Here is a 230,686-nt window from a genome sequence, read left to right on the forward strand (position 1 = left end):
GGAGATGAGTCTTCTGTTGAAGGACGTTAGAGACGATGACGTGGATAGGCGGCAGGTGCAGGACGGGAGACCGTTACAGCCGAGCCGTACTAATGACCTGAAGGCCGTAGCAGTAGACCTTGTTGGTCAGGGCTTGTGATTGTGAATCTCTTTCTTCTTAAAGAGCTAAAAAAGAAACTACCATACGTTGTGGTCATCCTTAGGGATGTCCAACGCAAGAGCTGGGATGGTGGTAAGGGTGCGGGGGAACACCTCTTCCCATACCGAACAGAGCCGTTAAGCCCCGTTACGCCGATGGTACTGGAGTCACTTCCGGGAGAGTAGGTTACCGCCACCACAGATTTTTTCCAAGTCCGCATCGGTTGAGATGCGGACTTTTTTTGTTCCTTCATTTTGGCTAGCTACCAGACAAAATCAAAAGAGCTTAATGACAGCTGTTTATGGTTTTGGAAAGCCGGGCATGCCTATCTACCGGTGGCTGGTATTTTCAACCAACGGTCATGTCGTTATGTCGTACGTCTGACTGCACTATTAATCAATCTTTTTAAGACGTTGCTCTGATGATACTTAGTGGCTCACATGCCTCAACAGGGTCGCTTTAAGCTTACGGACAGCATATAAAAGCTCATTAGGTACTGTTTCTTTTGTCAGGAGAATAGAATTTCAAGCCTTATTAAGGTTTGGCCTGAACAAGGGGGCGAACCAAGACATAATAATTCGGATCACTGGTCAGAGCGGTAACGCCCGGCGTGGGCAACGTTTGCCACTGGGTGGTTGGCTTAAGAAGTGTGTTAGGACCGGTTTGGTTGAAGCAGACCTGCAACGGCATGTCAAAACCACTTACACAATTCGTCCAGCGGTATTGTAGCTTATTGTTAACAAGACGGTATTCCAGCGTCGGAATGCGGGTGTCACGCAGGTACTGATCAAAAACCTTCTGAAAGTTGATGCCCGATTGGTGGCTAATGTATTCCTCTATTTGCTTTCCTTCTACGGTTTGATGGTAAAACGTTTTGTTCATGCCCCGCAGGATCGCCCGCCACTTCTCGTCATCGCCAATAATTTGACGAATGGTATGCAACAAATTGCCACCCTTATAATACATGTCGCCGGAACCGGAATGATTCACATTATAAATACCAACAATCGGCCGGTCATTGCGAATCAAGGCGCGGCAACCTGTTACATAAGCGGCTCCGGCATCTTTGCCATAATAATATTCGGTATACAGATTCTCGGAATAATTGGTGAAACTTTCGTGTATCCACATATCGGCCACATCCTTATATGTGATGTTATTGGCAAACCATTCATGACCGGATTCGTGGATAATGATGAAATCCCACAGCAGGCCAAAACCCGTACCGGACAAATCTTTTCCTAAATAACCGTTCTGGAAGCGGTTGCCATACGTTACGGAACTTTGGTGCTCCATACCTAGATATGGCGTTTCAACCAGCTTATAACCGTCTTCGTAAAAAGGATAAGGCCCAAACCAGTGTTCAAAAGCTCTGAGCATCGGTTTTACCTGCTGAAACTGCCGACGCGCCGAATCTTCGTGTTCACTCAGTGCATAGAACGTCAGATCCAGTTTCCCTTTTTCGCCTTGTAACGTATCCGACCAGTGGATGTAATCGCCTACGTTGAGATTGACACCGTAATTATTGATCGGATTGCTAACAAACCAGTCAAACGTATGCGTACCGTCGTTATGCTCCGTAACCCGACGCAGCCGCCCGTTAGAAACATCGGTAAGGTCTTTCGGAACGGTTACGCTGATCAGCATACTGTCGGGCTCGTCGTACATGTGATCTTTGCACGGCCACCACGAACTGGCCCCTAAACCTTGGCAGGCCGTGGCGATAAACCATTTACCGGCTTTGTCACGCTTCCAGACAAAACCACCATCCCAGGGCGCACGTTTGGCTTTTCTGGGCTGTCCGGCATAGTAGACTTCAACGGATTCGGTTTTTCCGGTAACCTGTTTTTTCTGAAGCGTAATAAAATAGGCGTTGCCGTCCTGCCGGAAAGCCAGTTCTTTTCCATCCTGAATAACTTTTTGAACCTTTAGCGGACGCTGAAGATCGACCTGCATGATTTGGTTGGGTTGTAAAACCCGGTATCGAATGGTGGTGCTACCACTGATTGCACTGTCGGCGGTGTTGAGTTTTACCTGCAAATGATAATAGGCCAAATCCCACCAGATTCGCTCTGGGGTAATAGAACCACGCAGCGTGTCATCGTGCGTAAACGCAAACTTTTGGGCCGAGACCGTTAGGGATATAAACAGACCCGCGAAGAGCCAGACTATTTTATGGAGCGTATTCATCATGAGGGTTTTAAGACAAAAAGAAACTTCAGGTAGTGGCCATTAACGCGGTCCCGGAGGGCAGTGCTCCAGCAAGTACCTAGTGTAAAGAGTACGAAGGTGCTGGTTAGTCCCTTCGCCTTCGGAAATGCTGTGCGTGCGGTTCGGGTACGGCATGACCTGGAATTGCTTGTTGTGCTTCACTAACTCGTCAATCAAGACTTCGGCATTGGAATAATGAACATTGTCGTCACCCGTGCCGTGGATGTAGAGCAGATTACCCCGCAAATTTTTGGCGTAGGTGATGGGGGACCCGGCCACAAAATCCTCCCGGTTTTCCTGCGGTAAGCCCATATACCGTTCCTGATAGATATTATCGTAAAAGAGCTGGTTGCCAACAGCCGCGATAGAAATACCGGTTTTGTAAATCTGCGGATATTGAAACAGCAGATGAAGGGTCGTAGAACCGCCCCCGCTCCAGCCCCAGACGGCTACCCGGCTCGTATCCAGATAAGCGCGTTGTTCGAAAAGCTTTTTAGCACCCATCGCCTGATCGCGCACATTGATCCGTCCGATTTGCCGGTATATGGCTTTGCGCCAGGCTGTGCCCTTGAGCGAGGGGGTTCCGCGGTTGTCCAGGGCAACGTAGCAGTAACCGGCTTTGGCCATATCGCCGTCGAAGAGGTTGTTGTAACCCGCCGAAAATACGTCATTCGTGGTTGTGCTGGCGGGTTCGCCGTAGACGTAAAAAACCACCGGATATTTCTTGGTGCTATCGAAATTGGCGGGTTTCTGCATCCAACCGTCCAGCGTAATACCGTCGTCAGTTTTTACCTTGAAAAACTCCACATTCCGGGGTGTTTGTGCATTGGCTGCCGGACGGGATGTAGCGGCTCGCAGCACCTGATGATCGGACAGCCGAATCCAGTTGCTCGTCATCGGCGTTAGGTGACTGTTGAACGAATGCAGGGCAAACTGTCCACCGGGGGCCATATTGTAGGAATGCGTACCAACCTGATTGACCGGAGAAAGACGTTCCAGCTTGCCTTTGCCGTCCATTTTAGTACGGAACAAATACCGTTGGGTGGGGTTGGAAGGCGAAGCGATGAAATAGATGTAGCGATTTCGTTCGTCAATGGAACTGATGCTGGCGATGTCGTACGAACCCGGCGTGAGCAGGACTTCTTTTTTGCCGTCGCGACTTACTTGGTAGAGATGCCGCCAGCCGTCTTTTTCGGATACCCAGACAAACGATTTACCTCCTTCGAGCCACGGCCAGCCTCCCGGTGCTACGGCTTCGGCATCAATCCAGGTGTCGCTGTTTTCGCGGTGAATAGGAGTAATAGAACCACTGGACGGCTGAGCCACGAACAGAATGCTTTGGTTTTGTTTACGATTCAACTGCTCAATAATCAGGTCATTGCCCGTCGGAAACCACTCCATCCGGACCAGATAGTGTTGCTGCGGATCGCCCGGAATAGCCAGCCAACGGGTTTCACCGCCGGTAGCCTGTACCACTCCCACGCGGGCCGGTGACGGTGATTCGCCCACTTTCGGATATTCAACGGGGATAACGCGGGAATAGATCGAATCGGTGGTATTCAGCATCAGATAATCGCGGATGGCACTGGCGTCAATTTGCCAGTAGGCAATCTGCTTACTGTCCGGACTCCAGCGAAAACCGTCACGGCAACCAAATTCTTCTTCGTAGGCCCAGTCGAATGTGCCGTTGATGCGTTTACGGGTACCGTCAGTGGTCAGTGGCGTAGTCTGGCCACTTACCACATCCTCCACAAACAGATTGTTCTTACTCACATAAGCCACTTTTGTACCATCGGGCGACAGCTTGGCGTAGAGCAACGACTGGCTCGGCTGGCCTTTTCCGACCTGCCGCAATTGATTTGTCTTCCGGTTGAGCAGGTAATAATCGCCCCGGCTGTTATACCGCCAGACGCGGGCGGTGTTCGTGAAAATCAAAACCACTGATGAATCCGGGTTGAACGCAAAGCCGGCGATGCTCAACGGTTTTCCGGATCCTGACGGCGTTAGTTGTTCTTTCGTAACCAGCGGTGTTTCACGTCCGGATACCACATCGGTCCGCAGGATGGATTCCCGGTTGGACGACAGATACGCCTTGCCGTCGGGTGTCCAGCGGATGCTCTGGAACTGAGCCTGCAAAGTCTGAGTAAAACCAGTAAACAGAATGCAGATGAAAAATAAGATTCTGAAATTTAGCGTCATAACTTTAAAAAAGGGCTTTAACGTATTGTCCTGGTGTCAGGTGGGTAATGAGTTTAAACTGTCGGTTAAAATTGGATAAGTTGGTGTAACCACACGAAAAGGCAATCTGGCTGATGGGCAATTTCGATTCCTGTAACAGGCGGCAGGCGTGTTCAATCCGTACCTCATTGAGCAATTGCGAAAACGTTTTTCGGGTATGAAGTCGAAAAAACCGGCAAAACGCACTGGGCGTCAGGTGGGCCTGAGCGGCTACTTCTTCCAGCGTAATGGGAGCGGCATAGTGGTTCAGAATATAGGTAAAGACATTATCGAGCCGCTGGTGATCGTCGGGGCGCCGGGCCTGCTCGTAAGCCGTAATGGACAGAATCTCGCGCCGGGGGTCGGATGCCATGCCGTCGAGAACCGTCAGCAGCGTCATCAACTGCTCGAAAGGCCGGAGCTTGTGCAACTGTTCCATGCGGGTCGTTAGAAAAGCCGCTTCGTTGAAGCGAATCCGAACACCGTGCCGGGCTTCCTGAAAGAGCGGGTCGAGGTGGTCGAGTTCGGGCATTCCGAAAACCGTTTGTTTGAGATGCTCTGGTCGCAGATAAACCGAGTACGACAAAGCCCGGTGGGGCGTATCCGGTATAAAATAGTCGGGATCATTCCGGAAAACGTGCGGCAGGTTAGCCCCTAGTAATAAAAGGTCATAAGGCCGAAACCGGTCGATGCGGTCGCCCACAACCTGCGTTCCCACACTTTCCTTGATTAACGTCAGCTGCAATTCCGGATGAAAATGAAGCCGGTCATAAAAATGCGGGCCGTCGTCGACCTGCACCCGAAACGAGCGATCATCTACCGTTGGAACCCGAAACAGCAGCGGCTTCATCAGACTAGGCTAAAGCAGGAATCGAAACAGAAAGCCGTCGTGGAGCATAGCGTCATGGAGGAGTCGGTTGTTAGGGTGATGAAGTGAAACAAAGTAACAAAAGAAATGGGAATTGATACTTGATTGGTCAATTTTTTATGGTTAATTGATCAAACTGGCAAAAAAAATACTAGAACTAATCAATCTTTGTGTAGTAGCGCCCTCATTAATTTACCAACTTTGTTCTGGCTGAATTGTCCAACTACTCTCTATTTCGTTAAACTGATTTATCCTCAAATCTCATGGCAACTTCTGTACGCTGGCAAGGTGTTTACCCTGCGCTCCTGACGCCGTTTACGGCTTCCGATGAACTCGATCTTCCGCTGTTTGTCAAAAATCTTCACGCCCAGCTCGACGCTGGCGTACACGGACTGATCATTGCCGGATCGCTGGGGGAAGTCAGCACGCTGACCGGTTCAGAAAAAGTGGCGTTGCTGGAATCGGCGCTGGAAACCGTCAATGGCCGGGTACCGGTGATTATGAACATTGCTGAAACCACCACCCGTGAAGCCGTGCGGGGCGCGCGGGAAGCGGAAGAAAAAGGAGCCGACGGCCTGATGCTGTTGCCGCCCATGCGGTATTTTGCCGACGCCCGCGAAACCGTTGAGTTTTTCAAGGCGATTGCCCAGGAAACGTCGCTGCCGATCATGATTTACAATAACCCGATCGATTACAAGATCATGACCACCGTGACCATGTTTGAAGAACTGGCCAAGCTGTCCAATATTCAGGCTGTCAAGGAATCGACCCGCGATTTGACCAACATCGCCCGGATGCGGAATGCGTTCGGCGACCGTTACCGGCTGCTCGGTGGGGTGGATACGCTCGCGCTGGAATCGCTGTCGGCGGGTGCCGATGGCTGGGTGGCCGGTCTGGTCGATGCGTTCCCGCTGGAAACCGTTACACTGTATGATCTGGTGAAAGCGGGCCGGATGGACGAAGCCCGGAGCTTGTATTTCTGGTTTATGCCGCTGCTGGAATTGGACATTCAGCCGAAACTTGTGCAATACATCAAACTGGCCGCAACGGCTACCGGCATCGGTTCCGAATACGTCCGCGCACCCCGCCTGACGCTGGTGGGCGAAGAACGGGAACGGGTTTTGGGCATCATTGAAGCGGCCCTGGCCGTTCGGCCCAGCCTGCAAACGGCGTAACATTTCTCTCTACGCATTCTGAAAAAACGGTTTTTAACCAGTTTTATGAATTATCATTTTTTCTGCATCGACGCGCACACCTGCGGCAATCCGGTGCGGGTGGTAACGGGGGGCAGCATTCCGCACCTGACCGGGGCAACCATGAGCGAAAAGCGGCAGCATTTTCTGCGCGATTACGACTGGATTCGGAAGAGTCTGATGTTTGAACCGCGCGGACACGATATGATGTCGGGCAGTATTCTGTATCCGCCAACCGACCCGGCCAACGACGTGGGCGTGCTGTTCATCGAAACCTCGGGCTGTCTGCCCATGTGCGGCCACGGCACCATCGGTACGGTTACGGTGGCTATTGAGCAGGGCTTGGTGGTTCCAAAAACGCCGGGTGTCCTGAACCTCGAAGTCCCCGCCGGACTGGTGCGCGCTGAATACCGTCAGGAAGGCCGGAAGGTAAAATCCGTCAAGATTACCAACGTCAAGTCGTATCTGGCGGCTGAAAACCTGACGGTCGAGTGTCCGGAGTTGGGGACGCTGACGGTGGACGTGGCCTATGGCGGCAATTTTTACGCCATCGTAGACCCGCAACCCAATTTCCCCGGCTTGCAGCATTTCAAGGCCGAACAGCTCATTGCCTGGGCGCGGGTGATGCGGCAGCGGATGAATGAGCAATATAGCTTTGTGCATCCCGAAAACCCGACGATCAACGGTCTGAGCCACATTTTGTGGACGGGTGAACCGCTGGCGACTACATCGACGGCTCGCAATGCGGTTTTTTACGGCGATAAGGCCATCGACCGTTCGCCCTGCGGCACCGGCACCTCGGCACGGCTGGCGCAGTGGTACGCCAAAGGCTGGCTCAAACCCGGTCAGGATTTTGTGCACGAAAGCATCATTGGTTCCATTTTTACGGGCCGGATTGAGCAGGAAACCGAACTGGCGGGGAAGTCGGCTATTGTGCCGAGCATCGAGGGCTGGGCGATTATTCACGGTTACAACCACCTTATTCTGGACGAGGACGATCCGTACGTACACGGTTTTCAGGTAATATGAAACACATCGGCATCATTGGGGGCGGGGTGATCGGGTTATGCTCCGCGTATTACCTGAACAAAGCCGGGTATCGGGTAACGGTTTTTGATAAAAATCCCATTACCGACGGCTGCTCGTTCGGGAATGCCGGGATGATCGTGCCGAGCCACATTATTCCGCTGGCGCAGCCGGGCATGATCGCCAAAGGAATGCGGATGCTGATGCGTCCGACCAGTCCGTTCTACATCAAACCGCGTCTGAGTGCCGATCTGCTGCGCTGGGGCTGGCTGTTTTACAAACACTCGACCCCCGAACACGTGGAGCGGTCCATTCCGGCTTTGCGGGACATTAGTCTGTTGAGCAAAAAACTTTATCAGGAACTGGCCCGGACCGACGGTTTATCGTTTGGCTGGGAGGAAGTGGGTTTGTTGATGCTTTACAAAACCGCATCGGCTGAACACGAAATGGCCGAAGAAGCCGAGGTTGCCAACCGGGCGGGTATTGAAGCCCGGCAATTGTCCGGAGCGCAGGTGCAGGAACTGGAGCCGAACGTTCGGGTAAATGTGCGGGGGGCGGTTTATTTCCCCGGTGATGCCCATTTGAATCCGGGCCAATTGATCCGGTCGCTGGTGGGTTATCTGAAAAAGCAGGGTGTAACTGTGATGGAAGGGCAGGAAGTTACCGGTTTTGGTCGGTCGGGTTCCCGCATTACGTCGGTGCGGACAACGGCTGCCGAATATTCCGTTGATGAACTGGTGATTGCCGCCGGAGCCTGGTCGCCGGGGCTGACGCGGCTGTTGGGCGTGTCACTGCCGTTGCAGGGAGGTAAGGGCTACAGTTTTATGGTGCAGAATCAGCAACCGAACATCCGAGTTCCGGCCATTATGCTCGAAGCCCGCGCGACGGCTACGCCGATGGGGCCGGATTTGCGGTTTGCCGGAACGCTCGAAGTGGCCGGAACGGACCTGTCGGTGAACATGAACCGGGTGCGGGGAATTGTTAACTCCATTCAGAATTATTACCCGGAGTTACCCGCCGACTTGCCGGACGTATCGAAAGTGTGGAGCGGATTGCGCCCCTGCTCACCCGACGGCTTACCGTATATCGGTCGGATGACGGGTTTTGAAAACCTGACGCTGGCGACAGGGCACGGTATGATGGGCGTTAGCCTGGGACCGGCCACGGGAAAGCTGGTGGCAGATTGCATCGGAAACCGTACGCCGGAGTTGGAAATAAGTGCTTTTAGCCCGTTGCGGTTTTCGTAAAAATGACCGTTAACTCGATAAAAAACGGTTTTTTTGTCCGCCAAGCGCCCTAAATGATCAGACTATTAAAAAATCGCTATCTTTCAGCACCGATTTTACTCGACGTATTTAAGCAGGCGATCTTTTGCGCACGGATCGCAAATAACCATCTATATCATGAATATCAGCTCTCCCCAAGCAGGCCGATATTATTATGTCGGAAATGAACCGACGCTGTTTACCGAAAAGTTGTTACAGGAAATCCTGCCGCACCACCGCCCGCAGCCCATTCGGTTGACTAAGCAATGGTTAACCTTATTTGGTTTCAAGCCGGATGCACACCGTACATTCTGGTATTTTCAGGATTTGAAATTAGTGCCGGGACTGAACTGCTGGCTGTGTGTAAGCAGTCGCCGGTATCTGTATTATGTGCATGAATTGCAGGAGTGTTTTGCTGATATCTATCAAATGGAACTGCCGCTCGAAAATCAGTAACGGGCAGTGTCCCTATCCTTTTTTACTCCCGCTGGGTCCCATTTCTTTATTTCTGTGAATCCCCATTTTCTGGAGGATTTAGCACGGTTTTTGCCTATTTCTACTCATTGTCTGGTGGCCGACCGCTCGCAGAGCGGTTTTACTTTTTAGATACGGATTTTCATCTCGTTCTTTGCTTGATAGCCATTGAGCAGCAGAAGTAGCGTTGTCTTTGGCCGGTTTTTTATGGCGTTCTGATTACAAGTTGACCGGTTAGCCGCCGATTCTTACGTCCTGATACAAACCGGATTGCTGGCAGGGCGGGACTTTAAAAATAATTGCCCGTTCGGCTGAGTAATGGCGCTGAATAGGCGGATGTAGTACATTTTTTGCACTGTCCTATTTGTAAGTTACTGCCTTGGCAGTAGGCAGTTGAGTATAGTACCTACCTCACTTTTACTGGTTGCTAGACGAATGAAACTGAATCAATCCGTGTATCAAAATCAGGCATGGAATTTTTTATCGGAAACGCCGGGTTTTTCTGCTGCGAACGCTCAACTGGTACTGGCATTCGGCGAACGGTTTCTCCTGGAAAAGCTAAATTTGTACGATGAACTGCGGTTGCGGTTTCCGGTTGCGGATATTATTATCAATTCGACATCGGGTGAAATTTACCTGGATAAAGTTCATGACGATTCGGTCGTCATAACCGCCATCGAATTTGAGAAAACCCGGATTCAGACGGTTCAGATCGATATTAACAAGCATACCGAGAGTTATCAGGCCGGACAGAAAATAGCCGGGGCCCTTGACGCGCCCGATCTGGCTGCCCTGTTTCTGATTTCCGACGGCGGAAAGGTGAATGGCAGTGACCTGACCCGGGCTCTGAATGAACTTTTACCGCGCCCCATTCCGATTTCAGGAGGGCTGGCGGGGGATGCCGCCCGTTTTGAACGGACGCTGGTGGGCCTGAACCAAAATCCGGCGGCTGGTAAAATTGTCGGCATCGGCTTTTACGGTCAGCATCTGAAAATCGGACACGGTTCGATGGGCGGCTGGGACGTATTTGGCCCGGAACGCGAAGTGACGAAAGCGAATTACAATATACTGTACCAAATCGACGACAAGCACGCGCTGGATTTATACAAGGAATATTTAGGAAAATACGCCGAAAATCTGCCTGCGGCTGCCTTTCTTTTTCCCCTGTCGATGCGGGCCAACAACGAATCCGAGCCGCTGGTCCGAACGATTCTGACGATTGATGAAGCCGCCCGAAGTATGACGTTTGCGGGCGATATGCCGGAGAAAGCCCTGATTCGCTTTATGACGGCCAATCTGGACCGGCTCATTGACGCGTCGGCCACGGCGGCTCAGACTTCCATGAAACAACTGAATTTTACCCCTGAACTGGCCATTTTGATTAGCTGCGTAGGGCGTAAGCTGGTTTTAGGCCAGCGAACCGAAGAAGAAGTAGAAGTGGCCCGTGAAGTGTTTGGCCGCGATGCTGTCATGACGGGTTTTTATTCATACGGTGAAATTTCGCCCCTGAACACCCGTTGCGAACTTCACAATCAAACCATGACCGTAACCGTCTTTTCCGAAAACTGAACCGATGGACGCAACTAATCTGCATAAACTGCTGGCCCGGCAAATTAATAAACACCTGACGGAAGAATGCCTGCAACACGAACGGTTTCAGCAGTTTCTTAAAGCCGTGAACGATTCGTATCACAATTTTGACCGGGATAAGGAGTTGTTTGAGCATTCGTCGTTTCTGAACGAACGGGAGTATGCTTCCATCAACCAGAAACTGAAGGAAGAAATCAGCCAGCGTCGGCAGTCGGAAGAAAAGCTGATTGAAGCCATTCAGTCACTAGAAACGCCCGAAGGGGATGAAATACCGGAGTTTGGCCCCGAAAACCTCGTTACGCTGGTTGATTTTCTGCAACGGCAAATCGAACACCGCAAGCAGATTGAACAGGAACTGCGGACGGCCAAGGAAATTGCCGAAAACGCCACGCTGGCCAAATCGGAGTTTTTGTCGATGATGAGTCACGAAATTCGGACTCCTCTCAACGGCATTGTCGGCATGACGTACCTGATGAGTCAGGAGGAAGTTCCGCCCGCGCTGGCCGAGAACCTCAAGACCCTTCAGTTTTCGATTGAACACCTGCACGCGCTGATCAACGATATTCTGGATTTCAGTAAGATCGAAGCCGGTAAAGTAGAGCTGGAAGAGAATAATTTCGATTTTAAACATCTGGTTTCCAATATCAAACGGGCCCATCAGTTCAAGGCCGAGGAAAGCGGAACGCGGATTAAGCTGATGGTCGACGACGATATCCCCGATATTCTTGTGGGCGATTCGTTGCGGATTGGGCAGGTGTTGTCCAACCTGGTTTCCAACGCCATCAAGTTTACGAAACAGGGCACGGTGACCATCGAACTGTCGCTGCTGAAAAAGGACGATGAAGTAGCCTCCATTTATGTTTCGGTACAGGATACAGGAATCGGGATTTCGCCCGAGAAACAACAGGTCATTTTCGAGATGTTCACCCAGGCCAATTCGGCCACAACCCGGGAGTTTGGGGGCACCGGCCTGGGGCTGGTTATTACCAAACGCCTGCTGGAAATGCACGGCAGCAAGATTGAGGTAGAAAGCGAGGCCGGAAAAGGGGCTAAATTCTTTTTTACGCTTGATCTACGCATCGGTTTCACCGTCAAACAGACCTACAATCTGCCGACCGACACCATCAACGATCAGACGCTGAAAGGCATCCGGGTGTTGCTGGTAGAAGATTATCCGGTTAATGTAAAAGTTGCGTTGAAATTTTTAAGCCGGTGGGGCGTATCGGTGGATGTGGCGGAGAACGGGTTGATCGGGCTGGAGAAATTTCTGGCTGGTTCCTACGACCTGATTCTGATGGATCTCCAGATGCCGGTGATGGACGGTTATACCTCGACGCAGCAAATCCGGGAAACCAATTCAGAAATACCGGTGATTGCCCTGACCGCTTCGGCCACCTACAGCAACCGCGACCGGGCCATTAGTGCCGGTATCAACGATTACGTTACCAAGCCGTTCAATCCAAACGACCTGTTTCATAAAATAGCCAAATACTGCCACCGGCTGAATTAAAAACAACCCAAGCGGGCCATTGTATGACTATATGTTCGTGCAGTACGCACTATTCCACGGATAATTTACTGAATAAGCTGGATTACAATCGCTTACTGCAACTGTACGCAGATGATACCGACACGCTGGCTACTCATATTGAGTTGTTTCTGAACGATGTGATGCCGCAATTTCAGGACCTCGAAGAGCGGATTCAACGATTGGACTGGACGGGTGTAACCTCGCTGACCCATCAGCTCAGACCGTGGTTAGCGATGGTTGGCCTGACTGATCTGGAAAATAAATTATGGGAAATTGAAAAGGAGGCCCATAACCGCCCGGCCTTTGAAAGCCTGCAAGCACAGTGGATCTCTTTCAGGGCCAAACTCCAGCAAATGACATTTGTGTTAGGCGATGAATTGCAGCGGATAAAGTAATAAAGACGGCTGGCTTTCCGAATCGGTCCTGTAGCAACGAGAGACTTTGCAAAACGGCTGATAAACTTATGTCAGCTTATTAAACTTTCATTAAAACAGTGACTTTTTTTACGAAAAAACGTCATTTCATAACAAAATAGACCAATTTGTCAGACAAGGGCTAAGCTTAGGCGCGGTTGTTGTACGATTTTTGTTACTGATTTGAGTAGTTCGTAAATGGTAATCATTGTAAAGACGATGTTGCCTGATTGAATAAAAAGAAAAGCCGCCTACTGAGAAAGGAAGCGTATTAATTTTGATTGGAACAACCTACTTATATGGAAAATAAATACAGTGTTCTCGTTGTAGAAGATGATACGTACATCCGCAAGGTACTGCGTCATACCTTGCAAACAGAGTTTGACGTGACAACGCTGAACAACGGAATTGAAGCGATGGACTGGCTGGAAGCTGGCAATCCGGTGGACATTATTATTACGGATTTGCAGATGCCTTACTTAAGCGGTCAGGATTTGATCCGGACTATCCGGGCCAGTTCGCTGTTGCGGCAGGTTCCGATTATTGTCCTGTCAACGTTTACGGATAGTGCCACTAAAATTGCCTGCCTGGAACAAGGAGCTGACGATTACATGATTAAGCCTTTTAATCCGCTCGAAGTCAGAGCCAAAATTAATGCAATTCTGCGCCGGACGAGCGACAGGAACGGGGCTGTATATTCAGCGCCTATGCCTAAAAAGTCGGCTTTTTGATTTTATAGCTTACAATTCATATGCTAACGGAATTGGCAAACGGAACTGCCTTTCGAGTCTTATACGTCGAAAATGACCCTCAGATGGCTGCGGATTTTAATCAGGCGTTTGGTCAAACCGCGTCGATTACCGTTGCAAGAAGTCTGAAAGAAGCCCTTTATTATCTGGAAGCGGAACCAGATATTGATCTGGTGGTTTTCAACGACCGTTTAAACAGCACGTTGTTTCTAAACGCTGTCCGGAATAATCCGGTTACCGCAAAAGTTTCAACAATCCTGCTGACAGACAATCCCAGCATTGACCTGCACGCTGAACCATTCCGGGGGCGTGTGATCGACGTGTTTAACTACGGTTATGCTGAAGAATCGTTGCAGACGCGGCTGTCGTATCTGATTCGCAAGAAACAATACGCCGAAACTGGCGGTAATGTAGAGAAGCCTGTGCAAGTCCGAATGCCAATCTGGAAACGGGTTTTTGACTTTGTGGGTGCTTTTATTTTACTGTTACTGCTTTCGCCCATTTTGCTGGTGGTCGCCATTCTGGTGAAACTCGATTCAAAAGGACCTATTTTTTACGGTTCCAAGCGGGTTGGGATGGGGTATAAAGTATTTAATATGTACAAATTCCGGACGATGCGGACCGATGCCGATAAGATGCTCTCCAGCATGGCGTCACTGAATATGTACAATACAAAAAAAGAGGAAGAGCCAGCCGACGCGCTTTGCGAAGCGTGCCAATTGGCCGGAACCGGCTGCCAGCGCCCCCTTTTCCTGGACGATAAGCAGGTTTGCGAGGACGTACATTTCCGTACCGAGAAAGCGAAAGCCATGTTCTCGAAATTTAAGGAAGATCCCCGCGTAACCCGGCTGGGCAAGTTCCTGCGAAACACCAGCATCGATGAGCTGCCGCAGTTCTATAATATATTACGGGGCGATATGTCATTTGTTGGTAATCGGCCTCTGCCGCCTTACGAAGCCGAAAAGTTAACCGCGGCTGGTTACGCCCGGCGGTTTGCGGCCCCGGCCGGGTTGACGGGCCTCTGGCAGGTTACCAAACGGGGTGGGGCGGCTGTTTCGGATCAGGAGCGCATCCAGCTTGATGTGCTTTATGCCAAGAAGTTCTCGTTCAAAACCGATTTGATGATTGTGATACGAACCCTGAAAGCGGTATGGCAGAAAGAGAACGTGTAGACAGCGTGCCCCTGATTTCGCTGATCACCATCAACTATAACCAGGCCGCGGTTACCTGCGAGCTACTGGAATCGACCCGGCGGTTGAATTATCCCCGTTTTGAAATTATTGTAGTCGATAATGCTTCGGTCGAAGATCCAACGGAGCGCATTGCAAAAGGGAATTATCCAAACGTAAAGGTCGTCGTCAGTCCGGAAAACCTCGGTTTTTCGGGCGGCAATAACCTCGGGATGCAGTACGCACAGGGCGATTACTTTTTTTTCCTGAACAACGATACCGAAGTAACACCGGATTTGCTGGACCAGTTACTGAAACCGTTCCAGGCGAATCCCCGGGTTGGCATAGTGTGCCCCAAAATCCGGTTTTATTTTCATCCAACGATCATTCAATACGCGGGTTATCACCCTTTAAACCCGTATACCGGTCGTACCTGGTCCATTGGCCTGGGCGAAACCGACCAGGGACAATATGATCAGGGTGGCCCAACGGATTTTGCCCACGGTGCAGCCATGATGGCGAGTCGTCGGGCCGTTGAGGAGGGGGGAGCTATGGATGAATCGTTCTTTCTGTATTATGAAGAGCTGGATTGGTCGATGCAGATCCAACGGGCCGGTTTTCAGATTTACTACCAGCCGTCGGCCCTGATTTACCACAAAGAGTCGATCAGCGTTGGAAAAGCCAGTCCGATGAAAGTCTATTATCATACGCGCAACCGGCTGTTGTTCATGCGAAGAAATGTCGGTGGCTTCCCGTTGTATGTCTTTATTCTGTATTATTTCTGTTTTGCCCTGACCAAAGCCGTTCTTCTTTATGCGGTAAAAGGGCAGATTGCGTACCTCCGCTCTTTAACAAAGGCCGTTGTCTGGCATTTCAAAAATAAAATTCGTCGGCCTGCAAAAGCCGTTTTCCCGTCCGTCGTTACGGTTTCTTAACGAACCACTTTATGGAAATCTTGCTGGCTGTCTGTATAGGGCTTGTTGTCTATACGTATATTGGATACGGTATCTTGGTTTGGTTATTGGTTCGCCTTCGCGGACGCCGGGCTGTATTAAAAACGGATGCGGCTTTTACTCCGGAAGTAACGCTGATTATTCCGGCTTATAATGAGCGGTCGTGTCTGGCTGAGAAGGCCGCAAATTCCTTTGCGCAGCATTATCCTGCTGATAAAATTAAATTTCTATTTGTTACGGAAGGTTCAACAGATGGTTCGTCCGACTTCCTGCGGGCAAGCTACGGCTCTAAAATTTCGCTGCTGGAAGGTACTGAACGTCGGGGAAAAGTGGCCGCTATGAATCGGGCCATGCAGCAGGTAACGACGCCAATTGCCATTTTTACGGATGCCAACACGATTCTGAACCGGGAGGCCGTGCAGAACCTGGTTCGCCATTTTCAGGACCCAAACGTTGGGGCGGTAGCGGGTGAAAAACGGATTCTGACCAACGACAGCGAATCGGCGGCCGGATCGGGTGAAGGGCTTTACTGGAAATACGAATCGTTTCTGAAGCGAATGGACTCGGATCTGCACACCATCGTCGGCGCGGCTGGCGAGCTGTTTGCCGTCCGGACGGAATTGTATGAACCGGTCGAAACGGATACCATTCTGGACGATTTTATTATTTCGTTGCGCATTGCTGGACGAGGTTACCGCGTAGCTTATGAACCGGATGCGTATGCAATGGAACGGCCTTCTTTCTCGATTGTTGATGAACAGAAGCGTAAAATCCGAATTTCGGCCGGGGGCTTTCAATCCATTGTCCGTCTGAGTTATCTGCTGAATATTTTCCGGTATGGTTGGCTGACCTTCGAGTACGTTTCGCACCGGGTCATGCGTTGGGCAGTAGCGCCCCCCTGTTTACCGCTGATTTTTCTTGCAAACGGCTGGCTGGCGGTTCAAGAATGGATGGATGGTTCGGCGGGAGGGTATAGCTGGACGGTTTTATTTGGCCTTCAGTGTTTATTTTACGCGGCCGCCTGGTTAGGCTATCGGTTGGAGAAGAAAAATTTGCGCTGGAAACTGCTGTTTGTGCCGTTTTATTTCACCTTTATGAATGTTTGCGCGCTGGCTGGTCTGGTTCGGTATTTGAAAGGTAATCAGTCAGGAACGTGGGAAAAGGTCCGTCGGGCGGGCGAAGTAGAATTAAAAACGCCGTAACTGGTTTGTAAGTCTAACAGCTTTAATTTCAATTATAAATCGTTCGTATCCTTTTCTGCTTTACTTAAAAACCATTTACTATAACCGTATTTATTCAGGAAAAAAGTGATTATTCGGTATTGCATTAGACCGCTTTAAATTATAGACAAACGCCTTCATTATTTTTTTAAAATTTACCTTTTATAGACGTTGAAATTTCTATTCATAGCCTGGTATTTATGTCTGATAAATCGACCCTGCGATTAACTATAGTATTTAATGGCTTCTTCTATTAATTGAGTCGCCATCTTCTGCCAATACCTAACTTGAGTCGCTGAAATGTTCTATCAGGGCTTTATCTGCCAAGTTTTCTTTAGATACTCTTATACGGAAAAGGCATTAGGCTTGCGTTGGTTACCAGATTATATATAAAAAAATGTACTATTTGAAAAAAAATATTTTTTAATGTTGGCAAAAATATTTTCATATTTTGGTGGTGGGGTTTGTATAAAACTATTGAATTGGTGCCACTTTATTTGATTTTACTACTTAGTTATTGCAAAAATAATTTCATATTTCATATATTGTCTGGTAATTGCGCTAACTAACATATTGGTACTAAATCCTTGATTATAAGATATATTTGGTTGCAATTATGTTATTTATTTGATCACATTATTTCTCTCTTATACCTACAAGCCGGTTAATTGCTATGCTCAACTTTAATTTCATTGCTATGAAAAAATTTATACTTTTCTTGTTCTGTTTTATTCCCTCCGTATCGCTTTTTGCTCAGACTGAATATCAGCTTGTTCCGGCAAAGATTGAAGCGGAAAGCTTTGCGGAAATGAGTGGTGTTCAAACTGAATCCACATCCGATGTCGATGGAGGGCTTAATGTAGGTTGGATTGAAGCGGGTGACTGGATGAAGTACAAACTGAACGTGCCCACGGCGGGCTTATACACGTTGAGCTTTCGGTTGGCTACCTGGCAAACCGATGGACAGCTTGAGATCAGAAATGCCGCCGGGACCGTTCTGGCTACTGTCAATGTCCCGGTTGGGGGAGGTTGGCAAAACTGGGAGACTGCCAGTGCAACCATCTCGTTACCGGCGGGGAATCAGGTTTTGCAGATTTACGACAAGCAGGGCGGCTGGAATTTTAACTGGTTCGATGTAACCGCCCGAAACATTCCCACCAGGGTTCAGGCCGAATATTACGAAGCTATGAGTGGCGTACAGACGCAGCCTACAATGGATACCGGCGGAGGTTTCAACGTGGGATGGATTGAAGCCGGCGACTGGATGGACTATAAGATCAAGGTGCCGACAGCCGGTACTTACGCCATTAATTTCCGGGTGGCCAAGCAGTACGGCCCTGGCCAAATCGAAGTGCGAAACGCTGCTGGTACGGCCCTGACCTCTGTTAATGTGCCCATTACGGATAACTGGCAAAACTGGACAACCGTCAGCGGAACCGCGACGTTACCGGCTGGAATCCAGACTATTCGAGTTTATGCAGTTCAGGGCGATTGGAATTTTAACTGGCTTGAAGTCCAGGCGTATACGGCTGCGGTTAACCCATCTGTCATTACGTTTGAAGCAGTACCCAGTAAAACCCTCGGGGAAGCGCCCTTCGATCTGGTCGCGAGCAGCAACAATGCCCAGACACCCGTTAACTTCTCATCATCCAACCCGTCCGTAATTTCCGTATCCAACGCAACCGGTGTATGGAAAGCAACCGTCGTGGGCGTGGGAACAACTACTATAACGGCTTCCCAGGCAGGGAACGCTACTTTTAGTGCGGCTGAAAATGTGTCCCGGACCGTATCGGTATACCCCGCAGTGATGGGTACTAAAATTCCGATTGAAGGCAAACGCTGGTATCAGCTCAATAACGTTGCCAACGGTTTGGAAGGACTGTTTGACGGAAATACCGTTAATGAAGTGAATACGGGCTATGGCAAGATGTTTAACAACTTTGACGCCTACTATCCGCTGTTGCCGGGCGAAACCATGACCATTGAAAGCATCCGGTTTTTCGATGGTGCCGGTATGATGGTCGACCACCCGGTTACCATATCGATTATCACCGATCAGTGGGAGCGAATTCCCATTGCGACCTTCACGGGGCAGGAGTACAACAGCTGGGTGGGGCCTTATCCAAACCGGCCCGTTACCGGCGATGCCCGCTTCAAGCTGGATGTGCCCATTAGCAACGCCCGTTACCTGGTGCTGAATGCCTGGTGGAATTATCCGACGGAAATGGAGCTTTACGGTAGTTATACGCCAACCACGGTTCCGAATACGCCCATACCGCAGAAGTCGGTGCCGTTGAAAAATTTCCTGGGTGTTAATGCATTCGAATGGGATTTTCTTGATGGCCGGATTCCGGATGTCATAGACGAAAACCGCATGAATGCCGTCAAAGCGTTCCAGGGTATTCGTCACTACATCGACTGGGAGAAACTGGAAGCCAACGAAGGAAAATATACGTATAATCCGACCCATAGCGGAGGCTGGAACTACGATGCGATCTACGAACGCTGCAAAGCTGAAGGGATTGAGGTGCTGGCCTGTCTGAAGACGCTGCCGAACTGGATGCTGGCCACGTACCCGGAAGATCAGCGGGATACCGAAAATGTGCCCGTTCGCTACGGGAGCGACTTTTCACTGCCAGCTTCCTACATCGATCAGGCGCGGGTAGCTTTTCAGTACGTTGCCCGGTACGGTTATAATACCAATGTAAACCCGGCACTGGTGAGTGTGAACCCGGCGCAACGCTGGACTGGTGACGGCATTAATACCGTCAAGATCGGTATGGGCTTAATCAAATACATTGAATGTGACAACGAGCGGGATAAATGGTGGAAAGGCCGGAAAGCGTATCAAACTGCCCGTGAGTATGCGGCTAACCTGTCGGCGTTCTACGATGGTCATAAAAATACGATGGGACCGGGCATCGGTGTGAAAAACGCGGACCCGAACATCAAAGTGGTTATCGGTGGTCTGGCATCGGCCTACGCCGGTCCCGACTACTTGCAGGGCATGATCGACTGGTGTAAACAATACCGTGGTTACAAACCCGACGGAACTGTTGATCTGTGCTGGGATGTGATCAACTACCACCTGTATCCTGATAATTCCAACTCGTCGCAAAGTGGTATGTCGGGCCGGGGCGCTGCGCCGGAAGTTTCATCGGCGGTTGATGTTGTAAAAGACTTTATTGAAGCCGCTCACCGGTATTCGTACGATATGCCGGTGTGGGTAACGGAAACCGGGTACGATGCCAACCAGGGCAGCCCGCTGAAAGCTATTCCGATTGGTAACAAAAATGAGTACCAGACCCAGGCTGACTGGATTCTGCGGACGGCGTTGTTTTATGCTCGCTCGGGGGTGGAACGGGTTTTCTTCTATCAGATGTATGACGATAACTTCCTGAATCCAACGCAGTTTGGCTCATCGGGTTTGATCAATCAGAACTTTACCCGCAAACCGGCCGCCGACTTTCTTTTCCAAACGAATAAAATTCTTGGGAAGTACACGTACAAAGAAACGATCAACACCAACCCGATTGTCGATCGGTATGAGTATCAGGGCAAGTCAGCGTACGTGCTGGTCGTGCCTGATGAAGTGGGTCGGACGGCGCAGTATACCCTGGATTTAGGAGCAGCAGCTTACGCCAAAGTATACACGCCTAAAATGGCCAGCGACACGGCTGATATGCAGAAGCTTAACACCTCGGCCGGAAAACTGACGCTGACGGTGACCGAAACACCCATGTTTGTAATTGCTTCCGATCAGTTGGTTACATCATCCACTTCCACAACGGCAACGGCCCGTCTGGCGTCAGCGGAGTCGCCGGGTAAATCCCTGGATGAATCCATCCGCGTATTCCCGAATCCGACGGCTGATTATGTTACAATTGACTTCGAAGGCAATACGGATGCACCGCTGGAGATCAATTTGTTCAGCGCCAGCCAGGGAACGCAATACAAGCGTATTAAGGCCCAGAAGACGGATAAAACCTATTCACAGACCATTAACATGACGGGATTACCAGCCGGACTGTATATTCTTGAAGTGAAACAGGGACCGGAGCGGGTAGTACGGAAAGTGATAAAAGCCGATAAATAAAGATAAAGGGTAATTAAAAAAGGCTGCCAGCTTCTCAGAAGCTGGCAGCCTTTTTTAATTAAGCGCGGTCTGAAGTTTATATATTTTAATCCCGTTAAAAAGCGGCTGTCTTACGGCATGATCGCTTGTAATACTTTTCGTCTTAAAAATTTAAATCAAAGTTATACTTGATCTGCCGGTACAAAGCGCGTCCCCAAACGACGAAAAAATTAGTATTCTGATGACGCCAGTTACTTCGCGTTACCGTGCTGGGCTCATCCTCCGAGTTTTTCTGCTCGAACATCGCGTTAAAGTCCGTGAGGAATAAGCCTTTCCCTTTGTTTTTGATGAAGGAAATGCACATTCTGTACTCCGTCTTGTCTGATTTTATTCCTTCAACATAACGCCCAAATTTTTGTAAGAAATTGCTCCGTCTTAAATGGGGGTGATCGCTGTAATAATAAATCTTGTTATAATCACCGTACCAGGGCTTATACAGCATTTTAGAGAAACCGTTCTTATACGGTTCCAGATAAGGATAAGGAAAATAAGCGTAAAACCGTACTATATCCAGCTTCTTATCCTCGTTCATCATATCCAGCGCGTTTCTGAAATGCGTTGCAAAGGCTGGTTTAGGTATAAAGTCTTCCTGCACATAAAGCGTATAAGGACTTTTAACGGCATCCTGGCCTTTGTTCAGGTTGTTGGCTAATCCCTTATTTTTCGGTGTTGTAACTAACCGAAAATCATATTGCGTATTTAAGTTATGAATGGCGTTTAAATGCTCTGGCTTACTGCCATCATCCGAAACAATAATTTCGTCGAACGTACAGTTTAACTCCTTGAACGTTTTTAATAAACGCGCCAGGGAACTGCTTCGGTTATAATGGGTTATTAATAACGTAACACCCGGAAAATGCGTGGATGAAGGGCTCATGAGATGTAATCGGAACAATGGAAGTTAGTCGGAATCAGGAGCTAATAAGTTAATCTTTCAGGGTTGCCAGTTCAAATGTATTTTTAAGCAGACGGTATTTTAAATACCACCAGCGTAAGAAAAGAAAGGCTGGATTGCTGCTTTCCCGCCAGTCGGCCCGGTTTAAAGTACTGGGTTCGGTATTGGAGTTCTTTTGATCGAACATGGTTGTTAATTCGTTGAAGAAGAGTCCTTTCCCCTTCTTCTGAATAACGGAAAGGCACATCTTGTATTCAGTCTTGTCAGAGTGAATTCCCTCCGCATAACGACCAAATTTCTGTAAAAAGTTACTCCGCCTTAGATGGGGGTGATCACTGTAGAAATAAAACTTTAAATGATTGGAATACCAGGGCCACGGTTTATAAACCATTCGCGAAAATCCCTTTCCATACGGCTCCAGGTAGGGGTACGGAAAATAGGCGTAGAACCGGATGATGTCCAGGTCCTGTTCGTAGTTCATGATGGCGAGCGCATCGTTAAAGTGTGTCGCAAAGGCCGGCTGAGGAACAAAGTCTTCCTGTACGTATAACGTGTATGGGGTTTTGACGGCGTCCTGCCCTTTGTTGATGTTATTGCCCAACCCTTTGTTTTTAGGCGTGGTAACTAGTTCAAAACCGTATTTTTTAGCGAGGGTTCTAACGGCGTTTAAATGCTCTGGTTTACTGCCGTCGTCAGAAACGACAATGCCGTCGAACCGACAATTTAACTTGCTGAACGTCTGCAATAGCCGTTCCAGTGAACCGCTTCGATTATAATGCGTAACCAGTAAGGTTACACCCGGGAAATAGTTTTCCATCCGTTGAATAGATTAATGCACATTTATCGTACAACTGTTCCAGCATCAATGCACTAACAAGACTTGTCCAGTTTTTAAAAATGTCCTGTCAGGTGTATTGGTAGTAGGCAATGTATACGTAATTTTCCAGGGGTAAACGCCTTCTTCACAGGGTTTTCCCAGGTACGTTCCATCCCAGCCAGCGCCATGCGTATCTGTTATAAAAATGACACTTCCCCAGCGGTTAAATATGCGCAGTTCGAACGTAATTGATTCGTCATGATAAACCTCCAGCACATCATTTATCTGATCGTGATTGGGGGTGAAGACATCAGGTACATAAATCCATGAATTCCGACATTCCTCAGGCGAGCGAACCGTTACCAGCAGGGTATTAGAAACGGAATAGCACTGGTGATTCTGGGGCGTTATACGATTGGGATATTGTGTACATACCAGTCGGTAATACCGCTTCTCCCAAATGGCAGCCTTAATTAAGTATGAGTTTTGATTGGCATTGGCAATATTTTGCCAGCTAAGGCTATCGGTACTTTCCTGCCATTGGTAAACCGGCTGATCATAACCGGAGCCGAGGTTCGATTGAATCAGGTAAGTACTGTTTTCGCAAACTTCCAGGTTTGTGCCGGTATTTCCGTCATAATAAATCTGAACGATTGGGTGACAGGGTCGAAATTGAATGTCATCCAGCGCCAGGTCATTTCCGCAGCCGCCTGGTCCGTTATTGACCAGCTTAACAACTACAGAATTTTCGTTTACCGGCATGGTAAACAGAATAGCATATCGAAGCCAGACTGGGGAAGTTGAGCGCGCTATTGTTCCGGTATGAATCGTTTTAATAAGGCTTCCATCCGCCCGTTGAATTTTCATTGTAATGTCCGGATCGAGTGGAGTAGGCTCCAGGGAATTACAGCCATTTTGCGGAGTTGGGTTCATTAAATTCAAGACCCAGACAGAAAACTCGTACGTTATCCCGCTGCATAATCCGGTTACGGACTGGCTATAAAACTCGCCCGCATCGTAGGAGGCATTCACAATAATCATAGCTCCATTTTGATCACCGGTTGTGTGATCTTCGGTGAGCGTATGCCAGTTTGAACCGTAACAATAGGAGGAGTTTGCCAGTATATATTCACCGTCCGTAGGACAGCGGTCGGATACGTAACGGTAGGTAGTTTGACCTGAGGCCAATGGCTTTAGAACGTCGGTGCCGAACGTTTCGTTAATGATGGCGTCGCCTAATACACCCGTACAGGATTGGGCAAAACTGGTATTTAAAAGGCCCATAAAAAGCACGGTTAACAGGATCGTTTTACGAACTAAAACAAGTACCATCAACACGGCCCGGCCCATAGTATAAAGCGTTACGGAAGTTAAGATGAAGTTGAACCGGATGCAGAAAAGGGCGAGGCCAGCCCCCGAACCGCTTGCCAGACACGCGTAATGAAGGCTTTGCCAAGGCTCCCATCGGCCAGCAGTCGCCGGTCGCTTGTCCAGACCCGTGCGGCTGGATCAGTTACCCGAAACGTGCGCCCCTTGCCTTCCTGTTGCAGCGAAAGCGACATCCAGCCGTCCTCACACTTTCCGGATGGCGGTGGTTTAATACCGGCTGCTACCAACTCGGCCACCGATCCCTCACGGCCGCTATCCAGGGCAAAACCGCCTACGGCAAGCGCATCTGCCCGGCGGAAAGCAAAATTAAAACCGTACACATTCATGAAGGTCTTGTCACGGTTCCGGACGCTATTGACCAGTTGAGCAATCTTTTCGTAGCCCATCAGGGCCAGCCGCGACGAGTTCTGGCTGGGCAAAAACGCGTATAAACCGTAGGTGCAGGCAATGGCCGGATCGTGCAGCGGCTTGGTAATGGCTTCGACCCAACCCGCCGGATAAAGGCAATCGGCATCGGCATTGGCCATGTAAACACCACGGGCCGCTTCCAGACCAGCCTGGCGGGCAAAGGCCACACCGGGCCGGCGCTCGATAATGGACCGCACCCCGCATTGGTCGAGAAGCTCCTGCGTACGATCCGCCGAGTTGTTGTTGACCACCAGAAGTTCGGTCGGTCGGGACAGTTGCTGATCGGCCAGCGACGATAACGTATGAAGTAAATTAGCCTCTTCGTTATACGCCGGAATTACAATGGAAATTTCCGGTTTATCAACATTGAACTTAGCCAGCCGTTTGCGTAAATCGTGTAGTTGTTCCGCGGCAATAGTGTCCGGACGGTAAACAAATAAATGTTTAGAAAGCCAGTTGGGTAAGAGAAGGTTGCTCACGGTTTAACAGAACTGAGTTTCTGATTTATTGCGGTAATAATTTCGTGCGGCATTCGCCGTTTTTAATCGTCACTGTACCCGACCAGGTACGGTTTTTTGAACGAGCATAATAACCATAGGTTCCCTCGATATTCCGGTAGGTTACGTAGCCATCCTGTCCACATGTTGTTGGCGTTCCGGACGACTGATACTTGTTGACAAGGCCCTGCATCGCGTTGGAAACATATACTTCAATATCACTGCCGTCGCCTGCGCCATTGGTCCAGAACATAACGCTGCCAGTTGTAGGTATTTCGGAGATATAAACGCTTTTCGTAATCACGTCGGCACTGTTGCCATTCCGGGCGGTTAACTGGGCTGAAATCACACCGTTCGTTTTAAATTCAATAAGCGGATTGGCTTCGGTTGATGATTGTCCGTCGCCAAATAACCATTGATACCGGTCGGCATTGGTTGATTTATTGGTAAACTGCATCCGGTTAGGCGAACCGTTCACGAAAGCAAAATCAAAATCCGCCTTGGCAATTTTAACCAGACCGCTAATCTCAACACTATTAGAAACCTGATCTTCGCCAACGTCACTTTTAGCGGTTAATGTAATGGTATACGTACCGTCCGTTTTGTATTCAATTTCCGGCGTTTCTGCGGTTGATGCCCGTCCGTCGCCAAACGTCCACTGATACCGTTTCGCGTTCAGCGATTTATTCGTCACTTTTATTTTTCCCGGCGAGCCTGAAACCTGTTCCACAGAAAAGTCCGCAATGGGCCGGGGAGTGATGTCCGGCTGACAGCTAACGGCAAACGCAACGAGTGTAATCAGAAAGAATACACGGTTAATGAGAGGACTTAACTTATTCATAATTTGGCCTGGTTGTACGACTTTCGTTTTCAATGGTGTGTACTATTGGATAATACTTTATTACGGTTGTTTTGCGGTAATCGGATTCCTTTCGTAAACCGCATTTCGATGTGATTATATGTCCACCGGGAGACGATATAAATGAGATAATAATTGAGAAAAACCAGATAAACATAAGCTGAGGGCGGCAGTTTCAGCAGCCGTATGAACACGACATTAAACAAACTCAGCAAGAGTGTGTGGGTCATGTAAATCGAATAGCTGTATGTTCCGATGTTTTTCAATAAACCTGACTTCTTCAATAGAGCAGAAATAATGCCGCGTTCAAAGGAAAAAGTAAGAATTGCGAGAAAGAAAATAAATTCATAGACAAAGCCAATTGCTTTCAAAGCCGTCCCGTAATAGATCATCAGACCCAAAACCAGCATGGTCAGAATTTCCAGAAACGAAAAGTAAGATGCTTTGATCTGGCTGAGGACAGGGTAGGCTTTGTTGAAAACGTAATAGCAGACCGAACCCGTAAAAAAGCCGATAATCCCGCGTAAAAAACCGTAATCAAAACTATAATTCAGTTCCGACCGACCCGTTATCGCGATGAGAATAAAAAGACCCAGAAAAGGTAAAGATCCCAATACCGCGTATTTGACCGACTGTAACCTGGCTTTATGCAACAGAACCAACGCGCCCCCGAAAATGAGGTAACAAATCATTTCGGCGCTGATTGACCAACTGGGAATGTTCCAGCTTACATCCCGAATCCCCGGAAACTTTACAGAGTTTACCAGAAAAAGGGATGTAAAGAAGGTGAGAACGTTGTTGCTTTCGTTATAAGGTTGGTTAATGTGGATGTACGTAGAGAAGTAAAGCTTTATGTTTTCAATGATTAAAAAACAGAAAAGCAGGATAACGTGCAGCGGATAAATTCGCAGTAATCTCTTTTTGATAAAGCCTCCTAATTCAGCGCCATTGGAAATTTTTGGATAGCTGTACGTAATAACGAATCCACTTAGTACAAAAAAGAAGTCAACAAACATGTCAGAGTTTTCGACAAAGTTATTGTTGAGCAAAGGGGTATCGGCAAAAGGCGATAAGTGGAAAAATACCACCATAGAGGCAAAGATCCCCCGGAAGATATCCAGAACGTGAAATCGGTGTTTAATGGTTTGTGGATTCGCCATGTTACAGGGATTCTTTAAAGGTTCTGATTTCCGGAAGTGATACCTTAAACCGTAGTGTCAAGGCCAGATAAATTAATCCGCCCAGAGCAATTTCCACGACGGTATTGAAGACGCCCTGAGAACCTACCATTTCTTTGTAACCGAAGATGGTAATTACCATTAGTAGGCAGAAACTAAGTGGCTTGGCAATATTGGACAGGAATTCTTTAAAGAAGTTTCCGATCAGCGAATACGCAATGTAAAAGTTCAGAATCAGGCTGATAAACGTTGTCGTCAGATAGGAAAAGGCGATACCCGTGACGTGCCAGTATTTTCCGAAGAAATAAAGCAGCGGAATCTTAACGACTAGTGTAGCCAGATTCAGGTAAAATAACAGATTGGGTTTGCCTTTGGTAAAAGCGAGTGTAAACAGCGGATGCGTCAGACAGCCAAAGAAACTCTGGAAAACGAAAATTTTAATCAACGGAATTGTATTGTCCCAACCCGGTCCATAAAATATAGGAACTACGCTCTCGGCTGTAATCAATAAACCAGCCAACAGGGGAAGGTTTAAATAACTGATAATATCCAGGATTTTGATGTAGGAGTTCTTTAATTCCTGATCATTACCCTTCATTTTTGCCAGAACAGGATAAGCGACCTGCAAAATGATCGGGTTTAATTTTGTGATTGGAAAGACCGCTAATTGATAGGCAATGGTATAATAACCCAGCGATGTGACGCCCAATAAACTACCAACAATAATGTTGTCGGCATTGCCCTGAATAAATCCGATTAAGCCGTCACCGACATTAAATAAGCCAAACTGGAGATGGTCTTTAATCAGTTTAAGGTTAAAATAAAATGACGGTTTGAAGTACTTTGAGCCCAGAATAATGGATAAGACCGTCCGGACAACGTGCATAATTAGATAGCCAATAATCAGGGACGTTTCGGCATACCCATTATACGCTAAAGCAATAGCAATAGAGGTGCCGGTAACTGTGCCGATAATTTCAATAATGGCAACTGCTTTAAACTGAAGCTCTTTTTGTAAAATGAATAAATAGATTTGTCCGAAATAATTGATGATAAAATAGATAGAGGCTAATTTTATTACCTTGTCCAGCCGGGGTTCATTATAAAAAGAAACGACCAGCGGAGAGCTGAAATACACGATTAAAAAGACCGTTCCACCCAGTATCAGGCCCATAAAATATAAGCTTGATAGCACTTTGGGATCACTCTCCTGTTTTGAAATGATGGAGTTGGAAAAGCCCAGATTAGTGAATATAAAAAAGAAGTTAATGATCAGTGTACTGACGCTGACTACTCCAAAAACGGAAGGCTCGAGCAGGCGGGCCAGGATCGAAACTTGCAGAAACTGGAATACCGTTGAGATGACGGTGGAAATAGTAATCCATTTCCCGCCACTAATGGCCTGTTGTTTGGTACTCATGTGCCTTTAAAAATCTACTGCGATATTTTTCCGTATTGAAGCATGCGTTGGTTTTCCAGCGAACGGAGCGAGCGTTGCACTTCCGTAGAATGTTCCGGTTCGGTAGGCCGTTGCTGGGCATCCGTCTTGCTGGGGGCGTCGATGTAACTGGTATCCACCCGATTCAAGACAGCCAGCGTCGTGTGAGTAGCAATTTTCAGGTACATTTCAAGCAGTTTTTGTTCGGCCCGCGCCCAGATGCTGTTCACGTCGGTTACCAGAATCGAAAGCGTGCTTTGGTTGACCAGATAAACCGGAATCGGACTGCTGATCAGGGCTGGTATTTCCAGAATGATCCGGTCAAACCGGGACGCGTCAAACTTGGTCTTGCTGTCGAACAGGTGCTCAACCTCCGTGACGTTCATCAAATCCGAGCGTCGGGTGTAGGGGAAGAACGTAATACCGTTCTGGTCTACCATTTCCGGTTCATTGGCCGCGCGCGGGTAGCAGTAGGCCACCTTCTGACCGGCTTCGACATAAATCCGGCCCAGGTTGGTAGCAAGCCAGGTTTTGCCCTGTTTCGAGCGTACGCTGAATAGGGTAATAACGGGCGGATACGGTTTGATAGCCGTGGTTTTTACAATTTCAAAATTGATTGCGTTGCACAATTGCTCCAACATACTCAGTGCGGTGCGACCGGCTTTGGAATCAATCGAAAGTTTGCGGACCGTCGGGAAAAGAGCCGTCATGGGACGACCCATCACTGACTCGGCCTGCTCGGGCGAACCAATACTGCGATCAGCCCAGAACCGGATGGCGGTTAAGACCATCGCAATGAATAACCCAACACCAAAACCCAGGGCTATAAACAGCCAGCGTTTGGATTGTGCATCGTGCGGGAAACTTGGCGTATCGAGAATCGTCAGGGCGCCATCCACGGTAATGTCCTGGCGACGCGTAACCGCTTGATTCATGTACTGAACCGCTGCCATATATTCTTTTTCGGCCAGTTCCTGATCGCGCGTGAGCTGCCGAAGCTGCGACTCCAGCGGGCTGTATTCATCCGTCAGCTTTTCGTACTCTTTCAGCCGTGTTTTATATACTTCAAGTTTGGCTGAAGACTCTTCGAAATCGATGGTTTTAGCCAGCCATTCGTCCAGAAGCGTGCGCTGCGGGATGGATTCCGGCGAGGTTTCGGCCGCCGAATACGTCCGGGCGGTTGTTTTCAGAGCATCTGAAGCCTGATCGACCCGGGTTTGCAGACGACTGATGACGGCAGCCGGCTGGTTATAAGCCTGAGCACTAGCAAGTTGATTCTGGGCGTCGGCTAAGTCGGCCTGTCTGGCTTTCAATTCGGTATTGGCCGTGATTAACACCCCCTGCAGACTTAAACGCTTGTTCAGCGCATCAACCGATGCTTTAGCGGCTCTGTTCCGCATCAACTCCTTGTTATAATCTTCGGTAAACAAATCCCGCGATGCGGCAATGTTTTTGGATTCGGATGGGAAGTTCAGCAACTTGTGCTCCACGTTGAAGGCGCGCAGTTTGTTATCTGCTTCATCCAGTTTTTTCTTCAATTCCTGGGTCTGCCCTTCGTAATAGCTGACGACCGTGTTGGTTTCGGCGGTTTTCAGGGCGGAATACCGTTTGTTCAGAACCGAAATAGCCGCGTCCAGCGTCTGTTGGGCTACCGCCGGGTCATTCGATTCATACTCCATATCCAACATATCACTCGAGTTGCGACGGGTAGCCTTCAGCTTTTTCGCCATCGTCCACACCGAGTAAGATGTTTCCGACTTGAGCAGTAAATTTTTAATGGGATTATCGGCTCCGACGCGCGAGAGGCTGTCGATGCGGGCATAGAGGGTAGCTTCATTCGCATTTCTAACCAGCGAAAGCCGCAGGTTTTCCGGGATTTCCTGCCGGAGTTCCTGAAAACCCTCCGCCGACAAGACTTTTTCGTCCGGTTTTTCGAGGGGGAGGTGCCGGGTCAGCAAACTTACCCCGACCTGGCGCAGCGTTTCCTGCGAATTAAGCGTAGTGAGCAGGTTTTCGAAAGCAACGCCGGACTGATCCATAAAGCCCGCTTTCTGATCGGTGAGCAGTGAATAGCCAGAAGCCAGCCCGGTGTAGAGTGTCGCCTGTGACTTGTATGCTTTTGGCTCGTTCTTCGTGAAAAAATACACGGACACTGCCGTCACAACCGGAAGCAATATAAACCAGAGCGCATGTTGCCGTAAAAGACGCAGGAATACTCGTGGTGTCATGGAATTGATAGATTATTTACGTTTTAATTGTTGAAGAGGAACACCCACGAGGGTTTCGAAATAATAGACGTTTTTCATTAACTCGCCCCGGGCCAGTTCCGTACCGGACTGGGCCTGAACATAGGCATTGGTCACCCTCGCCCAGTTTGTCGGATCCATTCGGCCAGACTTTGAATCGGCTTCTGCAACGCGGTATACGGCCAGGGCGGCCTGTTCGTCCTGAATGCGGAGTTTCAGAATCCGTTGTGCCGTCAGCAAATCCTGATAAACCGTAATTAATTCCTTACGAAACTGTTTCTCAACAACTTCTTTCCGGACCAGGGCCGCCTGGTAATTCGCGCGGGCCTGCCGTATTTTCTGGTTCCGGCCAAGCAAATCGTACAGGCTCACCTGGAGCCCAACCCCGTTACGGTATCCGTTGGCAATCTGCCCCAGAGCATCCGGTCCAAACGAGGTGTTTGATATAATGGCCTGATTACCAAATGAATATGTTGTAAATCCGGTTGCCGACTGTAAAATGGCTATTTTAGAGAGTTTGTAGTCAACGTTCTGAGTGACAATGACCTCGTTTTCGTACCGGACATCCGGCGACTGGGCGACGGCAATTTTTGCGATCTCTTCAAACGGTAATAACTGGGCGGCCAGGTCCTGCGTGATGTCCAGATACAGCGTGTCGCTCACTACGGATAGCCTCGTCGGTGCCTGATTGGGCGAAGCCGTATTTTGTCCGTAGCCCAATGAAGAAATAAATAGACAGAAAAGAGACAATCGTGTAGCCTTGTGATGCACGGATTTTACAATAGTTAGAATTGCTGCTGTCATCTCTACGGATAGCCTGGAATTTTGAGTAAAGTATCTTTAGTAGAGATAGGGTAGCAAAAATGGTACCACACTCTCTGCTAAAGGCAACGTCAGGCTTAGTTCAACGTATACGCAGATAGTATGTAACTAATTGATATATTGGCTTTTATTGTAGGCCTTATTTTCTGTGTTTGCAGATGGTACCCATAAAATTTAATTCAAAATTGACCTTAAATTAAATTATCATTAACGGATCCGACTATTTATTAAATGGTTGATAGTACTTAAGAGTTAAGCATACTATTTGCTTTGTAATACGGAAGGATCAGTAGGGTCGTTTTTCTGTTATCAGACAGGTATATAAACTAAGGAACCAATTGATAGCCCTAACGATATTGGATCAGCTCATGAATAGATCATCTGGCGGAACAAATTTTGTCATCACTTCACGGCAGCCCTGGGAGGAAAAACAGTTGGGCAGTAACATTCGGGATATGGCCCGAACCTTATCTGTCAACCACTCGGTATTGTTTGTCAACGAACCGCTGGACTGGTCGGCGCGGCTTTCCGACAAATCCGGAAGAGCCCAACGACGGGATAAATTTATGGCTGAAAATCAGGGCCGTCATTTGATTCAGGCGGAGGAAAATTTGTGGGTGTTGTCGCCCAAGACGCTGCTGGGATCGTTTAACTGGCTGCCCGACACGCCTTTTTACGATTGGGCAAACCGCTACAATGGAACCGTATTGTCGAACGAAATTAAAGCAGCCGTTCAGGAACTGGGCTGGAAGTCGTTCGTACTGATTAACGATAACGACATGCTTCAGGGGTTTTACCTGAAAGAATTGCTCCAGCCGGACGTGTATGTCTATTACCTGCGGGACAATTTTCTGGCGGTCAATTTCTGGAAGCGCCACGGGGCCCGACTGGAACCCCTGCTCATGAGCAAGGTGGATCTGGTGGCCAGTAATTCGCTGTATCTGGCCAATCAGGCCGCCCGTTATAACCCGCGTTCGGTGTATGTTGGGCAGGGTTGCGATCTGAAAATGTTCGATCCGGCCGCCATTACGGAAATTCCCGCTGATATTGCCGCGCTGCCCCGCCCCCGAATCGGCTACGCGGGTGCGCTTACGGGTTTGCGGCTGGATGGTGATCTGATTGGAAACCTGGCCCGGCAACGACCCGATTGGCAGATTGTCCTGATCGGGGCCACCGACGACTCGTTCCCAACCGAACAGCTGAGTGCTCTGCCGAACGTGAGCTTTCTCGGCGCTAAAACGCCCCGCGAGATTCCGGCTTACCTGGCCGCTATGGATGTGCTGATTAATCCGCAGATTCTGAACGAAGTAACCATTGGTAATTATCCGCGCAAAATTGATGAATACCTTGCGATGGGAAAACCGGTGGTGGCTGGCAAAACCGAAACGATGGCCCTGTTTGATGAACACGTTTACCTCGCCGAAAATACGGACCAGTTTATTGCCCGTATCGACGACGTACTGAATGGTAACGTATTATCGTCGCCGGAAGAACGGATTGCTTTCGCCTGGGAGCATACCTGGGAGAATTCGGTGGGGTTGTTAACTGATGCCATCGATCAATTTCGCGTTTCTAAATCAAAAACTGCGCCGTCCATTTCAAAAACCGTATGAAAGGGTATCTCGACCAGAATCCCCGGCTGAAACAATTCATTCACTGGCTGCTGATTCCGCGCCATGAAGCCCGGCCCCGCCGGTGGGTCAGCTGGTTTGTGAATCCGTTTATTCATAAGCGGCACCGAACATCCATGATTCGGTCGTCGGTGCGGATGGATGTGCTGCCGTTTAATGCCTTTTCGCTGGGCGACCGCAGTGTCATCGAAGCATTCAGCGTGGTGAACAATGGGGTAGGGCCGGTGTCGATCGGCGACCGCTGCACGGTTGGTATTGGGTCGGTGGTGATTGGTCCGGTAAGCATCGGACATGACGTCATCATTGCCCAGCACGTAGTATTGTCGGGCCTGAATCACTCATACGAAGACGTAACGCGGTCGATCCGGGAACAACCCGTCGTCACCCGTCCCATTGTTATTGAAGAAGAATGCTGGATTGGGGCCAATGCCGTCATTACGGCGGGTGTAACCATCGGACGGCATGCGGTTATTGCGGGCGGAAGTGTCGTTACGCGCGATGTGCCGCCGTATTCCGTGGTAGGGGGCAATCCGGCCCGGTTGCTGAAACAGTACGATCCGGAAGAAAAAGCGTGGGTCAAACCCGCCGTACGGGTTTAAAACCGTCCGATCGTCAGGTACTTTGTGTCCAGTAAATCCAGTATCTCTGAGTGGGCCGTCGTGTCAAATTTGCGGGCGAATAATTTGCCGGACGCGCGCAGGGCGTGTTCGTCGGCTACAGTCAATATTTTAGGGCTGGCTTTCCCTTCCGACCAGTCGATGTAACGCAGGTTATTGTTCTGTATTCTGGACCGGAACGGCGAATTGTACAGCAACGTTTGGAAAACCAGCTCGTCGGCGCCCCACGTCAGCTTGAAAAATCGCTTAACATTGGGATGCATTCGCAAGTATAGGAGAATGTATTTGACGGCTTCCAGCGTAATGGTAAACCATTGGGAGCGCCCCACTATAGTTAATTTCTCCGGTGCCTTTCGGTCGGGGAGCAGCGTATTCAGTAGTTTTTCCAGCGTGTGCTTTCCGGGAATAGGATAATGGGTGAGGTGGTATTTATTCACCCGCTGGATCGCTTCCTGCCATTCATCTTCCAGAGAAAAATATTCCATGAATTGAGTGCCGGCCTGCTTTTGCAGAAAGTGATGAATATACTCCGGTGATTTAAGCGGATAGTCCTGACCACTTAGCAGGTTGATGTAGTCGTACGGAATGGCGGACGCCATGATCTGTTCGAAACCGTTTAAGGTTGCCTGTACCATGCTATAGGCTCCCCAACACACCTTTTGCCGTTTCCGAACGAAGTAAACATTATTATATTGTTGTAATTTCAGGAACGGACGAATATCGGTTTTCTGATCGATATGAACGTAAAAATCCGCATCTGGATGCTGCAACGCCCGAATCAGCCGGTCGAGTTGTTCGGGGTATACATGAGCCAGAATCAAATGCGCTAGTTTCATATCACTCGTCGAATTATATACAAGGTTTTAAGTTTTGAAACCGTATAGGCAAAGATGGGCGGGTCCGGGTAGGACCGTGACGGTTTTGTGAGTAGTCGGAGTTAGGCCGGAAGTTCTGCCTGGGGCGTTACCTTCCTGTCCCACCGGTTACAGGTAGTAAATAACAGGGCGTTGATATAAAGCATGGCACTGGTAGGAAATTGCCCCAATACCGGGTTGGAGTAGCCCATGACGGCAATGCCCACAAAAACCGAGAGGATGGCCCGCATCAGGGATTTAAGCTCGGGGTCCTGGAGATTCCAGACCCGGTATACGCCAATCGCAATCAGTGATACCAGCATGAGGATATAAATAGTCAGCCCGACCCAGCCCACTTCAATCCAAAGTTCAACATACCAGCTATCCGGCGAAATCTGGGCCGCCCAGTGATCGGGCGAAAACCGTTGTCCGGTATCGAGCGAGGTGCCAATACCAGCCCCGAATGGATGGTCTTTCAGCAGAGCCGCCAGTTTTTCCTGATTTTGGAGCCGCAGCAGAAACGACGGATCGTCCATCGGATTCAGGGCGGTGCGCATGCGCTGGATCTGGTAGTTGCCGCTCCCGATGCTAGTGAATTTCAGAATAAAAATCAGGGGCAGAGCCGCACAGACACCAAGGGCAATTTTAACTAAATCGCGTTTGAGGAAGAGATAAAACCCGTAGCCGGCAATCAGCACAAAAAGCGCACTCCGGGTACCTGAAACGGCATAGCCCCAGAAATAAATCAGCAGCAGCACCGCAAAACCAATTTTGCGCGGCATCGATTTGGTTTCAAAAATCCAGATCAGACATAGCAGGGAAACGGCGGCCATTTCGGCCCCGAACTGCGAAGCATCGGTGTAAAACGAAAAGCTGCGCAGGTGTCCAAACAGAATGTGCGTGGAAGCGCCCCCGGAGTTAAGCCAGATGATTTCGTTGGTAGTCAGGCCAATGTACTGTTGTTTGAACGCCCAGAGCGCAGCCAGTACCGACCAGGTTAACCAGGTACGTAGGATAATCCGGAAATCTGTCCGGGTTAGGCCAAGCATCAAAATGGCGCACGTAACGATAAAAAAGTGCAGCGAGAAGGACCGGGCGTGAAAAAACCAGGCTGCGCGGTAGGGCGACTCGGGATTAAATATTTCCAGAACGGTAAAAAAGAACCAGAATCCGACCAGATAAAAAGCCGGATGATGAAGGCTTTTCCAGGAGAGCCGCCGATTATTAAGGAGCAAACTGATAACCAGAAGCCCAAGAATACCATCGATGATCATTCCGAACGGAATACTGATGGGTAGAAAGCGGGCCAGGGCATTGACCAGAAAGATCAACTGCACGTAAACCATGAAACCGAATTTGGGATCGGCAAGCACGGCCCCTACCAGCAAAAGGCCAACGGGCATGATGACCAGCACAACCAGAGCCAGCACTCCAAACTGCGCGATCAGAAAACCGGATGCCAGAGCAATAAGTGTCCCTAACAGGCTATAGAGCCATAATCCTTTTTGTATCTGGTACGATATAGAAGCAAGCTGATCCCGCATTGTTCGAGGTTGGAGCATCCGGAGAAGTCCGGATTAGGGTGCTATTTTAGATTGCGTAAATAGTGCTATAGGGTCTGCCGGGCTACGTTTTCTGAATAAGCCGCTGCTAATAATTTATGCACGGGATAGATACTTTTTATGGAATAAGTATTCTTCCAGGATGGCATCACATATCGTGCCAAGTAACTTCTGGTACAGAGTATTGATGAGAAATTGTGAATTATAGAGTATAAATACGGATATCACAATTAATGTTAATACTGTTTATTGTATTTTATTGTATTGAATTTCAGTAATTTGGGTGTGATTTATTGTTGGGTAGCAAAAATAAATTCATATTTACTTTTTTAATTATATGATAAGTGCTCTATATTTGTGAGGTAGCCATTGGTAACTGTGCTAACCGTACAATTCAATAAAATGGCTTAGTTTATTATAGTGATATAGAGGTAATTACCTTGAAAAGCTGCCTTTTGCAAGCTCGCTATAGACAAGGGCTTTCCGGTTTAGAGTCCATCAGGAATTATTTTACGGAGTAAAAGGCCGGCTTTTCAATAAGCGTTTTTACTTATGTATCAAATGGTTTGCCGAGTGGCTTTCGAACGCTTGTAAGTCTTTTAAAGTATAATCTGTCCCTTATGAAAATCTTTAAATCGAGTATTCTAGTAGTAGAGCATAACCGTTTTCTAGTGAATGTCCTATACAGGACGCTATCGAAAGAATTTAGTGTTACAACGGCTGCTAACGGCTTTGAAGTCATGGCGTTACTGGAAAAAGGCCACAAGTTTGACTTTATCGTTACCGATCTAAAATTGCCCAGATTCAACGGGCTTGAACTAATTCAACTGCTCCGCAACAGCGAGAGTTATCATAAAATGCCCATCCTGGTTCTTTCTAATTCCGGCGATAGTGATGCCCGGATTAGCTGTCTGGAGAATGGGGCGGATGACTGCATGGAAAAGCCGTTTAATCCGTTGGAAGTACAGGCTAAAATAAAAGCGATGCTTCGGCGGGTGGAGGTCAGAAAATCACGAAGCATTGACGACTTGAAAAAACAATTTCCCGGCTTGGAATCGCTTAATTAAAAAACAATCGTTTCGGCGCTATTAACGGCAATTTCTCTGTTCTACTTTTATATACACCTGGCTTCGGGGAAGTTATTCGGGAAACTGAATGATAACCTTTGGGCCAGGTTTTTTATGCTCGATTGAATGGTATATTATTTGCTGTCAGATGAACAGAAGCTGATGGTTCAAAAGCGAGATGCCGGTATTATTGAGTAACCGATAGGTCCATTGAAATGATCAGACGAATTAGAAACTCAATCAATTTGTACTGCGATAATTTAGCATTCTATGGCCCTTCTGGAATATCTGGTCATACTGCCGATTGGCACGTATCTGATTTTTAATAGCTTATATCTTTTTGTATCAGCAGCCGCTGGCTGGTTTGGCGGAAAAGACGACGCGTCGACAACCCGGCTGCCAGTCCGTATCCGGCGCATTGCCGTTCTGGTACCCGCTTACAAGGAAGATAAAGTCATTCTGGATTCCGTACAGGCCAATCTGCAACAGACTTACCCCAGCGACTCTTATGATATCTACGTAATTGCCGATTCGTTTCGCCCGGAAACCTTGCAGCAACTGTCGCATTTTCGGGTTAACGTATTGGTCGTCAGCTTTGAACAGTCGACGGTGCAGAAATCTCTAACCAAAGCGCTCGAACTGCTTCCTCAGGGCGTGTACGATATTGTGCTGGTTTCCGATGCCGATAACCACATGGCGCCGGATTTTCTGCACCGCGTAAACCTGGCGTTCGACAGCGGCTGGCGGGCCGTGCAGGGGCACCGGGTGGCTAAAAATACCAATACCAGCGTGGCCGTTTTCGACGCCATGAATGAGGAAGTAAACAACCATCTTTTCCGCAAAGGGCAGCGGGCGCTGGGATTCTCAGCTTCGCTGATTGGCTCGGGGATGGCGTTTGAACCCGACACCATGAAACGGGCGATGGGGCAGATCAGGTCAGTAGGCGGGTATGATAAAGAACTGGAAATGTTGTTGCTGACCGAAGGCATCCGGATTGCCTATCTAAACGATGCGCTGATTTATGACGAGAAAGTGCAGAATCTGGAAGTGTTTGAACACCAGCGCGCGCGCTGGATTGCGGCTCAGATTCACTTTGTCAAGCTTTACTTCGGCACGGGCATCCGGCAACTGTTACGGGGGAACCTGCACGCTTTCAACGGTTTGGTGAAAGGATTTTTGATTCCACGGATTCTGTACCTGGCGCTTCTCTCGTTTGGAACATTCCTGGGGCTGGTGTTGGGGCTTCAGCCGGTTTTCCAGTTTTTCGGCCTGCTGCTGGCCATGCTCATCTTCACCTTGTTGACATCAACGCCCGGCTATCTGTGGAAGAAAATTTCAATCAGGGATTTGCTGACCTTACCGGTGTTGATATTCAGAATGATTCGTTCGTTGCTAAAAGTCAAAACCGCCAGCAAGAAATTTATGCATACCCCGCACGGCGAGACGGTTGTGAAAGAAAATTGAGTTTAAAAATCGTTTCGCATAGTAAAGCGGAGGGGCGCAGAGTTTAGCAGAGAAAATACATTCCGCTAAACTTTGCGCCCCTCCGCTTTACTATGCGAAACAACCCCTCTTTTACAAATTCGTCTTCTTCATCTCTTTTACCGCATAATCGACGGCCCGGGCGGTAAACGCCATGTAGGTCAGCGACGGGTTTTGCGTGGAGGTGGAGGTCATCGAAGCACCATCGGTAACAAAGACGTTTTTGCAGTGGTGTAACTGGTTCCACTTGTTGAGCATCGACGTTTTCGGGTCTTTACCCATCCGAACGCCACCCATCTCGTGGATATCCAGTCCCGGATTCCGGTGATCGTCGCGGAGCCGGATGTTCGTAAAACCGGCTGCCGTGAACATTTCCGTCATCTGCTCCTGATAATCCTTCACCATTTTGTCGTCGTTCTCGTCGTAATCGATCGAAATTTTCAGTTGCGGAATACCAAACGGATCTTTCAGGTCTTTGTCCAGCGCCACGTAATTGGTTTCTTTCGGGATGGTTTCGCCCATCATGTGGGAGCCGACACCCCAGCCGCCCAACGTTGGGTTGGCCAGATTCGCCTTCAGATCAGCTCCAAAACCGTCCTGGTTGGTGTGCGACATCCGGTAGGCAGAAAAACCGGCAGCATACCCGCGCAAAAAGTCGGTTTCCTGCTTATAAACGTTCCGGAATCGCGGAATATACGGGCCATTAGGGCGCCGTCCTTCCGTTGTAGAATCCAGAAAACCGTCGTACTCGGCTGAAATACCGGCCCGGTAATTATGGAAGGCAACGTATTTGCCCAGCACTCCGCTGTCATTCCCCAAACCGTTCGGGAAGCGGTTGGAAGTCGAGTTCAACAGCACCAGGTTGGTATTCAGGGCTGCGGCATTGACGAAAATGATGCGGGCGTAAAACTCGATCATTTGCTTCGTGGTTGCATCGATCACGCGCACACCGGTGGCTTTGCCTTTTTTCTCGTCGTAAATAATCGAGTGAACCACCGACTGGGGCCGCAGCGTCAGCTTGCCGGTTTTGGCCGCCCACGGAATGGTGGAAGCGTTACTGCTGAAATAACCGCCAAACGGACAGCCCCGCTCGCAGATCGTCCGGTGCTGGCACTGCGCCCGACCCTGTTGCAAGTGAATGGGTTGCGGCTTGGTGATGTGAGCCGCCCGGCCCATAATTACGTGACGGTCTTTGTATTTGGAGGCTACCTGCTGACTGAAATATTTCTCCACGCAGTTCCACTCGTGCGGAGGCAGGAATTCGCCGTCCGGCAGCGTGTCCAGACCGTCTTTGTTTCCGGTAATACCGGCAAATTTTTCGACGTGGCTATACCAGGGCGCAATATCACTATAGCTAATCGGCCACTCGACCGCAAAACCATCGCGGGCCGGACCTTCAAAGTCAAACTGGCTCCAGCGTTGGGTTTGCCGCGCCCAGAGCAGCGACTTTCCACCGACTTGATAGCCCCGAATCCAGTCGAACGGTTTTTCCTGTACGTACGGATGCTCGGCGTCCTTCACAAAAAAGTGCGCCGAACCTTCGTTGAACGCATAGCATTTTCCAACAATGGGGTTCTCCTGCCGGACCGACAGCGGCAATTGCCCCCGGTGTTCCATTTCCCAGCTATTGAGCATGGTAGTCGGGTAATCGACGACGTGCTTCACATCGCGGCCCCGTTCCAGTACCAGCGTTCGTAATCCTTTTTCAGTCAGTTCTTTAGCTGCCCAGCCGCCACTAATTCCGGAGCCAATCACGATGGCGTCGTAGGTGGTTGCTTTAACAGCATCTATTGCAAAATTTGCCATGTCTTTGGGGCAGCTTATTTGTTTTGTTGGTTCTTGGAAGTAGTGTTTTTGGCAACAACCGGCACGCAACCGTGGTAGAAGCCCGGAATCATCTGGTAACGCGTAATATTGTTCATGACGTATTCGGACGTCATGTAACCCCGGATCGTCATGCCTTTTACCATCGAAAAGAAGTCTTTCTGGCCTGCTTCCGTCGATTGACTCATGCCCTTAAGCAGGTCGGAACGCTGGCTGGCGTCCAGGGCGGTAAATGGTTTGCTGTAGGTTTTCTGGGCCAGGGCATCCACGGCTGTCAGTCCCTTGGTCAGCCCTTCCTGAGCCGACGGTTCCAGGCAGTCGGTGACGATTTTCTGAATGAACGTATGGACGCCCAGCGCCTTCGCGCCCGGGGTGTCGGTAGCCGGAATAATGGTTTCCACAACTTCGGCCAGCAGTGCGTCGGCTTTGGGCGACAGCAGATTCTGGCCCGTCGGCAGGGTCGTCGGGTTCCAGTGGGTGGCCCAGCTTGGCAGGCTTACCAGTCCGCCCATAGCTATCGCCAAACTTTTAAGTGCGTTTCGTCTTTCCACGAGGTGTTTGGTTAATGAAATATCAGTTAGGTTTATTCAGAGTCAAGGTATTATGGTGTTTGATAGAGGCCCGGAAGGTTAAATGAACACGCGGGTGCCGGAATAATTCTGGCGGAATTCGCGCGGGGTACAGCCGTTTTTTCGGCGGAACATCCGGTTAAAATACGACGTATTATTAAAACCGCACTTGAACGAGATTTCGGTGATGGTGTGGGTGGTGTCAATCAGCATGCGGGATGCGTGGCCGAGCCGGATTTCGTTCAGACTATCGATAAACGTTTTGCCTGTGCGTTTTTTGATAAACCGGCTAAAAGAAACGTCCGGCATGTTAACGACGCGACCCAGATCGGCCAGCGAAATATCCTTGTCATAATTCATCTGCATGAATTCAAACGCTTGCTCCAGTCGGCGGCTGTTGTAATTCAGGGAATCGCTCGTGAACGACGAGTTGGACAGGGTCCGCATATTTCGTGAAGTCGACAGATCGTGCAGAATCGACATCAGTTCCAGCACCGAGTCAAAGCCGCTTTTCTGAGTCAGTCCCTCAATGCGGGGGCGCAGGGCTTCAATGGTTTCCCGCGAAAACGCAATCCCCTTAGCCGATCGTTCGAGCAGGGTCCGAATGAAACTGAGCTGGTTGCGCCGGAGCAGCTTTTCGTCGAATAAATCGCGGTGAAACTGAATGGTCACTTCCTGAATTGCTCCGCTTTTGCATTGATGGTTGAACCAGCCGTGCGGCAGATTACTGCCAACGAGTACCAATTCCAGATCATCAATGACTTCGGTATGATCGCCAATGATTCGCTTGACACCCGTTGCGTTGGCCAGAAAATTCAGTTCATACTCCTCATGCGAATGCAGGGGGAAATCAAAATCTTTCTTCACTCGGGCAAAAAGGGTATAGCAGTCGCTTTGCGTCAGGGGCGTAATTTCCCGATAAATTGCACTCATCTGCAAAAAGTAAAGAGGAAGATTCTAGACAAAGATAGGTAAAAAACATTGGATGATTGGTATAGAAAGTATTAAAAATTGAGCACAGTTCCTTCGCTATTTTATGCGTTAAAATTGAATAATACCGGTATAAACCGTGATAACTTGGATAATTATGGGAATAAGGCGAGCGTTTGCTATGCTTCTCTTTTAAGAAGGGTGCTAAAAAAGTATTAATGAGGAGGTGGAAAAAGCGTATGATTCCGGACCAGCCAGCCGGCTCCGTTTTCTGAAGGCGGTGCATTCCGGGCGCTATGTTTAACCACATGAAAGGCCGGTCGAATCCGGCGAAAGAAATACCCCTCAATTATTTCCGGCCTGCGGTGGGATATTGGCATTTTTTAGCCAAAATTTACGGCTGAACCCAACGATGCGGTTCAACCGGAATCTTCAACAATCATAGACATCAACTAATGAACGCCGAGCAGACCATTGATCGAAAATTGCCCATTGGACCTTTTGTTGTTCAGGATTTCTACACACCCGACGAACTGGCGCGCAACATCGAAATGCTGGAAACGGCCCCGGCGAAATACCGCCAACTGGTCGAAAACCTGTCCGACGAGGAGTTAGCCAAAACCTACCGCGAAGGCAGCTGGACCATTCAGCAACTGGTTCACCACGTCGCCGACATGCAATTGCTGCATTTTTTCCGGATGAAAAAAGCCGTGACCGAACCCGACTACGATACGCTCACGCTGGTAAGCATGGACGGATGGGCTTCTACGCCCGACGCCACAACGGCCCCCATTGCGGATTCGCTGCTGCTGTTTGAGGGGGTGCATCGGCGGTATGCCTACCTGGCAAAATCACTCGACGAATCGCAACTGGCCCGCAAGTGCTACCACCCGGTTCGGCAACTGTGGTTCAATCAGGCGCAGGCCGTAGCCATGTCGGTCTGGCACGCAGAGCACCATCTGGCGCATATCAAACTGGCGTTGGGAGGGTTTTGAAAGTAAGTTGTATCGCAGAAATTCAAGGGCGCAGCGGAATCTCAGAGCGAGTTATGTTTGAGTCTGTGGCTAACGAACCGATTTCTGCTGAGCCAGCCGTTTTCAGCAAAGAATCGATTTCTCACATTCAGGACCGCTTTTCCGACACTTCGGCCGGTCTGGGTTTCGCTTCAACGGCTTTTCCCGCATCTTTACGGAACGATGGAGAAACTGAATGACAGGTGGTTGCGAATCATTGGGATTCTGGTGGTGGCGCTGGTTGCCAACTTCGTTTTTTACCAGCCCGACAACGGCCCCGAAGACATTAGCTGGTTTAACGCTCTGCTTATCAGTTTGATCGAGTGGACGGTTTTGCTGGAAGTCAACCGGCAGGGGATTCTGCTCGCCCGGCGGCATTTCCCCCGACTCAACCAGACCCGCAACCGGATTCTGCTGGAACTGAGCTGGTTTGTGGTGGCAACCGTCCTTCAACGGGTAACGGTAACGTACCTCTACGACGTGACGCAGTTCTGGGGCTATCCGCTGCCGGGCGGTACGTACTGGGTGACGACGCTGGTTTCGTTTCTGTTTACGCTGCCCATTGCGGCCATTTACGAGGGCCAGCACCTCTACCGGCAGTGGTGGGCTACGTACTACGAAGCCGAGCAGCTCAAAAAGGAGAACCTGCAAAGCCAGCTCGATTCGCTCAAAGCGCAGATCAACCCGCACTTTTTGTTTAACAGCCTGAGTACGTTGTCGTCGCTGGTATCGGAAGACGCCAGACAGGCCGAACGGTTTATTGAAGAACTGGCGTCGGTATACCGGTATGTGCTGCAAACCAACGAACAACCCCTGACGACGCTCGACAACGAGTTGCAGTTTATCCGGGCCTATTTCAACCTGCTGCAAATGCGGTTTGGGCGTAGCGTCGAACTGGAAGTTGAAACCGACGAACGGCTGAACGGTTTTCTGTTGCCTCCGCTGACCCTGCAACTGCTGGTTGAGAATGCCGTCAAACACAACGTGGCCCTGCCTAACCGGCCCCTGATCGTCCGGATTTATACCGACGAAGTCAATAATCTGTTTGTGGTCAACACCTTACGGAAAAAGCAAAATGCCGTGCCTTCCAACCGCACCGGCCTCACCAACATTACGACCAAATACCGGCTGTTAAAACAACCCGACGTGGTGGTGCGGCAAACGTCGGATTGTTTTCAGGTCATGATTCCCTTGATTGAAGCTACCGCGTATGAATATTCTGCTCATAGAGGATGAAGAAGCCACCGCCCGCCGACTCCGGCGGATGGTGCAGGAAGTAGAGCCAACCGCCCGGATTGTCGGCATGACCGTTAGTGTGGATGAGTCGGTAGAATGGCTGCAAACCCACCCCAGGCCCGACCTGATTCTGATGGATATTGAACTGGCCGACGGGCAGAGCTTCGAGATTTTTAACCGGGTAACGGTGACCAGTCCGGTTGTTTTTACCACGGCCTACGACGAATACGCCATCAAAGCGTTTCGGGTCAACAGCATCGACTACCTGCTCAAACCCGTTAAGGAAGACGATTTGCGGAATGCCCTGACGAAGTTGCAGTGCCTGAAAGAATCCTTGCTCGAACACCCCGACAGCCTGAAAACGTCGCTCACCAACCTGCTGCGGCAGATGGCGGCAACAGCTTCGCCCGAATCCAGTGCGCAGCCGGTTCAAACCGCATCGACGTACCGCGACCGGTTTCTGATCAGGCAGGGCCAGCGGCTTTTTTCGGTGGACGTGGCCGAGGTAGCCTATGTGTTTACCCGCAACAAGCTGACGTTTTTGAAAACCCGTGACGGCCACGAATGGATGATCGATTATTCGATGGATGAGGTTTCGACGATGCTCGATCCCCAGCGGTTTTTCCGGCTCAACCGCCAGATCATTGCCGAACTCCGGGCTATCGACAAAGTAAACCTCTATTTCAACGGGAAGCTGAAAATTGGTTTGCGACCCATTTTTGACGAAGAAGTTATTGTCAGCCGCGAAAAAGCCGGAGAATTCAAGGTTTGGTTAGGGGAGTGAAATCCGACGCTTCGGCTATAAAACCGGACAGTTCGGTGGGCGTTTGGTTTGGGCAGCGGTTATTTTGGCGGAGTTTTGTGCTGTTGAACAACTAACAGCAAATGCTATGAAAATCAAGCTATTGTTTCTCTCGCTGCTTCTGATCGGTGGGTTGCGGGTAAAGGCCCAGACTCTGACGCCGGAGCAATTACAGGCCGATTTCACCCGCTTCCGGACGGCGCTGGCCGAAGTCCATCCCGAAATGTATCGCTACACGCCGAAGCCGGTTTTCGATTCGCTTTTTGCTGCTACCCAGGCCCGGCTAAACCGCCCGATGACGCAGCAGGAGTTTTACGTGACGATGGTGCCGCTGCTGGTGGCGCTGAAAGACGGGCACATCAAATGGATTCCTGCGGGGCAGGACGAACACTATCCGTTTTCGACCAGCAAGCTGTTTCCGCTGAAAGTATATGTCGTGGAAAACCGGGTCTGGGTTGTGGGCAACTGCGGTTCTGAAACCGTTCCGAAGGGGGCGGAGTTGCTCCGGATTAACGGAAAGCCGGTCAGCGAAGTGATCCAGCAGTTACTCCCGAACATGACGTTTGCCGACGGCCATACCGTCAACGGAAAATACGAGGATCTGAATCATTTTTTTGCGGGCTATTATGCCACGTTCATCGGCGCCCCGGATGCCTACGAAGTTCAGTATCGTTCTGGAAATGAAGAAAAAATGATTGCGCTGGCCCCGGTCACGCTGGATCAGATAAAGGCTTACGATGAAAAACAAAAACCCGCTGCGCAAAAACCGTTTCGGCTAACGTTTACAGACGATTTTAAAGCCGCCACCATGACCATCGAACGGTTTTGGGACGATAAAAAAGAACAGGATTACGCCAAGTTCCTGAAACAATCGTTCCGCGAACTGCGGGAAAAACGGGTGGAAAGTCTGGTGCTCGATCTGCGAAACAACGAGGGCGGGGAAGAAAAATACGGGGTGTTGCTGTACCAGTATCTGGCCCGGAAACCGTTTCGGTATTACGAGTACATCAGCGTTCGTCAGAAGAAAAATTACTCGTTTCCGGTCTGGTCGCCCAAACTTTACCAGAAATTCAAGTGGCTCGTTGTCCGGAAGCGGGGCGATGGCTACGTGTTTACCAAACAGGCCGGGTTGAAGCGGCAAAAACCGAAGCGTGACGCTTTTCAGGGGAATCTGGCGGTGCTGGTTAACGGTCTTAGCTTCTCGGTTACAACGGAATTTTCCGCCCGGGTCCATGCCGATCAGCGGGCAACTTTTATCGGCCAGGAAACCGGTGGGGGCTACGTGGGCGACAACAGCGGTATTTTTGCCATTACGCAGTTGCCCCATTCCAAAATCGATCTCGGCATTGGGATGTTCGGTTTTCACATGGCTAACCTGCCCGCTACGCTCAAACCGGGTCAGGGCATCCTTCCCGATCATGTGGTAGTGCCCACCGTCGAAGATGTCCTGACGGGCAACGACCGGGCGATGCAGAAGGCCCTCCAACTCATTCAAACCGGTTCGGCAGCCGGAAAAAGTAGCATCACAACCCGATAAATAACAAATACAGGAACCCGCAGCGGCTTTCATAATAAAGTCACACTGTGCAATAATTTTTCAATCATGGCGCTACTCCCAGGTTTTGGGCAAAATTTATCAGGAAAAAGCGTTATTTCGCAGAGTTTATCAGAAGAAACCTCCGCTAAACTCCTTCTGACTCTGCTTATCTCTGCGAAATAACGCTTTTGAAACTCAAACATGCGCCCTTACATCCTTGCCGAAGCCAACTGGAAACACATCCACGACCAACCTATTGATCTGGCGATTCTGCCCTGGGGAGCTACCGAAGCGCACAATTACCATCTGCCCTATGCCACGGACGTGATCGAAGCTGATGCCATTGCGGCAGAGTCGGCGCGGCTGGCCTGGGAGCAGGGCGCGAAAGTGATGGTGCTGCCGACGATTCCGTTTGGGGTCAACACCGGCCAGACGGATATTCTGCTGGATATTAACCTGTATCCGAGTACGCAGAAGGCCATTCTGAACGATATTATTGAGGTGCTGAACCGTCAGGGAATCCGCAAGCTGCTGATTCTGAATAGCCACGGTGGGAATGATTTTAAAACCATGCTGCGCGAACTGGGCGTTCGGTATCCTGACATGTTTCTGACCACCTGCTCCTGGTTTCAGACGCTGGACAAAACAACCTATTTCGAGGAGCCCAAAGGCGACCACGCCGACGAAATGGAAACTAGTCTGTTGCTCCACCTGCGTCCGCATTTGGTGTTGCCGCTGGACGAAGCGGGTGATGGAGCCGCCAAAAAGTGGAAGGTTCAGGGCCTGCGGGAAGGCTGGGCGTGGGCCGAACGCAAATGGTCAAAGGTAACGGCAGATACAGGTATTGGCAATCCGAAAGCCGCTACGGCCGAGAGAGGCAAACGGTATTTCGAGGATGTGACGCAGAAACTAAGCGGTCTGCTGGTTGAACTGGCGAATCTGGATGTGAACGACTTATACGAATAACGGTTTAGACAGAAGGACTTTACCGGTTCGGTCAATCTGCTCAAGAAGAGCCGGTTCTCTGATTCGATCATACAGAACCAGATCGAAGCGGATCGGGAGCCACAGTTCGTCCAGCGCAATGGATAGGTTCAGGAGATCATCAAAATGTAATCCCGAACCCTTGAGCGCAATATCCATGTCAGAGCCCGGGCGGTGCGTGTTTTTGGCCCTTGAACCAAACAGAATAGCCTGTTCGAGACGCGGATGGCGCGCCAGTATTTCTGTGATGGCCTTTACTTGCTCATCGCTCAATCCGTATGGCATCGGCTAGTCAGACTTAAAAAGGGAACCTTGTTGGCTGTTTTGCTCCTCCTCCAAACGGTGGGACAGGCCATTTAGCAAGACAACGTATTCATTCTTAACGGCGTTGGCAATTTCGTCGGCAGTTTCTTCATTGTAAGTATGGCTGGTCAGATTACGGCTTTTATGCATTCTGACCCAGGCGAAACCGTCGATATAACCGTCCTGAAAGGCCTGCTCAATAACGGGCTTCGGACCTGCAATGTCGATGTAGCTTTGTTCCGCAGGAAATCCTGTAGGGTCTTCCAGGCCAGTTCGTAGGTGTATTCAAACGCTTTAATCAGCCCTTGTTCTTCCAATTCATTCAATTCACCTTTGTCAATGAATTTGTTGAGTTGAGCCAGGACCCTTTTATAACTACCAAAACGTTGTTCCCACCGAATTTCCTGATTCATAACCCAAATCTACTGAATTTTTGAAGTCCAGAATAATTCAGCCACGGACCGGAGCGGTTTCCCGTTAGCCCGTGGCTGATTCTTACGACCCGAGGCCCCTTATTTCTTAGCCGTGTACATCACCCGCCAGACCCTGCCTTTTACCGAGTCGGTAATGTAAAGCGAGCCATCCGGTCCCTGCGCCAAACCCATCGGGCGGTGTTTGGCATCGCCGGGGCTGGTCAGGTCAAGTTTTCCGGCGTTGACATCCGTGCCGGGTTTGCCCTGCTCATCGACGCCCGCAAAGTTTTCCGCAAATACTTCATACCTGCCCGACGGTTTTCCGTCTTTACCGAATGGCACGAAAGCCACAAAATAGCCGCCCTGTTTCATCGGGGCGCGGTTCCAGGAGCCATGAAAGCAGATGAACGCACCGTTTTTGTATTTGGCCGGGAACTGATTGCCGGTGTAAAACAACACGTCATTCGGTGCCCAGTGGCCCGGAAACGCCATAATCGGTTTTTCTTTTCCGGCGCACCGGTCGATTTTAGTACCGTCACCGCCGTATTCGGGAGCCAGGACTTTCTTGTTTTGTTCGTGGTCGTTGTAGCAGTAGGGCCAGCCGAAATCCGCGCCTTTTTTCACCATCAGAAACTCCTCCGACGGCAGTTCGGCGCTCACCTCATTGGTAAACTTGCCGCCCCAGTTGTTGAGGTTGTCGCGCCCGTGTTGTAGGGCATACAGCGTATTATTGGCGGTGTTCCAGTCGATGGCCACGGCGTTGCGGATACCGGTTGCGTAACGGGTTCCGTCGCTTTGTTTCTGGTTCAGTTTGTTGGCGTCAAACTCCCAGATACCGCCGTATTGTTCCAGAATGGGGCAGGGGTCCTGGCCTTTTGAGCCGGGTTGTCGGTCTTTTTCCTGACAGGCATTCGACGGCGCGCCGAACGTCACATACAGTTTGCCGTTGGGCGAGAAGGCGAGCGGTTTGGACGCGTGTTGCCGTTGCAGCGTCAGACCCACCACAATCGGCTCCGGTTTGGTTTCCGGGTCAACCGTGCCGTTGGTCATTTTATAGCGGTAAACCGAGGTGTCGGACGATGCGTACAGATAGCCGTTGTAAATCGCCATGCCGGTCCCGGCGTAATTGCCGAACGTGACGGTTTTGTCGGCCTTGCCGTCGCCGTTGGTATCCTGTAATTCGACGATGCCTTTGCCGTCCTTCAATTTGTTGAGTTTAACAAAAACCGTCCCGGCTTCATCCACGGCAATGTGCCGGGCAGTGCCTAAGCCGTCGGCCACCGTCAGGGCACCAAAACCGGTTGTGAGTTTCAAACCGCCGTTGTCGGGGTCGGGTGCCGGGACAACGACCGGTTTGGCGGGAGAGTCGCCGGAGGAGAACGGACCGGCTATACTCGTGTAAACCGCATATAGAACTGCCAGGGTAACTTCGGCCAGCACGAACTTCCTGGTCATGGGAAAGGACGGTTTTTTCATAAGATGAAGGGATTTTTAGCCGCTGTAATTTTACTAAAATATAAAATCGGAATACATTATTTTTGTAATTCTGATCCGTTATAAACTCGAAAGACTCAGGTTTGCTTACCGGCGAAAAAAAATGTTACTTTCACTTTTTACAAAGTAAGTGATCAGTCCATCCGACTTGCAACGAATTGCTTTAAACACAGAAACTTTACTTATTTGATGAATCCCATTCTACGATGGTTCAGCCGGGGAACCGCCTGTCTGCTTATGGCGGGCACGTTGCCGGTTTGGGCCCAGTCTGTTGACGAATCCTTAACGCCTTTACCCACCGACCGGCTGCCTTCTTTGCCGTCTAACTGGAAACCGGCCGCTACGGTTCTGGTAAACCCCCTGAAAGCCGATAGTAAAACAAAAAACGGGAGTGGTGTCCTGGTCGGTACGCCCGGACAGCCGGTTACGTTATTGACCAACGCCAGCGACGTGCGGCTGGTTATGGATGTGATGCTAACGCCGGGTGCTGAAGCTACGTTGTCACTCGGTTCGACCCATATCCGTCTGGCCGATAACTGGGGCAATGCCACTATTAACACCAGCACGTTCGGGGCGGTTGAGGGCGCTACGCTGCTGCCGTTGCAGAATGCCGGGAAAGCGCCCGGCCTGTGGCAACCCCTGGAAGTACAGCTTCAGAGCGGGGGCAAAGGTCCGGCCACGCTGGAAAAAATGACGCTCAACGGCATTACGCTGTACGAAAACCTGGTGCTGCCCCGAACAACCAGCGGTACGAGCGGGACCATTTCGCTAAACGTCAAAAAAGGAACCGTAGCCGTTCGGAACGTGGGCTATCAGCTGATTTCTGACCGGCAGGTGGCCAAGCTGACCAACATCCGGTACAAATTATACGAAAACAGAACCGAGACGGTTTCGGAAGCCGAACTGGCCAACCTGAAACTGGTCAAGGAAGACACGGTATCGGCACTGACCTACGAGGTGTCGTTCGGACAGCCGCGCTGGCACGGTATTCTGTATACCGGCGATCTGGTGGTTGAAAAAACCGGCCCCTATACCGTGGCGCTGCAACAGGGCGGCTGGGCGGCTCTGCACATCGACGGCAAGGAAGTCCTGGCCAATACGCGGCTCGATCTGGGGTATATGAATACCGCCAAAATCAACCTGACGGCGGGTAAGCATTCTTTCAAGCTGTTTTTTGGACGGTCCTGGCCCCGGCCGGGTCTGGGCTTCTTTATCTCGGCGCCCGACACCAAATTTCAGGCGCTGCACCCGCGGGCGTCGCTGCCGGAACCCGATCCCGTTGGCGAGATTGCGGTGGAACCGACCACCAAACCGTCGGTTATCCGGTCGTTTGTCAATTTTGGCCCAAAGAAGAAAACCCATTGTATTTCGGTGGGCAGCCCGACGGGTCTGAACTATACCGTCGATCTGAATCAGGGTGCCTTGTTGCAGGTCTGGCGCGGGCCGTTTGCCGACGTAACCGAAATGTGGTACGAACGCGGAGAGCCCCAACTGCTCAAACCACTGGGGACGCTGGCGGTTCTGTCGGCCCAGAATCCGCTGGCACTGCTGGCAAACGCTACGCAGTTCTGGCCCGATAGTCTGTCCGGAAATGAGTTGAATTACAAAGGGTTGACAATGGATAAGCAAGGGTATCCGACGATGCAGTACCGGCTGCGGGACCTGGACATAACGGATGCCGTAATGCCCAATACCGACGGCAAATCATTTACGCGGACGCTGACGCTGAAAGGCCCGGAGAATGAATCGCTCTACTGCCGTCTGGCGTCGGGGGCGTCGCTGGAAGAAGTGGCCAAAGGACTGTATTCTGTCGATGGCAAGTATTTCATCCAGATCGAATCGAAAGCCAAACCGAGTGTGCGCACCAATTCCGGCAAGCAGGAGCTGGTGATGCCGGTCAACGTAAAAGGCGGATCAACGACGGTTCAGTATTCCATTTTGTGGTAAGACATGGAAAATACGATTTCATGGGCTGACTTCGAAAAGGTGGAAATTTTAACCGGTACGGTCATTGCGGTGGATGCGTTTCCGGAAGCCCGCAAACCCGCTTACAAACTGACCATCGATTTCGGTCCGAAAGGCATTAAACAGTCCTCGGCCCAATTGACCCGGTTGTATCAGCCCGACGATTTGCTGGGAATGCAGATCGTGTCGGTGGTTAATTTTCCGCCGAAGCAAATTGCGACGTTCAAAAGTGAGTGTCTGGTGCTGGGCGCCATTGGTACCGATGGCGAAGTGACCCTGCTGCAAACCGAACGCAAAACCGAAAATGGCTCCCGAATTGCCTAGTTCTAAAAACATGAAACATAAACTCTCATTTCTCTTTTTCTCCCTCTTCTTTTCCGCTGCTGCGCTGGCTCAGCGTCCGTTGACGGAAGATGATTATTACCGGCTGATTACCGTTCCGGTTCCCGAAGGTGTTCAGCTCGAAGTGGGCGGTATGGCCGTGCTGCCCGATGGTCGGCTGGGTGTTTCGACGCGCCGGGGCGAAGTCTGGCTCATCAGCAACCCGTACATGAAAGGCAGCCGCCAGCCGCAGTACAAGCGGTTTGCCTACGGTCTGCACGAACCCCTCGGGCTGGCCTATCACAAAGGTGCCTTCTGGGCGACGCAGCGGGGCGAACTGACCAAGATGATCGATACCGACGGCGACGATGAAGCCAACGAGTACCAGTCCATCGCCAAATGGCCGTTGTCGGGCAATTACCACGAATACTCGTACGGACCGCTGTTTATGCCGGATGGTGATATGCTGATTACCCTCAATCTCGGCTGGATTGGTCATGGAGCCAGTCTGGCTAAATGGCGGGGCTGGATGCTGAAAGTCAACGAAAAAGGCGAACTGAAACCGTATGCTACGGGTTTGCGGTCGCCTTCGAGTTACCGTCAATTACGCGACGGCAGCATTTTTTACACCGAAAACCAGGGCGACTGGGTTGGTTCGGGCCGGATGACCCACCTCGAACTTGGCGATTTTGCCGGTAATCCAGAAGGGTTGAAATGGACCTCGGAGCCGGATTCTCCCCTCAAGCTAAAGATGGAAGACGTGCCGAGCACCGGAAAGCCCATGCACGACATGGTGAAATCCGTCCCGAATCTGAAAGAACCCGCCATCTGGTTTCCGCACACCATTCTGGGTATTTCGACCTCCGACATTCTGGAAGATACCACCGCCAACCGGTTTGGGCCGTTCGACGGGCAGTTGTTCGTGGGCGACCAGGGCCACAGCAAAATCATGCGGGTGTTTCTGGAAAAAGTGGAAGGCAAGTATCAGGGAGCGGTTTTTGCGTTCCGGTCGGGCTTTCAATCCGGTATTTTGCGCATGGCCTGGGGCCTGGACGGTTCCATGTTTGTCGGGCAAACCAGTCGGGGCTGGTCGGCCACCGGTAAAGATCCCTTTGGCGTTCAGCGGCTGGTCTGGACGGGCCTGACCCCGTTTGAAATGAAAGCCATTCGCTCGATGCCGGACGGCTTTGAAGTGGAATTTACCCAGCCCGTTGACAAGAAAACCGCCGGAGATCTGGCGTCGTACAGCCTGAACAGCTTTACGTACAAGTACCACAAAATCTACGGTAGCCCCGTTGAGGATGCCCGGACCGTGCCGATTCGGGGTGTTGTCGTAGCTGACAATGGCTTGAAGGTACGGATTGTCGCTGATACGACGCTGCGCGAAGGCTACGTTCACGAATTAAAAGCCGAGGGTGTTAAATCCACGACCGGGCTGGCGCTGCTGCACAATACGGGTTATTACACGCTGAACCACATTGCGCCGGGCACGAAGCTGACCCTTGCGGCTCCGGCCAAACACAACCACGGCGATGGGGCAATGGCGTCTAATGCCAGCGGAGTAGGGGCCACCGTTGGAAAAGGCAAGGCAATTGGTGGAAAACCGCAAACGTCGGCTGTGAAACGCGTTACGGAACAACCCGCCGACTGGACCAACGGCCCCGATCAGGTGGTTACGATTGGTACCGTGCCGGGCCTGAAATTTGATAAAGCGCAGGTGGAAGTGAAAGCCGGAAGCCGTGTAAAATGGGTGTTCAACAACAACGACGACATGCTGCACAACTGCGTGATTGTGAAGCCCTCCACCGCCAATGCCGTCGGTGATGCGGCTCTGAAGCTAAACCTGAACGGGTCCAAAATGCAGTATGTGCCGGTGACACCAAATGTGCTGTACCACACCAACCTGATGCAGCCTGAAAGCTCGGAGTCCATCTATTTTGTAGCGCCTACTACACCGGGTGATTATCAATTCGTTTGTACGTTCCCGGGGCATCATACGTTGATGCAGGGCATTATGAAGGTCGTTAAGTAAATATAATTTCATATATTCATACAAGTAGGTGATTATTGTAATACTTTAATCACCTATTTTTATAAATGCTCTTGCCAGACAAGGTGGGAGCATGATTGTTGCTGTAGCACATTACGTGGAAAAAAATCGGTTTAGTTCTTTTCAAAAAACCTTTGCTTACCTGGTTGGTGAGCCTGGAGAAACTACGCTTGAAGGTCGCATATTCAATGCAACCTGCCTGATCATTATTCTGGTTACACTCTATAATATTCCGTTTAATTATTACATTGGATTAAAGGAGGCTTCCGTTATTTCGGCTCTGTTATTTCTCGTTTTTTCGGGCCTCTATTATTTGTGCCGGGTTAAAAATAAATTCCATATCAGCGTAATCATTGCCGGAGTTTTATCCAGTCTGTTATTGGCAATCAATTACTTTTTTAACGCGGGCGTAGTCGGATCATCGATGCTCCTGTTTATGCTGACCTTTTTTGTGGTAGCCATTATTGCCCCGATCCGTCAATCTACCTTCTGGTTGTATTTTAATATCCTGATTGTTCTAGGGCTTTTATTCACAGAATATCGCTATCCACAGACTATTATTTCGGGTTATGCAAGTCGTTTAAACTACATCATTGATGTAGCGTCAACGTATGTGGTCGGTATTATTCTGATTCATCTGGCGATCCGGTTTTCCCGAAAAGCCTATGAGGCCGAAAAACAGCAGGTAGAAGAGAAGTCGGTGATACTCGAACGGCTGAACGCGGAAAAAAACAAGCTTTTTTCGATCGTTTCGCACGATTTACGGTCACCGTTGGCTTCGATCCAGCAGTATCTGGAGCTTATTCGCGAAACGGATCTGGATGAAGAACTGCGCAAGCAAATCAAATCAGAACTGCTTGATGTAGTCAATCATACGCAGGAAATGCTTTCCAATTTATTGTTGTGGTCAACGTCGCAGATGAACGGTTTAACCGTAAATCGTACGCAGGTTCATGTCGCTTCTATTCTGATACCGATTGCTGAAATCTATAAACCGTTTGCCGCTAAAAAAGGACTCCAGATGGAGGTCTCAGCTGATCCGGATTTAAATGTGCTTGCCGACAGTAATATGCTTCACCTGATTGTCCGGAACCTGCTGGGAAATGCTCTTAAATTTACGCCGTCCGGCGGTTTTGTAATGCTGAAAGCCGTGGCGTCCGGAACTGATTGTATCATCTCCGTACAGGATAATGGAACGGGAATTAACCCGGACGATCAGGAAACCTTATTTTCTTTGAAATCGCGGGTTACGTTCGGAACCAATAACGAAAAAGGGGTTGGGCTGGGACTCTTCCTGTGCAAGGAATACGCCGAAGCGCAACAGGGAAAACTCTGGTTCGAAAGTGAACTAAATACCGGGACGACCTTCTATGTGGCACTGCCGCTTGCTGCCTGAACAGGATGTCGCGTTTATCCTGACGACACCGTAGCCTTCGTGGTGTCGTCAGGACAAGAAGAGTCAGTTTTTTGCCGAGTAGCAGCCCTTATCAGTACCCCAGCGTAAACCGCTGGCGGATGAACTGTGAATTTTCCAGTTCGTCTAGCAAGGCAACGGCCAGATCACCGACCGAAATTTTACTGTCGCCGTTCGCGTCGAACACCGGCTGTTCGGTACCCAGACGGAATTTTCCGGTCCGTTCACCCGGTTCCAGCAGAATGGCGGGGCTCAGAAATGTCCAGTCCAGCTCCGTTTCCTTCCGCAGAATGGTCAGGTAGTCGCGGGCGGCCAGCGCACCGGCTTTCCACGCTTCCGGAAACTGGGGCGTATCGACCAGTTGGACACCCGGCGCTATTTCCAGGCTTCCGGCTCCGCCCACCACCAGCAGCCGTTTGACGCCCGCCTTTCTGGTGCCACTCTGAATGGCCTGTAAACCCACCAGCGAATCGTTGTAAATGTTGGGGTTATCCCAGCCCGGATTGTAGGCGCTCACTACCGCATCATGGCCCGCCACCAGCGACGCCACTTCGTCTTCCTGCTGCGCGTCACCCCGTAGAACCGTTAACCGGTCGTTCTCTACGGTAACTTTCTCCGGATGGCGTACAATGGCCGTTACTTCATGGCCACGGTTCAGCGCTTCGGTCAATAAACTCGAACCTACATAACCGGAGGCCCCAATCAGTGCAATTTTCATGGTTATACGTGCTTTACATCTTTTTGCGGAAAAATACCGTCCCGATCAAAAGGCGGCCCGGGTTCCGGCTTCTGGCGCTCGGGAAAATAATCCCGCAAAAATTCGGATTGAAAAAAGGTTTTTTTATTTTTAATTAACTTGAAAGGTAGGGCCATATGACTAAAGAACAATTTTTGGCGTTAGGAATTGACGACACGTCGGGCTTTGTTATTATTTACCTCAAAACGGGTCCGAGGCCCCTGCTGATGGCTCAGTTACGGGCTCCGGTGCTGGAGTCTGATCCACCCCGGCTGCTGTTCTCCTACTTCGCCAGTGAAAAAGCCCCGACGGGTATTGTACCGTCTCATACTAGCCGGGGCAATGGCTTGATTTGAGTATTGACCTGGAAAAGGTCCACTCCATTCAGATATTGCCACCCGGTCCGCAGGAATAACCGCTATGGAAGAAAGCCAATCGCCAGTTCAGGATTTCGGCCAAAGGGGCGGATCAATCGGATATGGACCGTTGCCTTATTCATCCCGGCACGTTGCCTGATTGACTGGTTACTACCGTATCGTTCACTGTGAACGGACCTGGCAGCATAACCAGGTATGGTGTCATTAAGTTGCTTTGGTGAGATGAAAGATATTCTGAAAGCGGTTATTCCAGTCTCTATTGCGGTTATACTGTATACCTATTTTGCAGAAGGGGGCCGCATCGATCAAGGAACCTGGCCTTGGGTAATCCTGCTGATTATCACCATCAGTATCGTCGTATATGCCGTTATTCGTTTAAACCGGCGCAAGAAGTTTCCGAAGCCGTAGTGCACAGGATGGCGGTAATTTCAGTATGCCGGAAAAGACGCAAACGACCGGCTAAGTTGACGCAGTTGCCCCGCATTGGGCTGGTCACCAGAGCATACTTTTGTTGGAAATCAATAGAAGTATGCTCTGATTATGAAAAGCCATCCGTTCAATCGATTAGGAAAGCCTGCCCAGCGCGCATTGGCCAATGCCGGAATTGAGAGCCTGAAACAACTTTCAGAAGTAACGGAGAAAGAATTCATGCAGCTTCACGGAGTTGGGAAACAGGCTCTGCAAATCATCAAAGCCGAAATGCTTGAAAAGAACCTGGCCTTTGCGCCCGAGAGAGTCCGCTAGATTGAGAAAAGCCGTCTTGTGGGCAATTCAGGCGGGCTGATATCGCCCAGCAGGTTACGTAAAAAATAACCACACGGAAAGGCCGTTCTGATCTAAAGACTGTCTTTTTTTCGCGCCTTTTTCCTATAATCGGGCCGAATACCAAAAAAGTCAGTTAATTTAGTATGCGCACGATTTGTTCGATCCTGTTTTGTGTTTGTTTCTGGAACGTTTCCTGGGCTCAACGCTCCGGCGATTCTACCCTTTATCGGCCCGGTGCTGCGGTTCCGGCCCATTTAATGCCCATCGAACGGTCGTACGGCGCTTATTTTTACGGGGGCAAGCGGCTACGGTCGCCCCATTCGATGGAAATACCGTTCAATGAGTTGAATAACCCGACGGTCAACCGGCATTTTCGGACTTTCCGGACGCTGGCGACGGTTGGACAGGCCGTGGCGGTGGTGCCCTTAATTTATGTACTGACCCGCCCCCGGACTACTTCCACCCGTTCGGGCGAATACTGGACGGTTTATTTTGGCTCAATCGGAATCACGCTGGGCCTGAGCCTGATCGGTAATGGACAGGTCAAAAAAGCGGTTAACGAGTACAACCGGACGCTGGCCAATGCCCGGTTTGGGTTTTCGGCGCAACCGGTAAACGGAACGACACAAACAGCTCTGGGCCTAAGTTTAACGAAACGATTATGAACGGGTTGGAACCACAGGAAGAGGAGATGGGTGCGCCTTTCCGGATGTTGTTTTCGGAAGAGGAAACCCAGGGATTCTATCGACCCGTGGTTGAACTGCCCACGCACCGGATTGCCTACTGGTCGATCGGTGCATCCGTTCTGCTGGCTCTGACCCTGATCTTTTCGGTCCGCTCGCAGCCAAAGCAACCCAAGCCGGTTTTGCGTTCGGGCAAAACGTTACTTTTACCTCCGGCCAGTCAAAAAACAACCGGTACGCTGCATGCTCATCAGCCAGGCCGTTAATTCACTACTTCACTTTCCCGAATGAAAAACGTTTTTCTCCCGATTGTCCTTGTTTTCATTTCAATGGCCGCCCGGTCTCAGACAACTATTGTCCGCGACCCGGTTATTGCCCAGATGGTTGGAGAAATATCGGCGGATAGCCTGCGATCGCACGTCACCAATCTCGTCAGCTTCGGAACCCGGCACACGCTCAGCAACCCGAACGATCCGAAACGGGGGCTGGCTGCTGCTCAGAAATGGGTTCTGCGCAAGTTTCAGCAGTATGCCAGACAGTCGGGCGGACGGCTGACGGCCCAAATCGATTCCTGGACGCTGCAACCCGACGGCAAACGCGTTGATCAGGTGACGCCGATGGGCAACGTGATGGCGACGCTCAAGGGCACTGACCCCAACGACGACCGTATTTTTCTGGTGAGCGGCCACATCGACAGCCGCGTCACCGACGTGATGAACCGCACCGCCGACGCGCCGGGTGCCAACGACGACGGTTCGGGAACGGCCGCCGTGATTGAACTTTGCCGGGTGATGAGCAAGGTGCCGTTTCCGGCCACCATCATTTTTGTGGCGGTGAGCGGGGAGGAGCAGGGCCTGCTGGGGGCCAATCACCTGGCGCAACGGGCCAAAGACGGAAAATGGAACCTGGAAGCCCTACTGAACAACGACATCATCGGCTCCAACAACAGCCCCGATACCAAAATTACCGACAACACGCGCGTCCGGGTGTTCAGCGAAGGATTACCGGGTTATCAAACCGATTCGGTAGCGGCCAATATTCGGCAGTACGGTCTGGAAAACGACGGTAAATCGCGGCAACTGGCCCGGTATACCAAGGAAGTGGGCGAACGGTATGTCGATCAGCTGGAGGTGGTGATGGTATACCGCAACGACCGGTATTTACGCGGGGGCGACCATACGCCGTTTGTAACGCGCGGATTTCCGGCGGTTCGGATTACGGAAATGAACGAGAACTTTGCCCACCAGCACCAGGACCTGCGTACGCAGGACGGTGTGGAATACGGTGATTATGTGAAGTTTATGGATTTTGATTACCTCCGGAAAAATACCGCTATGAACCTGGCTGTGCTGGCGAATCTGGCCAAAGCGCCCGCCATGCCGCAGAACGTAACCGTAGAAGCCCGCAGCCTGACCAATGCGACAACCCTGTTCTGGCAAGCCCCCAAAGCTGGGGCGTCGGCTGGCCGAAAAATCAAAGGGTATTACGTGTTGATGCGCGAAACGCACTGGCCGTTCTGGCAGAAAAAGTTTTTTACGGATAAGCTCGGCCTGACGCTGCCGTATTCCAAAGACAATTATTTCTTCGCCGTACAGGCCGTAAGCGAAGAAGGGAATGAAAGTTTGCCGGTGATACCGCGCCCCGGTTTACGGTAAAATGCTTGAACTACTGACGGTATTTTTGGGGAATTTAGTTCCTGACGCAACAATTTGGCGGTTTATCCCGTATGGTAAAAGAGAAAATTCGGGCTTTAGCGCTGGAAGTTGACAACCTGCTGGTTTTTTTCGTAGCTTACGTTTCCAACGGTCATCTCATCCGATCACACTAAAACTTAATACCTAACAAAAACTAAGATTATGAAGCGTTTACTTTATCTAATTTGTGTAGTGGTCTTTGCTGCTGGCCTGGTTTCGTGTAATAAAGACAATGATGATCCAACTCCAGATCCGGTGGTAGGAACCTGGTCTAGTGATAGAGTACGGATTGGTGGACTACCAGCTCCTTATTCCAGTGAAAATGGTAGAGAGCTGGATGCTTTGACTCAGTTTGGGATCAATACTAGTTTTGTAATTAAAAGTGACAAAACATTTACTGAAACAGATCGTTCCGGTGGAATAGTTGATGATTTTGATGGAACTTGGGAATTTTCGGGTACTGAGTTGACGAAAAAATATAGCGATGGAGATGAAGTAAGCTTAACTTATGATGCAGCTAAAAACCAGTTGCTAAGTGAGACTTTTGCCGTACAGGATTCATTAACTAATCCCACTACTTCAAAGCTTGAGCTAGTTTCTTATACTTTGCAGCTTGTCTATAAGAAACAATAGTTGACTTGCTAGATTTTACCAACCTCCGGTGCATCGGCCACTGGAGGTTTTTTATTGTCTTGCAGTTTGAAGCACCGGTTATTTCGCGGAGTTTAGCAGAGATAATTAGAGGTTAGCGGAGAAACTCTACTTAACTCCGAGAAACAACGTTACATAGCGAAGTGCAGTTTTATTTTAAAGATACTTTTCGGCAAATCATGAAAATTTCCAGAAACCAAGTTCGCTTTTAAACCTACTTTTTGAAATAATGCATCAAAGAATATAAATCTACTTTTATTTATAATAGCTTTTGGAAATTTTGCTTATTTTTGAAATAACGGAATTGAATTTGGTGTTATTCGGAAATAATAAAATACAGTCGTAGTTTAGTACAAAACTTACGGACCTATGAAAATCTCTATTACCCGAAGAAATTGGTTACGCACGGGCGCTCTACTAACCGCCGGTCTAACCGTAAACCGGTCTTCGTTTGGGCGGGCTACACATGGTTCCGATGCCTGGAATCCGGTGGCCGCCAATGCACTTCATGAACAAACGCTAATCAACGAATTCGCCCGCCTGGGCGAACCCATGCCCCAGATCAAGGCCCGGATTGCGTTCAACGAGAATCCGCACGGCCTGTCTCCCAAAGCCCGGGAAGCCATCGTGAAAGCGATTGAAGTCGGAAACCGCTATTCCATGTTCGAGGGTCAGGAGTTGAAAAAGCTGATTGCCGACCGTGAAGGCGTCAAGCCCGAAAACATCATGCTTTCGGCCGGGTCGTCGGAACTGCTGACGGCGATGGCGGTGTACTTCACCGGGAGCGCCGTCAAAGGCGGGGGCGGTACGGTATTGACCAGCCAGTTTACCTACGACGACTTTCTGGGTTGCGCTAAAAAATTCGGTACTAAAGTCGAAGCCGTTCCGCTGACCAAAGAATACCGGTATGATCTGGCGGCCATGAAAGCGAAAATTACGCCGGATACCAAACTGGTGTACATCTGTAACCCCAACAATCCCACTGGCACGGTTATTCCGGCGGCCGAGTTGGTGGCCTTCAGCAGGGAAGTATCCCCGAAACTGCCGGTTTTCATCGACGAAGCCTACATTGATTTTCTGAAACCGGAAGACCGCCCGGCCCTGCCCAAACTGGTGGCCGAAGGACATAACCTGTTTCTGACCCGTACATTCTCTAAAATTCACGGTTTTGCCGGTTTGCGGCTGGGCTACGCCATTGGTCCCGAGAAGTTTCTGAAGGACTTGCAGAACTATTCGCGGGGCGAATGGAATCCGAGCGTAACCACCCTGCGGGCCGGAATTGCCAGCTACCAGGACCTGGAATGGCAGAACTTCTGCCGCACCGAGAATGACAAAGCGCGCGAGCTACTCTATAAAGGGCTGAGAGACAAAGGGTACGAATACGTGCCTTCGTTTGCCAACTTCGTGCTGTTTCCGATCCGGATGAAACCCAAGACCTTTGAAAAGGAAATGTTCAGCAACGGTATTCTGACCTCTACCCGCGAATACAACGCCCAGCCTTACTGCCGCGTCAGCATCGGCACAATGGACGAAATGGGCCTCTTCATGGACGCATTCAGGAAAATAGTTTAAAAGGAGCAGAATGATGAGTGAACGGACGGTTTCAACCGGATCGCGTTTACAAACTCTTAATTCATCACTCTTAACTCTTAACTGATTAAGAATGACCCGACGTAATTTTATTGAATCCACCGGAGCCACTTACGCGACTCTGCTAGCCTGGGGCTTGCTAAAACCGGCACCCGCCGAAGCCTTTGATTTGCCCGCCAACGGTCTGAAAGACGGAAAAGCCCGCAAAGTGGTGATTCTGGGCGCGGGGCTGGCCGGTCTGACTACAGCCTATGAACTCGGAAAACTGGGGTACGACTGCACCGTGCTCGAAGCCCGCAGCCGGTCAGGAGGCCGCGTCTGGACGGTTCGCGGAGGGACAAAGGAAACCGAAGTGGGTGGTCCGGAGCAGGTCTGCAAATTTGTTGACGGTCAGTATTTTAACGGCGGAGCGGCCCGCATTCCGCACAACCACCAACTGACACTGTACTACTGCCGCGAACTGGGCGTTCCGCTCGAAGTGTTCAACGGCGGAAACGAGTCGGCCTGGCTCTACAACGACGGCGGTACGGGGGCGTTGGCCAACAAACGGATGCGCGTTCGTGAATACCATAGCGACCTGCGGGGCTACACCAGCGAATTGCTGGCAAAAGCACTGGATCAATCCTCGCTCGACCAGCAGTTGACCAAAGAAGACGTTGAGAAACTGATTGATTTTCTGAAGAATGAGGGCGATCTGAATACCGGTAAGCTCTACAAAGGAACCAACCGCCGGGGTTATAAAAATCCGCCCGGCGCGGGGGCGATTCCGGGTGATCTGACCGATCCGTACGGTTTAACGGACTATTTGCGGTCGGGCTACATGCAGCCGGTTTTTTACAACAACGGCGATTACACGTTCGAACAACACGCTACGCTGCTGCAACCCGTTGGCGGGATGGACGCCATTCCGAAGGCGTTGGAAAAAAAGCTCGCTGGCAAAATCCAGTTCAACGCACCCGTGAAGGAACTGCGCAAAACCGAAAACGGCGTGCGGGTGGTTTACCAGAAAGACGGCAAACCTACCGAACTGACGGCGGAGTTCTGCGTCTGTACGTTACCGTTGCCGGTTCTGAAAAAAATTGAATCCGATCTGTCGCCGATGGTGAAACGGTCGGCGGATTTCATCCCGTACATGAAAACGGGTAAAATTGGTCTGCAATTCAAACGGCGGTTTTGGGAGGAAGATGATTCGATCTACGGCGGTATTTCGCGCACGAACATGGACATCAACCAGATCTGGTACCCTTCTTTCGGATTGCTGGGGCAGAAAGGCGTCCTGATTGGCTACTACAATTTCTACAGCCGGGCCGAAGCCGTGGGCGATATGAGCCTGGCCGGTCGCGAAAAACTGGCTCTGGAGCAGGGCTATAAGATTCACCCGCAATATCCGCAGGAATTTGAGAACTCGTTTTCCTTGGCCTGGCAGAAAATCCCGTACAACGAAGGCGGCTGGGCGGTTTACGACGATACCGTCCGCCGGAAATATTACCCGGCCCTGCTCGAACCAGATGGCAATATCTACTTTGCCGGTGAACACACAACCTACCTGACGGCCTGGATGGCTGGTGCATTTACCTCCGCCCGGCGGGTGGTCGATGCGCTGCACGCACGCGTTGGCGAATACACGAAAAAGTAATGATTATACCTTCTATCCATGAAAACTAACCTGTTTCGTACGTGTCTTCTTGTCTGTTGTCTGACTGTGGTGCAACTGGTTTCCCAACGGGTTTGGGCCCAGACTGCCACGGCGAGTATGTCGCTGGACCAACTGAAAGCCATCAAGGCCATCAAAGTGGGCAATCTGGAAAAAGATACCTACTTCAAATCCGGTGATTACATTCTGGATCGCTACGAGGAACGCCCGGCCTATGTCTTTAACTACAGCGACGGTATTCCCCGCAAAATCTACCTCTACAAAGTATTTACGGCTGCCGACACCAAAGAACTCGGTCTGCTGGCGATCTACGAAAACGGTAAAACCAAAGAAACCAAGCCGTTCGTGATTCCCGGAGCCAGCGCCGACCGCAAAGCGTGGGATGCCTACATCGACGATCTGAAGTACGTGGGCGAAAAAGAAGCCGGTCTGATGTCGGCGCTCGGGTTTGTACTTTCGCGCGAAATGGCCCTGCTGATGGGGGGCGGCTCGAAGGAAGAGGGCGGTGAAAAGAAGAAGGAAGAATACAACTTCTGCTTTCCCGCCGATGCCGTGGTGACATTAGCGAATCGCCAAACCAAAGCTATTCAGGACGTAAAAGCCGGTGAGGAAGTGATGGCTTACGATGCCAGAACCCGTCTGCTCGTTCCGACGCGGGTGCAGGAAGTAACCTTTCACGAAAAGCCCAATCTGGCTATTGCGGGCGTTTGGGTCGTACCGGTTCAGGAGGTTTCGGCCAGCGTTTCCCTGACCAAGCCCGTGCTGCTGGAAGCCACCGCCAACCACCCCGTTCAAACCGCAGCCGGGGCGAAAAAATTGGGTGATCTGCGCAACGGCGACGTGCTGTACCGCTTCGAGGGAGCCACGCAGTCGGTGTCGGCCTGGAAAGTAGCCGCCGTACAGTCAACCATCCGGACGGTGGAGAAAGTCTACAACCTGACAACGGAAAAAGGCAGTTACCTGATCAACGATGTGGTCGTTCTGGATAAATAAACGGTTTTTATAAACCAGATGGGCTAGGGGCGAAATCAGTTTCGCCCCTTTTTGTTACATACCCCAGGCCGTCATGCCGCCGTCCACCGCCAGCGTCTGGCCGGTGATGTAACCCGCTGCGGACAGGCATAAAAAGGCGACGGCGGCTGCCACCTCGTCCGGTTCGCCAACCCGGCCCATTGGCGTACGGTTTATGATTTTTGCCAGCCGTTCCGGATTGGTCAGAACCGGTTCGGCCAGCGGGGTACGGATGTACCAGGGCGCCACGGAATTGACCCGAATACCGTCCGGTGCCCATTCTACGGCCAGATTTCGCGTCAGTTGGTGCAGGGCGGCTTTAGTCATGCCGTAGATGGAACCGCTGCTGGTGTGCGTCAGCCCCGACACCGACGAGACAAATACGATGCTGCCTTTTTTCGAAGATTTTAGCAGCGGATAAGCCGCCTGGCAGAGTTCATAAGCCGAACGCAGGTTGGTATTCAAAAGCTGGTCAAATTCGTCCGGGCGGTAGTCAATGGTTGGTTTACGGATGTTGGTTCCGGCGTTATTAATCAGGATGTCCAGACTTCCCCAACGGTTTCTGACGGCTTCGATCAGTTGATGGGCCGCACCGGGCTGGCTGATGTCCGTTGCCAACCCATCAACCGGGAAGCCGTTCTGGCGGTATTCCTGCAAGTGCTGTTGCAGCAGCTCATTATCCCGGGCGACCAGAAACACGCTGGCGCCCATCTGGAGCAGTTGCTGAACAATGGCCTGACCGATGCCTTTGGTGCCGCCAGTGACCAGGGCGCGCTGGTTGGTAAGTTGCCAGGAGAGGGGCATAGTTACGATACTGTTTGGAAGTACGCAAGAAACGAATCGCAGCGAAAATCGCTACGGATTCCGTAACTACTTTTGAATTTCATGATTCGGTGACAGTCGGCTTAGTGGATTAGGGGAACTATTTTAGTTTTTTTTGTACAATAGTGAGTATTGCCTGAATTATCCTGCCTATTAACAAGCAGTTGCCAATCAGTGACTGTTTTCTGATTTTATCACCGGAGTCTATGCTGAAATCCGATTTGAATCGCCAGGCCACCAGCGTCTGGGAAAAAACCGACGAGACATTGCTCTGGCAGCAGTTTCGGGAAGGCCCGCAGGAGGCTTTTCAGGCGCTGGTTCAGCATTTTTACCGGGAGCTTCATTTTTACGGGAGTCGATTTACCCGTGATTCGGACTTGCAGAAAGACTGTTTGCAGGATCTGTTTCTGGATTTATGGACCTATCGGGCTAAAATCGTACAGACACCATACATCCGACCGTACCTCTACAAATCGCTTCGGCGAAAGATTTACCGGGAAGTGATGCGGCAATCGTCGGTGATCAATGAAGACGGTTTTCCTTTTGACGAACTGGGTTCGGAGGAAATTACGCCCGAACAGGCACTGATCCGCACGGAATTGTCGGATTACCAGACCGCCCGGTTGAACACGTTGCTGGGGCAGCTTTCGGACCGGCAGCGGGAAGCGATTCACCTGAAGTTTTACGGCGAATTATCGAATGATGAAATTGCTGATATTCTCGAGGTTAACAAGCAATCGGTTGCCAATCTGCTCCACCGGGGCTTGAGCCGTTTGCGGGAAAGCTGGCCGTCGTTGCTAAGCCTGCTGGGTTGCTGGCTGTTCAATCGATGAGAAAAATAGCCGCTTCAACTGAGTATCGGGAGAAAACGCCTTCCTATTAACAACCGACATGCTTCTGATCCTCAACTGGATATGAACGATTACCAACAGTATACCGCCGAAGAGTTTCTACAGGATACCTGGTTTCTGGCTTGGGTCAAACACGGCCAGCCAGAGGCACGGCAGTTCTGGGAAAAATGGCAACGGGAGCATCCATATCAACGCGAAACGCTGTTGTTGGCCAAAGATATGGCCGAAGCGCTCAAAAACCGTCCGCACAATTTGTCGCCTGGCCAGGAACAGCTTGAGATTGAGCAAATTGTCAAATTAACGCGTCACGTGCCAGAACGTTCGCCGTGGGCGGGTTTCAGCGCTTCGTTTTCTTCGCGTCGCTGGCTGGCCGCAGCCATTGCATTACTTGTGCTGGGAGCAGGCTGGGGCGTTTTTCTGGTGCAGGATAAGGCCAACTGGTCGGTAGCGAAAAACGCATTGACCAGTCTGGACGATTCAACGGACGACCATTGGGTGAAGCAGGTTAATGGAATGTCACAGCCCGTCAGTCTTACGTTGCCGGATGGCAGTCGGATGACGCTGATGCCCAACAGCGAAGCCCGCTACCCGCGTACGTTTGAAGCCGATCAGCGCGAAGTTCAACTGAAAGGTGATGCGGTTTTTTCAGTTGTTCACGAAGGAAAACGACCGTTTCTGGTCTATAGTGGCCCACTGGTGACGCGGGTTTTAGGAACCCGGTTTCGGGTTCTGGCACCCACGGATGGTTCCCGTATGAAAGTGTCGGTGTTATCGGGTAAGGTTTCGGTGATGGACCGGCACGATTGGGCGGTCGCCCAGCGTTCCGAAAGTCGCGCCTTTTCGGGGGTTGTATTGACTGCCAACCAGCAAGTTACCTACGATGCCACTCAAAGCCATTATCAGAAAGAATTAGTAGAAAAACCGGTGCTGATCGCTTCTTCCGAAAGCCGGGAAACGTTCAATTTTGAAGATACACCCGCTTCGGGGGTTTTTGAACGTCTGAAAAAAGCCTATGGCGTGGAAATCATGTATGATCCGACGGTGATTCGGAATTGTACCCTAACCGCTTCCTTGTCGGGAGTGCCGCTACACGATCAACTCCGGTTGTTGTGTGCTTCCATCGGGGCTACCTATGAGGTAGTCGATGCCCGAATTATTGTCACCAGCAAGGGCTGTCCGTAACAAAAATCGTAAAAAGCCCGCTATGGTGCGAACATAGCGGGGACACTTGACCGATCCGGCGGCACAACGGGCCACCGCGGACCGGTATAGCTACTCCTTTGCCCGGAATAACCAAATCACTCCCAATTTATGGACAAGTTTACAAAACACGAAACGATTCGGCTTCTTATGCGAATTTCGTTACTCCAATTGATTCTTACGGCTTTGCTAATCAACGGGGCGCTGGCGACCCGGGCGCAGGAACTGCTCGAGCAGCGGGTGAGTGTCAGGCTGGATAACAACACCGTCCGGCAGGCACTGCTGACGCTGGAAAAAACCGCCCACGTCAAGTTTGTGTATAGCCGGGAAGTGGTGCAGATCGATCGGAAAATTTCCCTCGCGGTGACCGACGAGCGGTTGGCCAACGTGCTCGATCGGTTGCTGAAACCGCTACATCTGACCTATGTCCTGACGGGCAATCAGATTGCCCTCGTCCGTTCTCCGGCGGCCGACGGCATGGGCAGCGTCCAGCCTTCCAACGCTGCTCGCCCTGAGCCGGTGACTGAGCAAACCGTGATCGGTAAGGTCACCGACGAGAAGGGAGAAGGGCTGCCCGGGGTGAGTGTGATCATTAAAAACACCACGCGCGGAACCGTGACCGACCCGGAAGGAAGCTTCAAGATTTCCGTTGGAGATGCAAAAGATATATTGGTGTTCAGTTTTGTCGGGTATCTCACCGAAGAAGTTGCGGTTGGCACCCGGACGCAACTAGCGATTTCCCTGAAAATCGATACCAAAGCGTTGGAAGAAGTCGTGGTCATTGGCTATGGTACCCAGAAGAAAGTCAGTCTGACCGGCGCTGTCGGAACGATTAAACGCGAAAATCTGGTCAGAATGCCGGTTTCGAATATTCAACAGGCTTTACAGGGGCAGTTACCCGGTTTAACCATTATCGATAACGGCGGAGCCCCCGGCAAATCGAATACGACGATGCGGGTACGGGGGATTACGACCCTGAGCGATAACAATCCGCTCGTCATTGTCGACGGAATTGAGCAGCGGCTATCCGATATCAATCCGAATGACATTGAATCCGTATCGGTTTTAAAAGATGCTTCATCGGCGGCCATTTATGGTTCGCGAGCGGCCAACGGGGTTATCCTGATCACGACCATTCAGGGAAAATCCGGCAAACTGTCGGCTAGCTACCACGGCTATTATGCGTTGCAGCAGGCTACCAACAAACCAGAACATATGGGGCTGGAAGATTACATGCGCATGCTGAACGTCGGAAGTGTCAATGCTGGCGTGGCCCCCCGCTACACCGAAGCGTATATTCAGGAATACGTCAATGCCACCGACCGCTATAAGTACCCGTTGCCGAACACCTGGTTCAATACGGTTTTCAGCGTGGCTCCCCAACAAAATCATTCGCTGGCTCTGAGCGGAGGCAATGAGTTTGTCAAATCGCGGTTGAGCCTGCGCTATCAGAACCAGGACGCCGTTGTGCCGAATTCCGGGTCGAAAATCAGTGAAGTACGGTTGAATACGGATATTAAAATGTCGTCGAAAATAACCGTCAACACCGATCTGAACTACCGCTACACCAATTTTACGTCGCTGGTTAATGACAACAACCAATACGAAAATATTTATAACCGCATGTTTCACTCCAGCCAGTGGGCGGTTCCCAAATACCCGGATGGAAGCTATGGGCTGAGTCCGCAGGGGCACAACCCGCTCATGTATGCCGAAATTGCCGGTATTTCCAAAACCAGCGATGACTACATCGTCGGTAACCTGAAAGGTAATTGGGCCATTGCGAAAGGGCTGCTATTTTCGACGCAACTGGCCGCCCGGTTTACCAGCACTGCGACCAAAGCGTTTGCGAACAAATACGAAGTCCGTGATTATTACAACAAAGACATTGTTAAAAAAACCGTCCCGATTAATAACCTGACCGAAACCCGCATTTTTTCGCGGGAAATTACCCTCAATAATACCCTGACGTATTCAGCCAATTTTGGCGGTCATTTCATCAATGCGCTGGCGGGTTATTCGCAAATCAGCAATGTCGGGAACAACCTGAGTGCGTTTCGCCAGAACTTTTACAGCAATGAAATTCAGTCGATTAGCCAGGGAACGAACGATAATACGAAGAACAACGGCGGAAGTGATTATCAGTGGGGATTGCGCTCTTATTTTGGCCGGATAAATTATTCGTACCAGGATAAATATTTGTTTGAAGCCAATAGCCGCTACGATGGATCATCCCGATTTATGGAGAAAAACCGGTATGGTTTCTTTCCCTCCATGTCGGTTGGCTGGCGCATTTCGGGCGAGAAATTCTGGGAGAAAGCCAGCGTGTATGCCAACGAAGTAAAATTGAGAGGGTCGTGGGGTAAAACCGGTAATCAGGCCGTTGCGTTGTACAGCTATTTCCCGACCTTAAGCCAAGTAAATTATACGTTCAATGGGAGTCCGGCAACCGGTTTTGCACAACTGAATCTGGCCGATCCGAATTTGACCTGGGAAACAACGACGCAAACCAATGTTGGTTTGGATGCGCAGCTGTTCAACAACAAATTGTCCCTTATCGTCGATTATTACCGGAAACGAACCGACGGTATTTTACTGGTATTGCCGGTTCCGGGCACCTTGGGTTTAAATCCATCGGCCCGTAATGCGGGTGTCGTGGATAACAACGGGTGGGAATTTGCCGTAGGGACCCGGAATAAATGGAACGAATTCAGTCTGGACGCCAACGCCCATCTGAACATCAATACCAATAATGTCGTGAGTCTGGCCGGTACTGGGCCGTATATCAGTACGGTCGAAACGGACCCCATTTTTATCATTGGCGAGGGGTATCCCATCAACTCGCACTGGGGCTACCAAACCGATGGATTGTTTCAAACCGAAGAAGAAATCAGTAAATACCCGACACTCGTTGCGGGCACCAAACCCGGCGATGTGAAATACGTCGATTTAAACGGCGACGGAATTATCAGCCCCAGCGACCGGAAGTATCTCGGAAACAGCTTTCCCAAATATACGTTTGGCGCGTCGCTGAATATGAACTACAAAAGTTTCTCGCTGAATCTGTTGTTTCAGGGAGCTGCTCAGGTAGATACGCGGCTGGCCGGTGCCCTGGCCGAAATGGGGAATAATGAAGCATATACGCACACCATTTTTACGGGTAACTACTGGACTCCGGAAAATCGGAATGCGCGTTTTCCCCGCCCGATTCGTTCGGATCTGCGCAACCTTTCGGCATCGGACCGAATGCTGATTGATGCTTCGTATGTCCGGCTGAAGAACATTCAGTTGGTTTACCAATTGCCTTCGGTACTCACCAGAAAGGCCTATATCGAACGCATGAATGTCTATGTTTCGGGCACTAATCTGTTGACGTTTTCCAAGCTGAATGAATGGAATCTGGACCCGGAAACCGTATCTGGGAGGGCGACTATTTATCCGCAGACAGCGCTCTACACGCTCGGCATCAATCTTTCTTTTTAAAGTAAAACAGTCAATTCGAAAAGCCATGTATAAATTTATAAAAACCAGTGTGGTTGGTTTGCTCCTGCTTTTGACGACCGCCTGTGAACGGGAATTACTGGAAACCATTCCGAATGACCGACTTTCGGTGGAACTGTTCTGGAAAACGGAACAGGATGCCATTCTGGCAACCAATGCGGTTTATACGTATCTGGAAGGAACCGGTCTTTTTAGCTGGGATGGCATGACCGATATTGGCCATACCAACCAGAGCTTTGCCACCGAAGCCCTGATCGAAAAAGGACAAACGGATGCTTTAAATAGCAAGGTATTAACGGAATGGACCAATGCGTATAAAGGAATCAGGGCAGCTAATAGCTTCTTTAAAAATGTCGATCAGATTCAGGCCCAGAACCCGAACACCATCAGCCGGTTGAAAGGGGAAGTGAAGGTATTACGTGCCTATTTATACCTCAAATTAGTGAGTTTGTACGGGGAGGTGCCGCTGATTACGGACGAAATTTCACTGGAAGAAAGCCGTCAGGTAAAACGGGTTCCCGCTGCCCAAATCTGGGATTTTATTGCGGCTGAATTAACGGAAGCGGCCCCGCTGCTGCCGGTGACGCAGGAACAGAAAGGCCGGATTACCAAGGGCGCAGCACTGGGCCTGAAAGCGCGGGCGTTATTGTATGCCGGTCGGTATCAGGGCGCTGCCGAAGCGGCCAAAGAAGTAATGGATTTAAATGCGTACAGCCTGCATCCGGCCTATCAGAAACTGTTTAGTTATGAAGCCGAAAACAACGGGGAAATTCTGTTGGATAAACAGTTTATCAAGGATACGTATAACAATAATATCTTCGCGACGATGGCTCCGTATAGCCAGCAGGCCAGCACAAATACGTTTGTGCCGACGAAAAATCTGGTGGATGCTTATACCATGAACAATGGAAAAGAGATCACCGATCCGGCAAGCGGTTTTGATCCGAAAAACCCGTATTTGAATCGAGATCCACGGCTGAAGTACTCGATTTATGTACCGGGCGAAAAACTGCCGGATGGCAAAATTTTCAACTCGGTTCCGGGGAGCGGAACAGCCGATGCCGTGGGCTATAGCTACATCACGACCACCACGGGTTTCACGGTAAAAAAATACATCAATGCGGAAGATCTGGCGCAACCGGCCAACGGCGGAATCAACATCATTCTAATGCGCTACGCCGAAGTGTTGCTAACGTATGCCGAAGCCAAAATTGAGCTGAACCAGTTGGATAAAACCGTACTGGATGCAATCAATCTGGTTCGCCAGCGGGCCGATGTTGCCATGCCGCCGATCACGGATCTGTCGTCGCAGGCGGCCCTGCGAAAAATCGTGCGCCGGGAGCGGCTGGTCGAGCTGGCCTTTGAAGGCTTGCGGTATTTCGACCTGCGTCGGTGGCGGATTGCCGAGGAGGTGATGCCCGGCAAAGTATATGGGATGACATACGTTGAGAATGGCACGCTGAAAACCGTTGAAGCCCCGGCGTTTGAACGGTCGTTCAACAAAAACCGGGATTACCTCTGGCCTATCCCGCAGAAAGAACGGGATTTGAACCCCGGATTGACCCAAAATCCCAACTGGTAAGTTGAATCGAAACTCATTTTAGCGGATTGCTTAATTTCGGATAACCGATGACAATATTACAACGGATTGGTATGCTTGTTTTCCTGCTTCTCGTCGGTGGACCGTTGCGGGCGCAGAACCGGGTGGTGGACAAACAGATGCATCATCTGCGGGCGGGTGAGGAACGGGAATGGGATTTTTTCAGGACCGAGCCGAAAAAACAACTCACACTCCGGTTTAACGCGCAGGAAAATACGTCGGAACTAACGCTGAGTCTGAGGCAGAAAGATGTCAAACTGGCCTGGAATGTGTACCTGAACGGGGTAGATCTGGGCAAACTGGACGCGGATGAAAACGCCCGAATCCGCTACCTGAGCATTCCGCCCCATACGCTCAAAACCGGCGAGAACACGCTTCTGATTGCGTATACCAAACCGTTTGGCAAAACCGATCGCGTACCGGATGATATGCTGGTTGGCGAAATTACCCTGCTCGACCGTCCGTTGAAGCAAATGATGCAGGAAGCCACCCTAACCGTCACGATTACCGAACGGGAAACCAATCGGCTGATTCCGGCACGGATTACCATTGTTGATGACCAAAACAACCTGCAACCCGTTGCGGTAGTGCCTGATCCGCAATTGGCGGTTCGGACCGGTTGTGTGTATACCGGTAATGGAAAAGCATCCTTTCGTTTACCCGAAGGAACGTACCGGCTTTATGCAACCCGTGGTTTTGAGTACGGCGTCGATTCGTTTTCGGTAGCGGTTAAAGCGGGGCAAACCGTATCACGTAACTTTGTGATTTCCCGCGAAGTACCGACAAAGGGTTGGGTTGCGTCCGACACCCACATTCATACCTTTACCTATTCCCGCCACGGTGATGCCACCGTGGCGGAACGCTTGCTGACGCTGGCGGGCGAAGGCATCGAGCTCCCGATTTTTACCGATCATAATATCCTGGTCGATGTCAGACCGACGGTCCGGGCGATGGGGATGGATACGGTTTTTACCCCGGTTATGGGAAATGAGTTTACGACCGAAGTGGGACACTTCAATGTGTTCCCGGTTGCCGATAACAGCGTGGTGCCGGATCATCACGTCAAAGACTGGAAATCCGCTTCCCGGAATCTGGCGAATTCGGGTCGGGTCATCATTCTGAACCACGCCCGCGATGTGCACTACAACTTTCGTCCGTTCGGCCCCGAGCGGCATGTGTCGGTTGCGGGGCTGGATCTGGAGGGGTGGACGCTGCCCGCCCAGGCCATGGAAGTGCTCAACTCCAGTTCGCAGCAAAAAGACATTGGGCAACTCTACCGCGACTGGTTTGGCGTGCTGAACCGGGGGCATTGGCTCACACCGGTCGGATCGAGTGATTCGCACGATGTGATGCAGTATCTGGTCGGGCAGGGGCGCACGTACATCAAATGCCGGGACGACAAACCGGGCCGCATCGATGTAAACGACGCCGTTGATCAGTTTCTGGCCGGGAAAGTCATGGTCAGCTTTGGATTGATGCCTGAAATAACGGTTAATAAAACCTACGGCCCCGGCGATGTGGTTCCGGCGGCTGGTGAGGTCACTGTCGCCGTGCGGGTTTTAGGACCTTCCTGGAGCAAAGCCGACCGGGTTTCGCTGTATGCCAACGGGCAAAAAATTAGGGAAGTCCGCATTACGCAAACCGGGAAAAAGGGGGTTAAGTGGGAAGGTAGCTGGACTATTCCCGCAACAAAACAGGATATGTACCTGGTTGCTATTGCTGAAGGACCCGATCAGATGCTGCCATTCTGGCCCATTCCCAAACCGTATTCCCGCACATCCAGCGAATGGCATCCGCAACTCATCGGCTCGTCGGGGGTCGTTTGGATCGACGCCGATGGCGATGGAATGAAAACAAGCGCCTATGCGTACGCGAAGCGGGTGATTGACAACACGAACGGAGATAATCAGAAACTTTTCAGGCAACTCGGCGAATTTGACCAGGCGGTGAGCACCCAGGCTGCTTCGATTTTAAACGAACAGAACCGATTAGTAGATGCTGGTTTGCTGGAATCCCTGAAAAAGGCACCTTCGCCGGTCAAAACCGGGTTTCAGGAATTTATTGATTCCTGGAAGGTATCGGAGATGGCCCGAAAAAACCGGTAAATTAAGGGGAGGGAACCGTCTAGGTCATTATTGGGTAAGGAAAGGGTATTGGGTTTTTTTACTACATTTACACGATTTATTCCAACCCTTACTTCGTGCGTAGTTTATGAACTCAACTCGTTACGCGAAACGCTTTCGGTTGTCCCGGCGGGCTTTGGCTTTGTCGACAGCCGGTCTTCTCATCGGGGGCGTTCTGGTCGGCGCCTGGCAAAACGATAACCTCAACCAGGCTTCTGGTGAATACCTCGAACGGCTTTTTGTCGGACTTTCAGACGACGACAAGCGCGATCCGAAATACGCCGTGGGAAGCCTGAACGTGGCACCGGGTCTGGAAGCGAAGCTTTTTGCGGCTGAACCGATGCTGACCAACCCGACCAACATCGATGTGGATGCGCGGGGCCGGGTCTGGGTGTGCGAAGCCTACAACTACCGGGCGGGTATCAACGGCAATCCGACCCGTCCCGAAGGCGACCGCATTCTGATTCTGGAAGATACCAACGGCGACGGGCAGGCCGACGTGACCAAGACCTTCTATCAGGGGCCGGAACTGGTGTCTCCGCTCGGTATCTGGGTGCAGGGCAACAAGGTGATCGTGTCGGATAGCCCGAATGTTTACGTGTTTACCGACGAAAACGGCGACGATAAAGCCGATAAAAAAGAACTGCTGTTTACGGGCATCAGTGGTGCCGACCACGACCACGGAATGCATTCGTTTGTGTTTGGCCCCGACGGCAAGTGGTATTTCAACTTCGGTAACGAAGGCAAGCAAATTCTGAATAAGGACGGCAAACCCATTTTCGACCGCTCGACAAACAAGGAAATTACGTCGCCCAATTACCGCCAGGGCATGGTTTTTCGCTGCAATCCCGACGGGAGCGAAATGGAAGTGCTGGGGCATAATTTCCGGAATAACTACGAAGTGGCCGTGGATTCGTACGGGGCCATGTGGCAGTCGGACAACGACGACGACGGCAACAAGGGCGTCCGGATCAACTACGTGATGGAGTACGGCAACTACGGGTATACCGACGAAATGACCGGCGCGGGCTGGCGGGCCAACCGAACCAACCTCGAAGAAACCATTCCCCTGCGCCACTGGCACCTCAACGACCCGGGCGTGGTTCCCAACCTGTTGCAAACCGGCGCGGGGTCGCCAACGGGAATCATCGTTTACGAAGGGGAATTATTGCCACCGGCTTTTCAGGGGCAGATGATTCACTGCGATGCCGGTCCGAACGTGGTGCGGGCTTATCCGGTAACGAATGACGGAGCCGGTTATAAGGCCACGATTGTACCCGTGGTGGAAGGCGTGCGCGATCAGTGGTTCCGGCCTTCGGATGTGTGCGTAGCTCCCGACGGTTCGTTGATCATTTCTGACTGGTACGATCCCGGTGTCGGTGGTCACCAGGCGGGCGATCAGAACCGGGGGCGGGTTTACCGGATTGCTCCGCCGAACACGCCCTACCAGCGTCCGAATATCAATCTGACGACCACCGCCGGGGCCATCGAAGCCCTGCAAAGCCCGAATATGGCCATCCGGTATGCTGCCTGGAACAAACTGCACGATCTGGGCGGCAAAGCCGAAAAGGACCTGGCCAAACTCTATAAAAATTCGCCCGACCCGCGCATGAAAGCCCGGGCGCTCTGGCTGCTGAGCAAGATGGATGGCAACAAAGGGAAGAAGTACGTCGAAGCGGCCCTGAAGGATAGCAATCCGAATCTGCGGATGGCGGCTCTGCGGGCAGCCCGGCAGATGAAAGGCGACGTAGTACCGTATGTGAAGCAGTTGGTCAACGACCCCGATCCGCAGGTGCGTCGCGAATGTGCCATTGCCCTGCGCCGGAGTCAATCGCCCGAAGCGCCGGAATTGTGGGCGCAACTGGCGGCCCAGCACAACGGCAATGACCGCTGGTATCTGGAGGCTCTCGGTATTGGTGCTGATGGTCAGTGGGATACGTACTACACGGCCTGGTTGAAACGGGCGGGAGCAAATCCGTTGAGCACGGCGGGTGGTAAAGACATTGTCTGGCGGGCGCGGACCAAAGAAGCCGTTCCCCTGCTGGCGCGGCTGGCATCCGATTCGCAGACCGATCTGAAAGGGCGCTTACGGTATTTCCGGGCGTTCGATTTCAACCCGGGCGCAACCGAAAAATCCAACGCCCTGCTGGGTATTCTGAATGCTAGTTCCAGTGATGTGCAACTGACCAAACTGGCCCTGCGTCACCTTGATCAGAATTTTGTCAGGAATTCGCCGGAAGCCATGACGGTTTTGTCGAAGCTGTTGAACGAAACTTATGGCACACCCGAATACATGGAATTCGTAAGCCGCTACGAACCCGTTTCTGAAAACGAGCGTCTGCTGGCTCTGAGTCAGAAACAGGCCAACAGCCCGATTAGCCGCGACGCAACCCGCCAACTGCTGCGGCAGGGTGGGGGCAAGCTGGTATGGGGTGTCATCAACGGAACTGATCCGCAGGCGGCTATCAGCATGGCTTCGGCGCTGCGCTGGGTAGGCAGCAAGGAATCGCTCGACATTCTGAAAACCGTTGCGCTGGACGAAAACCGTCCGTCGGCCCTGCGCCGGGAAGCCACGCGGGCCATCGGGGGGAGTGGCGACGGTGAAGACCTGATTCTGGAATTACTGCGTTCGGGGCAGATCAAAGACGAATACAAAGCAGCCGCCGTGCAGGGCGTGGCTACCACCTGGCGCAAGAAAGTACGGACCGAAGCGGCCAGCTACCTCGACGGGGCCAAAGGCGGGGGCGGTAAGAAATTGCCCGGTATTCCGGACCTGCTGGCGATGAACGGCGATGCCAGCCGCGGTCTGACGGTTTTCAAAACCAACTGTTCCATCTGCCACCAGATCAACAGCGAAGGCATGGATTTTGGGCCAAAATTGTCAGAAATTGGCAGTAAGTTGCCGAAAGAAGGGCAATATCTGGCTATCTTGTACCCCGATGCCGGAATCAGCTTTGGCTACGAAGGCTTTGAAGTGAAATTCAAGGACGGCAGCACGGCTTCGGGTATCATTTCCAGCAAAACCGAAACCGATCTGCAAATGAAATTCCCGGGCGGGGTGGTTACGGACTATAAGATGAGCGATGTCGTTTCAATGAAACCGCTGGATGGCTCGATGATGCCCGCCGGTTTGCAGGAAAACATGACAACCCAGGAATTAGTGGACTTAGTAGACTACCTATCAAGCTTAAAAAGAAAATAGAACCTTTCCCTCAATATGATTCAACGTCGCGATTTTGTCAAATCAACTTTAGGACTGGCCGGGGCCACACTGGCCGGAAACTCGCTGGCCGGTAACGAATCCTCACCACCGCAGACCATGGCTAAAAACCAATTCAAACTCCTGTATGCACCCCACTTCGGGATGTTTACCAACAGCGCCGGAAAAGACCTGATCGACCAGCTTAAATTTATGGCGGATAACGGTTTTAAGGCGCTGGAAGACAACGGGATGATGGGGCGGCCGGTTGAGGAGCAGGAGAAAATCGCGAAGGAAATGGCCCGGCTCGGGATGAAAATGGGCGTGTTTGTGGTCGATAAAGGCGGGAACGGTGCCAATACGCTGGCGGCTGGCAAAAAGGAATACATCGATATTTTCCTGAATGGCTGTAAAAAAGCCGTGGAAGTAGCCAAGCGGGTGAACGCTAAATTCATGACGGTGGTACCCGGCGATTTCCAGCGCGATCTGCCCATCGGTATTCAGACCGGTAACGTCATTGATGCCCTCCGTCGGGGCGCTGAAATTCTGGAGCCCCACGGTCTGACGATGGTGCTGGAGCCGCTGAGCGATACGCCCAACCTGTTTTTACGCACCTCCGACCAGACCTACGAAATTTGCCGTGGGGTGAACAGCCCGGCCTGCAAAATTCTGTTTGATGTGTATCACATGCAGAAAAATGAGGGCCACATCATTCCGCACATCAACTGGTGCTGGAGCGAAATTGGTTACTTCCAGATTGGCGACAACCCGGGCCGGAAAGAGCCGACAACGGGCGAAATCAACTACAAGAACGTTTTCAAGCACTGTTACGAGAAAGCCAAGGCCAACAACCAGGAGTTTATCTGGGGTATGGAACACGGCAATGCGTTCCCCGGTAAGGAAGGCGAAATGGCCCTGATCAAAGCCTACGTCGAATCAGACAGCTTTGCGGTTTAGGGTAACCGGTAACGTAAAAAACCTAAAAAGCCCGGCCAAAAGGTCGGGCTTGCTTTTTTAACGGCACGCTGAGCAATTACAAAGCAACTACCGAGTTGTCGTCGGACGAAACACCGCTGCCAATGTATTTGTCGGCTTCCGGATCGTTCAGCCATTGGTCACCATCAATCAGATAACGGAATTGCGTTTCCTGACCTACGGGCAATTCAACTGTGGTTTTATAAGATCCGTCTTTTTGTTTCTTGAGAGGAGTAGCCGACGCGTCCCAGCCGTTAAAATCACCAACCAGAGCAACCTCTTTTGCGCCATTAACAGCGTCAGCAGGCAGCGTAAACGTTACTTTGCAAATTGTAGGCTTGCTTTTTACATACTGTTTTGCAAGTGCCATATCGAGTAGAGTGTTTGGTTTATAGTGTAAAATTATATGAAAAGGTAAGTAATGCAATGGTAATCAAACTTTTGGGTCATGGCTTTCTGGTAAACGTCCTATTCTTGAAAGTAATAATTTAAAAAGCAGAATTAAAACAACGTTTTCTCATAGAACCATATTACAAAAAAAAAGTTTATACCGGCCATCCCGCCCTTTTTTGCACACCCCCGATTGGTCCAATCAGGGGTGCTGTACGTCTTTTTCCTTAGCGGATTGTATACCGAACACCCAAAAAACCGCGAATTCCCTGGTTGGGGGCGAATACGTACGTAGGGTCAAAGGTCAGCCGGTACGGATTGTCGGGGCTGGCCACCACCTGCCCGTCGGGGCCAAAAACCACCCCCTTGTCGAAGGGGTCAAAAGCCCGGGCAATGCTGTTGGCCGGGGGCGTGAAATTCAGCAGGTTCTTTAGTCCACCGTAAATTTCAAATCCATTGTCAAACCGCTTGGTAAGCTGAATGTTTTGAATGCTCCAGGTCGGTGAGTATTCGGGCCGCGGATCGTCGGAACTCAGCAGGGGAAGCCGCATCGGGCCGTACAGATTGCCGGTATAATCGGCGGACAGGCCGCGTCCGAAATCGTAAGAAACCGCCCAGGTTCCCGTGATGCGCTCGGTCAGTAACTGGCGGGTTTTAACGGGTTGCCCGTCGGCATCGTCTTCCACTTTATACACGTCCATGAGCGTAAAACCGGCGTTGACTTTCAGCGGGAACGTAAAGTTAGCGTCCAGGTTGACACTCAGACCCTTCGAAGTCGAGTGGCCTTTCAGATTGTCGAAAAAGATTTTGTTTGGATCCGTATCGTAATCGGCAATAATTCGGTTGGTGAAGTAGGTGTAAAACAGCGACGCGTCGACGTTCAGAAAACCGCTGCCAAACACGATCAGTTTGGTATAATTCAGGTTGACATTCCAGCTTCGTTCGGGTTTGAGTTCGTCTTCAACCACCACCTGCCGCGCGCCCGTCAGGGCCGCATGATCTTCCGTAAACAGATTGACCACCCGGTAGCCCGTTCCGGCATTGAATCGAATCACGTTGTCTTTGTTGGGCGACCATTTGTACGAAAACCGGGGCGTCAGGATGTTACCGTGTCGCGAATTATAATCGTAGCGAAGGCCGAGCAGCAGTTTGTGCTGGTCGTTAAACGTAAACTCAGGCTGCACAAAAATGCCGGGCAGTCGCGTCCGGTCGGGCTGGTTGATGGGCCGGAGCGAGTCGGCCGACTGGGTTGCCGGGGTGTTATCGTCGTAAAATGTATAGCGAAACGGCGTTCCGACCATCAAATTGACATGGCTGTTAAATTCCTTGTTCCAGAGCAGTTGGGCAAAGAAAATCCGCTGGGTGGCCAGAAAGGGCGTGGTGCCGTAAACGGAGTTCTGGTTATGGCTGTTGAACGACGATTGCAGGGTAATGTTTTCAGTCGTAGGCAGTTGATACGCCCCAATCAGCTCCAGGCGCTTGGTGAAAATGCTTTCGGCATACAGGCTGTCGGTGCCCCGCAGGCTGCGATTCCAGTTGGTTTGGCCGCCCCAGCGATCTTCGTAAAAATACCGGGCCGCGATGCTGGCCAGCCGGTTTTCTTTCCGTTCAAACTGCCATTTATTAAAGACCGAAATCCGGTGTTGCAGGGTTACATCCGTGAACCCGTCGCCGTTTTTGTCAAACGGTTTCTGGTAGTTATAATAATTCAAACCCACCAGCGAATTGGCGCTTCCGGCCCGGAATTTCACGCCCAGGTCGGCATTGTATTCCTGCCAGCTCGTTCCAAAAACGTCCGCGGTCACAATGGGCGCTTTCAGCGGATTTTTCGTAATGATGTTGATCAGACCGGCTACGGCTTCCGAACCGTACAGCGTGGATGCGGGGCCTTTCACCACTTCAACCCGTTCGACCAGCGAATTCGGGATGCCGGATAAGCCGTAAACCGTCGACAGCGCACTAACAATGGGCATACCGTCGAGCAGGACCATTGTGTAGGGGCCTTCCAGCCCGTTGATGTGAATATCGCCGGTATTGCAGACGTTGCAATTGAGCTGAGGCCGCACGCCGTTGATGTTTTGCAGGGCATCGTAGATGTTGGGCGTCGGGTTTTTCTGGAAGAATTTGGGGGTATAAATTTCCACCGGAACGGGACTTTCCAGTTTCGACACTTCTTTCATGGTGCCTGTTACCACCACCTCACCCAGCGTGTTGGCGGCTTCGCGGAGTTCGACGGTCTGGCGGAATGTTTGTCCGGCGGTCAGCACAATGGTTTTCTGGAACGTTTCGAACCCCACCTGTGATACCACCAACTGGTAGCGCCCCGCCGGAATGCCGGTTAATTTAAAAACACCCGCGGTATCGGTCAGGGTGCCAAAACGGGTTCCTTTCAGGGCGACGGTGCTCAGTTCCAGTGGCTTTTGTTTCGAGAGAACCCGGCCTTCCACTGTGGCGGTTGATTGCGCATAGGCAAAGAAGGTACTGCACAAAAGGAGCAGCACCGATACGTATATCGATTTTTGCATGGTTGTGTCAATGGATAAAAAGGGAGAAATAGGACCACTGCTGCCAAGGCACCGGGAAATAGTCTGTTATAAGCCAGTATTCACCGACGCTCAGGGGAGCAGGGCACGAAGAGGATCGCAAAAGCGACGAAATGGGAAGAGGTTATCCGACAACCGGCGGACCCCGATGGGAGAAATAAGGAAAGAAATGGGTACTGATGGACTCGTAGATCGTCAGGAAAAGACGCAGCACCGGCACGCTCAGAAGCGCACAGACCAGCATAAACGGCGTCAGACTGTCGTAGAGCGCGTTCGTGAAATTGTCGAGCCAGAATAATTCTCCGGTGGTGTGTGTGTTGGGCTGATAGGGACTATCGCCGACCGGAATGTACGGGTGCGCGTGAACGATAATCCGTCCGCTGGCGAGCTTGTGGGCGTGCCGGAAAACAACCGAATTGACCAGCATAAAGCTGAACAGAATCAGCAGAATACGGGCAATTTTCTGTCGATAAACCGGCAACCAGTGCATGGCTCTTTATAACAAGTAAAAACGGATGACTGTCCCGTTCGAACAAATATAGAAAATAAATTTAGACTCGTCTAAATTTAGCGTTAAATAGTAAGGCTGGCTCGTATTTTCTATCTTTTTAATCTAAAAAGCTATCCATCCATTTTCTCGCTGGCTATATTTGGAAGCAGGGATGAGCTAAAAATGAAGAGTTGCTAACGCGTAAAATTCATTCCTAACTCGTACCTTTTCATACCTAACTCCTAACTTTTCACCTTATTATGCGAAAAATTGCCATGCTGGGTTCCGGTTTTATTGGCCGGTTCTACGCCGAATCCATCCACGGTCAACGGGGCCGCGACCGTGTTGTGGCCATTTACGCCCGCCGTGAAGAAAGCGCCAGAAAGTTTGCCGCCGATTACGGTTGTTCGATCTGGGGCACAGACATGGAGGAGGTGATTGCCCATCCGGAGGTCGATATGGTGTGCATTGCGCTGCCCAACAACCTGCACGAAGCCGCCGTGATGCTTTGCGCCAAACACAAAAAAGCCGTGGTGAGCACCAAACCGCTGGGCCGTAATGGGGAGGAAGCCCTGCGGATGATGAAAGCCGTGGAGGAAGCCGGAATTTTTGCCGGTTATCTGGAAGACCTCTGTTACACCCCGAAATTCCTGAAAGCCCTCGAAAGCGTTAAAAACGGCGCTTTAGGCCGGATTCTCTGGGCCAAGTCGCGCGAGACGCACCCGGGGCCGCATAGTGACTGGTTTTGGGACAAAGAACAGGCCGGTGGGGGCTGTATGCTCGACCTCGGTTGCCACTGCGTGGAAATTGCCCGGAATTTCATCGGGAAAGACGTCAGACCCGTGGAGGTGATGTGCTGGGCGGCTACGCAGGTGAAACCCATCGACGCCGAAGACCACGCCATTGCCCTGGTGAAATACGAAAACGGCGCCATTGGGCAGTTCGAAGTAAGCTGGACCTTCCGGGGTGGAATGGACCTGCGCGACGAAGTGATGGGCACCGAAGGCACCATCTGGATCAACAACTTTCTGCGCACGGGTTTTGAGATGTTTACGACTGGCAAAGGCGCTGATTATGTGGCCGAAAAAGCGGAGAGTACCACCGGCTGGCTTTTTCCGGTGGGGGATGAGGTAAACGACCTGGGCTACAACCACATGTTTACGGATATGTTCAATGCCGCCGATGAAGGACGCCAACCCGCCGAGACGTTCTACGACGGGTATGTGGTTAACGCCATCCTGGACGCGGCTTACCGGTCGGCGGAAACCAAGCAGTGGGAACCCGTGCACCTGCCGGTCTGGCGGGGTCAGGAGGGGCTGAAACCCGAATCGACGCTGGTGGATTATGACGAAAATTATTACCTGATTAAAGAAGAAGTAACGCATGACGGACGGCATAAGGTGATCCTAAAAGACAAGCAAACCGGCCGGATTTTAGAACGTGATCTGACCTAGAAAACAAGCCATCCATGACTTTTACCTGAGTGATACCATCCGACGCTAGCACGACCGGTTCTGCGAAACTGGCCTTTACCTATTGCCCCCATTTTGCCAAATTTTTGCTGGACCACCACCTGGAAGAATTTAGCCAGGAACTGCTGCGCCTATACCGGCAGGTAGACATTCCGATGCTGGCTTTTTATAAAGACCTGCCGCCCGAACAACTGGCCGGGATATTGAACGCTTCGTCGATGAAACTGCTCACGGCTTTTGCTGAAAACCGGACCAGCCAGCACATTGATGCGACGTTGCAGCGCTGGGCGCATGATCAGTTGGGCAGGGTGGGTCGTAATCAGGTTGCAACCCGGGATATTGCCCTGATGGGATACGTCCGTAAGCAGGCTTTTATGACGTTCCTGCCCCGCTACACCGTCGATCCGGTTCAGATAATCGGACTCATCCGGGAACTGGATGCCTATACGCTTGAACTGGCTAATAATGCTTTCACTCTGTATATCAGCCTTTTGCAGCAGAAAATTGATGAACAGGTTCATTTTATCCGGAAAATTACCGATGCGGCCCCGGCTATCATCGGAACCTATAACATCCATTCGGGCCAGTATCAATTTATTAGTCAGGGGTTTGAAATGCTATTGGGGTATCCTCGGCAACGGGTTCTGGAGGAAGGAGTTAATTTTTTACTGACCCTTATTCACCCGGACGATTTGCCGAGCCTGCTGGCTGAGAACGCTCAGGCACTGGAAAGGACGAATCAGGTGTCTGATGGTCAGGATGAAACGCAGGTTCTGGAATTTAAATACCGGATGCGGCACCAGAACGGCCCGTACCGCTGGTTTCAGACCTACGGTACGGTTTTCGACCGCAATCAGCAGGGAAGGGTCGAGCATGTTCTCAATATTTCAATCGATATTACCGATAAGATGGAAGCCGAGCACCAGGTGGAGGAGAAAAACCGCCGATTGGTGCAGTCAAACGCCAGTTTGCAGGAGTTTGCCTACATCGCCAGCCACGACCTGAAAGAGCCGCTGCGGAAAATTTCCACGTTTGGTGATCGGTTGCTACAGAGCCAGCAGGGAAATATGAATGCGGAAGGAGAAGTGTATCTGGCGAAAATCATTGACGCGGCCCAGCGAATGCACACGCTGATCGGGGATATTTTATCGGTTTCGCTGATCTCTTCGGATCAAACCTTTGAAAAACAAAGCCTGAAGCAGATTCTGGACGATGTTCTACAGGCGCTCGAGCTTCAGATGGAACGGATGCAGGCTCAGGTGTACACCGATGATCTGCCGGTTGTGCCGGTCATTGCCTCTCAGTTCCGGCAACTTTTTCAGAATCTGCTCACGAATGCTTTCAAGTTTGCCCGGACAGGGGTGCCTCCGGTCGTCCGGATCAGCCACCGGTTTTTGCCGCCGGGCGATGTGCAGCCCCTTGGTCTGACGGCGGGTCGGCCGTACCTGGAACTGAAAATTGCCGACAACGGTATTGGATTCGACAACCGGTACGCCGGTAAAATCTTCGCTATTTTTCAGCGACTCCACACCCGGAAAGACTTTGAAGGCACCGGAATCGGGCTGGCGATTTGCAGAAAAATCGTGGAAAATCACGGCGGTATCATCACGGCTGAAGGTGTTCCCGACCAGGGAGCCACGTTTACCATCATCGTTCCGGCCTGAGGTCAGAACCGTCCGTGCAGCATGTAACGATCGGTGCGGGCGTACAGGGAAGAATAGAAATTAAAATCAGGCCGGTTGGTATCGAGCCGTTTGTCGAGCCGCAGCAGGGGGGTGTTGACGCTCACCTGAAGGTGCCGTGCTAACTCGCCGTCGGCGGTGACAGCCAACACTTTCTGTTCACCACCTTTGACCAGCAAACCGTATTTGGTCCGCAGCAAATCAAACAGTGAACGGTTTTCCAGCCGCTGGCGTGAGAAACCGGGTAAATACCGGTTGGGTAAACTGATTTTCTCAAAAAAGACGGGCTCCTCGTCCACCGCCCGCAGCCGTTCGAAATAAATAAAACCTGCTTTGGTATCTTCTTCGGTTGGGGTAAACAAAAAATCGTCCGGGAAGGAATGTTGCTTGGGTTTGATCACAATTGTCGTGGTCATGCCCTCGGCCCGGGTCGCATTTGCCGTATTGGCCAGCCGCCCAACAATCGACATCACGCCCAGGCCAATCGGGAGCGGCTGTACGATGCTGCCCTTGCCCTGGTGTTTGCGGATGTAACCGTCCTGCACCAGCAGACCGAGCGCCTGCCGGATGGTGGGTTGCGTCAGACGGAACTGATTCTGAAGGTCTTTTTCGGAGGGCAACAGGTCACCGGCTTTAAAATCACCCCGGATGATTTGCTGACGCAACGATTCATACAGATACTGGTACTGCGGGATACGGGTTGGCCGATCGGTCATAGAGAATGGAAGGTTGGTAAGCAAGTATACAAAAATCTGCTCAATCTGAAACTTATTATAATAAGTGGTTGCAATACTAAAAGCCAGTTTATACCTTCGTTTTTCATAAGGCTTTTCTTTATTTATCCAATGGACCAACTGTGGCTGGCGAACAAACGGATTGTGATTATTGGCGGAACAACGGGTTTGGGCCTGTCGGCTGCGCAGGCATTTGTTGGGCAGGGCGCCCGCGTTGTGGTGGTGGGTCGAAAGGAAGAAAGCTGCAAGGCGGCCGAAGCTCAACTGGGCGGTTTTGGCCTGGCCCTGAACGGCGACGCCACCGATCCGGCCACGGCTATATCGGCCATTACGCTTTGCCGGGGCGAATTTGGCGGTTTTGATGGACTCTACCACGTAGCGGGCGGAAGCGGCCGGCGGTTTGGCGATGGGCCGTTGCACCAGCTAACGCTCGAAGGCTGGAACAAAACCTTTGAACTGAATCTGACTTCGCTGATGCTTTCCAATCAGGCGGCCATTCAGGCGTTTCTGGAGCAGAATACCGGCGGCACGATTCTGAATATGGGTTCCGTGCTGGGTTTTTCGCCCTCGCCGAATTATTTCGCGACCCATGCGTATGCCGCGACCAAATCCGCCATTATCGGTTTTACAAAATCCATTGCGGCTTATTATGCGGCTAACCATATCCGCGTCAATGTGCTGGCTCCCGGTCTGGTCGAAACGCCAATGGCCCAACGGGCGGCCAATGATGAAACAATTCTGAAATTTATTGGCACCAAACAGCCGCTGGACGGTGGGCGCATCGGGCAGCCAACCGATCTGGACGGAGCTGCTATCTATTTCATGTCGGAGTATTCGCGATTTACAACGGGCCAGGTGCTGGCAGTCGATGGTGGCTGGGAGGTCAGCGAAGGGCAATATTGAGTAGACTTCTTAACAAAACGATTTTGGATAACAGGTGAGCCGGTCTGCTGGCTTATGGCAGTTCCGACGGAAACCGTAACAAACTACCCCAACCCGTAAACCAGCATACATGAAGGCAATCGGCATCGACATTGGCGGCACCCGGATTAAAGGCGTATTGATCGACGCCCAAACCGGTACCGTATTGCACCGGGTCATTACACCGACCAACGACCGGGAAGACGGCCAGTGGAAAGAAGCCGTCGCCGATACATTTCGTCAGCTTAAAGCCGGTGCCGACGGCGCGGTGGCCGGGGTTGGCCTGTCGGCGCCGGGTTTGCCCACACCCGCCAATGATGCAATTGCCTGCATGCCGGGCCGGTTGCCGGGGCTGGAAGGACTCAACTGGTCCGCCTTTCTGGGCCAGCCCGTGCGGGTGCTGAACGATGCCCATGCCGCTCTGATGGCCGAAGCCCGGTTTGGAGCCGCCCGCAACATCCAGAATGCGCTCATGCTGACGCTTGGCACGGGCGTGGGGGGCGGTCTGCTGATAAACGGGAATCTTTATCAGGGATTCTACCAGATGGCCGGTCATCTGGGCCACATTCCGGTTCAGGCCGACAGCAGCCAGTTGGGCATTACCGGTACGCCCGGCTCGCTGGAAGACGCCATTGGCAACGCGACGGTTTCGCGCCGATCATACGGGCGGTATGCGATGACCAACGAACTGCTGGAAGCGTATCACCGGCAGGAGCCACTGGCCACGTTGGTCTGGCTGACTTCCGTGCGGCATCTGGCTGTGGCCATTGCCGGTCTGGCCAATGCCTTTTCACCGGAAGTCGTTATTCTGGGGGGCGGCATCACGCAGGCCGGTGAAGCGTTGTTTGGCCCTCTGGACTCATTTCTGGATCTTTTTGAGTGGCGACCCGCGGGTAAAAAGACCACCATCCGCAAAGCCCATTTCGAAGACTGGGCGGGAGCCATTGGCGCGGCCGGGTTCGCAGTTACAGTAGACAGTGAAATACATACCCTATGATGATACACACGTACTTACAAAAATGCCGACACCTGATTGATGTCGTTGAGCGGCAGACGGCGGAGTTACAGCAGGCGGCTCAGTGGTTTGCCGACACCATTCTGGCGGGCCGGATGGTTCATGTATTTGGTTCGGGACACAGCCGGATTATGGTGGAAGAAATGTGGCCGCGCTACGGTTCATTTCCGGGTTTCAATCCGATTGTGGAGCTGTCGCTGACGTTTCATAACCTGGTGGTCGGGGCCAATGGGCAACGGCAGGCCATGTTTCTGGAAAACGTCCCGGGTTTGGCCGAACGGATACTGCGGAATTACGACCTTTCGGGACAGGATTCGGCGCTGGTGATTTCGTCGAGCGGGAGCAACGTGGTGCCCATCGAAATGGCGGAAGAGTTTCAGAAACGGGGCGTAAAAGTTGTTGCGATCATTACCCGAGAACACGCAGAGCGGAGCACCAGCAAGCGGAAAGACGGTCTGAAACTAAGTGACTTTGCCGATCTGGTGCTTGATACCGGTGCGCCCGTGGGTGATGCGATGGTAACGGTTCCGAATTTGGAAACACCTGTGTCGCCCGGCAGTACGGTGGGGGGCGCGTTGATCATCAACAGCATCAAAGCCGAACTGGCCCGCCTGCTGACCGAAGCCGGGCAACCGCCCAAGGTCCTGACGGCCGGTGCCGTGGTTGGGTCCGAACGGGCTACGGAATTATTCGAAGCCGCTTATGACGAACACGCCCACCGGCTGGCCAAACTTTACGCACAGGTGGGGCAAACGGCTAGTCTGCCCACTCAGGGACCGGCGGGCGCTCCCGTTCAATCGGTGTAATTGCTAACGTGATAAGACTCTTACTTTGACCAGACGCACGAACTTCCGTGCGTCGATACATACCCCAACTCATGCAACCCAAACCCATCCGTACAACCGTCATTGGCAGTTATCCGTTTCCCGGCTGGCTCGAATTCGCTTCCCAGAATCTGGATCAGTTTGGTCCCGCCGATATAGAAGAAATGATTGAAGATGCCGTGGTAGCGGCTATTCATGACCAGACCACCGCCGGGCTGGACGTCATTACCGACGGTGAACAAACCCGGCTGGACTTTAATCTGTCGTTCTACGGTTACATCAAAGGGCTGCAACCCAACCACGCCGAGACGCGGAAATTTGGTCCACCTGCCCACGATCAGCGCGGTAAACACTCGATCGTGGAGGAACTGACGGCCCCGAACGGGTTGGGCGCGGTGCAGGAATACCAGCGCCTGAAAAAGCTGGCTCCGGCTGGCCCCACCCTGAAAGCGTCCATTCCGGGACCCTACACCCTCAGTGGCCGGATGCTGCCAAATGATCGCTACAAAGACCGGTATGCCATTACGGAAGCCCTGCTGCCTTTTGTCCGGAAAGAACTCGAAGACCTCGTAGCGGCTGGCTGTGAGGAAATTACCGTCGATGAGCCGTCGATGTCGTGTTATGCCTACAAGGAAGATACGAAGCGGTTTGTGGATATTTTTAACCGGACGGTGGCCCCGGTGGTGGGCAAATGCCGCCTGTCTACGCACCTGTGCTTCGGCAATTTCAAAGGTCGGCCCGTTGGTTACCGTAAAATTCACCCCATGCTGCCGGATTTTCTGGACTTAGCGGTTGATGAAGTTCACGTTGAAATGGCAAACCGGGAGTTTGATGAGATTGAGTTGATTGCAGAATTTGCCCGGAAAATGGACGTGGCCGTTGGTATTATCGACGTAAAAAATTATTACATCGAAACCGTCAATGACGTGGTTGAGCGCATTGAAATGTGCCTGAAACACATTCCGGCGGAGAAGCTGGCGGTAGCGCCGGATTGCGGGTTGAGCCAGACGGCTCGGTGGGCCGCCCGCCAGAAGCTAATTAATATGGTGGCTGGAGCCAAAAAAGTAAGGGGAGAATAAATAACTCAAACACAGTGCGCCTTTCGGAGTTGTTATAGCTGTTAACAATGCAACGTGGGGCATGGAAAATAGCTGTGGAATTACCTGTATCATACCGTTTTATAACGAAGGGGATCGTATTTTCCCGGTTTTGGAAGTGGTAACGGCCCTGGGCGCTTTCGATCAGATCATCTGTGTCGATGATGGCTCGGAGGACGATACATTAGCCCGGATTCGGCAACGGTGGCCACGCCTGACGGTGATGCGGATGCCGGAAAATCAGGGCAAAACGGCGGCTATCAAACGGGCGGTGCAAGCCGTTGAGTCGCCGTATGTGATGCTGATGGATGCGGATTTGCGAAATCTGGAGCCCAACGAACTGGCGCAGATTGTCCGGATGATTGGTACATGCCCGGATGTGGACATGCTTATTTTTCGTCGTCTGAATGCCGAATGGTTTGTCCGGATGAACCGTGCCGATGTGTTGTTGTCCGGAGAGCGGATTTTGCGAACCGCCGATCTGCGCGCCGTTCTGGCCGGACCGGTTGACGGTTTTCAGCTGGAAATGGCGATCAACGAATACATGTGGAAGCACCAGAAGGAAGTGTGCTGGGTGCCGTGGTCGGCCAAAAATACGTATAAAATGGACAAACGGGGGCCGGTTGACGGTTTCCTGAAAGACGTTATGATGTACGCCGATATTTTGCAGTATATCGGGGTGGTTAGCTTTGTTCGCCAGATGGCTGGTTTTGCCCGGAAACCCCTGCGGGGAAAACCGGTTTTAACTTAATGTTGCGCGTTGCTTTATGAAGGAATTGATTCCCGCTGTTCAAAAAGACCAAACGTTACTGACTGATATTGAAACCGCTCGTTCGGAGGCTAACCAACTGCACGTCTGGTGGCTGGGACAGAGCGGTTTTTTGGTGCAATGGCAGGGCCGGAGCATCCTGTTTGACCCGTATCTGTCGGATTCGCTGACGGTTAAATACGCCAACACCGATAAGCCGCACATCCGGATGTCGGAGCGGGTAGTCGATCCGGCGCAATTGGCAGATATTGACGTGGTTACGTCCAGCCACAACCATACCGATCACCTCGATGCCGAAACGCTGTTGCCGTTGTTTCGTACCAATCCGAAAACCCAGTTTGTTATTCCGGAAGCCAACCGTTCATTTGTCGCCGACCGTCTGAATTATGACCGGGCTTTTCCGATTGGCCTGAACGACGGCGAAACCGTGGAGGTGGCCGGATTCATCGTTCATGGGGTTCCGGCGGCTCATAATGATCTGGAACGCGATGCGCAGGGCCGGTGTCGGTTCATGGGGTTTGTGGTGCAGGCCGGGCCGTGGACGCTCTATCACAGCGGGGATACGCTCTGGTATGACGGAATGGTGGAAATTCTGAAACCGTTTGCCATCGACGTGGCCTTTCTGCCCATCAACGGCAACAAACCTGAACGGCGCGTGGCCGGGAATCTGAATCCCGAAGAAGCCGCCCGGCTGGGCCGGGAGATTGGCGCCCGGCTGGTGATTCCGCACCATTACCATCTGTTTGAGTTCAACACCGAAGACCCTGCCAATTTTGTCCGCGAAGCGGAACGGTATCAAACACCGTATAAGGTGCTGCAACTGGGCGAACGCTGGAGCGGTAAAAAGGATTAGCCGTGAAGGGTTGATTATTGGCCGGCGAATGCCGAATATTGGAGAAAGTCCATCCACGAACCCTGCTTTCTTCCCATGAAAAAAATAGCCGCTCTGCTGCTGCTCGTCGGGCCGCTCTACGCCCAGAAACCCAGTTTTAAAGTTCAGGTTATTGATAACCAAATTGATATTGGATACGGTCTGGCCATTGGTGATGTAGACGGCGACCGAAAGCCGGACATTCTGATGGCCGATCAGAAGGAAATTGTCTGGTACCGCAACCCGGGTAAGCGCGATGCCGACTGGTCCCGGCATGTCATGGCCCAGAATCTGACTCCGCAGGACAACGTCTGCATTGCCGCCCGCGACATTGACGGCGATGGAAAGGTGGAAGTGGCCGTGGGTGCGGGCTGGAATCCGTCCGAAACCAACGATACCACCAAATCCGGAGCCGTCTTTTACCTCGTTCGGCCCCAGGACCCCACGCAAAGCTGGGAACCCATCCGGCTGCACCACGAAATCACAACGCACCGGATGCGCTGGGCAAAAGTCGCGCCGAATCGCTACCAGCTGATTGTGGTCCCGCTGCACGGGTTGGGCAACAAAAACGGCGAAGGGCGCGGTGTACGCATTCTGGGTTACGAAAAACCAAAAAATCCGCGCGACCCCTGGCCCATGCACCTCGTTGATTCGACGATGCACCTGACCCATAATTTCGAAATCTGGGAGGACGGCCCGGAAACCCGTCTGCTGATTGGTAGCAAGGAGGGAGGCAAAACCGTAGCGTACCGGAAGGGGAAATGGGTACCCGTTGAGCGTTGGATTGGCGCGGGCAACGGCATGGGCGAGGTGCGTCGGGGCTTTCAGAATGGCAAAATACCGTTCGTGGCAGCCGTTGAACCTATGCACGGCAATAAATTGGTGGTATACAAAAACGGACCTGTTGCCGATGCGCCGGATAAGCTTCTGTACGGTGTGCAGCAAACACTGACCGATCAGATGAATCAGGGCCACGCGCTGGCCTGTGGGGACTTTTTGAACCTCGGCGTCGATCAGATTGCCGTGGGCTGGCGGAATCCGAATGCCGAAAAGAAAGTGGGCGTACGGCTTTTTGTGCCGGATAAAACCCTGAAAACCTGGCAGGAACACATTCTGGACGATAGCGTAAGGATGGCAACGGAAGATTTGCTGGCTGCTGATCTGGACGGCGACGGCGATCTGGACCTGGTTGCTTCAGGGCGGGCCACCCTGAACGTGCTGATCTACTGGAATCAGCTTAAGTAAGCGAATTACTCTGAACATGCGACCGCGGACGAAACCGGGTTTTGCATCCGTCCCTCATACAACTGGCGCAGGGGCATTACCTGGGTCGTTTTAAAAACTATGTGAAGATGAAACCGCTCGACGAAATTCAGATTCTGGATTTTGATCCGGCTTATCGGGAACAGTTCAAGAAACTGAATCTGGCCTGGATTGAGAAGTATTTCAATGTCGAAGAACCCGACATCCGGGCGCTGAGCAATCCGGAAAGTTATATCATAGCGAACGGTGGTCGCGTGTTTTTTGCCCGATACCAGGGCCGCATTGTCGGTACGTGTGCGCTGCTGAAGGAAAACGACGAGGTGTATGAACTGGCCAAGATGGCGGTATCCCCCGAAGTACAGGGCAAACAGATTGGCAAAAAACTTTGTGTGCATTTGCTTGAAGCCGCCCGCCAAATGGGGGCCAAACGCGTCTATCTGGAATCGAATACCGCATTGACGCCGGCGCTGGAATTGTACAGGAAAGTGGGATTCTACCAAGTGGAATCCACCCCCTCGCCCTACCAGCGCGCGAACGTCAAAATGCAGATCGATCTGTAATCAGGTTACTGGAGCTCTTCACTGGCCGTTCGCAGGGCCGTAGCCAAACCCTGTAATTGAGAGGGTAATTCACCTTCCGGACCAATTTCGCCACTGAACTCCTGAACGGCGTCGGCAATTTCAGTCATAAGGCCGTTGATGGTGGCCGGGTCGGGCGATGATTGGGTTACAGCCTCCTGGAGTTGCGATAACTTACCGGCCAGATCCCGGGTGTTTTCGGATTCATTTAAAATGCCGATCCACTGCTGGAGCAGATCGGTATTGGTTTCACTGACGGAGACACCCGGGCCATGAGCCAGACTATCAATGGTTTTATCGAGCAGATCGGTTGCTGTGGAGTGAGATTCCATATTATAAGGACGTAGCAAGCGTTAAAATGGCGTTGGACAGATCGCGGAGTGGCTCGTGAATAGAGGCATCGCTGTTGGAAGCCTGTACGTTGAGTTGCTCCGATAAATCCAGCAGAATGGTTTTGACGGTTACCGGATCGGGGGCATCACTTTCCAGCTGGCTTTTCAGTTCCTGAAGTGAAGTAACCACCTGCTGATTACCAGCGGAATCGTCGAGCGTTTCCAGCCAGTTATCAATCAGGGATAGCCCGTCGACCGGTACGATGCTGGTGACACCGCCGTCGTTCAACGCCGAGATGGTCGTGTGAATGAGTTCGGTTGGTTGTTGGGTTGCCATTGAGACGATGGTTAGGTTTGAACGGATTTTAGCGGTCGGCCCGACTTATAGCTGATCGCTGAAATCCTGTAAGGCCAGGGCAATCTGTTGCAGCTCGTTAATCCACGGCCCTTCGCTCGACTGTACGATTTGCGTGGTATTGTCGGCCAGATCTTTCAGAAGCCGTTTGACCTGATCGGGGTCGGGGCTGGGCATCTGGAGCAGGGAGCGGAGCTGCATTAACTGGTCCAGTACCGGAGTAGCGGGGCGGCTTTCCTGTAGTATTTTAATCCATTTATCAATAACCGGAACCCCGTCGTTGGAGGATACGGATACGGCAGCATCGGTATCGCTTTTCAGGGTGTTGAGCGTCGCAGTGATTGCGGTCTGAGTTAATGCATTTGAAGGCATAGTTGTAACAAATTAAGGGATGGGTCAGAAATTGACCCATCAGGATTAGGCTAATTGATTTCCAAAGTTCCGCAGGGCAACGGCCAGGCTGTTGAGCCGCGCCGGATATTCACCACCGGCTTTAGCTGCCCACTGTTCGGATTGTTCGGCCAGCCCCAGCAGGATGCTGCGCACATGAATATTATCGATCATGGGTCCTTCCAGCGCTGTTCTTAGCTTCTGTAAGGTATTGGCCACATTGTCGGCTTCCGACGTTTTTAAGGACCGCAGCCAGTCACCAATGAGCGAAAGGCCCTCCTGGGGCGTTGTTTTCAGCGGTCCGCCGTCGAATGCTTCCATCGTTGCGTCGATCAGCGTTGTGGTATTGGAGTGTGGCGCCTGGGAATGTTGATGAGCCATAACCGAATCAAAAAGTTTAGTTGAGTAAAGGGATAGATAAAACGGTTACGAAAAACCGATTAATGCCGGACCAGGGCTAAATCTGTCGGCTATTGCCACCGCCGTCGCCGGTTGAAGGGCGTTTGTTGCGCGAATCGGTACCGGAGTTCGATGCCGCCGAATCACCCGAGGAGCCGGAGCTGTAGCCCGATCCGTAGGATTTATAAGCACCACCGCCCTGTAGATTGCCAACATCGTCTGTATTGCTGTTTCCCGGAACTGCCGGATTGACTCCCGGATTGCCCGTTGCGCTGCCCGTTCCGGTTTGGGTGAAAATCTGGGCGCGGCCGTGTTTGTCGGCAATGTTGCCCGCTTCTCCGGCAATGACCTTTTTAAAGTCCTGTAACGTCTGCACCAGTTGATCCAGTTGCAGTTTTACTTTGTCATCGTCCACGGATTGGGCCGCCTGCTGGGTTTGCCCGGCCAGGTCGTCCAGGAGCGTTGCAATTTGGGCCGTATCCTGGTTGCCTTCCATTAGTTGCGCTTTCAACTCACTGAGTGTCTGGGTGATTTGCTGGGCCGTTTCATCCGTCTCTTCGCTGCGTAACGCCGTCAGCCAGTGATCGATCAGGGAAATACCGTCGATGGTCGAAATTGACGTTGTATCTCCATTGAAGCTATTTACCGTCGAATCGATAAGATTTGTTGCCTGTTGATTTGCCATTGGCTTTCTTGATTTCGTTTCTGGAAAAATTATTTCGCCATCGCCCGGCTGAAGTCTCTGAGATTTTCTACCAGCTTGTTGAGCGCCTGGCGTTGGTCACCCGTGGCATTCTGCGCCACGACGGCAGTTTGATCGGCCAGATCTTTTAATAACAACTGAATAGCAACCATGTCGTCCGAATCCAGCGCATCCCGGAGTTGTTCGAGCGTCGGGACCACGGTTTCCCATTCTGGCTGCGTCCGTAAAATAACGATCCAGTCTTCGACCAGATTAACGCCTTCTGCGGTGGTTGACGATGGAGCTCCTCCACCGAGGACCGTATTCGTATCGCCGAGCATGGTGTCAATTTTTTCACGATGTGCCATAACGAGATCTGTTTTTCGCGTATATGATGGAACCGTCACTGCGCCGGATTGTTTGTACCTTTATTAAGTTTTTAGCCTAACGATGGATCCAACACGGCTTTTTCCGGAATTACAATTTCAGTTTGCCCGCAGTGGTGGCAAGGGCGGTCAGAACGTCAACAAAGTGGCGTCGAAAGCCGAACTTTACTTTGACATTCCGAAGTCAGCGGTATTGACGGAGGAAGAAAAAGCGGTTTTGCTCGACAAACTGAGCAACAAACTCACCTCGGAAGGCGTCCTGGTGCTGTATCACCAGACGGACCGGTCACAACTGGTCAACCGCGATAAAGTGACCGAAAAATTTTATCAGCTTATTCGTAAAGCTTTCGAGAAACCTAAACCCCGCAAGGCTACCCGACCCACGAAGGCGTCGCTGGAGGAAAAAAAGCAGGAGAAGCAGCGCCGGGGCGAGGTGAAAGCCGGGCGCCGGAAAGTGGATTACTGAAACTGGCTTCCCGCCAAAACGGACGGTTTCGGCGGGAAGCAATAACCGGTTGTTACTTGTGCTGCGTCTTGTAGTGTTCTGCCAGCATATCTTCCCCAAAATCGTTTGTTAAGTCCCGCACGACCGAATGAACGTGGTTGGCGTTGTTCTGCGAATTATCGTATTCAATCAGCAGAGTAGGCCCCTGAATGCGGTAATACTGGCCTTTTCCCGGACCAAAACCGACTTGCCGGTCGCCCGCCCAGGCAAACACCAGCTTGTCCAGACCAACTTTTTTGAGCTTGTCCATCTGCTGGTTTTTCAGCGTGACGTGGTAGTTGTTCAGGTACGTTTCCAGCAACGATAAAAAGGTTTTCTGCTGGCTACTGGTCAGTTGCGGAAACGAAATTCCCTCCATTTTTTCAATCGATGCTTTCCGGGTATGGGTCGTAACAATGTCGTTCGGGCAGGTTTCGCTGATGAGCGCCCGGGCCAGCTGATCGCTGTTGAGCGAGTTGACCAGCGCCAGCGCCAGGGCTTCTTCCTGCTTCAGAATCTGACGGCCTTTCTGCGGCACGTCGGCCCGGACAATGCCCGGATTGCTGCCCAGAAACGTCGGTGTCATGCCAATCACTTTGCCGGTGAGCGATGAAAAATGCAGCGACAGGTGGTGCCCATCGATTCGCCAGCCCCAGGGTGTTTTGTTGGAAACATCGCCAAAAACCGAAAATGAATAGTTTTCCGGATCGCGGTAGGTATCGTTTGGTGGACGGTTTTCAACCACCCGCAGGACGTTTTCAAGGTCAATAATCGACGTAACTTTTTCGTAGCCCTGCTCACTCAGCGTCGTTTTCAGCAACGCCATAGCGGCTTTTTGCTGCTGCGGATTCATTTGTTTCAGGGGCAGGCCGTTGCGCTTGCGCGGGATGTAGTGCCAGTCGAACCGTTCTTCACTGTCGAACGGAAAAACCGCCAGTTTGCGTTGTTCGGCATCGAGGCTGTTGACAAACGTTTGCGCGGCTGCGGCCATTTCCTTACTAACGGGTTCGCGGGAAGGGGGCGTGAAGGCCAGCAACAGCCCAGCCAGGAGAATCAGGTGCTTTTTCATGAGGTTCAGGAATAGAAAAAGGAAGATACAGCTTTATGATTGATTACGTAACCTGCCGCGCCGGAAAATGATTAGCAGGACCGATCAATGGGGCGGGCCGGCTTCGTGGCTATTTTTTAACGGATGAAGCCGATTAAATGGCGGTTCATTGATGGATGCGTGGTTGCAGGCGGCAAAAGCGGTATCTTACCTGTCGGAATGTGGACTGCCTAACGATGAAACCCTTGATCGACCGCCTTTTACGGACTTCGGGACTGCCGATGACGTCCCGTCAATTCTGGCGGTACAGTTTTTTATACTGGAGTTTTTTTTCGCTGATCTGGTATTGTCAGGCAACGATGGTCTGGCTGCTGACGCCCAACGGTCGGATGTATTATACCGAAACGTTATACTGGCTGATTGAATTACTTTTCTGGTGGGCTGCCACGCCGGTTATTATCTGGTGCGCCCAACGGTTTTCCCTCCTGCGAAAACAGAGTGCCAGCCGTTTTGCCATGCAGTTGCTGACGCACGTACTGATTGCCGCCCTGCTCTACGGTCTTGAACTGGTGATTGAACACCTGCTGCTGGGTTCGGCCATAGCGCACGAACAGGGGCGGGCCATTACGGTTCGGCGGGTCTTGGTGGTTTTTTTCCTGAGTTTTGGTACCGCCTTTTCCCAATATATGCTGCTGGTGGTTTGTTACAGCGTCTTGACGCACATTTACAAACTGCAATCGCTCAAGGAGCAGAATCTTCAAACGGAGTTAATCAACGAGCAGTTGAATACGCAGTTGGCAAACGCCCAGCTTCAGGCACTGAAGATGCAGTTGAATCCGCATTTTCTGTTCAATACGCTCCATTCGATTGTGAGTATGCTGATGGGCAACCAGAGCCGCCGGGCTATCCAGATGGTAACCACCCTGAGCGATCTGCTCCGGAGTGTTTTGATGCGGCAACAGGCCAATTTTCTCACCCTGCGCGAAGAAATGACGCTGGCCAAACAATACCTGGCGATTCAGGCCATCCGCTTCGAGGACCGGCTGACGGTCGAATACGACATTGCGCCCGAAGCCGAGCACTGTCTGCTGCCCCAGCTTATTCTGCAACCCCTCGTCGAGAACGCCATCACACACGGGATTGCCAACCGGTCGGAAAGTGCCCTGATCCGGATCAGGGCGCAGCGGCAGGAGGATGTGCTGCTGGTGGAAGTGTTCGACAACGGTTTGGGGCAAAAAGGTCGGCGGAACACGGCCGGTACGGGCCTGGGACTTTCCAACACGCGCTCACGCCTGGAGAAAGCCTACGGCGATAAGGCCCAGCTCCAGTTCGATCAGCCGCCCGGCGGCACGACGACCATCCGGTTGCGGATTCCCTGCCAATGTTCATTAGTCCATCCTTCCGAACTGAAAGATGCCCTGGCCTGCGAACGTACGGCAGGTTTGTCCTCGCAAACACCAGGCAAGTAGGATGAGTTACTCAAATTACCTGCCTGGTGTTTCTGGGCTCGGCCTTCGACTTTAGTAGAAACGGATTGGAGCTATTTTGAATTATTATTACTTGACTGTGAAAATATAGGGTCGTACGGTTTTATAGCCCTGCACCCTTCCGTTTGATGAATACCCCGATAGGTACGGAGCTATTTTCCAGAAAGACATTTTTATGAATATAAAAGCCCCAATCTCTACAGTATAGCCTTGCCGCCTGCGGGGTACTTGCAATTATAAAGGGTACGTCGTAGCCAAGTTTCAGGTAGTAATCAATGGCCCATCCTGCAAGATGCGAGCCACTACCAGCCCCCTTCGAGTCTGGCAAACGGGCCAGATAATCAGGGAGCATACTGTTTTGCAGTTGCTCCGGACTAAGGTTTACCTCACCAGCATCGTAAAGCCAGTTATAACGTTTAACGCCTTCCGGGCCAAGTACATCGTACCATCGTTTTTTCCATTCGCTGGGTTCCTGCTGGTTAGCACCGAGCCACGTGCACACAAGCACTACATCCCGATCAGGTGTGCTGAATACATCTCCCCCTGAAGCAAAGGTATCTTTGACAACCGCTTCAAAATAGTCACGAAAAGAATCCAGACTTGCTCTTTCGCCCAGCCAGAAGTTCATGGTGGGATCATGTAGAAATCCGGTTGCCAAAACTTCCCATTGCCAGGGCTCCGGCTGGGTAAGTTTGATAGGATCGGGAAAGTTCTGTTTACTAAGAAAGCGTTGTAAGGGTTCTTGAATAGTGTTTTCCATCTGCATTTCGATTATCTTGAATTATAGTTGTGTGATCATAATGCTGTCACCTGGTTTCACGAAGACACGGGAATGGGTAGGTTCTCTGGCGATTAAACTGGTTTCTTTCAGAAGGTCTTCAATAAAATCATCAATTCTTTGCTGTGATATTCCGGGCATACAGATGAGGTGGGCTTGTCCGGCATTGGTGGCCAGTTGCCATTTGCGGCAGATGGATGCCGATGGTTTGGGGAATACGACAGTAATTGCTTTTTCATTACGCCAGGCCGCTATTCCATGTTCCTGAAGTCGACGTTGGGTATACTCCGCGAGTGAGAGACACTCCAAAGCCCTCCTGAGCAAACCTTCTCGGCCTTGCTGCTTGATGGCATACCACATAAAAACGGGACTATGACCGTTTCGGGACCCCGCAATGGTACTATCAAACGAGCCGATGTAGGAGACCGGCTTGCTCACGCGTTCTTTATATTGGTCCTTTATGACCACCACTCCGCAGGGAAAAGGAGAACCAATGAATTTATGCCCGCTACAGGCAATGCTGTCTACTCCGTTCGCAAAATCAAATTGCGGTTCTTCTTCCAGCACAGCCAGGTAACTTCCTGACAGGGCCGCATCACAATGGATATAATGCGATTTGACAGCGGCTTTCTGCAGCACGGATCGGATGGTGGGAACATCATCTTTCGCTTCCGTCATGGTAGTACCGATGTTGGCCACTACGATAGCCGGGCGGTTGCTATACCGCTTGATGGACTCTTCCAGGTCTTTATAATCCATTTCTCCATTGGGCTGGATGCGAATCATACAGGAAGGCATATTGAGTAGCCGGATACTTTTCGATATACTATAGTGCGTGGCGGCCGAATAATAGATTACGGCTTCGGGGTAGAGTTCCCGGGCTACGTATAAACCATACAGATTCCCTTCGCTACCCCCACTGGTTACATACCCCCAGCGATTGTGCTTGGGAGCTCGGAACAAATCGGCAAAGAATTCGACAACTTCGCGCTCCATACTATGGGAGTTTACATCATAATTAGATTCAATATAGGGGTCTCCCACATTGTTAATGTGGTACTGAAATAAGGTATGTAATTCACTAAAATCAAAGTCAAGAGCGAATGGATAACCAATTGCGTTACTGGATCGCTCGGCCAATAAGTCCTTATAACGTTGCAGTCGTTCTACTTCCTTAACAGTCATTAGTTTATCTATTTTAATTGAAAAATACTTTTTTCGGTCTTATTGGTTTTGTTAGAAAAGACTTGATAGAAAACGGGTTTTAACAGACATAGTATGCGTGGCGGATGGCCATGGTTCTTAAAGTCGATATACCAGTTTTTACTTAAATAATGCTGTAATTGGCTAAAGCGTACTACGCTTCATCGGTATTTTTAAAAGGTATTAACAAACAAAAATATTTATGATTTGTATATGCAAATATAATCATGTTGAAATCGATTCCAAATCAAATTGATTTCAAAAGTTAGTAATTGGTTAAGATTGTTAAACAGGATAGTAACAATCGTTGTCATGGAGGCCAGACAGAATAACCAGAGCGCAATTAAACGTATTTATGCTTCTTACTTAATAGTTAAGCATTGGTCCAGTATTGTTGAGAATTAGTTGGATAGTGTTTGCAAAGAGCACAAGATCAGCGCACCTAACACAAGTGGGGATTGATTGCAAAAAGTGTCAGGCATTATAAACTTAGCAAGTGAAAAGCAGTAGAGGGGGAGAGGAAATTGGAGAGTGAATCTCAGGTGTCTTACCCAAGCCGGGAAGCACATTGTTTACGACAGCCTGATCAAGCTGGAAACCCGTCTGGACCCAAACCAGTTTGTGCGGATTCACCGGTCGCACATTGTTAATCTGGCCCAGCTCCAGTTCGATCAGCCGCCCGGTGGCACGACGACCATCCGGTTGCGGATTCCCTGTCAGTCGTCGCTGCTTCATTCCGCTGATCAGGTAGAAGCCGTTTCCCGGTTAAACCCAACGCCATAAAAAAAGCGGAGCCGCAGCGTATTGGATTGCTGCAACTCCGCACAAATACCGCATCAACCGGTTTTTACAACTCCCGAATCCGGAGGTTCCGGTACCAGACTTTTTCTTTCGGATTATGGCTTTGCAGGGCAATTTTGCCTTTAGCGTGCGCCTTGGCGTAGGGCAAATCCTTGAATTTACTCTTGGCAACCATAGCCTTCCACTCGTCGCTGCCATACACATATTCCACCACCTTTTTGCCGTTCAGGTAGTGTTCTACTTTGTTGTTGTTCACCACAATCCGGCCCTTGTTCCATTCGCCAGGGGCTTTTACGATATTGGGATCGTTGGGGGCCTGCATGTCGTAATTGGCTCCAGTTAACTGGCTGTCCTTTAGTTTCTGACCAGCGCCCAGGGGATAATTTTTGTCATCAATCACCTGATATTCAGGGCCAGACCAATAAGTTGATTTGTTGGCGGGGTCTTCAACAACCTTATAAACCACCCCGCTATTGCTTTGCGCCGGGATTTTGAACTCGAACTCAAAATCGAAATTTTCAAATTCCTTGTCGGTCACCAGGTCACCACCGGTTCCGTCGGGCGTCAGGGCACCGTCTTCAACGTTCCAGCCGACAACGTGATCTTTTAGGTAACTATGCCAGCCTTTCGTCGTTTTTCCGTCGAACAGCGCCATCCATTTGCCGGGTTTGGAGCCGATGGTGGAAAAACTCATTAAGCTAATCAGACCGGCCACGAGGCCGATGGCAAAGGTTGCTTTTTTCATTGTTTCGTAGGGTTATGGGGTAGGTTTCCGGTTTACGGCGGGCTAACGGGTTCGACGAATCGGACGCGCCAGCCTGCCATAAACTCAAAAACCGTCTATCAATTTGTTAAACCGCATTCATAATTTTCATCGCGTTCGGATCCCAGCTGACAATCTGCTTTTTGAACAGGCTTATGTTGCCACACTGAGTCGGCCCACAGGCGCGCAGACCAAACGTTGCATCTTCTGCCACCGGCTTTTTATTCCGGATCGAATCAAAGAAGTTAACAAAGTGTTCGTAGCGGTCGCCTTTGTAGTCTTTCGGCGTTTTGTACACCATTTCACGCGGCCCTTCCATTTCCGGACGGCTCGGGTACAGCTTGTTGTATTCCTTCAGATACGCTTCCTGCTGGTCTTTCGGGAAGTTGTCAATCGATAGACCCGGGGCTTTCGGCAGTTTGTGTCGCCGAACCGTCAGGCTATCCCAACCGATGGACAGGTCGCCTTCCGTACCCACCAGCCGAACCAGATACCCACCTCCTCCGCCATCGACGAAGTTGCTGCGCGTGGTCAGGTTAAACTCGGGGTGTTCGGCGGTTTTCGGGTAATCAAAAATGGCCAGGTGAATATCGGGTACGTCGCGGCCGTCTTTCCAGAACCGCAGTCCACCACTGGCATACACCCGGTTGGGGCCTTTCGATCCCGTGATGGTGTGCAGCGTCGTCAGCAGGTGCACATAGAGGTCGCCCGCTACGCCAGTACCGTAATCCTGGTAGTTTCTCCACCGGAAAAACCGTTTGGGGTCCCATTCGCGTTTGGGGGCGCTTCCGAGGTACGTATCCCAGTCAACGGTCTGGGGCGACGCATCCGGCGGAATCGAATATTGCCAGGCGCCCATTGCGCTATGGCGGTCATATTGCGCTTCGGCAAACACCAGGTCTCCGATGTCACCGGCTTTGAGCAATTCCTTGGCTTTGGCGATGATGATGGAGCTGGCAAACTGGCTGCCCACCTGAAACACCTTGCCGGTTTCTTTCTGCACCTTGATCAGCGTGTGGCCGTCTTCCACTTTCTGCACCATCGGCTTTTCGCAGTAAACGTGCTTGCCTTTGCGCATGGCGTCCGACGAAATTTTTTCGTGCCAGTGGTCGGTGGTTCCGTTGATAATGGCATCAACGTCCGTCCGTTCCAGAATCTGGCGGTAATCGCGGGTTGTAAACAGGGCATCGCCCCAGAGTTCTTTAGCCCGGCGCAGACGACCGTCGTACAGATCGCAGGCGGCTACCATCTCAACATTTTCAACCATCAGAGCCGTCTGCGTGTCGCCAATCCCCATACCACCCGTTCCAACGAGGGCAATGCGGATTTTGTCGTTAGCGGCTGTGCTGCTGTGACTTTTTACCAGATTCAGGTACATGGGAGCGGTTCCGGCCTGGGCAAGCGTTGAGGGAACCGTCGCGGCTGCTGTTCCGGCCAAACCGAGGGTTTTGAGGAATGACCGGCGGGAAGAAGCCTGTTCAGGATTTTCCATAATGAATAAAAAAGAGTTAACAGGAGTCGTAAGTTACGATTTTTTGGAATAGGGCGCGAAAAACAAAGGCGAAATGGACGAATTGCGGCAAAACATTTGGTAAAAGACGCACCCCGGATGAAGGTAATTCTATTCATTCTTCGGATCGTTTTACGAGCTGCCCCGGTGCAGAAGGGGTTTGATTCTGAAGCGGTAAAATCGTACTTTGGAGCCTTCCTAAACCCTTTCGTCATGATCCGACTCCTAACCGTCTTTATGCTGGGCCTGGCCACGGTGTATGGGCAGCCTGATTCGTATCAGGAAAACCCGGAAGCCGTTTACAAAAAACGGACGCTGCTGAAAGTCGGTGCTTCCCTGCCGATTCTTCGGCAAAGCAGCTTTACCGGGTATTATGCTGCGCTGACGCTGGATGCCACTGTTGAACAAAAAGTATACAAAGGATTGACGGTCTTGGGCGGAGTCGATATCACCGGGGCGCTGGCGATGGATGGGCGTGCAACAAAGTTCTACAGCCTGGAGATGCCGCTGGCATTGCGGTATTATTTTTCGCTGACTCGCCGGCAGAAACAGCGCACCGACCGGCATAGCTTTTTCAGTCCGTATGTGGCCCTTCAAACGCATAATGTCCTGTTTAACCGGGTAATTTATTCGGGGTCAGGTCTTACGGATTTAGCGGGGTATTACCGCGGCAGGGTTTTGCGCCCCGAAACAAACGGAGGACTGATAAAGAACGGCGGACGGGTAGGAGACGGCTTTACCATGCTGGACTACGCTTACCTGCAAGTAGGGAGCCAGCATCAGGTGTTTAACAAAAGGGGCTATCTGGATATCAACGTCCTGGTGCCGGTTCGGGATCTGATCTATAGTAAAGGCGAGTATACATTATCCACCCCGGGCATCATAAATGTGAAACTGGGTTACAACCTGACAAGCCGATAACCTGTCATTTATCCAGAGCCTGTTGGCTTTCTGGTGGCCTGATTAAATCAAAGGACATAATACCTAATCAACCTGAATGAATTGCGAGATGGAAGTTAAACCTGTACCGTCAAGACGGACGTTTCTGAAACAGTCGCTGGGCACACTGGCGGCTTTTACCATTGTTCCCCGGCATGTGCTGGGCAAAGGCTATCTGGCCCCCAGCGATCAACTGACCAAAGGAATTATTGGCGTAGGCGGGATGGGCCGGGGGCACATCGGCTACGCCGGAACACGCGTAGCGGCCATTTGCGACGTTGACCGTACTCACCTGGAACTGGCCAAAGGGCTGATCAAGGACCCCGGTTTAAAGACGTTTTCCGACTACCGCGAACTGATTCAACTGCCCGAAGTTGATATTGTTCACATTGCCACTCCGCCCCACTGGCACGGTATCATGGCGGCTGAAGCGGCCCGCGCGGGCAAGGATGTCTGGTGCGAAAAACCGATGACGGCCACCATTGGCGAAGGCAAGCGGGTGGTCGAAGCCGTTCAGCAGCACGGGCGTATTTTCCGACTGAATACCTGGTTTCGGTTCGAGGATAATTTCTACGGGATGGGTACGCCCGTCAAACCGATCAAAAAACTGGTCGAAAGCGGTTTGCTCGGCTGGCCGCTCAAAGTGACCGTGAGCCGTCATACGGGTTTCGACTGGAAATTCTACTGGGTCGGCAAAACCGACCTGGACCCCATGCCCGTACCGCCCGAGCTGGACTACGAAATGTGGCTCGGCCCCGCACCCTACAAACCGTACAACCCACACCGGGTGCACGGCACCTTCCGTGGCTACTGGGACTACGACGGGGGCGGTCTGGGCGACATGGGGCAGCATTACCTGGACCCGATTCAGTATTTTCTGGGCAAGGACGGCACCAGCCCCATTTCGGTGGAAATTGATGCACCCCAGCAGCATCCGGACGCCGTTGGTACCTGGCGCCGGATTGAGTATACCTACGCCGATGGTTGCAAAATCATTCTGGACGGGGAAGGCAAGGACGTAAACAGCCCGTACATCGAAGGACCGAAGGGCAAACTTTATCCCGGTTTCAAATCCGATATTCCAGATCTACAGAAGAAGCTGGCGGCTTTTTCCGACCCATTACCGCAGGTGACCGATTTTGTGGAAGCCGTGCGGGAGCGCAAACGGTTTGCCCTGAACGAAGCGAATGGCTTTCGGTCCTGTACCCTGGTCAACATGGGAAAAATTGCGCTGCAACTGGGCCGGTCGCTCAAATTTGATCCGGCCCGGCTGGTTTTCGTAGACGACGAAGGCGCCAACCGGCTGATCGACCAGCCGTTGCGGGCTCCCTGGATTATCTGATGGTGGCCCGCGGGCCTTTCCTCCAACCTTATTCTCCTTCTCATGAAATTACCCCTATCGACCATTACCGGTATCCTCTTACTGACGACCATCACCCGGGCACAGGCCCAGCCGAATAACCGTCTGGTAGCCGATCACCTGACACAAATGCCTGCGCTGGATGGCAAACAGCTCGTTACCAGCATGGAATCCATTGCCACGCTGGGCGAAAAAGGGCTTCTGGATATGGCCCTGACCCTGGTGGCCCCCGGCAAAGGCGACAACACGTCGGCAGAATACGCCCTCGGCGGTTTTTCCTATTACGTGACCAAACCCGGCAAGGAAGCGCAACGGTCTATGGCCGTCCGGGCCTATGGGCAGGCGCTGGAAAAGCTGGGTGACCCCGAAAGCAAGGCGTTTCTCATCAGCCAGTTGCAGGTTGTGGGCAAAGACGATGCCATCGCCTACCTCAAACCGTACCTGTCCGACGAACGGCTTTGCGCTCCGGCGGTTCGGACGCTGGTTAAAATCGGTACCCCACTGGCTCAGAAAACCTTATTGGATGCGTTAACGGGCTCGCAGGGTACAGGCCGGCTTTCGCTGGTAAAAGCCCTGGGCGATATCCATTATCAACCCGCAGCCCCGGCCCTGATTCCGTTGGCGCAGTCGGAGGATAAAAAACTCAGGAAAGTAACCCTGTATGCGCTGGCTCGCATCGGAACGCCGGCAGTTGAACCCGCGTTGGCCAAAGCCGCGCAGGAAAGTGGCTATACGTATGACGTGACGGAAGCGACGGCCAGCTACCTGGATTATCTGAACCGGCTGGTGGCGTTGGGCAACAAACCGCTGGCAAACGCCCTGGCCCGGCGGGTTTTGGCGCAATGTACCGACGAAAAGCAGGTTCCGACCCGGTCGGCTGCGTTGCGTCTTCTGGTTGATATCAATCAGCAGAAAAGTCTGCCTTTGTTGACGCAGGCCGTGCTGGACCCGTCGAGGGAATACCGGGTAGCGGCCCTCAAACTGGCAACCGGTTTACGCAGCAAACCGGTTAACCTGCAACTCGCCAAACTGGTTGGCAAAGCGACCGGTGCGACACAGGCCGACTTAATCACGCAGCTCGGCGAAACCGGCGATCCGGCCCTGGCCCCGTTTCTAGTGACTACGCTGAAAAGTTCCGATCCCGCGGTCCGGCTGGCGGCTATTCCGGCTGTTACCCGGACGGCCTATCAACGGGGTGTAACGCCTTTGCTGGAGTTGATGAAACGCGGCACGCCAGAGGAGATGACGGCTATCAAAGAGTCTTTGTCCTTGCTGAAGGGAGCGCAAATGTACGCCCAGATTACCCACAGTCTGACGAGTATGCCCGCCGACGCCCGGGTGGCGTTGCTGTCTCTGTTGGGTGCGCGGGCCGTTACGGCGAGTATACCGCAAGTGCTCTTTCAGGTGAATAATCCGGATAGCACCATCAGTCAGGCGGCAGCCGCAGCCCTGCCGATGATGGTGAGCAAAGAGCAGATTCCGCAGTTGGTGCAGTTGCTGACCACGGTTACGGATCTGAAAACCGTTCGTTCGCTGCAACAGGCTTTGGTGGCCGCAACCGTTTCGGAGGGGGATTCTGCCCAGCGGACGGACCTGCTGGCGAATTACATGCAACAGGCTCCGATTGCCGTGCAGGGCCGTTTTCTGGGGGCGCTGGCGGGAATTGGCAGTCCCCGGGCGCTCGAACTGGTGCAGCAGTCGTTTGAAAAGGGCGACGGCATGGTACAGCCAGCCGCCGTGGTGGCCCTGTCAGACTGGCCCACGCCCGCTGCCGTTCCGGCCTTGCTGACCATTGCCCGGCAAAACAATGTCTCTTCCGAAGCGGCTCTGAACGGTTATCTGGCCCTGATCGACCGCTCCGCCTATTCCGCCGACCAGCGATTGCTGTTGCTCCGGGATGCGATGGAAATTGCCCGGACGCCACAGCAAAAGAATGATATTCTGAAAGCCGCCACCCGGTGCCGCACGTTTCTGGCGCTCGTTTTTGCGGGCAGTTACCTGAACGATCCGGCGGTGGCAAAACAGGCTGCGGCTACGGTCGCTACGATTGCTAATAGCAGTCGGGATTTATCGGGGAGTACCGTGCGGTCGTTGCTGGAAAAGGCCAGTCAGGTCCTGACCGGTCCGGAAAGTGAAGCGCAACGGCAGGCCATCCAGCGCCGGTTGCAGGCCATGACGCCCGGCGAGGGGTTTGTGGCTCTGTTCAACGGAAAAGACCTTTCGGGCTGGAAGGGGCTGGTTGCGGACCCGATCAAACGGTCGAAAATGGACGCGGCCACACTGGCGCAGGAGCAGCAGAAAGCCGATGAGGTGATGCGCAGCGGCTGGTCGGCGAAAGACGGTTTGCTGATCTTTAACGGGCACGGTAACAACATCTGTACGGAAAAACCGTACAAAGATTTTGAAATGCTGGTTGACTGGAAAATTACCAAAGAAGGGGATGCCGGGGTGTATCTGCGCGGTACGCCCCAGGTGCAGATCTGGGACCCGGCCCGCACGGACGTGGGCGCACAGGTTGGTTCGGGCGGCTTGTATAACAATCAGAAGTTCGTCAGCAAACCACTGAAAAAAGTTGATAATCCCGTCGGTGAGTGGAACACGTTCCGCATCATCATGAAAGGCGAGCGGGTCACGGTTTACCTGAACGGTGAACTGGTCACGGACAATACCGTGCTGGAAAACTACTGGGACCGCAGCCAGCCCATTTTTCCGCAGGAGCAGATTGAACTACAGGCCCACGGCACCTACGTCGCTTATCGGAATATTTACATCCGCGAACTTCCGCAGGCCAAACCGTATGAACTGACCGAAGAAGAAAAACGGGCAGGATACGAGTTGCTGTTCAACGGGAAGGATTTAAGCAATTGGGTTGGCAATACGAAAGATTACGTGGCCGAAGACGGCGATATCGTTTGGTACAACAACGGCGGCAAAGGCAACCTGTATACGCAGAAAGAATACAGCGATTTTGTGTTTCGGTTTGAGTTTCAGTTAACACCCGGCGCCAACAACGGTCTGGGTATCCGCGCTCCGCTGGAAGGGGATGCCGCTTATATGGGCATGGAACTGCAAATTCTTGACAACGACGCCGAGATTTACAAAAAACTGGAGCCGTATCAATACCACGGTTCGGTATACGGTGTTATTCCGGCCCGGCGCGGGGCACTCAAACCCGTCGGTGAGTGGAATTACGAAGAAGTAACCGTAAAAGGCAATCAGATAACCGTGGTACTGAACGGGGTGCAAATCCTGAACGGCGACATTGCCGAAGCCAGCAAAAACGGTACGCTCGACCATAAGGACCACCCCGGTCTGAAGCGGACCAGCGGCCATATCGGTTTTCTGGGCCACGGCTCGGTGCTGCGCTTCCGGAATATTCGAATCAAGGATTTGAAGAAGTAGAGGAAACCAGACAATCATCAAAAAGCCCCGCCAAATGAGACTTGGCGGGGCTTTTTGACAGATGGTAGCTGGAAAATGCGTTAAACCGTTGGGATTAAATGACATCCTGACGCGCAGCTTCCGGATCGTTGTAATTCCGGTCGAGTTGATCCGTCGATTTCATGTCCGAAGGAGCCTGGGCCGTGGAGTGATCCTGCATCGGCGCTTTTTTGATACTGCTTTCATCCAGCGTTTCTGTTGGTTGATCGAGCATCTGAGCGGTTTCTTGAGGACGTTCGCTTGGCTGGTAGTCATGGGTATCCTTCGCGTCTACATCGTATGGTCGGGCCGACGTGCCGGTATCGGGGCCGGTTTCCATGCCTTCGTCCGCATTCGGTTTTCGGTAGTTGGCCGGTCCGGGACCGTCATTGGCAGAACTGGTTCCCAGAAATTCAGGAAGCTCCTCGTTTTTGGCCGGGTCCTGCGTCTGCGTCGGCACATCCGCGCCGGGCATGAAGTCGGCAAGGGCGCTGGTCGGCGTGTTCTGCTGATCGGTATCGTTGGTAATCTGGTTGTTTATCTCGTGCGACCGACCGGGTTCGTTGGGCTCCGTAATTTCGGGTTTGTCCGGTTTGGGTGTAGTGGGCATATCCGGGATTTCGGGGCCGGGTACGGGGGGCGTCGGTGGCGTTGGGGTGTCTGGCCCGGCCGGAACCGGATTGCTCGGATCGGGCGTGGACGGCAATCCCGGTACCATATCAGCCTGCGGATGCGCCGACTGAATATCGACAATATCGTGCGTCCGCTGGTTGGCTGAATACAGACCGCGTTCTTCGTCGTTGGCGTACTGGCTGGTCAGGTCGTCAGAAATTTCGGTTTGCACATCTGCCGTCGGAACCAGTTTGCCATCTACCAGTTTGACCATATGCGTTTCGGCCTGATCCTGTCCATATTTTGTATCAGCGTTCTCGGTATTGATCAAGTTCGCTGGCTGTGAGTCGTGAAACACATTTGATTCCATTGCGTTCGTTACGATTTAGTGAATAGATACCACTTATAACTGACGGTCTGGCAAAAGGTTTTTCCTCAGGCGCGAAGGAACAGAAAACAGCCAACGGCTATTGAATGCTGCGGTTAATAAATCCGGCTGGACGGGGTGGAAGCCACCCGCAGCCAGAAATTGCATAAGTCTTCGACAACCGACTTATAATCAGCAAAGGAAGCGGGCTTTTTTACGTAGGAGTTAGCTCCCAGTTCGTAGGCTCGGTCCACATCAGGCTGCGCGTTTGACGTACTGAAAATCAGAACGGGCATCAAGGTATACCGCGGGTCTGATCGCAGTCTGGTCAGCACATCAAACCCGCTCATCTGAGGCATATTGAGATCAAGCAGCAAAAACGACGGCAGAATGCTGACGGTTTCGAGCCGCAACAGCAAATCTACTCCGCTGGATGCCAGAATTACATTTTCTTCGTTCAGACACGACTTAAATGCTTCCTGGATTAAAAATAAATCGTCTTCATCATCATCGACAACGGCAATAAACGGTCTGTTTGTCATACGTTGGTGGTCAGAAGAAAGCAAGGTTACAAAATTGGCGCAAAAATTATAGATAGCGATTTTATAATAAAATATCTTCCGCACGAATTGCCGGAAAAGCGACCCGTTTTTGCCAGTATGAACAGAAAGCCATCATGGCGCTGCTCCAGTTGTCCGGCCTAGGCATATAGCAGGCCGCTCCCAGTTGGTACGTTAATGTTACCACTTCGGGGTTGTTATGGCGGCCGTAAATAATAACCGGAATCCGCCGGAGAACCGAATGATGTTTTAACTGCCCCAGAACACTTGCCGATTGGCAGGTATCGTTGTCCAGCATAATCAATGTCGGTACAAACATAGCATCTGCCCGCTCTTTATAAAAATAAAACGCCACGGACCCGTCTTCTTCCGGTGATACATGCTGATGAGGCACTCCGTAAGTATGGAATGCTTTGGTCAGGGAATGAAAATCAGGGGTGTCTGCACCAATCGTTAAAACATACAGAGGATAAAACATAGTGGTAATGGATCGGAATGATGGCCGTAAGGCGCTCACCAGCGCTAAATCAATTTGTTTAGGTAAAGTTAAACAAGATTCCGATTAGTTACCAACTGTTCTGTTTCATTAACCCAGCCGTCTAACGATGAGGCTATTGACCAGATCAAAAAAAGCAGCGGGTTTCAGGGTTCGCCAGTTATCAATTTCGTCCAGCGTACCACCAAAGTTCATGTAATAATCCAGCCGGTAGCGTTTCCATTCCGTTTCAACAAAATCCCGGAAGTTGACACCCGCAATCCAGCCGTCTTCCACATCTTCGAACCATTCTTCGTAGTAGCTGTCGTCGGAGCCGTGGAAATTCAGGATGTTTTCACCCACCAGAATAAATTTGTTAATGCCCTCATTCACCAGCGGATCAATTACCTGCCGTTTCAGGTACATGATGTCGTTGTGCAGGGTATCGTTCCACTCACCGAACAGTTCGATGACCACAAACCGCCGGTCGTAATCGGCAAAAAGAATCTTGCAGTACAGCGTTTCCGACCCGATTTCATCCCAGAGCGGGTGGATATAATAACCATATATGGTATTGGTATACTGGTTCATGTTGTAGACGCGTCCGAAGAAAGGAGAGTGCGGGTCGTCCGTTGCGTTGTACCACTTTTCCCAGTTATAAAAAGGTTCTATCTCGTGCATAAAAATCTGGCTGTTTACGAATCAAAACTGCCTAGTACAAAGATAACAAAACTAACCCGGCGAATGGTTGCCATTTGGGGTGGTCTGAAAACGAAAAAGTCCAGGAGCTTAGCCTCTGGACTTTCTGTCGGAAACGTGTATGGCTGGTGAAATGGCTACCTCCATAGCACAGTTCACCGCATATGCCAATACCTACGAACGACCCGGTTTTTTAGATTGCGGGTTTTAGAAAAAAGTTTGAAAAATTTATTTCAGGGTTTCCGCTTTTTTTATTAACTGTCTGATAATGAGCGGGTTGGTGGCTAGAAGTTTTTTTAGTTATACTGCAAAAAAGCCGTCGCCTGGCAATCTGTATTGCTTTTGAACCGAATCCAGCGGGCCTGAAATCCTTTTGGAAACGTAAAACGAAACGTTTCCCCGGGCGCGACCGTCACCTCTTTGTAAGCCATCCAGGGACCGTTGCCCACCGGATCGGCTTCAATGGTAAAGGTAACGGGCGAACGGGCCTGATGGGAAAGTTGCAGACTGCGCTGGTCGTAAAAACCGATCAGGTACGGGTCGGAGGGTTCGGCGGCTTTGACGGCCGAATTTTTCCACGGCCCACCCTGGCCGGTGGGTTTACCCAGCTTCCAGAGGTCGTCGATGGCACCCGCCCAAACCGCGGCTTTTTGATCGTCCGACACCACAATGTGCTCGCTGTTTTTCATTGCCTGGGGGTCAATGCCGGTCATGATCAGCAGACCCCGGTAGGAGCCATAATCGTTGATGCGGAGGTTGTGCGACGAAACCGGTCGGATTTTGGCGTACCCGTCGGCGTTTTCGGCGGGCAGTTCGTAAAATGTGCCGTGCGCATTGAACAGATCGCGTTCGGTCGCTACCTCCCGGCAAATTCGTAAAGCCGCCTGATTGGTCAGATCGGTATAGGCAGCATTGCCGAGTGGGAGCCGCCAGCGCCGTCCTTTGTCATCGACCACCAGCACCGACGATTCGTCGATGGTAACGGCTTTCTGCGGAATGGCAAACTTGCTCTTGATGAACGACATGGCTTTTTCGTCTTCCCGGCGAACCAGTTTCATGTTGCCGTCCAGTTCATAATACCCCACTTCCGTGGGCTGGGCACCCGCGTAGTCGAGGGCCGCCATGCCGAGAGCGCGCCGGTTGTCGCCCAGGCCGTAAATCAAACCGCCGGAGGTTTTGGTGGTCGAAACGTTACTCAAACCGGCAAACATCGAGTTCGGGCTGGTTGTGCGTCGGTCGTTGGCGGAATAGGAGAAATGGGCCGTTGCGTTGGTAGCCTTACCCGGTTTAATGCGAATCCATTCGCCGGGGGCATCGGCGGCAAACTCCACGTTAACCGCCTTTTTAGGCCCGACGGTCACGGTTTTCAACCTGGTCCAGGTGCCGTTGCCGGTTTTATCAACTTCAAACGTGAAGTCCACTTCTGCGTCGCCGTTATTCTGGAGCCAGGCCGAGCGGTTGGGCCAGCCCGCAAACAAAAAGGGCTCCGAGGTTTCGGCGGCCTGAACGGTTTCGTTTAGCCAGACGGCTCCTTCGGCGGTATTGGGTCCTAAGTGATCAGGCTGATTGAGGGGCGTAAACCATAGGTTGGAATTCGACTGACCGGGGCCTTCAATGTTGCCCTTGGCTTTTCGTTTGTTCAGAAACTCCTTCTGGGCCGAATCGTCGCAGCCAAACACCAGTTGATCGTTCCAGCGGGTGTAGTCGCCAATCACTTTCAGGTAGGCCGAGCGGGGGCGGATTCCGGCCGTGTTTTTTGGGGTAAAATTTCCGGGAAACCGCCAGAACATACCGTGCATGGTCATCAGGTAGTCGGGTTTCTGAGGGGTGCCAATATCCCGGATGCGGGGCCATTCGGTGTTCCAGCCGTGGGCGCCGTCGTAGCTGTGGCTCGCTTTGGGCAGGCGGAAAAAAGTCCATTTTCCGGCATCCCGAACGCCCAGTAACACCGACTTATGATCCCAGCCGGTGGCCCAGATCGGGTCGGTGGCCGGGTTTTTGTTGCCGTAAAGACCGCCGGGTCCGGTTACTTCCACAAACTGGTTCCGGCGCACGACTTTCCATTCCTTGCCGTTCCATTCCGACAACGAGCCGGATTCGATGTCGAACTGCTTGAGCGCCTGCGGGCCGGGTTCGCCGTTGTTGGAGTAAACCATCACGCCCTGACCGGAATAAAGGCCCTTGCCGTGGGCGCCGGGCAGGAGTTCACCACGGTGATTGTTCGATTCGTCAGCCCCTTTCTTCTGCTTCACGTTGCCGTCTTCGTACAGCAGGGTTGGGGTCAGGGTTTTAACGTCCACTTCGTAAAACCCTTCCTCCATCGTTCCGTAATAGATTTTATTCTTCGGATCGGTCAGGTGCCGGGCGTTACCGGTATGCCGGCCCGGCATGGTTTTATAGGGCATCACCCGCACGCTGCCCCGTGCATCAATGGCGTAGGGGCCAATGAAAAGCTGGTTGCTTTCCGGGTGAATCATCCGATTGGCCGGGGTGCCGCCGATGCTTTCGGGCCGGACGGTCTGCTTTAAATCCGCCGTTATTTCGTAGAGTTTATCCGATGAGCCGAAGGGCAGGTGAGGACCGTAGGTAACGGCCCAGAGCTTGCCCGCCCAGGGTACAACGGCTCCGGTTCCGCACTCGCCCTCGTTGTTATACATAGCCAGATGCGGATAAATACCGCTATAGGATGGATATTTTTTGGATTGCGCCAGCGCCTGAGCAGCGAATAAACTGCCGATCAGGCAAGCGGAAAGAATGTGTTTTCTCATTCCTGAATGGGTATATTGGTAAAAAAAACTTGCTATTATTGGTAAGTAAACCAGGCCGTCGCTTTACTGTCCTGGTTGGACGTAACCCGCACCCAATGGGCGTTGAAGCCCGCCGGAAATTCGTGCACGACCGCTTTGCCCGCGGGTACGTTGATCGTCTGGTAGGCATGCCAGCCGTTGTGATCAAAATCCACTTCGAGGGTAAACTCGGCGTCTTTATCCGACTGAAGCGTCACTTTCTTTTTGTCATACCCCGTCATCAGGTAGGGGAGGGACGGTTCGCCCGCTTTCACGTTGGAATTCTTCCAGACCCCGCCTTCGCCAACGGGTTTGCCTAACTGCCACAAGTCGTCGATGGCACCAAACCAGAGGCCGGTTTTATCCGCGTTGCTGCCGAAAAAATGGCCGTCGGTTTTGGCGGTTTTGCCCGTTCCACTCAGCACCAGCAGACCCCGCCAGGTGCAAAAATCCTGAATCTGTTTTTTGTGGGTGGTGACGGGACGCATGGACGAGAAACCGGCTTCGCGCGGCACTTCGTAGAACGTGCCGTGGGCGTTGAACATATACCGCTCCGATTCCAGCTCCCGGCGGTCGCGGGGCCAGCCGGCGGCAAACGGCTGGTCGTAGCGGGCCGACGTTTTAGGTAGCCTGAACGTACCGGATTTGTCTTTCACGATGACCGAAGCGGCATCCAGTTCAAATTCCTTTTTCAGGGCGCATAGTTCGGCGACTTCTTTTTCCCGGTTTTCGGCCGGACGGGCAAAACCGAGTTTTTCGTCTACTTCGTAGTAGGTTGGTCCCGACGAGGCCGAAAGGTCCAGAAACTGAAGGTTCTTGTTGTGACCCGCCGGACGAATCAGGCCCGCCGTAACCGGACTTTTGTCGTCAATATCCGCCAATGCCCTGAACTGGCTCCTGGCCGTTTGCGCGGAATGACCCGTCCCCTGAAAATGAAAGAAAATCGTCGCTTTGCCGTCCTGGCCGCTTTTCACCCGAATCCAGTTGGCCGAAACCGTGGCCGGAAAAATGTGGTAGGCATAGCCCGACGCGGGTACCGTAACGGTTTGGTACGGCTGCCAGTCGTTGGTGCCTTTCTGGCTGATTTCCAGAGTGAACGTGGCCGCTTTGCCCGTGTTATGGCTCAGGTGGACGATTTTCTGGCCAAAACCGTTGATCAGAAATGGTTCGGAAACGGCACCGGCTTTCACGTCATCGTTGATCCAGACCCCGCCCCAGCTGCTGGTGGCTCCCCAGTTTTTCAGTTCTTCCGGTTTTCCGAACCAGAGGTTCGATTGCGACCGGCCCGCCATCGGGTTTTGCAGCAGGCTGGTCTCGTCGGTGGCAATGACCAGTTGGCCGTTCCAGTAGCAGAAATCCGGTACGTAGCGCAGGTGGCTGGCAATCGGTGCAAGGCCGGCGGTGTTCCGGGCGCTGAAGGTTTTTGGGAAATCATAGAACATGCCGTGCATATCCAGCAACATTTTCCCATTGCCGATTTCGCGGATGCGCGGCCATTCGGTATACACGCCCGTCGATCCATCGTAGGTATGCGTGGCTTTGGGCAACCGGAACATGTACCATTGTCCGTCGTCCAGCAGTTTCAGAAGCACCGAGCGTTTGTCCCAGCCGATGCTCCAGAGCGGGCTTTTATCGTTGGGCGAACCGTAAATTCCGCCGGGGCCGGTTACGTCGGTAAATTGCCGACGCTCGATGATTTTCCAGTTTTTGCCGTCCCAGGAAGCCAGAACCCCTTTTTCGTCGGCATTTTTCGGTGGCCCGCCAACCTGTAAATCCGGCGCATTGGCGTTCCATTTGCTGCGTTCGCCGTTGTTGGCCAGCACCAGCTGCCCCTGCGCCGTATAGCCACCCTTGCCGTGCCAGCCCGGAATCGGATAGGTAAACAATTTGTTCACGGCCAGCGAATGCACGTTGGCTTCGTAGAGCGCACCTTCCATGTCGTAGTAATAGACCCAGTTGGCGGGGTCCTTCAGGTGCCGGGCGGTGGCGGTCAGGCGTCCGGGCATCCGGGAGGGCGGAATGGTCCGCACCTTCCCGCTGGCATCGACCAGATAAGGCCCGATGAGCAACTGATTGGATTCCCGGTGAATCATCCGGTTCGCGGGCGTTCCGCCGACGCTCTCGGGCCGGATTTCCATCCGGAGATTTTCGTCGATCGTGTAGAGCTTATCGGAACTTCCTTCCGGGCAGTGGGGTGAATACGTGATCATCCACAGTTTACCGGCCCAGGGCACCACCGCCCCGATGCCGATTTCGCCCCCGTTGCCGGTGCCGGGGCGCGGACAGGGAATGCCGTCGCCTTCGTTGAATGCCGCCAGGTGTGGGTAAACCCCGCTAATTTGCAGGGGTTTATCCATATTTTTCTGCGCAGCCACCGGCCAGGCAACACCGAAAAACAGTGCGCAGAGTATGAATTTGATTCGCATATTTTTCGATCAATAACCGGGATTTTGAACTAAACCACTTGTCAGCACTTCTTTCGACGGAATGGGCCACAGGTACTGGCGGGTTGCGTCGAATTTCCGGATGGTCAACTGCTTGATTAGCCCTGCATTGTACATGGGGCTAAAGTCGGCCACACCGTCGTCGTCAATTTGGGGTACCTGCGGGAAAAACCACAGGCCTGGTTTTACCACTTTCGTGCGCAGATCGGCGGGGTCGAGCAGGCCGTAGTTAAGTTTGTTCAGGACTTTTTCGGCGAGTTTCCAGCGGATGATGTCCATGTAACGAATGCCTTCCAGGGCAAACTCCATCCGACGTTCGATGCGCACGGCTTTGCGCAAAGCCGCCTGATTGCCCATGTTAACTGCCGGATACGCCGAAGTGGCCGTAACTGCTACACCGTAGGCCCGCGCCCGAACGGTATTGATGGCATCCAGCACTGACTGATCGATCTCGTTGAGTTCAATCTTGGCTTCGGCATACATCAGCAGCACATCGGCGTAGCGGATGATAATTTTGTCGGGTTCCGCCGTCCACGAATTCAGCGTCCAGTCGGCATCGATGCCTTTTTTCCAGATTAAACCGTTGAAGGAAGCAAACTGGGCAATGGAACGCGTGTCGTTGTTATTAACCCGGGTATTGTTACTGGTGCGGAGTACCTGAACCGAATCCGGATGCGGCTGGAAAATAAAACCGATGTGGGGCGTCTGGAATTCAACGATGGTGGCCGTACAGCGCGGATCGCGGTTTTTAAACGGTTCGCGCGGGTTGAACAGCGGAGATTCGTCGATGGGTAAACCGTCTTTGCACAGGAAGGCACAGAACAAATCCCAGGAAGGATCTTTGGCCGCGTAGCCACCCGCATTCCGGGGAACGTAATCCTGAAGACCGCCCAGCGTTACTTTCAACGCTACTGAGCGGGGGAGTCCGAAGATGGTTTCCACCGAATTCTTGGTCTTCGACAAAAACAGGTTGCCGAAGTCGCTGTGCAGCGTGTAAGCCTTCAGGTCCATGCAGGCTTTGGCCGCATCGCGGGCGGTTTTCCAGTCGCTCATTTGCAACGCAATCCGGGCTTTCATGGCGTAGGCGGCTCCGGCCGAGGCCCGTTTCAATTCCGAGTTGCCGTACGTGGTTTTCAGTTTGGAAGCGGCAAAATCAAAGTCGGCGTAGATTTTTTGCAGCACCTCTTCTTTCGGGGTCTGTTTCAGCGCCAGCGCTTCTTCAATGCTCAACGTGGTTTCGGTATAAACGATATTCCCGTAGTGCGAAAGCAACCGCGAATACTGGCAGGCCCGGATAAACCGTGCTTCGGCGGCATACCGTTCGATCTGGGCGGGCGACAAAACCGCAGCCGCCCGATCCACGCTCTGAATAACCGTATTGGCGCGGGCGATGGCTTTGTAGGTGTTAGTCCACCAGGTCTTGACGAAATCAGTTTCACCGTTGATGGTGGCACCGGTAACGGGGGTGGTGGCATCGCGGTAGGTCCAGTCGTCGGTCCAGTCGTCCAGATCCTGCATCCAGAACGCATCTTTGTACAAACCGTTCAGCGACATTTCAATTTCCTCGGCATTCGAGTTCCAGGTTTCGCTGGAGCCGTCCGACAGCGGGTTCAAATCCAGGCTATCGCAGGCCGTCAGGAAAAGCAGACTAAACAGGAAGGTGAATATATTCAGTTTCATAGGGGATCGGGTTAGAATTTAACGGAGGCTCCAAAGACGAACGAGGTAGTAATGGGGTAGCCCAGCGAGGTTCTTTCGGGGTCCCAACCGGTCGGGAATTTGCTGATGGACAACAGATCCGTAACTGAACTGTAGACGCGGATGCTTTGCATTTTCAGTTTTTGCGTCACAACTTTCGGGATGTTATACCCCAGGCTGATGTTTTTCAGGCGGAAATACGCACCGTTGATGAGCCAGTAGTCGGACATGGCGTAGTTATTACCGGCCGATGTGTTGGTGTAGCGGGGGTATTGCGCCTGAAAATTCTGCTCGGGCGTATTGTACGTGCTCCAGGCCGCCCCATCCAGAATGGCCGGGAACGTGCCAAAGTTTTCGCGCAGCGGCTGCACAATATCCGCACCCAGCCGCGAGTTTTGCTTGGCGACGCCCTGTAATACCAGGCCAAAATCCCAGTTTTTATACCCGAGGTTAATATTCGCTCCGTACGAATACCGGGGCAGCGAACCACCCAGCAACACGCGGTCGTATTCGGGCGAAATCTTGCCGTCGGGAACACCCGCCGGGCCGCTGATGTCCTTATACCGAACGTCACCCGGTTTTACGTTGGCGTTCAGTTTGGGCGAATTGGCCACCTCGTCGGCAGTTTGGTAAAGACCCTCGGATACATACCCGTACCATTCGTTGAACTGGCTACCCTGAATTTTGATCTGATCATCCAGAAAAGCGGTTCCGCCCAGGTCACCCATCGTGGATTTGAAATCGGACAGGTTGAAGGAAGCACTGTAGCGCAGATCGCCCCGGCGGTCGTTCCATCCGGCCTGCATTTCCCAGCCCGTGGTGAACATTTTACCGGTATTCTGGTACGGATTATCGAAACCTACATAATCGGGAATTTCGATCTGCAACAACATATCCCGGGTGGTTTTTTTGTAATAATCGGCGGTTACCTGGAGACGGTCGCGGAAGAAATTGACGTCGAGGCCGATGTCAAAGGAATGGGTCTTTTCCCAGGAAATATTCCGGATCGCGTACTGAAACTGGGCCGCTGCCTGAGCCGCCAGAACCGTGTTGCCCTGGTAAAACAGCGAGTTGTTTTCAAAATTCAGGATGGCCTGATAGGGGTACAGATTGTTGCCAATCCGCTCGTTGCCTAAAGACCCCCACGACGCCCGTACTTTCAGGAAAGACAACCAGGATGCCGTCGACTTCATGAAATTCTCTTCCGAAACCACCCAGCCTGCCGAAACGGATGGGAATGCTCCCCAGCGGTAGTCGGAAGCAAAGCGGGACGACGCATCATAGCGGACGTTGGCCTGGATGAAATACCGGCTTTTGTAATCGTACATCACCCGTCCGAACCACGAACGGTAGGCATTTTCGCTGGCACTGCCGCTGTTATCGCGGAAATCCAGCGGGCCGAGGTTCAGGTACGGATAGGAGCTCAGGATATACTGCCCTCGGGAAGCGCCCAGCCCCTCGTTGAACGCGTAGAAATATTCGTAACCGGCCAACAGATTCAGGTTGTGATCGCCGAATTGCCGGGTATAATTGGCCAGGGCCTGCGTCGTGTAGCGGTAGCTGTCATTGCGGGTTTCTTCCAGTTTCGTTTGCGACTGTCCTTCAATGAAGCCGGAATTGATTTCCGGGCTGTTCCACAGGGTGTAGGGGACTTTTTTGGTGAATACTTTCACTTTGTCGAAATTAAAGAAGGGAGAGAGGACCCCGCTTATTTTCAGTCCTTTAATGGGAGTAAAATCAAGGCTGATCTTACCACCCACCTGGTTATACCAGGCATTATTAAAACCGCCGTCTTTAAGCCGGGCGTAGATATTGGCCCCATCTTTCCCCGACCCGATGCGACCATCCGAAAACATGGCGGCATAGACCGGCGGCATGATGCCCATTTTGTAAAAAGGATAGGATGGCGGGTCGCTCCGGTTATCGGTAATGGGTTGGGGTGAAAACGCCCGCCGAAAGTTAAAGTCGACGCTGGCCGATAAGTAGTTGTTGATGGTGAGGTCGTTGTTGACCCGCGCCGTAATCCGTTCGTAGCTCCGGCCTTCGTACAAGGCGTCGGTTTTGTCGTAGCCGAGTGAAACCCGCGAGCGGAGCGATTTGCCGGAACCCGATATGCTCAGCATGTGGCTTCGGCGGGGCGCGTAATCCTTCAGCATCATGGCGCGCCAGTCCGTGTTCGGATACTGGTCGGGGTCCTGGGCGTGCAGGTTGTCGTAGTTATCAATCAGCTCTTTGGGGTAGGTCGGGAATTGGTTGGCGTTGTTACCATTGTCGTTCCAGCGCAGTTCGTTGGTGAGTTGCATAAACCGCTTGGCATTCACATACTCCGGCAGGCGCGTGGCCTTTTCAAAACCGTATTCTGCCGTGTAATCCAGGCTCAACTGACCGTTTTTGGCCCGTTTGGTCGTCACCAGAATAACCCCGGCTGCGGCCCGGGAACCGTAGATGGAAGCCGAAGCCGCATCTTTCAGGACCGAAATGTTTTCGACATCGTTGGGGTTGATGGTGTTGATGTCGTCGATGGGAACACCATCGAGAATGATCAGTGGATTGGCACCGGCTTCGCTGATGGTAGTGACGCCCCGAACCCGGATGGTAGCGGTGGCCCCCGGTGCGCTATTGGCCCGCGTGACGGTAACGCCCGGTACCGCGCCCTGCAAGGCCTGCGAAATCTGGGTGGTTTTGCGGGCGGTAATAGCGTCACCCTGCACGGAGGCAACGGCCCCGGTCAGGTCTTTTTTCTGAACCGTTCCGTAGCCGACCACGACGATTTCCTCCAGCGTTTTCTGATCGGGAGCCAGTTGTACATTGATCGTTGTCTGGTTGCCAATTGAAATTTCCTGATTGGCATAACCGACGAACGAAAAAACCAGCGTGCTGGCATCGTCGGGAACCGTCAGCCGAAATTTGCCGTCCATGTCGGTCGTGGTGCCGCGCGTAGTATTTTTGATCACGACGCTGACGCCGGGCAACCCTTCGTTGTTTTCGGCGGTTACCTGGCCCGTAATCGTTCGGTCGACGGTTTGCGAACTGCCAGTAGCAGACGGGGTTATGATTGATTTGGGGCCGGAGCCAGCCGGAGGCAACTGAATGACGATCTGGCCGCCAATGACCTGATACGTCAGCCCGAGCGGTTTCAGCAGCGATTCCAGCACCACCGACAGTTTCTGGTTTTGCGCGTTGAGCGAGACTTTTCGGGCGACCGGGACGGTGCTGGTGCTATACACGAAGTCAACATTGGCCAGCCGTTCGAGCCGGGAAAGGATGTGCCGGAGCGCTACTTCATCCGCCCGTATCGAAATCGGGCGCTGAAGCATATCCTGCGCTTTGCCATCATGCGCCAGCGACGAACCGGTCAGCAACAGAATAAGGAAAAGGGGTAGAAAGGAGACTTTCATGACGGTCAGGAGGGGCAAACCGAACATTCGACTAAATTTCATATTTTTGATTGTTTTGTAGGGATAGATGAAAGGATTCGACAAAACAAGCCCCGGCTCATCCTGGCAGATGAGCGATAATGGCATCAGATGGGGCGTTTCGGGCCGGCAGTGCAGCTACACTGTCGGCTTTTTTATGGAGCAGTAGCTGGTTAAATCATAGGCATTGGGTTAATTGGGAATAAGTTAAAGGATTAAGATTAAGGGGTACAGCCGGAGCCGTTGATCAGAATGCGCGTTCCCTGCACTTCATACTGCGCATTGAGCGACTGGCAAATCAGCTCCAGCTTGGTGTAAAGCGGCTGCCGGGTGATGTTACCCGAAAATCGGCAGTTAGCCAGGGCTTCGTTGCTGATTTCCAGGTCGATACCGTAGGCCCGTTCGAGTTGGTGCAGCACTTCTGGCAAAGGACTGTCATCAAATGAAAAGGCGGCCGGTTCGGCAGGGGCGGGACTGGTAATCGGTTTCGGCGCATCAACCAGCCCCCGACTCAGGCGGTTTTGCTCAACAAAAATGGTTACCTTCTGATTCGGGGTGAGCACCACACCCGACGCATCTTCGAGGCTGGCCAATTCGGGCTCGGAGGCCGACTGGGTCGCTTTTTTGAAAACGGCAACCCGACCGCTATGAACGGCGACTTCCACGGTTTTGGCATCGGTCGGTGCCGTCACCCAGAAACTGGTGCCGAGCACCCGCGTCACGATTGTGCGACTATACACGAGAAACGGCCGTTCGGCATCCTTCCGAACCTGAAAAAAAGCCTGCCCCTTAAGCCAGACTTCCCGGTTTTTGTCCTGAAAATCTGGTACATACTGAATGGTGCTATGCGGTTGTAACTGGACCACGCTACCGTCATTCAGCACAATGGACTGTGGCTGATTCGTCGCATTCGTGCGTTCAACCAGTGACCGTTTAGTTGCAGATGGTAGCGGGCCGGTAGCCAGCGGGCGGCCCGCATGACGGTGTATCAGCAACGCACTCCAGCCGAGCAGCCCCACCAGCACCGCAGCCGCAGCCCACCGCGCGACTACTGGTAGCCGGATGAAACGGTTTTGCTGCCCTGGCGCGGTTTCGTCCGGATCAGTTGTCTGCCGGTCAATCTGCTGCCAGAGTCTCCTTTCCAGGTGCTGCCGGTCGGCAAGGTTCAACGGCGGTTCTTCATCCGTTCCTACCTGCTCATACCAGCGGTTGATCAGCCTGATTTCTGCTGCGCTACACTGGCCTTTTTTGTATTTGGCAAGCAATCGGACGAATTCTTCTTTTTGCATCAACAGCACGTTGCTTTTTTATACTGGGTAAGTCGACAAACCTACCCCATTACCCTAAAAGATTTTATAAAAAATGAGAATGTTTATATGGATTGCGGTCTTTGGCCCGCTAATTATTTTAATTGTTCAACACAAAGAGTAGAATGAGAACCTTCCCAAATCGGGCTCCAGAAAGCGCCTGCCGTGATTCGTTAAAAAAAATGTAATTTGGTCTTGGTTTCTTCTAAAGCCTTTTACGAATGCCGGCCACGTTGCGACTTTCTCCGCTGAAAGATTGGGAAGACGAACAGGTGCTCGAAGCCTTGTCCGGAGGCAATCGGATGGCTTTGGCGGAACTGTACAAGCGGTATTGGTATGCGCTGTACCGCGTTGCTTACCAGAAAACCAGATCGGCGGAAACCGCCGAGGAACTGGTGCAGGATCTGTTTGTTCAGCTCTGGCAGAAACGCGGGGCGCTAACTGTTCGGCGGGTTGATTCCTATTTGTTCAGTGCCCTGAAATATTCCGTGATCGATACCATCAAAAGCCAGGTCGTTCACGAAAAATACCAGGAATACCAGCAGTTCTTTGCTTCGCAGAGCGACTCTTCGACCGAGGACCATCTGGCGTATACGGACCTGATTGGAACGATCGAAACCGAACTGCTCAAACTACCACCCAAAACGCAGGAAGTATTCCGCCTGAGCCGGTTTGAAGGCCAGACCATTCCGGAAATTTCGCAAAAGCTCGCCCTGACCGACAAAGCCGTTGAGTACCATCTTACGAAAGCGCTCAAATTGCTCCGCGCCCAACTCCGGGATTACAGTTTTGTGCTGTGGCTGCTGCTGCTGGCGCAGCGGTAACGGTTTTCTGAAAAAGACTCAATACGTCTTGGTCATATCCGCCGGGATGTGCAGAATGAAGTTCGCCAGATTCTGGTTGGCTTTGTCTGGCTTCTGAACGTCCGGTACTTCAACCGATGCAATCGTCACAATTTTCAAATCGGGCTGTTTCTGGCGCAGGTACCAGATAATTCCCTCAAAATTATTGGAATGATAGGACCCGTTGTAGTGCAGGAACGTGGTGCCGGGTTTGCGGTTCTGAAGGATGAAATGGGCCATTGTGGCGTCTTTAATGGCCTGGGCGCGGGCAAAATTGGCTCCTTGTTCCGAGTCGGACTTGGCGTTGCCGCCGTGCATCATGTCGAGCATGGCTTTGTAGCCGGGTAACGTCAGATCAACGGTCAATGGGAGAGGGGCAATCCAGGCTTTCTGAGCGGCCGGAACCGTATCGAGCGAGGCCAGCCCCTGCCGGGCGACGGCGCTGGCGTACCGGCGCGGCACATTAGTCGCAATAAACGTCAGTTTGTGTTCGCGCGCAAAATCGACCAGCGGGCGGTAATCGGTTTTGTAGTTGCTCCAGAGCCGGGCCTGTTTGGCAAATTCCCTGTCCGTCGTTTTGCCGGTAACATAGTCAGTCAGAGCGGTCTGGTTATCTGCTTCAAACATTTCGGCACCCAGCATCAGTTGCGCTTTCCGGTCGGCGTATAAATCTTTGGTTAACTGCAATTCCAGCCAGTGACAGATCGGGTTGTTGTGCAGTTCACCAAAAAAAACAACGTCAGCTTCTTTTGCTTCTTTTAAAACCTTTTGATAATCAACGGTTTTTAGCTTCTGGTTGTAAAACTGATACGCCGGTTTATCGCTGGTGAAGGCAAGGCAGCCGAGAACGAACAGAAGGAGGTATTTCATTGCATCTAGTTAGTTAGACGCAATGTAAACAAGAAAGGTTATTTCGCGGAGCTTAGCGGAGAATATCCGAGTTACGCAGAGACAGTACTCCGCTAAACTCTCTTCCCTCCGCTAAACTCCGCGAAATAACCTCTTACGCGAACTAACCTCTTATTAGCTTCGACTAAGCTTACAACTCCCGAATCCAGATGTTCCGGAAACCAACCGGGTTACCGTGATCCTGCAACAACAGGGGGCCTTTGCCGTGGGGTTGTACTTTCGGATAGCCAATGTATTCCGTCGTTCCTTTGATGTGGAAATCGTACAGGATCAACACGCCGTTCAGTAAAACCGTTACCTTGCCCATTTCCGACATCATGCCGTCCTTGTTGAATTTCGGCGCGTAGTAGATGATGTCGTACGTTTGCCATTCGCCCGGTTTGCGGCTCGGGTTCACCAGCGGGATGGCCTGTTTGTAAATCGAGCCCACCATCCCGTTCGAATACGTTGGGTTGTTGTAGCCGTCGAGTACCTGAAGTTCGTAACGGCCCTGTAGGAAAATACCGCTGTTACCGCGTCCCTGACCACTTCCTTCCACTTTTTCAGGAGCTCTGAACTCGATGTGCAACTGGAAATCCTGAAATTCCTGCTTGGTCCGCAGCGAAGCTCCTTTGGCCGAATACATCGCGCCATCGCGGATGGGCCAGGTGTTGGAGCCTTCGGTGACGCCATTCCAATTGGCCGGATTGTAATTTTTTACGGAAACCCACTGGCTGCCGTCTTTGCCGTCGAACAGCACGATGGCGTCGGACGGGGCCGTGGTGCCCGATGCGGTGTTGGGCGACAACACACCCGGTGTTACCACGCGCGGAACGGGTTCCCAGATTTCGGAAGACTCCGGATTTTGCTGCCGCTTTTCCTGAGCAACCGCGACTTGAGCCATACCGGCCAGTACGATTAGGGCTAAGAAATTTTTCTTCATTCGTAAAATGTAGGATTGTGTAAACAATGAGTTGTACGAAATATTGGGACCAAAGATAAATTAAATGTAATCGCCTTGTTTGTTTCTACCCCTTCAGGCCAACCTTTTTTGCAATTCCGCCAGATGATCGTCCGTAAAGTCAAGGTGGGTAACAAAGCGTACCAGGTGCTTGCCGAACACACTACACCGAATGCCTTTTTGGGCCAGTTGCTGGACATAATCAGTTGCCAGAACGGTTTCGCTCAGCCGGAAAATAACGATGTTGGTGTCGATTGGATAAATGGCGTCCACTTCCGGGAGGGCTTTCAGCATGGGTTCAATGGCTTTGGCCCGCCGGTGATCTTCTTTTAGCCGGTCAACGTGATGATCGAGTGCGTAGATGCCCGCAGCGGCCAGATAACCCGCCTGCCGCCAGCCCCCGCCCATTACTTTGCGGTAACGCCGGGCCTGTTTGACGACATCACGGGTGCCAAGCAGGAGAGAACCCACCGGACAGCCCAGCCCTTTGGACAGACAGATGCTGATGGAGTCGAACAACTGACCGTGTTCGAGCGGGGTTTCGCCGGTTTCGACCAACGCGTTGAACAACCGGGCGCCGTCAAGATGCAGAATTAAACCGTTTTGGTCGCAAACTTCCCGGATTGCCCTGATTTCCGGCAAGGTGTAATAACAGCCCCCACCTTTGTTGACGGTATTTTCCAGGCAAACCAGCCGGGTCAGGGGTCGGTGTACGTCGTCGGGCTGGATGCTGTCGCGAACCAGTTCGGGCGTCAGTTTGCCAAACTTTCCCTGGGTTAGTGTCACGGAAGCCAGCGCGTTGACCGCAATACCGCCCCCTTCATACTGATAGACGTGCGAAAGCTGATCGCAGATCACATCGTCGCCGGGGCGGGTGTGGGTCCGGATGGCGAGTTGGTTGGTCATGGTACCGGACGGGCAGAAGAGGGCGGCTTCCTTGCCGAAAAGCCGGGTGGCTTTTTCTTCCAGGGCGTTGACGGTTGGGTCGTCGCCGGACACATCATCGCCCACTTCCGCCTTAAACATAGCCTCCAGCATCGCAGGAGTCGGTTTGGTAACGGTATCGCTACGCAGATCAATTGTCATGTTGATGTATTTTTAATTCAATAGCCAGCGGCCTGTCCGTCTTTACGCATCTCGGACGCTCCCTGATACACGCGGTTGGCGGGCGTAACCTGAATGGCCTGGTAACCACCGAAAAAGTCGGTGTCGGTCAGCCGGTGGCCCCGGCGCTGCAACTCCTGCCGGACGTTTTCGGGAATACCGCTTTCGAGTGCGAGTTTGCCCCCGTCGATCATCTGGGTTCCTGTCGGTTCGCTGCTTCCTCCGTGGCTGAACCGGGCGGCATCTCCCGCTTCCTGCACATTCAGGCCGAAGTCGATAATGTTGCAGAGAATTTGCAGGTGGCCCTGCGGCTGCATGGCACCCCCCATGACGCCAAAACTTAGAAAAGGCTGGCCGTTTTTCAGGACAAAACCGGGGATGATGGTTGTAAAAGGTCGTTTGCCTGGCGCGTAGACATTGGCGTGGCCTTCTTCCATACTGAAACTGGTGCCCCGATTCTGGAATGTAAAGCCCAGGCCGTCGGGCACCATACCGCTGCCAAATTCAAGCATGTTGCTCTGAATCAGCGACACGATGTTGCCTTCGTCGTCGGCCACCGTCAGATAAACCGTATCGCCCGACTGCAAAACCGGCACCCCGGCATCGATGCGCTCGGCGGCCCGTTTCGGATCAATGAGTTTTCGGCGTTGGGCTGCGTATTCTTTGGAAAGAAGCCAGGTCAGCGGGATTTTGGAGAAATCCGGATCGGCGTAGTGCCGGGCACGGTCCTCAAACGCCAGTTTTTTGGCTTCAACGAGCAAATGCAGGTAATCGGCGCTGTTGTGGCCCAGGCTTTTCAGGTCGTATCCCTCCAGAATGTTCAGCATCTGAAGCACCGAAATTCCCTGACCGTTGGGCGGCAGTTCGTATACATCGTAGCCACGATAGTTGACCGAAACCGGCTCGATCCAGGTACTCTGGTGAGCGGCCAGATCGTCTTTTCGCAGGTAAATTCCGGTCCGGTGGGCGTACCGATCCATTGCGTCGGCCAGTTTGCCTTTATAAAAAGCGTCCCGTCCGTCGGTAGCGATGGCAGTGTAGGTAGCCGCCAAATCCGGGTTGCGGAATAACTGACCTTCGGCGGGTACCTGGCCGTTGATGAGAAACGTTTTCCGGAAATTATCAAACTCGCCGACGGTTTTCTGGCTGGCTTCCAGTCGGCTGACGGCGGTTTTCCAGGAATAGGCAATGACCTGCGGCACCGGAACGCCCTCCTTTGCATACCGGATGCTGGGGGCCAGAAGCGTTTTCATCGGGAGCTTCCCAAACCGTTTGTTCAGTTGAAACCAGCCATCGACGGCACCCGGCACCGATACCGACAGCGGACCGTACAGCGGTAGTTGCTTCTGATCGCCCAGCAGACTCTTTAGTTTGGCATACGTCAGTCCGTAGGCCGAGCGCCCGCTGGCGTTCAATCCGTACAGTTTGCGGTCCCTGGCCGACCAGACAATCGCGAATAAATCACCCCCAATGCCGCAGTTGTTGGGTTCTACCAGACCCAGCATGGCATTGGCCGCAATGGCCGCATCCACCGCCGTTCCGCCCTGTTTCAGCACATCCAGACCCGTTTGCGTCGCTAGCGGGTGGCTGGTTGCTACCATGCCGTGTGTTCCCAGCACCGGACTGCGGGTGGCAAAACTTGCACCGGTCAGGCGGTCGCCTTTCCCGGATTGTCCGATAACCTGGTTATGGAAGAATATAATCAGCAAAGACAGGCGTAAAACGATGCGCATCGGGTAAAAACGAAATTGACCATTAAAAATACACCCGTAATGCGATTTGTCCTACTAACGGCGGTAGTAGATTGCTGCTTGAAGCCGTGTTGATGGTGCCTAATAGGGTAATAATGAAAGTTTTGTCGCTTGACTGACGAATTCGGGAATTTGCCTCATCTTTGTGTTCTATTATTCGATATTAAAATAATTCTGTTTCAGGTGGGCGTAACTATTTATAAAAAATTTTAAAAATGTAGTAACTTTCCACCCCAAATTTCAAATTTATATGCGTATAAACTCTATGACTACAACCATGGCTCGGCTGTTGTTGGGCGTCGGCTGGGTCTGTAACGTTGGGCTGGCCCTGGCCCAACCCAAGTCGGATCAACCCAGTGCGTTGCCGCTTAACGACCTGAGCGCGTTTCAAAAACCCGGCAAAAACTGGCAGATCGTCGGTGATGTATCGGCTAATCTGAACCAAAATAATGTATTGACCAGTACGAAAGGGACTGGTGTACTGGCGAACCTGCCCGTCAAAGACGGTAACATCGATCTGGTATCGAATTTCCAGCACGGCGACGTGGACCTGGATCTGGATTTCATGATTGCGAAAGGTTCCAATTCCGGAATCTACCTGCAGGGCCGGTATGAAATTCAACTGCTCGATAGCTGGGGTGTCAAAACGCCCAGAGCGGGTGATAATGGCGGTATTTACGAACGTTGGGACGACAGCAAACCCGACGGGCAGAAGGGCTATGAAGGCCACCCGCCCCGCCAGAATGCCAGCCGCGCACCGGGTTTGTGGCAACACCTGAAAATATCCTTTCAGGCCCCGCGCTTCGATGCCAGCGGCAAGAAAATTGAAAACGCCCGGATGCTGCTCGTCGAACTGAACGGCGTGGCCATCCACGAAAACGTTGAACTGTCGGGACCGACCCGCGGTGCGCTGGGCAACAACGAAGTGGCAATGGGACCGCTGCGGATTCAGGGCGACCACGGCCCGGTGGCGCTTCGGAACATCATCATTAAAAATTACGACAAACCCCGTCCGGAGCTGATGAACCTGAAATATACGGTTTACAAAGGACGGTTTGATAAAGAGCCGGATTTCAGCAAGCTGCCGCCGGAAGCCGAAGGTTCGTCGGTTCTTCTGACGGCGAACGTGACCCGGATTCCGAACGAGTTTCTGATTCGGTATACCGGCACACTCCGCGTGAAAGAACCGGGCGATTATGCCTTCAATCTGGGTGCAGCCGGTGGGGGTGGTATGATGAAAATCAACAACAAAGTGGTCATTACGCCCGGCGACCGTCGGCAAAACGGCAGCGTTACGTTGCCTGCCGGTGATGTGCCGTTTGAGTTGATGTACGCCAAGCTGGAAGACTGGGCCAAACCGTCCATCGGATTAGCGGTTACCGGTCCCGGTATTCGTGAATACGTCATCAGTGACCCCAGCAACAACAATTCCGGCGACCCGACCGACCCGATTCTGGTCGATGCATCGTCGAATACCGTTCTGCGGAGCTTCATGGATATGCCCGGCTATAAAAATGCACAGGGCCGGACCCTGCGGGTGGTACATGCCGTTTCGGTGGGCAGCCCTGATCAGGTGCATTACACCTACGATATGGATAACGGTGCGCTGATTCAAGTTTGGCGGGGTAAGTTTCTGGATGCTACCCCGATGTGGCACGATCGGGGCGATGGTTCGTCGCGGCCGATGGGCATGGTGCAGCGGTTAGGTATGCCGTTGCCCGGACTGACAAAGCTGGCTTCTGCGCAAGCCGCCTGGCCTACCGATACAACCGGCAGCGGTTACCGCCCAAGAGGCTATCTGCTCGACGAAAACGACCGTCCGACGTTCCGCTACCAGACGTACGGTGCTACGGTGACGGATGCGGTACGGGTGCTCGACAATGGTCAGGGCGTTCGTCGGGAGCTGACCGTGCAAAATCCGGCCAGCAATCTGTATGCCCGGCTGGTGGAAGGCACTACCATTGCTCCGCTGGAAAACGGCATGTACGTTGTTGACGGCAAGGCGTATTACGTGCGCATTGATGATGCCGGGGGCGCAACGCCGACGGTACGGAAAGTAGGCGAACGGCAGGAACTGATCGTTCCGGTGAAGGGCAAACTGAGTTACTCGATCCTGTTTTAATTGCTATGAAACATACATCTATTCTTCGTCGGACGGCCTTTGGTGCTTTGTTATCGGCAGCCATCTGTTCGGCGGGTTGGGCGCAGGAGTCGCCAAAAGAAGAAGATTTCTTTAAAATTCTGAAAGTATCAGCACCGGAAGGAACACTGCTGGAAGTAGGCGGTTTGACCGTGCTGCCGAACGGCGATCTGGGCGTGGCAACCCGTCGGGGCGACATCTGGATCGTTGAAAACCCGACCAGCCGCCGGCCGTTCTTCCGCAAATTTGCGTCGGGACTGCACGAAGTGCTGGGCCTGGCCTATAAAGACGGAGCCCTCTACTGCGCCCAACGCGGTGAGTTGACCAAACTGGTGGATACCAACAAAGACGGCAAAGCGGATGTCATCGAAACCGTCACCAATATTCCGGTTTCGGGACACTACCACGAATATACCTTTGGTCCCAAGCTGGCCCCGGATGGCTCGTATTTCATCTCGGGTAACGTAGCGTTTGGCGACGAAAAATGGTGGGCGGGCGAAAGCCGGGTCCCCTGGCGCGGCTGGATTATGCACATCACCAAAGACGGACAGATTGAACCCTGGGCAACGGGTGTACGGTCTCCGGCGGGTCTGGGCATGATCGACGGTGAACTGTTCTACGCCGATAACCAGGGCGACTGGATTGGTTCAGGGGGTGTTTGGCACGTCAAGAAAGGTGCTTTCATGGGCCACCCGGCAGGTCTGCGCTGGAGCGGTGATCCGAAGTCACCCGTTAAACTGACGCAGGAACAGGTATACGCCAAGGTAAATCCGCGCGATAACCGCGATGAGCGGGGCCGGGCCATCAAGCCGGAAAACGTGGTGGACGAGAAATTCGTGACCCTGTTCGAAATGAAGAAAGAGTTTCCGGAAATTCAATTGCCGGTGGTGTGGCTGCCCCACGGTATTCAGGGCATTTCCAACTCCGAAATCACGCAGATTCCGGAAGGCTCGTTTGGGCCTTTCCAGGGGCAGTTGCTGGTAGGCGATCAGGGACAGAGCAAGATCACACGTGTGTTTATGGAAAAAGTCAACGGTGAATACCAGGGAGCTTCCATTGATTTCCGGAGTGGTTTCCGCTCGGGCGTTCTGCGGATGGCCTGGGCCAAAGACGGTTCGCTGTTTGTGGGCGAAACCAACCGGGGCTGGGGTTCGGCCGGTGAAGCTGATGAGGGTCTGCAACGCCTGACCTGGAACAACCAGCTGCCGTTTGAGATGCGGGCCGTTCGCGCCATGCCCGACGGTTTTGAGGTTGAATTCACGATGCCGGTAGATCGTAAATCGGCTGAAGACCTGGCTTCGTATTCTGTCGAGAGCTTCATTTACAAATACCACCCGGTATACGGTAGTCCGACGGTGAACAAAGAAACCTGTACGGTAAAAGGCGTGAAAGTTTCACCCGATGGATTGAAAGCCCGTGTCATTGTGGATAACCTGCGTCAGTATTACATCCATAACATCACGCTCGACGGTGTTCGGGCGGTGCAAGGGTCGTATTCGTTGGTTCACCCCACGGCTTATTATACGCTGAACAATATTCCGGAAGGGCAGAAGCTGGCCATGAGCGAGGTAAGCACCACCAATTCGGCGGCTGTGAAAGCGGCTCCGGCTGCTCCGGCCAAAAAAGGCACTCCGGCGAAAACAGGTGCCAAACCGGGGGCTAAAACCACGGCTGCCGGTACGAAAACGGGCGCGCTGATTGCCAAAGCACCAACGTTTGAGGAGGTAAAACCGTTATTGAACCGGCACACCTGCTCGGCTTGCCACAATGCCGAAAAACGGCAGGTTGGCCCGGCGTTTTCGGATGTTGCTAAACGGGGTTACAGCAATGAGAAGATTGTTGAACTGATTTACAATCCGAAACCGCAGAACTGGCCGGACTATGCCACGGAAATGCCGCCGATGCCCCAGGTTCCGAAAGCCGACGCGCTGAAAATTGCCGCCTGGATCAACTCATTGGGACCCAACGGCAAAACCGCTCCTGCCAAAAACGCAGACCAACCCTGAGGAGTGAAGAATTAAGAGTGAAGAGTTAAGAATTAATGCGTCCGCCAACTCTTCATTCTTCACTCTTAACTCATCATTCTAAAACAGGAAAGCCCGACCAAATGGTCGGGCTTTCCTGTTTTAATGGGGACCTCGCTGGCGAGTTGCGCCGAGGACTCTCCTTCAGTGGGTACCGCCGGTTGGTTTGACCGGGATGGAAATGGAAGCCTGATCCCAGGCGATGGTTACGTCAGATTCCGTCGGGGTGATCGTCAGTTTTTCTACCGGCGTTGTCGTCGTTTTGGCCGGCACCTTGATCTGGGCTACGTCCTTTTTCTTCAATTCAGCGCCTTTCACGGGGTCGATGTAGTCGTAAGCGCCCCATTGGCCCAGTTTGCTGTTCAGAATCACCGTCCATTCCTTCTCGTCGGGAATGGTAAACAGCGTATACGTACCGGCTTTCACCATTTTATCGCCGAACATGACATCTTTGGCAAACGTGATCTCGGTGGCTGCGTCTGCGCCCGTGCGCCATACTTTGCCGTATTTTTCCAGCCCGTTGGGGCCAAAAATAACCCGGCCCCGTTTGGACGGCTGACCATACACTACTTTAATGCTTTTGCCAGGGCTTTCTGCTTTTACATGCGGACTTTTTGCCTGGGCCAATACCAGAGCCGAGTTCGCCGTGAAGAGAAGCGCGAGGATGAATAACAATCCCTTTTTCATAGGTACTAAAAAGTTTTAGGTGAATGATTCGTCACAAAGAAAACAAAACTTAGAGCAAAAAACAGTCGAATGGTTTAATTCACCAACAAAATAACTTGAATTGGCTGTGAAAATAGTACAACCGTAAAGCGAAATACTGCTAGAACAGGGCCGAAAATCAAACACTTCCGTCTTTACGGGCCTTTGATTTTCCCGTTGGTTTGTAACGGTGTACCTTTGTGTTTCTTCATTGAAAGACTATGCCGTTGATTACCCCGTCGGATTACCGTCCGCCCGCTCATTTGTGGAATGGTCACCTGCAAACGATCATTCCGTCGCTGTTCCGGAAGGTGGAGGTGCCTTACGTTCGTGAGCGGATTGAAACACCGGACGATGACTTTCTGGACCTGGACTGGAGCTTCTCCGGCGTTCAGAACGAAGTGCCAGGAGGGAAGCGTGATGAAATTGAAAAGGAGAATAGTGGACTCAAAAAACGCTTAACCATCCTTTCCCACGGTTTGGAAGGGGATTCCCGGCGGCAGTACCTGGCCGGGATGGTGCGGCATCTGACGGCCAACGGGTTTGATTGCCTGGCCTGGCATTACCGGAGTTGCAGCGGAGAAATGAACCGGCAGGCCCGGTTTTATCACCTGGGCGAAACCAGCGATTTGCAGTTTGTGATCGATTATGCCTTGCAGAAAGGGTATCAGCACATTAACCTTATGGGATTCAGTGCCGGGGGCAATATTACGTTAAAGTACCTGGGTGAACGCGGGAAGGATATCCATCCGGCTATTGAGAAAGCCGTGGTGTTTTCGGTGCCTCTGCATCTGACCACCGCATCGCGCCGACTGGAAGCCTGGGACAGCCAGATTTACAACAAACGGTTTAATCGGACCCTGAAACGCAAAGTTTTTCAGAAAGCCGCGATAATGCCGGGTGTGATCCATACGGAGGGATTGCAAAAAGTGCGAACTTTGCGGGACTTTGATAACCTGTTCACATCCAGACTGCACGGTTTTCGGGATGCCGAGGATTATTACCAGCAGAGCAGTTCGTTGCAGTATCTGGATAAAATTGCGATTCCGACTCTGGTTGTCAACGCTAAAAATGATCCTTTTTTGTCGCGCGAGTGTTTCCCGGAAGAACTGGCGCAGCAACTGCCCAATGTCTGGATGGAATTTCCGGCCCAGGGAGGGCACTGCGGTTTTGCGCCGGCTGGACGAAACACGGACGTGTACTGGTCGGAGGAGCGGGCGTTACGGTTTTTGAAGGAAAAATAGCCGTTGTGTTGGCCTTTCGGGTGTTGAGGGATGGTACGTTTTATAGGCGTAATCTTTGGGTATGAGGTGGTTGCATCCGGTGTCCGGCAAGCCTGCCCAGCGGTACTGATTACAAGATTATCTGAAAAATAAGTAGAGTTCATCTTCCGATACTAAGGCAGGCATTGGAAGAAATATTAAATGCCGACAATTATCAGGAGTAAAGCGATGTTAACCAAAACGCTCGAACAGACGTATTTCGTCATTGATTTCGACAGCACGTTTACCAAGGTAGAAGCTTTGGATGTACTGGGTGAAATCTCACTGGCTGCCCACCGCGACCGGGAGGCCATTCTCGAAAAAATCAAGATCATCACCGACCGGGGAATGTCGGGGGAGCTTTCGCTGGCACAGTCCATCGAAATGCGGCTGCAACTGCTGACGGCTCATCGTGACCACCTGCCCGCGCTGATCGAAACGCTGAAAAACGAAATCTCGGACTCGTTTCAGCGCAACCGGCATTTCCTGGCCGAACACGCCGATCAGATTCTGATTGTCTCAAGCGGTTTCAAGGAATTTATTGTGCCCATTGTTACATCACTGGGAATCAAGGAGGAAAACGTGTTTGCCAATACGTTTGTCTTCGATGAGGCTGGAAATATTGTTGGCTGTGACTGTGAAAACCCACTGGCTACTGATAAAGGGAAAGTGAAGCTCATCCGGGACCTCAATCTGGAGGGCGACATTTACGTGATAGGCGATGGGTACACCGATTACGAAATTCGCGAGTCGGGGCTGGCCAACCGTTTTTACGCCTTTACTGAAAATGTTATGCGCCCGAAAGTGATTGAAAAAGCCGATTACGTTGCGCCTTCGCTCGACGAGTTTTTATATCATAACAAGCTGAACCGCAGCCAGTCGTATCCCAAAAGCCGGATCAAGGTGCTGCTGCTGGAGAACGTTCACCCGGTGGCTGTTCACCTGTTTGAAAGTGAGGGCTTTAACGTAGAAATCCTGAAAGGAGCCCTCGACGAAGACGAACTGATCGAAAAAATCCGGGATGTGTCTATTCTGGGCATCCGGTCCAAGACGCAGGTAACCAGCCGGGTTCTGGAGAACGCTAACAAACTCATGTGTATCGGTGCGTTTTGTATCGGTACCAACCAGATCGACCTGAAAACCTGTACCGAGAAAGGTATTGCGGTGTTCAATGCGCCCTACAGCAACACGCGTTCGGTGGTCGAGCTGGCCATTGGTGAGATCATCATGCTGGTCCGCAACATTGTGCCCAAGAGCAATAAAATGCACGAAGGGGTTTGGGACAAATCGGCTAATAACAGCTTCGAGGTGCGGGGTAAAAAACTCGGTCTGGTGGGATACGGTAACATCGGTACGCAGTTGTCGGTGGTGGCCGAAGCCCTGGGCATGGAGGTGTATTTTTACGATATTGTCGATAAACTGGCGCTCGGCAACGCCAAGAAGTGCAAGACGCTGGACGAACTGCTCGCTATTTCAGACTTTGTCAGCCTGCATACCGATGGTCGGGCCAGCAACAAAAACCTGATCGGAGCCCGGGAGTTTGGCCTGATGAAAGAAGGCGTTATCTTCCTGAATTTGTCGCGCGGCCACATTGTCGATGTGCAGGCGCTGGTCGAAGCCATCAAAAGCGGTCGTGTGGCCGGGGCGGGTGTTGATGTATTTCCGTACGAGCCGAAAACCAATAACGAGGAGTTTATCAACGAGTTACGCGGTTTGCCAAACGTCATTCTGACGCCCCACATCGGCGGTAGTACGGAAGAAGCGCAGGAAAATATCGGTAATTTCGTACCGGGTAAATTGCTGGAATACATCAACAACGGTAGTACATACGGCAGTGTTAATTTCCCCGAACTGCAATTGCCGTTGCTGAAAGAGTCACACCGACTGCTGCATATTCACGCCAACGTGCCCGGTATTCTGGCAAAAATCAACGCCATATTTGCCAAATACCATATCAATATTCAGGGCCAGTATCTAAAAACAAACGAGCAGATTGGCTATGTAATTACCGACGTTTCCAAAGATTATTCGGATGAGGTCGTGAGCGAATTGCGGCACATTGACAACACCATCAAATTCAGATTAATTTATTAAGAATCAGGGAGTCAGGGAGTGAAAGGGCGAGTTCGTTCGATCACTCCCTGACTTCTTTGCTCTTTCATCCTTTCACTCTTTGACTATGAAACAAACCTACTTCACCGCAGGACCAGCCGAATTATATCCGACGATTTACCAGCATCTGCAAACCGCAATGGATGAGCAGATCGGGTCAATTTCGCACCGGAGCGCCAAATTCCGGAGTCTATACCAGTTTTGCGTCGAGCAATTGCGCCAACTGCTGACCATTCCGGAATCGCACGGCATTTATTTTACTGGTTCGGCCTCTGAAGTGTGGGAACGGATTATGCTCAACTGCGTGGAACACGAGAGCTTCCACCTGATCAACGGATCGTTTTCGAAGAAGTTCTGCGAATACGCCACGGCGGTTCATAAGTACACGCACAAGCAGGAAAAACCGTTTGGGGAGGGGTTTGATTACGGCGAAGTTCAGGTGCCGGAGTATGCCGAACTGATTGCGGTGACGCACAACGAAACCAGTTCGGGTGTGCAGATGCGGACGGTTGATATCCACAAACTGAAGCGCAGCAACTCGAAAAAACTCATTGCGGTCGATATGGTGTCGTCGGCCCCATTTCCGGATCTGGACTTTTCGCTCATTGATACAGCTTTCTTTTCCGTACAGAAAGCCTTCGGGATGCCCGCCGGTCTGGGCGTCTGGATTGCGGGGGATAAATGCCTCGAAAAAGCGGAGTTGCTCAAACACGGCGATCAGCACATCGGCGCGCACCATAACCTGCCGACGCTCTGGAAAAACTTCCAGAACTACGAAACGCCCGCAACCCCCAACGTTCTTTTTATTTACCTGTTGGGCAAAATTGCGCAGGATTTCAACCGGATCGGTATTGAAACCATCCGGAAGGAAACCGAAGAAAAAGCCAGGATGCTCTATAAATTCATCGAAAGCCATCCGGAGTTTTCGCCTTTCGTGAAAGAAGAACGGCACCGCTCGCGGACCGTCGTGGTAGCCAATACCCAGAAGCCGTCAGCCGACGTAATCAGCAAGGCGAAAGAAGCGGGTCTGGTCGTGGGCAGCGGCTACGGACAGTTTAAAGAAACGCAGATTCGGATTGCTAACTTTCCGGCCACCAATACCGAGCAGATCAGCCAATTGATCGACGTTTTGGGACGAGTCTAGGCGTTCATCTAACAGAAAACGGCGAATTACACGGGAGCAATACCGGGTGATTCGCCGTTTTCTTTGACTGCTTTTTACTTAATAACAATTTCCGGATTGCTGAGTTTTTAAGGGAACAACTCAACGCAAACCGATGAAAACCTCTATCAACCGGATTTTTTTTCTGGTTACCATAAGTCTGACAACGTCTGTTGTGCTACGTGCACAGGAAACCGATACGCTTCGGCGGGAAACTCCTGCTACAACGACAACTCCACCGCCCACGGATACCACAATGCGGGTAAACCGAACGTATTCGGACGCTCCGCTTTCCTATTTCAACCGGCCCGGTTCACCCTGGTTTCGGAGCGGAGCATTTTTACTGGGGGCTTCCATCGGTTTCGGGACCGGTAAGGGGCAGGGATTGTATACGGTATTTAGCCCACGAGCGGCCTATTTTGTTCAGCGCGGATTGGCCGTTGGCTTCCGGGGCGCTTTTGAAAGCCGGGCCAACACCAGCTTCCGGGCTAATTCGGCGGGGGCATTTTTACGGTATTACCCCGTGCGCAACAATTTTTACGTCTACGGTGAAGGGGGATTTAATGTCGGAAAATTTAAATCCAGTGATGTAGGCCCTAATGACCGTCGCGGTTTCAGCAGCATCAACATCGGTATTGGTCTGGGCCTGAAAGTGGCCGAAAACCTGAGCGTTGAAGCCATGATCGAAAACAATTATTACGATAAAGCCCCGGTTTATTCGGGGAATAACCGGGGCCCTCAGATTAAAGTCGGCATCAATTACCACTTCCCGGGCCGGGATCGGTATTATTAAGCGAACGGACCCTTGTCTTTCGTCCGGTATTTCAGCCAAGGGCAACCCGGACGAAAGGCATGGGGATACGGTATTACCAGACCCGCGTTTGATCCACTTCAGGTTTGTACAATTTCTGGCCGGGTTTGACATCAAAAGCCCGGTAGAAAGGCGCAAAGTTCGTCAGCGGACCATTGACGCGGAACTTAGCCGGGGAGTGTGGGTCAACCTGCACGCGAACCCGTTGCGCTTCGTCCCGGATGACCGTCCGCCAGATTTGCGCAAAGCCCAGGAAAAACCGCTGGTCGGGCGTAAAACCGTCAATTTTCTCGTTGCTCTTGCCCTGGTCGGTGAGCTTAAAGGCGTCGTACGAAATCGCCAGACCGCCGAGGTCGGCCAGGTTTTCGCCCAGCGTCAGACGCCCGTTTAGATTCAGGTTGTTCAAAACCGTGTAACTGTTGTATTGATTAACCACCTGATTGGTTTTGGCCGTAAACTTATCCGCATCGGATTTTTGCCACCAGTCGCGCAGATTGCCCTTTACGTCATATTGCCGGCCCTGATCGTCGAACAGGTGCGTCAGTTCGTGGCCGATCACCATACCGATACCGCCGTAGTTGATGGCGTCGTCGGCATCCTTGTCGAAGAACGGGAATTGCAGGATTCCAGCTGGGAACACAATCTCGTTGAACGTCGGGTTGGCGTAGGCATTCACCGTCGGCGGGGTCATTCCCCATTCGGTCCGATCCACCGGTTTTTCAATCTTGCCCATACTCTCCTTGTTATCGTGTTTGCGGGCGTTCTGAATGTTACCGAAATAATCATCCCGGTTAATCTCAACATCCGAATAATCCTTCCACTTGTCGGGATAGCCAATTTTCTTGGTAATGCCGTCCAGTTTTTCGAGGGCAATTTTCTTGGTTTCGGGCGACATCCAGTCCAGTTTTTCAATCCGGTTGCGGTACGCTTTCTGGAGGTTGTCAACCAGCGTCAGCATCCGGTCTTTGGCTTCGGGCGTGAAGTATTTTTTCACCCATACCTGGCCGAGCAGTTCACCCAGGTACGAATCGGTATTATCGGCTACCCGTTTCCAGCGTTCCGACAGAGCTTTCTGGCCGGAGAGCGTTTTGCCGGCAAATTCGAATTTCGCCATTACGAACGGTTTGCTCAACAGGGTGGCGTTGTGGTCAATAAACCGAAACGCCTGCTGGTCTTTAAGCACTTCAACGGGCGTCGAAGCCAGTAACGTGCTGAGTGCCTGATAATATTCGGGCTGGCCCACCAGTACGGTGTCCGTTTTGGCCGTCATGGTCTTCAGAAAAGCCGTCCAGTCGATGTTGGGCGTCAGTTTGTTCAGATCAGCTACCGCATATTTGTGGTAATTTTTGATCGGGTCGCGCAGATCGGCTGCGGCTTTGTGCGATTTGGCCAGGCTGGTTTCGAACGCCAGAATACCGTCGGCTTTTTTGCGGGCGGTGGTCGAATCTACGCCGGTCAGCGTGAAGAGTTTCGTGATGTAATTGACAAAGGCCGCACGGACTTTTTTGGTTTCCTCGTCGTTCTTGAAATAGTATTCTTTCTCCGGCAGACTCAGCCCCGACTGACTGAAGTTAATCCGGTTGATGTCGCTGCGCCGGTCGTCGGCTCCGACATAAAACCCAAACAGGGGGCCACCCCGGTCAGCTTCGTCGGCGGCTGCATAATTCAGGAGTTGTTTGTAATCTTTCAGAGCCGCAATCCTGGCCAGTCCCGGTTTCAGCGGCTCGTAGCCCTTTTTCTCAATGGTTACGGTATCCATACCGCTCGCGTAGAAATCGCCCACTTTCTGCTCGGTGCTTCCTTTGGAGGCTCCGGCGGCTGCGGCTTCTTCCAGAATGGACCGGGTCTTTTTCTGATTTTCTTCGTACAAGGTGTAGAAAGAACCCCAGCCAGACTGATCATCAGGGATTTTGGTGTTTTTAATCCAGCTCCCGTTGGCGTAGGAAAAGAAATCGTTGCCCGGTGCAACGGTCGTGTCCATGCCGGTTTTATCAAAAAAAACGGTTCGGGTAGCGGTTTCTTCTTTTTCCGTTTTGCAGGCCGTGAACAGCAGCGTTCCGCCTACGGCCAGTAGCAGCGATTTTGCAAGTCTCATCTTTATGGTTTCGTGTTGATTTAGCAGAAAGCCATAAAAGTAGTTTTTTTATCGATTGATGCTACACCATACCTGCGTTGGGGTCTGGAAACCGTCGTAAACGGGCTGCATATGTAGAAAAATTCCGGTTTATCCTTGGCAGAGTAGCTACTGCTTTCCAACCGAACCGGGCGTACCGGATGCTTGGTTATTGGTTTTGGTGGGGCCTACGGTCTTCATCTGGATGAAGTCTACCAGGAAAGAAAAGGCCATCGCAAAATAGATATACCCTTTGGGAATCTCAAAGTGCAGTCCTTCGGCCACCAGGGACATGCCGATGATCAGCAGAAAACACAGCGCCAGAATCTTGAAAGACGGGTGGCGCTGGATAAATGAACTGATGGGTTTGGAAGCGATCAGCATGATTCCGACGGTAACGATTACCGCTGTATACATGACCCAAAGCTCGCTGACCATGCCGACCGCTGTGATAATGGAGTCGATTGAAAACACCAGATCCAGAATCAGGACCTGAACCAGCAACTGATTGAACGATGCAGCGACGGGAGCGGGCGCATCCGGGTTCTCGTCGCGTTCGGCCTTGTGATAGATTTCAACGGTACTTTTGTAGATCAGGAATAGCCCACCGGCCAGTAAAATCAGGCCCTTGCCGGTGAAGTCGATTCCGGCCACCGTAAACAGGGTTTGATCCAGTTGCATTACCCAGGCAATCAGCGTCAGCAGAGCCAGCCGCATGAACATAGCGAGGCCAAGGCCCCAATAGCGTAGGCGGTCCTGCTGACCAGCCGGTAATTTGTCAGCTAAAATGGAAATAAAGATGATGTTATCTATCCCTAAAATGATTTCCAGAACAATCAGGGTTAACAGGGGTACAAGGTTATCGACAATTTCCATCCGGTCTTTAAAATTGAAAATAGAGCTAGTACGTTGGTTAACCTGACAGACGGCAGAATGTTCCCAGATTAATTGCCGGCTTTCTATTTTCAGCTTTCGCTATGCTGCACTGAGTCGCTCTGGCTCCCTGCTTCACTTACGGGATAGAAGTGGTGAGTAACGAACCGTCCGGCCAACAAAAAGCCGTATTTAGTATGGATATGCTTCCTGTTTTATAGAAATTGCTTCGCCAGTTATAGATTTTCCTGCGCGTGGCTCCGGTATTTTCCTGAACTTTACATAAGTCTTTAGCCGCCCTCCAGGAGCGAAACCGGCCCTTTCGAGGGAGATAAGGAGTACGCAGAGAGATTCTTTTTCAGACTAATTAAGATGTTACAATAGCGACAAGCCCGGCAATTTTTGCCGGGTTTTGTTTTGATCAACTTGATAAGCGAACTTACTTGTTAATACGTCACGAAAAAGAAACAACCCGATTGCGTTGCAGTCGGGTTTTGTTTTACAGGAAATCTCTACCTCCGGGATTCCGGTCAGGCCGCTTGAGCAAACAAGGCTTTATACGACGTTGCTTCGGCGATTCCTTCAATTTTGCAGAGCACATCGACAACCGCCATCAGGCCGTTGTATTGATCGGCGCTGATTTCCTCCTTCGTGCGGGTTGGATAGTCTTTAACATGAATAGCCGTATTCCGTTCAAAGGCGGCTTCCACCCGGGCCAGTTCTTTCATCGAGTAGCCGGTTATTTTTATATTTTCCAGGCCCAACTGAACAAAATAGGGGATGATGCTGGGCGTGTTGATTAATTCCTTGTAAGATCGAATGACTTGCCGCTTGCCATGCGTTAAGAAAAACCGGGCCCATTTATTATTTTCAACTTCGCAACGCAGTACGCCAAGCGAATCCTTATACACTTTTGCTCCATAACCGGCTGCAACGATATTGCCAACAGCGCAGGCGTTGCAATCGCCTTTTGCCAGGGTATCGGTAAAATAGGCGTTTACCAGTGCGCTGATTGCCCGGTTGAATCGTTCTGGGGTTTTCATAGACATTGCTGTTTGATTACAAAATCGGTTAAGCTATCTATATAACGAACCCCACTCCATTCCGGCCCGGCTGAAATTCAGAATTTTATTTTAGGGACGATTGCTTTCTGGACTGACTTTTTCAGCCGCCCGGCCTGAACCGCTCAGGTAAAGCGCCACGCCCACCAGATCAGAACGGCCTGGAGCGGGAGCCTCCCCCAGCGAATCCAGGCGGGTATACTGGCGAATTTATCCGCCGTTGCCATGTAAACATTGGCCGGAAAAACCGCAATCAGCAGCAGAATCAGCCCCCAGGCCGCCAGCGAACGGGTTGCCGGAAACAGCAGCCCGACGCCCAGCACCAGTTCGGCAATCCCGCTGAGCAGCACCATCAGGGAATGATACGGAATGTAGGGCGGCATGATGCGGAGGTAGGGTTCAGGCCGGAAAAAATGCAGAAAGCCCGATACAATGTAAACGGCGGCAATGCTGTAAAGACTCACGTTAGTCATGTATGCTAGAGATGGTTTACGCCGGACAGCCGGGTGTAATCGGCTTTACACGATGTTTTGCGTAGAAAAGTGAGAATCATTTCGAAAATTTTCTAACAAAAAGGGCAGGGTTCGGGTAAAGTAGAATAGAAACACATAAGTCGCTGGTGACATGATGAGTCAAGATAAAGAATTTACCGGAAAAGTAGCATTAATAACCGGAGCGGGTTCGGGAATCGGCAAGGCAGCCGCCCTGTTGCTGGCCCGCCAGGGAGCCCGGGTAGCCGCCTTGGGCCGCACGGACGACGAATTGCAGGAAACCGTCCAGCAGATTCAGCAGGAGGGGGGCGAGGCTATGGCCGTGCTGGCTGACATCTCGAAGCCCGACGAAATGGAAAAGGCGTATGCGAACGTACAACGTCAGTTTGGCGGACTGCACATCGTTTTTGCCAACGCCGGTATCAACGGGGTTTGGGCGCCCATCGAAGAACTCGAGCCGGATGAGTGGGATAAAACCATGAACATCAACCTGCGCGGTACGTTTCTGACGCTGAAATACGCCATTCCGCTGTTGAAGGAAAACGGTGGTTCGGTTATCATTACGGCTTCCGTGAACGGCACCCGGATTTTCAGCAATACCGGGGCAACCGCCTACTCGACCACCAAAGCGGGACAGGTCGCCTTTACCAAGATGGCCGCGCTGGAACTGGCCAAACACCGCATTCGGGTCAACGTCATTTGTCCCGGTGCGATTGAAACCAACATTGATGAGAATACCCAGAAACGCGATCTGGAGTCGGCGAAAGAACCGGTTGAGTTTCCGGAAGGCGTCATTCCGCTGACCGACGGGAAACCCGGCACCAGCGAGCAAGTGGCCGAACTGGTTGCTTTTCTGGCTTCCGACCGGGCCAGTCACATCACCGGCACACCAATCTGGATCGACGGAGCCGAATCGCTGCTGATGGGGTAATCGGTATAACGGTTTTACTCCACGATGTGCCCGACAAACTGTGCGCCGTTGTCCAGAATAACGCCCCCGCGCCGGAAACCCAGCCCGCAGCCTTCGCCCGCGAAGAATACCCCGGCCTGATACCGGTTTCCGGCGGCATCCGTCGACAGTTCGATGTATTCCTGATAGATTTTGGGGTAATCGCTATAGTCTCCCTCGGCCTCAGCCGTCACCTGCCCCCGTTCATCTACGATGCGAACGTTGGCCCCTTCACGTCCGAATAGCACTTTTTCAACGTAGGGCCGGTCGGGTAGCGGTTTGGTGTCGGTCTGGAGCAGCAGTGGGTGATACGGGTACAGTTCCCACAGAATTTTCAGAATGTATTTTGATTGAAACAGCAGCGAATAGGCCGGGTTAATAACCACCACCTGCCGACGGCGCACGGCTTCGGTCAGGATGTGGGCCAGATCGGACTCTTCGTAACCGATATATTCCCAGGGGATTAGTTTAAACCAGAAATTGAATTTATCAAACTGGCCATTCTCCGGATTCTGTTTAAAAATGCCTTCGTTGTCGGAAAACTCAACCCGGTCGATGTATTCAAAATCGACGGTAAAACCGGCTTCGCGGGCTGCTTCGCCCAGAACCGCCACGTTGCTGTCGTCTTCCGGAAAACCGCGCATGGCCGAGAGCAGCAGCGTCGGTGGCAGGTCGCCGTTTTGCTGCCGAATCTCGCGAAACTGGCTCACCAACGTTTCATATACGGCGTTGAACTGGCGCTTTTCGTCCAGACCGTTGGCGCGCAGGTGGGCATACTGTACCACCGCCGTTTCCGGAATACAGGTGGCCGTATCGGCATTGAACTCGATGAGTTTGATGGGCTGACCGGCAATACCGCCCGCGAAGTCGAAACGCCCGTACAATTGAATGTTTCGCTCGTCGTTCCAGGAGAGCTTAATCAGTTCGACCAGGTTGGCCGGAATGCCCAGTTCGCTGAACCGGTTGTTATCGATGACGTGCTGCCCGGCTTCGACCAGCATTTCAAACAGTTGGTTGGCGGCTTCGTAGTAGGCGTCGGCTTCCTCCGGGCTCACCACCACGGCTTCGTTGGTCAGGTAGGCTAACGTGTCGGTGCCGAGCATCCAGTTCCAGCCGATGTTGCGAAGTTGCTGATCCGGCGAAACGGATAGCGGACGGGTTTGAATCATGGTGTGTGTTGGGTTTTATGAACGGTTGCTGGTTGACAGGTTACGACGAGCGGGATTTATCATGCTTCGTCTGTAAACCGAAAACTATAACCAATCGTGTTCAAAACCGATGGAAAATGGATGAGCGGTTGGCGATAAAATAAATGCTGAGTCCGGTTAAGAGCGCAGACAAGCCTTCGCGCATGGGCCGGTCGGGTGAAAAGAAAATCTGGCTCCGCTGCACCACCGCCCGTGGTTCGCCGTCGGCGTTGCGCCAGATCCAGCGGCTGCGAAACAAACCGGATGCATTAAACCGGAGTTTGCGCCCGTCTTCGAAGGTGACTTCCCGGCGTCCCCACCAACCCGTTCGGACCGTCGCAATCAACGAACCGTCTGCTTCCGATACGGTCAGAGCCGCAAACTGCGTTTTTCGTTCAAGCCAATACACGCCAAAGCGCGATTCAATGGTCGCCCGAAAGGGGGTGTTGATGGTCAGGACCGCCTGCGGAATGCCGAGTTCCGAGTAAATTTCGTACCGTTCCGCCCGGGTAGGCTGAACCCAGGTCAGAACGGTACGGTGCTGGGATGCCGGGTGCATTGTCGAAAAGATGAGCGTAATTCATCAACAACGAACACCCCCGTTGCTATAGTCTGTTGGTCAGGAGGCCATTCTTAAAACCAGCCTGCACCGGGAATGCGGGAAGGCCAGGGGATGGATACCAGAATGAGGAGCAGGCCCAGACCAAAGAACACGAAAACCGTACGGTGTTTCTGGATGGGGCCGCTGAGTCGGCGGGATTTCGACCGGCCAATGGTAATCAGGACCACCGCGATGAGCATTCCGGCGATGTGTTCAACGGTATAGAAACGGTAAATGCTTTCGCGCATGATGCTGCCAAAATCAACGCCGGTGCCCAGGGGAACCTTCGGACTGATGAAGTACAGAATCAAGCCGATCAGAAACTGTGTATGCGTGGCAATCAGGGCAAACAGGTAGAGTTTGTTGTCACCTGGTGTGTACTCATCGTGGGCCTGCCATTTGCGGAACGCCGTAACAATAGCAGCCAGTAACAGAATCAGTACAATCCAGCGGAGTCCCGAATGGGCATGTAGTAAAATATTGTAAAACATGGAGCGAGTAGTTTTGTCTCAGGCAAAGAAACAACATTTGCGGGTACGACGGATGAGAATCCCCGTAAGATTATGGACAAAACCGGTGAAATTGGTGTTATTCGTTTAGCGGAATGTAATTTCCGCCAACCTCTATTCTCTAATTTTCTGATTTAAATGATTCTTTACAACCTGACAGTTAATATTGATAAGGCAGTTGAGCGGGAGTGGCTGAAATGGATGCGGGGTGAGCACATACCGGCAGTTATGGCCACGGGTCTGCCGCAGGCGTATAAAATTCTGCACCTGCTCACTGAAATTGATAACAACGGCGCTACGTACACCTTTCAGTATACCTTTTCGAGTAAACTGGATTTCTTCCGGTTCCAGAAATTCCACTCAGATGAATTGTTGGGCCAGCTTCAGGAGCGGTATGGCAGCCAGCACGTCACGTTCCAGAGTTTGCTGGAAGAGGTGTGACGACAAGCTAGGGCGATAAACCGCAAAAAGCCCACGGTTTTTGGCCGTGGGCTTTTTGCGGTTTATACTGCACTTTCGTTGTTGGCGAATGCCTTCGGGCGGGTGCGTTTGTCAAGCGATAACAGGAAGGCCGGAAGCAGAATGAGGTTGGCGGCCATGCCCATCAGCAACGTAATGGACACCAGAACCCCCAGCGCCACGGTTCCCTGGAAGGTGGAAAAGGCAAAAATTGCAAAACCAGCGAAGAGGATAAAGGCCGTGTAAATCATGCTGATACCGGCCTGATGAATGGTGTTGGTGATGGCTGCCGAAATGCCCAAACCGCGCCGGAGTTCTTCGCGGTACCGGGCCACGAAATAGATGGTGCCATCGGACGCAATGCCGAACGCAACGCTGAAAATCAGAATGGTAGACGGTTTTAGCCGGATGCCGAAATACCCCATAATGCCCGCCGTAATGATTAAGGGCACGATGCGCGGCAGGGAGCAGATAAGAATAGTACGTACATCGCGGAGCAGCAGCGCCAGCAGTGCCGTAATCAGGATGACGGCTAGATAGACGCTCTCCTTGAGGTTATCGACCAGATATTCGTTGCCTTTCGTAAAAATGGCGCTGCTGCCCGTAATCTGAACGTCGTACATATCGCCATTAGAAACCCGCTGGCCGGTTTCGCGGTCGATGTTGAAAATGGAGTCAACTTTGGGTTGCAGGGTCGTCAGCAGTTCCCGGATGCGAACCGTGCCCACGTCGGCCATCTGAAAACTGACGCGGGTATACCGGCGGGTGCTGTCGAGAAACCCTTTAAAGACGTTGCCCTGGCCTTTCATCTGGGGGGCATAGGCGGCCAGTTTGCTCATTTCCAGCGCTCCGGGCAGCACGTAGTATTTCGGGTCGCCCCCGCGATACCCCTGGTACAGAAATTTGGCCGCTTCCACCACCGATAACGGGCGCGTAAATTCGGGGTACTTCTCAAACTCCCGTTGCAAAAGCCGCATTTTGGTGAGTGTCTGGGGCGTCAGAATCCGGCCCGGCTGGCGGGAGTCGATGGACACCTCGAAGGGCAAAACGCCCCGGAAGTTCTTCTCGAAAAACTTGAGGTCGGTATAAATCGGATCGTTCTTCGGTAAATCATCCACCACGTATCCCACAGCTTTGATCTGCATGGCCCCAATCAGGCTGACAACCACCAGCATACCAATAAACGCATAAACCACCCGTCGGCGGTGATGCACAGTCCGGTTCACCCAGTTGAGGAACGAAGCCACCCAGGGGCTTTCCATCTGACCACGCTGTTTGGAAGACGGTTCCGGCAAATAGCCAAACACAATCGGAATCAGGATCAGGCAGATCACGTAGGTAACCACCACGCCCAGAGCCGCCACCAGCCCGAACTGGGCGAGCATAGGACTGCTGGCGAAGTAAAAAACAAAGAAACCAATGGCGGTGGTCACGTTGGCGAAAAACGTCATTTCGCCGATGCGCTCCGTGGCCGTGTTCAGTGCCCGGACTTTATCGCCGTGCTGGCTGAATTCTTCGAAGTATTTATTGATAAGAAAGATCGTATTCGGAATTCCGATAACAATGATCAGGGGCGGCAGCAGGCCCGTCAGCAGCGTGATTTTGTAGCCGAACAGGACCAGAAAGCCCAGCGACCAGACCACCCCGACGCCCACAATGCTGATAGCCGCCAGCACGGCTACAATCGAGCGGAAGAAAAACAGCAGAATCAGGGCCGTTACGCCAAACGCCAGACCCATGAACAGGACCATCTCGTTGCTGACTTTTCCGGTAAATTTGGTCCGGATATACGGCATACCCGACATATGAACCGGAATCTTGAACCGATCACCGAAGGCCCGTACTTTCTTTTCAATTTCCAGAACAATACCGATGCGATCTTTGGTATTGAGCTTTTTCTGGTCAAACGTCACGGCCATCAGGTGGGATTGACCGGCGCTGTCGGATACAAAACCGTGGTAAAACGGCAGCGAAGCAACCAGTGACCGAACGCTGTCGGCTTCGGCCTGGGTGGTGAGCGGGAGCGGAGAGAGGGGCAAAACCTGAAACTGCCTGAGGCTGTCGTTGCGCACCAGACGGAACAGACTGGCCGCCGACAGCACGGCCTGGACGCCTGGTGATGTCCGGATATCCTGATTCAGCGCGTGCCAGCCGTTGAAAACCGGGAGTTTATATAAATCCGGGGTCTCAATCCCGATGACCATAACGCTGCCATCTTCGCCAAACCGTTTTTTAAACGATTCGTACAACTCAAAATCCGGGTCGTTGGAGGGTAAAATCCGGGCCACCTCGTAGGAGAGCTGAATTTGGGTGACCTGGTAGGACATGAATACAGTCCCAATAAAAATGGCGATCAGGAGAGAGATGCGGTTTTTTAAAATAAAATCCGAAAGGCGGTGCCAGAACATCAAGAACGAACGAAAGATAAGGCCGCAAGGTACTAAAAGCGAAGGATTTTTGGAAAAACAACCTGCGGCTTTGAAAACCGGGTGGACTTAATCTTTTCTTTTTAGTGGTTAGCCCCTGAAATACGATTGAAGAATCCGGAAATATACAATTTTTAAACAAAGCCGGTTTTCGAGTCGCAGCGTTGAATGATTGGGGCGGTTACAACTGCGCTCATTGCCGATAGAAACCGGATACAGACAGGAAAGACCCGGCCAAAAAGCAGGCTCCGAAATAAAAGGGCCAATACTTTCTAAAACAACTGTGGCATTTTCCAAGTTTGATAGGTACACACACCTGATCGATTTGGAGCATTGCTCTTTGTTCCGAAATCAATTCATTACCCGGATAATTAACCTTCTATTATTTCTCGAAATAATGATGAATTATAACCTACCCCAAAACGTAGCGCACCCTGTGAACGTGCCCACCAGTGTTGCCTTCATTGGTGATTACCTACCCCGTCAATGCGGTATTGCTACCTTTACTTCCGATCTGTATAAGTCGTTTACCAGTTTTTACCCGGAGTCTTCGGCCATGGTCGTGTCAGTCAACGATGTGCCGGAGGGCTACGATTATCCCGAAGAAGTTCGCTACGAATTTTACCAGCACGACCTGAATTCGTATAAAAAAGCCGCCGAGTTTCTAAACTCGATGAACACCGAAGTGGTCTGTCTGCAACACGAATATGGTATCTACGGCGGTCCGGCGGGCAATTACATCCTGACGCTGCTGCGTAACCTGACCATGCCCGTCGTTACAACCTTCCACACGGTTTTGCGGAATCCCGATCAGGATCAGCTGATGGTCCTGAAAACAATTGCCGATCTGTCGGCGCGGGTGATTGTGATGACCGAAAAAGGCCGTCAGTTCCTGAAAGACATTTACGAAGTACCGGAGGACAAAATTGATGTTATTTCGCACGGGATTCCGGATATGCCCTTTGTTGATCCGCATTTCCACAAAGACCGGTTTGGTATTGAAGGCAAGCAGGTGCTGCTGACCTTTGGCCTGCTGTCGCCGAACAAAGGCATCGAAAACGTAATCAATGCCCTGCCCCGGATTGTCGAACGATTTCCGGATACGGTCTATATCGTGCTGGGCGCTACTCACCCCAATCTGGTCCGCGATCAGGGCGAAACCTACCGCGACAGCCTCAAGAAGCTGGCCGAAGATCGGGGCGTTAAAGACAACGTTCTGTTCTTCAATCAATTTGTTGAGCTGGATAATCTCATGGAATTTCTGGGCGCTGCCGATATTTACATTACGCCTTACCTGAATCCGGCCCAGATTACGTCCGGAACGCTGTCGTACGCGTTTGGTTGCGGAAAAGCCGTGGTATCAACGCCCTATTGGCATGCCGAAGAACTACTGGCCGACGGGCGCGGGGTTCTGGTGCCGTTTAACGACTCGGACGCCGTGGCCGACGAAATCATTAACCTGATGAGCGACGATTCGCTGCGGCACGGTATGCGGAAAAAAGCGTACATGATGGGCCGGAACATGATCTGGGAACGGGTGATGGAACGGTATGTGTCTACGTTTGTGCAGGCTCGCCAGCAACCCATTGCGCTACCCGGCAATCCGCAGTCGCTGATGAACGGCAGTGGAAACGGAACCTATAAATTACCGCCCATTCGGCTGGATCATCTGTATCGCCTGTCTGATTCAACGGGCATTATCCAGCACGCCCGCTACCATTTGCCGCACTACGAAGAAGGATATTGTACCGACGATAACGCCCGGGCGCTCATTCTGACCGTTCTGGTGGAAGAAGCCGGTCTGGGCGACCAAAAATTGTCTGAGCAGGCCGACGTGTATGCGGCATTTCTGAATTATGCCTACCTTCAGGGGCGGGGGCAGTTCCGGAATTTCATGAGCTACGACCGGCGCTGGCTGGAAGAAGTTGGCTCCGACGACAGCACGGGCCGGGCCATCTGGGCGCTTGGAACCTGCGTGGGGCGCACGGCGGATAAAAACCTGGTCACCTGGGCCATGCCGATGCTGCATCAGGCGTTGCCGTCGCTCGTTGACCTGCCTTCACCCCGGGCCTGGGCGTTCGGAATCATGGGTGCCTGCGAGTACCTGAAACGCTTTGGAAACGACCGGCTGGTTAAAACCATTCTACAGCAATTGGTGGATAAAATGCTGGTTCGGTACAACGACAGCAAATCCAAGGAATGGCCCTGGTTTGAGGGGTATCTGACCTACGACAACGCCAAGCTGTCGCACGCGCTGATTTGCGCCGGTGAAACGTTGCAGGATGCTACCGTAACCAATATTGGTGTGAAGAGCCTGGACTGGCTCATTAGTCTGCAAATGAGTGGAAGCAGCGCGTCTAATCTGGGATATTTCCAGCCCATCGGTACCAACGGTTTTTACATCAAAGGAGCTGAACGGGCGTATTTCGATCAGCAGCCGCTCGAAGCTCAGGGGTCGGTATCGGCCTGCCTGGCGGCTTACCGGACTACGAAAGATGCCATCTGGCTGAAGCGGGCCACCAAAATTTTCAAATGGTTTACGGGCCACAATGATCTTGGTTTGTCCATTTACGACCCCAATACGGGCGGTTGCCGTGACGGTTTGCACGTAGATCGGGTTAACCAGAACCAGGGCGCGGAGTCAACGCTGGCGTATTTGATGGCACTGACGGAACTTCATCTTACTCAAAAACAAATTTCGGGTACCGAAATTGCAAATGCGGCACTAACCTTGTTAGTTTAAACAGTGAGGCAGATACACCGGGGGATTGAATCGGATCACCAAAATGGCCCATTCAATCCCTCTTTACTTTATTCATTTTCTGTCCGTCAAGATTTGTTTTATTATGATAAAAGCAACTCGTACCGGTATTGTATTACGTCCTGATCCTACCCGTGTTCTTTTTCGTCCGTTTGAACTCAGCAGTTCAACCCGTGTGCTGAAAATTATTGCCCGCGTTAATGCGATGACCGAACAGGAGGTGGAACGGAAACTAAATGAGGTGATCCGTGAGTTTGGCAGCCGGCACTATAAACTGGAACGGTTTTTTCTGAAACGGTTCAATCATATTAAGCCCCAGCTACTGACCGACGAGCCGTTGACGATGGAGCGAAAACTGCTGCTGGGGGCCTACTTCACTATGGAATACTCGCTGGAATCGGCCGCGCTCTTCAATCCGTCGATGGTCTGGCACCCCGATCAGACGAATGTGCCGCCGGGCTTCCGACGGTTTATTCTGAGTATGCGCGCTACCGGCGAAGGCCATATTTCGTCCATTACCTTTCGGATGGGCTACATTGATCAGGAGAGTAAAATCATTCTGCGAAAACCGTCGCGCTACGTTACCTCGCCAGAAATTGTGCCTAACCATCGGTTCAACCGGGCCCGGTTTGAACGCAAACTCTACGAACTTCGGATGTCGAATTCCATTTCGGAAATGATGATGAGTGGTTTAGGGGAGGAGTTTGCGCTGGAAGAAATGGAAGACCGGCTGAAACGCATCCTGAGTCAATACCGTCATCATGCAGAATATGAGGCTATTGCCAGTAGCCTGCGGACCCTGGCCCGTTCCAACTACGAGCTTGATTTTGATGAGGACCAGAGTCTGGATGAACGTTGCATTTTCCCGACTTCGCCCAATGAAACCAACGGTATTGAAGATGCCCGCTTTGTGCAGTTTGTCGACGACAATGGCGATGTGACCTATTATGCAACATATACGGCGTATAATGGACAAGTTACCTTCCCGCAACTGCTCATGACCAAAGACTTTACTCATTTTAGCGTCAGTACGCTGAATGGAGCGGAGGTGCAGAATAAGGGCATGGCGCTGTTTCCCCGGAAAATCAACGGGAAGTACGTAATGCTTTCGCGGCAGGATGGCGAGAACATCTACCTGATGTATTCGGACGATCTGTATTTCTGGCAAACCAAGGAAATTCTGCTGAAACCAACTTACCATTGGGAGTTTGTGCAGCTCGGCAACTGCGGTTCACCCATCGAAACAGAAGCCGGTTGGCTGGTTCTGAGTCACGGCGTGGGACCCATGCGGAAATACGCCATCGGGGCTTTTCTGCTGGATCTGAACGATCCTTCAAAAGTAATTGGTCGGACGGTTGAGCCGCTGCTGAGTCCAGACGAAAATGAACGGGAAGGCTACGTGCCGAACGTCGTCTACAGTTGTGGTGGGCTGATCAACGGCAATGAACTGGTCATCCCGTACGCTATGTCGGATTACGCCAGCAGTTTCGCTACGGTCAATGTGCAAGAACTGCTGGATGTGCTGACGGGCCGCCAAAAAGAAGTAGAAGTAAACGTAGAAAATAGCTGATTTTCATCCTGTCCGGTTTCTGCCGCTCCCCACTGTGATGGTGGGGAGCGGTTTTGTTTTTATAGGGTTTCAGCCGGAGCCACCGGGCGGAAAGAGATAATCCAGCACCACAGATATGATATTTTTTAGGAATTATTTCTGCAAAATAGGAAGAAATGTACTCATGATTTTATCCCAGTTAGGCGCTGCACGGGTCGATTATTTTTCGTAGAGCGACCAGAAGAGAAAAGCAGCCCCCAGCCGTGGCATCCTGCCTACTGCTTATCGGATTATAAGACGGCTTTCATATGCGCTACATACGGTATAGTGTTGGTAATGAATGAGTTGATGAAAATGGGGCTGCGTTAATCAGAATAAGCTGGATGAGGGGCTTCAGGCGTTAACTAAATCAGCTTATTCAGGAAATTCAATTCAGTGAATGATTTTTAATTTTTTTTAAGAATTATAAGAAATAGTAGGTAATTACGTGGATTCAATTCGTTAGATTTGCCAAAAAAATCGCGTTTATTTCCTATTAAACTACCAGTCTATTTATCAACGCCGTATCATACGGTACAGAAATCTATGGTGAAACACCTACTCCCTCCAACTCAGCTTGGCAGGAAGTTGAGCATTCGCGTGCCTCAACTTTTGTTAGCGGTACTCTGCACCAATTTCGCGCTTGCTGCGAAAGCCCCCGAACGGAGCTTATCAGGTAAGAACTTTGTGTCAGTCAAACTTGTTGACCGGACGCTTACCGGTAAAGTAACGGACGAAACCAACTCTCCGCTGCCGGGTGTTAGTATTGTTCTGAAAGGAACCCAGCGTGGAACCGTAACCGATGCCAACGGTGCGTATAAACTTGATGTTCCGGACAATGGCGGAACGCTGGTTTTTTCGTTTGTTGGGTACCTGTCACAGGAAGTAAACGTCGGAAACCAGACTTCGGTGGACGTTAGCCTGAAAACCGACGACAAAGTACTGGAAGAGATTGTGGTCATTGGGTACGGTACGGCCCGGAAAAGTGACCTGACCGGAGCCGTAAGTTCCGTGAAGGAAGCCGAATTGAAAGAACGCCCGACGGCTTCGCTTACGCAGGCGCTGTCTGGTCGTATGCCCGGTGTACAGGTCAACACCAACTCGGGGCGTCCCGGTGGCCGGACTACCGTCCGCATCCGTGGGTTTAGCTCCATCAACTCATCGAACAACCCGCTTTATGTGGTAGACGGTGTGATGCTGCCGCAGGGAAACCAGAGCCAGTTTAGCTCGGCCATTGACTACATCAACCCCAACGATATTGTCTCGGTAGAAGTATTGAAAGATGCTTCATCGACGGCTATTTACGGGGCTCGCGGTGCCAACGGGGTTATTCTGGTCACCACCAAGAAAGGAAAATCGGGCGAAGGTCAGGTTACCTACAACTCCGATTTCAGCGTGAACACGATTGGGCCGAACCGCCCCCGGGTCTTGAACGCCAAGGAATATCTGGAGGTTGAAGATCTGGCTTATGCCAACATCAAGAAATACGATCCGGCGGGCTGGGCGGCTGGCAAATACACGAGCCTTGACCCGATTGCCCGCAGAAGACGGTTCAGCGAATTACGTCCGGGTGTCTTCGATGCCAACCTGAACCCGCTCTACGATACCGACTGGTTTAAGGAAACAACCCAGAACAAGCTTTCGCAGAACCACCAGTTAGGATTCAGCGGTGGTAACGAACGCACCCAGTACTCCTTGTCGCTCGGATACCGCAATGACGAAGGATTGATCAAAACGTCGTATATGCGCCGGTATTCAGGCCGCTTTACGATTGATGATCAGGTCAAAAAGTGGTTGAAAATTGGTGGAACGTTGAGCTACAACAACCAGAGCGAAAACCTGGTGGATATCAACGACGCCGTTGCCCGTCAGATTGTAGAAGATTTCCCGTTCCTGCCGGTGAAATACGCTGATGGCACCTATGCCAGCAACCGTGACTACCCGAGCGCCGAGGGTTCGTTCAGCTCGATGCACCGACTGATGGACCGGCGGTATATCCTGAACACGCAAACCACGCTGGGAAGCCTGTACAGCAACATTACCTTTGCGAAAGGGCTGGAAATGCGGACGGTATTGGGTGTCAACCTGATGACCCAGGAAAACAACGAATCGCAAACCCGGACGCTGAACCCCGGTCAGTTTGGTAACGCGGCCAGCCGGAACCGCCGGGAGAACTTCTGGTCACTGGAAAACTATCTGACGTATAACAAACAGATCAGCGACAATCAGAACCTGACGGCGATGCTCGGTTTGTCGTGGCAGGAGACCAACTTCTTCAATATGTCGGCGACAGTTCAAAACTTCGCTACGGACTATTTCGGATTCAACAACTTAGGGGCCGGGGCTACCAACCCGCAAGTGGGGTCAGGTGCATCACGGTTTGCGTTTAACTCGTACTTCGGTCGGGTGAACTACAGCCTGATGGAAAAATACCTGTTTACGGTAACGGGCCGGGCCGATGGATCATCGAAATTCGGAGCCAACCACAAGTTTGCGTTCTTCCCGTCGGCGGCTTTTGCCTGGCGTGTATCGGAAGAAAGCTTCCTGAAAGGCAATCCGGTTATTTCCAACCTGAAATTCCGGACCAGCTACGGGTTAACGGGTAACTCCGAAATTCCGCCCTATACATCACTGGCGCTGTTGAGCTCAAACTACTCAACTATCTACAATGATACACGCTTTAATGGAACGGGTATCGACCGTCTGGCCAACCCCGACCTGCGTTGGGAAAAAACGGCTCAAACCGACATCGGTGTTGAAATCGGCTTGTTGAAAGGCCGCATTAACCTGGAAGCCGATTACTACTATCGGAAGACCACCGACATGCTGCTCGATGCGCCGGTACCCCGTACCAGTGGCTACGCAACCATTCGTCAGAACGTCGGATCGATGCAGAACCAGGGCTTTGAATTTGCGCTGAATACCGTCAACATTGACCGGCCCGGCTTCTCGTGGAATACGACCTTAAACATCTCGATGAACCGGAACAAGGTGCTTTCGCTGGCTACGCCGTCGGACATCTTCAACGTGGGTGGTCCTAACTTCACCAACCCGACGAACATCATTCGTATCGGTGAGCCGGTGGGTTCATTCTGGGGTCTGACCCGTCTGGGTGTGTGGAGCGAAGCAGAGCGCGAAGAAGCCGCCAAGTTTACCAGCTACCGGAACAACCTGACCATGCTGCCGGGTGATATCAAGTACCTGGATGTGAACGGCGATAAAATTATCAACGACGCCGACCGGAGCATCATTGGTAACGGTAGCCCGAAAGGCTGGGGTGCTTTCACCAACAACGTTCGTTTCAAAAACTTCGATGCTACCCTGGAACTTCAGTTCATGTACGGCAACGACGTGATGCTGATGAACCTGCACGCCAGCGAAGACCGCCAGGCCCTTGCCAACAGCTATGCTTCTGTATTGAACGCCTGGAGACCCGACAATCAGAATACGCCAATTGCCGAAATTCGGGAGACTCGGGCAGGTTACGTAACCAACGTAGATAGCCACTGGATCAAGGATGGTTCGTTCCTGCGCGGTCGCAACCTGCTGTTGGGATACACTTTCCCGAGCCAGGTGACGGAACGGATTAAACTGAACCGGCTCCGGTTGTACGCGACGGTACAGAACTTCTTCCTGCTGGTTGATGACCCGATCGTTGGCGATCCTGAAGTAACCCCGACCAACCAGGGTGACGGAAACAGCGCCTTCTCGCAGGGGATGATCTGGCATAACTATCCGAAACCGACAACGTACATGCTGGGACTCCAGATTGGTCTCTAATTATTGATTTTTCAAAAAGAAACTCGCAATGAAGTATACAATCGTTAAAAAGTTGAGTAAAGTGGCCCTGATCGGTGCCATTTTGCTCGGCCCATCCAGTTGCTCTGACTTCCTGGAAGAACAGGCTCCCTCGAACCTGACTCCGGATAATTTTTATACCATTCCGGACCACGCCGAAGCGGCTCTGGCATCGGTCTATGCCAACCTGCGGTTTATTGGTGATGGTGCCAACATCTTCTCCAATAACTGGCAGTTGCTGGAAGCCATGACGGGGACCTCTACGACGGAAACCGCCCAGAACTCGGACCTGAACAACCTGTACAGCCTTTCCCACGATGGCAACACGATTCACGTGGTCCAATACTGGAACGGGCTATACCGGGTGATTGCGCAGGCGAATCAGCTCCTCGACCGGGTGCCGGGCATCACCATGCCGGATGCGCAGAAGACCAAAATCCTGGGCGAAGCGCGGTTTTTGCGGGCGTGGGCTTACTTTACCGCTGTTCGGTTGTGGGGTGATATTCCGTTGGTTACCAAGCCACAGACCATCGAATCGGAAGATTTTAAGCCAACCCGGACTTCTCAGGAAGAGATCTACAAATTAATCGTTGAAGATCTTCAGGCGGCTGAAGCGGCTGGCCTGCCCTGGATGGATGTGAGCGGACGGGTTAATCAGGCCGCCGTTAAAACGCAGTTGGCGAAAGTGTACCTGACGATGGCGGGTTTCCCGCTGAGCAAAGGGGCAACGCACTACAAACTGGCTGCCGATAAGGCCTGGGAAGTGATTCAGTATGCGAACGCCAACCCGAACAGCATCAACCTGTTCCAGACGTACGAAGAAGTCCACAGCGAAGCCACCGAAAACCGGTTGGAGCACCTGTTCATGCTGCAATACAACGCCATTGTAGCCACCAACCCGATGGATAACTTCTACGGAAACTTTAAGCCGATCAACTACAACGGTCCGACGGGAACGGGTAGCTCTGTACCGACAAAAACCTTCTATGATTCGTTCGAGAAGGGTGACCTGCGGACAAAGGACCAGGAGGGTTATTTCTACACAACGTACTTTACCAACGGTACGGGCGCACGGTTTGAATTGGGAGCACCGTATGTGTTCAAACACTTCAATCGTACTGCCAACGGGACATTTGGTGTGCCGGGCACCCGTTTGAACAACCTGAATGTGCCGCAGATTCGTTATGCCGAAACGCTGCTGATTTACGCCGAAGCGCAAAACGAAGTGGGTGGACCGACTCAGGCAGCTTACGATGCCATGAAGCGCATCCGCGACCGGGCCAAATTGACAACACCCGCGCTGGGAACCTACAACCAGGCTTCTTTCCGGGAAGCCGTTTGGCGGGAACGCTGGCACGAACTGTGCTACGAGCAGATCACCTGGTTTGATATGGTTCGTTTGCGCAAAGTGTACAACGAGAAAACCAACGGGTTCGACAATTTCGTGGGTCACGTCAACCTGAACACGAATAAAACCCTGGAAGCGAAACATTTGCTGTTGCCGCTGCCAAGACAGGAGATGCTGAACAACCCGAACCTGCGGCCGCAAAATCCCGGCCATCCTGAATAGGTAAGGAAACGCAGATCAACACAAGCCGCCCCGATTGACGCTGTCAGTAGGGGCGGCTTTGTTTTTAAGCGAAACAATCGTGTAACTTGATGCCCTTGCGGGGAACCGCTAACCCGTTTGGTTACAGACATCCTTTTTTTATTGTCAGATGAAACAGAACATTGCCCAGATTGCGCTCGTCGTTGACGACTACGACGAAGCGATTGAGTTTTACACCCAGAAACTAAGATTTACGCTGGTGGAAGATACCGTGCTGTCGCCGACCAAGCGGTGGGTTCTGGTGGCACCGCCGGGGTCAACGGGGTGTCGGCTTCTGCTTGCCAAAGCCGTCGATGAACTGCAAAAAAGCCGGGTAGGCAATCAGACCGGCGGACGGGTCTTCTTATTTCTGCATACCGACGATTTCTGGCGGGATTATAAACAACTGGTCGAAAATCAAATTGTATTCGTAAGAGATCCCACTAAGGAAGCCTACGGGACAGTAGCGGTATTCGAGGATTTATACGGCAATTTGTGGGATTTAATCGGGCCGGGCTGAGACCTTTGGATAACGAATTTCATAACCTTTTCTCTCCTCAGCAGTTATAGAAGAGTGGTCTTTCAACCAACGAACAACGGTATGGAAAAGGATAAAGAGATAAATGAAAAGGACATTGCCGCAATTGACAACCGCCACCGTGCAGATCAGGAAGATTCGGCCAATGCCATAGATAGTCGCGAAATTACCGGTGGTGAAGACGGTCGTAATGACCGGTTCATGGGCGGTATGGACATGGATAGCCGCAATGGTTTGCTGCGTTTTAACGATAGCGATGATAACAACAACAGCCCGGCGGAAGATATTACGGAGGAAGGTCAGAAAAGTGTGGTGAGTTCTGGCCCAAGAACGAATACGTCGATGGTTGATGTAACCACCCACGGACCGGATGATTATCCGTCGGCCGAAGATGTTCCGGTGCCCAATGCGCAGAAAGAAGCCAAAGAACAGGCGCAGGACGAGCCGGGGGCCGAAGTCGATCAGTCGGGGGGAAATAATGAAGATGAGATGTCCCAGAGCGGCACCTCAACCGACCACAAACCCGTTTATTAATCTTTGTTACAGGAATGTACCTGTAGCGCTTAACTCAATAACGTTATGAGCTTTTCAAGCAATTCTCGTAAAGAATCTACAGAGTCACACGCTGCCGAGCGGATGGGCAATACGCAGGGCCTTCCGCCGGGACAGGACCAACTGGCCAATACGGCTCGTGTTGGAGGGCCACTTCCCTCTGAAGCACACCAGTCAAACGACGTTGACGTGAGTGATATCCTGCCTGTAAGCGAGCAGAAAACCAAAAACGCAACCGAAACCAATAACAGCAATTCGGCCACTAACATGGTAGAAGTAACGGATGAATCGCTGGCCCGCGATGACGATGGCGGGCTCGGTGATTCAACATGGGCGGAAGACCGTGTACCCGGGGCCGACTGGAATCGGGATACGGAAGAGACAAAAGCCCTCGGTCATTCATAAGCGAATAGATTTGCACTTTTTTAAGCCCACCTCGTGTGGGCTTTTTTGTTGGACGGTGATTATTCCCGCCCGGTAGGTGCGGACGGATGGCAAATCCGTTCTACCTTTGCGGGATGCAAATGCCTTTTCATCAGAAACCGGTTTTCTGGCAACTGCTCAGTATCGCACTGCTGATTCCGGCTCTTTTTTCGTACCTGGGTTATCTGCCGCTGGATACCGGAACCGACGAACCACGCCGGGCGTTGGTGGCGCTGGAAATGATGCTGTCGGGCGATTACCTAACGCCGACGCTGAACGGTGAGCTGTATTTTAATAAACCACCCCTCTATAACTGGTTGATCGCTAGTTCGTTCCATCTCTTTGGGAACTACTCGTCGTTTGCGTTGCGGTTTCCGATGGCCGTTTCGCTGTTGCTCTATGGCCTGACGATTTATCTTCTCGTGAAACCGTATCTGGGCACTCGGGTTGCGTTTGCGGCTGCGCTAATGCTCATCACCAACACCCGGATTTTATTGTACGATTCGATGTTGGGCCTGATTGACATTACGTTTTCGTGGCTGACCTACACGGCTTTCATTCTGGTGTACCGCTTCGATCAGAAACGTAACTACTGGGCGTTATTTCTGACCACCTACCTGCTGACGGCTCTCTGTTTCCTGATGAAAGGACTGCCATCGCTGGTGTTTCAGGGGCTTACGTTGCTTGCTTATTTTCTGTATACGAAGCAGTTCCGCAGGCTTTTCAGTCCGGCGCATTTTGCCGGTATTGGTCTTTTTCTGCTAATTGTCGGTAGCTATTACGTGGCTTATTTTGATCGGAATAGCATTCCGCCGGAGAAGATCGTGGCGGTTTTGTTCGATGAGAGTGCCAAACGAACGGTGGTGAAGTTTGGCATTGTCGAGACGCTGCTGCACATGCTGACGTTTCCGTTTGAAATGCTGTACCACTACGCCCCCTGGATGCTGCTGGTGGTGCTGTTGTTCCGCAAAGGCGCTTTGGCCTGGAAGCGCCCGGAGAACCCATCAACGGATCGGCGGTTACTTGCCGGGCAGCCGTTTGTCTTTTTCAATGCCGTTGTCTTTCTGGTCAACTTTGTCATTTACTGGTCGTCTCCACAGGTATACGCCCGGTACCTGATCATGCTGCTTCCCCTGCTCTTTACGGTTTTTGCCTACGTGTATTACGAACGTACCTCGCCGACCGACTGGCGACGCCGGGGTTGGGAGGGGCTTTTGGGTACGGCCCTGGTGGTGGTAACGCTGGGAGCCTGGGTGCCGTTTTTCCACCCCGAAACGCAACAAATCGCGGGGCTGTGGTGGAAGTGCGGGCTGATGTTTGTGGGGCTGGGATTCATCACCTACCACTACATCCGGCAACCCGAACACCGGTTGATTATCCTCATTGCTTTTCTGGCGATGTTCCGCCACGGTTTCAACTGGCTGGTTATTCCGCCCCGGCTGGCGCACCGGCAGGAGTACAAAGACTCGTCGGAGCGGATTGCCCGGCAATCGCTCGGAAAGCCGCTGTACGGGTATAAAGAAACCATTGGCAGCGACGGGCAAACCGATGTAAACAGTTTTCACATTGAAGTAGTGCGCGGTGAAATTCTCCGAAAAACCGATCGGAAACTGCCCAACGCACTCTACATCGCCGACTCGGCCACGTTATCGGGTGAGCGGTACCAAACTCTTTCTGAATTTGACTTGTTTGACAGGCATCCGGCCAAGTTAGTTCGCTTTGAACCGTAGCGAGTAACACGTTTATACCGAATTGTCCGTCCGAAAAAACATTCTATGCAACCGTATCTTTCCGTCGTTATTTGTGTCTACAACGAAGAAGGCAATATTTTTCCGATGATCGAGCAGATTGAGCGGGCGTTGATTGGTTACGATTTTGAAATCGTGTACGTCAACGACGGCTCCTCTGACCGGACGCTGGCGGAGCTGAAATCCGTACACAATGATCGTCTGGTAGTAGTCGATCTGCAAACAAATTATGGCCAGAGTCTGGCGCTGGCCGCCGGAATCGACGTAGCCAAAGGCCAGTACATCGTCACGATGGATGGCGATCTGCAAAACGACCCCGCCGATATTCCAATGATGCTCCAACTGGCCGAAGAAGGGGATTATGACCTGGTAGCGGGTATTCGGGCCAAGCGTCAGGATGGGGCGTTGCTGCGCAAATTGCCCAGCCGCATTGCCAACTGGATTATCCGGCAAACGTCGGGCGTTCACCTGAAAGATTACGGCTGTGCCCTGAAAGTGTTTCGGGCTGATCTGGCCAAAAGTCTCGGGTTGTACGGCGAGCTTCACCGGTTTATTCCGGTGCTGGCCCGGCTGGAAGGCGCACGCATGACGCAGGCCGATGTACAGCACCACCCGCGCCGGATCGGGCAGTCGAAATACGGTCTGGGCCGTACGCTGAAAGTGGTCAGTGACCTGATTCTGATGCTGTTTATGAAAAAATACCTCCGCAAGCCGATGCACCTTTTCGGAAACTGGGGGTTGATGGCGCTGGCCACAGGTCTGCTCATTAACGGTTATCTGCTCGTGCAGAAGCTGATGGGCCACGACATCTGGGGGCGTCCGCTGCTGATTCTCGGAACCATCCTGGTGCTGGCCGGTATCCAGTTGATCACGTTCGGGATTATGACGGAGCTTCAAATGCGGACTTATTACGAATCGCAGGATAAAAAACCGTACAAAATCCGGCGGATTTACAAATCGGAGCTGGTTTAACGCGGTTTTGCCCATGCCAAAATTTGTGAAAACCGCCGTCAAAATTGCATTATCGGCTCTGTCCCTATGGTTGGTTTTTCGCAAGATTGAGCCGGATCAGGTTTGGGCGGTGTTGACGCGGGCGCGGGTAGGATGGCTGCTGGTGGCAACGGTCCTGTTCGTTCTTTCAAAAGTAGCGTCGGCGGAACGGTTACTGTTGCTGTTTACGCAAACGGGCCTGTCTATTCGCCGTCAGGCTAATTTAAAACTCTATTGGCTGGGCATGTATTACAACCTGTTTCTGCCGGGCGGTATTGGCGGAGACGGGTATAAAGTTTACCTGCTGAACCGTCTGGCCGGAACACCGGTGAAGGCGCTGATCGGGGCAACACTGCTGGATCGGCTGATCGGTTTACTACCGCTGATTTATGCCGTAGCGGTGTTTACCGTGCTGGTGCCGGAAGTATCGGCCTGGGTGGGGTTTCGGGTAAGCGGGTTCTGGCTGGCGGGTATTCCCATCGGTCATTTCGTGGCCAAGTGGCTTATGAAACGGTTTATGCCGCCATTTTCTCCGGCTTTCGAACGGTCGGTAGGCTGGTCGGTGCTGGTGCAGGGCTTGCAGATGCTCCAGATTCTGGCCCTGTTGCAGGCTATTGAAGCGGTTGGTCGGCCCGAAATTTATCTGCTGATTTTCCTGATTTCGTCCGTCGTGGCTACCATTCCGTTCACAATTGGCGGGGCCGGAGCGCGGGAACTGACGTTTTTGCTGGGCGCTCAGTGGCTGGGGTTACCCGCCGATGCCGCCGTGGCCGTCAGTTTATTATTTTACAGCATCACGGCCCTGGTTTCGCTGACCGGCCTGGTGTATAGTTTTCAGTCCTCATCATTAACTAAGGAGCTAAGCTCATGACAATTTTATTAACGGGCGGTGCTGGTTTCATCGGTTCTAACTTAACAAAACAACTGCTACAGGAAGGAAAGCAGGTGGTTTGTCTGGATAGCCTGGACAGTTATTATAATCCGGACATCAAGTGGGCCAATGTGCAGCAAAGCCTGGATCACCCGCACTATCATTTCCACGAAGGCGACATTCGGGACGCGGAGCTGGTCAATACGCTGTTTCGGACGTATGCCTTCGATGCGGTAATTCATCTGGCGGCCCGCGCGGGGGTGCGTCCGTCGGTACAGGACCCTGCTCTGTACTATGATGTGAATGTTACCGGCACGCTGACGCTTTTGCAGGCCATGCAGCACGCGGGGGTAAAAAAGATGGTATTTGCCTCATCGTCATCGGTTTATGGTGATTCGCTCCAGGTGCCTTTTACGGAAAGTGATCCGTCCGACCGTCCGTTGTCACCGTATGCAGCTTCCAAACGGGCCGCCGAATTGTTGTGCCACACGTTTCATCACCTGTACGGTTTTGATATTTTCTGCCTGCGTTTTTTTACGGTTTACGGACCAAATCAGCGTCCCGAGATGGCCATCAGCCAGTTTACGGACAGTATTCTGAACGAAAAACCCATCAATGTTTTCGGCGATGGTACCACGGCCCGCGATTATACCTATGTCGAGGATATTGTAAACGGCATTATTCAGTCGCTGGAAAATCTGCGCGGCTTTGAAGTGCTGAACATTGGGGGCTCAGACCCCATTTCACTGGCGAACCTGATTCAGGTGATCGAACGGGTGGTGGGAAAAAGTGCGCTGATCAACCGTTTGCCGATGCAGCCCGGCGATGTGCAGCAAACCTACGCTGACATTCGAAAAGCGACTCAATTAATTGGCTACCAGCCGACTGTGCGGGTCGAAGACGGGATTAAACGGTTTGTGGCGTGGTATCTGGTGAAGTACAAGACCGGATTGGTAATCTAATATCTTTCAAAGCCAAGACGTTAAAAGAAGCTGTGCGCCCTGTAACGGCAGTAGTTCACCTTTTTGAACCTGACTTTCTATTTGGGCCAGCCGCTCCGGCATACCGGGCTGGCGGTAAAACCGGGTTTCCAGTTGCTGCCGGATGGTGCGGTGCAGCCAGTCGAGATTTTGCTGCTGGCGGTTGCGGTCACGAAAACCGTTTTGCGTCAGCCGCGTCTGGTGCTCCAGAATAAGCCGCCAGAGCGCTTCGATGCCCTGATTCTGAAGGGCCGAACACGTCAGGACCGGCGGGATCCACTGCGATGGAGCAGGAGGGAAGAGGTGCAGGGCGTTCTGATACTCCACCCGGGCGCGTTCGGCTGCGGCTGCGTTGTCGCCGTCGGCTTTGGTGATGGCAATGGCGTCGGCCAGTTCCATAATACCGCGTTTCATGCCCTGAAGTTCATCACCGGCTCCGGCCAGCATCAGCAGCAGAAAGAAATCCACCATGCCGTGCACCACGGTTTCGGACTGCCCGACGCCCACAGTTTCGATCAGAATAACCTCAAAGCCAGCCGCTTCGCAAAGCAGCATCGTTTCACGGGTTTTGTTGCCCACACCACCTGCTGAACCACCCGAGGGCGAAGGCCGTATGTACGCCAGCGGGTCCATCGACAGGGTTTCCATGCGGGTTTTGTCGCCCAGAATACTGCCGTGTGAGCGCTGACTGCTGGGGTCAATGGCCAGCACCGCTAGTTTTTTTCCCGACGAAGTAAGGTGTTTGCCGAATGCTTCGATAAATGTACTTTTTCCGACGCCCGGTACGCCCGTAATCCCGATCCGAATGGCGTTGCCGGTTTGGGGCAAAACGGCTTCCAGTACCTGCAATGCCAGTGCCTGATCGCTTTCCAACTGACTTTCAACCAGCGTAATAGCCCGACTCAGTACCAGTCGGTCACCGGCTTGGATACCGGCAATGTAGTGGTCGGGCGGAAGTCGGTGCATCAGTGGGCGGATCGGATTTTCTGTTCAGCGATTTCTAAATCTTCCGGTGTTGTAATCTTGATGTTGTCGTAAGAGCCGTCGATGAGCGTGATCGGATAACCGGCGTATTCGACGACGCTGGCACAATCGGTAAAAAACGGTTGCTCCTCCACTTCGAAGGCCCGTTTGAAAAGGGCCAGTTGAAACGTTTGCGGAGTCTGAACCAGCCGGTAGCTGGCCCGGTCGACGGCCTGGCTGCTGCCGTCAGCGTGAATCAGTCGGGCTGAGTCCTTGAGCGGTACGCAGGTAACGGCACTGCCCGTACGTTCGGCGGTTTCAAAGCTGTTGCGGATAATGCTCGTTGTAACAAACGGACGGACACCATCGTGAACCGCCACCAGACCGTCTTCAGTCTCAATGGATTGTAAACCGTTACGTACCGACTGGAACCGGGTTTTTCCGCCCGCAATAACCATAACCGCTTCCTGAAACTGGTGCTGCCGGCAAAGCTCCTCCCAGACCGGAATCTGGCTGACAGGCAATACCACAATCACGTTCAGATCTGCGCTGTATGCCCGAAACCGTCGGATAGTATGCATCAGAATGGGCATACCGCCGATGGAGAGAAACTGCTTTGGCGCATCGGTACCCATCCGGGTGCCGCTCCCCCCGGCAACAATAATAGCGAAACGGTTTTTCATACTGGAGAATAAAGAGAAAAGACAAGAAACAAAAGAACGATTGAAAACCGTCTCTTATCTCTTGTCTATCGTCTCTTGTCCTATTAAAGAATCAGCATCGCATCGCCATAGCTGAAGAATTTGTACTTCTCCTGAATGGCTACCTCGTAAGCTTGCTTAATGAGATCATACCCTCCGAATGCACTGGTCATCATGATCAGAATGGATTCGGGCAGGTGGAAGTTGGTCAGCAGCGCGTTGGCAATCTTGAAGTCGTACGGCGGAAAAATAAACCGGTCGGTCCAGCCATCAACGGGTTTTAGCCGCCCGTTGGCCGACACCGACGATTCAATTGCCTTCAGGGAAGTGGTGCCAATGGCGCAAACGCGTTTGCCATTGTCCAGAGCCTGGTTAACGACATCGGCGGCTGTTTCTGTAATCGAATAATTCTCCGAATCGGTTTTATGCTTCGTCAGGTCCTCCACGTCAACCGTCCGGAACGTTCCCAGCCCTACGTGCAGGGTAATCGGCGCGAAATGGATTCCTTTGATTTCCATCCGTTTCATGATGGTCTTCGTGAAGTGCAGGCCCGCCGTGGGTGCCGCCACAGCGCCGACATGCTGGGCAAAGATGGTTTGGTAACGGTCGCGGTCGGCGTCTTCGGTTTTCCGTTTGATTTCGCGCGGAAGCGGGGTTTCGCCCAGTTCGTCGATGGCCTTCATGAATTCTTCATGCGAGCCTTCAAAAAGAAACCGAATGGTTCGGCCGCGGGAGGTGGTGTTGTCGATTACCTCGGCAACCAGGTCGCTATCACCAAAATAGAGTTTATTGCCCACCCGGATTTTCCGGGCCGGATCCACCAGAACGTCCCATAACCGCATTTCACGGTTCAGTTCACGCAGGAGAAAAACTTCGATTTTAGCGCCAGTTTTCTCCTTGTTGCCGTACAACCGTGCGGGGAACACTTTCGTGTCGTTGATCACCATTACATCGCCGTCCCCAAAATAGGAAATGATGTCGGAGAATTGTTTGTGTTCGATGGTTTTGTTTTTACGATCAACAACCATTAACCGCGCTTCCCCACGTTCGGGTGGATAGAGGGCAACAAGACTTTGGGGTAAGTCAAACCTAAATTCGGACAGCTTCATACGGTCAGATAAAGAGCATCTCTTGGAAAAGAGCGCAAAATTAGCAAAAAAACAGTTAGCAGTTGACGATGAGCCAATTGTATTCTACCGTCCGTTTCCTGAAAAACGCGGTAGTAACAGGTGGGTCAACGGCAAATATACATTGCGCGGGGGGGGCATTGCAAGTATATTCTGTAAACGGTCTGCTACTTACTGCTGATTTGCGTCCAGTCCGACGGCATGAATAGGCTGTACGGCGCCATTCGTATTGGTATCCGGCCGTTCGGCAATTGTAAATTTCTGCATCAATTCCGGAGTTACCTCGTTGGCATACGTGCCCTGGGCCGATACGAAGACGCCCTTCAGGCCGTTGGCGGTTGAAATGGCATACAGCGTCATTTCATCGCCTGGGTCGGACGTACCTTCAAAACGGTGAAACTCATCCACATTAAATTCTTCGGATTTTAGTTTCAGACCGCTGCCGCTTTCTTCCAGATAGTCCCGCTTGGGTTGAAAATCGTGCGTGTAGCCGCGCTCGCGCAGGCCTTCCATCGCTTCTGTCAGGGTTTCAAAATGCTGCATGGTCGTTGTTGTTATGTGACTACTGTAGAAACCAGCAACCCCCGAAGATGTTTTAAAACGATGATGAATTATGAATAATGACCGATGAAGAAACCGTCCATACGGTAGTCTGACGCAGCGCCATCAGCATCGTTCAGCACTCATAATTCACCGTCACCGAAGTTTAGTCCGGCAATACCTTAACCATGATGTCCTTGAAGTACACTTTGCTTTTGGGGTCGTGGGCCTGTAGGGCGAAAGTGCCGCTGCCGATCCGGCGTTCGGCCATGTCGTTGGAGAGATTCACGTTGTCGGGCTCGGTGTATTCGTTGACCACTTTGTCGTTGATTTTGATGGTCACTTTTTTGCCCTGAACCATGATTTCTTCGGTATACCATTCGTTGTCTTTAACATACGTTTCTTTCACATCCTGAATGGCGTACAGGCTGGCGGTCCGGCGCCAGTCGGTATGCGAATTGTTGACCTGCACCTCGAAGCCTTTTTTCGGCCAGCTTTCTTCCTGGTATTGCGTATGGAAATACATACCGGAGTTGGAGCCGGGCAGCGTCATCACTTTTGCCTTAAACTGGAAGTTCTTGAAGTTATGATTTTGGACGGGACCGACGTAGAAAAGGTGGGCGACCTGACCGTTGACAACAATGGCACCGTCCTCAATTTTAAAAGATTCCGCGTTTTTGCCGACTTTCCAGCCGTCGAACGTTTTTCCGTCGAAGAGACTAATCCAGCCTTTGCCCTCTTTCGATGTCGAGGATTTGGGGGCCGACGATTTGGAGCAGGCGCCCAGCACGACCGATAGACAGCAAACTAGTAAGAAATTTTTCATAGAAATCACTTGGAAGAGAAGTTTAGTTTCCGGCACTAAATTAAACAACCGTTGCAATAATCTAGTCTTATCTGCTAATTGTTCTATTCAATTGGCGGGGTTTTCTGTTCAATGTTTTGAATGTTACTGAAAAAGCTCAAAGACTTGTAGTAGCGCGATCATCAAACCCATGATACACAAAGCGACGACCAGGGCAACGCCCCGTTCTTTAAGGGTCATGCTTTTAGACGCGGGCGGTTGGAAAATAATTTCAAAAACCGTCCGTAGCACCGACTGATTTAGAAACAGGACCAGCACCAGCAACGCCAGACAGGCACTGGCAACGGTCATGGCACCAAAGGAAACCTGGTAAGCCAGATCCACCACGATAATATTCAGCAGAATCGGGAAGAGGACGGCGGTTCCGATCAATTTTGATTTCTCCCAGAGCAAAAGCCAGGCGCCCACGACCTGTGACAGTCCAATGAAGACGATGTAAGCGGTTGAATACCCAAAAAAAGCCCACGCTAACTGAAAGCCACTGGCTTCGGCCAACGGTATTTTAGCCACTTCCGCCGGAAAATGACCGGGCCTGAAAAATTGCCCTCCTGCCATTTTACTCCAGCCGTAAAGGTTTAAAATCAGAAAGACAACATACCGGGCCGCGAGTTCCAGATAAACTGTCCTGTGTCTGGTAAGCATGGGTTTCTACGGGCTGTCAACGAAACCGTCGTTCTTTCCACTGGCTTTTTTTCCCTTCGCTCGTAACGGCACCGTTTCCGGCTTTCGGCTGATGGTTCTGAAGCAACCAGGCCGCCAGCACGCCCGCCAGTTGGGTTTCTTCCGGCCGGGTTTCGGGCAGCAATTTATCGGGAGTAAAGTAATGACTGACAAAGTGCGTATCGAACTGCCCCGACCGGAAGGCGTCGTGCTGCATCACAAACCGGCAGAAGGGGAGCGTCGTCTGCACGCCCGTAATGCGGTATTCGTCAATGGCGCGGATCATTTTCTCGATGGCTTCGGCGCGGGTGGCCCCGGTTGTTACCAGTTTGGCAATCATCGGGTCGTAGTAAATCGGGATGGACATGCCCTGCTCGAAACCGTCGTCCACGCGAATTCCGTTGCCTTGGGGCCGCACGTAGGTTTCGAGCGTACCGACATCGGGCAGGAAGTTGTTGGCCGGGTCCTCGGCGTACACGCGGATTTCGATGGAATGGCCGTTGATCTGCAAGTCTTCCTGTTTGATTTCCAGTGGTTTGCCTTCGGCAATGTAGATCATCTGTTTGACCAGATCAATTCCCGTAATCTGCTCCGTGACCGGATGCTCGACCTGCAAACGGGTGTTCATTTCCAGAAAGTAGAAATTCAATTGATCATCCACGATAAACTCCACCGTTCCGGCACCGTAGTAGCCGCAGGCCCGGGCTACCTCCACCGCACAACGGCCCATTTCGGCCCGGATTTCGGGGGTAAGGACGGATGACGGTGCTTCCTCTACCACTTTCTGGTGTCGGCGCTGTACGGAACACTCGCGTTCGAACAGGTGAATGATGTTGCCGTGCTGGTCGCCCAGCACCTGAATTTCAACGTGTCGGGGCGAGGTGACGTATTTTTCGATAAACACCGAACCGTCGCCAAAAGCCGAGGTGGCTTCGCTGACGGCCCGTTCCATGCCTTCGTCAAAATCGGCTTCCTGTTCCACAATCCGCATTCCTTTGCCCCCGCCCCCCGCACTGGCCTTGATCAGAATGGGATAGCCAATCTGGGCCGCCGTTTGTTTGGCGGCTTCGCGGTCGGTGATGGCTTCCGGTGTACCCGGCACCATCGGAATGTTGTAAGCGGCCACGGCGGCTTTGGCGGCCAGTTTGCTGCCCATAATTTCGATGGATTCCGGCGATGGCCCCACAAAAATCAGCCCGGCATTCCGGACAGCCTGCGCAAAACCGGCGTTTTCGGACAGAAAGCCGTAACCCGGATGAATGGCGTCGGCCCCGGTCTGGCGGCAAACCTCAATAATCACATCGGTTCGCAGGTACGACTCGGAGGAGGGAGCAGGACCGACGCAGACGGCTTCGTCGGCATACCGGACGTGGGGCGACTGGCGGTCGGCTTCGCTGTAAATGGCAACGGTCTGGATGCCCATCTCGCGGGCCGTCCGCATGATCCGCAGGGCAATTTCACCCCGGTTGGCAACAAGCAATTTCCTGATTTTTGTCATTGGGCTTTAGGCGTCATCCTCCCCCGGTTTTGTTTTCTCTCCGCTAAGATGGCAACAACCGTTATAAAGGGATGCTTTTGCAAAAATATACTTCTGCCTGCCCACTCCTAATTTTCCGCCGGTATTTCTAGACCTAACCCTGCTTTGCGGTTGGCAGATTTTAACTTACTTTTGTACTTATGTGGTTAATAAACTCATTATAAACCGATAAATAACGCAATAAAGTGGATTTATTTGAGAAATTACGCACCAACCTCGGACCCATCGGTTCGTCATCGCGGGAACTGAAAGCTCACCATTATTTCGCATTTCCGAAGCTGGAAGGCGAATTAGGGCCCCACATGATGTTCCAGGGAAAGAAGATGCTTAACTGGAGTTTGAATAATTATCTGGGGTTGGCCAATCATCCCGAAGTCCGGAAAATCGACGCGGAAGCTGCTGCTGAATGGGGGCTGGCGTACCCGATGGGTGCCCGGATGATGTCGGGTAATTCGGATTTACACGAAGAACTGGAAGGGCAACTGGCGGAGTTTGTGGGCAAGGAAGACGCCTTTCTGCTGAACTATGGTTACCAGGGGGTCATGTCGGCCATTGAGTCGGTGGTAGATTACCGCGATGTCATTGTGTACGATGCCGAGTGCCACGCCTGTCTGATTGACGGTATTCGTCTGCACAAAGCCAAAATGGGCGAATACTATAAGTTTAATCATAACGATATCGATAGCCTGGAGAAAAACCTGCAACGGGCGACCAAAAAAGCCGCCGAAAAGGGGGGCGGTATTCTGGTCATTACCGAAGGCGTATTCGGGATGTCGGGCAAAGTCGGTAGCCTGAAAGAAATTGTTGCGCTGAAAGAAAAGTACGATTTCAAACTGCTGGTCGATGATGCGCACGGTTTTGGGACGATGGGACCCACGGGGGCCGGTGTCGGTGAAATGCAGGGTTGCCAGGACGGTATTGACCTGTACTTCTCGACTTTCGCCAAGTCGATGGCTGCGATTGGGGCTTTCATCGCCGGAGATCACGACATTATCATGTACCTTAAATATAACATGCGGTCACAAACATACGCCAAGGCATTGCCGATGCCGTATGTGATTGGCGGCATGAAGCGGCTTGAGCTGATCAAGAAGCATCCGGAACTGCGCGAAAAGCTGTGGGAAAACGTCCGCGCTTTGCAGGAAGGTTTGCGGGCGCGCGGCCTGAACATCGGGGATACCACCTCGCCCGTGACGCCGGTCCTGTTGCAAAGTGAAGGGGGCGTTCCGGAAGCCACGGCGCTGGTTCGCGACCTGCGCGAAAACCGGGGTATTTTCTGTTCCATCGTGGTGTATCCGGTCGTGCCGAAAGGGGTCATCATGCTGCGGATTATCCCGACGGCGGCCCACTCACTCGAAGACGTTGAATACACGCTAAACGCCTTTACGGAAGTGTCCGAAAAGCTAAGTCAGGGCTATTACCGCGAAAGTGCCCAAAATGGGCTTGCAGAAGTGGCTTTAGTGCCCTCAGAAGTGGCAAAAACCATCGCTGAGTAACCGTTTAGTAAGGAATAATGGTTTATTTGGACTTTTCCAACGATTTTTTTTCTGATTTTCTTGCGCTGAAGGATAGAATGCGTATATTTCGTCAAAAACGCGGTTTTTGAGCGTTTTAGGGCATTTTTCCACCACTTAAAACCCATACAAATAAGTTATGGCACGCTTTGACGAAATTAAAAATCTGGTCTTGTCTTTGGAGGGCGATTTTGAGAAATTTTACGAAAAAGGCAATCAGGCAGCCGGTACTCGCGTACGTAAAGGCATGCAGGATCTGAAGACATTAGCCCAGAATATTCGCGCTGAAGTTCAGGATCAGAAAAACGCAAAAGAATCGTAAGTAAAAGGTATCCCAAACGCAACAAGCCCGGCCATCAGGTCGGGCTTGTTGTTTTCTAAGCGGTCGGGATGTTCCGGGTTAGCCTTTCTTATACATCAGCGTTGCAACCCCGCGCGTGGTGAGTTTGCCGGTCTGCCCATCTTTAATTTCGGTGGAAACCTCGGCGGTGTGCTTTTCGGGATTGGTGGAAATAACGGTGAAGACGGCTTCGTAATTGGTATCGACAAACATCGGGCGCATAAACTCCAGCGTTTGCTTGAGGTAGACCGAACCGTGCCCCGGAAATTCAGTACCCAGCACTTTGGTGAAAACGCTGGCTCCGAGCATCCCGTGAATAATGGGCCGTTTGAACGGGGTCTGGCTGGCAAATTCCGCATCGAGATGCAGCGGATTATCGTCGCCGGTTACGCGGGCGAAGGCTTCTACGTCGGCTTGCGAAAACCGAAACGCGTGCCGGTGAACGGCGTTTAATTCAAAAGGTGTCATAGTAAAAAGAAGAAACCGGCTAGCTGGAATGATCGCTGACAATCACCCACTGGCCCTTGATTTTTCGCCAAAGTAAGGTAAAATGACCTTCCGCATCGCCAATCTGGGGGCGCGTCAGGTGAAATTTTCCGATTACATAGGCCACATCCCGGGCCGGAAAGTCCAGCTTGATAATGGTAAACTTCAGCGTTCCCATCGAGGCCCGGTCGGGATACCGGCGTTTGTAATTGCTCAGGGTCGCATCATAACCGTACGTCACGCCCACTTTGCCCACAAACGTCAGCGAATCCGATTTCCAGTACCCGTTCATGAATGCTTCCGTATTACCGGCATTCCAGTCGGTGGTCTGGCGGTCCAGAATGCCCAGAATGGTTTTTCGGTCGGTGGCTGTCTGAGCCTGTGCAACGGTAAGGGTGAACAAAAAAAGGAGCAGGCCGTGTAGTTTTTTCATTTTATCACGAACTTTGATGACGCAATGTGAAGCCGTAAGAAACGGGCGCGTCGAAATTTCCTCCAATACTAATGAATAAAATCCGCAAATTTTACGAAGAATATAAGCCGTACATCTTTTCGGATGGCTGGTATTATGTTTTTATTGTTGTGTTTATTCTCTTCCTGTTTATCTTCTTTTCCTGATCGTGGCGCAAACGACTTTGCTGGCAATTGTCAATCCGCTTTCGGGAACGGCTTCGGTTCAGCAGAAACAGCAATGGATTAATTTTCTGCAAAAGAAAGCCATTGACGCGGGTTTCAATCCCGAAGCGGTATTCACCACCCATCCCGGCCACGCAACGGAACTGGCCCGGGAAGCCGTTCAGCGGGGAATTCGCCGACTGGTTATCATCGGGGGCGACGGTACAATCAACGAAACCGCCCGCGTACTGCTGCATACTCAAACCGCTTTGGGGATTGTTCCCGTCGGGTCGGGCAACGGCCTGGCGCGGCACCTGAATTTACCCCTGAACCCCCTAAAAGCCATCGAGCGAGCCATTAACGGCCGACCTGTTGTGATTGATAGCGGACGAATCAACGAACACGCTTTTTTCTGTACGACCGGCATGGGCTTCGATGCCTACGTTGCCCGGGAGTTTGCCCGTCAACCCGTTCGGGGCCTGCCCACCTACATCCGGACGGCCTACCGTGCTTTCTGGAGCTATAAGCCATCCACGTATGAAATTGGTCAGCAGCTTTATCCCTTGTTTTCGCTGACGGTTGCCAACGCCGGGCAGTTTGGCAATAATGCCTGGATTGCTCCGAAAGCCAACGTAGCCGATGGGTTGCTGGATGTTTGTCTGCTCAAACCGTTTCCGCGAACGGCGGCTGGTGGGCTGGCGTGGCGGCTTTTCAACAAAACGCTCGATCAGTCGGGGTATCTGACGGTGCAGCCCGTGCGGTCGGTGGTGGTAAAAGGGGAGGGGCCGTTGCTGATTCATATTGATGGCGAACCGCTGCAACTGACGACGGATACCGCCACGGTGCAGGCCGTACCGTCGAGTTTGCTGGTCGTAAAGTAGGTTTATGGGCGGCCGGTTTTTCCTTTCTGTAGCGAGCACGCGGTTCCATTGCGTTGTTTTTCGGGGTAAATCCTAACTTTTTGCCCGGATCGGTTCTTTATCCGGGTAGGATTGAACCGAAACCTATGTGCAGATTTGTTAGCGTACTTTTTTTAGTTAGTCTGGTAGCCGCCAGATCCTGGGGCCAACTCATGACCGGGCCTCAGGGAGAACGATTCAGCGTTCGGATTGTCAAAGACCGCCTGAGTGACCCCTGGGAAGTTACCTATGGCCCCGACCGGTTTCTGTGGATAACGGAAGCGAAAGGATACCGGGTCAGCCGGATCAACCCCACGACCGGCGCCCGGACCGTGCTCCTTGATTTGAGCCAGAACCGCAACTTCCCCCGCTACGATCAGATTCCCGACTCGGTTGATGGCGGAAAGCCCTGGCCCCAGGGTGGACTGATGGGGCTGGCCCTGCATCCGCAGTTACTAACCGGAAAACCGTATGTATATCTGGCTTACGTGCATACCCACGAGGCCGCCAATCAGCCGGGAAGCGGCCGGGCGCCCAACTATGGCGGGCATTTTTTCCGGGCCCGTCTGGTGCGCTACGAATACGATGTCAGGAGGCAGTCGCTGGGCAAACCCCGGGTGCTTTGTGATACCATTGCGGCCAGTAATGATCATAATTCCGGTCGGTTGCTCATTGCGCCGGTGGAAGGCCGTCCGTATTTATTTTACTCCGTGGGCGATCTGGGCGCGGGACAGTTTGAAAACGCGGGGCGGCCCAATCACGCTCAGGACAGAACGGTATACGAAGGGAAAATTCTGCGGTTTAATCTGGAACCCGATCAGGATGCCCAGCCCGATGAGCAGTGGATACCCAATGATAATCCTTTCAATGCCCAAAGGCAGAACGCCGTCTGGAGTTACGGGCACCGGAATGTTCAGGGGTTAGCCTATGCGACTGTGGCCGGAAGCGGCAGGTTGTATACCGCCGAACACGGCCCGTTTTCGGATGATGAAATCAATATTATTGAAAAAGGCCGGAACTACGGCCATCCGTTGATAATTGGCTATGCCGATGATAATTATAACGGGTTGGCCGCCGGAGTGAGTCACCACGATAGCTTACCCGGTATCTGGCACACCACCTATCCCACCATTGGCAGTGAGAGCGAAAACCGTCGGCGGATTGGGGATGCATACCGTGATCCGATTAAAAGTATGTACCCGCTTTCGGCCCACTATCTACAGAACCTGTTTGCCAAAACGCGGGCTAATGCGCCGGATAAGCCCGACTGGCCCGCCGAAGCGCCCAGCAGCCTGATCGTTTATACGGCCTCAGCGATTCCGAACTGGCAGAATTCGTTGCTGCTGACGACGCTCAAAACGGGTCGGCTGGTTCGGCTGGCACTGGATTCGGCCGGTACCGGTATCCAGGGCGATACCCTGGGCTACTTTAAGTTACCGATTCGCTACCGGGACATCGCGCTGTCGGCCGATGGTCGGAAGATTTATCTGGCGGTGGATAGCTCCATTACAACCTCCGGGCCTTCGCAGGAAGATCCCAGAACAACGTCGTACCGGGGTTGTATTCTGGAGTTTACGTATCTGCCAGACGGGCAATCTGCAAATGGTGTTATGCCGAAGGAAGCTTTTCCCCCCGGACGCGCTCGGCGGAAAAAAGAGTAGTCTTTATCGTGCTACCTGTTTTCTAAGCTTTGCAGATAGTCACCTGTTACGGCGTTGGCCGTTACTGTACTACTAGTTTATCTGTATAATATAAATATCTTATAAGGGTTGATATTTTTCTGATTATGTGTTATAGTTGCAATACGAAACTACAATATTTTTCTACTATAGCCTTCATAGAAATAATACAAGTATGTATTTCTTAATCGAAAACAATCCGCAATTTGAAAACCAATACCAGTTCCGTCTGGTGAAAAATGAGCAGGAAACGGTTCTAACGAGCGAGCTATTCAAGAGCAAACTTGATTGTCTGACGGCAATCAGCGCAGCTCGCCGTGCTGGCAGTGACGTTTCTAATTATCCTTTGTGGGATTTGACGGGTAACATCCGTTTCAACCTGTTTTACGGCGATAATCGCTTATTGATTGGGGCTACCCGTTACAAAACCGTTGAGGAGCGGGACCGCGCCCTACAGGAAGTAGCGGAGCAGATCGGTCAGGCACCGGCCCGCGATCTGGCTCCGGTTAGTGCCCTGGCTGCTTAAACGTCGGTTAATTATAAAAAAACAGAAAGGTGGTATCCAGCAGGCGCTCATTCCCCATGATGAGCGCTGCCACCGGACTGGCTAAAAAACCGGCTTGTGACTCTGAATACGTAATAAAATCAATCTGGGGAAGGTAATCCAAAAACTGAAGCATGCAGGTAGTTTCTCTGATAACAAATCTACAGAGAAAAAGGCTGATAATCAATGCCGAAAATAAGCCGGTGATTACCTGATTTTATCGAGGTTTTATGCTGTTCCGCATCCTGAGCGTATTCTCTACTGCGGGCCGTTTACGGCTTTGATACCGAGCCGGTCGCACCAGCCGAGAAAAACATCGTACGTCTTGTCCAGAATGGCTATTTGCTCGGGCGGTATTGACTTCACTTTCGAGCGGCACACGAGTTCGAGCGGCAATCCCCGCTTTTTCAGAAAGTATTTGGAACTGAGTGGATAAAACTTTGAAATGATGGCTTCGGTTCGGGCAATTTCGGCCTGAATCCAGTTGACATCAGCCAACTTTGCCGGGTCGTTGGCATATTGGCAAAGCCAGCTATGAATTTCGGGGTAAAAGTTTCCGGAGATGGGCGACATACCTTTCGCTCCTTTTTGCAGCGACTCGGCGGCTGTAGCGGTGTGGGCGTTGTAAAATTCCAGTTGCGTTCCGCGTGCCAGGGCCAGTTTGGTTTCGATGTTTTTAATATCTTCTGAGGTGTCTTTGTGATAAACCAGCCGCTTATCCGAAACAAGTGATTTAAAAACATCGGGGGCAATAAGCCGTTTGTAGGGCACCGGGCATTCGTAGGTTCCCAGTTTAATGTTGCCCGTCATGGAAAGAAACGTTTCGAAATTTTTCATCAAAACGGCATCGCTTTCGTTGGCGAGGGCAAAATGGCTGGATATCAGAATAACTCCGCGGACGCCGGTATCATCTATCTTTTTAGCAAAGTCCGCCTTCTCTCCAAGCGTATCACCAAACGAACCGGTTGAAACCACGGTTGCTTTACGGCCTGCGTGCTGCACCACATACCGGGTCAGATCAATCCGCTCCTGATTGTCCAGAAAATACATTTCACTGCTCAGGCAGTTGGCAAAAAAGCCTTTTGCGCCCGCCCTGAGGTAAAAATCGATCAGCATCGAAAGGTGGTTGTAATCAATTTTCGAATTGGAATCGAACGGCGTAATCATCACCGGAACAAACTTTTTTTCATCCGATTTGAAGGGCGAAACGGACTGCTGATCCGGTTGCGCAAAACCGTCACCGGCCATCAGGGGCTGAAGGGTTGCGGTACCGGCCACAAGGCCCAGAGAAGCCTGAGTGATGCGTTCTAATAAAGCCCGTCGGGAAATCGGCTGGTTTGGTTTCATCGGTAGGTAAGGGTTAGAAGTCACAGCGTTTTGAAAGGATTACTTGCAATCCCCTCATTCGTACACCTCGGCGGGACGATTTTTTGTAATTTATTTCCTTTTAATTGAAAGAATCATAGTACGATAGGGGCCTTTTGGCGTATGGAGTTAGCACGTTTGCGTCTACAAGTCCATCAAACGTTGCACCATTATTCCAACCCTTACTTGCATGAAAGAGAAAACCCTATCAGAGAAGGGGCGCCACGTTGCCATTCCGTGCACCTGGTATACCCTTTTAGCCGCCGTAGCCATCTTTTCGGCCACCTCCCCGGCAGTCGCACGGAATCCGGAAACACCGGAACACAAAGCAGAAAGGCCGGGTGCCGTGCGGTCAGAAACCGTTGACGTAATCCGGGGAAAAGTAACCGACGAAAAAGGGGAGGGCCTGCCGGGGGTCAGTATCGTGGTCAAAGGCACGCAGCAGGGAACCACTTCCGATGCCGTCGGAAACTTCTCCATCAATGTACCGTCTGCCAATTCGGTGCTTGTATTTTCATTTGTCGGTTATACCGCTCAGGAAGTACCGGTAGGGAGCCAGACCTCACTGAACATCAGACTACTGGCCGAAAGCAGAGCCCTGGACGAAGTGGTAGTAACCGCCCTCGGTATCCGCCGGGAAACCAAGTCGCTGGGGTATTCGGTGACCAAAGTAGACGGCGACAATTTTACCAAAACCCGGGAAACCAACTTCGCCAACTCCCTGACTGGGAAGGTAGCCGGTGTGAACATCAGCCCGGCGGCAACGGGTCCGGCGGGTTCCAGCCGGGTAACCATCCGGGGGAATACGTCTATTTCGGGAAACAACCAGCCGCTGTACATCATCAACGGCCTTCCAATGGACAATAGCCAGTTAGGCGGCCCCAAAGGTGACAACCCCGACTTTGGCGACAATATTTCCAGCATCAACCCCGATGACATTGAGGAAGTTACCGTTCTGAAAGGGGCTACGGCGGCTGCGTTGTACGGGTCGCGGGCTAAAAACGGTGCCATCCTCATCACCACCAAATCCGGTAAAGGCAACAAAGGGCTGGGCGTCGAATTCAATACCAACAATACGTTTGAGGTGCCCTTTTTTCTGTGGGAGCTTCAGAAGGAGTACGGCCAGGGCTACGGCGGGGTCAAACCGGCCAGTCAGCAGGATGCGGCCAATCACGGGCAAAACCACTGGGGCTCACGGTATGACGGTTCGGAGACGATTCAACTCGATGGCGTCAAAAGACCGTATTCGTACGTGAAAGATCAGGTGCTGGAGGACTTTTACAGCACCGGGCACACCAATTCCAACAACCTGTCTTTTTCGGGCGGGGGCGATAAGGGCAGTTTCCGGCTGGGGATCACGGACATGCGCAACAAAGGCATCATTCCGAATGCAACCATGCGCAGAAACAACATCAGTCTGGGGCTGAATCAGGCCATCTCCAAAAACCTGAACCTGTCGGCCAATGTCGATTACGTGAACGAGCGGGTTGATAACCGGTATGTTTTTACGGGAACATCCAGCAACAGCGCCGGAACGATTCTGTATGTAAACAGCAACATGCCGACCAGTGCGCTGTCGCCGGGGTACAATGAAGATTTCAAGGAAAAGGTACTGGGCACGGATTTAAACGCGACCAACCCGTATTATACCCTCAACCGGATTAAAAACCGGACGGATAAGGATCGGTTTATCTCCACCGTCAACGTGCGGTATAACCTGTTTGACTGGCTTTTTGTCCAGGCAAAAGCCGGGCAGGATTATTATAACTTCATGTCCAGCAAGCTCGTTCCGGAAGGAACCGGCTACCGGCCCAACGGCCAGCTTGACCAGATTCAGCAAAACTTCTGGGAGCGGAACTTCGAAGGCATGATCGGGCTGAACCGGAGCCTGAACAAAGATTTTGATCTGGCCGTCAACCTGGGCGGAAACCTGATGGCGCAGCACCGCTACACCACCACCATTGTTGGCTCCGGTTTCGTGGTTCCGCAGCTGCACGTCATCAACAATACCGTTAACCGGAATACCACTACGGCGACCTACGACAAAAAGATCAATTCGGTGTTTGCCACCGCCGAGCTTAGCTACCGGAACTACCTGTATCTGAACCTGACGGGCCGGAACGACTGGTTTTCGACGCTGAACCCTGAGTCGAACAACTTCTTTTATCCGTCGGCCGGGCTCAGTTTTGTGTTCTCGCAGGCCCTTGAGCTGCCCCGGGCCATCAGCTTCGGAAAGCTCCGGGTTGCGTATGCTGCGGTGGGCGGTGATACCGACCCGTATCTGCTCAATCTGACGTATGGCCTGCTGCCGTACAATTACGATGGCCGTTCGCTCGGAACCATTAACCAGTTTACCGTTCCCAACAACCGGCTAAGGCCGTTGAGTGTCAATGAGTTTGAGGCCGGTCTGGATCTGCGGTTATTCAACAACCGGCTGGGCTTCGATATTGCGGCTTATAATAAACTGACTACCAACGACATTGCCGTCGAGAGTATTTCTTCCACCACCGGTTATTCGGGTGTATCGGTCAATGTGGGCGAAATCCGTAACCGGGGGATTGAACTGCTGACAACCGTAAAACCGGTTACAACCCAAAACTTTAGCTGGGATCTGTCTTTTAATCTGGCCTACAACAAAAGCAAGGTGCTGAAGATCTCGAATACGTCCAAGGAACTGATTCTGGCGACGTCCACCAAAGCCTTCATCAAGCACATCGAAGGGGAGGAGTACTCGCAGATTGTGGGGCGGACGATTAAACGCAATGAGCAGGGGCAGGATATTATCGATGCCACCGGCCTGCCCATTGTTCCGGCCAATGTGGTGTCTTTCGGTTCCGGAATCCATAAATACACAACCGGTCTGATTAACACGTTTACCTACAAGACGTTTACGTTGTCGGCTCAGGTTGACGGAAAATTCGGCGGCAAGATTTATTCGGAAACTAATTACAGCCTCGACCATCGCGGTATGGCTCCCCACTCGCTTCTGGGCCGGGAGTCCGGAGCGGTGCTTCCCGGCGTTACCGAGAGCGGGGAGGTGAACAATGTGCTGGTAACGGCGGACCGGGTTAACAACCGGGCCATTATTGTCCGGCGACGCGATGCCCTCGACGACTACATTTATGACGCCAGTTTTATCAAGCTGCGCTACGTGTCGCTGACTTATAATTTGCCGAAAGCCGTCTACGAACGGATTGGGTTTGTCAAGGGGGCCAGTGTCTCGCTGGTTGGCCGGAACCTCCAGATTCTGATGAAACACACCCCCGGTCTGGACCCCGAAACCAATATATCGGCGGGGAACGATCAGGGAATTGAATCCACGGCATTACCGCCCACCAGAAGTTACGGTTTCAACGTGAATTTGAAATTCTAGTTCGGCAAAGCTTAACACCAATGGCAATGAAAAAGACACTTTCTATATTATTTACCGGCAGCGCACTGCTTCTTGCTGGCTGCGACAGCGGTTTTGAGGAACTCAACAAAGACCCCAACGCCGTTACCGCCGACCGTTTCAACCCGGCTTATCTTTTTACAACCGGGCAATACAACACGGCAAAAGGCGATGAAACCACCAGCCTGAATTATGCAGAGCCGTTTGTTCAGCACATGGCGACGCTGAGCAACGTGGGGATATTTGATTTTCAGGGCGATAAGTACGTGTACCACAAGGGAAATAATGAGGCCATGTGGAAAGGTACGTACAACGCCAATGCCGGTTCGTCCAAACTGATTGAGGATGTAATTGCGCTGTCGAAAGACAAACCCCAGTACCACAACCTGTACCACATGGCACGGATCTGGAAAACGGTGATTTACCACCGGCTCACGGATATGTACGGGGATGTGCCTTACTTTGAAGCCAACCAGGGCTATTACCAGCAGATTTACAAGCCCAAATATGACGCTCAGAAGGATATTTACGCCCACATGCTGACCGAACTGGAAGATGCTACTGCCAAACTGGACGCCAGCAAGACGCTATATTCTTCGGCTGATATTGTCTATGCGGGCAAAATTGACAAATGGAAGCGGTTTGGCTATTCCATGATGCTCCGGCTGGGGATGCGCCTTTCCAAAGTAGACCCGGCAGCCGCCGAATCGTGGGTCAAGAAGGCGTATGCGGGTGGGGTTTTTACCTCCTTTGAGGATAATATGTTTATCAGGGGAGCCGACAAAGCCGGAACGCAGGAAGTCCTGACCAACGGACAGAGCTGGACGTTAAGTGTTTCGGGAAGAAGTCCGGGTAAAATAGCCAAGACGTTTTTCGACTACATGAAAAGTCACAACGATCCCCGGCTGAAGCATACTGTTGCGGTTTATACCGACCCCACCAATGTGGCGACGAAAAACACCGATCCGGCGGTTCAGAAGGGTATGCCCAACGGCCTCGACCGCATAACGCTACCCAATGACCCCAGTTACGATCCGAAGGCACCGGGTCAGGAACACCAGTTTTCGGGCGTTAACCGAGATGTGTTTGCCAAGCTCGACGGGCCGAGGATGCTTCTGACCTATGGAGAAGTTCAACTGCTGCTGGCCGAAGCCGCCGTGCGGGGCTGGATTCCGGGCGATGCGGCCCAGTTTTACCGCAACGGCGTAACCGGCGCGATGAAGAGCCTCCAGCAATATGACGTGTCGGCAACGATTACAGATGCAGAAATTACGGCCTATTTAACGGCAAATCCGTTTGTGGGCATTGCCGACAAGGAGAAAGCCTTCGAGCAGATCAATTCGGAATACTGGGTGGCCACGTTTCTGAACGGCTACGAGTCCTACGCCAACGTCCGTCGTTCCGGCTATCCCAAATTAACGCCCATCAATTACCCGGATAATGAAACCGGTGGCACCTATCCGCGCCGTCTGCGGTACCCGGATGATGAACCGGTTTTGAATGCAGACAATTACAACGCGGCTGTGGCACGCCAGGGAGCGGATAGTTTCAAAACCAGAGTCTGGTGGGATAAGCCGTAGAGCGCCGGAAAGCCGGTAAAACCGACTTATTTTAAACGGTAAGAACAGGACTTCAGGAAAGCAGGTGGTTTGTGTACGGACCTTGCTGGCTGAAGTCCTGTTTTTTTATGGTAACCGGTCTGCTTCTTGGTTGATTTCCTGCGTTTCCTGCCCTCTTTTTCGGACAAAAGCGGTCCTTGTTCATCGGTAATTACCGCTTTCCCACCTGTCTTGAGCCCCGCACCGTTCGCCTTGTTTTGCGGAGAAAACCGGTTTTGCATAGGGGAAACCGGGTCAGGCAGTGATTACGTTTGGTCCCATCGTAAGCGTTTAATGGACCAGATGCTCACTTGAGCGCAGCTTGCCTTTCCATTCTTACATAAATAAAGTTAAATGAATATCTGCGTTTCGCTTTCCGGTGCGACCTCCATTTTTACGTTCGTACACAGGTTGGCGTTAGCACCACATCATCCTTAACTAAGCATGTCCAATCATTCAAAACAGGCCGTAAGACAGCCATTCGCTCAGGAGCACACCCGGCTCATTGGGTCAGAACGAGGTGCTTCCATTTCATCAACCTCATTTGCGCATCAAACCCAGGATTTAATCTGTTTTTCACACCTGCGCTGGAACTTCGTCTACCAGCGCCCCCAGCATCTGCTCAGCCGCGCCAGTCGCCACTTCCGCGTCTGGTTCTGGGAAGAGCCAGTGGCCGATCAGCAGCCCTGGCTGGAAGTGCGACCGATCAATCCCAAACTCCATATTCTGGTGCCGCACCTGCCCGCTGGCACCGACCCTCAAACCCAACATGACTACCAGCGCCGGTGGTTGCAGGAGCTGCTGGCCCAACAGCAAATCACCGACTTTGTGGCCTGGTATTACACCCCCATGGCCCTCAACTTTACCGAACATATCCAGCCCCGGCTTACCGTCTACGACTGCATGGACGAGTTGTCGGCTTTCCGAGGTGCTCCACCCCAACTGCGTGAGCGGGAAAAACAACTCATGCAGCAGGCCCAACTCATGTTTACCGGCGGACAGAGCCTCTACGAAGCCAAGAAAAACCTCCACCCCTCGGTGCATGCTTTCCCCAGCAGCATCGACAACCACCACTTTGGACAAGCCCGCCTGGGGCTGGACGATCCGGCCGATCAGCAGGCGCTGGCTTACCCGCGCATCGGCTTTAGTGGCGTCATTGATGAGCGGCTGGATATCCAGTTGCTGGGCGAGCTGGCCCGGCGTCGTCCCGACTGGCAGTTTGTGCTGCTGGGTCCGGTGGTCAAGATTGATCCGGCTTCTTTGCCTCAGGGTCCCAACCTGCACTATCTGGGCATGAAGGCCTACGAGCAGCTCCCGGCTTATTTCAGCAACTGGCAGGTGGCCTGGTTGCCTTTTGCGCTCAACGAGTCAACGCGTTTCATCAGCCCCACCAAGACGCCGGAGTACCTGGCGGCTGGCCTGCCGGTGGTATCGACGCCGATCCGGGATGTGGTCAGCACGTATGGGGAGTGTGGCACGGTATGGATTGCCGACGGGGTTGAGGAGTTTGAGCGGTCGATAGAAGCGGCATTGCAGAACCCCTCGGCCTTATGCTGGAGCCGGATTGATGCCCAACTAGCGCAGTGCTCCTGGCAGCAGACCTGGAAAGATATGCATACATTAATCCTGGAACAGTTCCAGTTACAATACCAAAAACATTCACTGTATGAGTAAACAACCAGCTACCACATCATCTACGAATTCTGTTTTACAGCCCCTCGCGCTCTGGGGTGGTATTGAATGCACGGTAAACCGGGTTGGTGATACCTACCAGGACCAACTTATGCGAAACGGCCACCATCACCGCGATCAGGATTTATTTCATGTTGCCCAACTCGGTCTGAAGACTCTGCGTTATCCCCTGCTTTGGGAGCGTACGGCTCCGGAGCGTGTCGACCAGCCTGACTGGCAATGGGCCGACCGACGCCTTGGGGTATTGCAGGAGCTGGGCATCCGGCCCATTATCGGTCTGGTTCACCACGGCTGCGGGCCTAAATATGCCACCTTTGCCGGGCCTGAATTTGAACGGCAGCTACCTCGCTATGCCCGGCAAGTCGCGGAACGCTACCCCTGGGTTGATGCTTATACGCCTGTCAATGAACCTTTGACGACGGCCCGCTTCTCGGGCTTAAACGGCCACTGGTACCCGCACGCCAACAGTCCGCGCGTGTTTGTCGATATTTTACTGCGCCAATGCCGGGCGACGGTTCTGGCCATGCAGCAGATCCGGCAGGTGCGGCCCGATGCCCAACTGATTCAAACCGATGATTTGGGGCAGACGCATAGTTCGCCGAAAGTAAACTACCAGGCCGAGTGGGAAAACCACCGCCGGTGGCTGAGCTGGGACCTTCTCTGCGGCTACGTAACGAAGCAGCATCCACTCTGGGACTATCTTCGCTGGGTTGGCATTCCATACGCCGACCTGGCATTTTTTGTGGACAATCCCTGCCCGCCTTCGGTGATTGGAATTAATCATTACATCACCAGCGAACGCTATCTGGACGAACGGATCTGGCAGTACCCGGTTCATATGCAGGGCGGAAACGAACGGGACCGGTATGTGGATACGGAAGTGGTCCGGGCGGCTCCCGAACAACGGGTTGGGCTAACAGGGCTGTTGCAGCAAGCCTGGAAACGCTACCAGCGGCCCATTGCCGTGACCGAGGCCCATCTGGGGTGTACCGTCGATGAGCAGATGCGCTGGCTGTGGGATATGTGGCAGCAGACCCAGCAGGCTCGTCAGGCGGGTGCTGATATACAGGCAGTAACAGCCTGGGCGCTCCTGGGTTCATTCGACTGGCATTGCCTGCTGACGCGTCATGAAGGCTATTACGAACCGGGGGCCTTTGATGTAAGCTCAGGGTACATGCAGGCAACACCCTTAGCGGAGTTGATTCAGTGCCTGGCTACGGGACAAAATCCCGCCGAGCTTGTGCCGCCGGGGCCGGGCTGGTGGCAAATCGTGCCGCAACCCGATCTGGCCTGACACGTCTGCGGTATTTCTAATTCATTTTATCACGTTAACCTGATTGTTTCTTTATGCAGTACGATTATGTAATTGTTGGGGCTGGATTTGCCGGGAGTGTACTGGCCGAACGGTTGGCTACGCAGGCGGGTAAAACGGTATTACTCATCGACAAACGGCCTCACATTGGGGGCAATGCGTACGATTGCCTGAATGAAGACGGTATTTTGATTCACCAGTACGGCCCCCATATTTTCCACACCAATTCACCGGAGGTTATGGCCTATTTATCGCAGTTTACGGAGTGGCGGCCTTACGAACACCGGGTGCTGGCTTCGGTAGACGGTCAGTTGCTGCCCATTCCGATCAATCTGGATACGGTCAATAAACTGTATGGGTACTCCTTTACCTCCGAAGAACTGGCCGATTATTTTCAATCCGTTGGTGAGCCGGTCGAGGAAATTCGGACCTCTGAAGATGTGGTAGTGAGTCAGGTTGGGCGTGATCTGTACGAGAAATTCTTCCGGGGCTATACCCGCAAGCAGTGGGGTGTTGATCCCTCCCAGCTCGATAAGATGGTAACCTCCCGGATTCCTACCCGCACCAACCAGGACGACCGCTACTTTACCGACGAATTTCAGTGTATGCCCCTGCACGGCTACACGAAAATGTTTGAAAAGATGGTCAATCATCCAAACATCCACATTCTGCTGAATACGGATTTCAGGGAGATTAATGAACAGCTATCGTATAAAGAACTGATTTATACCGGACCGATTGATGAGTATTTTGATTATTGCTACGGGAAACTGCCCTACCGGTCGTTGCGGTTCGATCACCAGACGCTGGATGTAAGCGATTACCAGCCGGTTGCCGTTGTTAATTATCCCAATGATCACGCTTATACCCGCATTACCGAGTATAAGAAACTAACCGGTCAGGAACATCCGAAAACAAGCATCACCTTCGAGTATCCGCAGGGAGAAGGCGATCCGTATTACCCGGTTCCCCGACCCGAAAATGCCGCACTTTACCGTCAGTACAAGCAACTGGCTGATCAGCAGGAGAATGTTCACTTTGTCGGTCGCCTGGGTACGTACCGGTATTACAACATGGATCAGGTAGTAGCTCAGGCGCTGACGCTGTACAAAAAAATGGCGGGTCTGGAATCATTGCAGGAGGTCGTAAAAAGCTGACGCGTTGATTGAGGTTCGTTCCATGTATCAAATCTGCTCCGGGCAACCGGTTTCTGCCGGATTATTTTCCAGCGTGATGATACCCCAAGAACCTGTTGTTTTCCTGGCGACCGATCAGGAAAACGATTACTACCTGTATCGACAAGCTTTGTATGAGGCTTGTCCAACGGCTGTACTCTATTTTTTCGGCAGGAAAGACGAATTAGTACAGGGTTTGCAGAATACCGTTTTTCCGCTTCCTTCCCTGCTTATTTTGGATTGGAAAATGGCGGATCGTCAGGGATACGCGTTGTTGAACCAGCTTCGGCAAACACCCGCCTGGCAGGCTATTCCGGTTGTTATTATGGATAGCGATCCGCCATCGGTGGATCAGCAGAAGTGCAGGGAAGCAGGCTATGAGATAGTCCTGCCGCCTGAAAAGACCTATGAAAACCTGGTGGAACGATTACGTGGACTGGCCCACGCCCTGATTTTATAACTATGAAAAACAATCGACTGGTCATTATTTCCCACCGCCTACCGTTTTCATTTAAAACCGAAAACAGAGTGACTACCCTGAAGCCGTCTGCCGGGGGCCTGGTAACAGCGGTAAAATCCCTGGACCTCTCGTCATTCGCCGAAAAGCCGGTCTGGATCGGGTGTGCAGACTTTACCCAGCGAACCTGGGATAAACACCAGGGGCTGGTGGATGACAGTTTTCAATACATCCCGATTTTTATTGATAAACAAACGCACAAGAGCTTTTATAACGGGTTTTCCAACTCGGTACTCTGGCCGCTTTTTCATTATTTTTCAACCTACGTTGATTATCATGATGAGTATTTCAAGGCTTACCAACTGGTGAATGAGACGGTTTGTGAAAAAGTAATGGAAGTCCTGAAACCCAATGACCTGATCTGGGTGCATGACTACCACTTTATTCCCCTTCCGCAGCTCATTCGTGAGCGGCAACCCGACGCCCGGCTTGGTTTCTTTCTGCACATTCCTTTTCCTTCGTATGAGCTGATGCGGCTGCTGCCCAGAGCCTGTCGGACGTACTTGCTGAATGGGTTACTGGGCGCCGATCTGGTGGGGTTTCACACCAGTGATTACCGCCTTCATTTTCTCCAGTCTGTCCAGATGGCTCTAGGGCAATCCACTACCTTGGGCAAGGTTGCCTGCGGAGATCGCGTCATTGAAACCGGTGTTTTTCCGATCGGTATTAATTATGCCCTCTATAATGAAGCCTATCACCAGCCGGAGGTTGAGCAGGAACGGCAGCAATTGCTCACTTCGTATCCCGGAAAACTGATCTTTTCCGTCGACCGTCTGGATTATAGCAAAGGCGTTCTCCAGCGGCTCGACGCTCTGGAGGCTTTTCTAAACCAGTACCCTCAGTGGCGGGAGCAGATCGTCTTTCTGCTGGTGGTCATTCCCTCGCGGGATGAAATCCTGACCTATTCGGAACGCAAACAGATGATCGAACAGGCGGTGGGCCGGATCAACGGTAAATTTGCCACCTTAACCTGGTTGCCCGTCGTGTACCGGTATGCGCCCCTGAGCTTTCCGCAACTGCTGGCTTCATACTCGGCCTGTGATGTGGCGATGATCACGCCCCTGCGGGATGGGATGAATCTGGTAGCCAAGGAGTTTGTGGCTTCCCGTCAGGATCAGCGCGGGGTGCTGGTGCTGAGTGAGTTAACCGGAGCGGCCAACGAACTGGGGGAGGCCCTGCTGGTTAATCCGCTGGATGAATACGAAGTGGCCGAAGGATTGAAACAGGCCCTTGAGATGCCACCGGAAGAACAGGCCCGGCGACTGGCGGCCATGCAGCAGCGAATTGCGTTTTATGACGTAAAAAAATGGGCTTCGGATTTCATCCAATTGCTGTTAAATACCCAATCGGCCAACCCCGTTGGCCGGGGGCTAACGCTGACCGGAAAGACCAGAAGCAGTTTGCTGACGGCCTATTCGAAAGCAAAATCCCGTTTATTGCTGCTGGATTATGACGGAACCTTAGCCGAATTTGTGTCGGAACCGGAGTTGGCATCGCCATCGGCAGCTGTGCTGGAAACGTTGGATAAGCTGGCTCAGATGCCGGGAAATAAGGTTGTTATCATCAGCGGACGCGACCGCGAAACCCTGGAAAATTGGTTTGGCCGTTTGCCCATCGACCTGGTAGCCGAACACGGTGCGTGTCAGAAGCAAAACGGAAGCTGGGAAGTAAACAACCGGGACGAAACCCACTGGAAAGCCAGCGTTCGGCCCCATTTGGAAGAGGTGGTTAACCGTTGTGCGGGCTCCTTTATTGAGGAGAAAGCGACGACGCTGGCCTGGCATTACCGTAACGCCGAAGAACGCATTGGGTTTGAACGGTCGCGCGAGCTGCTGTTCACGCTAACGCAGTTACTTCCTCATGGACTACGGGTTTTGGACGGCCATAAGGTGGTGGAAATAAAATCGGTGGATTGGGATAAGGGCAAGTTAGCCGAACGGCTGATTGCAGCCAACCCGTATGATTTTGTTCTGGCCATTGGCGATGATCAGACGGACGAAGACATGCTGGCGGTCTTAACCGAAAAGCACCACTATCCCATTAAAGTAGGTGAGGGCGCAACCGTTGCGGCTTTCCGTGTATCCGACGTAGGTCAGGTGCTGACGTTGCTGAATGCCTTTGTAAAGCATCCGGATTCTGAGCGGGTTAGGTGAGTTTTTTAGGAATTTCAAGCGTCTGAAAATGAGATGGTCCATGCTCCGTCTAATGCCCGGTTTTACTTGTTAAAGATCTAGGACGCAGACCGGTATCAGTAGTAGGCCGTTGCCTTATTTTCCCGAATTGAGCTTACTGCTTCAGGGATTCGCTTGGTTAAAGCGATGAAATAACCGTATAGCGAAAGAGGGAGCACGATGAAAAACAGTAAATTATTCTGCCTGGGCTGGATCGTGGGCAGCCTGGCTACCTGTCAGGAAGGTCCTTCGAAAAACCGTCAAGAGGAAGAGATGCTAATAACTAACCTCCGCGATCATTCGGTTACGCTTTCCGGTGAGTCGGATCTGGATTCGCTGCTGGCACAGATTGGCGATGCGCGGTATGTGCTGCTGGGGGAAGCTTCGCACGGTACGTCCGAATTCTATCAGTGGCGGGCCGCCATTACCCGGCGGCTGATTGCCGAGAAGGGATTTACATTCGTAGCCGTAGAGGGAGATTGGCCAGCCGCTTATCAGGTCAATCAATACCTGCACGGGAGCCCGGGGCAGACCCGCGAGGTTTTGCGGGCTTTCATGCGGTGGCCGACCTGGATGTGGGCCAATGAAGAGATTGCTCAGTTGGTTGACTGGATGCGAACCTACAACGACCAGGTGAATACGGCTTCGTCTTCGGCCAACGGTAAGGTTAGCTTTTACGGACTGGATGTGTATAGTCTTTGGGAGTCGCTGGATAGGTTAATCAACGATCCGCAGGCCACCAATCCGGAAATCCGTGCGCGAGCCCAGGAAGCCCGTCAGTGTCTGGCCGCTTTTGAAGGGGATGAACAAGCCTATGCCATAGCTACCCTGCGCGGTTCCCGCTGCAATGTGGCTCTGGAGCGTTTGCTCGAAGCCGTTCGGTCGGCAAACGCAGGTACGGCTCTGGAACAAGTTAACCGGGAACAAAATGCGCTTGTGGCTGTCAATGCCGAACGCTATTATTATTCGATGGTGCGGTCTGATGCCGAATCATGGAACATTCGGGATCAGCACATGGCGGCCACCGTCGATCAACTCATGGCCTTGCACGGCCCAACCGCCAAAGCCATTATCTGGGCGCACAACACCCACGTCGGTGATGCCCGGTTTACGGATATGGCTCAGGCAGGCATGGTAAATCTGGGCCAGTTGATCAGACAGGCTCACGAAGCAGACGGCGTATATATCGTCGGCTTTGGAACCTATCAGGGCGAGGTGATTGCCGGTGACTATTGGGGTGCGCCCGCCGAACGGATGCCGGTGCCCAGGGCCCTGTCTGGAAGTTGGGATGAATTACTTTATCGGGTTGGTCCGGAAAACAAAATCGTTTTACTCAATCAAATGCCGCAGGAAGGTGTATCGGCTCAGGAGCGCGGTCAGAGGGCCATTGGGGTGGTCTACAACCCGTCCAGCGAACGCGGCAATTATGTGCCGACGGTACTGGGCAAACGGTATGATGGTTACGTGTTTATCAATCAAACCCAGGCACTCACACCCTTACCCGTTCAGGCGGAGGCAAGGAGAGATAACGCCAAAGCACCCGTCGGTACGTATGCGCTTATCAACGATTAGTTATTTTTTGGGCTCATGACTCTAAAATCCAAAAGCCACCGATGGCCCATCGGTGGCTTTTGGATTTTAAGCACCACCCGTCCGTGCATGACGGCCCCGATTGCCGTTTGCTGAACCGCGAAGCTTTTCGTCAGATTGGCAGGTAAATTAAAAAGGTTGCCCCCTGACCGGGTTGACTAACAGCGGTAATGGCGCCCCCATGATTGTCCACTACTTTCTGGCAGATGGCCAGCCCAATGCCGGTGCCGGCATACTCACTCCTGCCGTGCAGCCGCTGGAAGACCTGAAAGATGCGGTCCAGGTACTTCTCATCAAAGCCGACGCCATTGTCATTTACCGCAATCTGGTGATACCTAGCGGCTGGCTGGGCGGGGTGTAACCCGGCAGGCAGGTCGCTGGCAGCTACGGATTGATACCGAATCGTGATGTGGGGTGTTTGTCCGGCTTGCCCAAACTTCAACGAGTTGCTTAAAAGGTTCTGGAATAACTGGCCCAGTTGCAACGCATCGCCGAGTATGGGTGGTAGCTCATCAATCTCAATAATGGCCTTTTTCTCCGTAATCACTAATTCCAGATCCGTCAGGACCGCATCAATCACCTGATTGAGGGAGATCAAGGCCGTACTTTTATGGAGCGTTGAAATACGGGAGTACGTCAGTAAGGCCCGAATCAGCGTTGACATGCGGCTGGCGGCCGATTGCATGCGTTCCAGGTAGTTCACGCCATCCTGCAACTGGGTTTCATACTGGCTTTTCAGCAGATCGCCAAACTGCTGAATCTTGCGGAGGGGTTCCTGCAAGTCGTGAGAGGCCACATAAGCAAACTGCTCCAGGCTTTCGTTCGACCGGTATAATGCCTTGTTGGCGAGAGCCAGCGCTTCGTTGGTACTTTTTAGCAGAGCCTGGGTTTGTTTCTGTGCCGTTAAGTCAGTCAAGATTAAGCTTAAACAATTGCCTTCGTCAAGCTGCAACGGGGTAGCCGACACCAGACAGGTTAAGGTTGTTTCGCCCTGATAAAGAGTTAGTTCTCTCTTACTGGCCTTTTGCCAGCTTTCCTGGATAAATAGCTCGTAAGCAGCCTGATAATCAAGGGTGATATACGGTTTGAAGGCAGAACCGATGACACTCGACAGCGGCCTTCCAACCATGGCAGCAAAGGTAGAATTGCTGTAAAGAATGAGTCCCTGCTCATTAAGCGTTACGGCACCTTCATGCATGGTCTCGATGAAAACCCGGTATGTCTGATCGGCCGTTTTTAGCGTGTAGAGTTCATGCCCCTGCTGCCCCTCTACGACAATTGCATCCACCTGGCCTGTTCTGATCGCCTGGATGGTGTCTAAAGCTTCCTCTAATTGAATGCGTAACTGCTCATTCTCAGCAATTACCTGTTCGAACGTTCTTGGGGGATTCATTAACCAATAATGCCTAAACCTTTCAATACCTTGTCGGTGTCGGAAAGATCACCGATAAAACGGCGCTCTGGCCAGGGCGCTTCCTTGATGAGTAAAGGTAAGGCGATGATCTGGACCGATTCGGCGAATTGTTTTTGCTGATGCACGTCAATAATCGTTAATGTATAACGGCCCGGTAAATGAGTTTCGCAAATGTGTTTAATATTGGCAATTGCCCGAACCGAATAAGTCGAAGCGCCCGTCACATACAGGCGAAATCGATATAATTCACTACCATCTGGTCCATTGGCATCCTCCGGGGCGGACTGACTCATTTTATTTCTTCGCGGAACGAATGTCTAAACCTACCAGTACTTTTTCTTCATTTGACAGATCACCGATAATCTTACGAATGGGTTCAGGGACTTTCTTGACCAGTGTTGGAACGGCCAGAATCTGATCGCCAGCCGCCAGTTGAGGGTGTACTAACAAATCAATTACTTCAATAACATAATTGCCCGCCAAATGTTCTTCGCAGTACCGCTTCAGATTGTTCAGTGCCGTTACCGATTTAGCCGTCTTGCCCGCCACGTAGAGCCGTAACTCCCAGACGTTTTCCTGTTTCTTCATGAATTAAGTGTAGGGATAAAATCGGTATTTATTCGTCATTATGCCGATTGCGAATCAGTTGGTCCCGGTTTTGTTCGATGATTTCCTTGCGCAGGTCCTCTTCCACAAAGGTCCGATTCAACTCATCCTGTACCGATTCGAATTCTTCTTTCAGGCTGGCAATTTTTGATTCCAGGACCAAACGTTTGCGTTCAATTTCCCGGTCTTTGTGGGTCAGCGCATGTCCCCGCAAGGCCACCTCTGTTGCTTTCTGCAATTGCTGGGCTTCCCGGGCCGATCCGGTCAGTACCCCTTCGGATCCCAGGTATACATCAATTAAATCCATCCCGGTGTTGGTAATGACAAACTCCCGTACCTGGTTGGAGTGTTTCATTCCCCGGGATTTCATTACGTAGAGCCCCCGGTTTCGTTCACCATTCGATTCGATATCGCGTACCAGCAGCCAGGCATCCACCAGAGAGGAAACGCCTTCGTCGGTTTGTTCATTAATAATGGTGTGGAGGGAGAGCGCCGTAAAAAGTACGGTAATCTGCTCGGACTGTAAAAAATCAATCAGCCGGATCAGCATCGACCGGACTTCCCGTAATGAGCCAATCGTCACCAGGTTCGTAATCGGGTCAAGCACCACGGCCTGGGGCTTAAATTCATTGATAAGCTTATGAATGGTCACCAAATGCATTTCCAGTCCATTAAGCGTAGGCCGGGAAGCCTGGAATCTGAGCAACCCTTTTTCCATATGAGCCTGAAGGTCAATCCCGATGGAACGCATGTTGCGGCAAATCTGCTGGGGTGATTCTTCAAAAGCAAAGTAAAGCACCCGCTCGCCCCGCTGACAGGCGGCATGCACAAAACTGGCGGCCATGCTGGTTTTGCCCGTCCCGGCGGTACCCGACACCAGAATGCTGCTTCCCTTATAAAATCCCTGCCCGTCCAGCATTTTATCCAACGCCGGAATGCCCGATGAAACGCGTTCCTCCGATACCGGATGATCCAGCGTGAGCGAGGTGACCGGCAAGACCGAAATACCGTCTTCGTCAATTAAATATGGGTATTCATTGGTGCCGTGGACGGACCCCCGGTATTTGACAATCCGCAGCAACCGGGTGGATATCTGGTCGACAACGCGGTGCTGCAATAGAATCACACAGTCGGAAACGTACTCTTCCAGTCCGTCGCGGGTTAGTGTGCCGGTTCCCTGTTCACCCGTAATGATGGCGGTCACGCCTTTTTCTTTTAGCCAGGTAAAGAGACGCCGAAGTTCGCTGCGAAGAATAGCATGGTTAGGTAAGCCGGAGAACAGGTTTTCGATGGTGTCAAGAACCACCCGTTTGGCCCCGATGCTGTCGATGGCGTAGCCCAGCCGAATAAAGAGCCCCTCCAGATCATATTCGCCGGTTTCCTCAATTTCGCTGCGGTCAATATGAACATGATCGATTTTGAGGAGCTGGTCGTTTTGCATCTGAATCAGATCATAGCCCAGGGAAGCCATGTTGGCGGCTAATTCATCGGCTTTTTCCTCAAAGGCGACAAATACGCCCGGTTCGTTAAATTCTAACGCGCCCCGGACGATAAATTCAAGGGAGAATAACGTTTTTCCGCAACCCGGTCCTCCGCAAACAAGCGTTGGTCGTCCTTTGGGTAAGCCCCCGTTGGTTATTTCATCAAAGCCACTAATACCCGTCAGGGCTTTCGGTAAGGCCGGTAGAGATTGGATAACCTTTTGATAATTAGAAGAATTCATTGCGATTCAGGTGACTGTCGAATTCGAAAGCTAGAAACAGTTAGTACACACGTGGATTAGATCACGAATACCGGCCACGAATCGAAGCAAGGAAAGCAACCGGAATTTTGATCGTTAACACCAACTCCTTCTTAACGCAGAACACCTGTTTGGCCAATTCGATAGGTAGGGAGCCAACGCAATTTTGTTAAAAAATAACTCTTATACAATTGTTGGACGAGTAAGTGCAAATTCAAGCAGGGCCTGATCCGGAACGTTGATCGACTGGCGGATACTTTTGAGTCAATCCGTTTTATCTTAATACAGCGAAATGCCCTGTCCAGAATTGGACTAAAATTCGTCCGTTTGAGGACAGGGCGGGGCAGCCTTGTACAGTAGTTTACTTGCCTTATGTCTGAAAGCCGACCAGCAGGTCCAGGTCCAGGACGTGGGCTATTTTGGATAGCACTTCGATGGTCACCTGTTGCCCGTTATTTTCGTACTTATTGACGGTGGGCGCTGATATTCCCAGCTTTTGAGCCAGTTCTTTTTGGGTAAGATCAGCCTTTAAGCGGCTCTCCCGGATTAACTTTCCTACCTGTTGGAGGCTTGTTTGCTGATCATTGGCTTTGACCAGAACACACATTGAATGAACCATATACGCTCTCATTAAACAATAATCCCTGCCCGACTCGCTTGATTGTGCCGCCTGAACGGGTTACAGCGAGTAGTCACCGGCTGCTTCGGGCTGATACACAATCTGATCTATTTTGATTTTGACGGTTCGGCTGGGAATGGGCAGGGTAACGATATCGTTCTGTTTACAACCCAGCAGGGCCGTTGCTAACGGGGCAAATATGGAAATCTGGTTCTGATGAATATTCACCTGCTCGGGATACACCAGCCGGAGTTCCAGGCTCTTGTTGTTTTCCAGATAGCTGATCCGTACCCGGGAGTTCATCGTCACCACATTCGCCGGAATTTCGGTTGGTTCCAGCAAGGTAGCCTGGTCCACGCCCCGGGCCAGATTCAGGAGTTGGTTTCGGGAAACAGAAGGATCGGATTGCGCCTGAACGATCCGTTGCTTCAGGCGTTGATAATCCAGTTTACTAATGATTAAATTTTGCATGGCATAAAAAGTTAAGCAGGAATGGCTGAGCAGTCGAAAGCCGACTGACTGCCCGTAAAGAAAATCCGGGCGGTAGTTATTCCGCCCGGCTTCCGCCTGTTCGTTTGACGTTGTGAATTGAAATAAGTCGGCTGCGTGCCGGCCTTTCTGGCAAAGCAGCCGAACCGGGTTACTAATTAAGATGAAGGGTTGCCGATCCCTGATCCTGGCGTTTTACGTTATTAATCAGCGATAGAATAATCACCGCAATAATAATGGTAACGGCAACCTGCAGGGTTGAATTGGAATAGAAATGGTTAGCTTCGCTATGCGATCTTTTCAGCGTCTGCTGACCCACGGTTGCCTGAATCTGCGCCAGTTCGTGCAGGTAGTTAACGCCCTGCTGAAAAATGGCAGCCCCCTGCTGGTTGAATAATTCCAGAGCCTCCTCGTGTCGACCCGCCTGCTGAAGCTGGACAACGGTTTGCTCCAGTTGGGCATACCGGCTCATGCTGGTTTTGAAGGACTCCAGACTTTTCACTTCCTCTTTCACCAGCACGGTTTTTTCAAACTGGTGAAGGATCTGCCTCATCGTATCATCCCGTTGTTTCAGTTGCTTTTTTAAGTGCTGCGCCGAAGGTTGCTGTAATCCTAAATAGATGTCGAGCAAATGCCGTTTGGTATGCAGATTTTCACTCAGGTACAGGACTTCGATAGCGGGTTGCAGGCGGTCCTGATACACCGTTTTCATGGCCTGGTCCATATCCTTGACGCTGCTTCGCATGCTCAACGAGGTGAGAATGATTACCACCAAGACAGGCAGGAATAGCAACACGGCTTTTAATTTTTGCTGGGTTAAATTAGATCGGTTCATGTTTTCCTAAATTAATACCGTGTAGACGGTAGGTTTATCCTAACACTCTTTTCAGGCAGGGCAAAACCACCCCGCCTGAAATACCGTATAAAAGTCCTGCGGTCGAATGGGGCTTTCAGAAACCTTGTTCAGCATCGGAAGCACCGTTCGTCAGGCTAACTGGAGTTCCACCGTTTTTGATGGCGGCACCAGCGTAGTAATTCAAGCCGCTCGGTGGGGGAGAGCAGCGTCAGTAGTTTACCCAATTCTTTCCGAAACAGTCTGCGGTCGAAACCGACTTTCTTGAGTACCAGTTGACTATATTCTAACCAAGACATAACTGTATAGCGATAAAGTGGTGAAACGATTGATAAACCGGCCTTTTCAGGAGGTTCAGGCTGTAAAATTGGGTTCCTCATAAAAAAACGGCCTCTGAAAATAAATCGCGTAATCCTGAGGGTTCAGATGCATTCGTAAATAATCCTTCAGATAGTATCCGCGCCTTTCCAGCCAGTGCTGCCTGAAAGCGTTAACCGCCTGACAGGCCGGAAAACCGAGCTTTTTATAAAAGGTATATTCGTTCGGGCACAGTTCTTTCAACCACTCCCGATAGTCTTTATCCGTCGGCTCAAACGGCCACGGGGCTGCCGAATAATATTGACAGATGATTCGTCCAATTCGGCTATAACGGTCTCGCAGTTCCTTGTCCATAGCTTCGTTCATTCAGTTTAGAAAGCCAAAACTCGCACCGAAAGCAGAGCGTTATTTGGTACGCTTTACTGATTTCTGTTGGAATTAAAATTTTACAGTTGTAAATTTACACTTGCAAATTATAAAAAGCAATAGGACTATGACCTATATTAGTGCTCAACCTCGTTTGACGGATTCCTGGGATGATATCTGTTTTCCGGTGGAATCGGTCTGGCTGGCCGACCTGTTACCGAACTATGATATTGTCGCCACTGATCGGCAGCAGTTGATCGTTGGAAATATAGCCGGAGGGCGCAATACCATTTTTGGTATTCAGAGCGCCGATTACTCGGTTGTTCCCAATACCGTTATTCGGGAGGTAGTGGACGAGTTGATTCCGCAATACAAGCTGTTGGTTCAGTATACGCCAACCGGCGAATTCAGCATCAACATTATCCTGCCCGAAGTCTTCCGGATTGGGAAAGAGTCGCTGCAACGGAGTCTGATTTTAACCAATAGTTACAACGGCAAAACGCCCTTCGCCCTTCAGGGCCAGTCGTTCATTACCCTGCTGCACCCGGATTCGGTCCTGCGCGGCAGCATGTACCGGGGCGTATGTCAGAACGGTCTGTTGGGGTGGGCCGATCACTTCGAGGATGCAGCGGCTTACCAGACCTGGCTGGAAGAGTGGTCGGCCGCGAGTCAGAAAACACGTTTACCCAAAAACCGGCCGACTGGCGGACGCAAAGGGCGGCCAAGTCCGGGTATACGAACGATTCACCACAGCGAACTGACCATCGACGTGTTTCGGCAGCATTTGCGGGACCTGCTTATTGATCACCTCAAGCCCGAATTGACGTTAACCTCCGAAATCTATGCGCAGTTGCAGAAAAGGGAAATGCGTTCGCGGGACGAGGGCCTGCTGCGCGAATTGCCGGTACCGGCCCAACTGGCTAAACAGGCTCGTGAGCGTCTCAGGACCGAGGAGCAACTGCTGAATGTCGGGCCTTCGTACTGGCTGTTATACAACGCCGTCAATTATGCCCTCTTTACCAGCCGCAGCAGCCTGACGCTAAACGACCGCTACCGGCTCGATGAACAGGTTTTTCATCAGTTAGCAGCCCGTTCTTTCGCGTAAAAGCATGTGATTGACCGTTAAACCGTCCTCTCGTGGTATGGTTTCCGACGGTATCTAACCTTTAATGTTTCTCAACATGACTCCATCCATAATAAATCGAATCGCCATCCTGACTTCGGGGAGTGATGCGCCCGGTATGAATGCCTGCATTCGGGCGGTTGTTCGGGGTGCGCTCTACCACGGTATTGAAGTCATGGGTATCCGCCGGGGCTATGGCGGGCTGATCCGGGGTGATATTTTTTCCATGACATCGCATTCGGTCAGCAACATTATTCAACGGGGAGGGACCATTCTCAAATCGGCTCACTGCCCTGAATTCATGACGGTTGAAGGCCGCCAGAAAGCGTACGAGCAGTTGATGAATCATGGCATTGACGCCTTAATCGTCATTGGCGGAAACGGTACCTTTGAAGGGGCGCTGCATTTCTACGAAGAGTTTGGGGTGCCAATCATGGGTATACCGGGCACAATTGATAATGATTTATTTGGAACGGATTATACCATTGGCTACGACACCGCCGTCAACACCGCCCTGAAAGCCATTGACAGAATTCGGGACACGGCTGATTCGCACGAGCGGATTTTTCTGATTGAGGTGATGGGGCGCGATTCGGGGTATATTGCCGTCCAGTCCGGCATTGCCGGGGGCGCCGAGATGGTCGTTATATCGGAAGACCCGCTCTCGACTCAGGAGCTGGTTGATACGCTCAAACAGGGCTTTAACCGGTCCAAATCGTCATCCATCATCATTGTGGCAGAAGGCGAAACAAAGGGAACTGCCGCAACGCTGGCTGATCAGATTCGGAAACAGGTTGACGATAAATTCGATATGCGTGTGACGGCCCTGGGCCACGTTCAGCGCGGAGGCACACCCAGTGCGTACGATCGGATTCTGGCCAGCCGTTTGGGTTTGGGTGCGCTGGAAGGGCTGCTGGATGGGACCATAAATGTCATGGTGGGAATCATTAATAACCAGTTGGTTTATACCCCGCTTCGTGAAGCCATTGACCGCTCCAAACCGATCAAAAATGAACTGCTACGGATGGTCAACATACTGAGTGTTTAGCCGGACTCCGTATCAGTTACCAGACGGTTTCAGGAAGGAGAAGCGATTTTTAGCAGGATAATTCCCCCAATAATCAATGAGGCTGCCAGCAGACGAATCAGGCTGAAGGGTTCGCCCAGAATAACAATACCAACCACGAACGTACCGACTGCGCCAATACCCGTCCAGATGGCATAAGCCGAGCCAAGCGGCAGCGTCCGTAGCGCCATTGCCAGCAGGCCGATGCTGGCGATCATCGCAACCGCCGTAACGATGGACGGCACCAGCCGGGTAAACCCCACAGACTGTTTCATGGCGTAGGCCCAGATGATCTCTAAAATACCCGCTAATACCAGATAAACCCAGGCCATACGATCTGCTTTTGGAAAAGATTGGTAGTTGTTTCTTGGTCGGCTTCTTCGGATAATCCGAGTTCTGTTACCGGTCAAATTCACCCAGCGCAGGATGAGTTCCCGTTGTTGGTGAAAAATGCTGTGGAGGAGCCGTCCTTGTTTTATACCGCCGACTCAGAAGCCGTTCTCTCGCTTACGGCTTTGATTTCACACGCTAGTAACGACGGATCGGGCGTTGTCTTTGCCGACCGGTTTGGCAAGCCCTTTTTCCGTTTGAGTGCTTTCCGCCCGCGAATGGCGCCAAGCGAATAGGACCGGCTGGAAGGAATGTTGTTGACAATCAGTGCGATGACTAACAGAATCGTAACACCCGTCAGAACCGGAGACAGCGTGTAGCCAAAACCCAGGCTTTTGATTTTTTCGGACCCAATGTTGGCAATGAGTGCGGTTGCGCCCGCTGGTGGATGCATCGTTTTGGTGATTTGCATACAGACAATCGAAAGCGATACGGCCAGAGCCGAAGAAAGCCAGAGGTGATCTGGTATCAGCTTATAAACAGCCACCCCAATCAACGACCCGATCAGGTGCCCGCCCACCAAATTTCGGGGCTGGGCCAGCGGGCTATGGGTTGACCCGAAAATTAAAACACAGGAAGCACCAAAAGAACCAATAAGGAAAATATCATCCTGCTGCGTAAAGCGCGATTGCTGGAGTAAACCGATTAAAGCGATGGCCGTAAATGCCCCCAGGAAGGTCCAGAAATGATCGGCTGGCTCAAGGATTGTCTGGCGGTAAATAACATAACGGGCAATGCGATAACGTCGTTTAATTCTTTTTTTCACAAGAGAACCTGGATTGTGCCGATCTGAATCAGCGAAAGCAAACTAATAAGAGAAAGCAGTCGATGGAAAATGGACATCGGAGTTAGACTCTTTTCAAGCTGCAAATTTACTTAGACGAATCGGGAAAGTATAATAAAATAGGCCTTTTGTGTCCAGATTTCTATCAATAATACCTTTTCTTTGCTATAACGGTAATTTTAGTTGATGGTGCTGGTCGTAAAACCCCGCAGCGGTTTTCCCGGTTCATTTCCCCTAGGTCACGTTTTACTGTGGCTACTGATGAAGCGATATGACAGTAACGAATGATGTGTCGGGTGGATGATTTACAAGAACAGGGCGTAATTTTGCTGACGCAGCAACTTCATGATTTTAGCAACACTGTTATGAGCAAGAAAAACCGTACGGGGATTGTTTTCTCGACAAATCCCGACTTTGAATACCAGGCCGATCATGATTCGGATGCGGAAACGCTGCCACCCCAGCAGCAAAATCTGAAAGTCTGGCTTGATCGGAAAGGGGGCGGGAAAATCGTGACGGCCATCCGGGATTTCATCGGTACGGAAGCCGACCTGACCGACCTCGCCAAACAACTGAAAGCCGCCTGTGGCGCTGGCGGCTCGGCCAAAGACGGAGAGATTCTGATTCAGGGCGATCACCGCGATAAAGTCCTGGCCTGGCTGACGAGCAAAGGCTACAAAGGCAAAAAAGCCGGAGGCTGAAGAGTTAAGAGTTAAGAGTTAAGAGTTATGAGTTGTATGCGTCAGCCCACTCATAATTCTTAACTCTTCATTATTAACTCATTTCACTCCGCCCAGCCAGTTTTTCAGGGGCCGTGAGAACAGGAGGATGAGCAGGGCGAAACCGAAGCTGAAGTAGACGATGCTCATAAACATATCGGGCATTTGCCGGACATTTTCTTCGTCGAAGCCGCCCGCGAACAAGCCCGCAATGAGGTTGCCGAGTGACGTCCCCACGAACCAGATGCCCATCAATTGACTCAAGTATTGCTTGGGGGCCAGTTTGGTAAAGGAACTCAGTCCCACCGGACTCAGGCACAGCTCGCCCAGCGTATGAAACAGGTACGTAAACGTCAGGAAAACAGGGGTGGTAAGCTGGCCGGTGAGGGCAATTTTAGAGGCAAACACCATCACCAGATAACCCAGACCCAACAGCAGCAGGGCCACGGCAAATTTCAGGTGCGGGGCCGGATTCTGGTTGCGATTGCCCAGAAAGATCCAGAGACTCGCCAGTACAGGCGAAAAAATCAGGATAAAAGCCGGGTTGAAATTCTGAAACCAGCTCGACGGCATGTCCCAGCCGAAGAAATTCAGGTCGGTATAGCGGTCGGCGAAAATCTGGAGTGACGAACCCTGCTGTTCAAAACCGGCCCAGAAAATGGCCGATGCCAGAAAGAAAACGAACAGGACGCCAACCCGTTTTTTCTCAACAAGCGTTAACCCGCCCGCCAGCAGAATAAACAGGAAATAACCCACGGCAGTCAGCGTAATAATAACGCCCGCTCCCTTCGCCAGACCCTGGGCCGTCGTCAGGTCAAGAACACCGGTAAATTGCAGGATGATCAGGATAGCAGCTAAACCGATCAGGAAAAACAGGCTGCGGTTTGGTCCGCTTTTCTCCGTGCTCACCTCCGCTTTGGTCGGCACGTTGCCGTACTGGCTGAGGTATTTCTGCCCGAAAAACCGGAAAACAATCAAACCGAGAAACATCCCGACCGCTGCTGCGCCAAAACCGTAGTGCCATCCGACTTTCTGCCCCAGGTAACCGACAATCGTGATGCCGAGGAACGAACCCATGTTGATGCCCATGTAAAAAATGGAAAAAGCCGCATCGCGCCGGGCACCGCCTTCGGGATATAGTTCGCCAACGATGGAACTGATGTTGGGTTTGAGCAGGCCGGTGCCGAGGGCAACGGTGGCCAGGCCCAGGTAAAACAGGCCGCTGCTGCCCGGAATCGCCAGCAGAATGTGGCCCAGCATAATCACGATTCCACCGTACCAGATGGATTTGCGCTGTCCCCATATATTATCGGCAATCCAGCCGCCGGGCAATGAAAGCAGGTAGGCCGAAGCCGTGTATAAGCCGTAAATCGCGGCTCCTTCCGCTTCACTCAGCCCCATACCGCCCCGGACGTTGTCGATCAGGAACAGGAGCAGAATGGCCCGCATACCGTAGTAGCTGAACCGCTCCCACATCTCCGTGAAGAACAGAACGTATAAACCGGTTGGGTGTTTATTGGAAGTGGCTGTAGGTGAGATCGTTGCTTGCATCGTACTGACCTTGTTGATGATTCTGTAAAGAAGAAATTCTTTGTTTCTACGCAAGAAAAACATTAAAGATATACGCTGGACGGGAATCTCCCAAAAGTTGATCGGGTTAAGGCGAAATCGGCCCAATGAATTCGGAAGCGGTATGGTAGAAAAGAGCGTGGATTTAATCAATTTCCGGCGAAAAGAGTTTCATACAGTACCATCAACCCAGCACGAGCGTATGACAACCCCTGAGAGCCTGCCCAAAGCGGAAATGGTAGTGAATGCCGCCGAACGCTTCGACAACCTGAGTCCGGCTGAATTGCTTGAACACGCCATTCGGAACGGTGAAGGCCAGTTAGCCGATAACGGCGCGCTGGTGTGCGATACCGGCGAGTTTACGGGCCGCAGTCCGGAAGACCGGTACATCGTTAAGGATGACACAACCGCGGATACGGTTTGGTGGGGTAAGATTAATAGTCCGTTTGATCCCGATAAATTTGATTCGCTGCACCGGAAAATGATTGCCTTTCTGGCCGATAAACGGATTTATAGCCGGTATGCCTACGCTGGCGCCCATCCTGATTACCGGCTGAATCTGGAGGTGATCAATACCCTGGCGTGGCACAACCTGTTCTGTCACAACCTTTTTCTTCGCCCGAAACCAGAGGAACTGGACGGTTTTAAGCCGGAATTTACCATTCTCTGCGTACCGGAATTTAAAGCCAATCCGGAGGAGGACGGTACGCGCAACGAAAACTTCGCGATTCTGAACCTGAGCCGGAATATGATTCTGATTGGTGGAACGGCTTATGCGGGAGAAATGAAAAAAGGCATTTTTTCGGTACTGAATTTTAAATTGCCGACCGAACGGGCCACCCTTTCCATGCACGCATCGGCCAACAAAGGCAGCAGGGAGGATACGGCGCTTTTCTTCGGTTTGTCGGGAACGGGTAAAACAACCCTCTCGGCAGACCCGCAGCGGCAACTGATTGGCGACGACGAGCACGGCTGGGCCGAGGAAGGCATTTTTAACTTCGAGGGTGGGTGCTACGCCAAAGTGATTGATCTGTCGGCGGAAAAAGAACCGCAGATTTACGGGGCCGTCCGGTTTGGGGCCGTGCTGGAAAATACGAAGTTTCAGGATGGCGGTCGCACCATTGATTATGCCGACAAGTCGAAAACCGAGAACACGCGGGTCGCGTATCCCATCCATTTTATTGACAACGCGCTGGAACCGTCGGTGGGCGGTATTCCGGAGAATATTTTTTTCCTGACGGCGGATGCCTTCGGGGTGCTGCCGCCGATTTCAAAACTGACGCCCGGCCAGGCCATGTACCACTTCATCTCGGGTTATACGGCCAAAGTCGCGGGCACGGAAGTGGGCGTAACCGAACCCGAAGCCACTTTCTCGGCCTGTTTTGGAGCGGCTTTTCTACCCCTGCACCCAACTAAATACGCGGAAATGCTGGGCGAAAAGATGGAAAAACACCAGACCAACGTCTGGCTCATTAATACCGGCTGGAACGGAACCGGCAATCGGATTGACCTCCGGCACACCCGCGCCGTCATTTCGGCGGCTTTAAATGGTGATCTGGAAAAGGTTGATTACCAAAGTCATCCGATTTTTGGGGTGGCCGTTCCGCAGTCGTGTCCGGACGTGCCAGGCGAGGTGCTGAATCCGGAAAAAAGCTGGAAAAGCCGGGAAGAATACGACAAAAAGGCGAAGCGGCTGGCCGAATTATTTCGGGAGAACTTCAGCAAGTACGAGGAGTTTGCGAACGACGAAATCCGGGCGGGTGGACCGGTGGAAGGCTGAACTCGGACTAAGCCGATTAAAGGCATTAACCGGGATTTCCTAACTTGCGGAGCATCGTAGTGAATCCCCTAATCCGTGTCCTGATGATTCTTCCGTTTGATTTTCAAAATGACCCTTTTTTGCTTCTGGATTTCACCGCAGACAATCCGGAGCTTGCCGATCTGGACCTGACCAATACGGCGGTATTTACAGACTATGTATTTGGAAAAATCCGGCAGGCCGGGGCCGTTGCTGGCGTTGGCGGGTATAACGAACACCGGGTCATTTACCGACGCAGCCCTCACTTTAACCAGACGGAAGAATCGCGCTGCATTCATTTGGGCATTGACCTCTGGGCCGAAGCCGGAACACCCGTTTTTGCTCCGCTGGACGGCATCGTTCACAGCTTTCGGGACAATAACAACTTCGGCGATTATGGCCCGACCATTATCCTGGAACACGTCTGGAACGGCAAGCCGCTGTATACGCTGTATGGCCACCTCAGCCGCCCATCGCTGACGGGTTTGCAGGTAGGCATGGCCGTAAAAGCCGGGCAGAAAATCGCTGAACTTGGGCCATTTCCGGAAAATGGTGACTGGCCTCCGCACCTGCATTTCCAACTGATGACCGATTTAGGGGGTCATCAGGGTGACTTTCCCGGTGTCTGTACGCTGAGTGAACGCGAACGGTATCTGGCCATCTGCCCCAATCCAAACCAGTTGCTGCACATACCGGGCCTGAATTAGTTCTTTTCGGTAATCGCGATTGTGATGGTGTGGGGAGCCACTTCGTCACCGCCAAAATACGGATAGAGCCGGTAGCGTTTGTTGCTTTTAACGGTCGTGCAACCCCGGGCAATAACGGTTTCTTTACCCTGAAAAGTAAACACGTAGTTACCGCCAATGATACTGAGCTGGCAGTCTGTGGGCTGATTCAGGGCCACTGTGCCGAGGTCCTGCGTAATACGTTCACCGTTACGGTAACAATAGGCATGAATATGGAGTGCGTTTTCCCGCCAGCTCCATCCAAAGCGGGCGCTGGCCTTGTTATGCTGAACACCGCAGTCAGAAAAGCCGTAAAGCTTGTTGATGTCGTACTGATTCTCAGCTGTTTTGCTGGTATAAATGGCCGAACTGTCGAACGTGACGGTAAACGACAGGGTGGTTTTGGCCGTGTAGGACAGCTTACTGTGATTGGAAGAATGGTCACCGGCCTTGATTCGATAAACCGTGGTGACTGGTGAGGCAGGGTCTGCGGGAATACCGGGAGGAATGCCACAACCGAGTAGTCCAATAAGGCCGATAACGACCAGACGGGTGACAGAGCGCATTACGAAACGGACTCGGAGAGTCTTCAAGAACAAGTGATACGGTGATTTAACAAAAACAGAATAACACTTCAAGAACGACAAACAAGTAGTAATCTTTTATATCCATGCGTAAACTTTCTTTTTTAGTAATCAGTCTCCTGAGTTTTTTTTCGGCAACGGCGCAGGTAGCGCAGACGCCTGATTTGCCCGTCAACCGGATTGTGGTTCTGGGCGATGCCGAACTCGAATTGCCCGCCGATCAGGTGCGGGTTGTCGTCAATCTGCAATATTCCGATCCTACCGACGCGAAGAAGGCTTATAACGCCCATCAGGCCGCCGAGAAGCAGTTGGTAACGTTATTAAAAGACTACCAGATCAACGAGAAGGATATTCGGTATACCCTGCTACAGGTGCAAAAAAATCAGAACGATGTTTACCCAACCGGTGAACGGCGGCAGGAAATCGTCACGATGCAGCAGGTTATTTTTGAACTGAACAAACCGGAACGATATCCCGCCCTGCAACTGGCCCTGATTAATGCCGGTTTTAATCGCTTTCAGGCTACCTATCATTCAACGAAGGAAGAACAAAGCAAAAACTTGGCGTTAGAAAAGGCCATTGAAGCCGCTCGCGAAAAAGCCGTCGTTATGGCAAAAGCCGCAGGCCGAACATTGGGAACGGTATTGAGTGTTCGGGATACCGAAGAAACCGATCCGGTTTTTCAAAAGCGGTTTGGGGCAGGGTATAGTTATGGATCAGCTCTTTATGCTTCTGCCAGAGCGGAAGGAAATTTGCTCGACATTCCGCAAACCATCCGGATTCCGGCACAGGTGAAGGTGACGTTTGAACTGAAATAATTCCATCACCGGAGATTGAACAGATGAGCACAGGCACCCGGCTGGATCAGCCTGTTTCCGGGCAGTTAGGAGAACGAAGTATGAGCAGTACCTGATGCAAATTGCTGGAACCGGAGGCAGGAGATACCAGTCATTCAGCCGGAAATAGTTCATTTTTTGTATGTTTAAGAGACAAACCGCCCAAATCCATGAGACACGGTCTGCTTCTTTTTTGCCTCCTGTTTTTTATTCGAATCGTACCAGCCCAGACGCCGGGGAACCCTACATCAACCATTGCCAACTTTACCAGCGGTATGGAAAAGCGGGCCGGTTTTCTACCATTTTACTGGGATGCCAAAAAAGGAAAGATCTGGCTGGAGATCGACAAGTTTGAGACGGAACTGCTGTATTATCCGTCGCTGGCGTCGGGCATCGGTTCCAACGATATCGGACTCGACCGGGGGCGGCTGGGGCAGGAGCATATCGTAAAATTTCAGCGCACCGGCCCGAAGGTGCTGATGGTGGAACCCAATTACCATTACCGCGCCATCAGCAACGACCCCCTCGAACGCCGGGCCGTGGAAGAATCGTTTGCGCAATCGATCCACTGGGGATTTGAGGTGGCCGCCGAGGAGGGCAACCGCGTTCTGGTGGATCTGACGCCGTTTCTGATGCAGGATGCGGTCGGGGCTATTCAGGACATCAGCCGAACGCGGCAGGGTAATTTCCGGCTCGATGCCAGCCGCTGTGCGTTGTATTTGCCGAATTCCAAATCATTTCCGCAAAACACGGAATTGGAAGTAACCATTACACTGACCGGCGATTCGCCCGGCGCTTACCTGCGGTCGGTGGTGCCAACGCCCACGAGCGTAACCATGCGCCAGCATCATTCGTTTGTCCAGCTACCCGAACCGGGCTACAAAGTCCGCGAATTTGATCCGCGCATCGGCTACGGCGGCATCGAGTATTTTGATTACGCAACGCCCGTTAGTCAGCCCATCATCAAAAAATACATTTCGAGGCACCGGCTGGAAAAGAAAGATCCCAAAGCTGCCGTCAGCGAAGCCGTTAAACCGATTGTATATTACCTGGACCCCGGCACGCCCGAACCCATCCGGACGGCTTTGCTGGAAGGCACGGCCTGGTGGGATCAGGCATTTGAAGCCGCCGGTTACAAAGGGGCTTTTCAGGTAAAGTTGCTGCCTGCCAATGCCGACCCGATGGATGTTCGTTACAACTTGATTCAGTGGGTCCACCGCTCCACGCGCGGCTGGTCGTACGGAGCCAGCATCATCGACCCGCGCACGGGCGAAATCATCAAAGGGAAAGTGACGCTGGGGTCGTTGCGGGTTCGGCAGGATTACCTGATTGCGCAGGGGCTGGTCGGGAAGTTTGATACGGATACCGCGCACGTAACCGAAATGATGCAGATGTCGCTCGACCGGCTGCGGCAACTGGCGGCTCACGAGGTCGGACACACGCTGGGTTTACCGCATAATTACATTGCCAGTGCGCAGGGCGGTACGGTATTTGGCCGGGCGTCGGTGATGGATTATCCCACGATGGTGGCTAAACTGAAGGGAGGCAGCATCGATCTGTCGGATGCGTACACCAAAGGCATTGGCGACTACGACAAATGGAGCATCATCTGGGGCTATCAGGATTTTCCGGCCGGAACAAACGAAAAGCAGGAACTGGATAAAATTGTCCGGCAGATGCATGCTAAAGGACTGACGTTTTTGACCGATCAGGACGCCCGGCCCGAAAGCAGCGCCCATCCGGCAACGCACCTGTGGGACAATGGTTCAAATGCCGTTGACGAGTTGAAGCGGACGATGGAAGTCCGGAAAGTGGCTTTGAGCCATTTCAACGAAACGAAGATTCCGGCAGGAACCCCGATGGCAACGCTGGAAGAAGTTTTTGTGCCGATGTATCTGTTTCACCGGTATCAGGTCGAAGCGGCCGCCAAAGTGCTGGGCGGACAAACGTACACCAATGCCCTGCGGGGTGACGGGCAACCGGTGTTGTCGGTGGTTCCGGCGGAGGAGCAGTACCGGGCGTTATATGCTTTGCTGGCTACGATTGATCCGCAGACGCTGGCAGTGCCTCCCTTCGTATTAAAATCGATTCCACCGCGTCCGTTCCGGTATAATCCAAACAACCGGGAAGTATTCAAACGCCGGACGGGAATGACCTTCGATCCAATGGGGCCACCCGAAGCCGCCGTCGGGATGACCCTGCGCCTGATTCTGAATCCGGAACGCTGCGCCCGGCTGGTGCATCAGAAGTTGTTTGACCCGAAGCAACTCGGCCTGGCTGACGTACTGAATCAACTGATCCGAACCATTTACCGGAAACCGGTCAAACAAACCTATACGGATGAAATTAGCCGAATGACGGGGCTGAAGCTGGCTGAACAATTGATAAGTTTAGCTCAAAATAAAGATGCTGACGGTGCCACGCGCGATTTGGCACACCGTTCGCTGCAACGTATTAAAAAGCTGGCTAATGTTTCACAGGGTCGTACATACGGCCTGATAACTCATTTAATCCGGCAATACGAACAAAATCCGGCCCAGGTTCAGCCTTCCCCGGTATTGACCCCGCCCGACGGGATGCCCATTGACCCCGGACAGGAGTGGCTGGACGGGTTACTGGGCGAACCGGCCTGTGAATGGGAGTACGAGTCGCCTTTTAAACAATGAAACTTGTTGAATAGTAGAATACAGGATCGTTATTTTATAGTACCAACCTATGCGTCTTATTTATTTTTTCACCTTTTTAGGCATTGCTCTGATTTTTTATTTGAGTTGGGTGCCAGACCCCCACATGAGTTTTGTGTGGTTTTTACCTGAATGGGTTGCTCATTGGGCCGATGTCAAAAAAAACGCAGACCTTCGCACGGCGGTACCGTTCGTCTTTTTGGGCTTCATGGTCGGCACCTGGCTGTCCCGTTCCGGGCATCCGTGGTCGTGGTGGGTGTTGGCGGTGTTGGGTCTTACCCTTGTAGCCGTTGTGGCCGAAGCCGGGCAATTGGTCCTGCCTCAGCGTCATTTTAGCTGGGCGGATATTCTGTGGGGAGCCGCCGGTTCTGGTCTGGGCCTTCTGATGGCTTTCCTGCTTCTGTATATCAACCGACAGCTCAAAGTACGATATTGATAAGATAGGATTATTAAAGGAAATGTTGTTACTGTTATTGGTTGTATGGTAACGTGGCATTGGTTTTGCTGTTTTCTAAAACAATCTACTACACGGTAGAAAGGACAGAGAAACGAAATTACAACCCGGCTAAATAGGCCGGGCTTTGTTTTTGTCTAGGTACATACACAATAGCTGAAACAGCCTGGTAGTTTCTGCCGGGTTTTGTTTTTGTTATACTTTTCATATGAATAGTTGTGTAATAATGGGATACAGGCGTTTTGAACTCGCCATTTGGTCCAGTGCGTAGCCGGGAGAGGAAAAATTTGGAGGCTGATCAAAAAGGTAATTTTGGTCAGTATGATGAGAAAAAGGTCAATAAATGTGCCCGTAGGCTGCTTTTAGGTAACATTGGCACCAGCCTTGTACAGATTTAATAATCCGCTTGCAAGGTACCATAGTCCACAAGTTGACCCCAATAGAAACGTTACAATGGTTGAATCAATCCGCTCATTCTTTCGTTCGAGCAACCTCTCTAAAGCATTAAACGAAGCTCAGCAAAATCAGTATGACAACCAGATTGACGCCATGGCCGCTTGCAATCGAAAAATTCGCAGAACCGGAAAGGATCACTCCGTAGTCAAACATCAGCAGGAGCCGCTGTTCTGGGTAGTTCCAACAGCAATGGCCAAATTACTGAGCGAAGAGGGCCATACCGTTCTGGAGCCCTACAAAAAGTAAAGCGTACCCTAATCGACGTAGGCAAAAAAATGTAGTTGATCGGAACGTACTTCTGAATTTTTAAAGATAGAACAGCGATAAGATCATAATCGGACACCCCAGCTTAAAATAAGTTGGGGTGTTTTTTATGCTACTTGTGGTGCTTTGACAAATCGAATCGCCAATTTTGTACCGGTGTCCTGAGGACAATTGGAGAGGCAATCGCCCGATAACGGGGTAAATAGTTGCTTGTTTTTCCTCTTGTCTACGGACTTTTATCTTTTTTTATCCTATCCTCATATTATGAAAAAAGTACTCGCTATCCTTGGTTTAGTAAGTAATACCCTGGCATTTGCGCAGCAATCCACCGACTCGCCAACCGCGGAGTCTACACCGAAACCAGCTCCTGCCGCGGAAAAGAATGAGCTGAAATACAACCTGAATGAGTCCGGTTCCCATTTTTTTAAAGCCACGTTTCTGAACCAAACCTGGTTGCGGTTCAACCAGAGCAATCCCGGAACAACCGTCGTTGGCGATCCTAAAGAGAATACGTTCGATATCGGTCTGCGCCGGACCCGGATTCAGATGTTCGGTCAGATCAACGACCATGTGGTGCTGTACCTCCAGTTTGGTATGAACAACTTCAATTTTCAGAACGGTTTTCCTTCTTTCAATACCGCCGGAACGCCCTCAAACCGTAAGATTCAGGCGTTTTTTCACGATGCCGTGGGCGAATACCTGGTCTGGAAAAACAAAGATTACCTGAAAATAGGGGCTGGGCTTACCATTGTAAACGGTTTATCACGGTTTAGCCAGCCGAGCGTCAGTTCCATCCTGTCGATGGATGTTCCGGTATTTGCCCAGGCGACGGTCGATCAGACGGATGAATTTTCGCGCAAACTGAGTGTCTACGCCCGCGGTCAGGTGGGGCCCATCGACTACCGGTTTGCCGTTAGCGATCCGTTCCCGGCCCAGACCAGCGGCTCCGTACCACCGGCCCTGGGACCCAACGCCAACTTCGCACTTAAGGGGCACCACAAGCAGTTCCAGGGGCTGTTGCTCTACCAGTTTTTCGACAAAGAATCCAACCAGACACCGGGGTACATGACCGGTACGTACTTGGGGAAGAAGAAAATCTTTAACCTCGAAGCCGGTTTCATCTCGCAGAAAAACGCGCTTTGGCATACGGGCGAAACGGCAACCGATACGGTATATCAGAACCTGAATCTGTGGTCGGTGGCGGCTTTTCTGGATATGCCTGTAAACCGCGCGACGGGTTCGGCCATCAGTGCTTACCTTGGCTATTTTAACCTGGATTACGGCAAAAACTACCTGCGTTACAACGGCATCATGAACCCGGCGACGGGAACGACGCAAGCCATCGGCGGGCTGGGCGGAACGCAGGGCAATGCCTTTCCGATGTTTGGTACGGGCAGCGTGATTTATTCGCAGGTGGGCTATCTGCTCGGGCAGAATGTACTGGGGAACGCGGGGGCGCTAATGCCGTATGCACAGGCTCAGATCGGCAACTACGACCGGGTTAACGGCAGCATGGGCGTATATAATGTGGGGCTGAACTGGCTGATCAAAGGTCATAACTCGAAATTGACGCTCGATTACCAGAACCGCCCGTATTATCAGGCTCTTCCTTCCGGACAGCTCGACGCCCAGGGCCGTCGCGGACAGGTTGTGCTGCAATATCAGGTGTTTATTTGATAACTTGAAGCAAGACAAAAGAGGAAAGACCTGAGACAAAAGACGAGCCATCTGCGGTCTGTCTTCTCAGGTCTTTCCTCTTTTGTCTCAGATTACAATTCGAGCGTTTTCAGAACATCGTTCATGTTGCGAACGGCATCGGCTGATTTGTTGAAAGCCGCTTTTTCTTCGTCATTCAATTCAAAATCAACGATTTTTTCCCAGCCATTACGACCAATTACGACCGGCACCCCGAGGCAGATATCCGATTGACCATACTCGCCTTCCAGATACACGCAGCAGGGGAACACGCGTTTCTGATCCCGAACGATGCTTTCAACCAGAATGGCACCTGCCGCTCCCGGTGCATACCAGGCCGACGTACCGATCAGTTTGGTCAGCGTCGCACCGCCCACCATCGTATCGGCTGCTACTTTTTGCAGCGTTTCGGCATCCAGAAACTGGCTGACCGGTACACCCGAATAGGTAGCCAGTCTCGTCAGCGGAATCATGGTCGTGTCGCCGTGGCCGCCAATCACCGTGCCTTGCAGGTCGTTGGGCGAGCAGTTGAGCGCCAGCGACAGGTACGTTTTAAACCGGGCGGAATCCAGAATACCGCCCATTCCGATGATACGGTTTTTGGGCAATCCGGATGATTTCAAGGCCAGATACGTCATGGTATCCATCGGATTGGAAATAATGACGAAAATGGCGTCCGGCGAGTATTTCAGAATGTTTTCGGTAACGCCTTTAACAATGTTGGCATTGGTGCCGATCAGCTCTTCGCGGGTCATACCCGGCTTGCGCGGAAGGCCCGATGTGATCACGACAACATCCGAATTGGCCGTTAATTCGTAATTATTGGAAGAACCTGTAATTTTAACATCGCAGTCTAATAAAGTAGACGCCTGAAGCATGTCCAGACCTTTGCCTTCGCTCAGCCCTTCTTTGATGTCCAGGAGAACAACCTCCTCGGCTAACTCACGTCGGGCAATGTTATCAGCACAGGTCGCACCAACGGCCCCGGCACCTACTACGGTGATTTTCATAGAGTTAATAGTTTAAAGTTTTAGTTTTGGATACATCCTCGGAGAGGAACGGCGATTCAGTAGAGCGTCCATCGGGCGGCAGAGAACAACTTCCGGCCTGCCATTTTGAACGGTACAAAAATAGAAGAGCCAGTGAAGACTCATACCGTGGAAAGGCTTTTTTTTGAGAATTTAGACTTTTGAGGGGAAAAATTTGTTATAAAGGTGTCTAACCAATCCGAATTTACCACTTTTCGTCTATGGCAAACCGTCGCTTATTAACGGCCATTCTGAGTTCTATCTTTTTCCGTCGTTCCACCCAAAAGGCATCCCGTTACGCCCGTAGTGGCAAAAGCTTACTGGAACTGTTGCAGCGGGTTGCCGACAAAACCCGGGTGCTGGGCGTCGGAGCCAGTTATTCGGCCGCCAAGGATCACATCAATATTGTGGTGCGCATGATTCGGGCGTATGCCAAAGGAGAGTACCGGGCCATTTCCGGAAAAACGCTGCTCCGGATGGTGGCCGTGCTCGTTTATTTTGTTTCGCCCCTCGATTTTATCCCGGACGTGTTGCCGGTGCTGGGGCTAACCGACGACATCGCATTACTTCTGTGGCTCGTTAGTTCGGTGGCCGATGATATCGACCGGTTTAAAGAATGGGAGCGGAATCACGCATCATCGATTAAAATTGGGTGAAAACGTCATTTAGGTGCACAATAAATTCGTAATATTCGTTACATTTGTATAGAGTTTCTGCATACACTCAATAATTCATACAATCATGGCATTACTCACAATTTATGCATTCCTGGGCTCACTTGGTGGAACCGAACTTCTTCTGATTGGTCTGGTGATTCTGTTGTTCTTCGGCGCAAAACGAATTCCAGAACTGATGAAAGGACTTGGTAAAGGTATCCGCGAATTCAAAGACGCTACCAAAGACGTTCGCGAAAATATCGAAGAAGGACTTCGCGATACGAACGTAAAATAAGAAATAATAGGAGTGCAAAGGAGTGAACAATAGCTAGTTGTCACGGCCTTCTAGTCTATTATTATCTCATTTGTGTATTCGGTATTTATGGACAACAGCTCGGCCTCAACGGTCGTTCTGTTGTCTCTTTTTTTCTGCCAGCTGTACCTGATTATGCCCGTAAAACCGTACGAATCCCTTTCCGAAATTCAGCGCGATCTGGCTGCCGGATCGATTACCTGCCGCCAACTGGTCGAACATTACCTGCAACGGATTGACGAACACCGTCATTTAAACGCCTTTGTGGCCGTCTATGCCGACGAAGCCCGCCAGCGTGCCGATGAGGTAGATGCCAAACTAAAAGCCGGAACCGCCGGGCGACTGGCGGGTATGGTGCTCGGAATCAAGGATGTACTGTGTTACAACGGACACGGCGTTCAGGCCGGTAGCCGGATTCTGGACGGTTTTGTGGCGCAGTTTACGGCCACCGCCGTGCAGCGGGTGATCGACGAAGACGTGATTATCATCGGTCGGCAGAACTGTGATGAGTTTGCAATGGGTTCGTCCAACGAAAACTCGGCGTTTGGGCCGGTTCGCAATGCAACCGATACCAGCCGGGTACCGGGCGGTTCGTCGGGTGGGTCGGCGGTGGCGGTTCAGGCCGGTTTGTGTCTGGCGTCGCTGGGGACGGATACGGGTGGTTCGGTACGCCAGCCATCGGCTTTTTGCGGCACGGTGGGCCTGAAACCAACCTACGCCCGGGTTTCGCGCTGGGGTTTGATTGCCTACGCATCCTCTTTTGATTGCATCGGGCCTATTACCCATACCGTCGAAGATGCGGCCTTATTGCTCGAAATCATTGCCGGTCCCGACGAGTTTGACAGCACCGTGAGCCAGAAGCCCGTTTTCCCGTACAGCCAGGAACTGACCCTCAACCGTAAGTTACGGATTGGTTACCTGCGCGAAGGGGTAGAAAGTGAAGGCGTCGATCCGGTAATTCGGCAGAAAACGCAGGAAATGCTGGATCAGTTGCGCGAACAGGGCCACACGGTTGAGCCGGTGGATTTTCCCTTATTAAAACACATTCTCCCTACTTATTATATTCTGACGACCGCCGAAGCCAGTTCTAACCTTGCGCGGTTCGACGGTGTTCGGTACGGTTTCCGCAGTCCCGACGCTACGGATCTGGAGTCGCTCTATAAAAAATCCCGTACCGACGGCTTTGGCGATGAAGTCCGTCGGCGCATCATTCTGGGCACGTTTGCACTCAGTTCCAGCTACTACGACGCGTATTACACCAAAGCCCAGCAGGTTCGCCGGTTAATCAAAGATGAAACCGATGCGCTGTTTGCCCGCTACGATCTGGTTGCGTCGCCCGTGACACCAACCACGGCATTCCGGATTGGCGAGAAAGCCAGCGATCCATTACAAATGTACCTGGCCGATATCTTCACCGTTCAGGCGAATGTAGTGGGGTGCCCGGCCATTTCTATACCAAACGGCACGGACGAAGCCGGTCTGCCAATTGGGTTTCAGTTAATGGCGGCTCCGTTTCAGGAAGTCGATTTGCTGGCTACGGCCCAGGCGCTCACGCAGCGGGTTGAAGCGGAGTAACCCTCCGGTCATTCTTTTCATTTCGTTTGGAAAGCTCCGCAATAAAGGCGCAGCAATTAGAGTTATTCTAATGGCGTATCGATAGAACATCGTTCCGTTATAGGGGCGCTTGAATAGTTTTGCTGTCTTATTTTAGGATAAAGTTTGATGGCAACTAATTTTTGTCCTATTTTTAGCCACCACACCGTCCATTCCTCTTAAAGTACTCAACTAAAATGTAACCCAGAAACCTGCTCATGTCGAACCTGAAGAAGACCCTTCACGGCCTCCGATTGGCTTGTACAATCTTTGCGTTTATCTCTATTGGCCCCCGTAGCTGGGCCGCTTATTTCCAGACCGACACCAGCGGTGTCAGCGCCGACACGCTCCAGGAAGCGATTGAAGTACTCGACGTGCCGGAAGTTTTATCGGTTCCCGAACCCGTTTTACGCGCCCGGCTGAACAAGCTTGAACAGACCATTCCCCTGAATTATAACAAAACCGTTCACGGTTTTATCGATTACTTTACCTTCCGTAAACCGAGTTACACCAAAAAGGTGCTGGAGCGGATACCGATGTTTTTCCCCCTTTACGAACGGGTACTGGCTCAGCATGAAATTCCGGAGGAGCTAAAATACCTGTCCATTGTCGAGTCGTCGCTGGACCCCAGAGCCGTTTCGCGCGTCGGAGCGGGTGGGTTGTGGCAGTTTATGCCGTATACCGGCGAAGAATACCATCTTTATCAGGACGAATACGTGGATGAACGGATGGATCCTGTGAAATCGACGGATGCTGCCTGCCGGTATTTGAAACGACTTTATACTGTTTTTGGCGACTGGCACCTCGCGCTGGCGGCTTATAACAGCGGGCCGGGTACGGTAAAACGGGCCATGCGCCGTTCCGGGGGCGATTCGTTCTGGACCATTTATAATTACCTGCCCAAAGAAACCCGGGCGTATGTACCGCAGTTCATTGCGTTGACGTACATGATGAACTTCGCCAACGACCACGGCATCTATGCAGAACAACCTGAATATCCGATTCCCTGCGATACGATTCACGTCAACGGGTATTTGTCAATCGAGCGGTTTTGCCAGTACAGCGGGGTTCCGCTGAACGAAATCCAGAAAATGAACCCGTCGATCATGACCGGCGTCTTATCGGATCAGACCCGTAATTTTGTCCTGCGCGTACCCCGGGCCCATTTCGATTACTTTGCGGCCAACCGCCGTTCCATACTCGATTCGGCTGGCCGTCTGCCGACGGTAGCGACGAATATGCTGCTGGCATCGACGGAACGGGTTGATTATGGATCGGACCCGGGCAAAAAGCGGGATTATTTTCCGTTTACGGATGCCAATGAAGAACAGGCCCGCGAGTCGGAGCCCGTGGTAGCAGCCAACCCGATTGCCTCGGAACAGGACGTAGAAGAGGTGGTGCGCCGGAAACCCAAAAAGGCCGTGCATGTGGTGAAGCGCGGTGATGGGCTGATAAGCATTGCCCAAAAATACGGGGTTGAAGTTTACGACCTGAAAAAATGGAATCACCTGCGTTCCAACACGATTCGGCGCGGCCAGAAGCTGGTGATTCTGCGCGAACCGGCTATTCCGGAAACGTCAACCCGGATGGCGCATTCCGCCAAAGGGCCTGATAAAAAAACGGAAAGTGCGAAAAGCCGTAAATCATACAAGCCCAAATATCACCGGGTACAGGAGGGCGATACACTCTGGAATATTTCACAGCGGTATAGCGATCTGACGGTGGAAGAGCTTAAAAAAATCAATAAAATTAAAGGTAATTCATTGAAGCCCGGCCAACGTTTAATCGTCGGTTAAATCAGGATTATCGTTGCAAAAGCAAAACCGTATTTCCGTAAAAGAAGTACGGTTTTTTCTTTCGGATAAATGGCTTTATCGGTTTAATTACGCTGAAAGACAGGGGGTATTTATGCGGAATTAAGCGCCAGAAGGGCCTATTAACCAATCTTTTTTGTATATTTGTCTGTTTAAGATCCGCTTATAAACGGGTCGAAGAAACCTTCTATGATTGCTTATATTATTGGCAAAGTTGCCCATAAAGATCCCACGCTGACGATTCTGGAAGCGAACGGAATAGGGTACGAAATTCACGTTTCTCTCTATACTTCGACGGCTTTACCAAAGCTTGGCGAATCGTTTAAACTGCACACGTATCAGCACATTCGCGAAGATGCTCATGTCCTTTACGGATTCGGTAATCCCGACGAAAAAGAGCTGTTTCTGGATTTGATCAGCGTGTCGGGGATTGGCCCGAATACCGCCCTGACGATGTTATCGACGTTATCGCCCGCTGAACTCCGTCAGGCCATCCTGATGGAAAATATCAAGGCCATTCAGAGCATAAAAGGCATTGGGGGCAAAACCGCACAACGGGTTATTCTGGAATTGCGCGACAAAATGAAGAAAGCGGGGATTATGGCGCAGGCCGACATGCCCAGCTACCGGATGTCTGCCAACCCGATCCGTGACGAGGCTCTGGCGGCTCTCGTTACGCTCGGTATTCCCAAGCCCGCTGCTGAAAAAAGTCTGGATACCATTCTGAAACGGGAGGGCGAAGACCTTAGCGTAGAGCAGCTTATCCGGCTGGCTTTGAAATAGTTAAAAATTAAAAGTGGAAAATTGAAAGTTAGAAAAGACGCGTCCGCGTGCTTTTAACTTTTAACTCTTCACTTTTAATTAAAATATTGGCAAGGTTTTCGCCGTTTGGTTGTATGTAAAAGATAAGTCTTTTTAAGCAAACTACCTATTCACCGAATTTAACTATACGTGCCTCTCTTGGAATGTGTTGAGTACCACCGATGGACCCGGCTGTGGTTAGCTAAGGACCGGACTGGATCGTGCTTGGTTGTGCTGTGTGCGTTACTCAGTGGGCTATCCTGGATGAACCCGGTAGCGGCCCAGAATCCCGCACGCCGACGGACCGTAACCCCCGCCGATTCGATTGCCCGCGCTCGCCAGGACAGTATTCGGGCAACGCGAACGGCCGAACGCCGACCCATCATTCGCTGGCAGGATCGGTATGTTAGCCCCTTTTCGGTTACTCAGCCCAGGTCTCCCTTTCTGCTGCGCGACCCCCGGGCCGTAACAACGAATGTCCAGCTAGATAGCGCCGGTCAGATTTCGGTACTCGAGCGAATAGGTGCCGCACGGGATGCCACGCGGCCCAGTGCAGCAACCACGACGCAACCCGCTGCAACAACCGGCGCCATTGGTACGCCCAATAGCCTGACCCCAACGACCCGCCCGGTGGAAGGATTGCCCTACCGACCGGCTGAAGCCATGTCGTATCAGGATTTTAACCGCTTACAGAATCAGCGTGTTCAGAAAAGTTTGTGGCGGGAATACAGCGCGCGCACCGAAGGGAAAAGTGCCGTGAGTGGGAGAGGGCTTTTGCCAAAACTCGAACTCCCTCCGGTATTTGATCGCTTATTTGGGGGTAATCTCGTGGATTTCAAGCCCAACGGCTTTGTTATGCTCGATTTTGGGTATCTCTACCAGTTTATCGATAACCCGATTATTCCGGTCTTGCAGCGCCGAAACGGAAATTTCATCTTCAACGAGCAGATCAATATCAATTTTAACGGAAAGATTGGAGAACGGCTGGGCGTCACGGCCAACTATGACACCAAATCCAGTTTTAATTTCGAAAACGTCCTGAAGCTGAATTACCGTCCGCCAATTCCGACGCTGCCCAACGCCAACAACCTCACAAACGGACTACCCGGGTTACCCAGTGCTGACGGCCTGACCAACGGTTTACCGACCGTCGGCAGCATGGTGCCGTCTGCCATTCCGCAGTTTCAGCCGCAGGACCCCAGCATCATTCAGGGGCTGGAAGCCGGTAACATCAGTTGGCCGCTCAGCAGCCAGTTGATTCCCGGTGTGCAGAACCTGTTCGGGGTGAAAGCCCAGCTTCGTTTCGGAAAACTATATGCTACCGTGGTGGCGTCGCAGCAGCGTTCGAAGCAGGAAGAAATCGTTATCAAAGGCGGTTCCATGCAGCGTCCGTACGAAATCCGGGTCGATACGTACGATGAAAACCGGCACTTTTTCATGTCGAATTTTTTCCGGGATAACTACGAACGGTCGCTGAAACGCCTGCCCCAGATTATGTCAGGTGTTACCGTTACACGTTTAGAGGTATACGTAACCAACCGAACAAACACCACGACAACCCTGCGGAATGTGGTCGGTTTTGCGGATCTGGCTGAAGCACAGCCTTACAACCGGACCAATCCGAACCTGCAACCTATTAATGCCAACCCGGCGGCTCCGGCGGACAATACCACCGGTAACGGGTTATACAATCGCGTAAATACCAATTCTGGTCTGCGGCAGGTCGACCAAGCGGCTTCGATACTGGATGGAACCTTTGGCTTTGCGAAGGGAGTGGATTATGAATTGCTGCGTGGGGCCAAACGGTTGACCGAAACCGAGTATAAGTTCCAGCCGGAGCTGGGTTATATTTCGCTGGTGACCCCCCTTCGCAACGACGAAGTGCTGGCGGTAGCGTATGAGTATACCTACCAGGGGCGCAAATACAAAGTAGGTGAACTGACGGAAGACTACCAGAACCGTCAGGACGATGAAGTGGTTATTCTGAAGCTGTTGAAGTCATCGACGATCCGCAATAACACGCAGTTGCCGATGTGGAACCTGATGATGAAAAACATCTATTCACTGAACACCACGCAGGTTAACAAACAGAACTTTCAGTTGCGGATCGTCTACAAAGACGACCAGACCGGGATCGATAACCCCAACCTTCAGGAGAGTAATCTGGCCGGTATTCCGCTGGTGCAGGTCTTCAACATGGACCAGGTCAACGCCCAGCTTGATCAGCAGCCCGACGGTAATTTCGACTATGTCGAGGGTGTTACGGTCGATAGCCGGTACGGACGCGTGATTTTCCCGGTTCTGGAACCGTTTGGTTCATACCTGTCCAATCGGTTGGGGACCGGCCCTGATGCTGATGTCTATCGTTCCAAGTACGTCTATAACGAACTCTATCGCACCACGCTGGTGGATGCGCAGCAGGTAGCGGGTAAAAACAAATTTTTCCTGAGAGGTAGCTATCAATCGTCCACGGGGGGGGAGGTGTCCTTGCCCTACGGCGTTGACGAAAATTCGGTGCAGGTCACGGCGGGCGGGGTTCCGCTGTCGCCGGGCGTCGATTTTGTGGTCGAGTCGCAGATTGGCCGGGTGCGCTTCCTGAACGAAGGGCTGATGAATTCCGGTCAGGAGATTCGGGTACGGTATGAACGTCCTGACCTGTTCCAGAACCAGATCCGGCGGCTGATTGGTACGCGGCTGGACTACAAACTCAGTCCGGAAGTCAACCTGGGGATGACGGCCATGAACATGAAAGAAACCCCCGCCGGTTTTCTGACGCGCGTGGCCATCGGTAACGAACCCGTAAACAACACTATTCTGGGCTTTGATGCCACCATTCGGAAAGACTCACGGTTTTTGACCCGACTGCTGGACGGTCTGCCGCTCATTCAAACCAAAGAACTGTCGAACATTGCCTTTCAGGGCGAAGTGGCGCAACTGTTTCCCGGCGTGGCTCCGAGGGTAAACAATAACGCGTTCATCGATGATTTTGAAGCCGCCCGGACGCTCTACGACCTGACCCGTCAACCGACCCGCTGGCGGCTGGGCTCAACGCCCACCACACCCGAACGTGCTTTCCCGCAGGGAACCATGGCCGAGCCGCTGGCGTATGCCTATAACCGCGCCCGGATTTCGGTGTATACCGTTGATAACACCTTTGCTGCGGCCAACACAATTCCGAACAACCGTGTACCGACTACGAACCTGGGTGAAAGAGATTTACAGAACTATTACGAACAGTTCTTCCAGTCCAACGAGCTGTTTAAAGGGCGTTCCCTACGGCTGGTAAACCTGCCCGAGAATATTCTGGATGTGGCCTACTTCCCGAAAGAGCGGGGTATATATAACTTCAACCCCAACCTCCAGGCGGATGGACGGCTGGCGGGCGATCCGAAGAAAAACTTCGGATCGGTGATGCGGGCCATTACGTCCGATGCTGATTTTGACAACGCCAACATCGAAAACATCGACTTCTGGTTGATGGACCCCTTCCTGGGGATGTCAGGAGATACCAACGCTGTTATTCACGACGGTTTTGAGAACCGGCCCAACCGCACGGGTGGTAAACTGATTTTCAACCTTGGCGACATCTCGGAAGATGTCATCAAAGATGGCCGTTTCGGTTTTGAAAACGGTTTGGCGGTTCCAAACGCCCTTTCGCCCGACTCAACGGCCTGGGGCCGCGTGACGCGCTCCCAGTTTGTTACCCAGGCGTTTGATAACGTGACGCGTTCACAGCAGGATGTGGGTCTGGATGGCTTGAGTAACCGCGACGAGAATACGTATTTCAAGAGCTACATCGATCAGGTGGCACCCCGCCTAAATGCCCAGGCCCGCGAACGGCTGTTGAGTGACCCGGCGAACGACGACTTTATATTCTATTACGGACAGCGGGCCGATTCGGTCAAGTACATCGTTAGCCGCTACAAGCAGTATATGGGGATGGAAAACAACTCCCCCGAACTGGAAGACCGCAATCAGGTCATAACCCCTGCGTCGACCACCCTGCCCGACATCGAAGACCTGAACACGGACAATACCATCAATGATAACGAAGCCTATTACGAATACGAAATTGACCTGAAACCGGGTCAGTTGCAGGTAGGGCGCGGCTACATTGTGGATAAAGTAGATGTACAGAAAAATGGAAAAACCATCACCTGGTATTTGTTCCGGATTCCGGTTCGGGAGAATGCGAAAAGGGTTGGTGACATCAACGGATTTAAGTCCGTCCGGTTTATGCGGATGTATCTGACCGAATTTGAGGAGCCGGTGGTGCTGCGGTTTGCCCAGTTGCAGATGACTTCCAACCAATACCGTAAGTACACCGGCGATCTGTCGTCGCGGGGATTGCAGGAAGTACCCGAACCGTACGATGCGCAGTTTAAGGTGGCTGCCGTTAACGTGGAGGAAAACAGTGCGCCCGGCCAGAACAAATACATTTACCGGGTACCGCCCGGTTTCCAGCGGGACCGCGATTTTACGCAAATCAATCAGGTTGAACTAAACGAACAGTCGATGAGCCTGAGCGTAGCCAACCTGCGTGACGGTGATTCGCGGGCGGCTTATAAAAATACCAATCAGGACCTCCTGTTCCGCGAACGGCTGAAGATGTTTATCCACATGCACAGCGACGAGAGTGATGTAAACGGTCAGGTGTCGGCTTTTGTGCGGCTGGGAACGGATTTCAAGGATAATTACTACGAAATCGAAATTCCGAACCTGGTATCAACGCCGGAAGGCAGTCAGCCGGATGATGTGGTCTGGCCCTCCAGTAACGAACTTGACATTGCGCTTGAAGAACTAATTAATTTGAAGAGCGAGCGCAACCGGCTGTATTCCAGATCGTATGCGCAGCCGTTTACAATGGATAGCCGCGACGGGCGGTATAAGCTGACCGTGGTTGGAAGCCCGGATTTGAGCGCGGTACAGATCATCATGATCGGGATGCGAAACCCCAAATCGGCGGACGAACGGTCGCGGGGCTTCACCATCTGGGTGAACGAACTCCGCGCCAACGGTTTTGATCAGACCGCCGGGCGGGCGGCTGTTGGGGTGATTAACGCCAAACTGGCGGACGTGGCCACGGTGACGGCTTCGGGAAAAATTACAACCTTCGGCTTTGGCGGGGTGCAGCAGCGGATTGCTGAACGATCGCGCGAGACCTCAACCGAATACGGGATTCAGTCGCAGATTGCGGTCGATAAACTGCTGCCCGAAAAATGGGGCTTGCGGATTCCGCTGTATGTCAATTACGATCAGCGCCTGGTTCAGCCGCATTTTAATCCGCTCGATCCGGATACACCGCTGGAAACGACTCTGGCGTCGCTCGAGGATGAAAGCGCCCGGGAACGATACCGAAGGCTGGTCGAAGACCGTTCGATTCGAAAAGGATTCAACCTGTCGAACTTCCGGAAGGTGAAAACCAACCCGAACGCTAAAAACCATTTTTACGATTTCGAAAACTTCTCGTTTACGTACGCCTTTAACGAAGCGACCCGGACCAACATCCTGACCGAGCAGTTTATTCAAAAGCAAACCCGGGGCGGGGTTGCCTACGTGTACAGCGCCCAGCCGAAACCGTTCGAACCGTTTAAGCAATTCCAGGCGCTGGAACGGCCTTACCTGCGCTGGCTGCGGGACTTCAACCTGACGCTACTGCCCACCCAGGTGGCAGTTCGGGGCGAGGTAGACCGGAGCTTTATCAAAACGCAGCTCCGCAATTCCGAGCTGACCACCGACGGTATGGTACCGCAGTTTGAGAAGTACTTCTGGTTTAACCGGTATTACGATTTGCAGTGGAACCTGACCCGAAATCTAGTGCTGACTTATAACGCCCGTACTAACGCCATCATCGACGAACCCGCCGGAGACCTGAATACACAGGCTAAAATCGACTCGGTCTGGGCGAACGCCAAACGGTTTGGCCGGACCAAAAACTATGAACAGAACATCCGGACTACGTACCGGATGCCGCTGGACAAATTGCCGCTGCTCGACTGGATTGCCGCCGACCTGACCTATAACATCGGTTATGTTTTCCAGGCTAATTCTTTTGGTATTACCGACACGCTCGGCGTTCCGTTTGGCAATACCATCCGCAACAACCGCGAGTGGGGCCTTCAGGGACGGGTTGACTTTATCCGGCTGTACAATAAAATTAAGGCGCTGCGGTTTGCCAACACGCCAAACGTACCGCGGAAAAACTTTACCCGGAACCCCGGTGATATTGAGGATATTCAACGGTCGGAAAGCCGTGTGCTGAAGAGCTTCGTCCGGACCCTGCTGACCATTCGGGGTATTAACTTCAACTATACCGTTCAGGAATCCACGTTCCTGCCGGGCTTTATGCCCACCCCCCGGTTCTTCGGTATTTCGCGCGAAAATGCGCCGGGGCTGGGGTTTGTGCTCGGTAGTCAGGACCGGAATATTCACCACCGGGCGGCCGAACGGGGCTGGTTGTCAAGGAGCGTGGTGCAGAATCAGCCCTTTACGCAGTCGATTGCCAAGAAGTTTGACGCCCGCACGACGCTGGAGCCCTTCAAGGATTTCCGGATTACGGTGGAGGCCCGGTTGACCCGGCAGGATAGTTATCAGGAGTTTTTTCGACCGGATTCGAGCGGCCTCTTCAAGAGCCAGAGTCCGTTGCGGAACGGGCAGTTCAGTATGTCGTTCCTGTCGTTCAAGACGGCATTTAACAAGCCGAACCGCGACAATTCCTCGCCGATTTTTGACCGGTTTGCCGAATACCGCAAGATTATTCTGAACCGGCTGATGCGAATTAATCCAGGTGCAGGAGGTGGGGGAGAATACAACCTCACCTCGCAGGATGTCCTGATTCCGGCTTTCTTTGCGGCTTACAGCGGAAAAGACCCCAATACCGTTAAGATCAATCCGTTCCTGCGTTTCCCGCTGCCCAACTGGCGGGTCGATTACAACGGTCTGGCGCAACTCAAACCGTTCCGCAAACTGTTCAGTGCCTTCACGCTCTCGCACAGCTACAACTCGACCTACAGCGTCGGTAACTTTATCTCGTCGTTGAATTACGAAGCGCTGTATGTCAACCTGTCGGTCATGGGCTACAACCTTGGCTCGCGGTATAACGCCCAAAATCAATTCATTCCGATTTTTGTCATGAGTACCATTACCATGACCGAACGGTTTGCGCCGTTGATTGGGGCGACGTTCCGGACGCAGAGCAAAATCAGCGGAGGGCTGGAATATAACCAGGACCGCAGCGTGGCCCTGAACCTGTCCAACGCGCAGGTGGCCGAGCTGACCAACAAGGACATTACGTTCCGGTTTGGTTTCACCAAATCCAATTTCCGGATTCCGTTCAAAATCAACGGAGCGTATCGGCGGTTGAAAAATGACCTGACCTTTAACTGCAACCTGACGTTCCGCGACACCCGCACGGTTCAGCGGAAATTCGATGATTCGAATCCGACGCAGGTGGGCGATAACGGGGTGGGTGAGCAGATCATTACGGCCGGAAACGTCAACTTCCAGTTACGGCCGCAGGTCAGCTACGTGGTCAGTCGCCGGTTGAACGTGCAGGTTTACTTTGACCGGACCTTCAACGATCCGCTGGTGTCCAACTCCTTCCGGCGGGCTACCACCGCAGGCGGGGTGCAGGTACGGTTTAACTTAGCCGAATAGGCATAATTTTTCATATTCATTTTAAACAGAGAAATACCCGACTTCAGAATCATTCTGATCACTTTTCCGGTTATACATTAAAAACCCATTAAAGTAGTGGGTCGCTGGGAGCAAAAATGTATATGGAAATTCGCCGGACGGGTATTTCATTTCTGTTGATTTACGGTTTATTAATTTCATCCGTTTGGGCACAGGGAAAGGTAGTTCAGCTCGCAAAAAGAATCCTGAACGACACCTCATCGGCAGCTACCTCCAAACTGCTGGTTTTTCCGACGGCGGGTTATGCCCCCGAAACCAGCCTCGAAGTGGGAATTCGGGCGTTTTCTCTGTTTTACGCCAAAAAGGACACGGTGGTTAACCGGCTGAGCGAAATTGTTCTCTACTCGTTTGTAACGTTTCGGGGGCAGTTTGGCGCGCTGCTGGAAAATGCGGCTTACACGCATAAAAACCGGTATTTCTTTCTGGGCCGGGCGCGCTACCAGCAGTTTCCTTTGCTCTATTACGGCATTGGCCCCAACACGCCCTCAAGCAATCCGGCGCTGGTCAATTCCAGCTACATTCAGATCCGGCAGCGCATTCTCCGACAGGTGAAAAACAACTGGTATGCGGGTGTTGAAGTCGATTTTCAAAACATCAGCCGGGTTTCCTTTGAACTTGACGATCAGCCCAATGTCGAGTTACCGATCGGGGCCGACGGTTCCAATACCGTCGGGCTGGGCGCGGCCCTGGTGTACGATGATCGCAAAAACGTCCTGAATGTGCGTAAAGGTAATTTTCTGGAAGCCGGTGTTCTGTGGTATCGACCCGGTTTTGGCAGCGATTTTCGGTATCGAAGTCTGATACTCGACGGTCGGGCCTATCGTCCGCTGGGGCGTCCGAACCGGGTGTTGGCGGTACAGATTGCCGGAACATTTATGAATGGGATTGTTCCTTTTAACAACCTGGGGCTGATCGGGGGCGAATCGCTGATGCGCGGGTATTATCTGGGGCGCTACCGCGACCAGAACGTGCTGGCGGGGCAGGCTGAACTGCGCTGGCTGCCTTTTGGATTCAGCAAACGCTGGGGCGGAACGCTGTTTGCCGGTTTGGGAACAGTGGCTCCAACGGTTCAGGCGTTGCAACTAAACTACCTGCGCTGGGCAGCCGGGGGCGGCATACGGTTTCTATTCTT

General features: G+C 51.9%; 192 protein-coding genes, 2 rRNA genes and 1 pseudogene (1 of these 195 cut by a window edge). 110 read left to right on the forward strand and 85 right to left on the reverse strand.

Going from position 1 to position 230,686, the window contains the following annotated elements; genetic code table 11:
• Both LX87_RS28980 and rrf read left to right on the forward strand, forming a co-directional pair.
• Window positions 1–114: ribosomal RNA gene (locus tag LX87_RS28980) — 23S ribosomal RNA — on the forward strand; the annotation flags it as partial.
• A gap of 111 nt (window positions 115–225) precedes the next feature.
• Window positions 226–337: ribosomal RNA gene (rrf, locus tag LX87_RS19160) — 5S ribosomal RNA — on the forward strand.
• A 336-nt stretch (window positions 338–673) separates the two neighbouring features.
• On the opposite strand, the gene LX87_RS19165 is transcribed toward rrf, so the two are convergent.
• The 3 genes from LX87_RS19165 to LX87_RS19175 are packed head-to-tail and all read right to left on the reverse strand — an operon-like array spanning window position 674 to window position 5,417.
• A complete protein-coding gene (locus tag LX87_RS19165; protein WP_111629903.1) occupies window positions 674–2,332 on the reverse strand; it encodes a M1 family metallopeptidase in 1,659 nt (552 codons plus the stop codon).
• A gap of 39 nt (window positions 2,333–2,371) precedes the next feature.
• Window positions 2,372–4,549, reverse strand: a complete 2,178-nt coding sequence (locus LX87_RS19170; protein WP_111629904.1) for a S9 family peptidase — start codon at window positions 4,547–4,549, stop codon at window positions 2,372–2,374.
• Window positions 4,550–4,553: 4 nt separating this feature from the next.
• Window positions 4,554–5,417 carry an AraC family transcriptional regulator gene (locus LX87_RS19175; RefSeq protein ID WP_111629905.1) on the reverse strand — a complete coding sequence of 288 codons (864 nt, stop codon included), beginning with the start codon at window positions 5,415–5,417 and terminating at the stop codon, window positions 4,554–4,556.
• A gap of 281 nt (window positions 5,418–5,698) precedes the next feature.
• Between LX87_RS19175 and LX87_RS19180 the strand changes: the two genes are divergently transcribed.
• The 12 genes from LX87_RS19180 to LX87_RS19235 all read left to right on the forward strand — a co-directional run bounded on the left by LX87_RS19180 (window position 5,699) and on the right by LX87_RS19235 (window position 21,114).
• Window positions 5,699–6,610 carry a dihydrodipicolinate synthase family protein gene (locus LX87_RS19180; RefSeq protein ID WP_111629906.1) on the forward strand — a complete coding sequence of 304 codons (912 nt, stop codon included), beginning with the start codon at window positions 5,699–5,701 and terminating at the stop codon, window positions 6,608–6,610.
• Window positions 6,611–6,655: 45 nt separating this feature from the next.
• Entirely contained in the window at window positions 6,656–7,657 is a 1,002-nt protein-coding gene (locus LX87_RS19185; protein ID WP_111629907.1) for a 4-hydroxyproline epimerase, read from the forward strand.
• Window positions 7,654–8,901, forward strand: a complete 1,248-nt coding sequence (locus LX87_RS19190; protein WP_111629908.1) for an NAD(P)/FAD-dependent oxidoreductase — start codon at window positions 7,654–7,656, stop codon at window positions 8,899–8,901. The genes LX87_RS19185 and LX87_RS19190 overlap by 4 nt, the downstream gene beginning before the upstream one ends.
• A gap of 156 nt (window positions 8,902–9,057) precedes the next feature.
• Window positions 9,058–9,375, forward strand: a complete 318-nt coding sequence (locus LX87_RS19195; protein ID WP_111629909.1) for a hypothetical protein — start codon at window positions 9,058–9,060, stop codon at window positions 9,373–9,375.
• 453 nt (window positions 9,376–9,828) lie between these two features.
• Window positions 9,829–10,962 (forward strand): FIST signal transduction protein, encoded by a 1,134-nt coding sequence (locus tag LX87_RS19200; RefSeq protein WP_111629910.1) that lies wholly within the window; start codon window positions 9,829–9,831, stop codon window positions 10,960–10,962.
• A gap of 4 nt (window positions 10,963–10,966) precedes the next feature.
• Window positions 10,967–12,493 carry an ATP-binding protein gene (locus LX87_RS19205; protein ID WP_111629911.1) on the forward strand — a complete coding sequence of 509 codons (1,527 nt, stop codon included), beginning with the start codon at window positions 10,967–10,969 and terminating at the stop codon, window positions 12,491–12,493.
• A gap of 23 nt (window positions 12,494–12,516) precedes the next feature.
• On the forward strand, window positions 12,517–12,909 hold the full coding sequence (locus LX87_RS19210) for an Hpt domain-containing protein (RefSeq protein WP_111629912.1): 393 nt from the start codon (window positions 12,517–12,519) through the stop codon (window positions 12,907–12,909).
• Window positions 12,910–13,226: 317 nt separating this feature from the next.
• Window positions 13,227–13,658: a response regulator transcription factor gene (locus tag LX87_RS19215; RefSeq protein ID WP_111629913.1), complete on the forward strand. Its 432-nt coding sequence runs from the start codon at window positions 13,227–13,229 to the stop codon at window positions 13,656–13,658.
• Between the two features lie 83 nt (window positions 13,659–13,741).
• Entirely contained in the window at window positions 13,742–14,848 is a 1,107-nt protein-coding gene (locus LX87_RS19220) for a sugar transferase (protein WP_229310730.1), read from the forward strand.
• Window positions 14,827–15,780: a glycosyltransferase family 2 protein gene (locus LX87_RS19225; RefSeq protein ID WP_111629915.1), complete on the forward strand. Its 954-nt coding sequence runs from the start codon at window positions 14,827–14,829 to the stop codon at window positions 15,778–15,780. Before LX87_RS19220 ends, LX87_RS19225 begins: the two co-directional genes overlap by 22 nt.
• 11 nt (window positions 15,781–15,791) lie before the next feature.
• On the forward strand, window positions 15,792–17,000 hold the full coding sequence (locus tag LX87_RS19230; protein WP_111629916.1) for a glycosyltransferase family 2 protein: 1,209 nt from the start codon (window positions 15,792–15,794) through the stop codon (window positions 16,998–17,000).
• A gap of 715 nt (window positions 17,001–17,715) precedes the next feature.
• Window positions 17,716–21,114, forward strand: coding sequence for a carbohydrate-binding protein (locus tag LX87_RS19235; protein ID WP_262511092.1), 3,399 nt, complete (start codon window positions 17,716–17,718; stop codon window positions 21,112–21,114).
• A gap of 142 nt (window positions 21,115–21,256) precedes the next feature.
• On the opposite strand, the gene LX87_RS19240 is transcribed toward LX87_RS19235, so the two are convergent.
• The 9 genes from LX87_RS19240 to LX87_RS19280 form a co-directional block, all read right to left on the reverse strand.
• The gene (locus LX87_RS19240) at window positions 21,257–22,030 is read right to left on the reverse strand and encodes a glycosyltransferase (RefSeq protein ID WP_111629918.1); all 774 of its coding nucleotides are present in this window, start codon (window positions 22,028–22,030) and stop codon (window positions 21,257–21,259) included.
• Between the two features lie 49 nt (window positions 22,031–22,079).
• Window positions 22,080–22,865: a glycosyltransferase family 2 protein gene (locus LX87_RS19245; protein ID WP_111629919.1), complete on the reverse strand. Its 786-nt coding sequence runs from the start codon at window positions 22,863–22,865 to the stop codon at window positions 22,080–22,082.
• 45 nt (window positions 22,866–22,910) lie between these two features.
• The gene (locus LX87_RS19250) at window positions 22,911–23,906 is read right to left on the reverse strand and encodes a T9SS type B sorting domain-containing protein (protein ID WP_211325337.1); all 996 of its coding nucleotides are present in this window, start codon (window positions 23,904–23,906) and stop codon (window positions 22,911–22,913) included.
• Window positions 23,907–24,235: 329 nt separating this feature from the next.
• Entirely contained in the window at window positions 24,236–25,141 is a 906-nt protein-coding gene (locus LX87_RS19255) for a glycosyltransferase family 2 protein (protein WP_111629921.1), read from the reverse strand.
• Window positions 25,142–25,166: 25 nt separating this feature from the next.
• Complete coding sequence (locus tag LX87_RS19260; RefSeq protein WP_111629922.1) at window positions 25,167–26,000, reverse strand: PKD domain-containing protein; 834 nt, start codon at window positions 25,998–26,000, stop codon at window positions 25,167–25,169.
• 29 nt (window positions 26,001–26,029) lie between these two features.
• Window positions 26,030–27,178 (reverse strand): acyltransferase family protein, encoded by a 1,149-nt coding sequence (locus LX87_RS19265; protein ID WP_229310732.1) that lies wholly within the window; start codon window positions 27,176–27,178, stop codon window positions 26,030–26,032.
• A gap of 1 nt (window position 27,179) precedes the next feature.
• Window positions 27,180–28,616, reverse strand: a complete 1,437-nt coding sequence (locus tag LX87_RS19270) for an MOP flippase family protein (RefSeq protein WP_111629923.1) — start codon at window positions 28,614–28,616, stop codon at window positions 27,180–27,182.
• A gap of 14 nt (window positions 28,617–28,630) precedes the next feature.
• On the reverse strand, window positions 28,631–30,862 hold the full coding sequence (locus LX87_RS19275) for a GumC family protein (RefSeq protein WP_111629924.1): 2,232 nt from the start codon (window positions 30,860–30,862) through the stop codon (window positions 28,631–28,633).
• A 12-nt stretch (window positions 30,863–30,874) separates the two neighbouring features.
• Window positions 30,875–31,630 carry a TolC family protein gene (locus LX87_RS19280; protein WP_211325338.1) on the reverse strand — a complete coding sequence of 252 codons (756 nt, stop codon included), beginning with the start codon at window positions 31,628–31,630 and terminating at the stop codon, window positions 30,875–30,877.
• A 440-nt stretch (window positions 31,631–32,070) separates the two neighbouring features.
• Here LX87_RS19280 and LX87_RS19285 point away from each other — a divergent pair, with 440 nt between their 5' ends.
• Both LX87_RS19285 and LX87_RS19290 read left to right on the forward strand, forming a co-directional pair.
• A complete protein-coding gene (locus LX87_RS19285; protein WP_111629926.1) occupies window positions 32,071–33,315 on the forward strand; it encodes a glycosyltransferase in 1,245 nt (414 codons plus the stop codon).
• On the forward strand, window positions 33,312–33,932 hold the full coding sequence (locus LX87_RS19290) for an acyltransferase (protein ID WP_111629927.1): 621 nt from the start codon (window positions 33,312–33,314) through the stop codon (window positions 33,930–33,932). Before LX87_RS19285 ends, LX87_RS19290 begins: the two co-directional genes overlap by 4 nt.
• Here the strand turns inward: LX87_RS19290 and LX87_RS19295 are convergent.
• On the reverse strand, window positions 33,929–34,786 hold the full coding sequence (locus tag LX87_RS19295) for a beta-1,6-N-acetylglucosaminyltransferase (protein ID WP_111629928.1): 858 nt from the start codon (window positions 34,784–34,786) through the stop codon (window positions 33,929–33,931). The genes LX87_RS19290 and LX87_RS19295 overlap by 4 nt on opposite strands.
• 101 nt (window positions 34,787–34,887) lie before the next feature.
• Window positions 34,888–36,348, reverse strand: a complete 1,461-nt coding sequence (locus LX87_RS19300; protein ID WP_111629929.1) for an O-antigen ligase family protein — start codon at window positions 36,346–36,348, stop codon at window positions 34,888–34,890.
• A gap of 638 nt (window positions 36,349–36,986) precedes the next feature.
• Here LX87_RS19300 and LX87_RS19305 point away from each other — a divergent pair.
• Window positions 36,987–37,433: a response regulator transcription factor gene (locus LX87_RS19305; RefSeq protein ID WP_111629930.1), complete on the forward strand. Its 447-nt coding sequence runs from the start codon at window positions 36,987–36,989 to the stop codon at window positions 37,431–37,433.
• 270 nt (window positions 37,434–37,703) lie between these two features.
• Window positions 37,704–38,897: a glycosyltransferase family 2 protein gene (locus tag LX87_RS19310; RefSeq protein ID WP_111629931.1), complete on the forward strand. Its 1,194-nt coding sequence runs from the start codon at window positions 37,704–37,706 to the stop codon at window positions 38,895–38,897.
• A 111-nt stretch (window positions 38,898–39,008) separates the two neighbouring features.
• On the opposite strand, the gene LX87_RS19315 is transcribed toward LX87_RS19310, so the two are convergent.
• From LX87_RS19315 to LX87_RS19325, 3 genes are all read right to left on the reverse strand, one after another.
• The gene (locus tag LX87_RS19315) at window positions 39,009–40,721 is read right to left on the reverse strand and encodes a GMC oxidoreductase (protein ID WP_111629932.1); all 1,713 of its coding nucleotides are present in this window, start codon (window positions 40,719–40,721) and stop codon (window positions 39,009–39,011) included.
• A 14-nt stretch (window positions 40,722–40,735) separates the two neighbouring features.
• Complete coding sequence (locus tag LX87_RS19320; RefSeq protein WP_229310733.1) at window positions 40,736–41,290, reverse strand: gluconate 2-dehydrogenase subunit 3 family protein; 555 nt, start codon at window positions 41,288–41,290, stop codon at window positions 40,736–40,738.
• Window positions 41,291–41,368: 78 nt separating this feature from the next.
• The gene (locus LX87_RS19325; RefSeq protein ID WP_111630467.1) at window positions 41,369–42,241 is read right to left on the reverse strand and encodes a helix-turn-helix domain-containing protein; all 873 of its coding nucleotides are present in this window, start codon (window positions 42,239–42,241) and stop codon (window positions 41,369–41,371) included.
• Between the two features lie 452 nt (window positions 42,242–42,693).
• Between LX87_RS19325 and LX87_RS19330 the strand changes: the two genes are divergently transcribed.
• The 5 genes from LX87_RS19330 to LX87_RS19350 all read left to right on the forward strand — a co-directional run bounded on the left by LX87_RS19330 (window position 42,694) and on the right by LX87_RS19350 (window position 47,792).
• Window positions 42,694–43,233 (forward strand): DinB family protein, encoded by a 540-nt coding sequence (locus LX87_RS19330; RefSeq protein WP_111629934.1) that lies wholly within the window; start codon window positions 42,694–42,696, stop codon window positions 43,231–43,233.
• Window positions 43,234–43,434: 201 nt separating this feature from the next.
• Window positions 43,435–44,487: a sensor histidine kinase gene (locus LX87_RS19335; protein WP_111629935.1), complete on the forward strand. Its 1,053-nt coding sequence runs from the start codon at window positions 43,435–43,437 to the stop codon at window positions 44,485–44,487.
• A complete protein-coding gene (locus LX87_RS19340; RefSeq protein WP_111629936.1) occupies window positions 44,462–45,271 on the forward strand; it encodes a LytR/AlgR family response regulator transcription factor in 810 nt (269 codons plus the stop codon). Before LX87_RS19335 ends, LX87_RS19340 begins: the two co-directional genes overlap by 26 nt.
• 106 nt (window positions 45,272–45,377) lie before the next feature.
• Window positions 45,378–46,826 carry a S41 family peptidase gene (locus LX87_RS19345; RefSeq protein WP_111629937.1) on the forward strand — a complete coding sequence of 483 codons (1,449 nt, stop codon included), beginning with the start codon at window positions 45,378–45,380 and terminating at the stop codon, window positions 46,824–46,826.
• A gap of 201 nt (window positions 46,827–47,027) precedes the next feature.
• Complete coding sequence (locus tag LX87_RS19350; RefSeq protein ID WP_111629938.1) at window positions 47,028–47,792, forward strand: creatininase family protein; 765 nt, start codon at window positions 47,028–47,030, stop codon at window positions 47,790–47,792.
• On the opposite strand, the gene LX87_RS19355 is transcribed toward LX87_RS19350, so the two are convergent.
• The 3 genes and pseudogenes from LX87_RS19355 to LX87_RS19365 form a co-directional block, all read right to left on the reverse strand.
• Entirely contained in the window at window positions 47,781–48,095 is a 315-nt protein-coding gene (locus LX87_RS19355; RefSeq protein WP_111629939.1) for a nucleotidyltransferase domain-containing protein, read from the reverse strand. The two genes, LX87_RS19350 and LX87_RS19355, sit on opposite strands and share 12 nt — an antisense overlap.
• 3 nt (window positions 48,096–48,098) lie before the next feature.
• A pseudogene (locus tag LX87_RS19360) lies at window positions 48,099–48,526 on the reverse strand (nucleotidyltransferase substrate binding protein).
• A gap of 99 nt (window positions 48,527–48,625) precedes the next feature.
• On the reverse strand, window positions 48,626–49,981 hold the full coding sequence (locus LX87_RS19365) for a PQQ-dependent sugar dehydrogenase (protein ID WP_111630468.1): 1,356 nt from the start codon (window positions 49,979–49,981) through the stop codon (window positions 48,626–48,628).
• A gap of 228 nt (window positions 49,982–50,209) precedes the next feature.
• On the opposite strand from LX87_RS19365, the gene LX87_RS19370 reads away from it, so the two are divergent.
• From LX87_RS19370 to LX87_RS19385, 4 genes are all read left to right on the forward strand, one after another.
• Window positions 50,210–51,967 carry a PA14 domain-containing protein gene (locus LX87_RS19370; protein WP_111629940.1) on the forward strand — a complete coding sequence of 586 codons (1,758 nt, stop codon included), beginning with the start codon at window positions 50,210–50,212 and terminating at the stop codon, window positions 51,965–51,967.
• Between the two features lie 3 nt (window positions 51,968–51,970).
• Complete coding sequence (locus LX87_RS19375) at window positions 51,971–52,309, forward strand: tRNA-binding protein (RefSeq protein WP_111629941.1); 339 nt, start codon at window positions 51,971–51,973, stop codon at window positions 52,307–52,309.
• 10 nt (window positions 52,310–52,319) lie between these two features.
• Window positions 52,320–54,338: a plastocyanin/azurin family copper-binding protein gene (locus LX87_RS19380; protein ID WP_111629942.1), complete on the forward strand. Its 2,019-nt coding sequence runs from the start codon at window positions 52,320–52,322 to the stop codon at window positions 54,336–54,338.
• Window positions 54,339–54,735: 397 nt separating this feature from the next.
• Complete coding sequence (locus LX87_RS19385) at window positions 54,736–55,752, forward strand: sensor histidine kinase (protein WP_170139395.1); 1,017 nt, start codon at window positions 54,736–54,738, stop codon at window positions 55,750–55,752.
• A gap of 91 nt (window positions 55,753–55,843) precedes the next feature.
• On the opposite strand, the gene LX87_RS19390 is transcribed toward LX87_RS19385, so the two are convergent.
• Window positions 55,844–56,488, reverse strand: coding sequence for an NAD(P)-dependent oxidoreductase (locus LX87_RS19390; protein WP_111629944.1), 645 nt, complete (start codon window positions 56,486–56,488; stop codon window positions 55,844–55,846).
• 155 nt (window positions 56,489–56,643) lie between these two features.
• Between LX87_RS19390 and LX87_RS19395 the strand changes: the two genes are divergently transcribed.
• The 10 genes from LX87_RS19395 to LX87_RS19440 all read left to right on the forward strand — a co-directional run bounded on the left by LX87_RS19395 (window position 56,644) and on the right by LX87_RS19440 (window position 64,913).
• Window positions 56,644–56,862: a hypothetical protein gene (locus tag LX87_RS19395; protein ID WP_111629945.1), complete on the forward strand. Its 219-nt coding sequence runs from the start codon at window positions 56,644–56,646 to the stop codon at window positions 56,860–56,862.
• Between the two features lie 216 nt (window positions 56,863–57,078).
• Window positions 57,079–57,291 (forward strand): hypothetical protein, encoded by a 213-nt coding sequence (locus LX87_RS28985; protein WP_211325339.1) that lies wholly within the window; start codon window positions 57,079–57,081, stop codon window positions 57,289–57,291.
• A gap of 132 nt (window positions 57,292–57,423) precedes the next feature.
• Window positions 57,424–57,627, forward strand: a complete 204-nt coding sequence (locus LX87_RS19405; RefSeq protein WP_111629947.1) for a helix-hairpin-helix domain-containing protein — start codon at window positions 57,424–57,426, stop codon at window positions 57,625–57,627.
• A gap of 164 nt (window positions 57,628–57,791) precedes the next feature.
• Entirely contained in the window at window positions 57,792–58,313 is a 522-nt protein-coding gene (locus LX87_RS19410; RefSeq protein WP_111629948.1) for a hypothetical protein, read from the forward strand.
• Window positions 58,310–58,597 carry a hypothetical protein gene (locus LX87_RS19415; protein ID WP_111629949.1) on the forward strand — a complete coding sequence of 96 codons (288 nt, stop codon included), beginning with the start codon at window positions 58,310–58,312 and terminating at the stop codon, window positions 58,595–58,597. Before LX87_RS19410 ends, LX87_RS19415 begins: the two co-directional genes overlap by 4 nt.
• 21 nt (window positions 58,598–58,618) lie before the next feature.
• Window positions 58,619–59,986 (forward strand): M28 family metallopeptidase, encoded by a 1,368-nt coding sequence (locus LX87_RS19420; protein WP_111629950.1) that lies wholly within the window; start codon window positions 58,619–58,621, stop codon window positions 59,984–59,986.
• 201 nt (window positions 59,987–60,187) lie between these two features.
• Window positions 60,188–60,658: a hypothetical protein gene (locus LX87_RS19425; protein ID WP_111629951.1), complete on the forward strand. Its 471-nt coding sequence runs from the start codon at window positions 60,188–60,190 to the stop codon at window positions 60,656–60,658.
• Between the two features lie 387 nt (window positions 60,659–61,045).
• Entirely contained in the window at window positions 61,046–62,248 is a 1,203-nt protein-coding gene (locus tag LX87_RS19430; protein WP_111629952.1) for a pyridoxal phosphate-dependent aminotransferase, read from the forward strand.
• A 91-nt stretch (window positions 62,249–62,339) separates the two neighbouring features.
• Window positions 62,340–63,902 (forward strand): flavin monoamine oxidase family protein, encoded by a 1,563-nt coding sequence (locus LX87_RS19435; protein WP_111629953.1) that lies wholly within the window; start codon window positions 62,340–62,342, stop codon window positions 63,900–63,902.
• Window positions 63,903–63,920: 18 nt separating this feature from the next.
• A complete protein-coding gene (locus LX87_RS19440; protein WP_111629954.1) occupies window positions 63,921–64,913 on the forward strand; it encodes a Hint domain-containing protein in 993 nt (330 codons plus the stop codon).
• Between the two features lie 54 nt (window positions 64,914–64,967).
• On the opposite strand, the gene LX87_RS19445 is transcribed toward LX87_RS19440, so the two are convergent.
• Entirely contained in the window at window positions 64,968–65,735 is a 768-nt protein-coding gene (locus LX87_RS19445; protein ID WP_111629955.1) for an SDR family oxidoreductase, read from the reverse strand.
• A gap of 224 nt (window positions 65,736–65,959) precedes the next feature.
• Here LX87_RS19445 and LX87_RS19450 point away from each other — a divergent pair, with 224 nt between their 5' ends.
• From LX87_RS19450 to LX87_RS19480, 7 genes are all read left to right on the forward strand, one after another.
• Window positions 65,960–66,586 (forward strand): RNA polymerase sigma factor, encoded by a 627-nt coding sequence (locus LX87_RS19450; RefSeq protein ID WP_111629956.1) that lies wholly within the window; start codon window positions 65,960–65,962, stop codon window positions 66,584–66,586.
• 81 nt (window positions 66,587–66,667) lie between these two features.
• Window positions 66,668–67,786: a FecR family protein gene (locus LX87_RS19455; RefSeq protein ID WP_111629957.1), complete on the forward strand. Its 1,119-nt coding sequence runs from the start codon at window positions 66,668–66,670 to the stop codon at window positions 67,784–67,786.
• Between the two features lie 168 nt (window positions 67,787–67,954).
• Complete coding sequence (locus tag LX87_RS19460) at window positions 67,955–71,287, forward strand: TonB-dependent receptor (RefSeq protein WP_170139396.1); 3,333 nt, start codon at window positions 67,955–67,957, stop codon at window positions 71,285–71,287.
• Window positions 71,288–71,312: 25 nt separating this feature from the next.
• Window positions 71,313–72,887 carry a RagB/SusD family nutrient uptake outer membrane protein gene (locus tag LX87_RS19465; RefSeq protein WP_111629959.1) on the forward strand — a complete coding sequence of 525 codons (1,575 nt, stop codon included), beginning with the start codon at window positions 71,313–71,315 and terminating at the stop codon, window positions 72,885–72,887.
• Window positions 72,888–72,934: 47 nt separating this feature from the next.
• The gene (locus LX87_RS19470; protein ID WP_111629960.1) at window positions 72,935–75,010 is read left to right on the forward strand and encodes a CehA/McbA family metallohydrolase; all 2,076 of its coding nucleotides are present in this window, start codon (window positions 72,935–72,937) and stop codon (window positions 75,008–75,010) included.
• A 106-nt stretch (window positions 75,011–75,116) separates the two neighbouring features.
• Entirely contained in the window at window positions 75,117–78,230 is a 3,114-nt protein-coding gene (locus tag LX87_RS19475; protein ID WP_111629961.1) for a PVC-type heme-binding CxxCH protein, read from the forward strand.
• Window positions 78,231–78,248: 18 nt separating this feature from the next.
• Window positions 78,249–79,184, forward strand: coding sequence for a hydroxypyruvate isomerase family protein (locus LX87_RS19480; RefSeq protein ID WP_111630469.1), 936 nt, complete (start codon window positions 78,249–78,251; stop codon window positions 79,182–79,184).
• 76 nt (window positions 79,185–79,260) lie between these two features.
• On the opposite strand, the gene LX87_RS19485 is transcribed toward LX87_RS19480, so the two are convergent.
• From LX87_RS19485 to LX87_RS19495, 3 genes are all read right to left on the reverse strand, one after another.
• Window positions 79,261–79,572, reverse strand: a complete 312-nt coding sequence (locus LX87_RS19485; RefSeq protein WP_111629962.1) for an isoamylase early set domain-containing protein — start codon at window positions 79,570–79,572, stop codon at window positions 79,261–79,263.
• Window positions 79,573–79,819: 247 nt separating this feature from the next.
• Window positions 79,820–82,117: a TonB-dependent receptor gene (locus LX87_RS19490; RefSeq protein ID WP_211325340.1), complete on the reverse strand. Its 2,298-nt coding sequence runs from the start codon at window positions 82,115–82,117 to the stop codon at window positions 79,820–79,822.
• A gap of 142 nt (window positions 82,118–82,259) precedes the next feature.
• A complete protein-coding gene (locus LX87_RS19495; protein ID WP_111629963.1) occupies window positions 82,260–82,625 on the reverse strand; it encodes a DUF8478 family putative metalloprotein in 366 nt (121 codons plus the stop codon).
• Window positions 82,626–82,885: 260 nt separating this feature from the next.
• On the opposite strand from LX87_RS19495, the gene LX87_RS19500 reads away from it, so the two are divergent.
• Together LX87_RS19500 and LX87_RS19505 are read left to right on the forward strand one after the other, a co-directional pair.
• On the forward strand, window positions 82,886–84,079 hold the full coding sequence (locus LX87_RS19500; protein WP_111629964.1) for a Gfo/Idh/MocA family protein: 1,194 nt from the start codon (window positions 82,886–82,888) through the stop codon (window positions 84,077–84,079).
• A 29-nt stretch (window positions 84,080–84,108) separates the two neighbouring features.
• Window positions 84,109–85,761: a sensor histidine kinase gene (locus LX87_RS19505; protein ID WP_111629965.1), complete on the forward strand. Its 1,653-nt coding sequence runs from the start codon at window positions 84,109–84,111 to the stop codon at window positions 85,759–85,761.
• 2 nt (window positions 85,762–85,763) lie between these two features.
• Here LX87_RS19505 and LX87_RS19510 read toward each other — a convergent pair whose 3' ends face one another.
• Window positions 85,764–86,495, reverse strand: coding sequence for a GntR family transcriptional regulator (locus LX87_RS19510; protein ID WP_111629966.1), 732 nt, complete (start codon window positions 86,493–86,495; stop codon window positions 85,764–85,766).
• Between the two features lie 129 nt (window positions 86,496–86,624).
• On the opposite strand from LX87_RS19510, the gene LX87_RS19515 reads away from it, so the two are divergent.
• From LX87_RS19515 to LX87_RS19550, 8 genes are all read left to right on the forward strand, one after another.
• Window positions 86,625–87,416 carry an SDR family NAD(P)-dependent oxidoreductase gene (locus LX87_RS19515; RefSeq protein ID WP_211325341.1) on the forward strand — a complete coding sequence of 264 codons (792 nt, stop codon included), beginning with the start codon at window positions 86,625–86,627 and terminating at the stop codon, window positions 87,414–87,416.
• A gap of 109 nt (window positions 87,417–87,525) precedes the next feature.
• A complete protein-coding gene (locus tag LX87_RS19520; RefSeq protein WP_111629967.1) occupies window positions 87,526–88,431 on the forward strand; it encodes an ROK family protein in 906 nt (301 codons plus the stop codon).
• On the forward strand, window positions 88,428–89,255 hold the full coding sequence (locus tag LX87_RS19525; RefSeq protein ID WP_374755137.1) for a sugar isomerase domain-containing protein: 828 nt from the start codon (window positions 88,428–88,430) through the stop codon (window positions 89,253–89,255). Before LX87_RS19520 ends, LX87_RS19525 begins: the two co-directional genes overlap by 4 nt.
• Before the next feature lie 71 nt (window positions 89,256–89,326).
• Window positions 89,327–90,352 (forward strand): methionine synthase, encoded by a 1,026-nt coding sequence (locus tag LX87_RS19530; RefSeq protein ID WP_111629968.1) that lies wholly within the window; start codon window positions 89,327–89,329, stop codon window positions 90,350–90,352.
• Window positions 90,353–90,413: 61 nt separating this feature from the next.
• Window positions 90,414–91,121: a glycosyltransferase family 2 protein gene (locus tag LX87_RS19535; RefSeq protein ID WP_111629969.1), complete on the forward strand. Its 708-nt coding sequence runs from the start codon at window positions 90,414–90,416 to the stop codon at window positions 91,119–91,121.
• A 16-nt stretch (window positions 91,122–91,137) separates the two neighbouring features.
• Entirely contained in the window at window positions 91,138–91,992 is an 855-nt protein-coding gene (locus tag LX87_RS19540) for an MBL fold metallo-hydrolase (RefSeq protein WP_111629970.1), read from the forward strand.
• A 75-nt stretch (window positions 91,993–92,067) separates the two neighbouring features.
• Entirely contained in the window at window positions 92,068–93,255 is a 1,188-nt protein-coding gene (locus LX87_RS19545) for an FG-GAP repeat domain-containing protein (RefSeq protein WP_111629971.1), read from the forward strand.
• A 41-nt stretch (window positions 93,256–93,296) separates the two neighbouring features.
• The gene (locus LX87_RS19550) at window positions 93,297–93,833 is read left to right on the forward strand and encodes a GNAT family N-acetyltransferase (protein ID WP_146624508.1); all 537 of its coding nucleotides are present in this window, start codon (window positions 93,297–93,299) and stop codon (window positions 93,831–93,833) included.
• A 5-nt stretch (window positions 93,834–93,838) separates the two neighbouring features.
• Here LX87_RS19550 and LX87_RS19555 read toward each other — a convergent pair whose 3' ends face one another.
• The 6 genes from LX87_RS19555 to LX87_RS19580 form a co-directional block, all read right to left on the reverse strand.
• The gene (locus LX87_RS19555) at window positions 93,839–94,183 is read right to left on the reverse strand and encodes a hypothetical protein (RefSeq protein WP_111629973.1); all 345 of its coding nucleotides are present in this window, start codon (window positions 94,181–94,183) and stop codon (window positions 93,839–93,841) included.
• 1 nt (window position 94,184) lies between these two features.
• Window positions 94,185–94,520: a hypothetical protein gene (locus LX87_RS19560; protein ID WP_111629974.1), complete on the reverse strand. Its 336-nt coding sequence runs from the start codon at window positions 94,518–94,520 to the stop codon at window positions 94,185–94,187.
• 45 nt (window positions 94,521–94,565) lie between these two features.
• A complete protein-coding gene (locus tag LX87_RS19565) occupies window positions 94,566–94,910 on the reverse strand; it encodes a hypothetical protein (RefSeq protein ID WP_111629975.1) in 345 nt (114 codons plus the stop codon).
• A gap of 45 nt (window positions 94,911–94,955) precedes the next feature.
• Entirely contained in the window at window positions 94,956–95,309 is a 354-nt protein-coding gene (locus tag LX87_RS19570; RefSeq protein ID WP_111629976.1) for a hypothetical protein, read from the reverse strand.
• Window positions 95,310–95,385: 76 nt separating this feature from the next.
• On the reverse strand, window positions 95,386–96,012 hold the full coding sequence (locus LX87_RS19575; protein WP_111629977.1) for a hypothetical protein: 627 nt from the start codon (window positions 96,010–96,012) through the stop codon (window positions 95,386–95,388).
• Between the two features lie 29 nt (window positions 96,013–96,041).
• Window positions 96,042–96,377, reverse strand: a complete 336-nt coding sequence (locus LX87_RS19580) for a hypothetical protein (protein WP_111629978.1) — start codon at window positions 96,375–96,377, stop codon at window positions 96,042–96,044.
• A gap of 82 nt (window positions 96,378–96,459) precedes the next feature.
• Here LX87_RS19580 and arfB point away from each other — a divergent pair, with 82 nt between their 5' ends.
• Window positions 96,460–96,861 (forward strand): alternative ribosome rescue aminoacyl-tRNA hydrolase ArfB, encoded by a 402-nt coding sequence (gene arfB / locus LX87_RS19585; RefSeq protein WP_111629979.1) that lies wholly within the window; start codon window positions 96,460–96,462, stop codon window positions 96,859–96,861.
• Window positions 96,862–96,913: 52 nt separating this feature from the next.
• On the opposite strand, the gene LX87_RS19590 is transcribed toward arfB, so the two are convergent.
• A complete protein-coding gene (locus tag LX87_RS19590) occupies window positions 96,914–97,948 on the reverse strand; it encodes a DUF3500 domain-containing protein (RefSeq protein WP_229310735.1) in 1,035 nt (344 codons plus the stop codon).
• A gap of 215 nt (window positions 97,949–98,163) precedes the next feature.
• Here LX87_RS19590 and LX87_RS19595 point away from each other — a divergent pair, with 215 nt between their 5' ends.
• Window positions 98,164–99,396: a sensor histidine kinase gene (locus tag LX87_RS19595; RefSeq protein WP_170139397.1), complete on the forward strand. Its 1,233-nt coding sequence runs from the start codon at window positions 98,164–98,166 to the stop codon at window positions 99,394–99,396.
• A gap of 121 nt (window positions 99,397–99,517) precedes the next feature.
• Here LX87_RS19595 and LX87_RS19600 read toward each other — a convergent pair whose 3' ends face one another.
• Window positions 99,518–100,174, reverse strand: coding sequence for a hypothetical protein (locus LX87_RS19600; protein ID WP_146624509.1), 657 nt, complete (start codon window positions 100,172–100,174; stop codon window positions 99,518–99,520).
• 21 nt (window positions 100,175–100,195) lie between these two features.
• Window positions 100,196–101,377 (reverse strand): histidine decarboxylase, encoded by a 1,182-nt coding sequence (locus tag LX87_RS19605; RefSeq protein WP_111629982.1) that lies wholly within the window; start codon window positions 101,375–101,377, stop codon window positions 100,196–100,198.
• Between the two features lie 549 nt (window positions 101,378–101,926).
• Between LX87_RS19605 and LX87_RS19610 the strand changes: the two genes are divergently transcribed.
• Window positions 101,927–102,178: a LytTR family transcriptional regulator DNA-binding domain-containing protein gene (locus tag LX87_RS19610; RefSeq protein ID WP_111629983.1), complete on the forward strand. Its 252-nt coding sequence runs from the start codon at window positions 101,927–101,929 to the stop codon at window positions 102,176–102,178.
• A 64-nt stretch (window positions 102,179–102,242) separates the two neighbouring features.
• On the opposite strand, the gene LX87_RS19615 is transcribed toward LX87_RS19610, so the two are convergent.
• Window positions 102,243–102,941 (reverse strand): 3-keto-disaccharide hydrolase, encoded by a 699-nt coding sequence (locus LX87_RS19615; protein WP_111629984.1) that lies wholly within the window; start codon window positions 102,939–102,941, stop codon window positions 102,243–102,245.
• Between the two features lie 106 nt (window positions 102,942–103,047).
• A complete protein-coding gene (locus LX87_RS19620) occupies window positions 103,048–104,451 on the reverse strand; it encodes a Gfo/Idh/MocA family protein (RefSeq protein ID WP_111629985.1) in 1,404 nt (467 codons plus the stop codon).
• Window positions 104,452–104,682: 231 nt separating this feature from the next.
• Here LX87_RS19620 and LX87_RS19625 point away from each other — a divergent pair, with 231 nt between their 5' ends.
• The 3 genes from LX87_RS19625 to LX87_RS19635 all read left to right on the forward strand — a co-directional run bounded on the left by LX87_RS19625 (window position 104,683) and on the right by LX87_RS19635 (window position 110,170).
• On the forward strand, window positions 104,683–105,390 hold the full coding sequence (locus LX87_RS19625; protein WP_146624510.1) for a hypothetical protein: 708 nt from the start codon (window positions 104,683–104,685) through the stop codon (window positions 105,388–105,390).
• 88 nt (window positions 105,391–105,478) lie between these two features.
• Window positions 105,479–106,750 carry a Gfo/Idh/MocA family oxidoreductase gene (locus tag LX87_RS19630; RefSeq protein ID WP_111629987.1) on the forward strand — a complete coding sequence of 424 codons (1,272 nt, stop codon included), beginning with the start codon at window positions 105,479–105,481 and terminating at the stop codon, window positions 106,748–106,750.
• A gap of 42 nt (window positions 106,751–106,792) precedes the next feature.
• Complete coding sequence (locus LX87_RS19635) at window positions 106,793–110,170, forward strand: DUF1080 domain-containing protein (RefSeq protein WP_111629988.1); 3,378 nt, start codon at window positions 106,793–106,795, stop codon at window positions 110,168–110,170.
• Between the two features lie 94 nt (window positions 110,171–110,264).
• Here LX87_RS19635 and LX87_RS19640 read toward each other — a convergent pair whose 3' ends face one another.
• From LX87_RS19640 to LX87_RS19680, 9 genes are all read right to left on the reverse strand, one after another.
• Window positions 110,265–111,170, reverse strand: a complete 906-nt coding sequence (locus LX87_RS19640) for a hypothetical protein (protein WP_111629989.1) — start codon at window positions 111,168–111,170, stop codon at window positions 110,265–110,267.
• Window positions 111,171–111,283: 113 nt separating this feature from the next.
• Window positions 111,284–111,709 carry a response regulator gene (locus tag LX87_RS19645; RefSeq protein WP_111629990.1) on the reverse strand — a complete coding sequence of 142 codons (426 nt, stop codon included), beginning with the start codon at window positions 111,707–111,709 and terminating at the stop codon, window positions 111,284–111,286.
• Between the two features lie 61 nt (window positions 111,710–111,770).
• Window positions 111,771–112,205 carry a response regulator gene (locus LX87_RS19650; RefSeq protein ID WP_111629991.1) on the reverse strand — a complete coding sequence of 145 codons (435 nt, stop codon included), beginning with the start codon at window positions 112,203–112,205 and terminating at the stop codon, window positions 111,771–111,773.
• Window positions 112,206–112,313: 108 nt separating this feature from the next.
• A complete protein-coding gene (locus LX87_RS19655) occupies window positions 112,314–112,883 on the reverse strand; it encodes a hypothetical protein (protein WP_111629992.1) in 570 nt (189 codons plus the stop codon).
• A gap of 314 nt (window positions 112,884–113,197) precedes the next feature.
• Window positions 113,198–115,669 (reverse strand): hypothetical protein, encoded by a 2,472-nt coding sequence (locus LX87_RS19660; protein WP_111629993.1) that lies wholly within the window; start codon window positions 115,667–115,669, stop codon window positions 113,198–113,200.
• A gap of 35 nt (window positions 115,670–115,704) precedes the next feature.
• Window positions 115,705–118,113, reverse strand: a complete 2,409-nt coding sequence (locus tag LX87_RS19665; RefSeq protein WP_111629994.1) for a hypothetical protein — start codon at window positions 118,111–118,113, stop codon at window positions 115,705–115,707.
• 9 nt (window positions 118,114–118,122) lie between these two features.
• Window positions 118,123–119,811 carry a RagB/SusD family nutrient uptake outer membrane protein gene (locus LX87_RS19670; RefSeq protein ID WP_111629995.1) on the reverse strand — a complete coding sequence of 563 codons (1,689 nt, stop codon included), beginning with the start codon at window positions 119,809–119,811 and terminating at the stop codon, window positions 118,123–118,125.
• 11 nt (window positions 119,812–119,822) lie between these two features.
• A complete protein-coding gene (locus tag LX87_RS19675) occupies window positions 119,823–123,269 on the reverse strand; it encodes a TonB-dependent receptor (protein ID WP_229310736.1) in 3,447 nt (1,148 codons plus the stop codon).
• 197 nt (window positions 123,270–123,466) lie between these two features.
• Window positions 123,467–124,534: a FecR family protein gene (locus LX87_RS19680; protein WP_111629996.1), complete on the reverse strand. Its 1,068-nt coding sequence runs from the start codon at window positions 124,532–124,534 to the stop codon at window positions 123,467–123,469.
• 239 nt (window positions 124,535–124,773) lie between these two features.
• Between LX87_RS19680 and LX87_RS19685 the strand changes: the two genes are divergently transcribed.
• The gene (locus LX87_RS19685) at window positions 124,774–125,376 is read left to right on the forward strand and encodes an RNA polymerase sigma-70 factor (protein ID WP_111629997.1); all 603 of its coding nucleotides are present in this window, start codon (window positions 124,774–124,776) and stop codon (window positions 125,374–125,376) included.
• 18 nt (window positions 125,377–125,394) lie between these two features.
• On the opposite strand, the gene LX87_RS19690 is transcribed toward LX87_RS19685, so the two are convergent.
• The 4 genes from LX87_RS19690 to ggt all read right to left on the reverse strand — a co-directional run bounded on the left by LX87_RS19690 (window position 125,395) and on the right by ggt (window position 130,080).
• Window positions 125,395–126,264 (reverse strand): ChaN family lipoprotein, encoded by an 870-nt coding sequence (locus LX87_RS19690; protein ID WP_111629998.1) that lies wholly within the window; start codon window positions 126,262–126,264, stop codon window positions 125,395–125,397.
• 169 nt (window positions 126,265–126,433) lie between these two features.
• The gene (locus tag LX87_RS19695; RefSeq protein WP_111629999.1) at window positions 126,434–127,225 is read right to left on the reverse strand and encodes a 3-keto-disaccharide hydrolase; all 792 of its coding nucleotides are present in this window, start codon (window positions 127,223–127,225) and stop codon (window positions 126,434–126,436) included.
• A 93-nt stretch (window positions 127,226–127,318) separates the two neighbouring features.
• A complete protein-coding gene (locus LX87_RS19700; protein WP_111630000.1) occupies window positions 127,319–128,329 on the reverse strand; it encodes a threonine aldolase family protein in 1,011 nt (336 codons plus the stop codon).
• 17 nt (window positions 128,330–128,346) lie between these two features.
• Window positions 128,347–130,080, reverse strand: a complete 1,734-nt coding sequence (gene ggt / locus LX87_RS19705) for a gamma-glutamyltransferase (protein ID WP_111630001.1) — start codon at window positions 130,078–130,080, stop codon at window positions 128,347–128,349.
• 283 nt (window positions 130,081–130,363) lie between these two features.
• On the opposite strand from ggt, the gene LX87_RS19710 reads away from it, so the two are divergent.
• Both LX87_RS19710 and LX87_RS19715 read left to right on the forward strand, forming a co-directional pair.
• A complete protein-coding gene (locus LX87_RS19710; protein WP_111630002.1) occupies window positions 130,364–132,220 on the forward strand; it encodes a 3-keto-disaccharide hydrolase in 1,857 nt (618 codons plus the stop codon).
• 5 nt (window positions 132,221–132,225) lie between these two features.
• The gene (locus LX87_RS19715; RefSeq protein ID WP_229310738.1) at window positions 132,226–134,244 is read left to right on the forward strand and encodes a c-type cytochrome; all 2,019 of its coding nucleotides are present in this window, start codon (window positions 132,226–132,228) and stop codon (window positions 134,242–134,244) included.
• 162 nt (window positions 134,245–134,406) lie between these two features.
• On the opposite strand, the gene LX87_RS19720 is transcribed toward LX87_RS19715, so the two are convergent.
• The gene (locus LX87_RS19720; RefSeq protein WP_111630003.1) at window positions 134,407–134,949 is read right to left on the reverse strand and encodes a DUF2911 domain-containing protein; all 543 of its coding nucleotides are present in this window, start codon (window positions 134,947–134,949) and stop codon (window positions 134,407–134,409) included.
• A gap of 239 nt (window positions 134,950–135,188) precedes the next feature.
• On the opposite strand from LX87_RS19720, the gene LX87_RS19725 reads away from it, so the two are divergent.
• The 4 genes from LX87_RS19725 (at window position 135,189) to LX87_RS19740 (ending at window position 140,296) form a co-directional block, all read left to right on the forward strand.
• Window positions 135,189–136,211, forward strand: coding sequence for a YheT family hydrolase (locus LX87_RS19725; protein ID WP_111630004.1), 1,023 nt, complete (start codon window positions 135,189–135,191; stop codon window positions 136,209–136,211).
• 207 nt (window positions 136,212–136,418) lie between these two features.
• The gene (gene serA, locus LX87_RS19730) at window positions 136,419–138,323 is read left to right on the forward strand and encodes a phosphoglycerate dehydrogenase (protein WP_111630005.1); all 1,905 of its coding nucleotides are present in this window, start codon (window positions 136,419–136,421) and stop codon (window positions 138,321–138,323) included.
• Window positions 138,324–138,408: 85 nt separating this feature from the next.
• A complete protein-coding gene (locus LX87_RS19735; RefSeq protein WP_111630006.1) occupies window positions 138,409–139,485 on the forward strand; it encodes an aminotransferase class V-fold PLP-dependent enzyme in 1,077 nt (358 codons plus the stop codon).
• A 133-nt stretch (window positions 139,486–139,618) separates the two neighbouring features.
• A complete protein-coding gene (locus LX87_RS19740; RefSeq protein WP_111630007.1) occupies window positions 139,619–140,296 on the forward strand; it encodes an outer membrane protein in 678 nt (225 codons plus the stop codon).
• 73 nt (window positions 140,297–140,369) lie between these two features.
• Here the strand turns inward: LX87_RS19740 and LX87_RS19745 are convergent, their stop codons facing one another.
• The 4 genes from LX87_RS19745 to LX87_RS19760 form a co-directional block, all read right to left on the reverse strand.
• Window positions 140,370–142,409, reverse strand: a complete 2,040-nt coding sequence (locus LX87_RS19745; RefSeq protein ID WP_111630008.1) for a M13 family metallopeptidase — start codon at window positions 142,407–142,409, stop codon at window positions 140,370–140,372.
• Between the two features lie 147 nt (window positions 142,410–142,556).
• Entirely contained in the window at window positions 142,557–143,303 is a 747-nt protein-coding gene (locus tag LX87_RS19750; RefSeq protein WP_111630009.1) for a TerC family protein, read from the reverse strand.
• Window positions 143,304–143,830: 527 nt separating this feature from the next.
• Window positions 143,831–144,343 (reverse strand): hypothetical protein, encoded by a 513-nt coding sequence (locus LX87_RS19755; RefSeq protein WP_111630010.1) that lies wholly within the window; start codon window positions 144,341–144,343, stop codon window positions 143,831–143,833.
• A gap of 143 nt (window positions 144,344–144,486) precedes the next feature.
• Window positions 144,487–144,834 (reverse strand): DoxX family protein, encoded by a 348-nt coding sequence (locus LX87_RS19760; RefSeq protein WP_111630011.1) that lies wholly within the window; start codon window positions 144,832–144,834, stop codon window positions 144,487–144,489.
• Window positions 144,835–144,985: 151 nt separating this feature from the next.
• On the opposite strand from LX87_RS19760, the gene LX87_RS19765 reads away from it, so the two are divergent.
• Entirely contained in the window at window positions 144,986–145,783 is a 798-nt protein-coding gene (locus LX87_RS19765) for an SDR family oxidoreductase (RefSeq protein WP_229310739.1), read from the forward strand.
• Window positions 145,784–145,797: 14 nt separating this feature from the next.
• On the opposite strand, the gene LX87_RS19770 is transcribed toward LX87_RS19765, so the two are convergent.
• The 3 genes from LX87_RS19770 to LX87_RS19780 form a co-directional block, all read right to left on the reverse strand.
• Window positions 145,798–146,970, reverse strand: coding sequence for a glutathionylspermidine synthase family protein (locus LX87_RS19770; protein ID WP_111630012.1), 1,173 nt, complete (start codon window positions 146,968–146,970; stop codon window positions 145,798–145,800).
• A 100-nt stretch (window positions 146,971–147,070) separates the two neighbouring features.
• Complete coding sequence (locus tag LX87_RS19775) at window positions 147,071–147,547, reverse strand: hypothetical protein (protein WP_111630013.1); 477 nt, start codon at window positions 147,545–147,547, stop codon at window positions 147,071–147,073.
• A gap of 74 nt (window positions 147,548–147,621) precedes the next feature.
• Entirely contained in the window at window positions 147,622–148,080 is a 459-nt protein-coding gene (locus tag LX87_RS19780; protein WP_111630014.1) for a cytochrome B, read from the reverse strand.
• A 156-nt stretch (window positions 148,081–148,236) separates the two neighbouring features.
• Between LX87_RS19780 and LX87_RS19785 the strand changes: the two genes are divergently transcribed.
• Window positions 148,237–148,539 (forward strand): DUF4286 family protein, encoded by a 303-nt coding sequence (locus LX87_RS19785; RefSeq protein ID WP_111630015.1) that lies wholly within the window; start codon window positions 148,237–148,239, stop codon window positions 148,537–148,539.
• A 62-nt stretch (window positions 148,540–148,601) separates the two neighbouring features.
• On the opposite strand, the gene LX87_RS19790 is transcribed toward LX87_RS19785, so the two are convergent.
• Entirely contained in the window at window positions 148,602–150,884 is a 2,283-nt protein-coding gene (locus LX87_RS19790; protein ID WP_310587923.1) for an efflux RND transporter permease subunit, read from the reverse strand.
• Window positions 150,885–151,419: 535 nt separating this feature from the next.
• Between LX87_RS19790 and LX87_RS19795 the strand changes: the two genes are divergently transcribed.
• From LX87_RS19795 to LX87_RS19845, 11 genes are all read left to right on the forward strand, one after another.
• Window positions 151,420–153,726, forward strand: coding sequence for a glycosyltransferase family 4 protein (locus tag LX87_RS19795; RefSeq protein WP_229310740.1), 2,307 nt, complete (start codon window positions 151,420–151,422; stop codon window positions 153,724–153,726).
• 100 nt (window positions 153,727–153,826) lie between these two features.
• Window positions 153,827–155,314, forward strand: coding sequence for a glycoside hydrolase family 130 protein (locus tag LX87_RS19800; RefSeq protein ID WP_211325350.1), 1,488 nt, complete (start codon window positions 153,827–153,829; stop codon window positions 155,312–155,314).
• Window positions 155,315–155,878: 564 nt separating this feature from the next.
• Complete coding sequence (locus tag LX87_RS19805; protein ID WP_111630018.1) at window positions 155,879–159,112, forward strand: SusC/RagA family TonB-linked outer membrane protein; 3,234 nt, start codon at window positions 155,879–155,881, stop codon at window positions 159,110–159,112.
• Between the two features lie 28 nt (window positions 159,113–159,140).
• Window positions 159,141–160,700, forward strand: a complete 1,560-nt coding sequence (locus tag LX87_RS19810) for a RagB/SusD family nutrient uptake outer membrane protein (RefSeq protein WP_111630019.1) — start codon at window positions 159,141–159,143, stop codon at window positions 160,698–160,700.
• 148 nt (window positions 160,701–160,848) lie between these two features.
• Window positions 160,849–161,238 (forward strand): VOC family protein, encoded by a 390-nt coding sequence (locus LX87_RS19815; protein ID WP_111630020.1) that lies wholly within the window; start codon window positions 160,849–160,851, stop codon window positions 161,236–161,238.
• An 81-nt stretch (window positions 161,239–161,319) separates the two neighbouring features.
• Window positions 161,320–161,790, forward strand: coding sequence for a hypothetical protein (locus tag LX87_RS19820; RefSeq protein WP_111630021.1), 471 nt, complete (start codon window positions 161,320–161,322; stop codon window positions 161,788–161,790).
• A 45-nt stretch (window positions 161,791–161,835) separates the two neighbouring features.
• Complete coding sequence (locus tag LX87_RS19825) at window positions 161,836–162,213, forward strand: hypothetical protein (RefSeq protein ID WP_111630022.1); 378 nt, start codon at window positions 161,836–161,838, stop codon at window positions 162,211–162,213.
• 119 nt (window positions 162,214–162,332) lie between these two features.
• Window positions 162,333–163,961 (forward strand): ArnT family glycosyltransferase, encoded by a 1,629-nt coding sequence (locus tag LX87_RS19830; protein WP_229310741.1) that lies wholly within the window; start codon window positions 162,333–162,335, stop codon window positions 163,959–163,961.
• Between the two features lie 45 nt (window positions 163,962–164,006).
• Entirely contained in the window at window positions 164,007–164,951 is a 945-nt protein-coding gene (locus LX87_RS19835; protein ID WP_111630023.1) for a glycosyltransferase family 2 protein, read from the forward strand.
• A gap of 13 nt (window positions 164,952–164,964) precedes the next feature.
• Window positions 164,965–165,840 carry a lysylphosphatidylglycerol synthase transmembrane domain-containing protein gene (locus LX87_RS19840; protein WP_111630024.1) on the forward strand — a complete coding sequence of 292 codons (876 nt, stop codon included), beginning with the start codon at window positions 164,965–164,967 and terminating at the stop codon, window positions 165,838–165,840.
• Window positions 165,837–166,802 carry an SDR family NAD(P)-dependent oxidoreductase gene (locus tag LX87_RS19845; RefSeq protein WP_111630025.1) on the forward strand — a complete coding sequence of 322 codons (966 nt, stop codon included), beginning with the start codon at window positions 165,837–165,839 and terminating at the stop codon, window positions 166,800–166,802. The genes LX87_RS19840 and LX87_RS19845 overlap by 4 nt, the downstream gene beginning before the upstream one ends.
• Before the next feature lie 6 nt (window positions 166,803–166,808).
• Here the strand turns inward: LX87_RS19845 and meaB are convergent, their stop codons facing one another.
• The 7 genes from meaB to LX87_RS19880 all read right to left on the reverse strand — a co-directional run bounded on the left by meaB (window position 166,809) and on the right by LX87_RS19880 (window position 173,174).
• The gene (gene meaB / locus LX87_RS19850) at window positions 166,809–167,786 is read right to left on the reverse strand and encodes a methylmalonyl Co-A mutase-associated GTPase MeaB (RefSeq protein WP_111630026.1); all 978 of its coding nucleotides are present in this window, start codon (window positions 167,784–167,786) and stop codon (window positions 166,809–166,811) included.
• The gene (locus LX87_RS19855; protein WP_111630027.1) at window positions 167,786–168,466 is read right to left on the reverse strand and encodes a 2-C-methyl-D-erythritol 4-phosphate cytidylyltransferase; all 681 of its coding nucleotides are present in this window, start codon (window positions 168,464–168,466) and stop codon (window positions 167,786–167,788) included. The genes meaB and LX87_RS19855 overlap by 1 nt, the downstream gene beginning before the upstream one ends.
• 83 nt (window positions 168,467–168,549) lie before the next feature.
• Window positions 168,550–169,593, reverse strand: a complete 1,044-nt coding sequence (gene queA / locus LX87_RS19860) for a tRNA preQ1(34) S-adenosylmethionine ribosyltransferase-isomerase QueA (RefSeq protein ID WP_111630028.1) — start codon at window positions 169,591–169,593, stop codon at window positions 168,550–168,552.
• Between the two features lie 189 nt (window positions 169,594–169,782).
• Window positions 169,783–170,154, reverse strand: a complete 372-nt coding sequence (locus LX87_RS19865; RefSeq protein ID WP_111630029.1) for a hypothetical protein — start codon at window positions 170,152–170,154, stop codon at window positions 169,783–169,785.
• A gap of 163 nt (window positions 170,155–170,317) precedes the next feature.
• Entirely contained in the window at window positions 170,318–170,977 is a 660-nt protein-coding gene (locus LX87_RS19870) for a 3-keto-disaccharide hydrolase (protein ID WP_111630030.1), read from the reverse strand.
• Between the two features lie 123 nt (window positions 170,978–171,100).
• Window positions 171,101–171,658, reverse strand: coding sequence for a hypothetical protein (locus LX87_RS19875; protein ID WP_111630031.1), 558 nt, complete (start codon window positions 171,656–171,658; stop codon window positions 171,101–171,103).
• Between the two features lie 16 nt (window positions 171,659–171,674).
• Window positions 171,675–173,174, reverse strand: coding sequence for an acetyl-CoA carboxylase biotin carboxylase subunit (locus tag LX87_RS19880; protein WP_111630032.1), 1,500 nt, complete (start codon window positions 173,172–173,174; stop codon window positions 171,675–171,677).
• 224 nt (window positions 173,175–173,398) lie between these two features.
• On the opposite strand from LX87_RS19880, the gene LX87_RS19885 reads away from it, so the two are divergent.
• Together LX87_RS19885 and LX87_RS19890 are read left to right on the forward strand one after the other, a co-directional pair.
• Window positions 173,399–174,709, forward strand: coding sequence for an aminotransferase class I/II-fold pyridoxal phosphate-dependent enzyme (locus LX87_RS19885; RefSeq protein ID WP_111630033.1), 1,311 nt, complete (start codon window positions 173,399–173,401; stop codon window positions 174,707–174,709).
• 157 nt (window positions 174,710–174,866) lie between these two features.
• A complete protein-coding gene (locus tag LX87_RS19890; protein WP_111630034.1) occupies window positions 174,867–175,049 on the forward strand; it encodes a BF3379 family histone-like protein in 183 nt (60 codons plus the stop codon).
• Window positions 175,050–175,127: 78 nt separating this feature from the next.
• On the opposite strand, the gene LX87_RS19895 is transcribed toward LX87_RS19890, so the two are convergent.
• Window positions 175,128–175,535: a MaoC family dehydratase gene (locus LX87_RS19895; protein WP_111630035.1), complete on the reverse strand. Its 408-nt coding sequence runs from the start codon at window positions 175,533–175,535 to the stop codon at window positions 175,128–175,130.
• 19 nt (window positions 175,536–175,554) lie between these two features.
• Window positions 175,555–175,986: a YybH family protein gene (locus LX87_RS19900; protein ID WP_111630036.1), complete on the reverse strand. Its 432-nt coding sequence runs from the start codon at window positions 175,984–175,986 to the stop codon at window positions 175,555–175,557.
• Window positions 175,987–176,173: 187 nt separating this feature from the next.
• Between LX87_RS19900 and LX87_RS19905 the strand changes: the two genes are divergently transcribed.
• The 3 genes from LX87_RS19905 to LX87_RS19915 all read left to right on the forward strand — a co-directional run bounded on the left by LX87_RS19905 (window position 176,174) and on the right by LX87_RS19915 (window position 179,272).
• The gene (locus LX87_RS19905) at window positions 176,174–177,049 is read left to right on the forward strand and encodes a diacylglycerol/lipid kinase family protein (RefSeq protein WP_310587925.1); all 876 of its coding nucleotides are present in this window, start codon (window positions 176,174–176,176) and stop codon (window positions 177,047–177,049) included.
• A gap of 125 nt (window positions 177,050–177,174) precedes the next feature.
• Window positions 177,175–178,728, forward strand: coding sequence for a PQQ-dependent sugar dehydrogenase (locus LX87_RS19910; RefSeq protein ID WP_111630038.1), 1,554 nt, complete (start codon window positions 177,175–177,177; stop codon window positions 178,726–178,728).
• 193 nt (window positions 178,729–178,921) lie between these two features.
• The gene (locus tag LX87_RS19915) at window positions 178,922–179,272 is read left to right on the forward strand and encodes a DUF1508 domain-containing protein (protein WP_111630039.1); all 351 of its coding nucleotides are present in this window, start codon (window positions 178,922–178,924) and stop codon (window positions 179,270–179,272) included.
• A 7-nt stretch (window positions 179,273–179,279) separates the two neighbouring features.
• Here LX87_RS19915 and LX87_RS28835 read toward each other — a convergent pair whose 3' ends face one another.
• Together LX87_RS28835 and LX87_RS19920 are read right to left on the reverse strand one after the other, a co-directional pair.
• Window positions 179,280–179,426 (reverse strand): hypothetical protein, encoded by a 147-nt coding sequence (locus LX87_RS28835; RefSeq protein ID WP_170139398.1) that lies wholly within the window; start codon window positions 179,424–179,426, stop codon window positions 179,280–179,282.
• Window positions 179,427–179,548: 122 nt separating this feature from the next.
• Entirely contained in the window at window positions 179,549–180,637 is a 1,089-nt protein-coding gene (locus tag LX87_RS19920; protein ID WP_211325342.1) for a dihydrodipicolinate synthase family protein, read from the reverse strand.
• A 208-nt stretch (window positions 180,638–180,845) separates the two neighbouring features.
• Here LX87_RS19920 and LX87_RS19925 point away from each other — a divergent pair, with 208 nt between their 5' ends.
• Both LX87_RS19925 and LX87_RS19930 read left to right on the forward strand, forming a co-directional pair.
• On the forward strand, window positions 180,846–184,028 hold the full coding sequence (locus LX87_RS19925; protein ID WP_111630040.1) for a SusC/RagA family TonB-linked outer membrane protein: 3,183 nt from the start codon (window positions 180,846–180,848) through the stop codon (window positions 184,026–184,028).
• A 26-nt stretch (window positions 184,029–184,054) separates the two neighbouring features.
• Complete coding sequence (locus tag LX87_RS19930) at window positions 184,055–185,626, forward strand: SusD/RagB family nutrient-binding outer membrane lipoprotein (protein WP_170139399.1); 1,572 nt, start codon at window positions 184,055–184,057, stop codon at window positions 185,624–185,626.
• A gap of 26 nt (window positions 185,627–185,652) precedes the next feature.
• Here LX87_RS19930 and LX87_RS19935 read toward each other — a convergent pair whose 3' ends face one another.
• Window positions 185,653–185,886 carry a hypothetical protein gene (locus LX87_RS19935; protein WP_111630042.1) on the reverse strand — a complete coding sequence of 78 codons (234 nt, stop codon included), beginning with the start codon at window positions 185,884–185,886 and terminating at the stop codon, window positions 185,653–185,655.
• A gap of 202 nt (window positions 185,887–186,088) precedes the next feature.
• On the opposite strand from LX87_RS19935, the gene LX87_RS19940 reads away from it, so the two are divergent.
• From LX87_RS19940 to LX87_RS19965, 6 genes are all read left to right on the forward strand, one after another.
• Window positions 186,089–187,318 (forward strand): glycosyltransferase family 1 protein, encoded by a 1,230-nt coding sequence (locus LX87_RS19940; protein WP_111630043.1) that lies wholly within the window; start codon window positions 186,089–186,091, stop codon window positions 187,316–187,318.
• The gene (locus tag LX87_RS19945) at window positions 187,311–188,630 is read left to right on the forward strand and encodes a family 1 glycosylhydrolase (RefSeq protein ID WP_111630044.1); all 1,320 of its coding nucleotides are present in this window, start codon (window positions 187,311–187,313) and stop codon (window positions 188,628–188,630) included. The genes LX87_RS19940 and LX87_RS19945 overlap by 8 nt, the downstream gene beginning before the upstream one ends.
• Window positions 188,631–188,683: 53 nt before the next feature.
• Entirely contained in the window at window positions 188,684–189,805 is a 1,122-nt protein-coding gene (gene glf, locus LX87_RS19950; RefSeq protein WP_111630045.1) for a UDP-galactopyranose mutase, read from the forward strand.
• 4 nt (window positions 189,806–189,809) lie between these two features.
• Entirely contained in the window at window positions 189,810–190,283 is a 474-nt protein-coding gene (locus LX87_RS19955) for a response regulator (RefSeq protein ID WP_229310742.1), read from the forward strand.
• Between the two features lie 2 nt (window positions 190,284–190,285).
• A complete protein-coding gene (locus LX87_RS19960) occupies window positions 190,286–192,493 on the forward strand; it encodes a bifunctional alpha,alpha-trehalose-phosphate synthase (UDP-forming)/trehalose-phosphatase (RefSeq protein WP_111630046.1) in 2,208 nt (735 codons plus the stop codon).
• 198 nt (window positions 192,494–192,691) lie between these two features.
• Window positions 192,692–194,083 (forward strand): erythromycin esterase family protein, encoded by a 1,392-nt coding sequence (locus LX87_RS19965; RefSeq protein ID WP_211325343.1) that lies wholly within the window; start codon window positions 192,692–192,694, stop codon window positions 194,081–194,083.
• Between the two features lie 130 nt (window positions 194,084–194,213).
• Here LX87_RS19965 and LX87_RS19970 read toward each other — a convergent pair whose 3' ends face one another.
• The 9 genes from LX87_RS19970 to LX87_RS20005 form a co-directional block, all read right to left on the reverse strand.
• Window positions 194,214–195,494: a sensor histidine kinase gene (locus LX87_RS19970; protein ID WP_111630047.1), complete on the reverse strand. Its 1,281-nt coding sequence runs from the start codon at window positions 195,492–195,494 to the stop codon at window positions 194,214–194,216.
• Complete coding sequence (locus tag LX87_RS19975) at window positions 195,494–195,808, reverse strand: circadian clock KaiB family protein (RefSeq protein ID WP_111630048.1); 315 nt, start codon at window positions 195,806–195,808, stop codon at window positions 195,494–195,496. The genes LX87_RS19970 and LX87_RS19975 overlap by 1 nt, the downstream gene beginning before the upstream one ends.
• A gap of 1 nt (window position 195,809) precedes the next feature.
• The gene (locus LX87_RS19980; protein ID WP_111630049.1) at window positions 195,810–196,103 is read right to left on the reverse strand and encodes a circadian clock KaiB family protein; all 294 of its coding nucleotides are present in this window, start codon (window positions 196,101–196,103) and stop codon (window positions 195,810–195,812) included.
• Window positions 196,104–196,131: 28 nt separating this feature from the next.
• Window positions 196,132–197,844 carry a circadian clock protein KaiC gene (gene kaiC, locus LX87_RS19985; RefSeq protein ID WP_111630050.1) on the reverse strand — a complete coding sequence of 571 codons (1,713 nt, stop codon included), beginning with the start codon at window positions 197,842–197,844 and terminating at the stop codon, window positions 196,132–196,134.
• A 388-nt stretch (window positions 197,845–198,232) separates the two neighbouring features.
• Window positions 198,233–198,481 (reverse strand): helix-turn-helix domain-containing protein, encoded by a 249-nt coding sequence (locus tag LX87_RS19990; RefSeq protein WP_229310743.1) that lies wholly within the window; start codon window positions 198,479–198,481, stop codon window positions 198,233–198,235.
• A 60-nt stretch (window positions 198,482–198,541) separates the two neighbouring features.
• A complete protein-coding gene (locus LX87_RS19995; protein ID WP_111630052.1) occupies window positions 198,542–198,952 on the reverse strand; it encodes a GreA/GreB family elongation factor in 411 nt (136 codons plus the stop codon).
• 172 nt (window positions 198,953–199,124) lie between these two features.
• Window positions 199,125–199,805 carry an MCP four helix bundle domain-containing protein gene (locus tag LX87_RS20000; RefSeq protein WP_111630053.1) on the reverse strand — a complete coding sequence of 227 codons (681 nt, stop codon included), beginning with the start codon at window positions 199,803–199,805 and terminating at the stop codon, window positions 199,125–199,127.
• A 155-nt stretch (window positions 199,806–199,960) separates the two neighbouring features.
• Window positions 199,961–200,122 (reverse strand): hypothetical protein, encoded by a 162-nt coding sequence (locus tag LX87_RS28840; RefSeq protein WP_170139400.1) that lies wholly within the window; start codon window positions 200,120–200,122, stop codon window positions 199,961–199,963.
• 55 nt (window positions 200,123–200,177) lie between these two features.
• On the reverse strand, window positions 200,178–200,507 hold the full coding sequence (locus LX87_RS20005) for a hypothetical protein (RefSeq protein WP_111630054.1): 330 nt from the start codon (window positions 200,505–200,507) through the stop codon (window positions 200,178–200,180).
• Between the two features lie 127 nt (window positions 200,508–200,634).
• Between LX87_RS20005 and LX87_RS20010 the strand changes: the two genes are divergently transcribed.
• Window positions 200,635–201,612, forward strand: coding sequence for a hypothetical protein (locus LX87_RS20010; protein WP_111630055.1), 978 nt, complete (start codon window positions 200,635–200,637; stop codon window positions 201,610–201,612).
• A gap of 91 nt (window positions 201,613–201,703) precedes the next feature.
• Window positions 201,704–202,678 carry a 6-phosphofructokinase gene (pfkA, locus tag LX87_RS20015; protein WP_111630482.1) on the forward strand — a complete coding sequence of 325 codons (975 nt, stop codon included), beginning with the start codon at window positions 201,704–201,706 and terminating at the stop codon, window positions 202,676–202,678.
• 29 nt (window positions 202,679–202,707) lie between these two features.
• Here the strand turns inward: pfkA and LX87_RS20020 are convergent, their stop codons facing one another.
• Both LX87_RS20020 and LX87_RS20025 read right to left on the reverse strand, forming a co-directional pair.
• Complete coding sequence (locus tag LX87_RS20020) at window positions 202,708–203,028, reverse strand: DMT family transporter (protein WP_111630056.1); 321 nt, start codon at window positions 203,026–203,028, stop codon at window positions 202,708–202,710.
• 143 nt (window positions 203,029–203,171) lie between these two features.
• Window positions 203,172–203,852, reverse strand: a complete 681-nt coding sequence (locus LX87_RS20025) for an HPP family protein (protein WP_111630057.1) — start codon at window positions 203,850–203,852, stop codon at window positions 203,172–203,174.
• Window positions 203,853–204,235: 383 nt separating this feature from the next.
• On the opposite strand from LX87_RS20025, the gene LX87_RS20030 reads away from it, so the two are divergent.
• Window positions 204,236–204,571, forward strand: coding sequence for a translation initiation factor (locus LX87_RS20030; RefSeq protein WP_111630483.1), 336 nt, complete (start codon window positions 204,236–204,238; stop codon window positions 204,569–204,571).
• Window positions 204,572–204,649: 78 nt separating this feature from the next.
• Here LX87_RS20030 and LX87_RS20035 read toward each other — a convergent pair whose 3' ends face one another.
• Window positions 204,650–206,140, reverse strand: coding sequence for a peptide MFS transporter (locus LX87_RS20035; protein WP_111630058.1), 1,491 nt, complete (start codon window positions 206,138–206,140; stop codon window positions 204,650–204,652).
• Between the two features lie 220 nt (window positions 206,141–206,360).
• Here LX87_RS20035 and pckA point away from each other — a divergent pair, with 220 nt between their 5' ends.
• Together pckA and LX87_RS20045 are read left to right on the forward strand one after the other, a co-directional pair.
• Entirely contained in the window at window positions 206,361–207,938 is a 1,578-nt protein-coding gene (gene pckA / locus LX87_RS20040; RefSeq protein ID WP_111630059.1) for a phosphoenolpyruvate carboxykinase (ATP), read from the forward strand.
• Window positions 207,939–208,021: 83 nt separating this feature from the next.
• Window positions 208,022–208,663, forward strand: a complete 642-nt coding sequence (locus LX87_RS20045) for a peptidoglycan DD-metalloendopeptidase family protein (protein ID WP_111630060.1) — start codon at window positions 208,022–208,024, stop codon at window positions 208,661–208,663.
• Here the strand turns inward: LX87_RS20045 and LX87_RS20050 are convergent.
• Complete coding sequence (locus LX87_RS20050) at window positions 208,660–209,247, reverse strand: hypothetical protein (RefSeq protein WP_111630061.1); 588 nt, start codon at window positions 209,245–209,247, stop codon at window positions 208,660–208,662. The two genes, LX87_RS20045 and LX87_RS20050, sit on opposite strands and share 4 nt — an antisense overlap.
• A gap of 104 nt (window positions 209,248–209,351) precedes the next feature.
• Between LX87_RS20050 and LX87_RS20055 the strand changes: the two genes are divergently transcribed.
• The 5 genes from LX87_RS20055 to LX87_RS20075 all read left to right on the forward strand — a co-directional run bounded on the left by LX87_RS20055 (window position 209,352) and on the right by LX87_RS20075 (window position 215,636).
• Window positions 209,352–210,083, forward strand: a complete 732-nt coding sequence (locus LX87_RS20055; RefSeq protein WP_111630062.1) for an SIMPL domain-containing protein — start codon at window positions 209,352–209,354, stop codon at window positions 210,081–210,083.
• 188 nt (window positions 210,084–210,271) lie between these two features.
• The gene (locus tag LX87_RS20060; RefSeq protein WP_374755138.1) at window positions 210,272–212,767 is read left to right on the forward strand and encodes a zinc-dependent metalloprotease; all 2,496 of its coding nucleotides are present in this window, start codon (window positions 210,272–210,274) and stop codon (window positions 212,765–212,767) included.
• A gap of 49 nt (window positions 212,768–212,816) precedes the next feature.
• Window positions 212,817–213,221, forward strand: a complete 405-nt coding sequence (locus tag LX87_RS20065) for a VanZ family protein (RefSeq protein ID WP_111630063.1) — start codon at window positions 212,817–212,819, stop codon at window positions 213,219–213,221.
• Window positions 213,222–213,692: 471 nt separating this feature from the next.
• A complete protein-coding gene (locus tag LX87_RS20070; protein WP_111630064.1) occupies window positions 213,693–213,941 on the forward strand; it encodes a hypothetical protein in 249 nt (82 codons plus the stop codon).
• A gap of 282 nt (window positions 213,942–214,223) precedes the next feature.
• On the forward strand, window positions 214,224–215,636 hold the full coding sequence (locus tag LX87_RS20075; protein ID WP_111630065.1) for a hypothetical protein: 1,413 nt from the start codon (window positions 214,224–214,226) through the stop codon (window positions 215,634–215,636).
• A gap of 92 nt (window positions 215,637–215,728) precedes the next feature.
• Here the strand turns inward: LX87_RS20075 and mdh are convergent, their stop codons facing one another.
• Window positions 215,729–216,664 carry a malate dehydrogenase gene (gene mdh, locus LX87_RS20080; protein WP_111630066.1) on the reverse strand — a complete coding sequence of 312 codons (936 nt, stop codon included), beginning with the start codon at window positions 216,662–216,664 and terminating at the stop codon, window positions 215,729–215,731.
• Between the two features lie 239 nt (window positions 216,665–216,903).
• On the opposite strand from mdh, the gene LX87_RS20085 reads away from it, so the two are divergent.
• The 7 genes from LX87_RS20085 to LX87_RS20115 all read left to right on the forward strand — a co-directional run.
• Window positions 216,904–217,338 carry a YkvA family protein gene (locus LX87_RS20085; protein ID WP_111630067.1) on the forward strand — a complete coding sequence of 145 codons (435 nt, stop codon included), beginning with the start codon at window positions 216,904–216,906 and terminating at the stop codon, window positions 217,336–217,338.
• 85 nt (window positions 217,339–217,423) lie between these two features.
• Complete coding sequence (locus LX87_RS20090; protein ID WP_111630068.1) at window positions 217,424–217,633, forward strand: Sec-independent protein translocase subunit TatA/TatB; 210 nt, start codon at window positions 217,424–217,426, stop codon at window positions 217,631–217,633.
• 153 nt (window positions 217,634–217,786) lie between these two features.
• Window positions 217,787–219,226 carry an Asp-tRNA(Asn)/Glu-tRNA(Gln) amidotransferase subunit GatA gene (gatA, locus tag LX87_RS20095; protein WP_111630485.1) on the forward strand — a complete coding sequence of 480 codons (1,440 nt, stop codon included), beginning with the start codon at window positions 217,787–217,789 and terminating at the stop codon, window positions 219,224–219,226.
• Between the two features lie 272 nt (window positions 219,227–219,498).
• The gene (locus LX87_RS20100) at window positions 219,499–221,040 is read left to right on the forward strand and encodes a lytic transglycosylase domain-containing protein (RefSeq protein ID WP_229310744.1); all 1,542 of its coding nucleotides are present in this window, start codon (window positions 219,499–219,501) and stop codon (window positions 221,038–221,040) included.
• 207 nt (window positions 221,041–221,247) lie between these two features.
• Window positions 221,248–221,841 (forward strand): Holliday junction branch migration protein RuvA, encoded by a 594-nt coding sequence (gene ruvA / locus LX87_RS20105; protein WP_111630070.1) that lies wholly within the window; start codon window positions 221,248–221,250, stop codon window positions 221,839–221,841.
• Window positions 221,842–222,123: 282 nt separating this feature from the next.
• Window positions 222,124–229,515: a T9SS outer membrane translocon Sov/SprA gene (sov, locus tag LX87_RS20110; RefSeq protein ID WP_111630071.1), complete on the forward strand. Its 7,392-nt coding sequence runs from the start codon at window positions 222,124–222,126 to the stop codon at window positions 229,513–229,515.
• Between the two features lie 122 nt (window positions 229,516–229,637).
• On the forward strand, window positions 229,638–230,686 hold the 5' portion of the coding sequence (locus LX87_RS20115; protein WP_111630486.1) for a BamA/TamA family outer membrane protein. It continues 88 nt past the right edge of the window; the window shows 1,049 of its 1,137 coding nt (coding positions 1–1,049); its start codon is at window positions 229,638–229,640; the stop codon falls past the right edge of the window.

The sequence above is a fragment of the Larkinella arboricola genome (assembly GCF_003259745.1).
In the GTDB taxonomy this organism is placed as follows: domain Bacteria; phylum Bacteroidota; class Bacteroidia; order Cytophagales; family Spirosomataceae; genus Larkinella; species Larkinella arboricola.

Bases quoted from the DNA above. Each gene is read 5' to 3' on its own strand.
- LX87_RS19330 (WP_111629934.1), top strand. From the start codon at position 42,694: ATGAACGCCGAGCAGACCATTGATCGAAAATTGCCCATTGGACCTTTT.
- sov (WP_111630071.1), top strand. From the start codon at position 222,124: ATGAACCCGGTAGCGGCCCAGAATCCCGCACGCCGACGGACCGTAACC.
- LX87_RS19305 (WP_111629930.1), top strand. From the start codon at position 36,987: ATGAAAATCTTTAAATCGAGTATTCTAGTAGTAGAGCATAACCGTTTT.
- LX87_RS19725 (WP_111630004.1), top strand. From the start codon at position 135,189: ATGCCGTTGATTACCCCGTCGGATTACCGTCCGCCCGCTCATTTGTGG.
- LX87_RS19595 (WP_170139397.1), top strand. From the start codon at position 98,164: ATGAAACCCTTGATCGACCGCCTTTTACGGACTTCGGGACTGCCGATG.
- LX87_RS19260 (WP_111629922.1), bottom strand. From the start codon at position 26,000: ATGAATAAGTTAAGTCCTCTCATTAACCGTGTATTCTTTCTGATTACA.
- LX87_RS19760 (WP_111630011.1), bottom strand. From the start codon at position 144,834: ATGACTAACGTGAGTCTTTACAGCATTGCCGCCGTTTACATTGTATCG.
- ggt (WP_111630001.1), bottom strand. From the start codon at position 130,080: ATGCGCATCGTTTTACGCCTGTCTTTGCTGATTATATTCTTCCATAAC.
- LX87_RS19270 (WP_111629923.1), bottom strand. From the start codon at position 28,616: ATGAGTACCAAACAACAGGCCATTAGTGGCGGGAAATGGATTACTATT.
- LX87_RS19185 (WP_111629907.1), top strand. From the start codon at position 6,656: ATGAATTATCATTTTTTCTGCATCGACGCGCACACCTGCGGCAATCCG.
- LX87_RS19765 (WP_229310739.1), top strand. From the start codon at position 144,986: ATGATGAGTCAAGATAAAGAATTTACCGGAAAAGTAGCATTAATAACC.
- meaB (WP_111630026.1), bottom strand. From the start codon at position 167,786: ATGCACCGACTTCCGCCCGACCACTACATTGCCGGTATCCAAGCCGGT.
- LX87_RS19785 (WP_111630015.1), top strand. From the start codon at position 148,237: ATGATTCTTTACAACCTGACAGTTAATATTGATAAGGCAGTTGAGCGG.
- LX87_RS19235 (WP_262511092.1), top strand. From the start codon at position 17,716: ATGAAAAAATTTATACTTTTCTTGTTCTGTTTTATTCCCTCCGTATCG.
- LX87_RS19820 (WP_111630021.1), top strand. From the start codon at position 161,320: ATGGAAAAGGATAAAGAGATAAATGAAAAGGACATTGCCGCAATTGAC.
- LX87_RS19460 (WP_170139396.1), top strand. From the start codon at position 67,955: ATGCGAATTTCGTTACTCCAATTGATTCTTACGGCTTTGCTAATCAAC.
- LX87_RS19220 (WP_229310730.1), top strand. From the start codon at position 13,742: ATGGCTGCGGATTTTAATCAGGCGTTTGGTCAAACCGCGTCGATTACC.
- LX87_RS19245 (WP_111629919.1), bottom strand. From the start codon at position 22,865: ATGGAAAACTATTTCCCGGGTGTAACCTTACTGGTTACGCATTATAAT.
- LX87_RS19560 (WP_111629974.1), bottom strand. From the start codon at position 94,520: ATGGCAACCCAACAACCAACCGAACTCATTCACACGACCATCTCGGCG.
- LX87_RS19215 (WP_111629913.1), top strand. From the start codon at position 13,227: ATGGAAAATAAATACAGTGTTCTCGTTGTAGAAGATGATACGTACATC.
- LX87_RS20010 (WP_111630055.1), top strand. From the start codon at position 200,635: ATGACCTATATTAGTGCTCAACCTCGTTTGACGGATTCCTGGGATGAT.
- LX87_RS19285 (WP_111629926.1), top strand. From the start codon at position 32,071: ATGAATAGATCATCTGGCGGAACAAATTTTGTCATCACTTCACGGCAG.
- kaiC (WP_111630050.1), bottom strand. From the start codon at position 197,844: ATGAATTCTTCTAATTATCAAAAGGTTATCCAATCTCTACCGGCCTTA.
- LX87_RS19250 (WP_211325337.1), bottom strand. From the start codon at position 23,906: ATGATTATTGTGAATGCCTCCTACGATGCGGGCGAGTTTTATAGCCAG.
- LX87_RS19555 (WP_111629973.1), bottom strand. From the start codon at position 94,183: ATGGAATCTCACTCCACAGCAACCGATCTGCTCGATAAAACCATTGAT.
- LX87_RS19630 (WP_111629987.1), top strand. From the start codon at position 105,479: ATGGAAGTTAAACCTGTACCGTCAAGACGGACGTTTCTGAAACAGTCG.
- LX87_RS19640 (WP_111629989.1), bottom strand. From the start codon at position 111,170: ATGGAATCAAATGTGTTTCACGACTCACAGCCAGCGAACTTGATCAAT.
- LX87_RS19600 (WP_146624509.1), bottom strand. From the start codon at position 100,174: ATGGAAAACACTATTCAAGAACCCTTACAACGCTTTCTTAGTAAACAG.
- LX87_RS19430 (WP_111629952.1), top strand. From the start codon at position 61,046: ATGAAAATCTCTATTACCCGAAGAAATTGGTTACGCACGGGCGCTCTA.
- LX87_RS19710 (WP_111630002.1), top strand. From the start codon at position 130,364: ATGACTACAACCATGGCTCGGCTGTTGTTGGGCGTCGGCTGGGTCTGT.
- LX87_RS19895 (WP_111630035.1), bottom strand. From the start codon at position 175,535: ATGACACCTTTTGAATTAAACGCCGTTCACCGGCACGCGTTTCGGTTT.
- LX87_RS20005 (WP_111630054.1), bottom strand. From the start codon at position 200,507: ATGAACGAAGCTATGGACAAGGAACTGCGAGACCGTTATAGCCGAATT.
- LX87_RS20055 (WP_111630062.1), top strand. From the start codon at position 209,352: ATGCGTAAACTTTCTTTTTTAGTAATCAGTCTCCTGAGTTTTTTTTCG.
- LX87_RS20000 (WP_111630053.1), bottom strand. From the start codon at position 199,805: ATGAACCGATCTAATTTAACCCAGCAAAAATTAAAAGCCGTGTTGCTA.
- LX87_RS19230 (WP_111629916.1), top strand. From the start codon at position 15,792: ATGGAAATCTTGCTGGCTGTCTGTATAGGGCTTGTTGTCTATACGTAT.
- LX87_RS20075 (WP_111630065.1), top strand. From the start codon at position 214,224: ATGAAAAAAGTACTCGCTATCCTTGGTTTAGTAAGTAATACCCTGGCA.
- LX87_RS19625 (WP_146624510.1), top strand. From the start codon at position 104,683: ATGATCCGACTCCTAACCGTCTTTATGCTGGGCCTGGCCACGGTGTAT.
- LX87_RS19735 (WP_111630006.1), top strand. From the start codon at position 138,409: ATGAAACAAACCTACTTCACCGCAGGACCAGCCGAATTATATCCGACG.
- serA (WP_111630005.1), top strand. From the start codon at position 136,419: ATGTTAACCAAAACGCTCGAACAGACGTATTTCGTCATTGATTTCGAC.
- LX87_RS19620 (WP_111629985.1), bottom strand. From the start codon at position 104,451: ATGGAAAATCCTGAACAGGCTTCTTCCCGCCGGTCATTCCTCAAAACC.
- arfB (WP_111629979.1), top strand. From the start codon at position 96,460: ATGGATCCAACACGGCTTTTTCCGGAATTACAATTTCAGTTTGCCCGC.
- LX87_RS19510 (WP_111629966.1), bottom strand. From the start codon at position 86,495: ATGACCGATCGGCCAACCCGTATCCCGCAGTACCAGTATCTGTATGAA.
- LX87_RS19780 (WP_111630014.1), bottom strand. From the start codon at position 148,080: ATGTTTTACAATATTTTACTACATGCCCATTCGGGACTCCGCTGGATT.
- LX87_RS19315 (WP_111629932.1), bottom strand. From the start codon at position 40,721: ATGGCAAATTTTGCAATAGATGCTGTTAAAGCAACCACCTACGACGCC.
- LX87_RS19830 (WP_229310741.1), top strand. From the start codon at position 162,333: ATGCCTTTTCATCAGAAACCGGTTTTCTGGCAACTGCTCAGTATCGCA.
- LX87_RS19685 (WP_111629997.1), top strand. From the start codon at position 124,774: ATGCCGGCCACGTTGCGACTTTCTCCGCTGAAAGATTGGGAAGACGAA.
- LX87_RS19865 (WP_111630029.1), bottom strand. From the start codon at position 170,154: ATGCAGCATTTTGAAACCCTGACAGAAGCGATGGAAGGCCTGCGCGAG.
- LX87_RS19890 (WP_111630034.1), top strand. From the start codon at position 174,867: ATGGCACGCTTTGACGAAATTAAAAATCTGGTCTTGTCTTTGGAGGGC.
- LX87_RS19755 (WP_111630010.1), bottom strand. From the start codon at position 144,343: ATGAAAACCCCAGAACGATTCAACCGGGCAATCAGCGCACTGGTAAAC.
- LX87_RS19475 (WP_111629961.1), top strand. From the start codon at position 75,117: ATGAACTCAACTCGTTACGCGAAACGCTTTCGGTTGTCCCGGCGGGCT.
- LX87_RS19650 (WP_111629991.1), bottom strand. From the start codon at position 112,205: ATGTTTTATCCTCTGTATGTTTTAACGATTGGTGCAGACACCCCTGAT.
- LX87_RS19355 (WP_111629939.1), bottom strand. From the start codon at position 48,095: ATGCCATACGGATTGAGCGATGAGCAAGTAAAGGCCATCACAGAAATA.
- LX87_RS19770 (WP_111630012.1), bottom strand. From the start codon at position 146,970: ATGATTCAAACCCGTCCGCTATCCGTTTCGCCGGATCAGCAACTTCGC.
- LX87_RS20085 (WP_111630067.1), top strand. From the start codon at position 216,904: ATGGCAAACCGTCGCTTATTAACGGCCATTCTGAGTTCTATCTTTTTC.
- LX87_RS19870 (WP_111630030.1), bottom strand. From the start codon at position 170,977: ATGAAAAATTTCTTACTAGTTTGCTGTCTATCGGTCGTGCTGGGCGCC.
- LX87_RS19275 (WP_111629924.1), bottom strand. From the start codon at position 30,862: ATGACACCACGAGTATTCCTGCGTCTTTTACGGCAACATGCGCTCTGG.
- LX87_RS19395 (WP_111629945.1), top strand. From the start codon at position 56,644: ATGACTAAAGAACAATTTTTGGCGTTAGGAATTGACGACACGTCGGGC.
- LX87_RS20050 (WP_111630061.1), bottom strand. From the start codon at position 209,247: ATGCGCTCTGTCACCCGTCTGGTCGTTATCGGCCTTATTGGACTACTC.
- LX87_RS19935 (WP_111630042.1), bottom strand. From the start codon at position 185,886: ATGCAAAACCGGTTTTCTCCGCAAAACAAGGCGAACGGTGCGGGGCTC.
- LX87_RS19200 (WP_111629910.1), top strand. From the start codon at position 9,829: ATGAAACTGAATCAATCCGTGTATCAAAATCAGGCATGGAATTTTTTA.
- LX87_RS19605 (WP_111629982.1), bottom strand. From the start codon at position 101,377: ATGACTGTTAAGGAAGTAGAACGACTGCAACGTTATAAGGACTTATTG.
- gatA (WP_111630485.1), top strand. From the start codon at position 217,787: ATGCCCGTAAAACCGTACGAATCCCTTTCCGAAATTCAGCGCGATCTG.
- LX87_RS19170 (WP_111629904.1), bottom strand. From the start codon at position 4,549: ATGACGCTAAATTTCAGAATCTTATTTTTCATCTGCATTCTGTTTACT.
- LX87_RS19615 (WP_111629984.1), bottom strand. From the start codon at position 102,941: ATGAAAAAAGCAACCTTTGCCATCGGCCTCGTGGCCGGTCTGATTAGC.
- LX87_RS19655 (WP_111629992.1), bottom strand. From the start codon at position 112,883: ATGCACGAGATAGAACCTTTTTATAACTGGGAAAAGTGGTACAACGCA.
- LX87_RS19855 (WP_111630027.1), bottom strand. From the start codon at position 168,466: ATGAAAAACCGTTTCGCTATTATTGTTGCCGGGGGGAGCGGCACCCGG.
- LX87_RS19375 (WP_111629941.1), top strand. From the start codon at position 51,971: ATGGAAAATACGATTTCATGGGCTGACTTCGAAAAGGTGGAAATTTTA.
- LX87_RS19930 (WP_170139399.1), top strand. From the start codon at position 184,055: ATGAAAAAGACACTTTCTATATTATTTACCGGCAGCGCACTGCTTCTT.
- LX87_RS19470 (WP_111629960.1), top strand. From the start codon at position 72,935: ATGACAATATTACAACGGATTGGTATGCTTGTTTTCCTGCTTCTCGTC.
- LX87_RS19970 (WP_111630047.1), bottom strand. From the start codon at position 195,494: ATGAATCCCCCAAGAACGTTCGAACAGGTAATTGCTGAGAATGAGCAG.
- LX87_RS19520 (WP_111629967.1), top strand. From the start codon at position 87,526: ATGAAGGCAATCGGCATCGACATTGGCGGCACCCGGATTAAAGGCGTA.
- LX87_RS19435 (WP_111629953.1), top strand. From the start codon at position 62,340: ATGACCCGACGTAATTTTATTGAATCCACCGGAGCCACTTACGCGACT.
- LX87_RS19350 (WP_111629938.1), top strand. From the start codon at position 47,028: ATGCGCCCTTACATCCTTGCCGAAGCCAACTGGAAACACATCCACGAC.
- LX87_RS19295 (WP_111629928.1), bottom strand. From the start codon at position 34,786: ATGAAACTAGCGCATTTGATTCTGGCTCATGTATACCCCGAACAACTC.
- mdh (WP_111630066.1), bottom strand. From the start codon at position 216,664: ATGAAAATCACCGTAGTAGGTGCCGGGGCCGTTGGTGCGACCTGTGCT.
- LX87_RS28835 (WP_170139398.1), bottom strand. From the start codon at position 179,426: ATGCTTCAGTTTTTGGATTACCTTCCCCAGATTGATTTTATTACGTAT.
- queA (WP_111630028.1), bottom strand. From the start codon at position 169,593: ATGAAGCTGTCCGAATTTAGGTTTGACTTACCCCAAAGTCTTGTTGCC.
- LX87_RS19665 (WP_111629994.1), bottom strand. From the start codon at position 118,113: ATGCGAATCAAATTCATACTCTGCGCACTGTTTTTCGGTGTTGCCTGG.
- LX87_RS19390 (WP_111629944.1), bottom strand. From the start codon at position 56,488: ATGAAAATTGCACTGATTGGGGCCTCCGGTTATGTAGGTTCGAGTTTA.
- LX87_RS20030 (WP_111630483.1), top strand. From the start codon at position 204,236: ATGAGCAAGAAAAACCGTACGGGGATTGTTTTCTCGACAAATCCCGAC.
- LX87_RS19940 (WP_111630043.1), top strand. From the start codon at position 186,089: ATGTCCAATCATTCAAAACAGGCCGTAAGACAGCCATTCGCTCAGGAG.
- LX87_RS19575 (WP_111629977.1), bottom strand. From the start codon at position 96,012: ATGGCAAATCAACAGGCAACAAATCTTATCGATTCGACGGTAAATAGC.
- LX87_RS19680 (WP_111629996.1), bottom strand. From the start codon at position 124,534: ATGCAAAAAGAAGAATTCGTCCGATTGCTTGCCAAATACAAAAAAGGC.
- LX87_RS19995 (WP_111630052.1), bottom strand. From the start codon at position 198,952: ATGCAAAATTTAATCATTAGTAAACTGGATTATCAACGCCTGAAGCAA.
- LX87_RS19415 (WP_111629949.1), top strand. From the start codon at position 58,310: ATGAACGGGTTGGAACCACAGGAAGAGGAGATGGGTGCGCCTTTCCGG.
- LX87_RS19465 (WP_111629959.1), top strand. From the start codon at position 71,313: ATGTATAAATTTATAAAAACCAGTGTGGTTGGTTTGCTCCTGCTTTTG.
- LX87_RS19715 (WP_229310738.1), top strand. From the start codon at position 132,226: ATGAAACATACATCTATTCTTCGTCGGACGGCCTTTGGTGCTTTGTTA.
- LX87_RS19455 (WP_111629957.1), top strand. From the start codon at position 66,668: ATGAACGATTACCAACAGTATACCGCCGAAGAGTTTCTACAGGATACC.
- LX87_RS19240 (WP_111629918.1), bottom strand. From the start codon at position 22,030: ATGAGCCCTTCATCCACGCATTTTCCGGGTGTTACGTTATTAATAACC.
- LX87_RS19690 (WP_111629998.1), bottom strand. From the start codon at position 126,264: ATGAAATACCTCCTTCTGTTCGTTCTCGGCTGCCTTGCCTTCACCAGC.
- LX87_RS19340 (WP_111629936.1), top strand. From the start codon at position 44,462: ATGAATATTCTGCTCATAGAGGATGAAGAAGCCACCGCCCGCCGACTC.
- LX87_RS19450 (WP_111629956.1), top strand. From the start codon at position 65,960: ATGCTGAAATCCGATTTGAATCGCCAGGCCACCAGCGTCTGGGAAAAA.
- LX87_RS19670 (WP_111629995.1), bottom strand. From the start codon at position 119,811: ATGAAACTGAATATATTCACCTTCCTGTTTAGTCTGCTTTTCCTGACG.
- LX87_RS19265 (WP_229310732.1), bottom strand. From the start codon at position 27,178: ATGGCGAATCCACAAACCATTAAACACCGATTTCACGTTCTGGATATC.
- LX87_RS19410 (WP_111629948.1), top strand. From the start codon at position 57,792: ATGCGCACGATTTGTTCGATCCTGTTTTGTGTTTGTTTCTGGAACGTT.
- LX87_RS19420 (WP_111629950.1), top strand. From the start codon at position 58,619: ATGAAAAACGTTTTTCTCCCGATTGTCCTTGTTTTCATTTCAATGGCC.
- LX87_RS19990 (WP_229310743.1), bottom strand. From the start codon at position 198,481: ATGGTTCATTCAATGTGTGTTCTGGTCAAAGCCAATGATCAGCAAACA.
- LX87_RS19675 (WP_229310736.1), bottom strand. From the start codon at position 123,269: ATGAAATTTAGTCGAATGTTCGGTTTGCCCCTCCTGACCGTCATGAAA.
- LX87_RS19325 (WP_111630467.1), bottom strand. From the start codon at position 42,241: ATGAGTGCAATTTATCGGGAAATTACGCCCCTGACGCAAAGCGACTGC.
- LX87_RS19925 (WP_111630040.1), top strand. From the start codon at position 180,846: ATGAAAGAGAAAACCCTATCAGAGAAGGGGCGCCACGTTGCCATTCCG.
- LX87_RS19195 (WP_111629909.1), top strand. From the start codon at position 9,058: ATGAATATCAGCTCTCCCCAAGCAGGCCGATATTATTATGTCGGAAAT.
- LX87_RS20020 (WP_111630056.1), bottom strand. From the start codon at position 203,028: ATGGCCTGGGTTTATCTGGTATTAGCGGGTATTTTAGAGATCATCTGG.
- LX87_RS19180 (WP_111629906.1), top strand. From the start codon at position 5,699: ATGGCAACTTCTGTACGCTGGCAAGGTGTTTACCCTGCGCTCCTGACG.
- LX87_RS19980 (WP_111630049.1), bottom strand. From the start codon at position 196,103: ATGAAGAAACAGGAAAACGTCTGGGAGTTACGGCTCTACGTGGCGGGC.
- LX87_RS19570 (WP_111629976.1), bottom strand. From the start codon at position 95,309: ATGGCTCATCAACATTCCCAGGCGCCACACTCCAATACCACAACGCTG.
- LX87_RS20060 (WP_374755138.1), top strand. From the start codon at position 210,272: ATGAGACACGGTCTGCTTCTTTTTTGCCTCCTGTTTTTTATTCGAATC.
- LX87_RS19840 (WP_111630024.1), top strand. From the start codon at position 164,965: ATGCCAAAATTTGTGAAAACCGCCGTCAAAATTGCATTATCGGCTCTG.
- LX87_RS19720 (WP_111630003.1), bottom strand. From the start codon at position 134,949: ATGAAAAAGGGATTGTTATTCATCCTCGCGCTTCTCTTCACGGCGAAC.
- LX87_RS19495 (WP_111629963.1), bottom strand. From the start codon at position 82,625: ATGCACTGGTTGCCGGTTTATCGACAGAAAATTGCCCGTATTCTGCTG.
- LX87_RS19700 (WP_111630000.1), bottom strand. From the start codon at position 128,329: ATGACAATTGATCTGCGTAGCGATACCGTTACCAAACCGACTCCTGCG.
- LX87_RS19590 (WP_229310735.1), bottom strand. From the start codon at position 97,948: ATGAAAAAGCACCTGATTCTCCTGGCTGGGCTGTTGCTGGCCTTCACG.
- LX87_RS19335 (WP_111629935.1), top strand. From the start codon at position 43,435: ATGGAGAAACTGAATGACAGGTGGTTGCGAATCATTGGGATTCTGGTG.
- LX87_RS20070 (WP_111630064.1), top strand. From the start codon at position 213,693: ATGGTTGAATCAATCCGCTCATTCTTTCGTTCGAGCAACCTCTCTAAA.
- LX87_RS19960 (WP_111630046.1), top strand. From the start codon at position 190,286: ATGAAAAACAATCGACTGGTCATTATTTCCCACCGCCTACCGTTTTCA.
- LX87_RS19875 (WP_111630031.1), bottom strand. From the start codon at position 171,658: ATGCTTACCAGACACAGGACAGTTTATCTGGAACTCGCGGCCCGGTAT.
- LX87_RS28985 (WP_211325339.1), top strand. From the start codon at position 57,079: ATGGTGTCATTAAGTTGCTTTGGTGAGATGAAAGATATTCTGAAAGCG.
- pckA (WP_111630059.1), top strand. From the start codon at position 206,361: ATGACAACCCCTGAGAGCCTGCCCAAAGCGGAAATGGTAGTGAATGCC.
- LX87_RS19345 (WP_111629937.1), top strand. From the start codon at position 45,378: ATGAAAATCAAGCTATTGTTTCTCTCGCTGCTTCTGATCGGTGGGTTG.
- LX87_RS19775 (WP_111630013.1), bottom strand. From the start codon at position 147,547: ATGCACCCGGCATCCCAGCACCGTACCGTTCTGACCTGGGTTCAGCCT.
- LX87_RS19490 (WP_211325340.1), bottom strand. From the start codon at position 82,117: ATGCAAAAATCGATATACGTATCGGTGCTGCTCCTTTTGTGCAGTACC.
- LX87_RS28840 (WP_170139400.1), bottom strand. From the start codon at position 200,122: ATGTCTTGGTTAGAATATAGTCAACTGGTACTCAAGAAAGTCGGTTTC.
- LX87_RS19975 (WP_111630048.1), bottom strand. From the start codon at position 195,808: ATGAGTCAGTCCGCCCCGGAGGATGCCAATGGACCAGATGGTAGTGAA.
- LX87_RS19440 (WP_111629954.1), top strand. From the start codon at position 63,921: ATGAAAACTAACCTGTTTCGTACGTGTCTTCTTGTCTGTTGTCTGACT.
- LX87_RS19380 (WP_111629942.1), top strand. From the start codon at position 52,320: ATGAAACATAAACTCTCATTTCTCTTTTTCTCCCTCTTCTTTTCCGCT.
- LX87_RS19540 (WP_111629970.1), top strand. From the start codon at position 91,138: ATGAAGGAATTGATTCCCGCTGTTCAAAAAGACCAAACGTTACTGACT.
- LX87_RS19920 (WP_211325342.1), bottom strand. From the start codon at position 180,637: ATGAAACCAAACCAGCCGATTTCCCGACGGGCTTTATTAGAACGCATC.
- LX87_RS19965 (WP_211325343.1), top strand. From the start codon at position 192,692: ATGAAAAACAGTAAATTATTCTGCCTGGGCTGGATCGTGGGCAGCCTG.
- LX87_RS19825 (WP_111630022.1), top strand. From the start codon at position 161,836: ATGAGCTTTTCAAGCAATTCTCGTAAAGAATCTACAGAGTCACACGCT.
- LX87_RS19635 (WP_111629988.1), top strand. From the start codon at position 106,793: ATGAAATTACCCCTATCGACCATTACCGGTATCCTCTTACTGACGACC.
- LX87_RS19515 (WP_211325341.1), top strand. From the start codon at position 86,625: ATGGACCAACTGTGGCTGGCGAACAAACGGATTGTGATTATTGGCGGA.
- LX87_RS19915 (WP_111630039.1), top strand. From the start codon at position 178,922: ATGTATTTCTTAATCGAAAACAATCCGCAATTTGAAAACCAATACCAG.
- LX87_RS20065 (WP_111630063.1), top strand. From the start codon at position 212,817: ATGCGTCTTATTTATTTTTTCACCTTTTTAGGCATTGCTCTGATTTTT.
- LX87_RS19210 (WP_111629912.1), top strand. From the start codon at position 12,517: ATGACTATATGTTCGTGCAGTACGCACTATTCCACGGATAATTTACTG.
- LX87_RS19880 (WP_111630032.1), bottom strand. From the start codon at position 173,174: ATGACAAAAATCAGGAAATTGCTTGTTGCCAACCGGGGTGAAATTGCC.
- LX87_RS19300 (WP_111629929.1), bottom strand. From the start codon at position 36,348: ATGCGGGATCAGCTTGCTTCTATATCGTACCAGATACAAAAAGGATTA.
- LX87_RS19805 (WP_111630018.1), top strand. From the start codon at position 155,879: ATGGTGAAACACCTACTCCCTCCAACTCAGCTTGGCAGGAAGTTGAGC.
- LX87_RS20035 (WP_111630058.1), bottom strand. From the start codon at position 206,140: ATGCAAGCAACGATCTCACCTACAGCCACTTCCAATAAACACCCAACC.
- LX87_RS19445 (WP_111629955.1), bottom strand. From the start codon at position 65,735: ATGCCCCTCTCCTGGCAACTTACCAACCAGCGCGCCCTGGTCACTGGC.
- LX87_RS19745 (WP_111630008.1), bottom strand. From the start codon at position 142,409: ATGAGACTTGCAAAATCGCTGCTACTGGCCGTAGGCGGAACGCTGCTG.
- LX87_RS19750 (WP_111630009.1), bottom strand. From the start codon at position 143,303: ATGGAAATTGTCGATAACCTTGTACCCCTGTTAACCCTGATTGTTCTG.
- LX87_RS19810 (WP_111630019.1), top strand. From the start codon at position 159,141: ATGAAGTATACAATCGTTAAAAAGTTGAGTAAAGTGGCCCTGATCGGT.
- glf (WP_111630045.1), top strand. From the start codon at position 188,684: ATGCAGTACGATTATGTAATTGTTGGGGCTGGATTTGCCGGGAGTGTA.
- LX87_RS19740 (WP_111630007.1), top strand. From the start codon at position 139,619: ATGAAAACCTCTATCAACCGGATTTTTTTTCTGGTTACCATAAGTCTG.
- LX87_RS19645 (WP_111629990.1), bottom strand. From the start codon at position 111,709: ATGACAAACAGACCGTTTATTGCCGTTGTCGATGATGATGAAGACGAT.
- LX87_RS19565 (WP_111629975.1), bottom strand. From the start codon at position 94,910: ATGCCTTCAAATGCATTAACTCAGACCGCAATCACTGCGACGCTCAAC.
- LX87_RS19165 (WP_111629903.1), bottom strand. From the start codon at position 2,332: ATGATGAATACGCTCCATAAAATAGTCTGGCTCTTCGCGGGTCTGTTT.
- LX87_RS19535 (WP_111629969.1), top strand. From the start codon at position 90,414: ATGGAAAATAGCTGTGGAATTACCTGTATCATACCGTTTTATAACGAA.
- LX87_RS19900 (WP_111630036.1), bottom strand. From the start codon at position 175,986: ATGAAAAAACTACACGGCCTGCTCCTTTTTTTGTTCACCCTTACCGTT.
- LX87_RS19815 (WP_111630020.1), top strand. From the start codon at position 160,849: ATGAAACAGAACATTGCCCAGATTGCGCTCGTCGTTGACGACTACGAC.
- LX87_RS19580 (WP_111629978.1), bottom strand. From the start codon at position 96,377: ATGGCACATCGTGAAAAAATTGACACCATGCTCGGCGATACGAATACG.
- LX87_RS19190 (WP_111629908.1), top strand. From the start codon at position 7,654: ATGAAACACATCGGCATCATTGGGGGCGGGGTGATCGGGTTATGCTCC.
- LX87_RS19485 (WP_111629962.1), bottom strand. From the start codon at position 79,572: ATGGCACTTGCAAAACAGTATGTAAAAAGCAAGCCTACAATTTGCAAA.
- LX87_RS19290 (WP_111629927.1), top strand. From the start codon at position 33,312: ATGAAAGGGTATCTCGACCAGAATCCCCGGCTGAAACAATTCATTCAC.
- LX87_RS19945 (WP_111630044.1), top strand. From the start codon at position 187,311: ATGAGTAAACAACCAGCTACCACATCATCTACGAATTCTGTTTTACAG.
- LX87_RS20045 (WP_111630060.1), top strand. From the start codon at position 208,022: ATGATTCTTCCGTTTGATTTTCAAAATGACCCTTTTTTGCTTCTGGAT.
- LX87_RS19310 (WP_111629931.1), top strand. From the start codon at position 37,704: ATGGCCCTTCTGGAATATCTGGTCATACTGCCGATTGGCACGTATCTG.
- ruvA (WP_111630070.1), top strand. From the start codon at position 221,248: ATGATTGCTTATATTATTGGCAAAGTTGCCCATAAAGATCCCACGCTG.
- LX87_RS19365 (WP_111630468.1), bottom strand. From the start codon at position 49,981: ATGACCAGGAAGTTCGTGCTGGCCGAAGTTACCCTGGCAGTTCTATAT.
- LX87_RS19695 (WP_111629999.1), bottom strand. From the start codon at position 127,225: ATGAAGAAAAATTTCTTAGCCCTAATCGTACTGGCCGGTATGGCTCAA.
- LX87_RS19405 (WP_111629947.1), top strand. From the start codon at position 57,424: ATGAAAAGCCATCCGTTCAATCGATTAGGAAAGCCTGCCCAGCGCGCA.
- LX87_RS19175 (WP_111629905.1), bottom strand. From the start codon at position 5,417: ATGAAGCCGCTGCTGTTTCGGGTTCCAACGGTAGATGATCGCTCGTTT.
- LX87_RS19205 (WP_111629911.1), top strand. From the start codon at position 10,967: ATGGACGCAACTAATCTGCATAAACTGCTGGCCCGGCAAATTAATAAA.
- LX87_RS19500 (WP_111629964.1), top strand. From the start codon at position 82,886: ATGCGAAAAATTGCCATGCTGGGTTCCGGTTTTATTGGCCGGTTCTAC.
- LX87_RS19425 (WP_111629951.1), top strand. From the start codon at position 60,188: ATGAAGCGTTTACTTTATCTAATTTGTGTAGTGGTCTTTGCTGCTGGC.
- LX87_RS19910 (WP_111630038.1), top strand. From the start codon at position 177,175: ATGTGCAGATTTGTTAGCGTACTTTTTTTAGTTAGTCTGGTAGCCGCC.
- LX87_RS19545 (WP_111629971.1), top strand. From the start codon at position 92,068: ATGAAAAAAATAGCCGCTCTGCTGCTGCTCGTCGGGCCGCTCTACGCC.
- LX87_RS19835 (WP_111630023.1), top strand. From the start codon at position 164,007: ATGCAACCGTATCTTTCCGTCGTTATTTGTGTCTACAACGAAGAAGGC.
- LX87_RS19530 (WP_111629968.1), top strand. From the start codon at position 89,327: ATGCAACCCAAACCCATCCGTACAACCGTCATTGGCAGTTATCCGTTT.
- LX87_RS19370 (WP_111629940.1), top strand. From the start codon at position 50,210: ATGAATCCCATTCTACGATGGTTCAGCCGGGGAACCGCCTGTCTGCTT.
- LX87_RS20090 (WP_111630068.1), top strand. From the start codon at position 217,424: ATGGCATTACTCACAATTTATGCATTCCTGGGCTCACTTGGTGGAACC.
- LX87_RS19790 (WP_310587923.1), bottom strand. From the start codon at position 150,884: ATGTCCTACCAGGTCACCCAAATTCAGCTCTCCTACGAGGTGGCCCGG.
- LX87_RS19845 (WP_111630025.1), top strand. From the start codon at position 165,837: ATGACAATTTTATTAACGGGCGGTGCTGGTTTCATCGGTTCTAACTTA.
- LX87_RS19525 (WP_374755137.1), top strand. From the start codon at position 88,428: ATGATGATACACACGTACTTACAAAAATGCCGACACCTGATTGATGTC.
- LX87_RS19660 (WP_111629993.1), bottom strand. From the start codon at position 115,669: ATGAGAAAACACATTCTTTCCGCTTGCCTGATCGGCAGTTTATTCGCT.
- LX87_RS19225 (WP_111629915.1), top strand. From the start codon at position 14,827: ATGGCAGAAAGAGAACGTGTAGACAGCGTGCCCCTGATTTCGCTGATC.